We start from the raw sequence: 230686 nt of genomic DNA, 5'->3' as shown, positions 1-230686 counted from the left end.
GCTACGGACAGAGCCAGAGCCAGAGCAGCAAACTTACCAAACTTCAGCATTTCCATCGTGAAACTCCTAATGAACCCCAGTGTGTTAAGCAAATCTTTTTGTAGCGCCGCGTCAGTTCAGGTAAGGGGACCAGGATGGTTCTCTGACTTCGCCTTGTGCGGTAGGAAGTGGGAGCCTTACGCGTCCATTAATGGACACGAGCATCAAGACTCCCCGGCCCTGCTGGCGGGTGGCGTAGATTACCATGGTGCCGTTGGGCGCAACAGTGGCTGACTCATCAAGGTTGGTATCTGTAAGGATTTTTACGGTTCCGCGCTGCAAATCCTGGGCCGCAACCCGGAAATTAGTGAAACCATCCTGACGGTGAATCATCACCAACGTCTTTTCATCTGCCGAAAGCTTAGGGTTGGCGTTGTAGTTACCGATAAAGGTTACACGCTCCGCCCCGCCACCGTTCACGTTTGCCTTGTAGACCTGAGGCTTGCCGCCGCGGTCGGACGTGAAGTAGATGGTCGAACCATCTTTGCCCCAGAACGGCTCGGTATTGATGCCCGGGCCGCTGGTCACACGAGAGATCTGGCGCGAAGCCATGTTCATCACGTAGATATCCGGGTTGCCGTCCTTGGACAGCACGAATGCCAGGCGCGAACCATCCGGCGACCAGGCCGGTGCACCGTTGAGGCCTTCAAAGTTGGTGATCTGCTCACGACGGCCCGTATCAATGTGCTGCACGAAGATACGTGGACGACGCTGTTCGAACGAGACGTAGGCAATACGCTTGCCGTCTGGTGCAAAACGCGGCGACAGGATTGGCTCACGGGACTGCAGCAAAGTCACTGCACGTGCACCATCGTAGTCCGAACGCTGCAAGGTGTAGCGCGTGTTGTCTACAGAGAAACGCTCGGCCGTTACATACAGCAGGCGCGTCGAGAAAGCCCCTTTGATACCGGTGAGCTTTTCAAACGACTGGTCCGAGATGTAGTGGGCCATGTCACGCAATTGCTCGGCGGTGCCCGACACGCTGCCGGTCAAGACCTGCTGCTCGGTGGCCACGTTGAACAACGTGTACTGGATCTGCAAGCGACCACCGGCCGGCACGATGCTGCCGACCATCAGGTACTGGGCACCCACCGCCTTCCAGTCACGGAAGATGACTTCGCTGGCCTGGGTAGGCTGGCTGATCATGTTGCCTTTCGGAATCGGCGCGTAGTAACCGGAGTTGCGCAGGTCGTCGCTGACGATCTGGGCCATGTCATCCGGCAGCACGCTGCCGCCCTGCCAACCGAACGGTACGACCGCGATCGGGGTGGCCCGATCGCTACCGCTGGTAACCAGGATGTTCTTTTCATCCGCCGCCGCTATCCCTGCCATACAGCAAATAACGACAAGCATTCCTCGAAGAAGGTTTCTCACAAGGCTAGATCCTCAGGTGTGAATGTCATCTTGAATGAACGATAGGGAGCGAAGTCACTTGGTTTCATTCCCTGCATCTCGGTCAACCGGCCAATATTCTTGACCGCGGCAACCGCCGAACTGTCGAACGAACCGTCGCCACTGGACTTGGCCACGCTGACCGAAGTCACCGTACCGTCCGGCAACATGCCGATCTGCAGCACTACTGTCATGCCTTTGCGTGCCGAAGGTGGACGTGTCCAACCTTCCGCTGCCCGTGCCCGAATCAGGTCGTCGAAACTGCCCGCGACTTCATCGCCACGCTCATCGGCCAAGGCTTGCTGACGCTGCGGCGTGTCAGAGAGCAAATCTGCCAAGGCCTGGGCCTTTTTCTCTTCGGCGGATTTACGCGCGGCTTCCTGGGCCTTTTTCTTGGAGGCATCGGCGGCAGCTTTCTTCTTCGCGTCGTCGGCGACTTTTTTCTTCGCCTCGTCTGCTTCAGCTTTTTTCTTGGCGTCTTCGGCGGCTTTCTTCTTCGCGTCTTCGACTATCTTTTTCTTGGCTTCTTCAGCGGCCTTTTTCTTGGCCTCTTCTTCGGCAGCTTTCTTGGCTTCTTCTTCAGTCTTCTTCTTGGCTATATCAGCCAATTTTTTCTCTTCGGCTTTTTTAGCTTCGGCAGCTTTCTCGGCTTTCTTGGCTTCATCAGCCTTTTTCGCCTCGTCGGCCTTCTTCGCTTCGTCAGCCTTTTTCGATTCCTCGGCCTTTTGAGCCGCCTCTTCTTTCTTTTGTTCCGCAGCAGCCTTCACCGCTTCCTGCTCGACCTTCTTCTGTTCCATCTGCTCGACTTCAGTCTGGCGCGCAGCCGACTTCTGGGCCTCACCCGCAATCTTCTGATTGGTCTGGGTGGTGGCCTGGCTTTTCGATTTCAGCTGATACAGGGTCGCCTGCACGATCGGCTTGGCTGGCGGCAGGTCCGGGGTCATGGCAAAGCTGACGAACAGCATGCCAAACACCAGGACGTGCAGGGCAATTGCCCAGACGCCAGGCCAGAAGTAGCTTTCCGAGGCGGACGGCTCTCGCTGTTGCTGCATCAGGGCGCCTCGGTAATCAAGCCAACGTTACCAACGCCGGCCTTCTGCAGCCCGCCCATGGCGCCCATGACGGAGCCGTAGTCGACCGCCTTGTCACCCCGGATAAATACCTGGGTGTGCTTGCCGCCTTCGTTGCCGGAGCGAATGATCTTGGTCACCGCATCAGTCATCGCCGGCAAGGTCAGGGCCTTGTCCTGCTGCTTCTGGGTGTCGACTTCGCTGCCAAGGTTCCAGTAATAGGTCTTGTCAGCCTTGATCGAAATGGTCAGGACCTGAGTGTTGTTGTCTTGCGGCAAGGCTTCACTGGAAACCTTGGGCAGATCAACCTTCACGCCCTGGTTGAGCATCGGCGCGGTCACCATGAAGATCACCAGCAGCACCAGCATCACGTCGATGTAGGGCACTACGTTCATCTCGGCGACCGGCTTGCGCTTTTTGCGAGCTCGAGCGATTAAAGCCATTGGGAATTACCTGCTTATTCTTCGCTGGTGTGCACTTTACGGTGCAGGATCGCCTGGAATTCATCGGCGAAGGTGTAGTAACGGCCGATCAACGTTTCGCTGGTGGCAGCAAAACGGTTGTAGGCAATTACTGCGGGGATAGCGGCGAACAGGCCGATCGCAGTGGCGATCAGGGCTTCGGCAATACCTGGGGCCACGGTGGCCAAGGTCGCTTGCTGAGCCTGGGCCAGGCCACGGAAGGAGTTCATGATCCCCCAAACGGTACCGAACAGGCCGATGTACGGGCTGACGGAACCTACGGTGGCAAGGAACGGCAGGCTCTGCTCCAGTTTCTCTTCTTCACGGGAGATGGCAACGCGCATGGCACGGGCCACGCCTTCCATCACCGCTTCCGGATCAACGCCCGGCTGCTGGCGCAGGCGGGAGAATTCCTTGAAGCCCGCACGAAAGATCTGCTCGACGCCCGAGTCCGGGTCGGGGTTGCTGCCGGCCTGGCGATACAGCTTGGACAGGTCGATACCCGACCAGAAGCGCTCCTCGAAGCTCTCCAGGGCACGTCGACCGGCACGCAACAGGTTGCTGCGCTGAAAAATCATGACCCAAGAGGTAACCGATGCGGCTACCAGGGTCAGCATGACCAGTTGAACCACAACACTGGCATTGCTGACCAGGCTCCACATGGAGGAATGGTCGACGACGGTAGGTTCCACGCTAAATCTCCTGCTTTGATTGTTTACCCGCGCCGCTCACGGCGGCAAAGGCCGCACGTAGAGTTTCGGGAATGGCCCGAGGTTTCAAACTGTTGGTGCGCACACACGCCACCAGGAACTGCCCCTCACAGAGCAGCGTTGCATCCGTTGCCCGCCTGACCTGCTGCTTGAAACGCAGGCTGGCACGGTTCAATTCGATTACTTCAGCGCTAACCAGCAGTTCGTCGTCCAGTCGCGCCGGTGCGTGATAACGCGCCTCGCTGGAATGCACGACGAATAACAGGTCCTCCCCTGCCAGCTGGGATTGGGCAAAGCCCAGCTCCCGTAGCCGCTCGGTTCGAGCCCGCTCCATGAACTTGAGGTAATTGACGTAATAAACGATGCCGCCGGCATCGGTGTCCTCGTAATAAACGCGACAGCGATGTGCGAACGACTGATCCCCGTTTTGCGCGCGCATACTCTAGTGCTTACTCCTCAGGTTGCCAATCCGGCAGGGCAACTGTTTTTTCATTCTCTGAAACATTTATAACGACTGAATGACGACACCAGCCACTAGGACAGCACAATCCCCGAATAAATCGACCCGCGTGGCCTTTTTAATCGTCCACTGCATCGAGGAATTCGTCTACTACGGGCATCTCACCCAATCGTGACGGAATGTTTAGCCCAAAGTGCAAATAGGCGTGACGCGTCACCACTCGGCCCCTTGGCGTGCGCATGATGTAGCCCTGCTGAATCAGGTACGGCTCCAGTACATCCTCGATGGTATGGCGTTCTTCACTGATCGCCGCGGCCAGGCTGTCCACCCCCACCGGGCCACCGTCGAACTTCTCGATCATGGTCAAGAGTAGACGCCGATCCTGGTGATCAAAGCCATGCTCGTCCACATCCAGCAGGTTCAAGGCCAGGTCCGCGACGGCCTTGGTGATATGCCCCTTGGCCCGCACCTCGGCAAAATCGCGCACCCGACGCAGCAAACGGTTGGCGATCCGAGGCGTGCCACGGGCGCGTCGAGCAATTTCAAATGCGCCTTCCGGGTCCAGCGGCAAGCCAAGGATACTCGCCGAGCGACTGACGATGGTCGCCAGGTCCGCGGTGCTATAGAACTCTAGACGCTGAACAATGCCGAAACGGTCTCGCAACGGGTTAGTCAGCATGCCCGCACGCGTGGTCGCCCCCACCAGGGTGAACGGCGGCAGATCGAGTTTGATCGAACGAGCCGCCGGGCCTTCACCGATCATGATGTCGAGCTGGAAGTCCTCCATCGCCGGGTACAGCACTTCCTCGACGATCGGTGACAGCCGGTGGATCTCGTCGATAAACAGCACATCGTGGGGTTCAAGGTTGGTCAGCAGTGCCGCCAGGTCACCTGGACGCTCCAGCACCGGGCCGGAGGTGGACTTGATCGACACGCCCATTTCCTGGGCGATGATATTGGCCAGGGTGGTTTTACCCAGCCCCGGCGGGCCGAAGATCAACGTGTGGTCCAGCGACTCACTGCGCCCACGCGCGGCCTGGATGAACAGCTCCATCTGCTCGCGCACGGTAGGCTGGCCGATGTACTCGGCCAGGCTCAGGGGGCGAATGGCGCGGTCCTGGACTTCTTCACGGTCACGCGGGCCGGTGGCCGCAATCAGACGATCAGCTTCAATCACTTAAATCATTCCCTTCAGGGCTCGGCGGATCATGTCTTCAGCACTCAGGTTCTTGTCCTTGATGGCCGATAGGGCCTTGCTGGCTTCCTGCGGCTTGTAGCCCAGGGAGATCAGTGCATTGACGGCATCGCTTTGCGCACTGGCGACCTGGGCCGCCGGCATATCCGGCTGGTTCGGCACCAGGGCAAACATGTTCGGTACCACTTCCCAGGCTTTAAAACGGTCCTTGAGTTCCACCAGCAGGCGCTCAGCGGTTTTCTTGCCGACGCCCGGCACCTTGGTCAAGGCCGACGTGTCCTGGGCCGAGACGGCACGTACCAGTTCGTCCACTTCCAGGCTCGACATCAATGCCAGGGCCAGTTTAGGGCCCACGCCGTTGAGGCGGATCAGCTCGCGGAAGAAGTCGCGGTCCCGCTTGCCAATGAAACCATAGAGCAGTTGCGCGTCCTCGCGCACCACCAGATGGGTGTGCAGGGTTATCGGCTCACCGACCGATGGTAGGCGATACAGGGTGGTCATGGGCACTTCCAGCTCATACCCCAACCCATTTACATCCAGAATCAGGTGCGGTGGCTGTTTCTCAGCCAAGGTGCCGCGCAAGCGTCCAATCACGGTTCAGATCCTTAAAGCTTGGAGGTCAGAGCAAAGCCTGACCGGAAATAACGATTGCGCTGATGCTATCAGAGACGCAGCCGCCCGCCACGACTGCGTGCAGTGCCCAAGCCGTGAGGCAACAGACTGGAACGGGTGTGCGCGTGGCAAATGGCAATGGCCAGGGCGTCGGAGGCGTCGATCTGCGGTTTTGAGGTGAGCTTGAGCATGTGCATGACCATCATCTGCACTTGCTCTTTGTTGGCCGCCCCCGTGCCGACCACCGCCTGCTTGACCTGGGTCGCGGTGTATTCGGCGATCTCCATGCCCTCCTCGGCCCCCGCGACAATCGCCGCACCACGGGCCTGGCCAAGCTTCAATGCGGAGTCGGCGTTCTTGGCCATGAAGACCTTTTCGATGCCCATGGTAACCGGGCCATAGGTCTGGATGACTTCACGTACGCCGCGATAGACGATCTGCAAGCGCTCGGCCAACTCACCCGCGCCGGTGCGGATACAGCCCGAAGCCACGTACACACAGCCGCGCGGGGTTTGTTGCACCACGCCAAAACCGGTGATGCGCGAACCGGGGTCGATACCTAGGATTAAAGTCATAACGCCTGCGGGTTGGATAAACACATTGGTTGATACACCAAAGCTCAAATGTGGGAGGGGGCAATCTGTCAGTTAAGAACACTATCACTGTGGCGAGCGGGCTTGTCCCGCGTTGGGGTGCGCAGCAGCCCCAAAAGCTGTCTCTGCGGAGTATCGGGTACACCGCATTCGTTCTTCTTTGGGGGCGCTACGCGCCCCAACGCGGGACAAGCCCGCTCGCCACAACAAGCCCGCTCGCCACAGGTTACCGGTTGCTCGCTCTAGCGCTTAACTGACTGGCATTGGGGCTTGCCCCCTCCCACATTCTTCAGCCTAGCTGTTCGGCTACAGACTCAGGAATGTCGGCGTTGGAGTAGACGTTCTGCACGTCGTCCAGGTCTTCGAGCATATCCAGCATCTTCAACACCTTCTGCGCACCGTCCAGGTCCAGCTCGGCGCTGGTGGTCGGCAGCATCACGATTTCCGCGTCAGTGCCTTTGAAACCGGCAGCTTCCAGCGCGTTACGCACCGCGTAGAAGCCGGCGAACGAGGTGAATACGTCGATGGAACCGTCTTCATGGGTGACCACGTCGTCGGCATCCGCCTCCATCGCGGCTTCCATCAGCGCATCCTCATCCACGCCCGGCGCGAAAGAGATCTGCCCCTTACGCTCGAACAGGTAAGCCACCGAACCATCAGTGCCCAGGTTGCCGCCGCATTTGCTGAACGCGTGACGCACGGCTGCGGCCGTACGGTTGCGGTTGTCGGTCATGCACTCGACCATCACCGCCACGCCACCTGGGCCGTAGCCTTCGTAGCTCAACTCGACCATGTCGTCGGTATCGGCCGCACCGGCACCACGGGCCACGGCGCGATCAATGATGTCGCGGCTCATGTTCGCGCCCAAAGCCTTGTCCAGCGCCAGGCGCAGACGCGGGTTGGAGCCTGGGTCACCGCCACCTTGACGAGCGGCGACGGTCAGTTCACGAATCCACTTGGTGAAGATCTTGCCTTTCTTGGCATCCTGACGCTCTTTGCGGTGCTTGATGTTCGCCCACTTGGAATGGCCAGCCATAACACAACTCCGAAATTCTGTAGAAACCTTATCAATCCCGCCCCAGGCGGACTTCTCTTTTGAAAATGCAGCCCTTGTAACGCAAAGGCGCATCCGAAGATGCGCCTTTAAGACTGCGTAAACCTCAATGCGCTTTCACGCAGCAGCCTTACTCAGCCTTCGGCGTCTCGCGCAGACGGATGTGCAGCTCGCGCAGTGCCTTGGCATCCACCACACCTGGAGCCTGGGTCATGACGTCCGCAGCACTCTGGGTTTTCGGGAAGGCGATCACTTCACGAATCGACTGGGCACCGGTCATCAGCATCACCAGACGGTCCAGGCCGAATGCCAAACCACCGTGCGGCGGTGCACCGTATTTCAGGGCGTCGAGCAGGAAGCCGAATTTCTCTTCCTGTTCCGCTTCGTTGATGCCCAACAGGCGGAACACCGCTTGCTGCATCTCTTTGCGGTGAATACGGATCGAACCGCCACCCAGTTCGGTGCCGTTCAACACCATGTCGTAGGCACGGGACAACGCGCCTGCCGGGTTGGATTCCAGCTCTTCAGGGGAGCACTTCGGTGCGGTGAACGGGTGGTGCAAGGCGCTGAAGCTGCCGTCGTCGTTCTCTTCGAACATCGGGAAGTCGACAACCCACATCGGCGCCCACTTGCAGGTCAGCAGGTCCAGGTCGTGGCCCAGCTTGATCCGCAGCGCGCCCAGGGCTTCGCTGACGATCTTGGCCTTGTCGGCACCGAAGAACACGATGTCGCCGTCGACCGCGCCAACGCGATCCAGGATCGCGTTGAGGTTGTCCAACGGGATGTTTTTCACGATCGGCGATTGCAGGCCGTCAACACCGTTAGCACGCTCGTTGACCTTGATGTACGCCAGGCCCTTGGCACCATAGATGCCGACAAACTTGGTGTAGTCGTCGATCTGCTTGCGCGGCATGCTCGCGCCGCCAGGCACGCGCAGGGCGGCGATACGGCATTTAGGGTCGTTGGCCGGGCCGCTGAACACCTTGAAGTCGACTTCTTTGAGCTGGTCGGCCACGTCCACCAGTTCCAGCGGGTTACGCAGGTCTGGCTTGTCGGAACCGTAGCGGCGCATGGCTTCTTCGAAAGTCATGTGCGGGAATTCGCCGAACTCCAGGTCCAGCACTTCCTTGAACAGGTTGCGGATCATTTGCTCGGTCAGGCCCATGATCTCTTTTTCATCGAGGAAGCTGGTCTCGATGTCGATCTGGGTGAATTCAGGCTGGCGATCAGCACGCAGGTCTTCGTCACGGAAGCACTTGGCGATCTGGTAGTAACGGTCGAAGCCGGCCACCATCAGCAATTGCTTGAACAGCTGCGGCGACTGCGGCAAGGCGAAGAAGCTACCAGCGTGGGTACGGCTAGGCACCAGGTAGTCACGCGCGCCTTCCGGGGTGGCCCGGGTGAGGATCGGCGTTTCGACGTCGAGGAAGCCGTTCTCATCCAGGAAGCGGCGGATGCTGGTGGTCATGCGCGAACGCAGACGCAGCTTTTCAGCCATTTCCGGACGACGCAGGTCCAGGAAGCGGTAGCGCAGGCGAGTTTCTTCGCCCACGTCGGAATATTCGTTCAGTGGGAACGGCGGGGTTTCCGATTCGTTCAGCACTTCAAGCTCGTAGCCCAGCACTTCGATGGCGCCGGACGCCATGTTCGCGTTCACGGCACCGGCCGGACGCAGGCGAACCTTACCGGTAATCTTCACAACGTATTCGCTGCGCACGCGGTCGGCGGCGGCGAAGCTCTCGGCGCGGTCCGGATCGAACACCACCTGGGCCAGACCATCACGATCACGGATATCGAGGAAGATTACCCCGCCGTGGTCGCGGCGACGGTGAACCCATCCGCAAAGGGTGATTTCCTGACCTTCCAGGGTCTCGTTCAGTTGGCCGCAATAGTGGCTGCGCATCATGGTCGTGGTTTCACTTCTCGTAATTCGAAATTCGGTGGCAGGCTTGCCTCGTCACCGTACAGTTAAGCAGGGGACGGATAATGCAGGAGCCTGCGCGTAGAGTTCAACTCAGTCTGCTTTGTCGCCGCCCGCCAGATTCTTCTTCGAGCCGGTCTTGAAGTCGGTCTCGTACCAGCCGCTGCCGCTGAGGCGGAAGCCTGGCATGGACAACATCTTCTTGAGCTCCGGTGCCTTGCAGGCGGGGCAATCGACCAGCGGCGCTGCGCTGATCTTTTGAATGGCTTCCAACTGATGACCACAGGAAGCACATTGATAATCGTACATGGGCATGGAGATGTCTCGGCGATCAGATCGTTACTGCGCCGCGCATGCCTTGCCGGTGAAGACCCGGCACGCGCAGCAAAGCGCGGGATTATATCTGGTAAATCGAGGCAGCGCAGCCGGCTTTCTGCCCGAGGCCCGGCCCTCTCGGGTCAAGGGCCGGGCCCGGCACCGCCGGATTACTCCGGGTTCAAGGGGGCAACGCGGCCTTTTAAGACGTGAACCACACACACCACCCTCACCAGCCCGCTGAAGTTCTTCACTCCCCCATGGCGCAAATGTACTTCCCGATCGACGTAGGACAACAACGCACTGACTGAACAGGTATTGATCCTGGCTATTTCCGTCAGGATATTCCAATAAATCTGTTCAAGCCGCAGACAGGTTGAAAACCCGTTGAGCCTCACCGACCGAGACAATGGCTTGGCCAGCCCCATATCGAACCCTTTAGTGAAGGGATCGATCTTTATTTTGTGAAAACCACAGGTTTCCATGACACCTTTACCCACTCCACATGACATACAGCTGACACTCCATTGCCAAACAACAGCCCATGGGTTTCTCCCATTGAGCAGTGGGCCTATAAAACAGCAGGAAGCGAAGAGCAGCCAGAAGACGGGGAGTCGATAGTCGTAGGACAACGCCAGGAAGCGCAGGGAAACAAGCGAGCAGCGCCTGGGAGGCGCCACTCAGGTTCGACGGTTACTGGTTTTCAAGCAGGGAACGCAGCATCCACGCGGTTTTCTCGTGAACGTGCATCCGCTGGGTCAGCAGGTCCGCCGTCGGCTCGTCACTGACTTTGTCGAGCAATGGGAAGATGCCACGCGCGGTGCGCGTGACCGCTTCCTGGCCAGCGACCAGTTGCTTGATCATCTCTTCGGCACTTGGCACACCCTCTTCTTCCTTGATGGAAGAAAGACGTGCGTAGATCGAATAGGCGCCGGGCGCCGGGAAACCCAGGGCACGAATACGCTCGGCAATGGAATCCACGGCCAGCGCCAGTTCGTTGTACTGCTCTTCAAACATCAAGTGCAGCGTACGAAACATGGGGCCTGTGACGTTCCAATGGAAGTTGTGGGTCTTCAAATACAGTACATAGGTATCGGACAGCAGCCGCGAAAGTCCGTCGACGATGGATTTACGGTCTTCTTCGCTGATACCAATATCGATTGCCATGTTTTTCCCCTTCAATTGACCAGCATTCATTGATCAGGTGCAGAACCACTCTAGCAAGCGTGCACGCTGCATGCAGCCCGACACCCTCAGGTGACGTGCGACAAATCGCCCCTCTCCACTTATATGTCCCAGGCTGGCAAGCCTTTTGGGATGTAGGTGGATGCTCGAAATGCCGCTAAAAAAGCCTGCACCTGTCTAGGACAAGCGTTTGACGCAGAAATGCCGCAGCGGGCGCAACACCCCGAAATGCTTGATTTGAGTAGGCACAGCCTTTGCTGTTAAATAGGCGTCGTGTGGTTGCCGTTCATTTCTGTGGCACGCCACATAGGCTGATACCCGCGCACGTGCTCACCGCCTCCCATTGTTCAGAAGCGAACCGTGCCAGTCAGCTCTTCCTCGTGATCCTTCTTAACGTGAGTTAATCAAAATGTTGAAAATCGTCCACCTGCTAACGGGCGTTGCAGCTTTGCTGCTGTCCTTTATCCCGAGCCTGCAACAGGGAAGCCCTCCCTATCTGGAACAACACGACGCTCTGTACCTGGCCTTGTTCGGCCTTCTTAACCTGACGCTGGCACCGGTAATCCCTTACTGGAACAAAGGCACGCGTCATCAACTGCAAAACCTGGTCAGCGCGCTGCTGGTACTGGCCGTTGTCGTTCAAACCCTCACCCTCCTGGCCCCCATGCCTGAAGTCGGTGGCCACCCGGCCATCCTGCTCAGCCTGGTGCTTGCGGTGGTCGCCATCGTTCTTCATCTGGCCATCAGCTTCTACCGTTCGTCCCCGGCGGCCGCATCGCAAAACTACGACATGACCAACCGGGATACCGGGACCGTCAAGTGGTTCAACACCTCCAAAGGTTTCGGCTTTATTTCCCGCGATTCGGGTGACGATATTTTCGTCCACTTCCGAGCTATTCGCGGTGAAGGCCATCGCGTCCTGGTCGAAGGCCAACGTGTGGAGTTTTCGGTGATGAACCGCGACAAGGGCCTGCAAGCTGAAGACGTGATCGCGGCATTGCCACGTCGCTGATACGCCCCTGGGCGCAATAAAAAACCGCGATCCAGCTTGGCTGGGTCGCGGTTTTTTTATGGAGGCCAGGTCAAATACACGCGGTTTAATAATGAGGCGGCGGCGCTTCTTCTTCGGATGATTCGAATTGGCCGCCCATTTCTTCCTGACGCTTGAGCAACGCAGTCATTTGCAATTGCAGGCGCTCAACTGCTCGCTGCTGGGTGACCAGGATGTCATTGAGCGTTTCGATGGTATCGTCCTGGAAGGCCAGGCGGCTTTCCAGGTCGGTGACGCGGGCTTGCAGGTCCATGGTTCAGTCCTGGTTAAAGGTGAAGCCGGCAGGCAATAACTCGCGCAGCCGGCTACGAATAGCCGCCACTTGCTCTTCGGTATAGGGCCGGGCCGGATGCTTGCCCCAGACCGGGGCCGGCCAGGCGGCGTCATCACGTTTGCGCACAATCACATGCACGTGCAACTGGCTGACCACATTGCCCAGCGCGCCGATGTTCATCTTGTCGGCGGCCAAGCCGTCGTTGAGCACTTGCGCCAGGGCCGTGGTTTCTTTCCACAGCGTCTGTTGATCTGCGACATCCAGCTGAAACACTTCGCTGATACCGTCGATGCGTGGCACCAGGATGAACCAGGGGTAATTCGAGTCATTGGACAGCAGGAGGCGACAGAGCGGGAAATCCCCAATGGCCAATGTGTCTTGTTGCAGGCGTTGATCTAAGGCGAACACGCGGGCACTCCATTCGGCAGGTCAGTTTCAGGCGCCCAGCATACCTTCGAATGCCCTGGGCTTCACGACGCCAAGCGGTAAGCGGATAAAAAATGTGCACCCTTTCGAGGCAGGCGAATATTTGAGCTACGCTAAATCGGGCCTCGACGGGATGCACCAAAATGACACACCGATGCGTCAAAGGGATCCGCCGATTACCCACTTGAGAGGGTCAACCGGTAACGTTTTGCCCTGGTTCAGATTTTTTGTACCACCAGACAGGCGTAATACCCAGGAGTCAAGCCCAAACCAAACGGCGTAAAAAGCCCGGGCTTATGCGGTTTTTACACTGCCGTAACGTTTTTCACGAAAAAATTACATCCGGTTACAGCTTTGTGCACGCTTGTTGCATTCACCCCTCTATCGTCGGCAACAGCACCCGTTCGGACACAGGTGTTTCGCGATAAAAAACAGTAGCGGTTCAATGCGCGACCAGGAAGATTTCAAACTTTGAAAGTCGTCTGAAAACAGCATTGAAGTTGTCAGTCCGGTTACAGTCGGACTGTGGATTTGCGACACGGAGCTAGCAATTTACGACAGCCTCGTAAAGAAGCTGAAAGGATAGTTGAGTAAGTATCGTCAATAGAGTCTGCGTGATATAACTTTGCGCCGACACAAAAAAGAAAGAGCCGCCCAGATAAAAATACAGGTGGGACGGCAGTACTCTTCCTAAAACCAAAGGAGCAAATCACGATGCGCGTGATGAAGTGGAGCATGATCGCCCTGGCTGTTTCAGCCGGCGTTTCGCAGTACGCAATGGCGTCCGCCCAGGACGATTCCAAAGGCTTTATTGAAGACAGCACAGCCAGCATTCTGACTCGTACCCTGTACTTCAGCCGTGACTACCGTAACAACGATTCCGGCCCAAGTCGCCGTGAAGAAACCGGTCTCGGCTTCCACGGCCTCTTCAGCTCGGGTTACACCCAAGGCACCATCGGTGTCGGTGTGGATGCCATTGGCCTGTTGGGCGTCAAGCTCGACAGCGGCAAGGGTCGCGCCGGCACCGGCCTGTTCCCTACCGGCTCTGACGGTCGCTCGGCAGACGATTACTCCAAAGGTGGTGCTGCGGTTAAGTTCCGTCTTTCCAACACCGTACTGAAAGTAGGTGACCAATACACCACCGCACCGGTGTTCGCCTCCGATGACAGCCGTCTGCTCCCTGAGCTGCCACAAGGTATCTCTCTGACCAGCAACGAGATCAAGGACCTGAAACTCGAAGCAGGTCACTTCACCTCGATCGTTGCACAAGATCACACCTACAAGGACAGTATCGGCAGCTACGAGCCCGACACCGGCCGTGGCCTGAGAGCTGCGAACTTCGTGGGTGGCGTTTACGCCTGGACCCCAGAGCTCACCACCAGCCTCTACTACTCGAAAGTCGAGGACTACTGGAAGAAGCTCTACGCCAACGTAAACTGGACCCACGCGATTAACGAAAACCAATCCGTGGCCGTAGACTTCAACATCTACGACACCAAAAGCGATGGCGCCGGTCTGCAACGCGCAGAAAAAGACAACACCACCAAGCTCAACAACCGTGCCTACAGCTTGCAAGGCGCCTACACCATCGACGCTCACACCTTCACCCTGGCCTATCAGAAGGTTAGCGGTGATGGCGACTACGGTTACGGCGTAGACGGCGGCGGCACGATCTTCCTGGCCAACTCCGTTGCGCGTTCCGACTTCAACGCCGAGGGTGAGAAATCCTGGCAAGCTCGCTACGACCTGAACATGGCCAAATTCGGCGTGCCGGGCCTGAGCTTCATGACTCGTTATGTCACTGGCAGCGGCGCCGATAACGGCGTTACTACCAATGCCAAAGAATGGGAACGTGATATTGAAGCCAAATACGTGATCCAGAGCGGCCCGGCTAAAGACCTGAGCCTGCGCGTACGTCAAGCGACCTATCGTTCGTCTGACGGCGTGTACTACGGTTCGGCGTCTATCGACGAACTGCGTCTGATCGCGCAGTACCCGCTGAACATCTTGTAATTGCCCGTTCAATTACAACGATGACTTAAGGCTTCGGCCTTAAACAAAGAAGCCGCCCCTTTGCGAACAAAGGGGCGGCTTCTTTATTTCAAAATTATTACACGCTCAAAATAACTAGCAAGCTAACTATCGAGATTAAACTAACGCATCGAACCTGACCTTTCAGCCAAGTTCTGATGCACTTAGTTTGGGTTATTTCGTAGCCGACTCCTGCATCACGCGAATAACCCGCTGCGGGAACGGAATATCAATCCCCGCCGCTTTCAAACGATCACGCGCCAGTTCGTTGAACTTAAACATCACATCCCAGTAATCCGGCGTATTGGTCCAGCAACGCAGGGACACTGTGATGGCGCTGTCGCCCAAGGTCGAAACCACCGCCACAGGTGCAGGTTCAGCCAGCACGCGCGGGTCTTTCGCCAATTCCAGCAGGACTTCACGCGCTTTCTGCAGGTCTGCCTCGTAGTCCACACCCACGTCAAACACCACCTTGCGGGTTGGCTGACGGTTGGTGTTGGTGATGATGCCGTTGGACAGGATGCCGTTCGGCACGATCACCGTCTTGTTGTCACCCGTACGAATCACGGTGTGAAAGATCTGGATGCTGTCGACGGTACCGGAAGTACCCTGGGCTTCGATCCAATCACCAATACGGAATGGACGGAACAACAGAATCAGCACGCCACCTGCGAAGTTCGCCAGGCTACCCTGCAATGCCAGGCCGATGGCCAGGGTGGCGGCACCGATCGCAGCGACGAACGAGGTGGTTGCTACACCGATCATCGAGGCCACGCTGACGATCAGCATGACTTTCAAGGCGATGTTCGCAAGGCTGGTGATGAAGTGCTGCAGCGCCAGGTCCGCGTTACGTAGCGCCAACAGACGGCCCACGCGGTGGGTCAATATGTTGATCAGCCACCAGCCGATGGCCAACGTGATGACGGCCAGCAACACCCGGCTGCCGTATTCCATAATCATCGGGATCCAAGACTCGGAGGTCTTGATCAGGTGATCCAGTTCAGCGTTCAAATCCATCTACATTCTCCTGTTTCGCGGATGTGCGGCTTTATGTGAGTACCCATTAACGCAATTGAGCCCCGTAGGGCTCTAATGTCGACGCAGGTTCTGGGGCGTGGGACGTCAAAAACGCCCACAGGTTCCCCAAAGTGCCATCAGTCGCGGAAGTTATTGAACTGCAGCGGCATGTCGAAGGTCTTGGCCCGCAGTGCAGCGATAGCTTCTTGCAAGTCGTCGCGCTTCTTGCCGGTCACGCGAACCTGCTCACCCTGGATAGCGGCCTGGACTTTGAGCTTCGCATCCTTGATATGCGCCACGATCTTCTTCGCCAACTCCTTGTCGATGCCTTCCTTGAGCACGGCTTCCTGCTTCATCAGCTTGCCCGAGGCGTAGGCGTCCTTGATTTCAAGGCATTGCGCGTCGATTTTGCGCTTGACCAGGGACAACTTGAGGATCTCAATCATCGCTTCCAGCTGGAAATCGGCTTCAGCGGTCAGGTTGACGGTCAGCTCCTTTTCCTTGAATTCGAAGCTGCCCTTGCCTTTCAAGTCATAGCGGCGGTCCAGCTCCTTGACGGCGTTCTCGACGGCGTTGGTGACTTCGTGTTTGTCCAGTTCGGATACCACGTCGAACGAAGGCATGTCATTTCTCCAATATAAGGGGCGGACTCAGTAGAGATGGAGCGCGCCCGAGCTAAAATGCCGAGGCATTATAGCGGTTCTTTCGCCCCGTTCACTGTGAGCGACCCTACGGAGCACAAACTGATGTCGACCACCTGGCATATTCTCGGCGCCGGCAGCCTGGGGACACTCTGGGCCACACGCCTGGCTCGCGCGGGCATACCAGTGAGGCTGATCTTGCGCGATGACGCGCGCCTGGCCAGCTATCAGGCAGGGCCCGGGCTGACGCTGGTGGAGCATGGCGTAGAACGGACTTATCCAGTGATCGGCGAAACGCCCGACAGCCCTGAACCAATTCATCGCCTGCTGGTGGCGTGCAAAGCCTACGATGCCCAACATGCAATTGCACCGTTGCAACCGCGGCTGGCACCGGGCGCCGAACTGATCCTGCTGCAAAACGGCCTGGGCAGCCAGGACGCGGTGGCAGCGCAATTGCCCCAGGCCCGCTGCATCTATGCCTCCAGCACCGAAGGCGCGTTCCGCGAGGGCGATTGGCGCGTGGTGTTTGCCGGCCACGGCTATACCTGGCTGGGGGACGTAGGCCACCCCACGCCACCGCTGTGGCTGGACGACCTGCAAGCAGCCGGCATCCCCCACGAATGGGCCACCAACATTCTCACGCGCCTATGGCGCAAGCTGGCCCTCAATTGCGCCATTAACCCACTCACCGTGCTTTACCAGTGCCGCAACGGTGGCTTGCAGGCCCACCAGTGTGAAGTGGCTACGCTTTGCGCTGAATTGGCTGAACTGCTGGAGTGCTGCGGCCAACCGGCAGCCGCACAGGACCTGCACAGTGAAGTGGAGCGCGTGATCCAGGCCACGGCCGCCAATTACTCCTCCATGTACCAGGACGTCGCCAACGCCCGGCGCACCGAAATCAGCTACCTGCTGGGCTACGCCTGCCAGGCGGCCGAGCGCCACCGGTTGGTCTTGCCGCACTTGCAACAAGTGCAAGCGCGCCTGGTGGAGCATTTGCTCGCACGCGGATTGGCCAGCGACTGAGGCTCGCGCTACCCTGCCTACTTGTCTATCACCTGGAAAAAACCTGATGCCACTGCGCCAGCGCCTTGAAAACCTACCAGTAGGGCAGAAACTGCTGGCGGCCCTGCTGGTGCTGTTGACCACCGTATTGCTGGTGGCCAACCTGACGTTTATCAGTGCCGCCTACTGGATCTCCCAGGAAAGCATGGCCCCCCAGGCGTTGCAGGCGATTGGCCGCCTGGTGTCCAACCCGTCACTCGCCGCCGAGGCCCTCGAATCCCCGGCCAAGGCCGACGCCCTGCTCAATGAACTGACCAGCTACTCACCGTTGCGTGCCGCTGCGTTATACGACGGCGAAGGCACGCGACTGGCACAGATGCAGCACAGCAACCGCCTGCACCTACCGGACAGCTACCGGCACATCGAAGCCTGGCGCCTCACTGAGTTTCGCAGCAACCAGGTCATCACCCTGCCCCGTGCCGGCCAACCTTCCGGGCATTTACTGCTGGTGGCCAGCAGTGAGCTTCCCATGGCGTTCTATACCGGCACGCTGACAGCCAGCCTGGGCATTCTGATTTTCAGTGTATTGCTATGGCTGGTCATCGCACGGCAGATCAAACGCTTGATCACACGCCCCATCCATGAACTCGAAGAGCTGTCACGCCAAGTCACCCGTGAAGAGAACTATTCCCTGCGTGCCGGGCGTGGCAACCATGACGAAATCGGCAGCCTGGCAGAAGCCTTCAACACCATGCTGTCGCGCATCGAAGCCCGTGAGCAGCAACTCAAGCGCGCGCGCGATGACTCCCAGGCCGCTTACGATCAGGCCCAGGGCCTGGCCGAAGAAACCCGCCACACCAACCGTAAGCTGGAACTGGAAGTGCAGGTGCGCAGCAAGATCGAGAAAAAGCTCACCGGCTTCCAGAACTACCTGAACAGCATTATCGACTCCATGCCTTCGGCCCTGATCGCCTTGGACGAACAGCTCTACGTCACCCAGTGGAATCAGGAAGCCACAGCCCTCTCCGGCACGCGCCTGGACGAAGCGCTGAACCAACCGATTTACCTCGCGTTCCAGCCACTCAAGCCGTACCTGCCGCAGATCAAGGCGACGGTCGAGCAACACACGGTGGAACGGATCGAACGGGTCACCTGGGTCAAGGACGACGAGCCCAAGCATTACGCCCTGACCTTTTACCCGTTGATGGGCGGTGCCGGACGCGGCGTGGTGATCCGTATCGACGACATCACCCAGCGCCTGTCCCTGGAAGAAATGATGGTGCAATCAGAAAAAATGCTCTCCGTCGGTGGCCTTGCCGCCGGCATGGCCCATGAGATCAACAACCCCTTGGGGGCGATCCTGCATAACGTGCAGAACATCCGCCGTCGCCTGTCCCCCGACCTGCCCAAGAACCAGGAGCACGCCGAGCAGGCAGGCATCGAACTGGACATGGTCAATCGTTACCTGCAAAGCCGCGAGGTTCCGCAATTGCTCGATGGCATTCAGCAAGCCGGGGCACGAGCGGCGAAGATCGTCACCCATATGCTCAGTTTCAGTCGGCGCAGCAATCGGCAAATGGCCCCTTGCGATTTACCTGCACTGATCGACCAGGCCGTGGAAATCGCCGGGAATGACTTCGACCTGACCATCGGCTTCGACTTCAAGGGCCAAGCAATCATCCGCCAGTTCGACCCGAACCTGGGCCCGGTACCCGGTACTGCCAATGAACTGGAACAAGTACTGCTCAACCTGCTGAAGAACGCCGCTCAAGCCATTCACTTGCGTGAAGACGACAGCGAGCCTGGCCGCATCACCCTGCGCACTCGTCTCAACCCGCCTTGGGCGGAGATCCAGGTGGAAGACAACGGCATTGGCATGAGCGAGAACGTGCGCAAACGCACGTTCGAACCGTTCTTCACCACCAAGGAAATCGGTCAAGGCACCGGGCTTGGGCTGTCAGTCTCGTATTTCATCATCACCAACAACCACAAAGGCCAGATGGAGGTTCACTCCACCCTCGGCCAAGGCACCTGCTTCACCCTGCGCCTGCCCTTGGCTGGCAGCCAACTGCCGCCTTATGAACTTACCCAACTGGAGCACTGACCATGGGCTTTCGCCTGTCGAAGATCTACACCCGTACCGGCGACAAGGGCGAGACCGGCCTCGGCGATGGCCGTCGCGTCCCCAAGGACCACCCACGTGTGGAAGCCATTGGCGAGGTCGACACCCTGAACAGTCAGTTGGGCTTGCTGTTGGCCAACCTTGAAGAACAGAGCGGCAAGCATCCGGGCCTGCAGGAGGTGATTGAGGTGCTTACCCCTTGCCAGCATCGTTTGTTCGATCTGGGCGGCGAGCTGGCGATGCCGGAGTACAAAGCGTTGAATGCGGCGGAAGTGGATCGGCTGGAAGCAGCGATTGACCGCTGGAATGAGGAGGTTGGGCCGCTGGAGAACTTCATCCTGCCTGGCGGCTCGGCGTTGATCGCCCAAGCCCATGTGTGTCGTAGCCTGGCGCGCAGTGCGGAACGACGCTGCCAGCAGTTGAATACGCTGGAGCCGCTGGAAAGCGTGGGGTTGGCGTATATCAATCGGTTGTCGGACTTGTTGTTTGTGGCGGCCAGGGTGATTGCCCGGCGCCAAGGTGTTGCTGAAGTGTTATGGCAGGCCGCTGCCAAGCCACACTGACATTTTTCAGGTGACTGACGGGGCCTCATCGGGAGCAAGCCCCCTCCCACATTCGACCGAGTTCCGACTTTGGAATGTGGTCAAAATGTAGGAGGGGCGGTACGACGATTCGATTTGCTCTCGATGATGCCCCTCAAAGCAATATCAAACTTGCGGCCAAAACGCCCTGATACCCGCGACCCCCTGAGCCCCAGCGTCCCAAGCCTGTTCTCGCTCCGCTGGCCCTACCCCGCCCAACAGAAACACCGGCTTACTGAACCCGCCGATCAACTGCGCCGCCTGCTCCCAACCCAACGGCTGGGCATCCGGATGAGTCTGGGTCGGCTGCACCGGTGACAGGGTGACAAAATCCACGTCCATCATTTCCGCCAACGCCAGCTCTTCAGCGTTGTGGCAAGAGGCCGCCAACCAGCGGTCGTTGGGCAGCGGCCGGCCTTTACTGGCGTATTTGCGCAACTGCGCCGAAGTCATATGCCAGCCGGCGGCAGGGAAATCCCCCAGCCACTCGAACGGCCCCTTGAGCATCAGTTGTGCCTTACCGGCACACAAGCCAACAGCGTCCACCGCCAGGTCACGGTATTTGGGGTCGTAACCGTTGGGCGCACGCAGTTGAACCAGCTTGATGCCGCCTGCGATCGCTTTCTGGATACCGCGCAACAGTGTCGGCGTTTCCAGTTCGCCCGGGGTGATCAAGTATTCGGCGGGCAAGCGTGCGGCGGCCACAATCGGAGCGTTCGCTGCCGGGAACTCATAGTTGATCAAGTCCCGAGGCGCCACCCATTGCAACGGCTGCCCTTCGGCACCGTGGGGCTCGCCAGTAAAGGCCGAGACTTCCCAGACATCCAGCAATACCTGCTTGTCCGGGTAGTCATGCTGCACCTTGATCAGCGGCCGCGCCTGGGTGACCTGGATGCCCAGCTCTTCCTGCAATTCGCGGGACAAGGCCGTGGCCACCGACTCATCGGCCTCCACCTTGCCACCGGGAAACTCCCAAAGGCCGCCCTGATGCTGGGTATCGGCGCGGCGCGCCAGCAGGATCCTGCCGTCGACACCACGAATCACCGCTGCTGCTACATGCACTCGTTTCACCGCCGGTTTCCTCTTGGTATCAGGTGCGGTATTCCGCGTTGATCTTCACGTACTCGTGGGACAGGTCTGTGGTCCAGATGGTTTCGCTGCACTCACCGCGACCCAATTCAATACGGATGGTGATTTCTTCCTGTTGCATCACCGCCGAGCCCTGGGCTTCGGTGTAGGTTTCAGCGCGGGCACCACCGCTCGCAATGCATACGTCACCCAGGTACACGTCGATCTTGCTCACGTCGAGGTCAGGCACACCCGCGCGGCCGACAGCCGCCAGGATGCGGCCCCAGTTCGGGTCCGAAGCAAACAGTGCCGTCTTGATCAGCGGCGAGTGCGCCACGGTGTAACCCACGTCCAGGCATTCCTGGTGGTTGCCGCCGCCGTTGACTTCAACAGTGACGAACTTGGTCGCGCCTTCACCGTCACGCACGATGGCCTGGGCCACGTCCATGCACACGTCGAACACCGCCTGCTTCAAAGCCGCGAACAGTGGGCCGCTGGCCTCGGTGATTTCCGGCAGGTTGGCTTTGCCGGTGGCGATCAGCATGCAGCAGTCGTTGGTCGAAGTGTCACCATCGATGGTGATGCGGTTGAACGACTTGTTGGCGCCGTCCAGTATCAGGCGCTGCAGCACGTCGCGGGAAACCTTGGCGTCGGTGGCGATATAGCCAAGCATGGTGGCCATGTTCGGGCGGATCATGCCCGCACCTTTGCTGATACCGGTCACGGTGACCGTGACGCCGTCATGCACGAACTGGCGGCTCGCACCTTTGGGCAACGTGTCGGTAGTCATGATGCCGGTGGCGGCAGCCGCCCAGTTATCCACAGACAGGTCATCCAGCGCCGCTTGCAGGGCACCTTCGATTTTCTCCACAGGCAGCGGCTCACCGATCACCCCGGTGGAGTACGGCAGTACCTGGCTGGCATCCACACCGGTCAATTGCGCCAGCTTGGCGCAGGTGCGCGCGGCAGCTACCAGACCAGGCTCGCCAGTGCCGGCGTTGGCATTGCCGGTGTTGGTCAGCAGGTAACGGATAGAGCCGGCAACGCGTTGCTTGGCCAGGATTACCGGCGCGGCGCAGAACGCGTTGAGGGTGAATACACCCGCGACAGTCGAGCCTTCGGCACAGCGCATCACCACTACATCCTTGCGCCCCGGGCGCTTGATGCCGGCCGAAGCGATACCGAGTTCAAAACCGGCGACCGGGTGCAAAGTGGGCAAAGGACCAAGACCAACAGCCATGAATGCGCTCCTTAAAATTAGGTGATGTCTGTGCCGTCGCTATCGACGGTGAAATTAATGGCAAAACGCCGCGACGGCTGATGCCGGTCGCGGCGCGGGGTATTGCAGCGTCAGGCGAAAACCTTAGTTGATTTCGCCGTGGCAGTGTTTGAACTTCTTGCCCGAACCGCACCAGCACAGCTCGTTACGGCCCAGCTTCTGATCGTTGCGAACCGGGGTTTGAGCCAGGGCCACATCGACCTCTTCGCCCAAGACTTCCGGTGCGTCCAGGCCCGGTGCTTCGTCATGCTGGAACTGCATGCGTGCCGCCAATGCCTCGGCTTCCTGGCGCAGGCGAGCTTCTTCCTCGATCGGGTCTTCGCGACGCACCTGAACGTGGGAGAGCACGCGAATCGAATCGCGCTTGATCGAATCCAGCAGTTCGGAGAACAACGTGAACGACTCGCGCTTGTACTCCTGCTTCGGGTTCTTCTGGGCATAGCCACGCAGGTGGATACCGTGACGCAGGTGGTCCATGGTCGACAGGTGGTCTTTCCACAGGTCGTCCAGTACGCGCAGTACGATTTGTTTCTCGAAGGTGCGCAGGGCTTCGGCACTCGCCTGCTCTTCTTTTTCGTTGTACGCGGCCAGCAGCTCGGTCATGAGCTTCTCGCGCAGGGTTTCTTCGTACAGGTGGTCGTCTTCGTCCAGCCATTGCTGGACCGGCAGGTCGACACCGAAGTCGCTCTTCAACGCAGCTTCCAGGCCGGCGACATCCCACTGCTCTGGCAGGGACTGTGGCGGGATATGGGCGCTGACGGTGGCATTGAGCACGTCCTGACGGAAATCAGCGATGGTCTCGCCAATGTTGTCGGCGGCCAGCAACGTGTTACGCATGTGATAGATCACTTTACGCTGTTCGTTGTTGACATCATCGAACTCGAGCAGTTGCTTACGAATGTCGAAGTTACGACCTTCAACCTTGCGCTGGGCCTTCTCGATGGCGTTGGTCACCATGCGGTGTTCAATCGCTTCACCGGACTGCATGCCCAGTGCCTTCATGAAGTTCTTCACCCGGTCAGAGGCGAAGATACGCATCAGGCTGTCTTCCAGGGACAGGTAGAAACGGCTGGAACCGGCGTCACCCTGGCGACCGGCACGACCACGCAACTGGTTGTCGATACGGCGCGATTCGTGACGCTCGGACGCGATCACCTGCAGGCCACCGGATTCCAGCACGGCCTGGTGGCGCTTCTGCCAGTCAGCCTTGATCTGGGCGATCTGCTCAGGGGTCGGGTTATCCAGCGAGGCCACTTCCACTTCCCAGTTGCCGCCCAGCAGGATGTCGGTACCACGACCGGCCATGTTGGTAGCGATGGTCAGTGCGCCAGGACGACCGGCCTGGGCAATGATCTCGGCTTCTTTTTCGTGGAACTTGGCGTTGAGAACCTTGTGCTCGATGCCTTCCTTGTTAAGCAGGTTGGACACGTGCTCGGAAGTCTCGATGGTGGCAGTACCCACCAGGATCGGACGGCCTTGAGCCATACCGTCCTTGATGTCGTTGATGATTGCCGCGTATTTCTCTTCGGCCGTCAGGAACACCAGGTCGTTGAAGTCTTTACGCGCCAGTGGCTTGTTCGGCGGGATAACCACGACCGACAGACCGTAGATCTGGTGGAACTCGAACGCTTCGGTGTCAGCCGTACCGGTCATGCCGGACAGCTTGTTGTACAGACGGAAGTAGTTCTGGAAGGTCGTGGAGGCCAACGTCTGGCTTTCAGCCTGGATGTTGAGCACTTCCTTGGCTTCGATGGCCTGGTGCAGGCCTTCGGACAGACGGCGACCCGGCATGGTACGACCGGTGTGTTCGTCAACCAGTACAACCTGGCCGTCCTGCACGATGTATTCGACATTGCGATGGAACAGCTTGTGGGCACGCAGGCCGGCATAAACGTGAGTCAACAGGCCCAGGTTATGGGCCGAGTACAGGCTTTCGCCTTCGGCCAGCAAGCCGATCTGGGTCAGCATGTCTTCGACATACTGGTGGCCAGCTTCGTTGAGCTCGACCTGGCGGGTCTTCTCGTCGATGGTGAAGTGACCTTCTTTGGTCACCACGCCTTCCACTTCCTCGATGTGCTGCTCCAGGCGCGGGATCAGCTTGTTGATCTCGGTGTACAGGCGCGAGCTGTCTTCGGCCTGGCCGGAGATGATCAGCGGAGTACGGGCTTCGTCGATGAGGATGGAGTCGACTTCGTCGATCACGGCAAAGTTGAGTTCGCGCTGGAATTTTTCTTCCATGCTGAACGCCATGTTGTCGCGCAGGTAGTCGAAACCGAATTCGTTGTTGGTACCGTAGGTGATGTCGGCGGCGTAGGCGGCGCGCTTCTCTTCCGGCGGCTGGAACGGCGTAACCACGCCGACGGTCAGGCCGAGGAATTCATACAGCGGGCGCATCCAGTTGGCGTCCCGGCGGGCCAGGTAGTCGTTCACCGTCACAACGTGCACACCCTTGCCGGACAGTGCGTTGAGGTAAACACCCAGGGTTGCTACCAGGGTCTTGCCTTCACCAGTACGCATTTCGGCAATCATGCCTTCATGCAAGGTCATGCCGCCGATCAACTGGACGTCGAAGTGGCGCATGCCCATGACACGCTTACCGGCTTCACGGGCGACCGCAAAGGCTTCGGGGAGCAGCTTGTCGAGGGTTTCACCTTTGGCTATGCGGGCCTTGAACTCTTGGGTCTTGGCGCGCAATTGCTCGTCCGACAGAGCAACCATCTGCTCTTCGAAGGCATTGACCAGCTGCACCGTCTTGAGCATGCGTTTAACTTCGCGCTCATTCTTGCTTCCAAAAAGTTTCTTTAACAAAGGCGCAAACATATCGGCAGGTTCTTCCACACATAGGGATGGAGGGCGCACCGTGAGTGGCCCGAGCAGCCCTCACGGCCGCATGCGAACGCGCATTCTACCCGGAATCGTGGGGGAGGAAAGTGGCGTTATTCCCCGACGCTGGCATGGGGCTGTGAGAGGGCCTGTTTAAAATAAGGGCTTTTGCCGGAACTTCAACCCATGAAGCACAGAAGTTACCTATTGATTTCATGGGTAAAACCCACTCGACGCATGGCCCGGGGGCGTACCGGCGCTTTCTGCTAAGATGGGCGCACTGTTACTTAAGGTGTCTAAACATGGCATTTCGCCCTCTCACAGCCCGTGCGCCTGCGGTGTTGCTTCGCGAAGCCAAGCCGTTGAAAGCCATCTTTGGCCACGCGCAACGCTTGGGCCATTTGCAACGCCTGCTCGAAAGCCAGCTGCAACCGGCCGCACGCGAACATTGTCATGTGGCATCCTGGCGTGAAGGTAATCTGCTGTTAATTGTCACAGACGGCCATTGGGCCACGCGGCTGCGCTATCAACAAAAACGCTTGCAGCGGCAACTGATGGCATTTGATGAGTTTGCCGGCTTGATGCGCATTCAGTTCAAGGTCCAGCCGCCCACCACGGTGCAAGGCACGGTGGGACATGCGATGGATCTGTCAGAGAATGCGGCCGAAACCATCCAGGCAACGGCCGACGGGATCAGCGATCCGGGCCTGCGTGCGGCATTGGAGCGTCTCGCCGCCCATGCCAGGCCCAAACCCTGATCGTCTACTTGCGCTTACTACCGCCCAGCAACGAGCCCAGCAAGCCACGCACCAACTGGCGCCCCATCTGATTGGCGGCCTGCTGCATCGCGGACTTCAGCGCCTTGCCTGCCGTAGTCCCCAGGAATGCACCGGCTTTATCGGTGAAGCTGGGTTCTTCGGCGGCCGGTACGGCCTCCTCGGTAGGCCCAAGCTCCTTGCGCGCCATCAGCACCTCATAGGCCGACTCACGATCAATGGGTTTGTCATACCGGCCCAGCAGGGGCGAACTGGCGATCAACGCTGCACGTTCGGCCTCGCTGAGCGGCCCGATCCTCGATTGCGGCGGTGCTACCAGTACACGCTGGACGACTTCCGGCGTGCCCTTTTCCTGCAAGGTCCCCACCAGCGCCTCACCGGTGCCCAGTTCCGTCAACACCGACAAGGTATCGAACGTCGGGTTGGGCCGAAAACCATCCGCCACCGCCCGCAGGGACTTTTGCTCTTTCGTGGTAAACGCTCGCAAACCATGCTGAATACGCAGGCCCAATTGCGCCAGTACCGTGTCGGGCAGGTCACCGGGAGACTGAGTGACGAAGTACACGCCGACGCCTTTGGAGCGGATCAAGCGTACGACTTGCTCCAAACGATCCTGCAGCGCCTTGGGCGTGTCTGCGAACAACAAATGCGCCTCATCGAAAAACAGCGCCAACAGGGGTTTGTCCGCATCGCCGCGCTCCGGCAATTGCTCGAACAGCTCCGCCAACAGCCACAACAGGAAAGTCGCGTACACCTTGGGGGCTTCATGTACCAAGCGGCTGGCGTCCAGCAAGTGAATACGCCCACGACCGTCGCTGGCAGGTTGCAGAATATCTTCGAGCTGCAAGGCCGGCTCGCCGAACAAGGCTTCGGCGCCCTGCTGTTCGAGCACCGCCAGGCGCCGCAACAGCGCCTGGCTGGAACCGGTGGTCATCAACGCCGCGTCATCGCCCAGCAGTTCCGGGTGATAGCGCAGGTGGTTGAGCAGTGCCTTGAGGTCCTTGAGGTCCAGCAGCAACAGGCCTTCACGGTCGGCCACTTTGAAGGTCGCATAAAGCGCCGACTGCTGACTGTCGGTGAGTTCCAGCAAGCTGCCCAACAATAACGGGCCCATTTCGCTGATGGTTGTGCGCAACGGATGACCGGACTGCCCGTGGATATCCCACAGTGTTACCGGATACGCCTGAGCCTTGTAGTTAAGGAAAGGCATGCCGGCGATACGCTCAGCGACTTTGCCCTGGGGGTTGGCAGCGGCACCCAGGCCGCAAAGGTCGCCCTTGATATCGGCGGCGAATACCGCCACGCCGGCATCACTGAAGGCTTCCGCCAGGCGCTGCAAGGTGACGGTCTTGCCCGTGCCCGTGGCACCGGCAATCAACCCGTGACGGTTGGCCAAGCGCATGGACTGGGCGATGGGCTGGCCGTCGAGACCGGCACCGATAAGCAGTTGTGTGAAATCAGGCATTTCGTCACCTATGGTTAATCTTTATTACCGCGAGGTCGATATAGACAGTTGTGAGACCCACAAAGACTAAAAATAGGTCAGATAATTCCTATATAGACCAACGGCGCTATCACAAGAAATATCACACCTTTTTTGACGCTGCCATTTTGCGCCTCCCAAAAGGACGCGCTTCGGATATCAAGACCTTAGCGGACACTACAAGCCATGAATAAAAATCTGCGCTTCAGCCACAAAATCCTGCTTGCAGCCTCCCTTATCGTCATCGCCGCCTTCGCGTTGTTCACCCTCTACAACGATTACCTGCAACGCAACGCGATCCGTGACGACCTCAATAACTACCTGCATGAAATGGGCGATGTCACCGCCAGCAACATTCAGACCTGGCTCACCGGGCGTATTGTCCTGGTGGAAAACGCCGCACAAAACATTGCCATCAACCCCGAGCCGTCCGCGGTTGCCAACCTGCTGGAACAAAAAGCGCTGACCTCTTCTTTTATGGCGACGTACGTGGGCGACAGTAAAGGCGCCTTTACCATTCGCCCCGACACCAAGATGCCGGACGGCTTCGACCCACGTGTCCGTCCCTGGTACAAGGGCGCCCAGAACAGTAACGGCTCGACCCTGACCGAACCCTATATCGACGCCGCTACCGGGCAGTTGATCATCTCCATCGCCACCCCCAGCGCCAAGGCCGGCCAAAGCATCGGTGTCGTAGGCGGTGACCTGAGCCTGCAAACCCTGGTGGACAACATTGGCGCGCTGAACTTCGGCGGCATGGGCTACGCGTTCCTGGTCAGTGCCGATGGCAAAGTGCTGGTGCATCCGGACAAGGCCCTGGTGATGAAGACCCTGGCTGACGTTTACCCGAAAAACACCCCGAAGATCAGCACGGGTTTCAGCGACGTAGAGGCCAACGGCAAGGACAACATCGTGACCTTTACACCGATCAAAGGCTTGCCATCGGTGAACTGGTACCTGGGTATTTCGGTGGATAAAGACAAATCCTTCGCCATGCTCAGCAAGTTCCGAACCTCTGCGGTCATCGCCACGATCATCGCCGTGGTGATCATCATCGCCCTGCTCGGCATGCTCATCCGCGTCTTGCTGCAACCGCTGCACCTGATGACCCGGGCCATGCAGGACATCGCCGACGGCGAGGGCGACCTGACCCGCCGCCTGAGCATCCAGAACAATGACGAGTTCGGGACCCTGGCGAATGCGTTCAACCGTTTTGTGGAACGCATTCATACCTCGATCCGCGAAGTGTCGTCAGCCACCGAGCAGGTCAATGAAGTGGCCCTGCGGGTGGTCAGCGCCTCCAACTCGTCGATGGTCAACTCCGACGAACAGGCCAACCGCACCAACAGTGTCGCCGCCGCTATTAACCAACTGGGCGCCGCCGCCCAGGAAATCGCGCGCAACGCAGCACAAGCCTCACATCAGGCCAGTGATGCACGCCACTTGGCCGAAGATGGCCAGCAAGTGGTGGATCGCAATATCAAGGCGATGAACCAGTTATCCGAGATGATCAGCGCCTCCAGCAGCAATATCGAAGCGCTCAACAGTAAGACCGTAAATATCGGCCAGATCCTGGAAGTGATCACCAGCATTTCCCAGCAAACCAACCTGCTGGCACTTAATGCCGCTATTGAAGCGGCACGTGCAGGGGAAGCCGGGCGTGGGTTTGCGGTGGTGGCCGATGAAGTGCGCAACCTGGCTCATCGAACCCAGGAATCGGCACAACAAGTGCAAAAGATGATCGAGGAATTGCAGGTCGGCGCACGAGATTCCGTCAGCACCATGAGTGAAAGCCAACGCCACAGCCAGGACAGTGTGGAAATCGCCAACCTGGCCGGCGAACGTTTGAATAGCGTGACCCTGCGTATTGGCGAGATCGACGGAATGAACCAATCGGTGGCCACCGCTACCGAAGAACAGACCTCCGTGGTGGAGTCGATCAATATGGACATCACCGAAATCAACACCCTCAACCAGGAAGGTGTGGAAAACCTGCAATCAACCCTGCGCGCCTGTACCGACCTGGAACAGCAAGCGTCTCGCTTGAAGCAGTTGGTCGGCAGTTTCCGGATCTGACGCCAGCGCCCGCCGCCTTGCAGTGCGGCGGGCCATCAGTCTTCCTGGGTGTCGGATTTGCCCCGCTCTTGCTCCCACAACGCGGCGGCGCCAGGAAATTCGGTGCCGTCCTCCACGTCCAGCTCATCGGGGTCAAATCGACTCAAGCAGCCTTCGCCCAAGGTTGCGGGCGCTTTGGAGGTGGCTTTATCCAGCGGGTCGCTCATCAGTCGATCCTCAATGCCAGGCCAAGAAAAAGGGCCTGGGACGATTTAACGCCCAGGCCCTTGCTTCTTCAATAGAAAGCCTTCAATCAAAACGTGGCTATCAGAACACCACTGTCTTGTTGCCGTGCACCAGCACGCGATCTTCCAGGTGGTAACGCAAGCCACGGGCCAGCACCATTTTCTCGACATCACGGCCAAAACGCACCATGTCTTCGATGCTGTCACTGTGGCTGACGCGCACGACGTCCTGCTCGATGATCGGGCCGGCATCCAGCTCTTCGGTGACATAGTGGCAGGTCGCGCCAATCAACTTCACGCCGCGCAGGGATGCCTGGTGATAGGGTTTGGCACCGACAAACGATGGCAGGAAGCTGTGGTGAATGTTGATCACCTTGCCCGCATATTCGCGGCACAGTTGCGGTGGCAGGATCTGCATGTAGCGCGCCAGCACCACCACGTCAGCCTCATGCTGCTTGACCAGACGGGAGACCTCGGCGAACGCGGGCTCCTTGTCTTGCGGGTTGACCGGTACGTGGTAGTAAGGAATGCCATGCCATTCGACCATGCTGCGCAGGTCGTCATGGTTGGAGATCACACAGGCGATCTCGCAGTCCAGCTCATCGCTGTGCCAACGGTGCAACAAGTCTGCCAGGCAGTGTGACTCGCGGCTGGCCATCAGCACGACGCGCTTTTTCTGCTCCGTGTCGGTGATGTGCCAGGTCATCGAAAACTCTTCGGCGATCGGCGCGAACGCCTCGCGGAAGGCTTCCAGGCCAAAGGGCAGCGTATCGGCACGAATTTCGTGACGCATGAAAAACCAACCGCTGAGATCGTCCGAGTGATGGCTCGCCTCGGTGATCCAACCGTTGTGGGAAGCCAGAAAGTGACTGACCTTGGCAACGATGCCAACCCGGTCCGGGCAAGCAATCACCAGCCGAAAAGTGCGCATTAGGGGGAAACTCCAGAACTTCACAAAGGCCGCTATTCTAGCGATTGCGCAGAAAAACTGCAGTATTCCTTGCCGCTTATTCTGATCACCGGCCGTGGCTACGTCCCTTAATAGCGTAAGGGTTTACCCCCCTTATATGACCGTACATCGGTACGCCCAGGCAGTTAGCAAGAAAATAAGCTGAGTATCTTTAGGCGCCCCCCCTACTAATTAACTCGACTGCATAGCTTTGCGACAAACTTTCAATGTAATTCACATAAATATCTTCTTAAATGTTTACTTGGTGAAATCGCCTGACTATTATTAGGCCACTCACCCTGTCAATCAGCGCTCTACATAAGGTAGTCCACATGTCTCTGATCAACGAATATCGCGCCACCGAAGAAGCTATTAAAGAGCTGCAAGCCCGCTTGAAGAACCTGTCCCAAGACGACAAGCTGCAAACCGAGCTGGAATTCGAAGGCAAACTGCGCACCCTGATGGGTGAATACTCCAAATCCCTGCGTGACATCATCGCGCTGCTGGATCCAGAGTCGAAAGTTAAAGCACCGCGTGGCGCTGTGAAAACTACCGGCACCAAGCGTGCTCGCAAGGTCAAGCAATACAAAAACCCGCACAACGGCGAAGTGATTGAAACCAAAGGTGGCAACCACAAAACGCTGAAAGAGTGGAAAGCCAAGTGGGGCGGTGACGTGGTTGAAGGCTGGGCGACCCTGCTGGGCTAAGCCTGGTCAGACCTGCAGCCGATACGCAACACATTAAAAAACGCCAGCTTGCTGGCGTTTTTTTATTGCCTGAATACTCCGCAGTTATCCGGCTACCGCTTCAAGCGAGCGGCCAAGGAATCGGCATAGCCCTGCCATTGATCCAGTACCTGGCACTGAAACGGTGTAGCACTAACAAGCAACTCCTCTCGCGCCTGCTTAAACGCCAACAGGGTATTCGGCGCGCCCCATTCCGGGTCCGACAAACGTTGCTGACAGAAAACTTTCCAGCGCTGTTGCTCCTCACTGTTCAAGGTGTCAGGAAAGTTACGGGCACGGTAGCGAAATAATAATTCCGGCAAACGATGATCATCGAAGGGCCACTGCTGGCGTGCTAGTTGTGCCGGCTCTGCCATACGCACTTGTTCACATAGGCGGCGGTCACGGTCGCCAATAAAACCATCATAGAGCTGCTGCTCCGGGTCTGCATTCGCGGCAAAATCTTCCTCGGCGTAAATGGCCGATAACTTGTCACGCCAAACTTCCTGTGCGTCAGTCAGCCGCAGTGCCCGCGCCTGGTAAGTATCCATATCCAATTGCAGCCGTTCGCGATCTTGCGCGCGCAGCACTTTCAACGGGGCTACGACCGGGCAGCGGTTGATATGCAGCAACTTGAGGGGCACCGGCAGCTCGCCTTCCGCCAGCTGATCACGGCGAGTGTAGAGGCGCGCGCGCAAGGTATCCGCATCCAGGTCAAGCAACCCCTGGGGATCAAGTCCCAGGTCGCAGACGATCAAGGCATTGCGATTGCGCGGGTGCCAGGCCAGAGGCAATACGACTCCCAAATAATGGCGTTCGGCGGAAAACCGTCCGGAGATATGTACCATCGGTTGCAACAGCCGCACCTGATCCATCACTCGCTGCTTGCTACGCAGTTGAAACAGCCATTCATACAGCTTGGGCTGCTTGTCTCGGACCAGCCGCGCCAGCGCGATGGTTGCGCGTACATCAGACAACGCATCATGGGCCTGGCCATGATCGATGCCATTGGCTTGAGTCAGACGCTCGAGCTTGAGCGTCACACGCCCCTCCTGCTCCGGCCAGGTAATACCCTCCGGCCGCAGGGCGTAGGCCGTACGAACCACGTCAATCAAGTCCCAACGGCTGTTGCCGCCCTGCCACTCGCGCGCATAGGGGTCGAAAAAATTGCGGTACAGGCTGTAGCGCGTCATCTCATCGTCAAATCGCAGGGTGTTGTACCCGGCACCACACGTGCCTGGCGCGGCCAGTTCGGCGTGTACACGCGTCATGAAATCGGCCTCGACAAGCCCCTTCTCCGCCAGCACATCCGGGGTAATACCCGTGATCGCACACGCCGCCGGATGGGGCAGGATGTCGTCGCCGGGCTGACAATAAAGATTGATCGGCGGGCCGACCTCGTTGAGTTCGAGGTCGGTACGAATGCCGGCTACCTGGAGCGGGCGATCGCTGCGCGGGTTGATCCCGGTGGTTTCATAGTCGTACCAGAAGATGGAGGTCACGGGCTATTCCTGTGCTGAAGACCGGCAAAGTCTAGGCGCTGCAAGGCGTCAGGGGCCAGCGATACCTTGACTGTACAAACATCCAGCAAAATCTTGAGTGGTTGCTTCCAGCGTCGACACTGCTAGCATCCGTGTCTCTTAGTCGCTTTGCACTGCCAAGGATCGCAATGCCACCAGCTCCTTTGGATACCCACTACCAGATCGAGACCCCGGAGGGTATCGACCTGCCCCTACGCCCCGCTGGCCTGCCGCCACGTGCATTGGCCTTTGCGTTCGACCTGGGCGTGCGTGGGGTGATCATGGGCATCCTGCTTGTGCCCCTGGCGCTGCTTGGCAACATTGGGATTGGCCTGGGCTCACTGCTCCTGTTCCTGGTCAGCTGGTGGTACATGGTGCTGTTCGAAGTCCTCAACCAGGGCTGTTCCCCAGGCAAACAGGTCATGGGCCTGCGGGTGATACAGGACGACGGCACGCCCATCGGTTGGTCGGGGTCATTGATCCGTAACCTGCTGCGCTTTGTCGACATGCTGCCATTCGCTTACTTCCTCGGCGCTATCAGTTGCCTGCAACATCCGCACTTCAAGCGGCTCGGCGACCTGGCCGCCGGTACGCTGGTGGTCTATCGCGAACAGCCGCTGGCCCGCCCCCGGATCCCCCAGGCGACCGCCCTGCGCCTGCCCTTTGCACTGAGTCTCGGCGAACAGCGAGCCATCCTCGGTTTCGCAGAACGCCAGGCTGAGCTGTCTGCCGAAAGGACGCATGAGCTGGCTGCCATCCTCGCCGCGCCCCTGCAAGTATCCCCGGCCCGTGCCGTGGAACAACTTAATGGCGTGGCTCGCGGGTTATTGGGGCCTACATGAAACAGAGCCTTTTTGAGAGCCGCCACCAGCAACAATGGCAAGCCTTTGCCGACCACCTGAAACAATTGGAACAAGGCAAAACCAAGGCCAACGACATTGCTGACTTCCCTCATCAATATCGACGCCTATGCCAACACCTGGCCCTGGCCCAGGAGCGCGGCTACAGCAGTTATCTGATCGACCCGCTGCAACAACTGGCACTGCGCGGCCACCAGCAACTGTATCGCCATCGCAGCCACCTGGGAGCGAAGGTACTGGCTTTCCTGCTCGCCGACTTCCCACGCCTGGTACGCGAACAATGGTGCTTTGTACTGATCGCCAGCCTGTTGTTCTTCGGCAGCCTGGCGGGCATAGCCCTGCTGGTCTACCTGTTTCCCGACCTGATCTACAGCATCGTCAGCCCCCAACAGGTGGCTGAGATGCAGGGCATGTACGACCCCGAAGCCAGTCGCCTGGGGCGCGCCGCCGAGCGCGCCTCCAGCGAAGACTGGATGATGTTTGGCTACTACGTGATGCATAACGTCGGCATCGCCTTCCAGACGTTTGCCGCCGGCCTGCTGTTTGGCCTGGGCAGCGTGTTCTTTCTGATTTTCAACGGTTTGATCATCGGGGCGATCTCCGGGCACCTGACTGAAATCGGCTATGGCCAGACGTTCTGGTCCTTTGTCATTGGTCACGGTGCATTCGAGCTCAGCGCCATCGCTCTGGCCGGTGCGGCGGGTTTGCAATTAGGCTGGTCGCTGATCGCTCCCGGGCATTTGACGCGTGGCGAATCCCTGCGCCTGGCGGCGCGCAAAAGCGTGCAGATGCTCTGCGGCGTCATGGTGTTTTTGTTGATTGCTGCGTTTATTGAAGCCTACTGGTCTTCTACCACCGCCATTGATCCCTGGATCAAGTACCTCGTAGGCGCTCTGCTGTGGTTGCTGGTGGCCGCTTACCTGATCCTCGCTGGTCGGAATCGCCATGCGCCTGACTGACTCCAGCGTAGTGATTCGTCCACGTACCTCCTGGGAAGCCATGGATCTCGGGGTACTGATGGCCCGTGAGCATCGTTTCCTGCTGATGGCCAGTTGGGCGCTGGTGAGCCTGCCCGTGTTTACCTTGCTCACTGTGCTGCTCTGGAGGCACCCGTCTTTAGCCATGTTCCTGTTCTGGTGGCTCAAGCCGGCCTTCGAGCGCTTGCCGCTGTACATACTTTCCAAGGCCCTGTTTGGTGAAACGCCCACCCTCAAACAAGCCGTTCGCCATTGGCCGTACTTGCTCAAAGGACAACTGTTCGCCAGCCTGACCTGGCGCCGACTGAGCCTGAGTCGTAGCTTCGTGCTGCCCGTCAGCCAACTTGAAGGTCTCGCGGGTCAGGCGCGTCAACAGCGCCTGGGGATACTGTTGCAACGCAACGCTGGGGCAGCGCGTTGGCTGACAACCATCGGGGTGCATTTGGAAATCAGCTTATGGTTTGGCGGCATGGCCCTGTTCTATCTATTCATTCCGGAGCAGGTTGAGCTGGACTGGGATTGGCAGCGGCTGGTATTGGCAGGCCCGAATGGCTTATGGCTGGACCATCTGAGCAACGCCTTCTATGCCTTGGTCCTGGTGTTCTGGGAACCCATTTACGTCGCGTGCGGATTCAGCTTGTACCTCAACCGGCGCACCGTTCTGGAGGCTTGGGACCTGGAGCTGGTATTCCGCCGCTTGCGCCAGCGCCTGAGCAGTGTTGCACCGCTTTTGTTGCTCATCGTCGGGCTGGCGTTGGTGCAACTGCCCCCATCGGCCATGGCGGACGAAACAATCAGCGCCAAGTCGCTCACCCCCCAGGCCGCCAGCCAATCGATCAAGGCATTACTGGAAAAACCGCCCTTCAAGAATCCGGAAACCGTCACCCGCTATCGTTTTGGCGAAGAAAAAACGCCCGTTAAAAACAAGCCCCACGGCGATGGAAAATTCCCCGACTGGTTGCAGGCATTGCTGGACAACTTCAACAGCGACACCTTCAAACACCTCGCCCAAGGCCTGGAAATACTGCTGTGGAGCCTGATGATTGGCGGGCTGGCCCTGGTGGTATGGCGCTACCGCGAATGGTTCCACACGTTTGTCAGCCACAGCCGGCGGCCTCGTCTCAAAGCAGTCAAACCTGCCCCCACTCAGCTGTTCGGGCTGGCGTTGGGGGTCGAGACACTGCCCGAAGACATCGCCAGTGCCGCCGAACGGCTATGGCCCACCCAACCTCGGGAGGCCCTTGGCCTGCTGTATCGCGGCCTGCTAAGCCGGCTATTGCATGAGTTCGACCTGCCACTGAAAAGCGCCGATACCGAAAGCCAGGTGCTCAGGCACGTTCATCATTTGCAGCAACCACAGTTACTGGCGTTCAGTGACGAGCTGACACATCACTGGCAAAACCTCGCGTATGGCCACCGCCTGCCGTCTGCCTCGACCCAACAAAAACTGTGCAGCGACTGGCGTGCACTCTTCAGTGGCGGAGTGAACCAATGAGCCGGCCATTGGTGTGGATGCTCCTGCTACTGGCTGGCCTGCTGGGCATGGGCGGTTTGTATGCCTGGCACAAGGCAACGCCCTATGAGGAAGTGGTGGATCGCGGCCCGTCACCGCAAGCACGGGCCAACACCTACCTGGCTGCCGAGCATTTCCTTCGCCAGCATGGCCTGGCCGTAGAGCATGCCAACGGCCTTGATAGGCTCAAAGACCTGCCCGCTAAAGGCCATAGCCTGTTGTTGCTGGGAGAACGCAGCAACATGACTCCAGGCCAGGTCGAACAACTGCTGAAGTGGGCCAAAGCCGGTGGCCACCTGCTGTTGGTCGCCGAAGCGTTGTGGGATGAAGAGACCGGCAAAAGCGGCGACCTGCTGCTTGATCGCCTCAATATCCACCAAACCTGGAGCGATACCTTCGAGGAACAGGTGCGCCCACACAAAAAGAGAGCACCAGACCTGACCAAGCTCTATGTCGACAACGAAACCGCCCCCGCGTACTTCAGTTTTAACACCGACTTCAACCTCACCGACCCCAAGCACCTGGCTCAGTTTTCAGCCAACAGCGCCAAGTCCAGCCACTTGATGCAACGCGACCTGGGACAAGGCCGCGTAACGATACTCACCGACAGTGACCTGTGGAAAACCCCTGCTATCGGCCAGCACGATAACGCCTGGTTGCTGTGGTACCTGAACCAAGGCACTGACGTCACGTTGCTATTCAACAGCAACGTGGATGATCTGTTTACCTTGCTGGTCCGCTATTTCCCCCAGGCCCTCGTCGCACTCGCCGCACTGGTTGCCCTGGCGCTCTGGCAGGCCGGTATGCGCCAAGGCCCGATCCAGGCGCCAGCCCCCAAAGCACGCCGGCAGCTACAGGAACACTTGAAGGCCAGTGCCGACTTCCTGCTACGTCGCAGTGGCCAGGGCACCTTGTTGCAAGCCTTGCAGCTCGACATCCTGCGCACCGCCCGCCGACGCCATCCAGGCTTCGAACACCTCGACACTGCAGAACAATGGCAGGTACTGGAACACCTGACACGACAACCCCCTCATGTCATCAGCCAGGCGCTCGGCCCACTTACGGCAAAACGGCTTTCCAGCGCCGACTTCAGCCGTCAGGTGGCGTGCCTGCAAACCCTCAGGAATGCCCTATGAGCGACTTTTCAGCGGCCACGCAAAACCTTCTATACGCCAGCCAGCAGGCCCAGGCCCTGCGTGTTGAGCTGCGCAAGGCGGTGATTGGCCAGGACCCGGTGATTGACGACGTACTCACCGCATTGATTGCAGGTGGCCACGTGCTGCTCGAAGGCGTACCTGGCCTGGGCAAAACGTTACTGGTACGTGCATTGGCCCGTTGCTTCGGCGGCGATTTCGCACGCATCCAATTCACCCCGGACCTGATGCCCAGCGACGTCACTGGCCACGCCGTGTACGACTTACGTACCGAACAGTTCAAACTACGCAAGGGGCCGCTGTTTACCCACCTGCTATTGGCCGACGAGATCAACCGCGCCCCGGCCAAGACCCAGGCGGCATTGCTCGAAGCCATGCAGGAGCGCCAAGTCACGCTTGAGGGCGAGGCATTGCCCATCGGCCAGCCGTTCATGGTGCTGGCCACCCAGAACCCTATCGAGCAGGAGGGCACCTACCCTTTGCCTGAGGCCGAACTGGACCGTTTCATGCTCAAGGTCCGCATGGACTATCCCGATGCACAACAAGAACTGGACATGGTGCGCGAAGTAACCCGCTCATCCAGGGCCGACATGCTGGATGTACAACCGTTACGCACCGTGCTGCAAGCGGCGGATGTGGTACAGATGCAACAGATCGCCAGTGATATGCCCGTGGATGCACAGGTACTCGACTACGCCGTGCGTTTGGCGCGGGCCACACGCAGTTGGCCCGGGCTCGCCCTGGGCGCCGGCCCACGGGCCTCCATCGCCCTGGTACGTGGTGGTCGTGCCCGGGCGCTGCTGCGCGGTGGAGCGTTCGTGACCCCGGACGACATCAAGGGCTGCGCTCTGGCAGTGTTGCGTCATCGGGTACGTATCGCGCCCGAACTGGACATCGAGGGGTTGGAGGTGGACCAGGTGCTCAAGCAATTACTCGACCAGATTGCGGCACCAAGGCAATGACGCAGCCATGAAACCGACCCGTCTGCTGCTGACCTGGCTGGGCGTGCTACTCGGCCTGAACATTCTGCTGGGCGCTTCGGCGGCGTTGCAGTTCACTTTGCCCGGCACCTTGCACTCAGTGGCCTGGGGCCTGCTGTTGGCCCTGTTGCTGCTGGCGATGTTGGATGCTGCACGGCTACGCTACCGCCCCTGCGCCCGGGTACATAGGACGATACCCGGCAGCCTGGCGCTGGGACGCTGGGGAGAAGTACGCCTGTCACTGGAGCACGACTACCCACAGCCACTGACCCTGCTGGTGTTCGATCACGTCCCCGACGGCCTGGTGATGGAGAACATGCCTCAATCCATCGAGTTACGCCCCGGTGAGCGCGGTGAGTTGGGCTACCGCGTTCGTCCCCTGCGACGTGGGTATTTCAGTTTCATCCAGTGCGAGATTCACCTGCCCAGCGCCTTGGGGTTATGGTCGGCGCGGCGTTTGGTGGAGACACACGACGCCACCCGCGTATACCCCGATTTCGCCCGGTTGTACGGTGCCCAATTGCTGGGTGTGGATAACTGGCTGAGCCAACTGGGTGTACGTCAACATCAGCGGCGAGGCACAGGGCTGGAGTTTCATCAATTGCGTGAGTTCCGCGAAGGTGACAGCCTGCGCCAGATCGACTGGAAAGCCACCGCACGACAACGCACACCCATCTCCCGCGAATACCAGGACGAACGCGACCAGCAAATTGTGTTCATGCTCGATTGCGGCCGGCGCATGCGCAGCCAGGATGGCGAGCTGTCCCATTTTGACCACGCCCTCAATGCCTGCCTGCTGCTGAGCTATGTCGCCTTGCGACAAGGTGATGCGGTGGGGTTGTGCACCTTTGCCGGGGACTCACCGCGCTATCTGGCACCGGTCAAGGGCAGCGGCCAGTTGAACCTCTTGCTCAATGCCGTCTATGACCTGGATACCACCCGAAAGACCGCCGACTACCAGGCTGCCGCGAGCCAACTGCTGGCTCGACAAAAACGTCGGGCCCTGGTGATCGTGATCACCAACCTGCGGGACGAGGACGACGAGGCTCTCATGACTGCCGTCAAACGCATCGGGCGACAACATCGAGTACTCGTGGCCAGCCTACGAGAGGAGGTTCTCGATCAAGTGCGCCAGGCCCCTGTCCAAACGTTGTCCGAAGCATTGCTTTACAGCGGCACGATCGATTACCTCAATACTCGAAACCATCTCCATGATCGCTTGGGCGCACAGGGGCTTTCGGTGTTGGATGCCTTGCCATCGGAGCTGGGAGCCATGCTGGTGAGCCGTTATATGGGCTGGAAAAAAGCCGGAGCTTTGTAAAAACCAGCCCATGAACACGGTCGCAAAGCACTGCCCGGACGGTGCTGACAACACACCCGGTTCAGGCGGATGCCTGTAAAGGATCGAAACTGAAGTAATGCAGCAAGGCATTAATCAACTGTCCATATTCTTCAGGTGCCTGGCGCACACAGAAGCCGGAGTCGTAATGCTGCGGGTTGATGTCTTCATGGCTCCACAAACAGGTCGCCGTGAGGTCAATGGCCTGGAACTCGCCTTGCGGCCCTGGAATCTTCAAGCGTAGCTCGAAGTCGACGCCGACCATCATGGGCAACTGGCTGATCAACATCAGCCCCTCTTCAGAGACATTGCCAAGAAAGCCTATCGATTTGTCGGTAAGACGATTGAACACCTGCAAAAAACAGGGCAATTCATGCCGTTCGATCCGTCGCTCGGTAAACATGGTGAGATCGCCATCCAATAGCCAGGAATCTGGCCGTGCCAGTGATTCGGAACAAGCCAATCGCTCGCTCTCCCTGGATCTCGGTGTGACAGCGGGGTCGCTTTGTCACAAGACAGCTGCCGAATCCGGGCTTTGCATCCTTTTGAATAGAAACTTGTGCACATGAACACTCAAAGGATAGCCCAAGACCGGCAACGGGCCAGCTATGAGATGACAAATATCATTACAACGATGCCGGGCGTGGTTGTGCGACGCTGGCACCCGGGTAATGCCCCAGCTGCTGCAGGGTATCGAGACGGGCACGGGCACGGTAGGCGTACTCGCTGGTGGGATACTGGCTGATGATGAACTGATAAGTCTGCACCGCATCAACGAACAGCTTCTGCCGCTCCAGGCACTGCCCGCGCAACATCGAGACCTCCGGTTGCACATAGCGACGGGAACGGCTCTCGCGGTCAACCTGGGATAATTCCAGGGTGACGCGCTCACAATCACCCACCCCATAGGCACGGTAAGCATTGTTCAAATGGTGGTCCATCGACCAGCGGGTACAGCCGACAACACTGACGGCCAGGGCAGCAACGAGCAAAATTCGCATGGGGGTTCTCCTGTCTTGTGCAGTGTATCGACCCCTCGTCGAAAATCTTCAAGGATGTTCGTACTTTCACCCGCAGCAAAAACAAGCCAATCGTCGATAAGTAGTGCAAACGAACAATGACTACAACGAAAGAGCATAGTAGCCTTCCCCAGCGCTTGAACTCAGGAGTCTGTGCATGTCCGTCCGTCGTACCAAAATCGTCGCCACCCTTGGCCCGGCCAGTAACTCGCCGGAAGTCCTCGAACAGCTGATTCTGGCTGGTTTGGACGTTGCCCGTCTGAACTTCTCCCACGGCACCCCGGACGAGCACAAGGCTCGCGCCAAGTTGGTGCGTGACCTGGCTGCCAAACATGGCCGCTTCGTGGCCCTGCTGGGCGACCTGCAAGGTCCGAAAATCCGCATCGCCCGCTTCACCAACAAGCGGATCGAGCTGAAGATCGGTGACACGTTCACCTTCTCCACCAGCCACCCACTGACCGAAGGCAACCAGCAAGTCGTGGGTATCGACTACCCGGACCTGGTCAAAGACTGCGGCGTCGGCGACGAGCTGCTGCTGGACGACGGTCGCGTGGTCATGCGTGTCGACACTGCGACCCCGACCGAACTGCACTGCACCGTGATCATCGGCGGCCCGCTGTCCGATCACAAAGGCATCAACCGTCGCGGTGGTGGCCTGACGGCGCCGGCGCTGACTGAAAAAGACAAGGCCGACATCAAGCTCGCCGCCGAAATGGAAGTCGACTACCTTGCAGTGTCCTTCCCGCGTGACGCCGCGGACATGGAATACGCCCGCAAGCTGCGCGACGAAGCCGGCGGTACCGCTTGGCTGGTGGCAAAGATCGAACGCGCCGAAGCTGTAGCCGATGACGAAACACTCGATGGCCTGATCAAGGCGTCCGACGCCGTGATGGTTGCCCGTGGCGACCTGGGCGTGGAAATCGGTGACGCCGAGCTGATCGGTATCCAGAAGAAGATCATCCTGCACGCACGCCGCCATAACAAAGCGGTGATCGTGGCGACCCAGATGATGGAGTCGATGATCCAGAACCCAATGCCGACCCGTGCCGAAGTGTCCGACGTGGCTAACGCCGTGCTCGACTACACCGACGCCGTGATGCTCTCGGCCGAAAGTGCCGCCGGTCCATACCCGCTGGAAGCCGTCCAGGCCATGGCGCGTATCTGCGTCGGTGCTGAGAAGCACCCGACCAGCAAGACCTCCAGCCACCGCATTGGCAAGGTGTTCGAAAGCTGCGACCAGAGCATCGCCCTGGCTGCCATGTACACCGCCAACCACTTCCCGGGCGTTAAAGCGATCATCGCCTTGACCGAAAGTGGCTACACGCCGTTGATCATGTCGCGTATCCGTTCCTCGGTGCCGATCTACGCGTTCACCCCGCACCGCGAAGCCCAGGCCCGCGCAGCGCTGTTCCGCGGCGTGTACACCATTCCGTTCGACCCGGCGTCGCTGGCACCGAACGAAGTCAGCCAGAAGGCTATCGACGAACTGGTCAAACGCGGCGTCGTAGAGAAAGGCGACTGGGTCATCCTGACCAAGGGCGACAGCTACCACACCACCGGTGGCACCAATGGCATGAAGATCCTGCATGTGGGCGACCCGCAGGTCTGAGTGACACGCTGAAAAAAAGCCCCGCCATGCGAATGGCGGGGCTTTTTGTTTTCCGTGTGGGAGGGGGCTTGCTTTAGGACTTGCCCCCTCCCACATGTTGGTTAGCGTCTGCCTATAAACCCCGACAACGCCGCGATCGCCTCCGGCGACCTCAACCGCTGAGTAAAGAGTGCCCCCTCCTCTTCAATCACCTGCCGCAGTTGCTCGCTATCAACACTTTTCATCAGTTGCTTGGTCACTTGCACCGCACCCGGCGCCAAGGTTTCAAAACGTTCAGCCATCTCCCGCGCCTTGGCCAACGCCGCTTCACCACTGCCCAGCGCTTCGGTGGCGAGCCCCCAGGCCGCTGCTTGCTCGCCGGTAAAGCCTTCCCCCAACAGCAACAACTGCGCTGCCTTGGCATGCCCCAACAATCGCGGCAGGATCAAACTGGAACCGAACTCCGGACACAGCCCAAGGTTGACGAACGGCATGCGCAGCCGTGCATCCTGGCTGACATACACCAGGTCACAGTGCAGCAGCAGCGTCGTACCAATCCCCACCGCAGCGCCCGCGACGGCGGCGATCACCGGTTTGCGGCAATTGAGCAGGCTTTTCATAAAGTGAAACGGCGGGCTATCGAGGTCGCTGGGCGGTTGTTCGAGGAAGTCACTGATGTCATTGCCGGCGGTAAAACACTCGCTGCTGCCCTGAATCAGCACGGCGCGAATGTCCGAGTCCGCATCAGCCTGCTCCAGCGCCTCGGCCAGTCGTGTGTACATGGCGCGGGTCAGGGCGTTTTTCTTGTCGGGGCGATTGAACTGCAGGGTCAGCAACCCGCGTTCGCGTTGCTGCAGGATGGCATCGGTCATGACGAATCTCGCGGCAGTAAAGTTCAGCGCTCAACCACGGAGCAAAAACACATCGGCCAGCAGTTGATTGCGCGGCAGACCGGCCAGGAACAGGCGCTTGGAAAAGGCCTCGACGCTGGCAGGGTGCCCGCAGAGTAAGGCCAGAGTTTGCCGGGAAACAAGCCGCAGTTGCGCCAATGCCTGGGTCGCCTCAGCCGCCGTCCATAGCTCCACGGTCAGGTTGGAGTGGTGTGCGACCAGCTCCGCCAGGGGCTCGGTCAAATAATGTGCATCGGCATCATGAGCCAGGTGAATCACGTGGATAGCGCCCTGATGATCCTGGCGCAATGCCTCGCGCAACACGCCCCATAACGGGCCCAGGCCGGTGCCGGAGGCCAGCAGCCACAACGGCCGGGATTGCCAGTCAGGATCATAGTGCAGCGCCCCGCCACGCAACTCGCCCAGGCGTAAGTGATCACCGACCTGGAATTGTCGAGCGGCATCGCTGAATTCACCGGGTTGATGGCAATCGATATGGAACTCCAGGTAGGGGTCTTCCTGGGGCAGGCTCGCCAGGGAATACGGCCGAGCCACCGGCCCCGCCCACAACACCAGATGCTGCCCAGCCCGATATCGCAGGCCACGCTCCGGCTGCAACCGCAGGCGCAATACGTTCAAGCTCAGCCAATCGGCCCCCACCACCTGGGCCGACAAACCATCGCGCAACGGATCAAACGCTTGGACGCTAAGATCCCCACTGACCCGGCACTGGCACGCCAGGCGCCAGCCGTCCTGGCGTTGCGCCGGGCTCAAGGCATCGGGCTGCTGGTCGTCAACCTCGCCCTGGCAACGCACCAGGCACGCATGGCAACTGCCCGCGCGGCAACTGTAGGGTACGGCGACACCCGCCTGGTTCAAGGCATCCAGCAGGTTACTGCCGGTGGCTACCGACCAGTGGCGTTCGCCGACATGCAGTTCAGGCATATAAGGTCTCAATTGTTTCAAAGATCGCTAACAATAACGCGAGCTGGCTTTTTTGTGGCAGCGGGCTTGACTGCGGATTGCGGGGAGCGCCCGAAAAAGCCGGCGACTGCTACGCAGCCGAACGGGAGCAAGCTCCCTCGCCACAGCAACCCCCTCCCACAGAGTTTGACCATAGTCGTGTGTATCGGCCACCGCGCCGGGTTATACTGCCGCGCCTTTTTAGCGTCGCGCCAGCCTTCACCGGCGTGCCTTGGAAAGGTGGCCTCAGCCGACCGATACACCCCACTGAAGCCACCTTTATTGAATGTTCCCGTCTTATAGAGGAGCGCGACTCATGACCGTGATCAAGCAAGACGACCTGATTCAGAGCGTTGCCGACGCCCTGCAATTCATTTCCTACTACCACCCCGTTGACTTCATCCAGGCCATGCACGAAGCCTACCTGCGCGAAGAGTCGCCAGCGGCCCGTGACTCCATCGCCCAGATCCTGATCAACTCGCGCATGTGCGCCACCGGCCACCGCCCGATCTGCCAGGACACGGGTATCGTCACCGTATTCGTGCGCGTAGGCATGGACGTACGCTGGGACGGCGCCACCATGGGCCTGGACGACATGATCAACGAAGGCGTGCGTCGCGCCTACAACCTGCCGGAAAACGTCCTGCGTGCATCGATCCTCGCCGACCCGGCAGGCGCGCGTAAGAACACCAAGGACAACACCCCGGCCGTGATCCACTACTCCATCGTCCCGGGTAACACCGTGGAAGTGGACGTGGCCGCCAAAGGCGGTGGTTCCGAGAACAAGTCGAAAATGGCCATGCTCAACCCGTCCGACTCGATCGTCGACTGGGTGCTCAAGACCGTTCCGACCATGGGCGCCGGCTGGTGCCCACCGGGCATGCTCGGCATCGGCATCGGCGGCACCGCCGAGAAAGCGGCGGTCATGGCCAAGGAAGTGTTGATGGAGTCCATCGACATTCACGAGCTGAAAAAGCGCGGCCCGCAGAACCGTATCGAAGAGATGCGCCTGGAGCTGTTCGAGAAGGTCAACCAGTTGGGCATCGGCGCCCAGGGCCTGGGTGGCCTGACCACCGTGCTCGACGTGAAGATCATGGACTACCCGACCCACGCCGCCTCGCTGCCGGTGTGCATGATCCCCAACTGCGCCGCCACGCGTCACGCGCACTTTGTACTCGACGGTTCAGGCCCGGCCTCGCTGGAAGCGCCACCGCTGGACGCCTACCCGGAGATCGTCTGGGAAGCCGGCCCATCGGCCCGTCGCGTCAACCTCGACACCTTGACCCCGGAAGAAGTACAGAGCTGGAAGCCGGGTGAAACCGTGTTGCTCAACGGCAAGATGCTCACCGGTCGCGACGCAGCGCACAAGCGCATGGTCGAGATGCTGAACAAGGGTGAAACCCTGCCAGTGGACCTCAAGGGGCGCTTCATCTACTACGTTGGCCCGGTTGATCCGGTGCGCGAAGAAGTGGTTGGCCCAGCGGGCCCGACTACCGCCACGCGGATGGACAAGTTCACCCGCCAGATCCTCGAGCAAACCGGCCTGCTGGGCATGATCGGCAAATCCGAGCGCGGCCCGACCGCCATCGAAGCGATCAAGGACCACAAGGCTGTGTACCTGATGGCCGTGGGCGGCGCTGCTTACCTGGTGGCGCAAGCCATCAAGAAGTCGCGTGTGGTTGCCTTCGCCGAACTGGGCATGGAAGCGATCTACGAGTTCGACGTCAAAGACATGCCGGTCACCGTTGCGGTGGACAGCAAGGGCGAATCCGTGCACATCACAGGTCCTGCCATCTGGCAGAAAAAGATCAGTGAAAGCCTGGCAGTAGAAGTGCAGTAAGCACTTCCCCTGCAAGCATAAAGGCGACTGCGGCCCCACGGCCCAGTCGCCTTTTTTATGGTGAATACAAGCAAATGTGGGAGGGGGCTTGCCCCAATGCCAGTCAGTTAAGCGCTAGAACGAGCAACCGCTCGCCACAGTGATAGTGTTCCTTCTTAACTGACTGGCATTAGGACTTGCCCCGATCGCGGTTTGTCAGCTCGAAACAGGCTGGCTGACACACCCTCATCGGGAGCAAGCCCCCTCCCACACAAGATCCAGGCTGCTCATGGTATGGTGCTTGCCCCTTACCGTGCCTGCTCATCATCGTATGATCGTGATCCCTCGCCCTCTGCGTCTGACCTTTTACTCGTTGTTGATCATCGCCGGCGCAGTGCTCGCTGCGGCCTTGGCCACCCGTCATGCCGAACGCCAAGCCTTGGTGGACGATGCCGCTCGCGCCAACCAGCAGCTCGCGCTGTATGCCAACTCATTGCACACCTTGATCGAACGCTACCGCGCCTTGCCCGCCGTGCTGGCCCTGGACTCGGAAATGATCAGTGCCTTGAAAGGCCCGCTGGACGCCACCACGCAGGACGTGCTCAATCGCAAGCTCGAACGCATCAACGGCGCCGCACAATCCTCCACCCTGGAACTGATGGACCGCACTGGCCTGGCCGTGGCCGCCAGTAACTGGAACCTGCCCAGCAGTTATGTCGGGCACAACTACGCCTTCCGACCGTATTTCAGCCAGACCTTGAGCCAGGGCACCGGGCGCTTTTATGCCGTGGGGGTGACGACTGGCATTCCGGGTTACTTCCTTTCCAGTGCGGTGGTCGATGAGCATGAGCAGTTCCTCGGCGCCATGGTGGTCAAGCTGGAATTCCCCGAACTGGAACGCGAATGGGCCCAGGGTAATGACTTGCTGCTGGTCAGCGATGCGCGCGGTATTGTGTTCATCGCCAACCAGCCGGCCTGGCGCTATCGCAGCCTGCGCCCGCTGTCGCCCAGCGACCTAGCCGAGCTCAAGGCCACGCGCCAATACGACAAGAAACAACTGCAAGCCCTGGATACCCAGACCTTGCAGCGCTTCGACGAAAACAGCCATCTGATGCACGTCAACGGCCCCGACGGCAGCGCCAACTACATCTGGGAATCGCTGCCGTTGAAGGCCGAAGGCTGGACCCTGCACTTGTTGCGCAAACCCCAGTTCGCCTTTGAAGACCAACGCAACGCCGGCCTCGCGGCGGCCGGTTCCTGGCTGGCGCTGGTGTTCCTGGTGTTGTTCCTCAGCCAACGCTGGCGCCTGGCCCGCTTGCGCCAGCGCAGCCGCGAAGAACTGGAACAACTGGTAGAAGAACGCACCCAGGCACTGCGTACCGCCCAGGATGGCCTGGTGCAGTCGGCCAAGCTGGCGGCGCTGGGGCAGATGTCCGCCGCCCTCGCCCACGAAATCAACCAACCACTGACCGCCCAGCGCATGCAACTGGCGACGCTGCGGTTGTTGCTTGACCACGGCCGCGTGGACGACGCCTACCAAGCCCTCGCACCGTTGGATGACATGCTCACGCGCATGGCCGCGCTGACCGGCCACCTCAAGACGTTCGCCCGCAAAAGCCCCAGCGGCCTGCGCGAACGCCTGGATTTGGCCACGGTGGTCGACCAGTCCCTGCACCTGCTTGACGCACGCCTGCGTGATGAATCCATCGGCGTAGCGCTGGACCTGACACGCCCCGCCTGGGTACGCGGCGACGCGATCCGCCTGGAACAGGTGCTGATCAATCTGCTGCGCAACGCCCTCGATGCGATGGCCGACAAACCGCGCAAGCACCTGGAAATCCGCCTGTACGCCGATCAGCAGCTGTGGCAATTGACCGTCAGCGACAGCGGTGGCGGGATTGCCGAAGCCCACTTGAACAGCGTGTTCGACCCGTTCTTCACCACCAAACCCGTGGGTGACGGGCTCGGCTTGGGGTTGGCGGTGTCCTACGCTATCGTGCACGAACTGGGCGGCCGCCTGATCGCCGGTAACCGTGACAACGGCGCGGTATTCACCCTGACCCTGCCGATCGCGCTGGAGACGCCCTAACCATGTTGAACGCGGTGATTGTGGTCGATGACGAAGCCAGCATTCGCACGGCCGTCGAACAGTGGCTGAACCTGTCAGGGTTTGAGGTGCAGGTGTTCAGCCGTGCCGAAGCCTGCCTGGCGCAACTGCCCAAGGACTTTCCCGGGGTGATCTTGAGCGACGTGCGCATGCCCGGGCTCAGCGGCCTGGAGCTGCTGGCCGAAGTGCAGCGGCGCGACGTCGACTTGCCGGTGATCCTGCTCACCGGCCATGGCGATGTGCCGATGGCCGTCGAGGCCATGCGCGACGGCGCCTACGACTTCCTGGAAAAACCCTTCAGCCCGGACGCCCTGCTCAACAGCCTGCGCCGGGCGTTGGACAAGCGCGGCCTGATCCTGGAAAACCGCCGCCTGCACCAGCAGGCCGATCACCGTGAACAGTTGGAGTCGAGCCTGCTGGGCGTGTCGCGTAGCCTGCAAAACCTGCGACGCCAGGTGCTGGATCTGGCGACGTTGCCGGTCAATGTCTTGATCCGCGGCGAGACCGGCAGCGGCAAGGAGCTGGTCGCCCGCTGCCTGCACGATTTCGGCCCGCGCGCGAAGAAGCCATTTGTCGCGCTTAATTGCGCAGCCATTCCCGAGCAGCTGTTTGAAGCCGAGTTGTTCGGCCACGAAAGCGGCGCCTTCACCGGCGCCCAGGGCAAGCGTATCGGCAAGCTGGAATACGCCCATGGTGGCACGCTGTTCCTGGATGAAATCGAAAGCATGCCCCTGGCGCAACAGGTGAAATTGCTGCGGGTGTTGCAGGAACAGAAGCTGGAGCGGCTGGGTTCCAACCAGAGTATCCATGTGGACCTGCGCATCATCGCCGCCACCAAGCCGGACTTGCTGGAAGAGGCTCGCGCCGGGCGCTTTCGTGAAGACCTGGCCTATCGGCTGAATGTCGCGCAACTGCGCCTGCCGCCGCTGCGCGAGCGCCGCGAAGATATCCCGTTGTTGTATGAACATTTTGTGCACAGTGCTGCCGAGCGTTTGGGCCGCCATGTCGAGCCCTTGAGTGGGCCACAGCTGGGGCGCCTGCTCAACCATGACTGGCCGGGTAACGTACGCGAACTGGCCAACGTCGCCGAACGTCAGGTATTGGGGCTGGACGAGCCGGAACCGGAAGGGATCGAAGCCGGGCAGTCGTTGGCCGCCCAGCAAGAGGCGTTCGAGGCACACTGCCTGAAAGCCGCGTTGACTCGCCACAAAGGTGATATCAAGGCGGTGCTGGCCGAGTTGCAACTGCCGCGCCGAACGCTCAATGAAAAGATGCAGCGACATGGGCTGGTGCGGGAGATGTTCCTCTGATCCTGCTTACGCATCGCTAGCAAGAACGTCTTCGCGAGCAAGCCCCACATTTCGATGGGTGAACACATTCAAGTGTAGGCGTGGGCTTGCCCGCGATGACGTCAGCAGCCATAAGCGGATTTCCGCTCACCCCCTCAAAATCATCAGCAACTTTCCGCTCAAAAAAATCCTGTAACCCTTCTAAACCGGACCTCCATCTACCTGGCACAGCTCCTGCTATAGCCCGAACCAGGCAGTGCTCATGCACGCTCCATAAAAACAACTAGATGAAGGATCCTTCAATGGATAACTCCAACACCGTGCCTCTGGGATCGACGGCCGTAAAAGCGCAGGAGCGCACCACCTCGAGCCGCATCAAGTCGATCTTCAGCGGATCGGTCGGCAACATGGTCGAGTGGTACGACTGGTACGTCTACGCGGCGTTCTCGCTGTACTTCGCCAAGACCTTCTTCCCCAAAGGCGACACCACCGCCCAATTGCTCAACACCGCCGCCATCTTTGCCGTGGGCTTCCTGATGCGCCCGATCGGCGGCTGGCTGATGGGCCTGTACGCCGACAAGGTCGGACGTAAAAAAGCCCTGATGGCCTCGGTATACCTGATGTGCTTCGGCTCGCTGCTGATCGCCCTGAGCCCAGGCTATGAAATCATTGGTATCGGCGCGCCCATCCTGCTGGTGTTTGCCCGCTTGCTGCAGGGGCTGTCAGTCGGGGGCGAATATGGCACCTCCGCCACTTACCTCAGCGAGATGGCAACCAAGGAACGTCGTGGTTTCTACTCCAGCTTCCAGTACGTGACCCTGATCTCCGGCCAACTCATCGCGCTGGCGGTGCTGATCGTGCTGCAACAACTGCTGAGCACCGAGCAGTTGTACGCCTGGGGCTGGCGCATTCCGTTCGCCATCGGCGCCCTGTGCGCAGTGGTCGCGCTCTATCTGCGTCGCGGCATGGAAGAAACCGAGTCGTTCACCAAGAAAGAAAAAGCCAAGGAAAGCGCAATGCGCACCTTGATGCGCCACCCCAAGGAACTGATGACCGTGGTCGGCCTGACCATGGGCGGCACCCTGGCGTTCTACACCTATACCACCTACATGCAGAAATACCTGGTGAACACCGTCGGCATGAGCATCTCCGACTCCACCACTATCTCGGCGGCCACGCTGTTTCTGTTCATGTGCCTGCAACCCCTGGTCGGCGGGCTGTCGGACAAGATTGGCCGACGGCCGATCCTGATTGCCTTCGGTATCCTCGGCACTCTGTTCACGGTGCCGATCCTCACCACCCTGCACACCATCCAGACCTGGTGGGGCGCGTTCTTCCTGATCATGGCGGCGCTGATCATCGTCAGCGGCTACACCTCGATCAACGCCGTAGTGAAAGCGGAGTTGTTCCCGACAGAAATCCGCGCCCTCGGCGTGGGCCTGCCATATGCACTGACGGTGTCGATCTTCGGCGGTACCGCTGAATACATCGCGCTGTGGTTCAAGAGCATCGGCATGGAGACCGGCTACTACTGGTACGTGACTGCGTGTATCGCCGTGTCGCTTTTGGTCTACGTGACCATGAAAGACACCCGTAAGCATTCACGGATTACCACGGACTAAGGTTTCGCCATAAAAAAGGGACTGTGTCATTCACTGACACAGTCCCTTTTTTCGTCCGGTCAGGACAGCTCTGCAACCTCTCGCCGGCCATACCGGCGCTGCGCATACGACGCGCCGACAATCATGACCACCAGCACCGCCGCCAGCACAGCGGACGATCCGATGGTACCGAAATCCAACCCGCCCTTTTCATGGGGTTTGGTCAAGAAATCGCCCAGGGTCGCGCCGAACGGTCGGGTCAATACAAACGCGACCCAGAACAACAGCACCGACGAAATCCGCGTGAAGTATTTAAGCGCCACGACCACAGCAATCGCCGAGCCAATCAATAAGGCGCCCCCGGCAAAACCGAGCCCTGAATCGTCAGCCAGGAAATCGCCCAGTGCGGTGCCCAAGGTGTTGGAAAACAGGATCGCCATCCAATAGAACAGCTCGCCTCGAAAGGTCTGCACTTTGTTCACGTTCAGCGAGTCACCGCTGACGTGCCACAGCGCGAAGATAATCATCAGGATCGCAATCAGGATCATCGAGCCCGTGGCGTAGCCCAGGCCCAGGGTGCGATCCATGAAGTCCGACATCGTCGTGCCGGCCGTACTGGTGGACAGGATCACGATCCAGTAAAGCACCGGGTTGTAGGTTTTCGACCAGAGTTGCGTCACCAGGGTGACCAGGAACACGCTGATCAAGATCATCGAACTGATGGCGTAGCCGACATTGAGGGTCATCGACAACAAGTCACCGGCGGTTTCGCCCAAGGTGGTTGCGCAGATTTTCATGACCCAGAACGCCAGGGTGATCTGAGGAAGTTTGTTCATGGGTGAGAAGGCTCCATAGTGCTGTCTTTCAACGGCCGACTGATGGGGTGTCGACCCGGCGCGCAGACTGAACGTAGAGCTGTGAAAAATAGGTGGGCAGCGAATGAAAATTCCATGGAGCCGATGGAAATTCACCGTCATGGGTTGCACTATGACGGCCTCACACACCGCGCAGCAGGAACCCCGGGCATGCCTGACGATATTCATTTCTACGAACCGGCCAACGGCCATGGCCTGCCCCATGACCCGTTCAATGCGATTGTCGGTCCACGCCCGATTGGCTGGATTTCGTCCCACGACCGTGATGGTCGCCTGAACCTGGCGCCTTACAGTTTCTTTAACGCCTTCAACTACATTCCGCCGATCATCGGGTTTTCCAGTGTCGGGCGCAAAGACAGCCTGAACAATATCGAACAGACCGGTGAGTTCGTGTGGAACCTGGCCACTCGTCCATTGGCCGAGCAGATGAACCAGAGTTGCGCAGCGGTCGCGCCGCAGGTGAACGAATTCGAGTTGTCGGGCCTGACGCCAGTGGCGTCGAAAATCGTCGGAGTGCCACGGGTGGGCGAGAGCCCGGTGTCGTTTGAATGCAAGGTCACGCAGATCATTCAGTTGCAGCGCGCCGACAAGCAGTTGGTGCCAAGCTGGCTGGTGCTGGGCGAAGTCGTGGCGGTGCACATTGCCAAGTGGCTGCTCAAGGACGGGGTCTACGACACCGCCGCCGCCGAGCCGATACTGCGCGGCGGCGGCCCGGCGGATTACTTCCAGCTGGGCCCGGAGGCGTTGTTCAAGATGTACCGCCCAGGCGCCCCCCAACCCTGACTGAAATAATGTGGGAGGGGGTTTGCTCCCGATAACGGTGTGTCAGATATAGATAGGGTGACTGAAACACGGCTATCGGGAGCAAGCCCCCTACATTTGGCTCATCGGTGTTGCCTAGTTCGCGGCAGTTGCCCAGGTCAGTTGGCCTTCTGCATCCACATCGACCAAGTGCTCAAGTTGCAGCGTCGCCGCATCATCGGCATCCGAAGCGGTCGTGAACTTCTGTCCATCCAGGATCTTGTGAAACTGCGGTGCGCCCATGCCATCGAGTGCCTTGACGGCGACAGCAGCGCTGTAGCCCCCTTCACCCGGTACTACGGCGGAAACGGCTTCGTGATGGGCAAATTGTTTACGTGCCATGTTGCAGGTCCTGGCCAGTGGGAAGTCGGCCATTCTAAACCAGGCACGGTGTTTTTAACCGGCGAGTTGCAGGTACTCGCCGTAAGCATGGGCCGCGGATGCATCAGTAAAGGTCTGGAAGTCCATGCTGCGCACGACCATGTCGTTCAACAGCTCGGTGAAGATCATCAGGGCCGGCGAGTTGAAATAGGCGCTCATCGCCTGCTCACTGTTCCAGAAACCGGAGATCAACCAGACATCGGGATCGACCTGGGAGTGCTGCAACGAAAATTGCAGGCAACCCTGAGCCTGACGGCCCGGTTCGATCAAACTGCTCAAGCGTGCACCGAGTTCGGTGCTGCACCCGGTACGGGCACGGATAAAGGCCATATGGCTCGCGGGAATGGGGGTGGACATGTTCGACTCTCCCGTTGAGAAGTGATGCTCGGCAAGCACTGTGAGGGCGTGTTGCCACAGGATCAAAGATAACGGCGCGGGTGCGGGCGCGGTTAGTCAATTCCTGCAGGCTTATTGCACAATCCTGCGAGAAGCGTAGACAGGGGTCTGGCCTGCGGCATTTTTCCCTGGCCCAGGCTCAGTGTTTCAGGGAGATGACAGGCGCCACACTTGCCTGATTCACGACATATCGCAGGATCAGGCAAGGATTGTGCAGAATCGACGTAACACTCTTTGAAAAGCCGCCGTTAAGCTGATCCCATCAAAAAAGCGTGTAGAGGACGCCCCATGCCGTCGCCGGAACTGAAGTCCCTTCCCCTCGATGCCGAGATGGAAAAGCAGCGCGCCGAGCTGGCCAGTATCGTGCACCGCCACACCTGGGAAGACGGCTCCTACGGGACGGCGATCACCTCGCTGTACCTGAACCGCCACAACACCCCGCGCGACTTCATGCCGGTGCTGGTGGAGCCTGCGCTGTGCATCCTCGCCAGCGGCAGTAAGGAAGTGCGCCTGGCCGACGAAATCTTCGCCTACGACCCGCTCAATTACCTGGTGTTCTCGGTTGCAATGCCAGTGGCCGGCCGGATCATCGAGGCCACCCCGCAAGATCCCAACTTGTCGGTGCGTATCAACATTGACCCGGCGCAACTCACCGCGCTGATCGCAGAGGCGGGCCCGATGGGCGTTCCGTCGCGTCCGACTTCCCGCGGGATGTATGTTGACCGCATCGACACCCAATTGCTTGACGCCGTACTGCGCCTGGCACGTCTGCTGGATTCGCCGAAAGACATCGCCATGCTGGCGCCGTTGATCAACCGCGAAATTCTCTACCGCCTGTTGCGAGGGCCGCAGGGTTATCGCCTGTATGAAATTGCCGTAGCCAACAGTCAGAGCCATCGGGTCAGCCAAGCGATCAAGTGGTTGAACGGCAACTACGAACAACCGCTGCGCATTGATGACCTGGCCAAGGAAGTGAACCTGAGTGTCTCGACCTTGCACCATCGCTTCAAGGCGATCACCGCCATGAGCCCGCTGCAATACCAGAAACAACTGCGCTTGCAGGAAGCCCGGCGGCTGATGATCGCCGAAGGGCTGGAAGCCTCCGCGGCGGGGTATCGGGTGGGGTATGAAAGCCCGTCGCAATTCAGCCGGGAGTACAGTCGGCTGTTTGGTGCACCGCCACTACGCGATTTGGCCCGGCTGCGCCAGAGCATCTGACCTGGTGGAGATCACAATGCGGGAGGGCTTGCTCGCGATGGCGGTGAATCAGCTACAAATAGGCTGACCGACACACGGCTATCGGGAGCAAGCCCCCACATTTGCACCGTATACATTCAGTCAGTCCAAACTACGGGGTAACTGCAACGTCACCCGCAAGCCGCCTTCACGCAAGTTCTGCAAACTCACTTCTCCCCCGTGGCTGTGGGCAATGTTGCGCGCAATGCCCAGCCCCAAGCCGTAACCTTGCTGCTGCCCAGCCAAGCGAAAGTGCGGTTCGAAGACTTGTTCCAGGCGCTGCTCCGGCACGCCGGGGCCTTCATCATCGACGTGCAGGATGAACTCCACACCGTCGTCCTCGATATGCAAATGGGCGTTCTGCCCGTACTTAAGTGCATTGTCGATCAGGTTGCCGATGCAGCGCTTGAGCGCCAGCGGCTTGCCCGGATAGGTCGTCAGGGCACGCCCCAGGAGGGTTACGCGACCATTGCCATTGGGCGCCAGGTACGGTTCCACCAGGCATTCAAGTACGTGGTTGAGGTCTACCGGTTCGATGTTCTCGTGGATGTCGGTGTCTTTCACGCATTGCAGCGCGCCCTTGACCAGCAATTCCAACTCATCCAGGTCGCGGCCGAATTTGGTTTGCAGATTCTCGTCTTCGAGCAACTCGACGCGCAGGCGCAGGCGGGTGATCGGTGTGCGCAAGTCATGGGAGATCGCACTGAATAACTGGCTGCGCTCGGTCAGGTAGCGGCTGATGCGTTCGCGCATCGCATTGAATGCGCGGCCCACTTCCACCACTTCACTGCCGCCGCCTTCGGCCACGGGCTCTACATCGGCCCCCAGGGACATATCCCGCGCCGCCCGTGCCAGGCGCTTGAGCGGTCGGCTTTGCCAGTGCACCAACAGGCCGATGAACAGCAGCAGAAAGCCGCTGGTCAGCACAATAAACCACACTTGCTGGGACGGCAGGCCCTGCTCTTCAAGGCTGGTGTAGGGTTCAGGCAACAGCGAGGCGATGTACAGCCACTCACCGGGGGCCAGTTGGATCTGGGTCACCAGCACCGGTGGGTTTACCGGTTCCAGGGTCAGCGCGTAATGCGCCCAGGAGCGCGGCAGTTCATCGAGCTTCAAGCCCGCATTGAAGATGCGCAAGTCTTCGGCGCTGACGAATTCCACCGAAATATGCACGTCACTGCCCAAGGTCTGGCGCAGTACTTCATCGACCGCTTCCAGCACCGCCTGCTTGCGCGGGGTCTGCGGCAGTATCGCCATGTCCAGCGGGCGGTCGTTGAGGGTCACCACAAAACGCGTGCCACCCATGCTGCGCAATTGGTCGAGGACCAGCGGTCGATAGGCCACCGGCAACGAGCGGAAATAGCTCACGCTGGCCGTCATCGAGTGAGCCAGGCTCCGGGCGCTGGTGACCAGGCCCTCGAGTTGAGTGGCACGCAACTGCGAGACCCAGATGACGCTGGACAGCGTCTGCGCGAACAACACCGCCAGCAAGGTCAGCATCAACATGCGCCCGAGCAACGAGCGTGGTACCGGGAGTCGGATGCGACGTTCGGTCAAATGCTCAGTGGGCATTGCCGGCAACCACGCTGGCTGCCAGTTGATAACCGCTGCCGCGCACGGTACGGATCAACCTTGGAGGTTTTTCGGTATCGCGCAGGCGTTGGCGCAAACGGCTGACGGCCATGTCGACGATACGGTCCAGGGGCATCAGGTCACGGCCACGGGTGGCGTTGCCGATGGTGTCACGGTCGAGAATCTGTTGCGGGTGGTCGAGAAACAATTTGAGCAAGGCAAAGTCGGCGCCAGAGAGGATGACCTCTTCGCCATCCACGTGGAACAAACGGTGGCTGATCATGTCCAGGCGCCATTCATCGAACACCCACACATCACCGCCGCCGCTGCGCTCCTGGCCGAATTGGGCCCGGCGCAGCAGCGCCTTGATCCGCGCTTGCAATTCGCGTGGGCTGAACGGCTTGCCGATGTAGTCGTCGGCGCCCAGTTCCAGGCCGATCACCCGGTCGGTTTCGTCGGAGCTGGCGGTGAGCATGATGATCGGCACCTGCGCCTGGCGCGGGTGCTGGCGAATCCAGCGGCAGAGGCTGAAACCATCCTCGTCCGGCAGCATCACATCGAGGATGACCAGGTCGCACGGCGCCTCGTTCATCGCCTGGCGGAACCCCGCGCCATCCGACACGCCACGGACGTGAAACCCGGCACGACTGAGGTAGGTTTGCAGCAATTCGCGGATTTCCTGGTCGTCGTCGACGAGGAGAATCGATTTACTGATTACGCTCACGGGGTCCTCCTTGTTGTTATGGCTGCAGGAGCGAGCTTGCTCGCGAAAAACCTGATGCACGGCGTTATCGTTGACGTTTTTCGCGAGCAAGCTCGCTCCTACATTGCAAAAGCCTGTTCGAGCGCAACTCCAGCCCCGGTCAAACCGGAATACGGCGCGGTCACCAGCCACACCGGAATGCCTTTGAAGTAATCGCTCATGCAGCCTTTGTCCGCAAAACGCTTGGCAAAATCGCTGTGGATAAAAAAGTCGGCAAACCGTGGAATCACCCCGCCCACGATATATACGCCACCGCGTCCGCCGACGGTCAGCACATTGTTGCCTGCAACCCGGCCCAGCCAAATGCTGAACTGGTTCAAGACTTCTATCGCCACCGGGTCGCCGGCCAGGCCCGCCGCCGTAATGGCTTCGGGTGTGTCCAGCACCGGCGTGTGCCCGTCGACCGCACAAATGGCGCGATACATACGCGGTAACCCACCGCCGCTCAGCGCGGTTTCGGCGCTGACATGGCCGATCTCAGTGTAGATATGCTGCCACAGCTGGGTCTCCCGCGGGCTGCTCAGGGGCAGGTCGACATGGCCGCCCTCCCCCGGCAGCGCTGCGTAACGGCCTTCGCCCAAATCCAACAGGGTGCCGACGCCCAGGCCAGTGCCCGGGCCAATCACCACTGCGGGGCGCAACGGCTCCGGCGTGCCCTCGCAGACCACGCGGAATTCGTCGGGTTTGAGGCGCGTCATGCCCAGGGCCATGGCGGTGAAGTCATTGACCAGCAACAACTGATCCACCTGCAAGGCTTTGCAAAACGCGGTTTTGCTCAGGCGCCAGTGATTGTTGGTGAATTTGAATTCATCGCCACTGACCGGCCCGGCAACCGACAGGCACACCGCACCGATGTCGCCGATTGCCAGGCCCTCTTCCTTGAGATAAACCTTGATGGCCTCCTCGGGGCTTGAGTGATCTGCCGTGGCATGCACACGGATCGAATGCAGTTCCTGATCCCGCCATAATGCAAAACGGGCGTTGGTACCCCCGATATCACCGACCAGCGCTAACTTCACTTAAGCGTCTCCAAGGCAGAGGTAAAGGCGCTGGCGCCCTGCTCTGCGGAGCTTGCGGCCAAGCGCATAAATGCAAACAGCTCGCGACCGGCCCCCACGTTGTTGCCCAACAGGCCCGTGGCAGGCGTGCGCGCTGCAAATGTTTCGGCGTCTACCTTAAGCTCCAAGGTACCGGTCACGCCATCCACGCGAATGATATCGCCATCCTGGACCCGTGCCAGCGGCCCACCGCTCTGGGCTTCGGGGTTGACGTGAATCGCGGCGGGGATCTTACCCGACGCGCCGGACATACGCCCGTCCGTCACCAACGCAACTTTGAAACCACGGTCCTGCAAGACGCCTAAGAAAGGGGTCATCTTGTGCAATTCCGGCATGCCGTTGGAGCGCGGCCCCTGGAAGCGCATCACGGCGACGAAATCCTTTTCCAGCAGGCCGGCCTTGAACGCATCCGCCAGGTCTTGCTGGTCCTGGAACACCACCGCTGGCGCTTCAACAACCTGGTGCTCAAGCGCCACGGCCGAGACTTTCATCACGCCACGCCCAAGGTTGCCTTCCATCACACGCAAGCCGCCTTCCGGCGAGAACGCGCGGGCCACGGGGCGCAGGATGGTTTCGTCGAGGCTTTCGATCGGGCCGTCGCGCCAGATCAGCTCGCCATCGACCAGGAATGGTTCCTGGGTGTAACGGCTCAAGCCCTTGCCGGCCACGGTATTGACGTCTTCGTGGAGCAGGCCGGCTTCGAGCAACTCGCGGATCAGGAACGACATGCCGCCCGCCGCCTGGAAGTGGTTGATGTCGGCCTTGCCGTTTGGGTACACGTGGGACAGGGTCGGCACCACTTCGGAAAGGTCGGCCATGTCCTGCCAGGTGAGGATGATGCCCGCCGACATGGCGATGGCCGGCATGTGCAGGGTGTGGTTGGTGGAACCGCCGGTGGCGTTGAGGGCGACGATGGAGTTGACGATGGATTTTTCATCGACGATCTCACCGATCGGCGTGAAGTTGCCATTGGCCTTGGTCAAGCGCGTGACCTGATGCGCGGCTTCACGGGTCAGTGCATCCCGCAGGGGGGTGTACGGGTTGACGAACGAAGCGCCCGGCAGGTGCAGCCCCATCACTTCCATCAGCAACTGGTTGGTGTTGGCGGTGCCGTAGAAGGTGCAGGTGCCGGGGCTGTGGTAGGACTTCATCTCCGATTCCAGCAGCTCTTCGCGGCTAGCCTTACCCTCGGCGTAGCGCTGGCGTACATCAGCTTTCTGCTTGTTGGAGATCCCCGACGGCATTGGCCCGCCCGGGACAAAAATCATCGGCAGATGGCCATAGCGCAACGCGCCCATCATCAGGCCCGGAACGATCTTGTCACAGATCCCCAGCATCAGCGCGGCATCGAACATGTTGTGGGACAGCGCTATCGCCGTGGACATGGCGATGACTTCACGGCTGAGCAAGCTCAGTTCCATGCCAGGCTCACCTTGGGTGACGCCGTCGCACATGGCAGGCGTACCGCCGGCGAACTGGCCGACCGAGCCGACTTCGCGCAGGGCTTTCTTGATTTGTTCAGGGAAGTGTTCGTAGGGCTGGTGCGCCGAGAGCATGTCGTTATATGACGAAACAATTGCCACGTTGGCGGCATTCATCATTCGCAGACTATTTTTATCTTCAGTGCCGCAACCGGCTACGCCATGGGCGAAGTTGGCGCATTGCAGCTTGCCACGCATCGGGCCGTCGCTGGCTGCGCCGCGAATGAGCGCAAGGTAAGCCTCACGGGTTGCACGGCTACGGGCGATAAGCCGTTCGGTGACCTCAAGAACGCGGGGATGCATGTATAGAACTCCAGGCTAACGGATGTGGCGACCTGAGTGTCTATGCTGATCAAACGCCCGTAGCTCATGGGATAGCAGGAGTCGTTTGGATCATCGGACCAGTTGATTCAGGTCACTCGTTGTAGATTGAACAAAATATTGCCACTAAAAAGGCTTGTTTTCTATTTTTATGCGAATAATCTTGTAATTCTTACAACAAATCGACGACAGGCACTTTCCAATGACTCTTCGTATCGCTATCAATGGTTTTGGCCGTATCGGCCGTAATGTCCTGCGCGCACTGTATACCCAAGGCTACCGCCGGGATTTGCAGATCGTCGCCATCAACGATCTGGGCGACAGTTCAATCAATGCCCACCTGCTCAAATACGACACCGTGCATGGCACTTTCGAAGCAGAGGTCGCCCACGATCAGGAAAGCCTGACCGTCAATGGTGACCGGATCGCCGTCAGTGCCATTCGCAACCCCGCCGACCTGCCGTGGGCTGCGCATAAGATCGACGTCGTATTCGAATGCACCGGCCTGTTCACCGACCGTGACAAGGCCGCCGCCCATATTACCGCTGGCGCCCGCAAGGTGATCATTTCTGCCCCGGCCAAAGGCGCCGACGCTACCGTGGTTTACGGTGTAAACCATGACATTTTGCGTCAATCCCACCAGATCATCTCCAACGCTTCCTGCACCACCAACTGCCTGGCGCCGGTTGCCCAGGTGCTGCACCGCGAACTGGGCATCGAAAGCGGCCTGATGACCACCATCCATGCCTACACCAACGACCAGAACCTGACCGACGTCTACCACACCGACCCGTACCGCGCGCGCTCGGCCACCCAGAACATGATCCCGAGCAAGACCGGCGCCGCAGAAGCCGTGGGCCTGGTGCTGCCGGAACTGGCGGGCAAGCTGACCGGCATGGCCGTGCGCGTGCCGGTGATCAACGTCTCCCTGGTCGACCTCACCGTACAGTTGAAGAAAGAAGCCACCGCCGAGCAAGTCAACGCACTGCTCAAAGAAGCCAGCCAGCACTCGAAAATCCTCGGCTACAACACCCTGCCGCTGGTTTCCAGTGACTTCAACCATAACCCGCTGTCGTCGATCTTCGATGCCAATCACACCAAGGTCAGCGGCAAGCTGCTCAAAGTGCTGGCCTGGTACGACAACGAGTGGGGCTTCTCCAACCGCATGCTGGATAACTGCCTGGCACTCTGCAACGCCGAGTAACCCATGTGGGAGGGGGCTTGCTCCCTCCCACATCTGTTCTATGCAGGCCCAGAGAAATAGCCACTTGCCATTTCAGTTGATGATAAGCATTATCATTAACTGCAAATCGGTCTGGTATCACTGTGAGCCAATCTCGCTTCAACCAAGTCTTTCTCACCCAACGGGTGATTCTGCTACGCACCTTGCAACGAATGGTGAATAACCACAGCACTGCCGAGGATCTGTTGCAGGAAACCTACCTGCGCGTGACTCGGGCCCTGAGCGAGCGGCCGATCGACCACCTCGAACCTTTCGTCTACCAGACGGCGCGCAACCTGGCGCTGGATCACTTACGCTCGCGCAAGATTCAAGCTCGCACCTTGCAGGAAGATGTCCCGCAGGCCGTCCTGCAAAGCGTCGCTGCCCCCACCAGCACGCCTGAAGATGCCACCCAGGCCGAGCAATTGCTTGAGCACCTGAGCGTCAGCCTCGGTCAGTTGAGCGCCCGCCAACAGCAGATTTTCATCCTCAGCCGCCTGCATGGTTACAGCTATCAGGAGATTGCCGATCAATTGGACGTGTCCTTGAGCACCGTGCAAAAGGAACTGAAATTGATCATGGCCATCTGTGTAGGTGTGGCCGAACGGCTGGATCAGCCTTAAGCTTCACCCGACAGAGGTGTCGATCCAGGCTGTAGGAAAGATGAGTAGAACGTGGCGAAGACCCGAGGAACACCGTGACGGACCCGAATAAACTGCGCCCCCATGAGTTGGCTCATGAGGTGTTGCAAGACACGGCCATGGACCAAGCCCTCGATTGGCTGATCGCCTTGCAGTGTCCGCAACCCGGGCAGCAGGCCGAGTTCGACGCCTGGCTGGCCCGCGATCCGGCGCACGCCCACGCCTTCAACAAAGCCCAAGCCGCCTGGGGCGGTGCACCCGTGCACAGCGCCGCCGTGGCCCTCGCTGCGCCGCGCAAGCCCGGCACCTGGCGCCGTATCAAGCCGCATTGGAAACCCTTGGCCACTGCCGCTGTATTGCTGATCGGCCTGCTCAGTTTCAGCAACCTGCCAGTGCGCCTGCAAGCCGACCACCTTACCGTGGTCGGAGAGCGCCAGCGTCTGCAGTTGGACGATGGTTCGAAAGTGCTGCTCAATACCAACTCGGCCTTCTCCAGCAGCGTCAAGGACCACCAGCGCATCGCCCGCCTGTATCAAGGCGAGGCGTTTTTTGAAGTATTGCCCACCCGCGGCCTGCCCTTGGAAATCGACGCCGGCCCCGTGCGTGCCAGCGTACGCGACACGGCGTTCGCCGTACGCTACCTCAATGGTGAAGCCCAGGTACAAGTGCAGCGCGGCGATGTCGACCTGAGCAATACCTTCGACGATGCCCGCGTGCGCCTGAGCGCCGGTGAAAGCATCCGCATTGGCCCCAAGGGTTTTGGCCAGCCGGCCAGGCTGGACGCCAGCAAAGACTTGGCCTGGGTGCAGGGCCGCCTGGTGTTCGAAAACTGCCCGATGAGCGAAGTGCTGGCCGAGCTGCGGCGCTATTACCCGGGCTGGATCGTCAACAACAACGAGCAACTGGCCAGTGTCGCCGTCACCGGCAATTACCGCCTCGACCAGCCCCTGGACGTGGTGCGCTCCCTGGCCCACATCACGTCGGCCAAGCTCTCGGAATACCCCGCGCTGGTCATCCTGAACTAAATGAGAATTATTTTTACTCGATAGCTGTCGGTGGCACGTCTCGTCTTAGCCAATGCAACTAATTCCTATTTGAATCGGTTCGCAACTATAAGACTCGTACTCCCGGAGCGCTCTCGATGTCCTCTCGTTTCAACCGCCGGTCTTCTTCGCCCGTTCTGTCCTTGCTGACCGCCGCGATCCTGCTGGCGGGTGTGCCCGTCATGAGCGCCACCGCCGCAGAACCTGCCCCGCGCAGCCACGGCAATTACACTTTCAGTATCGAGCAGCAGCCGCTGGTGTCGGCACTAAATGCCTTTACCTCCGTGACCGGCTGGCAAGTCGGCCTGCCGGCCGAGCTGGGCCAGGGTGTGTCGTCGCCAGGCGTACGTGGCCCGCTGCCGCCGGAAAAAGCCTTGGACCGGCTGTTGGTGGGGACCAACCTGAGCTATCGCAAACTGGGCAATAACAGCATCGTGTTGGAAAAACGCGCAGCAGGCAGCGTGCTCAACCTGCAACAGGTGACCATCAGCGCCACCCGCAACGAGCAAGACGTCAACAGCGTGCCAAGCACCGTCACCGTGCATGATCGCGAGGAACTGGACCGCCAGAACGTGAACACCATTCGCGAACTGGCACGCTACGAGCCCAACGTCTCGGTAGGCGGTGCCGGCACCCGTGCCAGCAACGCGGGCTACAACATTCGCGGCATCGACGGCGACCGCATCCTGACCCAGGTGGACGGCGTCGAAGTGCCGGACAACTTCTTCAACGGCCCCTACGCCAAGACGCGCCGCAACTATGTCGATCCGGAAATCGTCAAACGCGTGGAGATCCTGCGCGGTCCAGCGTCGGCCTTGTACGGCAGCAGTGCCATCGGCGGTGCGGTGAGCTACTTCACCCTCGACCCCGACGACATCATCAAGCCCGGCAAGGACGTCGGCGCTCGCCTGAAGACCGGCTACAGCTCCGCTGACGACAGTTGGTTGACCTCCGGCACCGTCGCCGGCCGAGCGCAGGACTTCGACGGCTTGCTGCACCTGAGCCAGCGCAACGGTCATGAAATGGAGTCTTACGACGGTAACAATGCCACCGGCCTGGCCCGTACCGGCGCCAACCCGGAAGACGCTCGTACCACCAACATCCTGGCCAAGCTCGGCTGGAACTATGGGGAAGAGAACCGCCTGGGCCTGACCTACGAGAAGTTCAAGGATGATCGCGACGTCAACCTGAAAAACGCCGTGGGTGGCCCCTTCACGGGTGGCCGAGGCTTTAACTTCTACCGCGCCCGCTCGGGCAACGACACCATCACCCGTGAACGCTTCGCCATCGAAAACCGCTTCGCCCTCGACTCGCCGATTGCCGATCACATCAAGACCAGCCTCAACTACCAGATCGCCAAGACCGACCAGACCACCGCTGAAATCTACCAGCCGTCGCGTCGCGTCTTGCGTACCCGCGAAACCCTTTACGAGGAAAAACAGTGGGTCTTCGATGCCCAGCTGGATAAAGCCTTCAGCCTCGGCGAAACCGATCACCTGGTCACCTATGGCACCACCCTGAAACAGCAGAAAGTCACCGGCTCACGCGAAGGCGCCGCCACTTGCCTGGCCATTGGCGGCGGTTGCACCGCCATCGGCGCGCCCAGCCCGACGGCCAGCGACAGCGTGAAAAAGGCCAGTGACTTCCCAGACCCGACCATCAACACGTATTCCCTGTTCGCGCAGGATCAGATCGCCTGGGACAAATGGACCTTCCTGCCCAGCCTTCGCTATGACTACATCCAGCTCAAGCCCAAGCTGACCGACGAGTTCCTCAACACCGTCGACCCGAACCGGATCTACAGCCACAGCGATGCCGAGAAAACCTGGCACCGTGTAACGCCGAAATTCGGCCTGACTTATGCGCTCACCGATCAGTACACCTGGTTCGGCCAATACGCAGAAGGCTTCCGCACGCCGTCGGCCAAAGCCTTGTATGGCCGCTTTGAAAACTTGAATGAAGGTTACACCGTCGAACCCAACCCGAACCTCAAGCCAGAAAGCAGCAAAGGCGTGGAAACCGGGATTCGCGGCAACTTCAACGAAGGTTCGTTCGATATCGCCGTGTTCTACAACAAATACCGCGACTTCATCGACGAGGACGCCTCGGTGGCCGGCGGCACCGTGCAACAGTTCGAAGCCAACAACATCAAGCACGCCACCATCAAGGGGATTGAAGCCAAAGGTCGCCTGAACCTCGACGCGTTCGGTGCACCACAAGGCGTGTACACCCAGGGCGCGGTTGGCTACACCTATGGCCGCAACGACGACAATGGCGAGCCGCTCAACAGCGTCAACCCGCTTAAAGGCGTATTCGGCCTGGGCTACGAGCAAGAGCAATATGGCGCACTGGCCAGTTGGACGCTGGTCAAGAAACAGAATCGCGTCGACAGCACCACCTTCCACGCGCCCGACGGCAGCACTGGCGGCCCATTCAAGACCCCGGGCTTCGGTATTGTCGACCTGACCGGTTATTACAAAGTCACCAAAGACATCACTGTCAACGGCGGCCTCTACAACGTGACCGACAAAAAATACTGGAACTGGGACGACGTGCGCAGCTACGACGGTGTCGGCGAGGCCGGCGTGACAGCGCCCGCCAACCTCGACCGCCTGACCCAGCCGGGTCGCAACGTTGCAGTCAACCTGATCTGGGACATCTGACCACAGCCACCTCACCCCCGCCGGGATGATCACCGGCGAGGTGAGGATTTTTTACTGTGCCACGTCTTCTTGTTCGTCTAGTTGATAACCGCTCTCTTTAGGGCACCCAGGCGCTCCCCTTCTCAAGGACTTTTCCGATGACCGTTTCTCCTACTGCAGAACGCCCAAGCCTGCGCTCCCAGCGTCTGAACCAGATCACAAACGAGCCACACACCCAACTCGACGCCCTGGTCAAAGCGCACGCCCCGTTCGAAACCCAGGCCAATTTCGCCCGTTTCGTGGTGGCGCAATACCTGTTCCAGTCGGAACTGGTGACCCTGTACAACGACCCCGAATTGATCAAAATCATCCCGGACCTGGCCGAGCGCTGCCGAGCGCAGGCCGCCAAGCTTGACCTGGGCGACCTCGATACCGACATCCCGGCCCCGGTTGCCGGCGCGCTTAAGCACCCCAGCACGGCCGAAGCCTTGGGCTGGCTGTTCGTGTCCGAAGGTTCCAAGCTGGGCGCCGCATTCCTGATCAAACGCGCCGTGGGCCTGGGCCTGAGTGAAACCTTCGGTGCCCGCCACCTCGGTGAGCCCGTAGGTGGCCGCGCCGAAGGCTGGAAACGCTTCACCCGCACCCTCGACGGCCTGGCATTCAGCGCCGAAGAAGAGGCCGCGGTAGAAAAAGGTGCGATCGATGCGTTTGTACGCTTCACCGTGCTGCTGGAACAGGCGTACGCTAGCGCCCCCGAACTGGCCTGACCTCCAGATTGAAATGCAATCAAGTGTGGGAGGGGGCAAGCCCTAATGCCAGTCAGTTAAGAAGGAACACTATCACTGTGGCGAGCGGGCTTGTTGTGGCGCTTAACTGACTGGCATTGGGGCAAGCCTCCTCCCACACTTAGCACTCATTTCAAATCGATTTTCTGTGATATCCCGACCCATGACCGGTAAAACCCAATCCACCTCAAAAATCGCGCAGATCCTCTTCGGCCTGCTGGCCTACGTCAGCCTGGGCATCGGGCTGGTGGCGATTGTCATACCGGGTTTGCCGACCACCGAATTCATCCTCCTGGCCGCTTGGGCTGCGACTAAAAGCTCACCGCGCCTCAGCGCCTGGCTGGAAAACCACCGGCTGTTCGGGCCGATCCTGTTCAACTGGCGCAACGGCAAGATCATCGCGCGCCGGGCCAAGGTCAGCGCCACCGTGAGCATGCTGCTGTGTGCCGTGCTGATGCTGGTGATGCTCGATCATGGCTGGCCGATCTACCTGGCGATTGCCGGAATGAGCCTGGGCAACCTGTGGATCTGGTCACGCCCGGAACGGCTTGCAGCGCCCGTATAACGCTGCATTCAGGCTTTTGCCTACCGCTCATCGCCTTCCGCTAATGAAACATCCGGTTACGCCGATGTTCCGGACATAGCGCCGAATGGACTTGGCTCGCCCTGCTTGCCTTCCAACAAGTCCAAACGCGAGTGAACCTATGTTCGACACCCTCTCTATCCGCTTGAAAATCGTGCTGTTGTCCGGCCTTTGCCTGTTGGGGGTGATTGCGTTGATCGTCGGCATCAACTTGTACGAGGCGGCCCAGAACAACCGCCTGGTCAGCGATTCAAGCTCGCGAATGCTCACCCAGAGTGTGCAGGACCTGTTGCAAGCCAAGGCCGCCGAACAAGCCGCCCAACTGCAGAAGAGCTTTGGCGAAAGCCTGATGGTGATCACGGCGCTGGCCGACCAGGTCAAGGGCCTGCGCAACACGGCAACCAAGCGCGGGCTTGAAGCGGGCGTCCTGCGTGAAGAACTCAACCAGAGCCTCAAGACCGCTTTTGAGCGCAACAGCAAAGTACTCGGTATCTGGCTGTCGTTCGAACCCAACGGCCTGGATGGCAAGGACAGCGAATTTGTCGATGACAAAACCCGCGCCTCCAACGATAAAGGCCGTTTCTCCAGTTACTGGAGCCGCGCCGGCGGTGAAGGCTTGAACACGGTGATCGTTGAGGACGACCTGAACAAGACCGCCCCCAACCTCAGCGGTACGCCCTACAACATTTGGTACACCTGCCCGCGGGACACTCGCAACGCATGCCTGCTGGACCCGTATGCCGACGAAGTGGCCGGCAAGTCGATGCTGATGACCACGATTTCGCTACCGTTGATCGTGGACGGTAAAGTCATTGGCGTGATCGGTCTCGACTTGGCCCTCAACGCCTTGCAAGCCGCCACCGATGCCACGCAAAAAGATCTGTTCAACGGTGCCGGTTACCTCGAGATCCTCTCCAGCACCGGCCTGATTGCCGCGTTCAGCGGCCAGCCGGACAAGGTCGGCAAGAACCTGCTCGACGTCATCGGCGCCGAAGGCAAGGACATCGTGCAACTGCTCGCCAGCGACACCCGCATGATCCGCGAACAGGACAACACGATTCGCGCCGTGTACCCGGTCAAGCCGATTGCCGATGCAAAATCCTGGGGTGTGGTCATCAAACTGCCCAAGGACGTGATGCTGGCCGATGCCTTGAAGCTGCAAGGTATCCTCGACAAGGCTCAAAACGCCTCCACGCTGAAAGCCTTGCTGGTCGGGGCCGCCGCCGCCCTGCTCGGCCTGTTGTTGATCTGGCTGACCGCCACCGGTGTCACCCGCCCGATCAATACCGTCGCCGCGATGCTCAAGAATATCGCCAGCGGCGAAGGCGACCTCACCCAGCGCCTGGCGTACGCCAAGAAGGACGAACTGGGCGAGCTGACAAACTGGTTCAACCGCTTCCTCGACAAGCTGCAACCGACCATCGCGCAGATCAAGCAAAGCATCACCGAAGCCCGCGGTACGGCCGACCAGTCGTCGGCGATTGCGCGCCAGACCAGCGAAGGCATGCAAGTGCAATTCCGCGAAATCGACCAGGTCGCTACCGCGTCCAATGAAATGAGCGCCACCGCCCATGACGTCGCCAACAGCGCGTCCAACGCTGCCAGCGCGGCGCGCGGGGCCGACCAGTCGGCACGTGAAGGCATGTCGATCATCGAGCAAAGCACCCGTGACATCACCACCCTCGCCGAAGAAGTCAGCAAGGCCGTGAGCGAAGTCGAAGCGCTGGCCGTCAACAGCGAGCAGATCGGTTCAGTGCTGGAGGTGATCCGCAGCATTGCCGAGCAGACCAACCTGCTGGCACTCAACGCCGCCATCGAAGCGGCGCGCGCCGGCGAAAGCGGGCGCGGTTTTGCAGTGGTGGCCGACGAAGTACGCAACCTGGCCAAACGCACCCAGGACTCCGTCGAAGAAATCCGCCTGGTGATCGAACGCATCCAGAACGGCACCCGCGGGGTGGTGGCGACCATGCATTCCAGCCAACACCAGGCCCAAAGCAATGCCGGGCAGATCCATCAGGCGGTACAAGCCCTGGGCAAGATCAGCGACGCGGTGACGGTGATCAGCGACATGAACCTGCAGATCGCCAGCGCAGCGGAGCAGCAGAGCGCGGTCGCCGAAGAGGTCAACCGCAACGTCTCGGCGATCCGTACCGTGACCGAAACCCTCACCGGCCAGGCCACCGAATCGGCGGCCATCAGCAGCCAACTCAATGCATTGGCCAGCCAGCAGATGAAGCTGATGGATCAGTTCAAGGTATAAGAAACACAACAGGTCAACGTGGGGGGCGGTGCGACGATTCGACCCGCCCCTCCCATATTTAGAGACCCGTCCAGGCTTTAACGAACGTCGCCAGGTCTTCTTTCGGCGCGGTACGCGGCGGGTTCTGCGGCGTGCCCAGGTAGAGGAAGCCAATCACTTCCTCGCCCGCCGTGAGCCCCAAGCCTTTGGCGACGTGGGCCGAGTAGGCCAACTCGCCAGTGCGCCACACTGCGCCAATCCCCTGGGCGTACGCCGCCAACAGGATGCCGTGGGCGGCGCAGGCAGCCGCCAGCAATTGTTCGGATTTCGGCACTTTGAAGTGCTCTTGCAGGCGAGCGATCACTACCACCACCAGCGGCGCGCGCAGCGGCCCGCTCCGGGCTTTGTCGATGGCGGCTTGCGGGGCATCGGCGTCTTGCAGGCGTGCGGCTTCGGCCAACAGCGTGCCCATCTGCTCGCGGGCGGCACCTTCTACGGTCAGGAAACGCCAAGGGCGCAGCTGGCCGTGGTCCGGCGCGCGCATGGCGGCGGCGAACAGCAGATCGCGCTGCTCCTGGGTCGGTGCCGGTTCCAGCAAACGTGGCACGGAAACACGGTTGAGCAAAGCGTCGAGAGCCTGCATTGGCGACCTCCAGAAAAAAATGTGCGGCCATTCTAGCGGGAATCAATCGGATTCGAGCAAACGATAATTGCTCTTATTCAATCTGCCCCGTCCTGTTAGACTTCGCGGCCTGATTTTGGCCCTTCGTCCAGGAAACTCGATGTTCCGTTCGCTTTTCTGCTTGTGCATCGCATGGCTGGCCTTGAGCCTGGCCGGCTGCGACGATGCCCGTCCCCCTGCCTCTCTAAAGAGCACTCAGGCAGAGCCCGGTGAAGCCCGCGCCGGCGGCGCGACCACGGTGAACAAGCGCGACCAGAATGCGTTTTCCCTGCCCTCGGCCAACCTGGCGCCGACCCGTCGCCTGGACTTCAGCGTCGGCAACAGCTTCTTTCGCAGCCCCTGGGTGATAGCGCCGTCCACCACAACGGCGCGCGATGGCCTGGGCCCGCTGTTCAATACCAATGCTTGCCAGAACTGCCACATCAAGGACGGTCGTGGTCACCCGCCGTTACCAGATGCACCCAATGCGGTGTCGATGCTGGTGCGCCTGTCGATCCCGGATGCGCCCGCTTATGCCAAGCTCATCGAACAGCTCGGCGTGGTGCCCGAGCCGGTCTACGGCGGGCAACTGCAAGACATGGCCGTGCCCGGCGTCCTGCCGGAAGGCAAAGTGCGGGTCGACTACACACCGCTCAACGTCACGTTCAAGGACGGCACCGTCGTCGAACTGCGCAAGCCCGACCTGCGCATCACCCAGCTTGGCTACGGCCCGATGCATCCCGACACACGTTTTTCCGCACGCGTCGCCCCGCCGATGATCGGCCTGGGCTTGCTTGAAGCGATCAGCGACACCGATATCCTGCGTAATACCGACCCCAGGACCGCCGGCAAAGAAGTCATCGTCGGCCGCGCAAACTGGGTCTGGGATGATGCCCTGCACAAAACCGTGCTCGGGCGTTTTGGCTGGAAAGCCGGGCAACCCAACCTCAATCAGCAAAATGCTCACGCGTTTTCGGGTGACATGGGCCTGACCACCTCGTTAAGACCCTTCGATGATTGCACCGACGCTCAAGTGGCCTGCAAACAGGCACCCAACGGCAATGGCCCGGACGGTGAACCGGAAGTCAGCGATAACATCCTGCGCCTGGTGTTGTTCTATACCCGTAACCTCGCGGTGCCCGTGCGCCGGGACGTCAACGCCCCGCAAGTGCTGGCCGGCAAGAACCTGTTCTTCCAGGCCGGCTGCCAGGGCTGTCACACCCCCTCGTTCACCACGGCGGCCAATGCGGCCGAGCCTGAACTGGCCAACCAGGTGATTCGCCCCTACAGCGACCTGCTGCTGCACGATATGGGCGACGGCCTGGCCGACAACCGTACCGAATTCAAAGCCAGTGGCCGCGACTGGCGCACACCGCCACTGTGGGGCATTGGCCTGACGCAAGCCGTGAGCGGCCACACCCAGTTCCTGCATGACGGCCGCGCCCGCAACCTGCTGGAAGCCGTGCTGTGGCATGGCGGGGAAGCCCAAGCGGCGCAGCAACAGGTGTTGTCGTTTAATGCCGAGCAACGAAGCGCGTTGCTGGCGTTCCTGAATTCTCTATAAGCTTCGCCCCACTTACAGAAGGGAGCTCGACATGTTTCGTCCCAAGTTGTTATTCACCAGCCTGGCCGCTCTTGCCCTCGGCGCCTGCTCGCCCCAGGACCCGCAAGCAGTGACCTCGGCGGCCATCGCCAAGCAAGTGATCCTGCCGACCTACAGCCGCTGGGTTGAAGCCGATCGTCAACTGGCCGTCAGCGCCCTGGCTTACTGCCAAGGCAAAGAAAGCCTGGACACCGCCCGTGCCGACTTCCTCCACGCGCAAAAAGCCTGGGCCGAGTTGCAACCGCTGCTGATCGGCCCATTGGCTGAGGGCAACCGTTCGTGGCAGGTACAGTTCTGGCCGGACAAGAAGAACCTGGTGGGTCGCCAAGTGGAGCAACTGGTCGAAGCCCAGCCGCAGATCGACGGCGCCGCACTGGCCAAGTCCAGTGTGGTGGTGCAAGGCTTGTCGGCCTACGAATACATCCTTTACGACGCCAAGACCGACATCGCCGACGACGCCCAGAAAGCCCGTTATTGCCCGCTGCTGGTCGCCATCGGCGACCGCCAGAAAGCCCTGGCCGAAGAGATCCTCGCCAGCTGGAACAGCACCGACGGCATGCTCGCGCAGATGACCAAGTTCCCGAACCAGCGCTACGCCGACTCCCACGAAGCGATTGCCGATCTGTTGCGCGTGCAAGTCACCGCGCTGGACACCCTGAAGAAAAAACTCGGCACGCCCATGGGCCGCCAGACCAAGGGCATCCCGCAACCGTTCCAGGCCGACGCCTGGCGCAGCCAGACGTCCCTGCAAAGCCTGGAAGCCAGCCTCGCTGCGGCCCGGACCGTGTGGGTCGGCGTTGACAACAAGGGCCTGCGAGGCTTGCTGCCTGCCGAGCAGAAGCCGCTGGCCGACAAGATCGACGCAGCCTATGCCGCGTCACTGAAACTGTTCGCCAGCAACCAGCGCACCCTCAACGAACTGTTGGCCGACGATGCCGGACGCCAGCAGCTCAACGACCTCTATGACAGCCTCAATGTGGTCCACCGCCTGCACGAAGGCGAGCTGGCCAAGGCGCTGGGTATCCAACTGGGCTTCAACGCCAACGACGGTGACTGATGATGCTCAGGCGACAGGCTTTGGCGGTTGGCAGCGTGCTGCTCAGTGCACTGACCCTGGGGGGTTGGACGCTGTTCAAGCAAAATGGCTTCTTACAGAAGAAGCAGGGCCCGCTGCTGCTGTCGGCGCGGGATGACGCCGATGGCAAGCACTACGCCGTCGGCTATCGCCTGGATGGCAAGCAGGTATTTTCCACCCAGGTCGGCCAACGCTGCCACGACATCATCAACCACCCGACGCTGCCGATTGCGCTGTTCGTCGCTCGTCGCCCGGGCACCGAGAGCTACCTGATCGACCTGCGTGATGGAGGCTTGCTGCAAACCGTCACTTCGAACGCCAACCGCCACTTCTATGGCCACGCGGTGATTCACAAGAGCGGCGACTGGCTGTACGCCACCGAAAATGACACGTCCGACCCCGGCCGTGGCCTGCTGGGGGTGTATCAGTTCGAAGGCGAACGCCTGGTGCACCGTGGTGAAATTTCCACCCATGGCATTGGCCCGCACCAAGTGTCGTGGATGCCCGATGGCGAGACCCTGGTCGTGGCCAACGGCGGCATTCGCACCGAAGCCGAAAGCCGTGTGGAGATGAACCTCAACGCCATGGAACCCAGCCTGGTATTGATGCACCGCGACGGCACACTGATCAGCAAGGAAACCCTGGGCCAACAAATGAACAGCGTGCGCCATATGGGCATCGCCAGCGATGGCACGATCCTCACTGGACAGCAGTTCATGGGGCCGTCCCAGGAGCGTTCCGAGCTGCTGGCGATCAAGCGTGCGGGGCAGCCGTTCATGGCCTTCCCGGTGGCCGACGAACAGTTGCAGGCGATGGGGCATTACACCGCCAGCGTTGCGGTACACAGTGAACTGCGCCTGGTAGCGCTGACGGCGCCACGGGGCAATCGTTTCTTTATCTGGGACATGGACAGCGGCGAGTTGCGCCTGGACGGCCCGTTGCCCGACTGTGCGGGTGTCGGTGCGGTGGCGGACGGGTTTGTCGTGACCTCGGGGCAAGGGCGTTGCCGTTTCTACGATTGCCGCCAGCAACCACTGGTCGCTACACCGCTGGAACTACCTGCGGGCCTTTGGGATAACCACCTGCACCTGATTTAACCGCACACACAAAAAAAAGGGCCTCGCATCGCAAGGCCCTTTTCGTGGGGAGTGGTTTCAACTTTGTGGCCTCATCCCTTGAGACATTCCAAACATAAATAACAACAGCTCATGGTCAGGCTTGACCGCCACACTCGCCTTGGCGACGCGTGGCAACAGGCACTGCCCGCCACTTTGCACCGCGCTGAGGACCTGTGTGCGAGGCTGCTCCCACGCGGCCAGGGCCAAGGCAGCTATGCCCAACGCCCCGACCAGAAACAAACCTCGTGCCATTTCTAGCTTCATTTGGTTAAACCCTTGATAGCGCTGCCAAACGCCGTCTCGTAAAAGTAGCTGAGTTTTGCCCAGTCGGTGCTGCTCCACGACGAATGGCGGCGCAATTGCAGCATGTCATGGGAGGCGGCCTGATAAGCGGTCAAACGCTGGCGACATTTTTCAAAATCCAGCAGGGCCACCTCCACATTCACCGCGTCACCCTCGCCGGTGACCCGTACGAAGATGTGCTTGATATACAGGCAACCGTGCTGCCAGCGGCCTTTGTGCATGCGGGCCAGCGTGCCGGCCAGTTCCTTGAGCAAACGCTCATGGACCTGCTCGCCGTATTGCTCACGCCCACCGGCGGCATACCAATTTTCAATCTCGTCGAAACCGTCCAGTGACGCAGTCACCAGCAGGGCTTTCCACTGATGCTCGGGGTCGCGGCGCGCCTCGCAAAACACCAACTCCGGTACCCGCACATCCAGCAAGCGCAGGCCCTTGAGGGCATCACGCTCACGTAGCACGGTTGGACGCCCAAACGGATGCAGCCAACTGCGGTAGATGTGGCCGGTCTGGCGCTTGCTGTAGAGCAAGCGCCCGGTGGAGCTGATAACCCGCTGCACACCACTTTCACCGCCGCGCCGACGATTAGGCTCTTCGACCCACTCGCCCTGCTGGCGCCAAAAATAATCAAACCGCTCCTCGGGAGCTACATGACTGCCCGCTACGCACTCAACTGCCATCCTCTTACCTCTTACGCAATACATACACTCGCCACATGGCGTAGAGCGGTATGAAGTCCAGGGATTCCTGGACACGGAAACCGGCCTGCTCAAATTCTGCCTCGACAGTGGCAGCCGGTAACACGAACCGATTTTGGTAACCTTCCTGCTCACCTCTTGCACGACGACGTGCTTCAGTGCGCTTGCGCTTCCACGCTTTGAAATTGCCATCCACCCACAACGAGATAATCACGCTGTCGCGAGTAACCCGTTGAAATTCCTTCAGTATCGCCAGCCTGTGCTCTGCCTCACCGATGTGGTGCATCAAACGCATGCAGAAAATACTGTCGACGGAGTTATCTGGCAGATCGATATCAAAGGCCGATGTTTGCAAAGGACGTACCCGTTTCACCACATCCGCCGGTTGGGCGGCAGTGGCGACCTTCAACATCGACGCCGAATTATCAGCCCCGATAATCACGCGGTTGGGCTTTTCGGCCAGCAAAGGCCAGAACCGTCCGGCGCCACACGGCAAGTCCAGAACCAGCCCCGGCTCACCGGCCATGGCCAGCGCACCGCGCGCTAATTGCTCGTCGCGCTTGTGGGACAACCGGCGAGCCAAATTGTCCTGATGTTTGAGCAAATATTCTTGCGCGTGCTGATCGTCGTACTTTTCGGAAAATTCGAGCTTGATAGGTGAAGGCATCTCACATCTCCTGTGACTGATGCCTGCAACCTTATGCAGCGAACTGTGATCAACAGGTCAACCCGTTGTGAAAAACTCGTCCTGTCCAGCCCCATACATTTCAAGACTTTACAGACATAAGTAATAGCATCGGGCCATTTTCGCCGAAAAGCATGAAGTCTGCCGCAGCATAGCGCCAGCGTGCGGGGTCAGGATTTGACGTGGCTCAACTCAACATGAAAGCGGCAGCCATTGGGCTCCATGGTGCTCAGGCTCACACTCCAGCCTTGGCTCTCGCAGATGCGCTGCACCAGCGACAAGCCTAAGCCCAAGCCCTCACCGCGCTTCTCGCTGCCGCGTACGAACGGCTCGAACATCGCCTCGCGTTTATCCTCGGGAATACCGACACCGGAGTCCTCCACCACAAAACCGCTCGGTTCCAGGGTGAGGCGGATAAACCCGTGCTCGGTGTAATGCAGGGCATTGCGCAACAGGTTGCCCATCACCGCGTGCAAGAACGTGGTGTTGTAGCGAGTACCCAGAGGGTTGCCTGGCCGATAGATCAACTCGAGACCTTTTTGCTCGATGGGCTCACGCCAGATCCCAAGCAAGTCCTCGGCCACTTGCGTCAGGTTGACCTGAGGCGACATGGCGGCATCATCGTGCTTGGCCCGAGCCAGCATCAGGAAGGTTTGCACCAGCTCACGCATTTCTTCACAGGCGCGGGCGATTCGCTCGACCTGGTTGCGACCGCGCTGATCGATGGCCGGGTTCTCCAGCAGCAGTTCGCAGGAGCTGGCCAACACCATCAAGGGGGTGCGCAATTCATGGCTCACATCGCTGGTAAACAATTGCTCACGGGACAACGCTTGACGCAAGCGCCCCAGCGTCGCGTCGAACGCCACCGCCAGTTCACCCACCTCATCGGCCGCGTAATCCGGTGCCAGGGGCGGCGCGAGCCCCAGCAGTTGGTCACGATGACGAACCTGACGGGCCAGGCGCACCACAGGCGCCATCACCTTGCGGGCCAGCACCCAGCCGAGGAACACCGCCAGCGCCAGGCTGAGGACAAACCCCACCAGCACCACGGCAAACAGCACACGTTCACGCTCTTCGAAATCGCTCTGATCCTGCAACAGCACGTAACGCCGACCGTCGACCACTTCGACCATCGCGTGGTACGACAGCGCCTCGCGAAAGACCTCATGAAAGCCTGGGTCGAGGTGCCGCAGGTCCTTGGGCAGTTCAAAATCGCCACGCCCGCCGCTGAAATAAAACAGCTGGTCCGGCTCCGGCCGATGGCTCCAGTCCTCGACGCTGTCCATCAACAACAGGCGCTGCAGGTCACCACCCAGGGCTGCCGAGATCAACTTCTCTTCCACCAGGTGCACCGTTGCCACGATGCCCATCGCGAAGGCCCCTGCCACCAACGCGCTCATCAAGGCAAAGGCAATGATGATCCGCTGGGCAAGGCTTTGCTTAAACTCCATCACGCCCCTCGGCCAGGCGATAGCCCACACCGTGCACCGTTTGCAGCAACGGTTTGGCGAACGGCTTATCAATCACTTGGCGCAATTGGTGAACGTGGCTGCGCAGGCTGTCGCTGTCCGGGCAATCATCGCCCCACAGGGCTTCTTCAAGGATCTCCCGACGCAGCACATGCGGGCTTTTCTGCATCAATACCGCCAGCAGTTTCAGGCCCACGGGGTTGAGCTTGAGCAGGCGCCCTTCGCGGGTGACTTCCAGGGTATCGAGGTCGTAATGCAGGTCGGCCACTTGCAGGGCGCGACGCCCTCCCCCCTGCGCACGGCGCAGCACCGCTTCGATGCGGGCGGCCAGTTCCGACAGGGCGAACGGCTTGAGCAGGTAATCATCAGCCCCGGACTTGAAGCCCTGCAGCCGGTCATCCAATTGATCGCGAGCGGTGAGCATGATCACCGGCGTGTCGCGGCGCGCGTCTTCGCGCAGGCGCTTGCACAAGGTGTAGCCGTCGATGCCGGGTAGCATGATGTCGAGCACGATCAAATCGTAATGCTCGGTCGCGGCCAGGTGCAGGCCGGACAAACCGTCCTGCGCGCAATCTACGGTATAGCCTTTAAGCCCCAGGTAATCGGCCAGGTTGGCCAGAATATCGCGGTTGTCTTCAACCAATAAAATTCGCATGGGCAGTGTCTCCGTACTTTCGTGCCAGCCTTGTTGGCTCGCGCAGCTTAAGGCCAAGCGGAGCTCAGGGATAGACCTGTAAGAATCATCGATTAACGTTTTCAACCAATTGTATAATCAAACGAGTTTTTCACTATAGCTTCACGCACTGGCGACAGTGTCGGGCCGAAGATCGCGCCCATTGATAGAAGGAATGTCTTGGACATGGGGTTTCTCAAAACGGCGCCTATGCGCTACCTGCTGCTCGTTACTGGCGCATGGCTGGTAATTTTCCTACTCACCCGCAGCGTGCTGCTGATTACCCATCTGGACGAAGTCGGCGGTAACTGGCTGCCGGTGTTTGGGGTGGGGCTGCTCTACGACCTGGCCTTCCTCACTTACGCAGCCTTGCCATTGGGCCTGTATTTGCTGCTGTGTCCACCCGCGTTGTGGCGCCGCCGGGGCCATCGCTGGTTCCTGCAAGCGGTGCTGACCGTCAGCCTGTTCGCCATGCTGTTCACCTCGGTGGCCGAATGGCTGTTCTGGGATGAGTTTGGCGTGCGGTTCAACTTTATTGCCGTCGATTACCTGGTGTATTCCGACGAAGTATTGAACAACCTGCTCGAGTCTTATCCGATCGGCAAGCTGCTCAGCCTGCTGGCGATGCTGGCAGTGGTGCTGAGCGTGGTCCTGCGCAAGCCGTTCAACGCCGCCGTGAATGCACCGATGCCACCGATGCGTGGCCGTTTGCTGAGTGCCTTGAGCCTGTTGATCGTCGCCGGCCTGAGCCTGCAACTGATCAGCCAGGATAGCCCGCGCACTCAAGGCGGCAATGCCTACAAAAACGAATTGGCGAGCAATGGTCCTTATCAGTTTTTCGCCGCCTTCCGGAATAACGAACTGGACTACACCCAGTTCTATAAAAGCCTGCCCACCGAGGTGGTCGCCCAGCAACTACGCGCCGAGCTCAGTGAACCCAATGCGCGCTTTATCGGCAAAGACCCCCTGGATATCCGCCGCGCCATCGAGAACCCGGGCACCTTGCGCAAACCCAACATTGTATTGGTGACCATCGAAAGCTTCAGCGCCAAGTACATGGGCAGCAATGGTGACGGGCGCAACCTCACGCCCAACCTGGATGCGCTGCGCAAACAGAGCCTGTACTTCAATAACTTCTATGCCACCGGTACTCGAACGGATCGCGGCCTGGAAGCCATTACCCTGGCGATCCCACCGACGCCTGGGCGCTCGATCGTCAAGCGTATCGGCCGTGAAAGCGGCTTTGCCAGCCTGGGGCAACAGCTCAGTGCCATCGGCTATGACAGCGTGTTCGTCTATGGCGGTCGCGGTTATTTCGACAATATGAACGCGTTTTTCAGCGGCAACGGTTATCGGGTCGTGGACCAGAGCAGCGTGGCCGAATCGGAAATTTCGTTTAAAAATGCTTGGGGCATGGCCGATGAGGATCTCTACCGGCAAACCCTGAAACTGGCCGATGCCGACTACGCCAAGCAGCAACCGTTTTTGCTGCAACTGATGACTACCTCCAACCATCGTCCCTACACCTACCCGGACGGGCGGATCGATATCAAATCCGGCAAGGGCCGCGACGGTGCGGTGAAATACACCGACTACGCCATCGGCCAATTCCTGGAGGCTGCACGCCAGAAGCCTTGGTTCGATAACACGATCTTCGTGTTCGTCGCTGACCACACGGCCGGCAGCGCAGGCAAGGAAGACCTGCCCATCGTCAACTACCAGATCCCGCTGTTTGTCTATGCCCCCAAGCTGATCGACCCACGGGAGTCCGCCCAACTGGCCAGCCAGATCGACCTGGCGCCGACCTTGCTGGGGTTGATCAACCTGAGCTACGAGTCCACGTTCTTTGGCCGCAACCTGTTGCAAGACAACCCGCTGCCACCGCGGGTCGTGGTCGGCAACTATCAGCACCTGGGGTTGTTTGACGGCAAGGACCTGGCGATCCTCAGCCCGCGCCAGGGGCTGCGGCGCCACGACCAGGCCCTGGGTGAGAGCCAGGAGTTGCGCGTGGGCAGCGATGATCCGTTGATCCAGCGGGCGATCACCTACTACCAGGCCGCCAGCTACGGCTATAAGCAGCAACTGCTGAGCTGGAAAGCGCCCAAGGCGCCAACATCCGCCGTCAGCGCCAACTGATAAATCCCACCTGAGTGTGCATCCCGCCCTTGCCTCCCCCCAGGCAAGGGCGTAACACTTGCGGCCTTGCTCCGGCGACGGCCCCCGTTCATGTCCGACACCCTGCTGCTGATTGAAGACGACCGCCCTCTGGCGGCGCTGACGGCCGAGTTCCTGCGCGCCGAAGGGTTTACCGTGGCCGTGGAGCACCGGGGTGATCGCGCCGCCCAGCGCATTCTTGACGAACAGCCAGCGCTGCTGATCCTGGATGTGATGTTGCCAGGCCTCGACGGCTTCAGCCTGTGCCGGCAGATCCGCAGCCAGTATCCCGGCTTGATCCTGATGATGACGGCCCTGGATGAAAACGCCGAACAATTGACCGGGTTCAACGTCGGTGCGGATGACTACGTGGTCAAGCCCGTCGACCCACAGCTGTTGCTGGCCAGGGTGCGCTCACTGCTGCGCCGCCACCCACAAGCGCCCCGCGCCACTTACCAGTGGGGCAGTTTTCGCTTGGACCTGAACAGTCATTTCGCCTGGCTCAAGGAAACCCCTTTGCAGTTTTCAGTGGCCGAGTTCGAATTGCTCGCGATTTTCGCCCGCCATTGCGGCGTGTTGCTGACGCGGGAAAAACTGCTCCAAAGCCTGCGCGGCCTCGAGTACGACGGCCTCAATCGCTCCATTGATATGCGCGTATCGCGCCTGCGCAAGAAGCTGATGACCCTGGCCTGCCCGGTGACCATCCAGACCATCACGGCCCAGGGCTATCTGTTTGTCGAAGTCCCGCAGGGCGCCCACGATGCTGTCTAAAGTACGCCCGTGGATGGCGGTCGTGGCGGGCACAGCGTGGGCGACCTTGACGCTTTATCTGTTGTGGCTGTGCGCCAACGCCTCTGTGTTTGTCGGTGAAGACAGCTTTTTGCGCTTGATGGCCGGGCCGGGCTACCTGGTGGCCGAGCAGCTCAAAGCCCTGCCAGCCGACCAACGCGAAGCACGCATGGACACCCTTCGCGCGCATTTCCAGTACCCCGTGCACTTGGTCACGCTGGATGAGGTCGAGCTGCCGCCAGAAGCGTTGGTCATGCTGGAACATCAACAGCCGGCGCTCAATAGCGACGAGGACATCACCTACTTTCCGCTTGACGATGACACCGTGATCCAATTCGGCCCCATGTGGGGCACGGCCGAGGTCAAGGACCTGCTGAAGTTTCCCATTTACTGGGTAACCGCGTGCGTTGCCGGTCTGCCCGTACTCCTGCTGCTTTGGGTCGGTTTACGCGTGCACCGCCGGCGCAACGCCGAGCTGAACAGGCTCAATGCCTGCCTGGGCACGCTAGCGCGCACCCCCAATGTGATGTTGCCTGCCATGGGCAACGAATGGACGCCGTTACTCCTGACGCTGCAGCAACATGCCCAGGACATCAACGCCATGAACGAACGCCATCGCGAAGTCTCCCAAGCCGTGTCCCACGAACTGCGTACGCCGCTGGCCCGCATGCGCTTCGCCCTGACATTGCTGGGCAAGAGCGATGACGTCAGCACCCGCATTCGCCTACAGGAACGCTTGCACACCGATGTCGAAGAGCTCGAAGCCCTGGTCCGCGCCAGCCTGGCCTTTGCCCGAATGGCCGGCGCGCCCACCGACCTGCAACACGAGCCGATCCTGATTCGCGATTGGTTGCAGCACGAGTTTGCCTTGCTGGACGGCCACCATCGCCGATTGAGCCTGGAGACCGAGCCGCCGCAGTTGCAGTTGATCGGCGACCGCGCCTTGCTGCACCTGATTGTGCGCAACCTGTTGAGCAACGCCATCACCTACGCTCGCGGCCAAGTCTGCGTCAGCGCCGCCCAGCACGGGGCCCAGCACCTGGTGCTGCATGTGGACGATGACGGCCCAGGCGTACTGGCGGAAAACCGCGAGAAGATCTTCGAGCCTTTCGTACGCCTGGGCATGGGCGGTGATGAAGCCGGTGGCTTCGGCCTTGGCCTGGCGCTGGCCAAACGCGCGACCCAGTGGCACGGCGGCGAACTGTCGGTAGCCCGCAGCCCCTTGGGCGGCGCGCGCCTGACCCTGGTGTTGCCGCTGCGGCCGTAGTCACCGGCGTGTTACAGCCTGTGACAGTGAAGCTTTCTCATTAACCGTAACCTCGCCGCCTGAATCCCAGGTTGGAGAGCCCTTTCATGCGTCCCCCCAAGAAGTTTTTGCCCAGGTTGATACTGTTGCTGTGCCTCGTGACCGGCTCAATTTTCTCCGGCAGCGCTTCTGCCTTCAGCTCAGCAACGCCTTACCATCGAGGCACGATCAAGCCCAACCACCTGTCCCAAGCGGTCATGGACCAGCAATTGACGGCGTTCTACACGGAATGGAAAGCGCTTTACCTGTCAACGTCGTGCGGCAGCGGCCGCTACTTCGTCAAGGTCAACGCCGACCACAAGCCGGTGGGTGGCGGCACGGCGCCCAATACCATCACCGTGTCCGAAGCCCATGGCTATGGGATGTTGATCAGCGTGATGATGGCGGGCCAAGACCCTGACGCCCAAAAGATCTTCGACGGTATGGTGCGCTATTTCGAAGACCACCCGGCCAAGTCCGATCCTGGGTTGATGGCCTGGAACCAGGTCGAAGGCTGCACCAACGCCACCGGCCGCTTCCGTGGCGACGCCAGTGCCACCGATGGTGACCTGGATATCGCCTATGCCTTGCTGCTGGCCGACCACGCCTGGGGCAGCCAAGGGGCTATCGACTATCGCGCCCACGCCAACACCGTCATGACCGCCATCCTCAAACATGAAGTACACCCGCGCACCCACCATCTGATGCTCGGGGATTGGGCCGGCACCGATGGCGATAGCGAACTCGAATATGCCACCCGCAGTTCGGACTTCATGCCGTCATATCTCAACAGCTTTTTCGAAATGACCGGTGACAAGCGCTGGCTGGCGGTTCGCGATAAAACCTACTCGATCATCAATACCTTCACGCAGCGCTATAGCACTCGCAGTGCCCTGATGCCCGACTTTGTCAGCCACCTCGACACGTCCATCACCCCAGCCCGCGCCGAACTGCTGGAAGGCCAGCACGACGGCGACTACAGCTGGAATGCGGCCCGCTACCCCTGGCGTATCGCCCTGGATTACTTGATGTATGGCGACGCACGCGCGCTGGACACGTTAGTCACCTTCAACCAGTGGGCACGCGCGAGCACCCGCGACGCCCCGGCCGCGTTCAACAGTGGCTACCGGGTCGACGGCAGCGCGTTGGACGAAGCCCCCAACGATCCGGCGTTCATTTACGCCCTGGGGGTCAGCGCGATGATCAGCCCCGACAATCAGCCCTGGCTCAATAATATCTGGGACAACCTGCAACACCGCTCGCTGAAGGCCCATGACTACTATGCCAACACGCTCAAACTGCTCGGCATGCTGACCATGTCCGGGCATTGGGAGCGGCCCAGGCCGGCGTTCCATAAAAGACCCTCGCACTTGTCTGTTGCTCAACCATTCGGCGAAGTTGCTGCACCGGGACCCATGGCACTTATGCCGAGTACCGAATTAACCCTGGCGCGCGGGTTCACGTTCAAAAGGCTGTTGCGGCGCCGTGCCATAGGCTGACACGCAATCGAGCCCATAAAAAAACCCCGCCTGCATCACTGCAGGCGGGGTTTTTCAGTGCTGGGTAAGGCTGGCTTACATCATGCCGCCCATGCCACCCATACCACCCATGCCGCCCATGTCTGGCATACCGCCGCCAGCCGAACCGCCTTCAACCGGTGCATCAGCGATCGCTGCTTCGGTGGTCAGGATCAGGCCGCCGATGGAGGAGGCTGCTTGCAGCGCCGAACGAGTCACCTTGGTAGGGTCCAGGATGCCCATTTCGATCATGTCGCCGTATTCGCCAGTAGCAGCGTTGTAACCGAAGTTACCTTTGCCGTTCTTGACTTCGTTGACGACAACGCTTGGCTCGTCGCCGGAGTTGGCAGCGATCTGACGCAGCGGCGCTTCAACAGCGCGACGCAGCACAGCGATACCCACGTCCTGATCGGCGTTGTCGCCTTTCAGGCCAGTGATGGCTTCCAGAGCACGGATCAGCGCAACGCCACCGCCAGGTACCACGCCTTCTTCAACGGCTGCACGGGTAGCGTGCAGGGCGTCTTCAACGCGGGCCTTCTTCTCTTTCATTTCAACTTCGGAACCAGCGCCAACCTTGATCACTGCAACACCACCGGACAGCTTGGCCAGGCGCTCTTGCAGTTTTTCACGGTCGTAGTCCGAGGAAGTCTCGGCAACCTGGGCACGGATCTGAGTGATGCGAGCCTGGATGTCGGCTTCTACGCCAGCACCGTCAACGATGATGGTGTTTTCCTTGGAGATGGTCACGCGCTTGGCGCTGCCCAGGTTTTCCAGGGTGGCGCTTTCCAGGCTCAGGCCGATCTCTTCGGAGATAACGGTACCGCCGGTCAGCACGGCGATGTCCTGCAGCATGGCCTTGCGACGGTCGCCAAAGCCTGGAGCCTTGACGGCAGCAACTTTAACGATGCCACGCATGTTGTTCACAACCAGCGTCGCCAGGGCTTCGCCTTCAACGTCTTCGGAAACGATCAGCAGTGGACGGCCAGCCTTGGCAACGGCTTCCAGCACTGGCAGCATTTCGCGGATGTTGGAGATCTTTTTGTCAACCAGCAGGATCAGCGGGCTTTCCAGCTCGGCAACCATGGTTTCTGGCTTGTTGACGAAGTAAGGGGACAGATAGCCACGGTCGAACTGCATGCCTTCTACAACCGACAGTTCGTTTTCCAGGCCAGTGCCTTCTTCAACGGTGATCACGCCTTCTTTACCGACTTTTTCCATGGCTTCGGCAATGATGTCGCCGATGGAGTTGTCGGAGTTGGCGGAGATGGTGCCTACCTGAGCAATAGCCTTGGTGTCAGCGCATGGCTTGGACAGGTTTTTCAGTTCTTTGACAATGGCGATGGTCGCCTTGTCGATGCCGCGCTTGAGGTCCATCGGGTTCATGCCGGCAGCGACGGCTTTCAGGCCCTCGTTGACGATCGACTGAGCCAGGACGGTAGCGGTGGTGGTGCCGTCGCCTGCGTCATCGTTGGCACGGGAGGCAACGTCTTTGACCAGCTGCGCGCCCATGTTTTCGAAGCGATCTTTCAGCTCGATTTCTTTGGCAACGGAAACGCCGTCCTTGGTGATGGTCGGAGCGCCGAAGCTCTTCTCGATGATCACGTTACGGCCTTTCGGGCCCAGGGTCGCTTTTACTGCGTCAGCCAGGACGTTGACACCGGTGAGCATTTTCTTACGGGCGGAGTCGCCGAATTTAACTTCTTTAGCAGCCATGATCGATAATCCTTAAATACTTTGGAGTAACGGGAAAATGAGCGGGAAAATCAGCCTTCCAGAACGGCGAGAATCTCGTTCTCAGCCATTACCAGCAGGTCTTCGCCGTCGACTTTCACAGTGTTGCTGCCGGAGTAAGGGCCAAATACAACCTTGTCACCGACTTTAACGGCCAGAGCACGTACGTCACCGTTTTCCAGAGTCTTGCCTGGGCCTGCAGCGACGATCACACCGTGGTTGGCTTTTTCAGCAGCCGAACCCGGCAGAACGATACCGCCAGCGGTTTTCTTTTCTTCTTCGCTGCGACGGATAACGACGCGGTCGTGCAGAGGACGAAGCTTGCTCATTGTCGATCTCTCCTAATTGTGTTTTTCATCGGCCGGTATCAGTACCGGCGGGTTGTAATCCGGCTGTGCCGGTCGCGACTCGCCAAGCAAGACGCGGAAGTCTGTCTGGTGTCGCCACCAGAAACCTTGCGGTGACCGTTACATAAGGGCGCATAAGCTTATTACAAGGGCCCCTGGTGGAAATTTTTGTGTCTACCGAGGGATAAAAGCAACACGGCACCCGAAGGTGCCGTGCCAATGAAGCCGTTATTTGCTGTCGCGGTGCTCGAACTCACCTTCGATCACATCGCCTTCACGCCCCAACGGCTGGCGCGGAGCCGGGCCACCACGGGGTTGCAGGTCATCGGCGAAGGCGCGCTGGCGAATGGCAGCCTCTTCGGCGCGCTGGCGCATCTTGCCGGCCAGCAACTTGCGAGTGAAGGGCAGCAGCATGACCAGGCCGACCACGTCACTGATAAAGCCCGGCAGGATCAGCAAGCCACCCGCCAAGGCCATCATCAGGCCCTCCAGCATCGTCTGGGCAGGCAGTTCACCGCGGTTCAGGCTCTCACGGGCACGCAGCGCCGTGGCCAAGCCCGCGACGCGCAGCACCAGGACGCCGAGCAGCGAGCCCGCAATTATCAGCAACAGTGCCGGGAAAAACCCGATCGCACTGCTGACTTGAACGAATACGAACAGCTCCAACACCGGAAATAGCAGAAAGAGCAATAAAAAAGGGCGCATCAAATGGTTCCTCAACGCAAGAATGCCTTGCTAGTCCACCTTAGATGACGTCGCCGTTTCGTGAATTCAAGCGTCAGCCGCTGTTTTTTTCGGCCAAGCCTCGGCGTGAGCCAATGAAACCAAGGCTTCGCGCACTTGTGTCGGCGTGTTGCAAGACGCCGCAAAGGGCAACCAGTGCAGGCTTTGACCGATACGCAAGTGCATGCCTTCACTGTCGATCCCCGCCAACTGCGCCGGTTCGAAAGACGGCAAACCGGCCAGCTCGACATAGTGGGCGATGGCCTTGGTGTGATCGCTGTTCATGTGCTCGATCATGCTGCGCTCAGCCTTGCCCGCGAAGGGGTTGGCCAGGGTCAACTGGTCGACCCAATGAATCGCGCCAAACCCACCGATATAACGGTGGCGCACCGGCTTGAGCACCCAGAAGTCGAAATCGTGGGCCTTGTGGTAATTGGCCGAATCAGGGAAATAGCGGTAATAGCGCTCGGCAGCCGCTTCAATGGCCGCTTCATCTTCGAGCTTTTCAGCTTCGGCCAGGTAGGTCAGGCGCCCAACGGCTTGCACATCGTCGGCCTCACGCTCCCCCACCAACAGCGAACACTTGGGATCTTTGTGCAGGTTATGGGTGTGCTGGGCGATGCGGCTGATCAGGATAATCGGGCGGCCCTGCTCGTCGAGACAATACGGCACGACCGAGCCGAACGGAAAACCGGGCATGGCTTTGGACAGTGTGGAGAGAGCCCCACGGTATTCCTTGAGCAACAGCTCTCGGGCGTTCTTGGCAACCTGCGCGCTCAATGTATGACTCCTCGGGTGTTCCGCCGCCCATGGCATATGGGAATGGATCTCAACACAAGGTAATCAATATCGGCGCAGGTTGCCAGAGCAGCCGCGGCGGTTTTACCAGGCCACACCAAAGCCTGCGGTGTAGCGGGTCTTGCTCAAGCTGCTTTGCGATTCGCCGCTGATGATGTCGCGCTCAGCCTTGAGATTAAGGGAGGCCCACTCGGTGACTTTGTAGCGCAGGCCCATTTCCGCATCCAGGGAGTAATCGGACGGCCCGGCCAGCGGCTTGCCCACCTCACCATTGGTGAAGAACTCCACGGTCTTGCCGACCAGGTAGCGGTTGTAGTTCCACTTCATCGCCAGGGAATAGAAGTTGGTCTTGCCGCCATCGGCATATTCGTAATCGGTGCGGTTAACCAACGAGCCGAGGGAGAACGCGCCCAGTTCATCGTCCCAGAACTGGTAGCCGGGGCCGGTACCGACGGTGCGCTGACGCGACAGGTCTTCTACCTTGTCACGCTTGTAGGTCAGGCGCCCCTGCCAGAACCAGTGCTCGGTAATGAAGCGGTCCAGATCGTATTCCAAGGCCCAGTTGTCGGTGGTGGTGACGTCATCCTGGAACTCGCGGTTGTATTCGCCCTTCGCGGTATGCCGCCACAGGCCGTGACGGGCGGAGGTCTTGAAGTCGATATCGTAGTCGTTGGTGTCTTTGTCGGCGCGCTTGTAATCCAGCGCCAGGTCGACGTTGCCTTTCCACACCAGGTCTTCGATGACCGGCTTGGGCTTGATGATCTGCTGGATACTTGCCAGCTCGACGGTCTTGGGTGCCTCACCATTGGCCAGCACCACCTTGCCATCCGCCGCCGCCTGCAGGGACTTGGCTTTTTCGCCGGTGTAGGCGTCCTGCTTGACCAGCAGTTCCTGGTCGCTTTCGAGGGTTTTCACCTGCTTCCAGTCCACCGGGATGGAGCCGGCATAGTCGGTTTGGATCAGCAACTTGCCACCGTCGAAGACTTTGATCTTGCCGGTCAGGCGGTCGCCGTTTTTCAACCAGACGGTATCGGCGAGCAACGGTGTGGAAGCACTGAAAACAGCAAGGCACAGCAGGGTTCTGGACAACATAAGCAGATAGGGAGCTCAAGATTGGCGAAAAAGGGGCGTTATCGTGTTAGATAGCTAGGACTGACTCAAGGATTTAGGTTGAGTTCAATACACATCGACACACTTATAGAAATTTCCTACACACCCAAAGATACCCACCGTGAATCAACCCACCGACCCACCACAAAGCCCCGCCGAGATGCGCCGCACCGCGTTGTACCTGACCCTGGCGCAAGTGCCCGAAGGCTGCGTAGTCAGTTACGGCGAGTTGGCGCACCTGGCCGGGTTGGGCCGTGCGGCTCGCTGGGTGGGACGAACCTTGAGCCAACTGCCCGAGGACACTCGGCTGCCGTGGCACCGAGTGCTGGGTGCCGGCGGTCGGATAAGCCTGCCGGTTGGCAGTGCCTCAGGTGACGAACAACGTGCGCGTTTACGTAGCGAAGGTGTCAGCATCCTGAACAATCGCGTTGATATTCAGCGTCATGGCTGGCGCCCGGTAGAGCACAGCGGTTAGAGTGCGCGCTTTGTTTCCGCAAATCTGAGGCAGACTCCAGCCCATGCCCCGTAAAACCTGGCGCGCCGCGCTCGCCGCCTATGCCAGCCCTTCGACGTTAGTGCTGTTGTTGCTCGGCTTTGCCGCCGGCTTGCCTTACATGTTGGTGTTCTCAACGCTTTCCGTGTGGCTGCGTGAGGCGGGCGTGGCCCGCGAGACCATCGGCTATGCAAGCCTGATCGGCCTGGCCTACGCCTTCAAATGGGTGTGGTCGCCGTTGCTCGACCAATGGCGCCTGCCGCTGCTCGGTAAACTCGGGCGCCGTCGCTCCTGGCTGGTGCTTGCCCAGTCGCTGGTGATCCTCGGATTGATCGGCATGGGCTTCTGCGATCCGCAAAAACACTTGTCCTGGCTGATCGCTATTGCGGTGATTGTCGCCTTCGCTTCGGCCACCCAGGACATTGCGGTAGACGCCTATCGCCTGGAAATCGCCGACGACAGCCGCCAGGCTGCCCTGGCCGCCAGCTACATGTCGGGTTATCGCATCGCCGCCCTGCTCGCCACGGCCGGTGCGCTGTTCTTTGCCGAAGGCTTCGGCTCAACCGGCTTCAACTATAAACACTCGGCCTGGACCGGCACCTATGTGCTGTTCGGCCTGCTGATGATCCCGGCACTGCTGACCACCTTCTTCATGCGTGAACCCGATGTGCCACTGCGCACCCAGTTGCAGGCGGGGCGTTATACGTTCATGCATCAACTGGTCTCGGTGTTCGTACTGATTGTGCTGTTGGTGTCGGTGCCCGCCATGTTCACCCAGCTGTACAACACCGATTTCGCCAGCGTGCTGTTCCACGGCGTGACGATGTGGGAACTGCTGATGGAGGACCGTGCGTTCCTGCGCGCCATCCTGTACATCCTGCTCACCACCCTGTGCCTTTCCACCATGGGCCGCCGTGGCCTTGCACCGGTACTCACGCCCATCAACGACTTTATCCTGCGCTATCGCTGGCAGGCGTTGCTGCTGCTGGGGCTGATTGCCACCTATCGCATGTCCGATACGGTGATGGGCGTGATGGCCAACGTGTTCTATATCGACCAGGGCTTTACCAAGGACCAGATCGCCGGGGTCAGCAAAATCTTCGGCCTGATCATGACCCTGATCGGCGCCGGTATGGGCGGCCTGTTGATTGTGCGGTTCGGTATCTTGCCGATCCTGTTTATCGGCGGCGTAGCCTCGGCCGCGACCAACCTGTTGTTCGTGATGCTCGCCGACATGGGCCCCGACCTGCAGATGCTGATCTTCACCATTTCCCTGGATAACTTCAGTTCTGGCCTGGCCACCTCGGCGTTCGTGGCCTACCTGTCGAGCCTGACCAACCTCAAGTTCTCCGCGACCCAATATGCACTGCTCAGCTCGATCATGCTGTTGCTGCCACGCCTGATCGGCGGGTATTCGGGCGTGATGGTGGAGAAGTTCGGGTATCACAACTTCTTCATCATCACCTGCCTGCTGGGCGTGCCGACGCTGTTCCTGATTGCGTTGCATTGGTTTCAGGAAAGTCGGCGGAGCCGGTTGAGTCCGCCCACAGAAGAGTAATGGCCTTGGGGGCCTGTAAAAGCTGGACCACAGCGCCCCCATCGCGAGCAAGCTCTGCTCCTATAGACCGCTCTGCAGTCTGATGCCTGTACGTCGGCAGCAAGCGCCCGTACAATCCCAAGTCATTTCAAGTCCAAGCAACCGACAACGGCCTACCATGCGTACCAGTCAATATTTGCTCGCCACACAGAAAGAAACGCCTTCCGACGCGGTTGTGATCAGCCACCAGCTGATGCTGCGCGCCGGTATGATCCGCAAACTGGCCTCCGGCCTGTACACCTGGCTGCCCATGGGCTTGAAGGTGATGCGCAAGGTTGAAGCCATCGTTCGTGAAGAAATGAACGCCGCCGGCTCTCTGGAAGTGTTGATGCCGAGCACCCAACCGGCTGAGTTGTGGCAGGAATCCGGGCGCTGGGAAGAGTACGGCCCCGAGCTGCTGCGCTTCAAGGACCGTCATGGCCGCGATTTCTGCGCAGGCCCGACCCACGAAGAAGTCATCACCGACCTGATGCGCAATGAGTTGAGCAGCTACAAACAGCTGCCCCTCAACCTGTATCAGATCCAGACCAAGTTCCGTGATGAAATCCGCCCACGCTTCGGTTTGATGCGCGGTCGTGAATTCATCATGAAAGATGCGTATTCGTTCCATGCCGACCAGGCTTCCCTGCAGGTCACCTACGACCGCATGCACACGGCCTACTGCAACGTCTTTACGCGCCTGGGCCTGAAATTCCGCCCGGTTGAAGCAGACAACGGCTCCATCGGCGGCGCTGGCTCCCACGAATTCCACGTGCTGGCCGAGTCCGGCGAAGACGACATCGTCTTCAGTAACGGTTCCGACTACGCGGCGAACATCGAGAAAGCCGAAGCCGTGCCACGGGAAACTTCCCGCCCAGCGCCGACTCAAGAGCTGCGCCTGGTCGACACGCCAGAAACCAAGACCATCGCGGCGCTGGTGGAAAAATTCAATCTGCCGATTGAAAAGACCATCAAGACCCTGATCGTGCATGCCGAGGAAGAAGGCAAGCTGATCGCCCTGGTGATCCGTGGCGACCACGAGCTCAACGAAATCAAGGCGGCCCAGCAACCTGGCGTGGCCAGCCCGCTGGTGATGGCCAGCGATGCCGAACTGCGCGACGCCATTGGCGCCGGTGCCGGCTCCCTCGGCCCGCTGAACCTGCCGCTGCCGATCATCATCGACCGTTCGGTCGAGCTGATGAGCGACTTCGGTATTGGCGCGAACATCGACGACAAGCACTACTTCGGCGTGAACTGGGAGCGTGACCTGCCGGTTCCGACCGTGGCCGACCTGCGTAACGTGGTGGCCGGTGACCCAAGCCCGGATGGCAAAGGCACCCTGGAGATCAAGCGCGGTATCGAAGTCGGGCACATCTTCCAGCTGGGCAACAAGTACAGCAAGGCGATGAAGTGCGAAGTGCTGGGCGAAAACGGCAAGCCGATCACCCTGGAAATGGGTTGCTACGGCATTGGCGTTTCCCGTGTGGTTGCCGCTGCCATCGAGCAGAACAACGACGAGAAAGGCATCATCTGGAGTGACGCCCTGGCGCCGTTCCAGGTTGCCCTGGTACCGCTGCGTTACGAAACCGAGCAAGTACGCGAAGCCACCGACAAGCTGTATGCCGAACTGACGGCGGCCGGTTTTGAAGTGCTGCTCGATGACCGTGACAAGAAAACCAGCCCGGGCATCAAGTTCGCCGACATGGAACTGATTGGCATCCCGCACCGGATCGTGGTCAGTGACCGCGGCCTGGCCGATGGCAATCTGGAATACAAGAGCCGGACCGAAGCCGAAGCCCAACCGTTGCCGGTGGCTGACGTGCTGTCTTTCCTTCAGGCGCGTATTCGTCGCTGAAAACCAGATCAAGAGAAGTCATGTTCAAGCGAAACACCAGAGCCCTGGGGGGCGCCGCCTTGTGCGGCGCCCTGCTGGTCAGCGGCTGCGCCAACCAGATGTCGCAACGCAGTGAGCACGAGGAGCGGGTCGAGCGTAAGTTGCTCGACCACAGCCTGCAGATCGATGTAGGCGACCCCAAAGTGCTGGAGCTGCCGCAACGCCGGGTTCGGATTCACGAGCAAAAGACCTTTGAGGTCACCGAATTCGAAGTCACCCGTCGTTACGATCGCTACACCCCCTACCAGCCCTGGCGCAAACTCTATGAGATGCCCTTGGGGGCCGTAGCCTTGGTGGCGGGCGCGGGAGCCAACGTGGCGAATATCTTTGCCCTCGGCAACCTGCCCACCAGCATGACCCGTGACTGGTTGAGCTACGGCGTGGACGGCATCAACCCGTTCATGAACGTGCAATCCCACGGCCGTGCGCAACAGAACCTCGCGGGTATCGATGAAGTCCAGCGCGACAAGCGCACGGAGTATTCGAGCCTGCCCTGGAGCGAGCGCCCGGTACAGGTGACCGCCGGCAAGCAGACCCATGAGCTGACCACTGACCGCGACGGCATACTGCGCCTGAACCTGCTGGACAGCCCATTTGCCGAGCAGGACCTGAACCACGTCACGACCTTGAAGATCAGCGTGGAAGATGGCCAGGACGACGTGCACTCGGATTCGACCCTGGCGATCAGCAACACCTTGCGCAGCAAATTGCTGGAAGCCCACGGCCTGATCTATGACGACCTGGAAGACGACGAAGTCAGCCAGTGGGTGCACCGGGTCAAGCGCCTGTCTGAGCTGGGCCTGGAAGAAGAAGCCAGTGAACTGGAACAAAGCCTGATTGAACTGACCCGCAATGATCCCGAATTGCAGCAGGAATTCCTGCAGGCACTGACCAAGGATGCGGGGCGTCTCGTCGCGGATCCTGGCGCACGCTGAGCTCTCAAAATGTGGGAGGGGGCTTGCCCCCTCCTACATTTAAATCTCCCACCTTCTTTAATCCCGGTTTCTACCAGCAGAACTCGAGCTGCTCATTGCCGCCGCTCAGGTCGAGCAACCGCACCCCAATCCCCAGCAACCGCACCGGTTTCCCACCCCGGTTAAACGCCTGGGTCAGCAACTGTTGATAACTCTCCAGATCCCGCCCTGCCCCGGCCTGCTCCAAGGTGGTTTGGGTAAAGTCATGAAACTTCACCTTCACGAACGGCTTACCCGCCCGGTAACTGCTGTCGATACGCGCCATGCGCCCCGCCAGGGTTTCCATCAGCTCAGGCAGTTTCGCCAGGCAACTTGAGAGATCCGGCAAATCCACATCGTAGGTGTTTTCCACACTGACGGACTGCCGCCGGCTGTCGTTCTGCACGACACGGTCATCAATCCCACGGGCCAGGCTCCAGAGGCGCTCACCAAAACTGCCGAACTCCCGCACCAGCGCCAGCTTGTTCCACTCACGCAGTTGCAGGCAGTCTTCAATGCCCAGGCGCGCCAGCTTGTCCGCGGTCACCTTGCCCACGCCATGCAACTTACTCACCGGCAATATCGAAACAAAGTCTTCGACCTGGTCCGGGGTAATCACAAACAGGCCGTTGGGCTTTTTCCAGTCGCTGGCAATCTTGGCCAGGAATTTGTTCGGCGCCACGCCGGCAGACACGGTGATATGCAATTGGTTGGAAACCCGACGGCGAATGTCCTGGGCAATTCGCGTGGCGCTGCCGCCAAAATGCGGGCTATCGGAAACATCGAGGTAGGCTTCATCCAGCGAGAGCGGCTCGATCAAGTCGGTGTAGTCACGAAAGATCGTCTGGATTTCCTTCGATGCTTCTTTATAGGCATCCATGCGCGGCTTGACGATGGTCAAGTCTGGGCAGAGCTTCAAGGCGTGACGCGACGACATCGCGGAACGCACCCCATACGCCCGTGCTTCGTAGTTACACGTCGCGATCACCCCCCGCCGATCTGCCGAGCCGCCGACAGCCAAGGGCTTTTGCGCCAGGCTCGGATCGTCGCGCATCTCAATGGCGGCGTAGAAGCAATCACAGTCGACGTGGATGATTTTGCGTTGCGTCATATAAACAGGAGGGTAATCCAACGGGTAATCAGTATCGCATTCACACCTGTATATAGCACCAGTAGTTTGAATCCTCCCTCCGAGCGGTAGGAAATTTCCCAGATGAATTTATTTTCTCAATCGAATTTAGCATCCCAATAGAGCTGAAAGCCCTGGCCTGACTGGGCCCGCGCCCTTTCGAAGCCTCTTATTCAACGCTAACCGATTGAACCACAAGCGCTTTTCTTCGATTCAGCGGTTGACACACTCGCGTTCCTCTGTAGAATGCCGACACACAGACGCGGGATGGAGCAGTCTGGTAGCTCGTCGGGCTCATAACCCGAAGGTCGTCGGTTCAAATCCGGCTCCCGCAACCAAACATCAAAAAAGGCTACTCGAAAGAGTGGCCTTTTTTGTGCCTGTCTATTTTTCAAGCCTGGATCGCGTGAACGCCACTGCTCGGGGCATGCCCGCTCACGACAAAAAGCGTTTCCAATCTGGAAGTTAGGTAGCCTGGGCAGTTAATTCACACTTATTTGACCCATCGGCCCATTAACGGTTGACACCCTGCCGCGGGGCTGTAGAATGCCGCCCACAGACGCGGGATGGAGCAGTCTGGTAGCTCGTCGGGCTCATAACCCGAAGGTCGTCGGTTCAAATCCGGCTCCCGCAACCAAACATCAAAAAAGGCTACTCGAAAGAGTGGCCTTTTTTGTATCCGGTAAAAAAGCTCTTCTGAAACAATGGCATGGCATCTTTCATGAAACCGTACACGGTTTGTAGAGTCCATTTCATTGCAAGCTATGCTCAATGCTCAAGCACTACCCTTTACGACCAATGGCCGCAGTCGCCCCACCCGGCGATAAGCGTTAATATTTGTAATTATTTTGTCCATAGGGATTGGTAACTTGGCTGGATACCTCCATCCTGTCGCGCACAATCCACGAGGTGATTGATGCGCGCCAACTCGTCTGAACCACAAGACACCGTCACAGCGGAACAACCGATTACTCCCACCCGTTTGCGTTGGCTGGATCTGTTGAGCAAATACCGTCAACCCATCGGGTTGGCCGTTACCCTGTTGCTGTTTGCAATTGCCCTGATCGCCTGCCGACACCTGCTGCTGGAACTGGATCTCTACGCCCTCCACGACTCGATCCTGGAAGTGCCCAAGCCTTCGCTGCTCGGCGCATTTGCGGCAGCGGTCGCCGGTTTCATTATTCTGCTGGGCTATGAGTTCTCGGGAGCCCGGTATGCCGGGGTGAAACTGCCCGCCAAGACCCTGGCCCTCGGAGGGTTCACGGCCTTTGCCATCGGCAACGCCATTGGCTTGTCGATGCTCTCCGGCGGCTCGGTGCGTTACCGTCTATATGCACGTCATGGCATTGGCGCCTCGGAAGTCGCGCGCATGACCGTGTTCGCCAGCCTGGCCCTGGGCACTGCACTGCCACCGTTGGCGGCACTGGCCACCCTGAGTAACCTGCCGGCGGCGTCGACTTACCTGCATTTGCCGCAAAGCGTGCTCGGTGGTATTGCCGGTGCTGTGCTGCTGTTAACGGCCGTGCTGTGTATCGGCATTTACCGCCGCCGCCTGCCGGAACAACCTTACCCCGACAACCTGCTGGTCAAGGTCGGGCGCCGTACCCTGCGCTTGCCCGGCCGTCGCCTGACGTTCCTGCAACTGGTCATCACGGCATTGGACGTCGCGGCAGCCGCCACCGTCCTTTATATGCTGCTGCCGGAAGCACCGCCCTTCGGCCCGTTCCTGTTGGTGTACCTGCTGGCCCTGGCGGCCGGGGTACTCAGCCATGTACCCGGCGGTGTCGGGGTCTTCGAGGCGATCCTGCTGGCAGCCTTTGCCGACAAGCTCGGTGCCGCCCCCCTGGCCGCCGCCCTGTTGTTGTACCGGATGATCTATGTGGTATTGCCACTGTTGATCGCCTGTATCTTCCTGCTGGTCAACGAAGCCCAGCGCCTGTTCCAGACCCAAAAGAGCCTGCGCGTGGCATCGGGCCTGGCGGCGCCCGTGCTGGCCGTACTGGTTTTTTTGTCCGGCGTGGTCCTGCTGTTTTCCGGCGCAACACCGGAAATCGACTCGCGCCTGGAAAACATCGGCTTCCTGATTCCCCACCGCCTGATTGACGCTTCGCACTTTGGTGCCAGCCTGATCGGCGTGTTGTGCCTGTTGCTGGCCCAGGGTCTGCGTCGACGTTTGTCGGCCGCCTGGATGTTGACCATGGTGCTGCTGCTGGCGGGCGCCCTGCTTTCGTTGCTCAAGGGCTTCGACTGGGAAGAAGCCAGCCTGATGACCATGACCGCCGTGCTGCTGGCGATCTTCCGTCGCTCGTTCTACCGCGCCAGCCGCTTGACCGAGCTGCCATTCTCGCCGCTGTACCTGGTGGCCAGCGTCTGCGTACTGGGGGCCTCGATCTGGTTGCTGCTGTTTGCTTATCAGGACGTACCGTATAGCCATCAACTGTGGTGGCAGTTCACCCTTGATGCCAACGCACCCCGTGGCTTGCGCTCACTGCTCGGCGCCGCCGTGCTGCTGGTGATCGTCTCGTTGACCTGGCTGCTGCGCACAGCGCGCCCGGTCATCCACCTGCCGACACCGGAAGAACTGGAGCGCGCCACCAAGATCCTGATGGCGTCTTCCCAACCCGACGGCGGCCTGGCGCTGACCGGCGACAAGGCGTTGCTGTTCCACCCGAACGATGAAGCCTTCCTGATGTACGCCCGTCGCGGGCGCAGCCTGGTGGCCTTGTATGACCCCATCGGCCCGACCCAACCGCGCGCCGAAATGATCTGGCAGTTCCGCGACCTGTGCGACATCCACCACGCACGCCCCGTGTTCTACCAGGTGCGCGCCGAGAACCTGCCGTACTACATGGACATCGGCCTCACAGCGATCAAGCTGGGCGAAGAAGCCCGTGTTGACCTCAAACGCTTTGACCTGGAAGCCAAGGGCAAAGAGATGAAGGACCTGCGCTACACCTGGAACCGTGGCACCCGGGACGGCCTGTCCCTGGAAATCTTCGATCCGGGCCAGGCGCCGATGGATGAACTCAAAGTCATCTCCGATGCGTGGCTGACCGGCAAGAACGTGCGGGAAAAGGGCTTCTCCCTGGGACGCTTCAGCGACGACTACCTCAAGCACTTTCGGATCGCGATCATTCGCTTCGAAGGGCGCCCGGTGGCCTTCGCCAACTTGCTCGAGACTTACAACCATGACCTGGCCAGCCTCGACCTGATGCGTGCCCACCCGGACGCGCCCAAGCTGACCATGGAATTCATGATGGTTGGCCTGATTCAACATTATAAGAACCATGACTACGCCCGCTTCAGCCTCGGCATGGTGCCGTTGTCGGGCTTGCAACCACGTCGTGGCGCACCGCTGGCCCAACGCCTGGGCTCGATGGTGTTCCACCGTGGCGAACAGCTGTATAACTTCCAAGGTTTGCGCCGCTTCAAAGACAAGTTCCAGCCCGACTGGGAACCCCGTTACATGGCCGTGCCCGCAGGACTTGATCCGCTGGTGGCACTGGCCGATACCGCCGCCCTGATCGCGGGCGGCTTGACTGGATTGGTGAAACGCTGATGATTCGACGCTCCTGGCGGTATGTATTGGCCCTTATAGTGCTGCTCGCACTGATTGCGGGGGGTGGCTTTTGGTACTGGAACCGCCCTGCCCCGCAACCGACCCTGGAGCAATTGCCCCAGGCTGACGGCACTGTCATGACCCGCGTTACCCCGGCCGGCTCGGCAAAAGCCCGCGTGGCCGTCGCCGTGATGGCCGACGAAACCCTGACCGATAGCCAACTGATCGCCCTGAGCCAGGGCGGTTCGGCGCAAATCGTTCAGGTGATCTTGCCCAAAGATGACTGCAAGCTGCAGGAACAAGCGCTGCAAAGCGCCCTGAGCCAGCTTAAAGGCCCGGCGACCCTGGTCAGCGGTATCGGCCCTGGCGCTGCGCTCGCCTGGCGCTGGCTGGCCACACAGAGCGATGACAAGGCCAACGCCATCTCCGTGGGTTTCGCCCTGGTGCAGGAAGGCTGCAAAGACCCGCTGCCAAAGACCTCCGCCCATGGCAATTGGCTGGTGGCGTGGAACGACAACCCTGACGATGAAAGCGCCAGTTTCGTACGCGACACACCGCGCGCCACCACCAGCATCAGCGACTACGACATTCACTATCCACAAGTGCTGAACAACGAGCTACGCAAGCAACTGGTGGGTTCGGACAACGGCGGCCTGGCGATTCCCGTGGTGGAAGTACCGGCCGGCCAAGCCAAGGACACCGTCACCCTGTTTCTCTCCGGTGACGGCGGCTGGCGTGACCTGGACCGCGACGTGGCCGGCGAAATGGCGAAGATCGGCTACCCGGTGGTCGGTATCGACACCTTGCGCTACTACTGGCAGCACAAGACACCGGAGCAAAGCGCCAAGGACCTCGCCGAGTTGATGCAACACTACCGGCAGAAGTGGGGCACCAAGCGCTTCGTACTGACCGGTTATTCGTTCGGCGCCGACGTGCTGCCGGCGATCTACAACCGCCTGCCGGAAAGCGAACAGCAACGGGTCGACGCGATCATCCTGCTGGCGTTCGCACGTACCGGCAGCTTTGAAATCGAAGTGGAAGGCTGGCTGGGCAACGCCGGTAAAGAAGCGGCAACCGGCCCGGAAATGGCCAAGCTGCCGGCCAGCAAGGTGGTGTGCATCTACGGTGCCGAAGAAGTCGACGAGAGCGGCTGCACCGACAAGACGGCCGTCGGCGAAGCGGTGAAGCTGCCAGGCGGGCATCACTTTGACGAGAACTACCCGGCGCTGGCGAAGCGCTTGGTGGATATCATCGTCAAGCACCAGGCCAAAGCCGAGTAATTCCAGGCTCTACGCAAAACCAAATGTGGGAGAGGGCTTGCTCCCGATAGAGGTGGATCAGTCACAACATCATTGACTGACACTCCACTATCGGGGGCAAGCCCCCTCCCACATTTGCTTAGCGGCGCCGCTGGTATCTAGCGCGGTTCGATATGCGCAATCATCAATTGCACGGTTTCCTGCCCACGGAACTCGTTCACATCCAGCTTGTAGGCCAATTCCACCCAACGCACAGTTGGGTTCGGCCAGACCTCGCGGTCCACGCCGAACGCAATGCCATCAAGCTTCACTGACCCACACTCGCTCTTGAGCACCACTTTAAGGTGACGCTCACCGACCACACGCTGCTCCACCAACTGGAACACACCGTGAAACAGCGGTTCGGGGAAGTGTTGCCCCCACGGGCCGGCATGCCGCAGTGCACGGGCCAGTTCCAGGTGAAACTCTTCCACGGCCAATGTCCCGTCGGAGAGCAAGCGGCCCGTGAGGTCTTCTTCACGCAGTTGCCGGCGCACTTCGGCATCAAAGGCTTCGGCAAACAGTGGGAAGTTCGCCTCGGGTAATGTCAGGCCGGCCGCCATGGCGTGGCCGCCGTATTTGGTGATCAGGGTGGGATGCTGGCTCGCGACGACCGCCAGGGCGTCACGGATGTGAAACCCCTGCACAGAGCGCCCTGAGCCCTTGAGCAGGCCATCGCCGGCATCCGCAAAGGCGATGGTTGGACGGAAATAGCGCTCTTTCATGCGCGACGCCAGGATCCCGATCACACCTTGGTGCCATTCCGGGTCGAACAGGCACAAACCGTACGGCATCGACTCCACCGGCAAGTCCTTGAGCTGGGCCAGGGCCTCGCGCTGCATGCCTTGCTCGATGGATTTGCGGTCCTGGTTCATGCCGTCCAACTGCGCGGCCATTTCCCGCGCGGCGGCGAAGTCACTGGTGAGCAGGCACTCAATCCCCAAGCTCATATCGTCCAGGCGGCCAGCGGCGTTGAGGCGCGGCCCGAGGATAAAGCCCAGGTCGGTGGACGTGATACGCGCCGAATCGCGCTTGGCCACTTCCAGGATCGCCTTGATCCCCGGGCGCGCACGGCCCGCACGAATACGTTCAAGGCCCTGATGGACGAGAATGCGGTTATTGGCATCCAAAGGCACCACGTCAGCGACGCTGCCCAGGGCCACCAGATCGAGCAACTCACCGATGTTCGGCTGGGGCTTGCTGTCATACCAACCCAGGCTGCGCAAACGCGCGCGCAGGGCCATCAACACGTAGAAGATAACCCCGACGCCCGCCAGCGCCTTGCTGGGGAACTCACAACCCGGCTGGTTCGGATTGACGATGGCATCCGCCGCCGGCAATTCATCGCCCGGCAAGTGGTGGTCGGTCACCAGTACCTGCAACCCCGCCGCCTTCGCCGCCGCTACGCCTTCGACGCTGGAGATACCGTTGTCCACGGTGATCAGCAACTGTGGTTGGCGCTGCAGTGCCACGGCAACGATTTCCGGGGTCAGGCCATAGCCGTATTCGAAACGGTTGGGCACCAGGTAATCGACATGGGCCGCCCCCAGCAACCGCAGGCCCAGGGTACCGACGGTGCTGGCCGTGGCGCCGTCGGCATCGAAGTCACCGACGATCAGGATACGCTGGCGCTGTTCCAGGGCCGTCACCAGCAGGTCCACGGCCGCATCGATCCCCTTGAGATGCTGGTAGGGAATCAACCGCGCCAGGCTCTTATCCAGCTCGGCCTCCGACTGCACCCCGCGTGCGGCATAGAGACGGGTCAACAGCGGCGGCAATTCACCGAGGAATGGCAGGACAGCGGGCAATGGGCGGGGATCAATACGCATGGGGTGACGGGAGCTTCTCTTCTGATACAACGGTTAAACAACGATTTTTCAGGCAACACAAATCAAATGAGGGAGGGAGCTTGCCCCTCCCACACTTTTTCAACCACGCTCGCCAACCAGCCATTGCAACTGCACTTCGTGCTGGCCACGGTCATCGGTGACGAAGATCGTGCCTTCGCTGATCATCACATCCCACTTGATCACCCGCGGCATGTCCTTGGCCAGGGTCTCGAGGACTTCCTGCGGTACAGCGGCGATGTGCACGTTTTTCAGGTTGTTCGCCACCGGGACCACCTTGCCTTCCCAGACGCGCAGGCTGCCATAAGCCAGCAGGCTGGTACGCTCGGTACGGCGCGAGCACCACGTCAGGCGGTCGGCATCCGGCTGGCCGACTTCGATCCAATGCAAAACCCGATCATCCAGGCTTTTTTCCCACAGGGCCGGCTCGTCTACATCCGACAGGCCACGGCCAAACGACAACTGCTCGCTGTACCAGAGGGCGTAGGCCAGCAGGCGCACGGTCATGCGCTCTTCGGTTTCCGAAGGGTGGCGGGCGATGGTCTGTTTGACGCTCTCGTACACCGAGCGATCGAGGTCGGTGAGGTTGAGTTCGAATTTATAGGTCGTGGACGGCTGGGCCATGAACGGGCTTCTAGAGACAAGGAAAGGCAGCCAGTCTAACCGATGGCGAGGTCATTCAACGAATACTGCGCTGCATCATCCTTATCTCTCGATGGCTCGCCTATGTTAAAAGGCAATACACCTCCGTCCCGCGCTCGTAAGGATCCCCATGTCGTTTAATGCCAAACCACTTGCTGGCCTGAAAGTCATCGAACTGGGCACCCTGATCGCCGGCCCGTTTGCGTCGCGCATCTGCGCGGAGTTCGGTGCAGAGGTGATCAAGGTCGAGTCCCCGGATGGCGGTGACCCGCTGCGCAAATGGCGCAAGCTGTATGAAGGGACTTCGCTGTGGTGGTTCGTGCAGGCGCGCAACAAGCAGTCGCTGACCCTCAACCTCAAGCACCCGGATGGCCTGGCAATCCTCAAGCAACTGCTCGCCGACGCCGACATCCTGATTGAAAACTTCCGCCCGGGCGTGCTGGAGAAGCTCGGCCTGAGCTGGGAGACCCTGCACGCGCTGAACCCCAAGCTGGTGATGGTCCGGCTCTCGGGCTTTGGCCAAACCGGGCCGATGAAGGATCAACCGGGTTTTGGTGCAGTCGGTGAGTCCATGGGCGGCTTGCGTTACATCACCGGCTTCGAAGACCGCCCGCCGGTGCGTACCGGGATCTCCATCGGTGATTCGATTGCCGCGTTGTGGGCGGTGATCGGCGCACTGATGGCGCTGCGTCATCGCGAGGTCAACGGTGGCCTGGGGCAAGTTGTGGATGTGGCGTTGTATGAAGCTATCTTCGCCATGATGGAAAGCATGATCCCCGAATTCGATGTGTTCGGGTTTATTCGAGAGCGCACCGGCAACATCATGCCCGGTATTACCCCCTCGTCGATCCATACCAGCGCGGACGGCAAGCACGTGCAGATCGGTGCCAATGGCGATGCGATCTTCAAACGCTTCATGTCAGCCATCGGCCGCGATGACCTGGCGAACGACCCGCAACTGGCCAGCAATGACGGGCGCGATACTCGCCGTGACGAGCTGTACGGCGTGATTGATCGCTGGGTCAACTCGCTGCCACTGGAGCAGGTGGTGGAGCAGCTGAATCAGGCCGAAGTGCCCGCCAGTCGCATCTATAGCGCCGAAGACATGCTGGGCGACCCGCAGTTTCTGGCCCGGGAGATGTTCCTCAAGGCACAGCTGCCAGATGGCAAGGACTTCAAGATGCCGGGGATCGTGCCCAAGCTGTCGGATACACCGGGCAGCTGTGAATGGGTTGGACCGCAATTGGGTGAACACAACAATACGCTGCTCAATGCACTGGGCTACGACGCCGAGGCCATCACCCGCCTGCGCGAGGATGGCGCGATCTGATGGCTCATCGCGGCATACGCGGGTTGATTCGCTTGTGCCTCGCCACCGCACTGGCCGGCACATGGCCGCTCTCTGCACAGGCCCAGGAAACGCTGAGCTGGCTGCTGCGCGACTTGCCGCCCATTACCATCTTCGCGGGGCCGCAGAAAGACCAGGGTGTGCTGGATAAGTTGTTACCGATACTCAGCGAGCGCCTGCCGGAATACCGGCACGAAGTGATCCACGTCAACCGCGCCCGTGGCATTCAAATTCTGCGCACGCCCTCCCTGACCTGCGACCCATCGCTGCTGTGGACAGCGGAACGCGCCCAGTACACGGCGTTTTCCGCCCTGGCGTTCGTGGTGGTGAGCAATGGGGTGGCCGTCCGACGAAGCCAGCAGCCAACCATGGCACCCTTTATTGTCGAGGGCCAATTTGACCTGCAAGCCTTTCTCGGCGCCCACACGGCGCGCATTGGCGCAATCGCCGAACGCAGCTATAGCCCTGCCGTCGATGAACAGCTCAAGGATGCAGACCCACACACACTGGCACTGCATTACGGCAATGACGCCCTGGGCAGCCTCCTGCAAATGCAGCGCCTTGGACGACTGGAAGCCGTTCTGGGCTATTGGCCGGAAATCCGCTATCACGCCATGCAACAGGGCATCGATACACAAGACCTGATGTTCTATCCCATCAAAGGCTCAGCGCCTTACCAGCGTATCCATATCGGTTGCTCGGACACGCCTCAGGGTCGTCAGGCCATGGCACGAATCAATCAGGTTTTAGGTGGCATCCCACAACAGCAACTACAACAGTCCTACGCTTCGTGGTTAGATCCGCTCATGCGTGAGCACTATTTGCGCGACAACCCGAGTTTCTTCCAACCGTCCCCGGAGCCCTGACAAATCGCAGGCAAAAAGAAACCCCGAGCAGTGGGGAGACAACTCGGGGTTAAACGTGGCCTACAAAAAGACCCGTACAGCAAGCGACAAACACCGGAGCACAATGCTTGCTCTTGCTGTTACAAAATCTGACCGGACGCCCCGTAGGAAGGTTCCGAAGAAAAATAATTCTTCATGCAGGGATGCCGGTACGGGTTTGGGCGGCGTTACGCAGGGCGGCGATCACCGAGGGTTCCAGGCGCCCTTCCGCGATTTTCAGATCACGCAACAGGCAATCCACCACGTCTACCAGCACGCGTTTGTCAGTCAATTGCGCGCGATCGACTTCACGCTCAACGACGATGGCGCCGGCAGGATTCTTCACGGTCACCAGGCATTCGCCCTGCACACCCGAGGTGGTCAACGTAACCTGATAAGGGCTCAATGCTTCTTCGAGCAATAGGCTGATACTTTCCATCTCGATCACCACTCAATCATTCGAAAAGGTTCGAAAAACAAAAATGTCACTAAGGTGCTGACATTCAAGTGACCCATGCTCAAAGCAGAAAGTTCGACCTTTTGTGTAGCCTCCTGCCCGAGTCGAATGAGCATGCACGGCAAAGATGACAGAGAGAAAACACTCACCGACAGGCTAGAATCCCTGGATTATCCCGGGAGCCTGCCTTGAGAGCCGCGTCTGATCAGCCATTGCGTATCGTCATCGCCGACGATCATCCGATTTTCCTGATTGGCTTGCGCGCCGTGCTCGAGCGTGACCAGCACATCAGCATCGTGGGTGAAGCCAACTCGCCACAAGCCCTCAATGAGTTGCTGCGACACTGTGCCTGTGACGTACTGGTGACCGATTTCATGATGCCCGCCGAGCCGCAGGCCGACGGATTGCGCCTGATCGAGCAACTGCGCCGGCACAATCCGGACCTGCCGATTGTGGTGGTGACCATGCTCAACAACGTCGGCTTGTTTCATTCCATCCTGGCGTTGGGGGTCATGGGCCTTCTGAGCAAGGCCAGCCTGGCCGATGAACTGCCGCAGGCGATCCGCCAGGTACGCCAGCAACGCCCTTATGTCGCCCATGCCATACGTCAAGCCTTGAGCCTGGCAGGGGCCGTCGGCGCCGATCGCCTGCATTCCCAGGAACAGCTTTCACCTCGGGAACTGGAGGTCATTCGCCTATTGGCTGGCGGATTGACGGTGGGCGAGATCGCCGCGCACCTGCACCGCAGCAAGCAGACCGTCAGCGCACAAAAAGTCAGCGCGATGCGCAAACTTGGCCTGAGCAATGATGCTGCCCTGTTTATTTATATGCAGGAACACGGGCTGGCCTAGCCTGAAAGGCAATCCATTGCTTCAATGCCTCGGCGTCCATCGGCCGCGCGATGAAGCAGCCCTGCAGCCACGCCGCCCCAAGCTCACCCACGGCGTGATAATCGGCGGCGCTCTCAACGCCAGTGACCACCACGGCGACGTCCAAACGCGCGGCCATGCTCATAGCGCCTGCCACCACGGCCGCCTTGCGATCATCGCTGGCCATTCCGCAAGCAAACGCCGGGGGGATCTTCAATTCGGTGAAGGGCAATTCCAGCAAGCGTTGCAGGCTGGTGCCACCCACGCCGAAATCACCGATGGACAACTGGCACCCCATCATTCGCAAACGCAGCAACCCCGTGACGTGAGCACTGTCGGTTTTCAACCGCGAGGTTTCGACCAATTCCAGGGTCAGGCTCTGGGCCGGCACGCCGTGAAGTTGCAGCAAGCCTTGCAACACCTGCGGAAAGTGCGAGCGCTCCAGCATTCGCCCGGGAATATTCACCGCCACCGGCAGCACTTGGCCCGTTTCGTCCATGACCTCGCCCGCCAGGCCCAGTGCCTGTTCCAGCACGTGCCAGGTAAAGGCCTCTTCCATTCCGGCAAACTCCAGCACCGGCAGGAAGTCGTCGGGTAACAGCAATTGAGGTTCAAACAACTGCCAGCGCGCCAGTGCCTCGACACCTTGCAACACCCCGGCCTGGTTGACGATGGGCTGGTACCAGACCCTGCCACAGCGCGCGATGCTGGCCTGGCTGACACCCGCCGAGGGCGGCAACGGCTCCCTGTCGCTCAGACTCAATAACTGGCGTACGCGCTCCCAGGACATTACCGGTGGCCCCGGCCGCAAACGCGCCTGGCAATCCGTCAACACTTGCCCAATCAGTTTTGCCGACGCTGGCTTAGGTAGACACGCCAGCACATTGAGCCCCAGTTGCCGTGCCATATTCGCCACGCCTTCGAGCACGTCCGGCTCGGCGTTACTGAGCAGGATCAGCACTTGAGCCAAGCGTCGCTCAGCCAATTCGCGGATCAGTTCCAGGCCGTCGCCCTTCTCCAGGTAAAGATCGCAGATAGCGATATCCACTTGGCCCGTGCTCTCCAGGGACTGGCGGGCGGTCTCGACGTTTTCGGCGGTCAGTACATTGAACACGCCGTTGGCATTGAGCATCTGGTGCAATGCCATCAGCTGAAACGGGTTGTCTTCGAGGATCAGAACTTTAAGGGATCGCATGGGCAATTGAGTCGGTACCGGGCAAAGTCCGGCACAGTAGTCAAAAGCCGCGTATTGCCCCATAGGACACGTCCTATTCGTGCAAATCCAGATAGGGTTGCAGGTCGCTGCGAAACGCCCTCAACACCTCGGACAGCCTCAACCAGGGTGTTTCAAGGTCGGTGCCGCGCTGCTCACGCGCGCATTTTTCAAGGGTCACGCAAGCCTTGGCCAACGGCAACGCATCCACCAGCGAGCAAATACCCTTGAGCCGATGCAACGAGGCCCCCAACCGCGCAACATCCTGCTCGGCCAAGGCGCAAGCCAACACCTCGTGTTCGTGGTCCAGGCTTTTTGCCAGTTCCCGCAACATGCTGTGCAGCACCGGCCCATCAGCCTGGGTCATGGTCCGTAACGTCTGGATATCGAACGACCGCTCCGGCGCCACGCGCGCCAGCACGCGGGTCCAGTGCTCCAGGGTCACCGGCTTGACCAGCAGCTCATCCATGCCGGCCTCCTCACAACGTCGTTGTTCACCTTCCATGGCATTCGCCGTGCAACCGACCAAGGCACAACGGGGCCGTTGCTCCTCGGCTTCGATGCGGCGGATGGCCTCACTCAACGCATAACCGGACATGCCCGGCATCTGGCAATCGGTCACCAGCACGTCGAAGCGCTGATCACGCCAACGTTGCAGGGCGGCTTCGGCTGAGTCCAGGGCCACCACCTGGTGGCCAAGGAACTGCAACTGCTGCGCCAGCACCAGGCGGTTGGCCGCCAAGTCATCGACCACCAGTACTGACAGACTGCGCCCAGCGAGGGGTCGCGTCGCGGCAGGCGTGGCCGGCACATCGTCCGTGCTGACGCGATCCAGGCGCAGGTCAATGCACACCACTGTGCCTTCGCCCACCACACTGTCCAGGCGGATGCTACCGCCCATCAATTCCACCAACTGCTGGCAGATACTCAAGCCCAGCCCTGTTCCACCGTGTTGCGCCGCGGTCAACGCGCTCACTTGAGTAAACGGCTTGAACACGCGGGCCTGCTGCTCGATGCCGATACCCGGGCCGCTGTCCTCGACGCACAGATGCAGGTATTCAGCGCCAGCCTCATCCCGTTGGCAGGTAACGCTGAGGCGAACCCCGCCTTGCTCGGTAAACTTCAGCGCATTGCCCAGCAGGTTGTGCATAACCTGGCGCAAACGCAGTGGATCGAACCAGTAATAGCCCTGCGCCGCCGGATCAAACGCCAGGGTCAGATGCAGGCCCTTTTTTTGTGCCGTGGCTTCGAACAGCCGCTGAATGCCTTCGAAAAAGCCTTTCAACTCAGTCGTCTGTGGCGCCAGTTGCAGATGGCCCGCCTCGATCTTGGCCAGGTCCAGGCTGTCGCCCATCAGTGCAATCAGCTCTCGCGCCGAACGATGGGCCACCTGCAGCGCATCGGACACGGGCTTGCCGGCGGCCAGGCTGCGCTCCTGCTCCAGTTCGAGCAACCCGATGATGGCCGTCATTGGCGTACGAATTTCGTGACTCAAGGCTGAGAGAAATGCACTTTTTGCGTAGTTCGCTTCGTCGGCAGCCTGGCGCGCATCCATCAATTGGTGCTCCAGGACTTTGCGCTCGTTGATGTCGATCCAACCGCCCAGCAGCCCCTGCAAACGCCCCTGGGCATCGAAGAAAGGCACCGTCCATTGGTAGACGTGAACACTGCCTGCGTTGAACTCCAGTTGCCGGTCGACAAACAACGGTTGTTGCGTCACCAGTTGTTCCATATGCCCGGCGTGCAGGCGCGCGGCCGTCGCCTGGGGCATCACCCCGCTTTCCATCAGCGTCAGGCCCTGGATGTGTTCAAGCCGGGTCGCCAGTTGCTGTTCATAACTCTTGTTGCACGTCACCAAGCGCCCGGCCAGGTCACGGACAAACACCGGGTTGGGCATGCCATCGAGCAACGCGCGCTTAAACGCCAATTGGTCGTTGAGCCGCTGCTCGGCTTCCAACCGGTGGCGGATCTGGCCCTTGAGCCGGCTGTTCCACACCAGCGACACCAGTACAAACAGGAGCGCCATGGCCACCGTCCAATAGGCCCAGGTAGGCACCCGTTGCCAGGCGGGTAGCGGAACCGTCACGGCGCCGATCCAACGCATGCGCAAGGCACTCAACTCGGCCACCGGCAAGGCCTCCAGCGCCTTGTTCAGGATACTCAGTAACTCAGGCTGGTCCTTGCGTACCGACAGGCAGTTGGACGACCACTTGCCGTCGACACTGCGGCCGATGCGCAAGCCATCCTCCGGGTAACTCTGCACCTCCACCTCGGTCTGGAGCGTTGCGGCTGCCTCACCGCGTTGCACCAGCTCGCGGGCCTGGGCGTAATTATCGACCAGGCGCAGTTCGATGTTCGGGTGCATCTGGCGAATGTAGCTCTCCAACACATGGCGCGCCGGCAGCGCCAGCACCTTGCCGTCCAGTTGCTTCAAACCGGTCAGCGGCGTGGCATCGGCCCGCTCGACAAACACCCAGCCGGAGCCGCCGAAGCCGTGACTGAAGTTGAGCAGCGCCTTGCGCTCCTGATTCTCGGCCAGGGTGGTATTCATTTGCGCCCGGCCTGTTTCCAGCCATTCCAGGGTTTGCGCGGTGGAGTGCACCTCTTCAAAGACAAACTGCAAACCGGTCATGCGCGAGATGCGATTCAGCAGGTCGACGTTCAAGCCCGCCCAGTGGCCGTCTTTGTCCTTGAACACATAAGGCGACATCTGCTGGGCCACCACCACGACATGCGGATGTTGCACTAGCCAAGCCTGCTCCGAGGCTGACAACTCAACGTGTTCACCGCTGATCCCAACACCAAGCCCGGTGGTCCAACGTGCAAGGATTTCCCGCTGTACCGACTCGTCGATACTTGCCAGCGCGCGGTTGATCATCGCCCCCAGCAAAGGCTCGGCCGCACGGGTGGCGAAGGCAAAACCGATCGGAGCCAACCGGCTTTGCTCCTTGATCTGTAAACCCAGGTAAGGCCGCAGCGACTTGTAGGCGCGCACAATTACCTCATTGCCGATAAACGCATCAACGTCACCTTGCTTGAGCGCTTCCAGACCGCTGTAGAGGTTGGGCGCGAGCATGATATGGCTGTCGGGATAAGCGGCGTGCACGTTCTTGACGTTGGCGTAGCCGTCCAGCAACACCACCTTCTTGCCCGCCAGGTCGTCGCCTTGAACGTCGTCGCGACGCAGCACCACCACCGAGCGGTCGGGCATGTAGTCCTCAGTAAACTGCAACCCGGAAACATCGCGCTCATAACCATTGGCGCTGGTGAGAATATCGATGGCCCCACTGCGCAACGCTTCAACCGCCTGGGCTCGCTCGGCAAACCCCAGCACTTGCATGGGCACATCCAGGCGCGCGCCCACCAGGCTCAGGTAATCGGCACTGATGCCCTGGTAGCGATTACGGTCGCGGGTGATGTCAATCGGCTGATAGTCATCAATGGAAATGCCCACTTTCAACGTCCGATGTGCCGCCAGCCACTGTTGCTCCGCTGGCGCCAGGGGCATAGGCTCAAGCGGGATAAAGGCCGGCACCAGCTTGAAGGGCAGGCTGACGGCCGCCAGGCTCGCGGGGAGATGGCCGAGCACCAGCATGCACGCCAGCCGCACTGTCCATTGGATCAATACACGCACCGATTGGTTTTCCTTGATTTGGCGGGTTAGCCGACCGCGCAAGTATGGCTCGCCAGAATGAAAAAGCCCGTCACGAAGACGGGCTTGGCCTACCGCGTAGCAGCCTGTGGATCAGAGTGGCTTGCCACGATTGCCATGCTGGCTGACAAACGCTTGCATCGTTTTCAAGTCATTAGGCAACACCGTGCAACGCTCTTCACGCTCGAACAGGTCAGCCAGGTGCACCGGCAGTTCCAGCGCCTTGCCCACACCGGCCTTCTCCACCGCTTCCGGGAATTTGACCGGGTGCGCGGTGCCCAGGATCACCATCGGGATGTCCAGGCTGCGACGGCATTCGCGCGCGGCTTTCACACCGATGGCGGTGTGCGGGTCCAGCAGCTCGCCGGTCTGCGCATAGACTTCGGCGATGGTTTCGCAGGTCTGTGCATCATCCACGGCCAGGGAGTCGAACAGCTTGCGGGTTTCGGTCCAACGCTCTTGTTCGACGCTGAAACCGCCACCTTGCTTGAAGCTGTTCATCAGTTCGGCCAGCGCCGCGCCATTGCGACCGTGCATATCGAACAGCAGGCGTTCGAAGTTCGACGACACCATGATGTCCATCGACGGCGACAGGGTCGCGTGCAGGGTTTCCTTGACGTACTGGTTGCCGCTCATGAAGCGGTGCAGGATGTCGTTGCGGTTGGTCGCGACGATCAACTGGTTGATCGGCAGGCCCATGTTGCGCGCCAGGTAACCGGCGAAGATGTCGCCGAAGTTGCCGGTCGGCACCGAGAACGACACCGAACGCGCCGGGCCACCCAACTGCAGGGCTGCGTGGAAGTAGTAGACGATCTGGGCCATGATCCGTGCCCAGTTGATCGAGTTCACCGCCACCAGCCGCGTGCCCTTGAGGAAGCGCTGGTCAGCGAAGCTGTTCTTGACCATTTCCTGGCAGTCATCGAAGTTGCCTTCGATGGCGATGTTGTGGATGTTCTCACCGAAGAGGGTGGTCATCTGGCGACGTTGCACTTCCGAAACGCGCTGGTGCGGGTGCAGGATGAAGATGTCGACGTTTTCGCAGTGCTTGCAGCCTTCGATGGCGGCCGAGCCGGTATCACCGGAAGTGGCGCCGATGATCACCACGCGCTCGCCGCGCTTCTCCAGCACGTAATCGAGCAGACGCCCGAGCAATTGCAGGGCGAAGTCCTTGAACGCCAGGGTCGGGCCGTGGAACAGTTCGAGCACCCATTCGTTGCCATTGAGCTGACGCAGAGGCGCGATGGCGTTGTGGGAAAACACGCCGTATGTTTCTTCCAGGATTTTCTTGAAATCCGCATCCGGAATGCTGCCGGTGACGAACGGGCGCATCACCCGGAAGGCCAGCTCGTGGTACGGCAGGCCGGCCCAGGAGGCGATTTCTTCCTGGGTAAAGCGTGGCAGGTTTTCCGGCACGTACAGGCCGCCGTCGGTGGCAAGACCTGCCAGCAGGACGTCTTCGAAATTCAGGGCCGGTGCCTGGCCGCGGGTGCTGATGTAACGCATAGGGGCAAACCTTCGGTTTGGGCTTCAAGCTTTAAGCTACAAGCTGCAAGTCAGAGCAGATTCGCTTTTACTTGTAGCTTGCAGCTTGGCGCTTGCAGCTGAATTAATTTAGATGTTCGACGCGAATCCGGACGACCGGCCCAACCACGCCCTGAAGAGCTTCGAGAGCCCGAATGGCATCGTTGATGTGCTGCTCGAGCACGCGGTGGGTCAGCAGGATCATCGGCACCAGGCCGTCTTGTTCCTCGACTTCCTTCTGCATGATCGACTCTATGTTGATGCCGCGTTCCGACAGGATGCTGGCAACCTGGGCCAACACGCCCGGATGATCCTTGGCCTGGATGCGCAGGTAGTAGGCACTTTCGCACGCCTCGATCGGCAGGATCGGGTGAGCCGACAGCGAGTCCGGCTGGAAAGCCAAGTGCGGTACGCGGTTTTCCGGGTCGCTGGTCATGGCGCGAACCACGTCCACCAGGTCGGCGATGACCGACGAAGCGGTGGGCTCCATGCCGGCACCGGCGCCGTAGAACAGCGTGGAACCGGCAGCGTCACCATTGACCATCACGGCGTTCATCACGCCATTGACGTTGGCGATCAGGCGGTCGGCCGGGATCAGCGTCGGGTGCACACGCAACTCGATACCGGCCGGCGTGCTGCGCGCTACGCCCAGGTGCTTGATGCGATAGCCCAAGGCTTCGGCGTAGTTCACGTCGGCCGTGGTCAGCTTGGTGATGCCTTCGGTGTAGGCTTTGTCGAACTGCAGCGGGATACCAAAGGCGATGGACGCCAGGATGGTCAGCTTGTGCGCCGCGTCGATGCCTTCCACGTCAAAGGTCGGATCGGCTTCGGCGTAACCCAGGGCCTGGGCTTCGGCCAGCACGTCTTCGAAGGCGCGGCCCTTCTCGCGCATTTCGGTAAGGATGAAGTTACCGGTGCCGTTGATGATGCCGGCCACCCAGTTGATGCGGTTGGCGGAGAGCCCCTCACGGATCGCCTTGATCACCGGGATACCACCGGCCACAGCGGCTTCAAACGCGACGATCACACCTTTCTCACGCGCCTTGGCGAAGATCTCGTTGCCGTGCACGGCGATCAGCGCCTTGTTGGCGGTGACCACGTGCTTGCCGTTCTCGATGGCCTTGAGCACCAGCTCGCGGGCCACGGTGTAGCCGCCGACCAGCTCGATGACGATATCGATTTCAGGGTTGGTGGCCACGGCGAAGACATCGTTGGTAATCGCAATACCGGTCGTTTCGAACTGAGGCTTTGGCGAACGCGTGGCAATCTGCGCCACTTCAATCCCGCGACCTGCGCGGCGGGAGATTTCTTCAGCGTTACGCTGAAGTACGTTGAAGGTACCGCCACCGACGGTCCCTAACCCACAGATGCCTACTTTGACCGGTTTCACTGAAGAACTCCCCATGAAACGGCCGACGCTAGGTCGGCCGTGAAAACAGCCGCACAACTGCGGCTCTCAATTAATGACCCGCCGACGGTTCGGCGAGCCATGATCGTCAAAGGCTCAACGATAAATGCTTACTTGGCACCCAGTGCCAGTTTGGCAACTTGTGGTGCCGGCTGGTAGCCCGGAATGACCTGACCATCCGCCAAAACGATGGCCGGTGTACCGTTCACCCCAATGGATTGACCCAGGGCGAACTGCTTGGAAACCGGGTTGGCACATTTGGCCGCCTTGATTTCCTTGCCGTCGACCATCTTATCCATCGCCGCTTTCTTGTCGGCCGAGCACCACACGGCTTGCAACTGCTCATCACCCGGCGAGCCCAGGCCCTGGCGCGGGAATGCAACATAGCGAACTTCCACGCCCAGCTTGTTCAAGGCAGGCACTTCGGCGTGCAGCTTGTGGCAGTACGGGCAGGTGGTGTCGGTGAAGACGGTGATGTGGGTCTTGGTCTCGCCAATGGCTGGGTAAACCACGGTCTCGGCCACTGGAATACCGTTGATCAACTTGGCCACGCCCAGGCGCTCGGCTTTCTCGGTCAGGTTGACCGGCTTGCCATCCTTGAGCTGGAACAGGTAGCCCTGGACGATGTACTGGCCATCGGCACTGGCATACAGCACACGGCTGCCCTTGAGCTTGACTTCATACAGGCCGGCCATCGGGCTGGCGCTGATGCTTTCGATGGGCGTGTCGAGCTGCAGATTGGCCAGGCTCTTGCGAATGGTCTGCTCGGCCGCGTCATCGGCAATGGCAAAGGTGGAAACCAACGCAATGGCTGCGGCGGCGATAATTCGGGTCAAGCGCATGGGAACTCCTGAAGGCAGAGGCAGGGACGGATGCAGAATATCGATGTGCAAACACAAGTCGGGCCGTCCCCTTTGCGAACCGGCAAAGCCTACCACAGTTGGGCCGAGGGGCAGACCGCAGCAGGTAAATTGGGCCGTTTCTGACGTTTTTATCCGCGCGGGTGATGCTTGGCGTGCATGTCCTGCAAACGTGCGCGTGCCACATGGGTGTAGATCTGGGTTGTGGATAAGTCACTGTGCCCGAGCAGCATTTGCACCACCCGCAGATCCGCGCCGTGGTTGAGCAAATGGGTGGCAAACGCATGGCGCAACGTATGTGGCGACAGCGTCTTGCCGATCCCAGCCACCTTGGCCTGGTGCTTGATGCGGTGCCAGAAGGTCTGGCGGGTCATCTGCTCGCCGCGCAGGCTGGGGAACAGCACATCGCTGGGACGCCCGCCAAGCAGCTCGCCACGCGCGTCGCGCATGTAGCGCTCAACCCACACAATCGCCTCCTCCCCCATCGGCACCAGTCGCTCTTTGCTGCCCTTGCCCATCACCCGCAACACGCCCTGGCGCAGGTTGACCTGCTCCAGCGTCAGGCTGATCAGCTCAGTCACCCGCAGGCCGCAGGCATACAGCACTTCCAGCATGGCGCGGTCGCGCTGGCCGATGGCCTCGCTCAGGTCCGGCGCGGCGAGCAAGGCGTCGACATCAGCTTCCGACAGGGATTTGGGCAAGGGCCTGCCGAGTTGCGGCATATCCACTTGCAGGGTCGGATCAACGGCGATCAGTTTTTCACGCAGCAGGTAACGATAAAAGCCACGTACACCCGAAAGAAAGCGCGCGGTGGAGCGCGGCTTGTAGTTCTGCTCCAGGCGCCAGGCCAGATGGTCGAGGATCAGCTCGCGACCGGCGTTGATCAGTTCAAGGTGTTGCTCCTGCAACCAACCGTTGAACAGGGCCAGGTCGCTGCGGTACGCCTGGCGCGTGTTATCCGACAGGCCTTTTTCCAACCAGAGGGCGTCGAGGAAGCGATCGATCAAGGGGTGGTCTATGGCGGGCATGGGCTCTCAAACGACGCGGCACGGCGGCGGCGTGAATTATTTAGTGAACTGTGACAAGGGTCGCTAGTCTTTCATAGCCCGCTATTTCAAGGAACAGGGAGCTTCAATGAACGAACAACAGATTCTGCTGGCCTTCGGCGGCATTGGGGTGGCGGCCTTGGGCTGCCAGTGGCTGGCATGGCGCCTGAAGCTTCCGGCCATCCTCTTTCTGTTATTAAGCGGGATCCTCGCAGGCCCGGTGCTGGGCTGGCTCAACCCTCAGGAGATGTTCGGCCCGCTGCTGATGCCCCTGGTTTCCCTGGCGGTGGCCCTGATTCTGTTTGAAGGCAGCCTGACCTTGCACCTGTCGGAATGGAGGGAAATCGGCAGTGTCGTGCATCGACTGGTCACCGTCGGTGCCCTGTCGACATGGGCAGTGATCACCTTGGCCACCCATTGGCTGCTGGGTTTCGATTGGATGCTGGCATTGCTGTTCGGCACGCTGACACTGGTGACCGGCCCGACGGTGATCGTGCCCATGCTCCGGGTCGTGCGCCCCAAAGCGTCCATCGCCAATATCCTGCGCTGGGAAGGCATCGTCATCGATCCGATTGGTGCGCTGCTGGCGGTGGTGGTCTACAGCTTCATCATTGCCCGGGCCTCGGGCGACGGCTTGAGCCATAGCCTGCTGACCTTTGGCGGCGTCATCCTGTGCGGCAGCCTATTCGGGATTGTTGGCGGCTGGGTACTGGGGCAGATCATGCGCCGGCAATGGCTGCCGGAATACCTGCACAACCTGGCGACATTGGCAGGGGTGCTGGGGGTATTCATCGCATCCAACCAAGTGATGCATGAGTCCGGCTTGCTGGCAGTCACCCTGATGGGCATGTGGATGGCCAACATGAAGGATGTGGACGTCAGGCACATCCTGCACTTCAAGGAGAACCTGAGCGTACTGCTGATTTCTGGTTTGTTTATTCTGCTGGCGGCGCGCCTGGACCTGAATGCCTTGATCGCCCTGGGGCCGTTCGTGCTGATCCTGTTGTTGATCATTCAGTTTATTGCACGGCCGTTGAACGTTGCGCTTTCAACCTTCGGCTCCGGCCTGAACTGGCGCGAACGCGCGCTGCTGGCATGGATCGCCCCACGCGGCATTGTGGCGGCCGCCGTGTCGGCGATTTTTGCGATTCGCCTGGATGAGGCTGGCCACGAAGGTGCGTTGCTGCTGGTGCCCCTGACATTCGCCGTGATCATCGGCACGGTGGTGCTGCAAAGCGCCACGGCACGCCCTTTGGCGCGCTTGCTGAAAGTCGCCGAGCCTGCGCCCAGCGGCTTTCTGATTGTTGGCGCGAACGGCCCGGCGCGTGTGCTCGGCAAGGCTTTGCAGCAGTTGGGCAGCCGGGTGCTGCTGACCGACTCGAGCTGGGAAAATATCCGCGCCAGTCGCATGGAAGGGTTGCCCACTTATTTCGGCAACCCGGCTTCACAGCATGCCGAGTCCCATCTGGACCTGGTCGGCCTGGGGCACTTGCTGGCGCTCTCACCCTCCGGCGAGCTGAATGCCTTGGCCACTATGCGTTTTCGCCATGACTTCGGGCATCGTCTGTTTGCGTTGGCCAGCAGCCAGGAAAGCCGTCGCACCGACAAGCACCGGGCCAGTCATGAGCATCGCGGCCACCTGCTGGGCAGCCAACCGCTGAGCTACACCAAACTCGCCAGCCTGCTGGGCCAGGGCGCCGAGCTGTATAGCACCCACCTCACCGAAGGCTTCGGCTGGGAGCAGTACCAGGCACTGCATGGCGATCGCGCAACGCTACTGTTTGCCCAGGACACCAGTGGTTGGGTACACGTGGTGACCCCGAGCAGCAGCTTGAAACCCGTAGCCGGCTGGACCTTGCTTGCGGTGATTCAACCGGAAAACAGCACAGCCGGATAAATCAGTCGGCAAACCCAGGCAACACCGGGACAGGGCGTTTGTCGGCATCGATCGCGACAAAGCTGAACACGCCCTGGATCGCCTTTTCGCGACCATCGGCACTCATGCTCTCGACAAACACTTGCACTTCAACTTTGAGGCTGGTGTTGCCAACCTTGATCACGCGGCCGATCAACTCAACGATGGAGCCGGCCGGGATCGCGTGGTTGAAGTCGATACGGTCGGTAGACACCGTCACCAACGGCAAGCGGCAGAAACGCGTTGCGGTGATGAACGACACCTCATCCATCCACGCCAACGCGGTGCCGCCGAACAAGGTGTTGTGGTGGTTAGTGGTCGGCGGGAACACGGCCTTGGTCACGTGGGTGACGGACAGGTCGGTACGACGCTGGATTTCATCGTGGCGGGTGGTCATGGGCAAATACCGGCAAATAGACAAATTTCAGGCACAAAAAAGCAGCCCGTAGGCTGCTTTTTTCTGCATCGGGAAGCTGGACTTAAGCCAGTTTTTCCTTGATGCGAGCTGCTTTACCGGACAGGTCACGCAGGTAGTACAGCTTGGCTTTACGTACGTCACCGCGACGCTTAACGGCCATGCTGTCGATTTGCGGGCTGTAGGTCTGGAAAGTACGCTCTACGCCAACACCGTTGGAGATTTTACGAACAGTGAAAGCACTGTTCACACCACGGTTACGCTTGGCGATTACCACGCCTTCGAACGCTTGCAGACGCGAACGGTCGCCTTCCTTCACTTTCACCTGAACGACAATGGTGTCGCCCGGGGCAAAGGTAGGGATCTCTTTGGTCATCTGCTCTGCTTCGAGTGCAAGGATGATTTTGTTAGTCATGCTGTGCTCCTAAGGTAAGTCAATGGACCTACCATCGATACGTTGTTAACTATCGTCCCGCGCGAGGATGTATTCCTCGAGCAGCTTCTTCTCTTCTCCAGAAAGCGAGCGGCTTTCCAGAAGATCGGCGCGTCGTTCATAGGTCCGACCAAGGGACTGCTGTAAACGCCAACGCCGGATGTGTGCGTGATTGCCACTTAGCAATACGTCGGGAACACGCTGATCCACATACACCTCCGGACGGGTGTAGTGCGGGCAATCCAGCAAACCATCCGTGAAGGAATCTTCCTCCGCGGAGTCCGCATGCCCTAAAGCTCCGGGCAGCAGTCGTGTAACCGCATCTATCAGGACCATCGCCGGCAGCTCGCCGCCAGACAGGACATAGTCCCCAATCGACCACTCTTCATCGACATGAGCTTCAATAAACCGCTCGTCAATGCCTTCATAGCGACCGGCAATCAGGATCAGTGCTTCCTCATTCGCCAGTTCGCGTACCGCAGCCTGTTTCAGCTGACGGCCTTGAGGGGACAGGTAAATTACCTTCGCCTTCTCCCCGGCGGCGGCCTTGGCCTGAACCAACGCGTCTTCCAGGGGCTTGATCTTCATCACCATGCCCGGGCCACCGCCAAATGGGCGGTCGTCCACAGTGTGATGTCGATCCGTCGTGTAGTCTCGCGGGTTCCAACAGGTAAGCTGCAACAGCCCCTGTTTCACCGCCCGACTGGTGATGCCGTACTCGCTGATGGCGGAGAACATCTCGGGAAACAAACTGATCACTTCAATGCGCAAATTAGCCACGCTTAGAAGTCCGCGTCCCATTCCACCTTCATCTCGCCCGCGGCCAGGTCGACGGCCAACACGCATTGCTCGGTATAGGGCAACAGGCGTTCGCGGTCATCCAGGCTGCCAGCGCAAGGCTTGACCACCATTACATCATTGGCGCCGGTTTCCAGAAGATGATCGATTTTCCCCAGCAATTGCCCGAGTTGATCAATAACCTTCAGACCTTCCAGCTGGTACCAGTAGTACTCGCCGTCGGTCAATTCAGGGAACAGGTTGCGCGGCACGCAGATCTCATAACCGGCCAGAAGACGAGCTTCTTCACGATCATCAAGACCCTTGAGCTTTGCGACCAGGAACTTATCGCTCCCGCGTCCGCTGACCAGCTCGACCTGTTTCACACTCCCTTCGCGCTTGAGCGTCCAGGTTTTGTACTGCAACAGGTTTTCAGTCGGATCAGTAAAGGAATACACCTTCACTTCGCCGCGAACGCCATGAACAGAATAAATCTTGCCGATAACGATCAAATCATCAGCAACAGCTGGCGTCGCGTTCATATTGCTCAGGCTGCGGCCTTAGCCGAGTCCTTCAACAGTTTTGCAACGCGCTCGGATGGCTGTGCGCCAACGCTCAGCCAGTAGGCTACGCGCTCTTGGTTCACGGACAGACGAACTTCTTGACCACGAGCAACAGGGTTGAAGAAACCAACCTGTTCCTTGTGCGAACCGTCACGCGGGTTGCGGCTGTCGGTTACGGTCAAGTGGTAAAACGGGCGCTTTTTGGAGCCGCCAAGGGCAAGACGGATTGTTAGCATGTGAACATCGTTCCTGTAGTCGGTGCTGCAAATCTAAATGCACAGCGGGCATAGGTGCCCGAAAGGCCGCATATTCTAAGGAATATCCGGACTTTTGCAAATGTCTTTTTCTGGCGCCTATCAGCGTGCCATTCAGATCTGCTATAGAGCCGTCGGTTAAAACGGCGAGTCAGCCCCCGCCAACGGCGGGTTTGCTGGAGATCCCACATCCCTGTGGGTCGGAGCAGGAGCTGGGCTCCCGCTCGAATACTTTACATTTTTGGCATGCCGCCGCCGGGCAACATGCCGCCCATGCCGCGCATCATCTTGGCCATACCGCCCTTGGCGGAGAATTTCTTCATCATCTTCTGCATCTGCTTGTGCTGCTTGATCAAGCGACCGATGTCCTGCACCTGGGTGCCGGAACCCATGGCGATCCGGCGCTTGCGCGAACCGCTGATCAGCTCAGGGTCGCGGCGCTCGGCCGGGGTCATGGAGTTGATGATGGCTTCCATCTGCTTGAACTGCTTCTCTGCCGCGCCCTGGGCGTTGCCCATTTGCGCCAGGTTCACACCGCCGATGTTCGGCAGCTTGTCCATCAGGCCGCCGAGGCCGCCCATGTTCTTCATCTGTTGCAGCTGATCACGGAAGTCTTCGAGATCGAAGCCCTTGCCCTTCTTCAGCTTCTTGGCCAGTTTGTCGGCCTTGTCTTTGTCGAGCGTGGCTTCAGCCTGTTCGATCAGGCTGAGCACGTCGCCCATGCCGAGGATCCGCGAGGCAATACGCTCAGGGTGGAACGGCTCGAGCGCTTCGCTCTTCTCGCCCATACCGATGAACTTGATCGGCTTGCCGGTGATGGCGCGTACCGACAGCGCGGCACCACCACGGGCGTCGCCGTCGACCTTGGTCAGGATCACGCCCGTCAGCGGCAGTGCATCACCAAACGCCTTGGCGGTGTTGGCCGCATCCTGGCCGGTCATGGCGTCGACCACGAACAGCGTCTCGACCGGGTTGATCGCAGCATGCAGCGCCTTGATCTCGCCCATCATCTCTTCGTCGATGTGCAGGCGACCGGCGGTATCGACGATAACCACGTCGATGAACTTCAGCTTTGCTTCTTTAATAGCTGCGTTGGCGATGTCGACCGGCTTCTGGCTCAGGTCGGACGGGAAGAAGGTCACACCCACTTCGCCGGCGAGCATTTCCAACTGCTTGATGGCCGCCGGACGGTACACGTCGGCCGACACCACCATTACCGACTTCTTCTTGCGCTCTTTAAGGAAGCGCGCCAACTTGCCGGCGGTGGTGGTCTTACCCGCACCTTGCAAACCGGCCATCAGCACGACGGCAGGCGGTACGGCGCTGAGGTTCAGGTCTTCGTTGGCCGCGCCCATCAGGCTTTCAAGTTCGGCCTGGACGATCTTCACAAACGCCTGGCCCGGGGTCAGGCTGCGCGACACTTCGGTGCCGACCGCACGCTCCTTGACCGAGTTGACGAAGTCCTTGACCACAGGCAAGGCGACGTCGGCTTCCAGCAACGCCATGCGCACTTCACGCAGGGTGTCTTTAATATTGTCCTCGGTCAGCTTGGCCTTGCCGGTTACGTGGCGCAGCGTCTGCGAGAGACGGTCAGTCAAGTTTTCAAACATGCGCGATCCTTTCAGGCCCTATTCATCGAAATGCATTGGTAGACCGAGGTTATGGCGGCCCAGGCTGTGGTAAATCGCTATTAAAAACAGCGCTTGGCGAGCCTGCGGCGTGGGCAGGTCGCGGATTATAGCGAAGACTGCGCCCATGCACACCCGCTGTCTGGCCCGGGAGTCTTTCGTGCAGCGTTGGTGTGTGCCAAACTCAGCGCCTTTCGGGCTTGTCTATCAGGATTTATGGTCCCCTTGTCACCCAGTTTGCTACCCAGCCTCGCCGCCGCCATCTTGTATGCCGCTGCGACCCTCTATCAGGGCACACGCCTGGCCCAAGGCACTAAAGCGGACAAACGTCTGCTGGTCGGCCTTGGCGTCCTCGCTCTGCTGGCCCATGCCGCGAGCCTGTTCACCCACTTGATGACGCCGGTCGGCCTGGGCCTGGACTTTTTCAGCGCCGCCAGCCTGATCGCCGCCGCCGTGATTGCGCTGACCCTGCTGGCCTGCTACCGGATTCCCGTCGAGAACCTGCTGGTGCTGCTATTCCCGCTGGGAATGCTGACGGTGCTGCTGGCGCAGTTCACGCCCACGGGCACGGTCCAGGTGATCGACGAAGAACCGGGCATTCTCGCCCACATCCTGCTGTCGATCCTCGCCTATGGCATGTTCACCATCGCCGTGTTCCAGGCCCTGCTCCTGCTGCTGCAGGACCATCAGCTCAAAAACAAACACCCGTCCGGGCTGATCAAGAACTTCCCGCCGCTGCAAACCATGGAAAGCCTGCTGTTCGGCTTCCTGTGGGCCGGCTGGACCCTGCTGTCGCTGTCGCTGATCTCCGGCTGGCTGTTCGTCGAGAACCTGTTCGCCCAGCACCTGGTGCACAAAACCCTGCTGGCGTGCCTGGCCTGGGTGGTGTTCAGCGTTCTGCTGTGGGGCCGCAACCGCCTTGGCTGGCGTGGGCACAAGGCGATCCGCTGGACCCTGGCGGGTTTCTGCCTGCTGATGCTGGCCTATTTCGGCAGCAAGCTGGTTCGCGAATACATCCTGCATATCTGACGGGCAGCGATCATGGATAACTTGCCCCTTGGGCCGATGCTCGCGGTAATCGCCTTGCTGGTTTTATGGGCGGCGCTGTTTACCGCCATCGAAGCCGCGCAACAACATTTGCTGGCCCTGCGCCCGGGCACACGCCAGGGCGACAAGGCCGCCGCCCGCCTGAGCTTCCCGCGCAACAGCCTGATCCTGTGCAATAGCCTGTGTCGCGCCGCCGTGGTGATCCTCTGTACGCTGCTGGCGATCTACGCCTGGGCGCTCAACGGCCCGTGGCTTGGCTGGCTGATCTCCTGCGCGCTCCTGCTGATTCTCGCCGACTACCTGCCCCGTACCCTCGCCACCCGCTATCCGCAGGCCATCCTGGGGTTTGGCAACACGCTCCTGGGCGTACCGCTGAAAATCCTTTACCCCTTGGCCTGGCTGCTCAATGGCGTAAGCCTGTTGCTATTGCGCCCTTTTACCCGCAAGCCCGGCATGGTGAAAAAAAGCGACGAACCGCTGCCCGACCACGATGACGAGCCGGAACCGCAAGCCAACGAAACCCGCACGCCCGGCATGCCTGGCATTCACGCGCTGGATAACATCACCGTCAACGACATCCTGGTGCCCCGCAGCGAAGTGGACGGCATCAACCTGGATGACTCGGTCGAAGAGATCATCGAGCAACTGCGCACCTCCCAGCGCACGCGCCTGCCGGTCTTCCACAGCGACATCAACCAGGTCGAGGCAGTGCTCAATACGCGGCAGGTCCAACACCTGCTGCCCGACGCCAGCCTGACCAAAGAGGCCCTGCTCGCGGCCTGCCATGAACCTTACTTCGTCCCGGAAAGCACGCCACTGCAACTGCAACTGCTGAACTTCCACAAGCAGCAGCGGCGCCTGGGCATGGTGGTGGACGAATACGGCGAAGTGCTGGGTATCGTCACCCTGGAAGACATTCTCGAAGAAATCGTCGGTGAGTTCGAAAGCGAGCAGAGTGCGGACAACCCCCATATCGAAGCTCAGCCGGACGGCCGCTACATCATTGACGGCGCCGCCTCGATCCGCGAATTGAACAAAAGCCTGGGCTGGCACCTGCCCAGCGACGGCCCCAAGACCCTCAACGGCCTGGTGACCGAAGCGCTGGAGACCATTCCAGATTGCGCGGTGTGCTTGAAAATCGGCCGTTATCGCCTGGAAATCCTCGAGACCGAGGACAACCGTGTGAGCAAGGTGCTGATCTGGCATACCAGCCGAGTGCCGGTCGCCGCATAATTTCCTGACAAACCACAATTCAATGTGGGAGGGGTCTTGCTCCCGATTACTGTGCATCAGTCACAGCATTTTTGACTGACACGCCGTCATCGGGAGCAAGCCCCCTCCCACACGTTGATATGCCGTGGCCTTAAGAACGGGCCAAGGTCAACAAGCGCTCACGCCACGCCGCCTAGCCGCCACTACACAAAACAAATGTGGGAGGGGGCTTGCCCCCGATAGCAGTGTGCCAGTCAGCACCTCTGCAACTGATTCATCGCCATCGGGGGCAAGCCTGCCTCCCACATTTGATTTGTGCTACTCCAACCACTTGTTGTATTTCCAGCCCTCTTCCTATAATCCATTCGGCTTACCCAAGCCTCGCCCGACCGCGTGCTACCCGCACTGAGCGAGTCCAGGCACTGCTTTACCGCGTCTGACCGGTGCTTGCTCCCATCCCGAGCCACCCCGCGCACAACCCTGATCCAGGGGTGTTCGACCCATAATAATCCGCGTCCAAACGCGCAATGACCCTCAGGGATACTTCAATGAGCACCACCTATAACGAGGCTGCGACCGCCGCCCCGCTCAACTCGACCGCCCGCGTCGCCACCGCAAGCATCGTCGGCACCGCCATCGAGTTCTACGACTTCTATATCTATGCCACAGCGGCCGCGCTGGTGATCGGCCCGGTGTTCTTTCCACAGACCTCCGGCACCGCGCAGATGCTGGCGTCGTTCCTGACCTTCGGTATCGCCTTTATTGCCCGCCCGCTGGGGTCTGCGCTGTTCGGCCACTTCGGCGACCGTATTGGCCGCAAGTCGACCCTGGTGGCCTCGCTGCTGCTGATGGGGGTGTGTACCACGCTGATCGGCTTGCTGCCGGGTTATGACAGCATTGGCGCCTGGGCCCCTGTCCTGTTGTGTGTGCTGCGTTTCGGCCAGGGCCTCGGCCTTGGCGGTGAATGGGGCGGCGCCGCACTGCTGGCGACCGAGAACGCCCCCAAGGGCAAGCGCGCCTGGTTCGGTATGTTTCCGCAACTGGGCCCGTCGATCGGGTTCCTGATGGCCAACGGCTTGTTCCTGATCCTGGCCATGAGCCTCAATGACGAGCAGTTCCGCAGTTGGGGCTGGCGCATTCCATTCATCCTCAGCGCCGCACTGGTGATGGTGGGCCTGTATGCGCGCCTGAAGCTGCATGAAACCCCGGTATTCGCCAATGCCGTGGCCAAAGAGGCACCGGTAAAAGTGCCGCTGGTGGAGCTGTTCAGCCAGCATTGGGTGCCCGTGCTGCTGGGCGCAGCGTCGATGGTGGTGTGTTATGCGTTGTTCTATATCACCACGGCCTTCTCCCTGAGCTATGGCGTGGCGACCCTGGGTTACAGCCGCGAGATGTTCTTGGGGTTACTGTGCTTTGCGGTGCTGTTCATGGGGCTCGCAACACCTCTGGCGGCGCTGGCCAGTGACCGATACGGGCGCAAGCCGGTGCTGATCGTCGGCGCGATCCTGGCCATTCTGTCGGGCTTCACCATGGAGCCTTTGCTGACCCACGGTTCGACGTGGGCGGTGGCGTTGTTCCTGGCGCTGGAGCTGTTCCTGATGGGCGTGACCTTCGCGCCGATGGGCGCCATGCTACCGGAACTGTTTCCGACCCGCGTGCGTTACACCGGTGCTTCGGCGGCCTATAACCTGGGTGGGATTGTGGGGGCTTCGGCCGCACCGTTCTTCGCGACCAAGCTGGTGGCGATAGGGGGGCTGAGTTATGTCGGTGGGTATGTGTCGGCAGCAGCGTTGTTGAGCTTGGTCGCGGTGCTGTGCCTGAAAGAGACGCGGGATAATGATTTGAATCGCGTGAACTGATAGATCGCTATCGGGGGCAAGCCCCCTTCCACATTTGAATGCATTCACACATCCAACGCTGTGAACCCAATCAAGTGTGAGAGGGGCTTGCCCCAATGCCAGTCAGTTAAGCGCTAGAACGAGCAACCGGTAACCTGTGGCGAGCGGGCTTGCCCCCGATGCTTTTAGAGCTCTACAACAACAGCCTTGGAAGCACGCGTCGCCTTGGCCCGGGCAGCCTCAATCGACTCATCCCGTGCCAACGCCACGCCCATGCGGCGCTGACCATTCACTTGCGGCTTGCCAAACAGGCGCAACGCCGTGTCCGGCTCGCTCAAGGCCGCGCCCAGGTTCGCGAACGCCGTCTGGTCCGACTGCCCTTCCACCAGAATCACCGCCGACGCCGAAGGCCCGAACTGGCGAATCAATGGAATCGGCAGGCCCAGAATGGCGCGAGCGTGCAACGCAAACTGCGACAGGTCCTGGGAAATCAGGGTCACCAAACCGGTGTCATGCGGGCGCGGCGAGACTTCGCTGAACCACACCTGATCGCCCTTGATAAACAATTCCACGCCAAACAGGCCACGCCCCCCCAAGGCTTCAGTCACCGCCTTGGCCACACGCTCGGATTCAGCCAGGGCAATCGGGCTCATGGCTTGCGGCTGCCAGGACTCTTGATAGTCACCCTTCTCCTGACGATGACCTACCGGCGCACAGAAGGTGGTACCGCCGATGTGACGTACGGTCAGCAAGGTGATTTCGTAGTCGAAATCGATAAACCCTTCGATGATCACGCGGCCTTTACCGGCACGCCCGCCTTCTTGGGCGTAGTCCCAGGCGCTCTGCACGTCGTCAGCGCTGCGCAGCAGGCTCTGGCCTTTGCCCGACGAACTCATCACCGGCTTGACCACGCAGGGGAAGCCCAGGTCTTGGACGGCCTTGCTGTAGTCTTCGAACGTGTCGGCGAAGTGGTACGGCGAGGTCGGCAGGTCCAGCTCTTCGGCGGCCAGGCGACGAATGCCTTCACGGTTCATGGTCAGCGACGCGGCGCGCGCGGTCGGGATCACGGTGAAGCCTTCGGCTTCCAGCTCCACCAGGGTGGCCGTGGCGATGGCTTCGATTTCCGGCACGATGAAGTGCGGCTTTTCCGCTTCGATCACAGCACGCAGGGCGGCGCCATCGAGCATGTTGATCACGTGGCTACGGTGGGCGACCTGCATGGCCGGCGCGTTGGCGTAGCGATCCACGGCAATCACTTCAACGCCCAGGCGTTGCAGCTCGATCACCACTTCCTTGCCCAGCTCACCGCAGCCACACAGCAAAACGCGGGTCGCGGTTGGCGACAATGGAGTTCCGATTCGGGTCATCTCAGGTCCTCAGGGGAGCGGATCATGGGGAGAAAGGCCGGCATTTTACATGAACTGTAAAAATTGGCCTCAGTTGGCGACGGCCCGTTTACGCACACGCCAGGCCATGATCAGCCACACCACCGTGACCCCGGCGAACTTCGACACCAGCGCCGTACCGGCCACCGCCGGCGTCAGCGCGCCGATCAGGCCGAAGAAGATAAACGTATCGAGGGGAATGCTCAGCGCCGAACTTATCCACAGGCGATCGTGAAGCGGGCGCTTGGTGATGCTGAACACCAGCCAGTCGATGCATTCGGATACTGCGAACGCCGTGGCGCTGGCCAGGGCGATGGACGGGTCGGAAGTGATATATGACAGTACCAGCGCCGCCAGCATGGCAATGATTGCACCGTGGCCGAAGCGGGTTTGCACCATGTCGCGCAGGATAAACACCAGGCCGCCCCAGGCGGACCAGATGACATCCAGGTGCGGCGCGGTGGAGAAGGCGAAGTTGATCAGCACGACGCTGCTGATGTAGGCGATCAGAAAGAGCATGGGGATGGGCCTGTGGGTGATGCCGCACAGGGTACTTCACAATTAGAAATATGTCGTCTCGCAGGGCCCTATCGGGGCTTACCCCCGATAGCAGTCGGTCAGGCGCCAGATTTTCCGGGCATCATCCACACCAACCCACTCGCCATCGCCCGCTCATGGCACAACCCCAGCACCAAACGGCGCTCGGCATTGTCCATCCGGCTCCAACGCGTAATCTCATCCACGGTGCGCTGGCAGCCGGTACAGATATCGTCATCGTCCAGCGCACAGATATTCACGCACGGCGAGGCGACAGGTCGTTCAACGGCACTCATTCTTCCTGCTCAACCAAGTCACGGGCATAGCGCTGCGAGTTATGCACATAGTGCGCGGCGCTGGCTTCGAGCATGCGTTTCTGCGCCTCGGTCAACTCGCGCACCACCTTGCCCGGCGAGCCCACCACCAATGAGCCATCGGGAATTTCCTTGCCTTCACCGATCAGCGAATTGGCGCCGATGATGCAATGCTTGCCAATCTTGGCGCCGTTGAGGATCACCGCGTTGATACCGATCAGGCTGTAGTCGCCGACCGTGCAGCCGTGCAACATGGCGTTGTGGCCGATGGTCACGCCAGTGCCGAGGGTGAGCGGATACCCCATGTCGGTGTGCATCACGCTGCCGTCCTGCACATTGCTGTTCTTACCGATCAGGATCAGCTCGTTGTCGCCACGCAATACCGCGTTGAACCAGACATTGGCGCCCTCCTCCAGCTTGACCTTGCCCACCAGCGTGGCATTGGGGGCGACCCAGCTGCTGGCATGGGTCTCGACGCGGGCATCGCCCAAGCGGTATTTCATGGTTTTCCCTCACGGCTCGCCATTCAAACGATGGCTTAGATATTGATGAAGCTCTTGGGCGGCTGGTGCAGGCTGATCTTGGCATCGTCATAGAGCAGGTTGATCAGCTCGACAATCATGATCGCGGTCAGGCCCCAGATCTTGTATTCACCGAACCGATAGCTGGGCACGTACCAACTGCGGCCCTGGTAATCGATGCGGTGGGTATGTTCGCGTGGGTCCTGGCGGAAAAAGTCCAGGGGTACGCTGAAGACGGCGGCGATTTCAGCGTCGTTGGCCAGGTATTCGACGTAATCGGGGATAACCCCCACATACGGGGTGACACGAATGCCATGCAGGGAAATCAACGGACTTAACGGCCCGATCACCTCGACCAGCCCCGGTGGCAGGCCGATTTCCTCTTCGGCTTCGCGCAAGGCGGTAAAGATCAGGTCCGGGTCTTCGGGGTCACGCCGTCCGCCAGGAAAGGCCACTTCGCCACCGTGGGTCGACAGGCCGCTGGCGCGCAGGGTCAGGATCAGCTCAGGTTCGTCACAGCGGGTAATCGGCACCAGCACCGCGGCCTCGGGGAAACGCCCGTCAGTCTCCAGGGTGTGGGGGGTGTGATTGCTTACCCGTCGAAGTAGCTCGTCCAGCATGAGTCATCTCGGTCCGTTGGCTACCTTGCATCATGCACCAAAGCGTGCGGGTGCCCAAGCCCAAAACCTCAGGGTTGTCGCGAAACGACAACTTGCAGGAAAGCCTGGCACCGAGCCAAGATGTGCCCACTCTCCAGGAACCCCAGCATGAACTTCTGCAGCCAGTGCGGTAAACCGGTTACCCAGCGCATTCCCGAAGGCGACGCACGCCTGCGCTTCGTGTGTGATCACTGCTCGACCATCCATTATCAGAACCCCAATATCGTCGCCGGTACCGTACCGGTGTGGGGCGATCAAGTGCTGCTGTGCCGCCGCGCCATCGAGCCGCGCCTGGGTTACTGGACGCTGCCCGCAGGTTTCATGGAGAACGGCGAGACCGTCGAGCAGGCCGCCGCGCGTGAAACCCTGGAAGAAGCCTGCGCCCGTGTGTGCAACCTGAGCATTTACACGCTGATCGACGTGCCACATATCAGCCAGGTGCATATCTTCTACCGCGCCGAGCTGGTCGACCTGGACTTTGCCGCAGGCCCCGAAAGCCTTGAAGTGAAGCTGTTCGATGAAGCCGACATCCCCTGGTCCGAGCTGGCTTTCCGCACGGTCGGGCGTACCTTAGAATGCTTCTTCGCTGACCGTCGGCAACAGGTGTTCCCAGTACGCAGCGAGTCGGTGCCGCCGATGACGCGGCCGTCCACATAATATTCCTGGCAACACCTTTATAAGGGAAACCGTTTTAATGCGTTGGTTGCTTGCTCTGTTCTGCCTGTCGCTCGCTACTCTGTCTTCGGCCTCCACGGTGGAAACCCTCGGCGGCAAACCTGTCGAGAAAATCCTGGTACTCAAGTCTGCCCATCAGTTGCAGTTGATCAACGACGGCAAGCCCCTCAAGACCTATCGCATCTCCCTGGGCAAAAACCCCAAGGGCCACAAGCTGATCGAGGGCGACCGCCGCACGCCGGAAGGGCTTTATTGGATCGACTGGCGCAAGACCAGCGACCGCTTCAACCTGGCCATGCACATCTCCTACCCCAATATCAGTGATGCCGCCCGCGCCCGCCGCGAAGGTGTAAAACCGGGCAGCATGATCATGATCCATGGCACCCCCGACACCGAGGAATACCCGGAGCAGTGGTTCCATACCCTGGACTGGACCGATGGCTGCATCGGCATGCGCAATGTGGATATGCGTGAAGTCTGGAACCTGGTCAAAGACGGCACCCTGATAGAGATTCGCCCCTGATTTCGTACCGCCTGTAATTTATTTAGAAAATAATTCCCGCCCTCGATAACACCTGTCGGTGAATACCAGTTCATCGCACGGGCTGCGCACTTCTGCGCGCAGTAAAGACCTCTCTAATACCACTTGATGCCAAGCCCCATTATTTCGCCCTGAAACCGCGATTCGCACCGTTTTGGTAGCATTGACATGGTATCTAAGTGGTATTAATTTCCGGCCAATACCGGGCGACAACACTCCAATAACCGCATCGGAAACCTTAACGATGAATCCCATCCTGACGCTGCGCCCCGACGACAAGCAATCCACACCGCTGTACCTGCAACTGGCCCGTAACCTCGAAGCGGCGATCCATGCCGGCCAGTGGAAATCCGAGCAGGCCCTGCCGTCGGAACGCACCCTCAGCGAGCAGTTGAGCATCTCGCGGGTCACCGCCCGTAAAGCGCTGGAAGTGTTGCTTGCCCAAGGTCTGATTCGTCGCAGCCAGGGCTCCGGCACGTTTATCACGCCGCGCCTGGAACAACCGTTGTCACGCCTCTCGGGGTTCAGCGAAATGTTGCGCCTGAAGGGTTTTGTCCCCAGTTCCCAATGGCTGGAGCGCGACATCTGCCCGCCGACCCACGAAGAACTGATCCGCCTGGGCCTGTCGCCCACCGACAAAGTGGCGCGCCTCAAACGCCTGCGTAAAGCGGATGACACGGTGATGGCCATTGAAATGACCGCCATGCCGGCCTCTGTCCTGCCGCATCCGCAAGCCATCGGCAACTCGCTGTACGAATACCTGGAGAGCATCGGCAAGCCCATCGTGCGCGCCTTGCAACATATCCAGGCGATCAATGCCTCGGATGAGTTCGCCAAGCTGGTGGGCATCGCACCCGGCACCGCCATGCTGCTGATGACCCGTGTCGGCTACACCGCCGACAACACGCCGATTGAAATCACCGATACCTATTGCCGCAACGACTACTACGACTTTGTAGCAGAGCTGCGTCGTTAAAAAGAGCAGCGTCGATACGACTTTGCCGCGAACTGCGAGACCTAGAGAACTGCCCATGTCCGAAGACAATATCCTCACGCCCCACGGCTGGATTCGCGGCCGCCTGGTGCACGAGCACGGCAAGGTGGTCGCCATTGAAGGCACCCCGTGCGATCCCGCTGAAAACGATTTTCCCTACTTGCTGCCGGGCTTTATCGACCTGCACGTGCACGGCGGTGGCGGCAAAGACATCATGGAAGGCATCGAAGCCTTCGAGACCATCACCCGCACCCACGTGCGCTTTGGGACCACTTCGCTGCTGGCCACCACCATGACTGCACCGGTGGATGACATCACCCGTGTGCTCGGCCAACTGGGCAGCTTCTGTGAACAACGCCCGGTCGGCAGCGCCCGCGTACTCGGTGTGCACCTGGAAGGCCCCTACATCAACCCAGGCAAACTCGGCGCACAACCCAACTTCGCCCACACCGCACTGATGGCAGAAGTGGAAGCCTACCTGCGCCTGGCGCCGATCCGGGTGATCACCATCGCCCCGGAAATCGCCGGGCATGACAGCCTGATCCGCGCCCTCAGTGAACGTGGCGTGCGCATGCAGATCGGCCACACCCTGGGCAGCTATGAAGAAGGCGTCGCCGCCCTGGCTGCCGGCGCCACCAGCTTTACGCATTTGTACAACGCCATGAGCCCGCTGCATCACCGCGAGCCCGGCATCGTCGGCGCCGCGCTGGCCCACGCCAAATACGCCGAACTGATCCCGGACCTGCTGCACGTACACCCCGGCGCCATGCGCGTGGCGCTGCGTTCGATCCCGTGCCTGTATTGCGTCACCGATTCCACCGCCGCCGCCGGCATGCCCGACGGCGAATACAAGCTGGGCAGCCACACCGTGACCAAGTGCCTGGGCGGCGTGCGCCTGCCGGATGGCACCCTCGCCGGCAGCACCCTGACCATGGATCAGGCGCTGCGCAACCTGGTGAAGATCGGCCTGCCCATCAGTGAAGCCTCACAACGCCTGTCGCAATTTCCTGCGGACTACCTGGGCCTGGAAGAACGTGGGCGCCTGCAACCCGGCAGCTTTGCCGACTGCGTTCGCCTGGACCGCTCCCTGCATCTGACCGACGTAATGGTCGAAGGAGACACCCTTGACTTCAAAAATGCTTGAAGAGGCCCTGGCCTCCTGTGACGCCGTAGAGGCGCAACTGCACCGGCTGGCTCCGCGACTGGAGGAAGTCGCCGGCCGCCTGCGCCGTCAGCCGCCGCAAGTGGCGATGACCATTGCCCGTGGCAGCTCGGACCACGCCGCCAGCTACTTCGCCTACCTGGCCATGCAACACGTGGGCATTCCGGTCGCGTCGTTGCCCATGTCGGTCGTGACCTTGTTGCAGGCGCCGCTGAAAGTCAGCGGCCAGGTGGCATTTGGCTTCTCCCAGTCGGGGCAAAGTCCGGACCTGGTCAACAGCCTGCGCCTGCTGCGCAAGCGGGGTGCCCTGAGTATCTCAATGGTCAACGCCGAAGACTCGCCACTGGAAGCCGCCTGCGAATTCCACGTACCACTGTGCGCCGGGCCGGAACAGAGCGTGGCCGCGACCAAAAGCTTTATCGCCACCCTCAGCGCCAGCGCGCAGTTGATCGGCCACTGGAACCAGGACCTGTTGCTGCTGCAAGCCTGCCAGGCGCTGCCCAACGGTTTGCGTGAAGCCGCCACACAGGATTGGACCCCTGCCATCGACGCCTTGCGCACCAGCCAGCGGCTGATCGTCATTGGCCGTGGTGCCGGTTTTGCCATCGCCCAGGAAGCCGCGCTCAAGCTCAAGGAAACCTCGGCGATCCAGGCCGAAGCCTTCAGCAGCGCCGAAGTGCGCCACGGGCCGATGGCCTTGATCGACGCTGACTACCCACTGCTGGTATTCGCGCCACGGGGCGCCGAGCAAGCCGGACTGTTGAGCCTGGCCGCTGACATGCGCCAACGCGGGGCCCGTGTGCTGCTGGCCGCGCCTGACGACATCAGCGAACGCGACCTGACCCTGAGCCGCGCCGAACACCCGAGCCTGGACCCGATCCTGGCGATCCAAAGTTTCTACGTGATGGCTGCAGGTTTGGCGGTTGCCCGGGGCATGGACCCGGACCATCCGCGTCACCTGAGCAAAGTTACCCGCACTCACTGAGTCGCGCTTTCCTGATGAGTACCGTGCCCATGTCCAACAACAATAATGTACTGACCCTTAGCGCCCCCTTAAGCGGGCCGGTGCTGACCCTGGGCAACGTTCCCGACGAAGTGTTCGCCAGTGGTGCCATGGGCGAAGGCATTGCCATCGACCCGCTCAACGATTGCCTGCACGCACCGTGCGACGGGGTGATCATCCATGTCGCCCGCACCGGGCATGCGCTGACGATTCGTGCCGAGAACGGTGCCGAGGTGTTGATGCATGTGGGCATCGACACAGTGGAACTCAATGGCGAGGGGTTTGCGCTGCGGGTGAAGGAAGGCGCGCAGGTAAGCGAGGGCCAGGTGCTGGTGCAATTTGACCTGGACCGAATTGCGCGCCAGTGCAAAAGCCTGGTCAGCCTGATCATTCTGACCAATGGCGAGCGCTTTGAGTTACGTGCGGTGGCGGGAAAATCGGTCAAGGTTGGTGAGCCGTTGATGCAGGTTGTGGCGCGCTCGGCGGCGCCGACGCAAACCGCTGTGGATAACGCCGTGACGGAAGTGCACGCCAACGTGCGCATTACTCACCGGGGCGGCTTGCATGCCCGCCCCGCCGCGTTGATCCGCAAGACCGCACAAGGTTTCAGCAGCCAGGCACACCTGCACTTCGCCGGTAAGTCGGCAGCATGCGACAGCCTGATCGGCCTGATGGGGCTGGGTATTGGCGAAGGGGACGAGGTGCGGGTCACGTGTCGTGGCAAGGATTGCGAGGCGGCGTTGCAAGCGTTGGTGGCGGCCTTGTCGGCCACGATCCACGAAGCACATCACGCGCCGGTGGTTGCTGCGCCCCCCAAGGTGAATACCGAAGTCGATGTGCTGCAAGGCGTGTGCGCGGCCCCGGGGCTGGTGTGCGGCCCCCTACTGCGCCTGACCGGCATCGAGCTGCCGGCAGACACCGGCAACCATTGTGCCGTCGAACAACTGCAACGGCTGGATACCGCCCTTGAGCACGTGCGCGGCGAAATCCGCGTCACCCTGGACCAGGCCCGCCAACGCAAAGCCGTCGACGAGGAAGACATCTTCGCCGCTCACCTCGCTCTGCTGGAAGACCCTGCCTTACTGGACGCGGCCACCCGCAGCATCGAACAGGGCAGCGCCGCCACTCACGCTTGGCGCGACGCGATCCAAGCGCAATGTGCCGTGCTGCTGGCCCTGGGCAAACCCCTATTTGCCGAGCGCGCCAACGACTTGCGCGACCTGCAGCAGCGGGTGCTGCGTGCATTGCTGGGTGAAGCCTGGCACTTCGAATTACCGGCCGGGGCCATTGTCAGCGCCCATGAACTCACGCCCTCGGACCTGCTGCAATTGAGCGCGCAACAAGCCGCCGGCATCTGCATGGCCGAAGGCGGCGCCACATCCCACGTGGCCATTCTGGCCCGGGGCAAAGGCTTGCCTTGTGTGGTAGCGCTGGGCGCCGCAGTGCTCGACGTGCCCCAAAGCCAACGGGTGGTGCTGGATGCAGCAAACGGTCGCCTGGAACTGATGCCCAGCGATGCGCGTCACGCGCAAGTGCACCAGATTCGCGACGCACAAAAGCTGCGGCGTGAGCAGCAACAGGCCCAGGCCCAGCAACCGGCAAGCACCACCGACGGCCTCCACATCGACGTCGCTGCAAACGTTGCCTCCAGCGCCGAAGCCCGGGTGGCATTTGAAAACGGCGCGGACGGTGTCGGCCTGCTGCGCACCGAATTTCTCTTTGTCGACCGCCGCACCGCACCGGATGAACAGGAACAACGCCAAGCCTACCAGGCCGTGCTGGATGCCATGGGCGACAAGTCGGTGATCATCCGCACCATCGACGTGGGCGGCGACAAGCAACTCGACTACCTGCCACTGCCCGTCGAAGCCAACCCGGTGCTGGGCCTGCGCGGTATTCGCATGGCTCAAGTGCGCCCGGAACTGCTGGACCAGCAACTGCGTGCGCTGTTGCAAGTCTCGCCGCTGGAGCGCTGCCGCATCTTGCTGCCGATGGTCAGCGAAGTGGACGAACTGCTGCAGATTCGCCAACGCCTGGATGAGTTGTGTGCCGAACTGGGGCTGACCCAACGCCCGGAGCTAGGGGTGATGATCGAAGTCCCCGCGGCGGCGCTGATGGCCGAGCAACTGGCCCGGCACGCAGACTTCCTGTCCATTGGTACCAATGACCTGTCCCAATACACCCTGGCCATGGACCGCGACCACGCCGGCCTTGCCGCCCGGGTGGATGCCCTGCATCCGGCGCTGCTGCGCCTGATCGCCCAGACCTGCGCCGGCGCGGCCAAACATGGGCGCTGGGTTGGCGTGTGCGGCGCCCTGGCCTCCGACCCGCTGGCCACACCCGTGCTGGTGGGCCTGGGGGTCAGCGAATTGTCGGTAAGCCCGCCGCAGATCGGAGAAATCAAGGACCGCGTCCGCCACCTGGACGCGGCGCAATGCCGGCAATTGAGCCAAGGGCTGCTCGACATGAGCAGCGCCAAGGCCGTTCGCCAAGCCTGTCAACACCACTGGCCGCTGAGCTGAAAACAACAAGAATAGGGAGACACGCCATGTACCAACATTTTATCGAAGGCTTGCAACGCCTGGGCCGCGCACTGATGCTGCCGATCGCGATCTTGCCGATCGCCGGCCTCTTGCTGCGCCTGGGCGACACCGACCTGCTCAACATTGCGGTGATGCACGACGCCGGCCAGGCCATCTTCGCCAACCTCGCGCTGATCTTCGCCATCGGCATCGCCGTGGGTTTTGCCCGTGACAATAACGGCACGGCAGGCCTGGCGGGCGCGATTGGCTACCTGGTGATGGTCTCGACCCTCAAGGTGATGGATACCACCATCAACATGGGCATGCTCGCCGGTATCGCCAGTGGCTTGATGGCCGGCGGGCTGTACAACCGCTTCAAAGACATCAAGCTGCCCGAATACCTGGCGTTCTTCGGCGGGCGACGGTTTGTACCGATTGTCACCGGGTTCTCAGCCGTCGCACTGGGCGTGATCTTTGGCCTGATCTGGCCGCCGATCCAGCACGGTATCAACAGCTTCGGCGTACTGCTGATGGAAAGCGGCAGCCTGGGCGCTTTCGTATTCGGCGTGTTCAACCGCCTGCTGATCGTCACCGGCCTGCACCATATCCTCAACAACATGGCGTGGTTCGTGTTCGGCAGCTTTACCGATCCGGTCACCGGCGCAGTGGTGACCGGCGACCTGACCCGCTATTTCGCCGGCGACCCGAAAGGCGGCCAGTTCATGACCGGCATGTTCCCGGTGATGCTGTTCGGCCTGCCTGCCGCCTGCCTGGCGATGTATCGCAATGCGTTGCCGGAACGCCGCAAGGTGATGGGCGGGATTTTCCTGTCGATGGCGCTGACCTCATTCCTGACCGGGGTGACCGAGCCGATCGAGTTCGCGTTCATGTTCCTCGCGCCGTTCCTGTACCTGATCCATGCGTTGCTTACGGGCCTGTCGATGGCCGTGACCAACCTGCTCAATATCCACCTGGGCTTTACCTTCTCCGGCGGGTTTATCGACATGGTGCTGGGTTGGGGCAAGTCCACCAATGGCTGGCTGGTGTTCCCGGTGGGCTTGGCGTACGCGCTGATCTACTACTCGGTCTTCAGCTACTGCATCCGCCGCTTCAACCTGAAGACGCCGGGTCGTGAAGACATCCAGGTGGTGCAGGCCGAAGCAATGAGCGATAACCAGCGTGCGACGGCTTATATCCAGGCGTTGGGTGGTGCTGAAAATCTGCTGAGTGTCGGTGCCTGCACCACGCGGCTGCGGTTGGACATGGTTGATCGCAACAAGGCCGTGGATGCTGAACTGAAAGCACTGGGCGCCATGGCGGTAGTGCGCCCGGGGAATGGGGGGAGTTTGCAGGTGGTGGTTGGGCCTATGGCCGATAGCATTGCTGATGAGATTCGGCTGGCGATGCCGGGGTTTGTTACCACAGCGCCTGTGACGGTTGCGCCTGTGGATAAGCCTGTGACGGTGAATGTGCAGGAGGCCGAGAAATGGCTGAGTGCACTGGGTGGCCGAGGGAATGTGCGCCAACTGGAAGCAGTAGCGATGACCCGGTTGCGGGTGGAGTTGGGGGATGATTCGCGGTTGTCTGAGGCTCAACTCACTGCGCTGGGCTGCCAGGGTGTCAGTCAGCTCGACAGCGGTGTTTGGCACCTGTTGATGGGTGACAACGCATCGGGGTTGGGTGAAGCGCTGGAGCGGTTGGTCAATGGCCGTAAGGTCGGCGCCAGAGTTTAGATGTGTAGTGGCTGTTCTGGCCTTATCGGGGAGCAAGTCGAATCGTCGCACCGCCCCTCCCACATTTGAAGGTATTCACAATTCAAAATGTGGGAGGGGGCTTGCTCCCGATTGGCCCTCACAGGCGCCTGATTACTTCGGCTCAGGCACCTCAACTAGATCCAATACCCGATCCACCATCAACTGAATGCCCTCCACCATTCGATGAATCCCCAGCACTGCATCACGCTGGGGGCCGTCGACATCAAATGCCAGATGACCCGCAAGAGCCTGTACGGATGCCAGGTCCTGGGAGGCGTTGACGAGCAGGGTTTCGCTGTTCAGGTTGGTTAGGACGGTGAAGATTTGGCCGATGGGTTGATCGCCTGCAAGGCAGGACGCAGCTTGAGACAGGGTCGAATCAGGTCGTAAATTGTCGCTGATCATCGTAAGACTCCATACGCAATAGGCTCCTGGTGACAATTTCAGGCTTGCAGTCCCGGTCGCCACATTGGCAGCGACTCGAGAAGGTTAGTTGTGCGAGTTCTGACGGACAACCTGAAAGACGTGTCGGAAATCTCCTAGAGCTGAAGACATGGCAGACAGCAAAAACCCGGCCTAAGCCGGGTTCTTTGATAGCTATCTATACCTAGGCAGACGCCGCACGCTGTTCGGCTTCATAGTGGCGGGTCTGAAAAGGCATCAAGGTCTGAACCTTCAAACCCAGACCCTCACTTAATCCCCAGGACATTGCCAGTTCGTCACGACGACTGCGCAACGCAACAGCGCCTTGGGATTTCACGTATTGCCTTGAGGCTGAGAACAGTTCAAGCGCCTTCAACGCTTCCTTTACCCGACTATCGGTCGCACACGAAAAGCGTGTGAAGCGCTCAAGCAAATAGCCTGCGCGACGAAGCTCTACCTCACTGGAGTGCTCCTGAATGAACGCCCTCACCTCGCCCACAAGATTCGTATCCGAATACCACACAGCTTTCGCTGCACTGACCAAGGCAGCATCATCAGCCTGATTCAAGGGGCTTTTGACCAGTGTGTCCAAGGCGGAAGAGAGGACTGGACCGTTAAAAGGCTTCGCCATCTGCAGTCTCCAGATAATCGTGCAAGATATTGGTCAGTATGGACCTGGGTGGCTCTTTGTTGCCAACATACATATCAATTGCCTGCAATGCCAGCTGACGGAGCTCAGCGGTCACTATGAAGCCAGCCCTGAGTAAAGCCATGATGTCATCTACATCCTGATCAGTGGCTCTGCCCAGTTTGGAAATTGCAATGTCGATAGGCGCGGCTATATGAAGATGCAGTGCAGACTCAAGAGGAAATTCTTCTAGGGGAATACTTCGCTCCCAGTAGTCTTCGTGAAGCGGACCAAAGCTAGTGTTGTATTGGAGGTCATAGTTCAGCTCCATGACACGGCCAGACCGCTCATCAAAAAACCGTTCTGGAAACTCTGCAAGCAATGTTCGTAGGCGCAGCGTGTCTTGAGTATTTGCGCAATAAATCTCCGCATCCACGTCCGTGGACACACGGTGGTGGGTATATAAATGAACAGCACAACCACCGAATACAATGACCTGGACCGCGCCCGGACTGGCGCCTTCGAGCGTCAATTCCATTTCAATGGATCTGAACATTGAAATCAGAGCTTGCCCTAGCGCAGAGCTGGTATTGAGGCGAGGAACAACGAAATCTGGAATTTGCATATTGAATTTCAAACCGTACGCAAGATCATTGCTGGACGGGTCTTGAATTCAAGCCCCGATCACTGAGTTATCAGCGACCGATTGAGGCTAGGGAGACAGGTTCCGAGGGACAACCTGAAAGGCTTGTCGGAAAGTTCTGAGGCGCTTGCACCGACGCCATCGCAGGCAAGCCAGCTCCCACATGGGATTGATATACGGTCTGACAACGGGGTCAAATGTGGGAGCTGGCTTGCCTGCGATTGGCACTTACAGCCAACAAAAAAAACCCGCTGACCAAACTGGCCCAGCGGGTTTCCCGTTAATGCAATAGGCGAATCAAAAATCCGCCAACTGCCACACCTCATACGCCGGTGTCTCATACGGGTGACTGAGTTTCAAAGCAGCCACGACAGCCACAATCAACGCATCCGCCACCACCAGCTCAACCTTCCACTCCTCGACCACTTCAACCTGGCCGACCTGCCCGATAAACGGCTGACTGCCGTCCAACGCACGGAATTGGCCCTGGCCCAGCACTTGCCAGGCGCAGCGGTCGTAGTCGCCAATGCGCCCGCCGCCGGCTGCGAAGACGGCGGCTTTCACCGTCTCCACGTGGCTGTCGGGCACAAAGAAGGCGAGCTTGTACACGGCCTTAGTTCACCCACACACGAGCGTTGCGGAACATGCGCATCCAGGCGCCGTCTTCGTTCCACTCTTCCGGGCGCCACGAGTTCTGCACGGCGCGGAATACGCGCTCCGGGTGCGGCATCATGATGGTCACACGACCGTCGCGGCTGGTGAGGCCGGTGATCCCGCGCGGCGAGCCGTTCGGGTTGGCCGGGTAGCTTTCGGTGACCTTGCCATGGTTGTCGACGAAGCGCATGGCCACACAACCGGACAGGTCGGCTTCCAGCAAGGCTTCTTCGCTTTCGAACTCGGCGTGGCCTTCACCGTGGGCGATGGCGATCGGCATGCGCGAGCCGGCCATGCCTTGCAGGAAGATCGAGTTGGACTCCTGCACCTGCACCATGGCGACACGGGCTTCGAACTGCTCGGAACGGTTACGCACAAAGTGCGGCCAGAACTCGCTGCCCGGGATCAGCTCGTGCAGGTTGGACATCATCTGGCAACCGTTGCACACCCCCAGGGTGAAGCTGTCGTTGCGCTCGAAGAAACCTTGGAACGCGTCGCGGGCACGGCTGTTGAACAGGGCCGACTTGGCCCAGCCTTCACCGGCACCCAGCACATCGCCGTAGGAGAAACCACCGCAGGCCACCAAGCCTTTGAACTCATTGAGGTCAACGCGACCGGCAAGGATGTCGCTCATGTGCACGTCAATCGCATTGAAGCCCGCGCGATCGAACGCAGCCGCCATTTCCACCTGGCCGTTGACACCCTGCTCACGCAGTACTGCAACTTGTGGGCGGATGCCTTTCTTGATGTAAGGCGCGGCGATGTCCTGGTTGACGTCGAAGCTGAGCTTGGTGCTCAGGCCCGGGTTATCTTCTTCCAGGATCACGTTGAATTCCTGCTCGGCGCAGTCAGCGTTATCACGCAGGCGTTGGATCTGGTAGCTGGTCTCGGCCCACTGGCGTTGCAGCAGACGGCGCTGGCCTTCGAACACGGTGTCGCCGTTGAAGACGATGTCGATCTGGCCGTTGTTGATCGGCTGGCCGATGACCGCCACACAGTCGCCCAGGCCAGCTGCGCTGAATTGTGCGAGCACGTCAGGGGTAGCGTCCTGGCGCACCTGGATCACGGCGCCCAGCTCTTCGTTGAACAGGATGCCGTTGATTTCGGAGGCATCCTCGGCAACGCTGTCGAGCACCAGGTTCAGGCCGCAGTGACCGGCGAAGGCCATTTCCACGACGCTGGTCAGCAAGCCGCCGTCGGAACGGTCGTGGTAAGCCAACAGATGGCCGTCGGCGTTGAGGCCCTGGATGACCGCGAAGAAAGCTTTCAGGTCTTCGGCGTCATCCACGTCCGGCGCGTGCTTGCCCAGCTTGCCGTGGGTTTGCGCGAGGATCGAGGCGCCCATGCGGTTCTGGCCACGGCCCAGGTCGATCAGGATCAGATCGGTGGTGCCCTTGTCCATGCGCAGTTGCGGGGTCAGGGTCTGACGGATGTCGGTGACCGGTGCGAAACCGGTGACGATCAGCGACAGCGGCGAAGTGACGCTCTTGTCGGTGCCGTCTTCGTTCCAACGGGTGGCCATGGACATGGAGTCCTTGCCCACCGGAATGGTGATCCCCAGCTCAGGGCACAGCTCCATGCCGACGGCTTTGACCGTGTCGTACAGCCGCGCGTCTTCGCCCGGGTGGCCGGCAGCCGACATCCAGTTGGCCGACAACTTGATGTCGGACAGCTTGCCGATGCGCGATGCCGCGATGTTGGTGAGGGTTTCACCAATGGCCATGCGGCCCGACGCCGGAGCGTCCAGCAGGGCCAGCGGCGTACGCTCGCCCATCGCCATGGCTTCGCCGGTGTAGACGTCGAAACTGGTGGCGGTGACGGCAACGTCGGCCACCGGCACTTGCCATGGGCCAACCATCTGGTCACGGGCAACCAGGCCAGTGATGGTGCGGTCGCCGATGGTGATCAGGAAACTTTTGCTCGCCACGGCCGGGTGGTGCAGCACACGTTCGATGCTGTCGGCCAGGCTCAGCGTGCTTGGGTCGAAATCATCGCCCAGCTCGGTTTCACGCACAGCCGAGCGGTGCATGCGCGGGGCCTTGCCCAGCAGCACTTCCAGCGGCATGTCGACCGGGCTGTTGCCGAAATGGCTGTCGGTAACGGTCAGTTGCGGCTCGGCAGTGGCTTCGCCGACCACGGCAAACGGGCAGCGCTCGCGTTCGCAGATGGCCTGGAAGCGTGCGAAGTCTTCTGGGCCAACGGCCAGAACGTAGCGCTCCTGGGATTCGTTGCTCCAGATTTCGTGCGGGGCCATGCCCGGCTCGTCGTTCGGAATGTTGCGCAGTTCGAAACGGCCACCACGGTCGCCATCGTTGACCAGTTCCGGGAAGGCGTTGGACAAACCACCGGCACCGACGTCGTGGATGAAGCTGATCGGGTTCTTGTCACCCAATTGCCAGCAACGGTCGATGACTTCCTGGCAACGACGCTCCATCTCTGGGTTTTCGCGTTGTACGGAAGCGAAGTCCAGGTCTGCCGAGCTGGTGCCGGTGGCCATGGAAGAGGCCGCACCGCCGCCCAGGCCGATCAGCATCGCCGGGCCACCCAGCACGATCAGCTTGGAGCCGACCAGGATCTCGCCTTTCTTGACGTGTTCTTCACGGATGTTGCCCATGCCGCCGGCCAACATGATCGGCTTGTGGTAGCCGCGCACTTCATCGCCACGCGGGGTAGTGATGGACTGTTCGAAGGTACGGAAGTAACCGGTCAGCGCCGGACGCCCGAATTCGTTGTTGAACGCAGCACCGCCCAGCGGGCCTTCGATCATGATGTCCAGCGCGGTGACAATGCGCTCAGGCTTGCCGTACGGCACTTCCCACGGCTGTTCGAAGCCCGGGATCTGCAGGTTGGACACGGTAAAGCCGGTGAGGCCCGCCTTGGGCTTGGCGCCACGGCCGGTTGCACCTTCGTCACGGATTTCGCCGCCGGAACCGGTGGCTGCGCCCGGGAACGGGGCAATCGCAGTCGGGTGGTTGTGGGTCTCAACCTTCATCAGGATGTGCACCGGTTCCTGCACCGCGCCGTACTGGCGGGTCTCAGGGTCCGGGAAGAAGCGGCCGGCGACGGAGCCGACGATCACCGAGGCGTTGTCCTTATAAGCAGAAAGAACGCCTTCGCTGTGCATCACGTAGGTGTTCTTGATCATGCCGAACAGGCTTTTTTCCTGGCTTTGGCCGTCGATGTCCCAACTGGCGTTGAAGATTTTGTGACGGCAGTGCTCGGAGTTGGCCTGGGCGAACATCATCAGTTCGATGTCGTGCGGGTTGCGCTTCAAGCCGTTGAAGGCGTTGACCAGGTAGTCGATCTCGTCTTCGGCCAGGGCCAGGCCCAGTTCGGTGTTGGCCTTCTCGAGGGCGGCGCGGCCACCGCCGAGCACGTCAATTGCGGTCAGCGGCTTGGGCTCGGCGTGGCTGAACAGAGCGGCGGCCTGTTCCAGCTGGCCAACGATGATCTGGGTCATGCGGTCGTGCAGGCTGCTGGCGATCAGCTCGGCCTCGGCGTCGCTGAACTGGCCGGCGACGTAGAAAGCAATACCGCGCTCCAGGCGCTGGATTTTGTCCAGGCCACAGTTGCGGGCGATATCACTGGCCTTGCTCGACCAGGGCGAGATGGTGCCGAACCGCGGCAGAACCAGGAACAAGCGGCCGGTCGGCTCTTGAACGGGAACGCTTGGGCCGTACTTCAAAAGGCGTGCCAGCACTTGCTGTTCGTCGGCGGTCAAGACGCCGGTGACGTCGGCGAAGTGAGCAAATTCAGCATACAAGCCACTGACAGAAGGTACCTTCTGGCTCAGTTGCTCAAGGAGTTTGCTGTGGCGAAAGGCAGAAAGGGCAGGAGCACCGCGCAGGATCAACATCTTCGGGACAGCCTCGGGAAGGGGGTGTGCTTTGAGGCCGTGCATTCTAGCGTAAACCATCGCCAACGGCACCCGAAACGCTACCGGTGACTGCTGCCGAACGTCAGTTGCCAGGGTTTGCAGGATATTGGGGCGCTGTCCAAGGCATTCGGCACAGTTATTTTAACCGTCACAATCGGTCGCCAAGCCCCGTTTCTGCGGGCTGCAGCACGCTTTTCAGGGCGCTAGCAGACAAGTCCCCTGCTGTCGAGATATGGCGCCGTGGGCGGTTTGCGTATACTGCGCAGATGTTCTCCCCAACTGCTTTGCGCCCGCGATACGCCAAATGGCTCATCGCCACCGGACTCTTCCTGATGCTCAGCGCCTGTGTTGATAAACCCAGCACGCTCGAGCGAATCAAGGAGGATGGCGTACTGCGGGTGGTTACCCGGAACAGCCCGGCCACGTATTTCCAGGACCGGAACGGTGAAACCGGTTTCGAATACGAACTGGTCAAGCGTTTTGCCGACGACCTGGGGGTGAAGCTCGAGATCGAGACCGCCGACAACCTCGACGACCTGTTCGGCCAATTGGGCAAACCCAACGGCCCGGTCCTGGCCGCCGCCGGCCTGGTCAGCAGCGAGCAGCGCAAGCAGCAGGTGCGCTTCTCCCATCCTTACCTGGAAGTGACCCCGCAGGTTATCTACCGCAATGGCCAGTCACGCCCGACCAACGCGGCCGACCTGGTGGGCAAGAAGATCATGGTGCTCAAGGGCAGCACCCACGCCGAACAATTGGCGGAGCTGAAAAAGCAGAACCCTGCGATCGAATACGAAGAATCCGACGCCGTTGAAGTCGTCGACCTGCTACGCATGGTCGATGAAGGGCAAATCGACCTGACCCTGGTGGACTCCAACGAAGTGGCGATGAACCAGGTGTACTTCCCCAACGTGCGCGTGGCGTTCGACCTCGGCAATGCCAGCAATCAAAGCTGGGCCGTGGCGCCGGGTGAGGACAACAGCCTGCTCAACGAGATCAACAGCTACCTGGACAAGGTTGAGAAGAACGGCACCCTGCAGCGTCTTAAAGACCGCTATTACGGGCACGTCGATGTCCTCGGCTACATGGGTGCCTATACGTTCGCCCAGCATTTGCAGCAACGCCTGCCCAAGTATGAGAAACATTTCAGGGCCTACGCCAAGGAAGAAAAAGTCGACTGGCGACTCTTGGCCGCCATCGGCTACCAGGAATCGCTGTGGCAACCGGCCGTCACGTCCAAGACCGGCGTGCGTGGCCTGATGATGCTGACACAGAACACGGCCCAGGCGATGGGCGTGTCCAACCGCCTGGACGCCAAGCAAAGCATCATGGGCGGTGCCAAGTACCTGGCCAAGATCAAGGATGAATTGGACGACAGCATCGCCGAGCCGGACCGCACATGGTTTGCCCTCGCCGCCTACAACGTGGGCACCGGCCATCTCGAAGACGCGCGTACGCTGGCCAAGAAGGACGGCCTTAACCCGAACAAGTGGCTGGACGTGAAGAAAATGCTCCCGCGCCTGTCGCAGAAGCAGTGGTACAGCAAGACCCGCTATGGCTATGCGCGTGGCGGCGAGCCGGTGCACTTCGTGGCGAACATCCGGCGTTACTACGACATTCTCACCTGGGTGACCCAGCCGCAGCTGGAAGGCAACCAAGTGGTGGAAGGCAACTTGCACGTGCCGGGTATCGACAAGACCAAGCCACCGGAAGAGAACCCGAAGCTGTAAAAGCACCGCAGAACCCATGTGGCGAGCGGGCTTGTCCCGCGTTGGGGCGCGTAGCGCCCCCAAACAAGGACGAATGCGGTGTACCCGATACTCCACAGAGACAGCTTTTGGGGCCGCTACGCAGCCCAACGCGGGACAAGCCCGCTCGCCACAGGGAAATATGACTGCCTTCAAAAGAGGTGTCGCTGACCCACCGGCGTCGGGGGCAAGCCCCGCCCACATTTTGATCTCTACTTGGCTTAGAGGCCGGTAAGCAGATGGACCACCCCGCCCGTCAATACCATCACCCCAGGTACTCCCGCGGCCTTTAACGCTGCTGCATCAAACTTCTCAGCATTCTGTAATTGCACGCGCACCCGCGTCAGCGCCACGCGCTGTTGTGACTTGAGGTTATCGGCACCGCCCAATGCACTCAGCACATCGGCCGACAACAGGCTCGGTGTTGGCGTGGCAGGCGTCTCGGCAATCAAGTCCGGGGTCAGGGCTTTCCAGAACGCCCGCTGTAATTTCTCGAACATGCTCAGAGCTCCACGACAGATGAGGTTTCAACAGTGGCCGCGTGGTACAGGCGCAATGCCTCACGCACCTGGGCAGCTTCTTCCAGGCCCAACACCTGGCGGGCGATGATCTGGCAATCGACCAGGTCCAGCTCACGCACGGTGGCCTTGATGGTGGGGATCAGCGGTACGCTGACTGACAGCTCATCAACGCCCAGCCCGATCAGCACCGGCACCGCCAAGGCTTCGGACGCCAGCGCACCGCACACGCCCACCCACTTACCATGGGCATGGGCGGCCTTGACCGTGGTGGCGATCAGACGCAGCACCGCCGGGTGAAAGCTGTCGGCCTGGCTGGCCAGGCGCGGGTGGTCGCGGTCCATGGCCAGGGTGTACTGGGTCAAGTCATTGGTACCAATGGAGAAGAAATCCACATGCGGTGCAAAGACATCCGCCATCAACGCGGCGCTAGGCACTTCAATCATGATGCCCAGCTTGGGCAATTCGCTGAGCCCGAGCGCCAGCGCTTCTTCCTGAAGAATCTTGCGCGCCAGATGCAGCTCCGAGAGCAGGCTGACCATCGGTAGCATGATATGCAGCCGTGCAAAACCGGCACTGGCAAGGATCGCGCGGAACTGTTCGCGCAAAAGCTCAGGGCGTTCCAGGCACAGGCGAATGCCGCGCAACCCGAGGAAGGGGTTGGTCTCGGCTTCCATCGGCACATAGACCAAGGGTTTGTCGCCACCGACGTCCAGGGTGCGCACCACCAGGTTGCGCTCGGCGCCCAGGGCACGGGCGATGGCGCTGTAGGTGCCGGCTTGCTCTTCGGGGCTTGGCGCACGGTTGCGGTCCAGGTAAAGGAACTCCGAACGCAACAGGCCAACGCCCTCCCCCCCCAGGCTCAGGGACTGCTCCACCTCCTGCAACGAAGCAACGTTGGCGGTGACCTCCACGTGATGCCCGTCGCGGGTCGTGGCCGGTAAGGTAGCCTGCGCCACTTCACGTTGACGCCTCTGCACTTGCTGGTGGCGAGCAGCCTGCAGTTGTTCGATCTCGGCCAGGTCCGGGTCCAGATGCAGCTCGCCTTTGTCGGCGTCGAGCAAGACCTGTTTACCGTTGGGCAGCGCCAGCACGTGAGCCGGCACACCACAAATAGCCGGTAGGCCGAGCGCACGGGCAAGAATGGCGACATGGCTGGTCGCGCCGCCGCCAACGGTGACGAAACCCAGTACTTTGCGCGTATCCAGGCTGGCGGTTTGCGACGGGGTCAGTTGCTCGGCGATCAAGATAGCCTGCTCAGGCAGGTCCCATGCGCGGTCCTGGATACCGAGTATCAGTTTCAGCACGCGCTGGCCGACATCCGCCAAATCCGCCGCCCGTTCCGCGAGCAGCGCATTGCCCAAGCCCTGGAACAAGGTGGCGGTGGTCACCGTGGCGCGGTTCCAGGCAAATGCCGCACTTTTGCCATTGGCCAGCAGGGCATGGGCTTGCTCCAGCAGCGTCGGATCGTCGAGCAGCTCTTGATGGGCGCGAAAAATCTCTGCCTGGGCGCTGCCGGCCGCCTTGGCCTGAAGGCTTTGCAGTGCCTCGGCTGCCGCCAGCAGGCCACGCGCCAGTGCCGCACGTTCGAACACTTCGCCCGCGCCCGCTTCGGTAATCTTCAGTAAAGGCTCAGCCACTTGTACCACTTGGCCAAACGCCGAGCCCGGGGACGCACACACGCCACGCAGCAATACCGCCGACGATGGTGACGCGACGGCCTCGACCACCACGGCCGGTGCAGTGATCGTCTCGCCACAGCCCTCGGCGAGCAACGCCACCAGCGCCTTGATCGCGGCCTCGGCATCGTCACCTGCCGCACTCACTTGCAGGGTATCGCCCCGCTGGGTTTGCAGCGCCATGATCGCCACCAGCGACTTGGCATTGGCGCTCTGGGTTTGCTTGTGCAAGTAAATGCTTGAGCCGAACCCTTTCGCCGCCTGGGCCAGCACCGCCGCAGGGCGGGCATGCAAACCGTTGGCGTTGGGCAGGGTCAGCGGCTTGGAGAACAGCGCATCGCCCGCCTCCTCGTCCGCCTCTGCCGACGCCTGCGCGGGCGACACTCGCATGAGTGGCTGACCTTGCTCGACCAGCCCCTGATCCGGTGCCAGCGGCACAAACGGCTCGCCACTCACCACCAACATCAAGGTCAGCAAACTGCGTGCATGCAGCGCCACAAAGTCGGCATCGAACTCAATCAGCGCTTGCCCGGCCTCCACCCGCTGGCCTTCCTCGACCAGTCGGGTGAAGCCCTTTCCCGCCAGGCTCACGGTATCCAGGCCGATATGCATCAGCACCTGTACGCCGTTGTCGTCGGTGACACTCACCGCATGACCACTGTCCTGGATATTGCTGATCACCCCGGCCAACGGCGCGCAGAGGGTCTGCGACGTAGGATCGATGCACAGGCCATCGCCGATCAGGCGGCTGGAAAATACCGGGTCAGGCACCTGATCCAGCGCCAACAGCACCCCAGACAGGGGCGCCAGCAATTCCAGGGGTTGAGATGTGGTCATGACGTCACCTGCTGTTGGGTTCTGTAAAAATCATTGGGCGGAAACCGAATTACTTCCACCAATACTCAACCTGCACACCGACGTTCGAACCATGCCGCGCAGTGCCGTAGGCGCCGGTGTCGGACAGCGCTGAACCCGCCGCCAGCTCATTCGCCGCACGCTTGGCCGCTTCGTTCCAAGTGGCGTAGGTGTAGTACAAACGCACTTCCGGGCGCGCCCAGAAATCCGGGCCTTTGGGCGACCAGGTCGGGGCGAAGGTAAATTTGCTCAGCTTGCGCGTACCGCCCGTGGCTTCGACCTGATCATGACCCAGCTCCGTGACCAGTTTGAACTGCTCACTGATGGCGTACGCCGGGCGCACACCGAGGGACATCCAGGTCTGGTCCTGGCTGCCTGGACGAATGTCCTTCTGGTACACCGCTTCGATCTGCCCGCCAAAGCGCGGCGTCACCTGCCAGTCGAAAAACTCTACGGCGCGGTAACTTTTGCTGCTGTTATCCAGGGCGGTATTGCCGGTGTAGCCCAGGCCGGTGCCGGGGCCTTCGCCATATTGCAGGGCGAATTTGTTCTTGCCGCCCAGGAAAGGTTTTTGCACATGCTGCGCCGTGAGCGCCCAACCGCTGTTGGCGTCACGCCCGCCGGCTTTTTCGATATAGCTCAAGCCGAACTCCAGCTCGCCGCCGGGGTTGGTCTTGAAGCCTGCGACGTTGAAGTCGTGACGCGTGGCGTATTCCTTCTGGTACAGGTTGTCCTTGCGGGAAATGGCGTAGCTGTATTTGAGGTCGCCGATCAACACATCCTCGACACCGCCACCCGTGGCGCTCTGGTTCCAGTAGTAGAAGTCGGAGATATGGATGTCGTTACGTTTGTAGTAACGCCGCCCGGCCCATACCGAACCGCCATTGAGGCTGGGCAGGTTGGACCACTGCGCATACATCTGCGGCATGCGCGCCGAGCCGTTGTCTTCACCCTGGAATTTCAGGGCACGGTCGTATTTGTTGTACAAGGAGGCCATGGCATCGACGCTGAGCACCGAGCCATCGTCGAGTGTCAGCAGGTCCTGGCGCAATTCCAGTTCAGCGTACTGCTCGCATTCGTTACCCAAGCGGTACTTGGATTGCGCCCCCGGCAGTTGGAAACACTGCTGCTTGCCGCTGCCCGTGGACGTGCCCGCGCCACTGCGCAAGTAACCAGCAAATTCCAGTGCCTGAGCAGCAAAAGGCGCGGTGAGACATGACGCGATGAGGCCCAGCTTTATTGTTGTTTTCATGAAGCACTCCGATATTTTTATTATGTTTTTTTAAAGCGCCCCTGCACTCCCATACAGGGGTTATTGCGGGTCTCTCAGTCCTTGAGGTGCAGCACAAACGATTCGTAAGGTCGCAACACCACCGTGTTCGAGCGCACCGGGCAATCGGGGTAGTTGCTGATCAGCAGGCGTTGCTCACCCGCCGCGCTGATAACGCCTTGCGGCAATTGGATTTCGCAGGGCGAGCCATAAAAGTTGTTCAGCACCAGCAGGCGCTCGCCATGCCCCTCTCGCAGGTATGCCCAGACTTGGAGGTGGTCTTGCAGCAGTTGCCGATAAAGACCTTCCTGGATCAGCGGTTCATGACGCCGCAAGGCGATCAACGCGCGGTAGTGATGCAACACTGAATCCGGGTCGCCCAACTGGCTCTCTACGTTGATCTGCACCGCGTTGGCCGGGATCCCGATCCACGGTTCACCGGCACTGAAGCCGGCATTCGCCTGGCCGCTCCATTGCATAGGCGTGCGCCCGTTATCGCGAGATTTCTGCATGATCGCCGCCATGCTCGAGGCCTCGGACTCACCCGCATCGCGCTTGAGGCGGAAGATATTCAGGGTCTCCACATCGCGGTACTGATCGATCTTGTCGAACCCTGGATTGGTCATGCCCAGCTCTTCGCCCTGGTACACATACGGCGTGCCCTGGAGGAAGTGCAGTGCCGTGGCAAGCATCTTGGCCGAGACCACACGGTGCTCGCCGTCGTCACCAAAACGCGAGACCACTCGTGGCTGGTCGTGGTTGCACCAGAACAATGCGTTCCAACCTCCACCGGCCTGCATCCCCAGTTGCCAGTCAGAAAAGATCTGCTTGAGCTGCAAGAAATCAAAGTCAGCCTTCACCCACTTTTGCAAGTTGGGGTAATCGACTTTCAGGTGGTGAAAGTTGAAGGTCATCGACAGCTCTTTCGACTCCGGCCGCGAATAGCGGACGCAATGTTCAAGGCTGGTGGATGACATCTCGCCGACGTTGATCAGGTCATGGCCTTCGAAGACTTCGCGGTGCATTTCCTGCAGGTATTCGTGCACGTTCGGGCCGTCGGTATAGAAACGCCGACCGTCAGTGTCGTCTTCGGGGAAATCGGCGGGCTTGGAGATCAGGTTGATCACGTCCAGGCGGAAACCGCCCACGCCTTTGTCGCGCCAGAAGCGCATCAGCTTGAACACCTCGGCGCGCACCTTGGGGTTGTCCCAATTGAGGTCGGCCTGGGTGTGGTCGAACAGGTGCAGGAAGTACTGGCCGGTCTGCGCCTCGTATTCCCAGGCCGAACCACCGAACTTGGACTCCCAGTTATTCGGTTGGTCGCGCCAGATGTAGAAGTCACGGTAGGGGTTGTCGAGGCTGCTGCGCGCCTGCTGGAACCACTCATGTTCGATGGAGGTGTGATTGACCACGATGTCGAGCATCAGCTTGATGCCGCGCTTGGCGGCTTCGCTGATCAGCAGGTCGCAATCGGCCATGGTCCCGTAGCTGGGGTCGATGGCGTAGTAGTCACTGATGTCATAGCCGTTATCGCGTTGCGGCGAACGCAGGAACGGCGTGATCCATAGGCAATCCACGCCCAGCCATTTCAGGTAATCGAGTTTGTCCACGATGCCCAGCAGGTCACCGGTGGCGTTACCCGCGTGGCTATGGAAGCTTTTGGGGTAGATCTGGTAGATCACCGAGTGTTGCCAGTCTTGCATGGTGGGCTCCTTCAGTAGAGTTTTGCGTTGGCCTTGAGGGCCTCATCGGGGGCAAGCCCCCTCCCACATTGAGGGAGGGGCTTGCCCCTGATAGCGGTGGATCAGGCGACCCGATACCCAGGCCGGACAATCTTCATGCTCAACACACAGGTCACAACAAACGGCACGACAATCGCGATGACCATCCCGATGACAAAACTTGGGATGAACTGCGGAATGATCGAGATGAACCCGGGCAAGCCACCGACGCCGATGGCCGAGGCTTGAACCTTGTTCAGTGACAGGAAAATGCTGCCCAGCGCTGACCCCAACAAGGCGGCGTAGAAGGGAAACTTGAAGCGCAGGTTCACCCCGAACATCGCCGGCTCCGTGATGCCGAAGTAGGCGGAAACCGCCGAGGTCGAGGCCATGCTTTTATCCCGCGCATTGCGGCTCATGTAGAACACGCCGAGTGCGGCACTGCCCTGGGCCAGGTTGGACATGACAATCATTGGCCAGATAAACGTGCCGCCCTGGGTGGAGATCAATTGCAGGTCGACGGCGAGGAACATGTGGTGCATGCCGGTGATCACCAATGGCGCATACAGCAGGCCGAAAATCGTCCCGCCGACCATGGGCGCCAAGTCAAACAAGGTGACCACGCCCTCGGTGATCAGGATGCCGAGGTGACGGGTCACCGGGCCGATGACTGCCAGTGCAAGCACACCGGTGACGACGATGGTGGTGATGGGTACGACGAGCAGTTGAATCGCATTGGGCACCCGCGCCCGCAACCATTTCTCAATGACGCTCATCACATACGCGGCCATCAGGATCGGCAGGATCTGGCCTTGGTAGCCGACCTTCTCGATCTTGAACCAGCCGAAAATATCGAAGTACGGCAGGCTCTGGCCGTCGAGCCCGGCAACGGCCTTGCCGTAGTTCCAGGCATTGAGCAGGTCAGGGTGCACCAGCATCAGGCCGAGCACGATGCCGAGGATTTCACTGCCACCAAAACGCTTGGCCGCCGACCACCCCACCAGCGCCGGCAGGAACACGAAGGAGGTGTTGGCCATCAGGTTGATCAGGCTCCACAGGCCATCCAGGTTCGGGTAGGCCTCCAGCAGCGTCTGGCCTTCGATGAACATGCCCTTGGCGCCCATCAGGTTGTTCACGCCCATCAACAGGCCGGCGATGATCAGCGCGGGCAGGATCGGCATGAACACATCGGAGAACACCCGCACCAGGCGCTGCATGGGGTTGGTCTTGTCGCCGCCGGCTTTCTTGACGTCGGCAATGGTCGAGGCGGCAAGGCCGGTCTGTTCGCGCAGCGCCGCGTAGACTTTCTCCACCTCACCGGGGCCGATCACCACCTGGAACAAACCACCGGTGAAGAACGACCCCTTGACCAGGTCGACCTGGTTCAACGCACTGCTGTTGACCAGGCTGGGGTCCTTGAGCGCCAGGCGCAGGCGGGTCACGCAATGGGCGGCCTGCTCAAGGTTTTCGCGGCCTCCGAGGTTGTCGAGAATCTCGCGGGCAATCGTTGAATAGTCGTGGCTCATGCTCGTTTTCCACTGTGATTGTTTTTATGGGTGGCAGTCGTTGGCAGCACGCCGAGGAGGGAAAAGTACTCGTCTGTACGAGTTAAATCAACAACTCGTCTGTACGAGTTACACTTTTGTTTATGACTACACGCTTTCCGTCAGATTTTTCCCCTGACCGTACAGCTGTCCAATGGACAAACCCCACCTCTGCCACTAAGGTTCCTGCCTTGAACGCACAGTTCACCTTCATCAAGTCGGGCACAGAGCCATCGCTATGAGCAAATACAACCAGATCTATACGGATCTGCTTGCCAGCATTACTACTGAACGCCTGCAACGCGGCACGCGCCTCCCCTCCGAAACCGAACTGATGGACGCCTACCAAGCCAGCCGCGGCACCGTGCGCCGCGCCATCGAGCAGTTGCAGGAACGAGGCTTTGCGCAAAAGATCCACGGCAAGGGCACCTTTGTGTTGTCGCCCAACCCGATCGAGTTCCAACTGGGCGGTATCGTCAGCTTCCACGAAACCCACGCCGACCTGGGTGATGACGTACGCACCGAAGTGGTCGAATTCACCCAGATTCCGTTGGAGGGGTCACTGCTGCAACACATCGAGGCCGAGCCCGGCACGCTGATCACCCGCATCAAGCGGGTACGACGCATCGGCGGTAAACGGGTGATCCTGGACATCAACCATTTCATCGCCGACCTGATCCCCGGCCTGGACCGCAACATCGCCGAACAGTCGATCTACGCGTTTATCGAACAGACCCTGCAGCTGCAAATCAGCTACGCCCAGCGCACCATCGAAGCCCTGCCACGCGGCAAGGACGATCAGACCCACCTGGACCTCGAAGGTCAGAGCCACGTGATCGTGGTCAGTAACCAGACGTTCTTGCAGGACGGACGGCAGTTCGAATACACCGAGTCGCGGCATACGCTGGATAAGTTTTACTTTTCGGATATTGCGCGGCGCTGAAGCCTCACCCAACAACTATGTAGCGCCCGCAAGCGTCGCACCTGAGGGACCCTCGCCTTCTTTTTTGAAGGATGAGCCCCTCCATGAGTACCGGTACCCCCCTTCCCAACGCAGCCGACAAGGCCGCGCTGATAACGCTGGCCACCCAAGTGATCCCGGCATGCCCCAGCCTGAATGACAGCGCCCATCAAACCGCCTGCGACATCCTGCAAAAGCATGGTGTAAAAGGCCTGGACCCGGATGATGTCTACTACCATCGGTTCAAGGGCGCCCAGAGCAGCACCAAGACCTTCACCGGTTGGGAACACCTGCTGGAAAAACCCTACGAATCGACAACCCTGACGCAGTTGGTGATTCATCGCTTTCGTGCCACCGATTTCGACAACGCCGACTTGCTCGACCTGTATGGCGGTTTTTACACCGCGGGTCCGGTGTATGGCGACTTCAATGAAACCAACGAAGTACGCCTGCATGGCAACGACGTGCTGAAGGACTTCTGGAACATTCGATTCGACAGCCTCTACAACGGTCAACTGGATGACTTCTGGCACAGCCATGCCGACGACTTCCGAACCCTGGCCAAATGCAATTTTCTCAGCAAGGCGGTTCAGGCCGCCGACCTCAAACAACTGACGAAGGAGGACCTACAGACCTGCATCAATACTGTCGCCTCCAACGTGACGTGGCCGATCACCCGCAAGATGCTGCAAACCGAAGTGTCGCCAGGCGAAAGCCCCCAGGTATACGCCCTGGATGTAGACGGCCATGTGGCGTTCAACTTGCTACGCATTGTCGACCCGAAGGGCCGCCAGATTCTTTACACGCCCGGCGACACCCCTGCGTTCCAGGTCCTCGAGACCCCGGCGGACATGCACTGGTGGGTTCTGGGCAAGATGAACAACGAACAGAGCCGTGACGCCTTCCTCTGTCACTTTCCGCTGTCTGATCGCCTGGCCATGCAGGAGAACATCACTGACCTGATGAACCGTCTGGTCGGTACTTGGGGCAAGTCCGACCACCACCTGATCAACCGCAAAAACCAGGTGGTCGGTGTCGATGCCTTCTCCTGGCTGATGGAGCGTACGCGCTGGTCCATGTACGACGAGGCTCGGCAACTGCTGACCACCCAGAAAGACCTGCAAAAGAAACTGTGGATAGGCTACCTGAGCGCCGGTTTGAAAGTTTTCGGCCCAATGGCCGCGATCGGTTGGGAAGTGGCTTTGCCGGTCCTGGGCGCCAGCATCGCGCTCACCGGGATGAATATCGATCAGGCCGTCAACGGCCGTACCCGCGCAGAGCGCAAGGCTGGCGTGACGGCGGCGGTGATCAATGGTATCGCCATGCTGTTCAACGTGCTGGCCTTGGCCGGGCCAGGCCCGATCACGGAGGTGGGCCCGGAAGTCGATGCCGCCGAGGCCGCCGAAATAGCCGAGTACAAAAAGGAACTACAGCCTGACCCCGTCGATGAGCCAGCAGTGACACCGACGGGTGGAGAAACACCGGTACCCCCCACAGCCGGGGAGCCACCGGCTTCCACGCCCCCGATTCCTAGCGCCTGGAAGCGCCTGCAAGGCCTGGAAGGGGCAACCCCGATGAGTGAAGGCGGGCGCTACCGCAATATCTACAGCGTCAAAGCCAACCCTTCAACCGTCATCAAGTTCAAGGATGCCGTCTATTACGTGCGCTACGAGGCCGATATCAATGGCGAAGGGAGCTGGGCCATCATCGATCCGCAGAACCCTAACGCTTTTTACGGCACACGCCCGGTACAGCTGAACGCCGCCGGTGAATGGGAGCTCGCTCTGCGCCCATCCGACGCCATCAGGGGAGGCGCCCCAGTCGATACGGTCGCGGCAGGGACAAGGGCGGCCGAAGCAACAATGCCGAGTTCCTATGGGTCGCCCAACACCAATAACCCGCCCTCCAGCCTCAGCACCCCCTACGACCTCAACGACCTCGGCCAGTACCAGATCGAGCTGGCAATGGGCGGCAGGCCGGACCACTTCAAACGTATCGCCAAGCCTGGAGGCGGCTTTACTGACTTCTTCACGTCAGATTATTTTATCAATCCAGCGCGAACCAAAATCCTTACGGCGGCGCGCAACTTTTTTTCCCGGCCATTTTTCATCCACACCCTGCCCGAACGCCCTGCCCTTCCCTCGCTCACGCCAGAAATGTCCTCCAGCGAGTTGATTGAAGCCGTGTTCAAAACCGCGCCCGGCCTGGTGGTCGCTGAAAGCCCGAATCGCATCGCCAGCTTGTACGTCCTGATCAAAGACATGCCGGCCCTGGCGCGACAAGGGATCAAGACGCTCTACCTGAACCGGCTGCTCAACGACCTGCATCAACTGGACCTCGATACGTTCGCCAAGACCGGGGTGCTGTCTGACGACCTGAAAACCTATCTTGGGCAAATGGATGCCTTGTTGCCGGTACGCTTTAACACCCAGGCACTGCTCACCGCCGCCAGGGCCTACGGCATACGCGTGCAGGCCACGGGCTGCCTGGCCAATTATCGATCGTTCGCGGTGGCGGTGGATGAACAAATGGCCAAGAACTTTTTGACCAGTGAAATCATCCGCCTGGACCAGCTCAAGAACGGCGTCGGCAAATGGGTGGCGTTGACCGAGGCGCAAAACACCAACACGTTCCGGGGCGTGGCAGGTGTCAGTGAAATAAACGGCGGTACCAGCCTGCGCATCGGCGAGGAGCTCAATGCCGCCAGCCCCAAGGTGGAAGTACGCCTGGGCCCCAAAGTGGTGAATTACGCCAAAGTGAACCCGCGCCTGAGGGCACTGGACACCGACCTCACTCTGAAAGTCCCCATGACCGAACTGGAGCTGCCACGCACCTATGTGTTCACTGAGCGACAGGTCGAGGATGCACTCAAGCTTCCGGGTGATTACCTGCTGGAACAGACCCAATCGACATTGACCCTGATCCACCGTAATCGGCTCAAGGCGCTGGTGCGCAGTACCATCCAGAGCACCGCCAGCCAGGGTTACTTTATTGATGCGACCCAGTTCCCTCGGCTTAACGGTACCGTTTACAACTCGCTGACGGAACTGCTCCAGGCCCTGAACAACCAGGGCATGCGGTTCAGGGGGTTGCCATTGATCAAGACGCAGATTCCGACGGCCGAGGTAAACATCAATAACGTGCCCGCTTACGACGACATCCCGCCAGCCGCAGGCTTCGTTCCCGCCGTTAATTTACCCGAGATGCCGGCGGCGACCAGCGCCCCGCAGGTTCCTCCCGCGTGGGAAGCCAATGAGATCCTGGAGGGCGAAGTACCGGTCAGCGAACCTGGGAAATACCAAGGGATCTATCGCCTCAAGTCCGACCCTGCCGAGGCGATTATGTACGATAGCAAGCCCTATTACGTGCGCTATGAAACCTATCGAGGGGGGACCAGCGGCTGGGCCATCATCAACCCCCACGCCCCCAACGCCACTGCGGACTCGATTGCAGTTCGGCTCAACGCACAAGGGCAGTGGGAGCCATTTGCTCGCTAGCCACGGGTCACCGTCCTGAAACAACAAAGCCCCGGCAGTGCCGGGGCTTTGTTTACTTACGACTCATGGTGGGGGCCAGGCAGGCATTCATCTGCATGTCCATCACGTACAACTTCAGCCAGCAGCTCAATAGCATATATGACCGATCAGCCTGGAAAACTCTGCTATTGCCTAATCATGACTACGGCTAACTGAGCCAGTGAATTTGACAGGTCTTCCTAGTGCTAAGCCTGATTTTGAGAAGCGATGAAGCAGGAGTAAAGAATATCTGCAAAATCATGCTCGTTGATATCGCCGATAACCAAATCCCTAACGGCATCCGCTATCAGATCATTATCTAGAGTAATTTCATAATCATTGAGCGAAAGGTACTCCAAGCCGACTGCAAGCCCGGTGCGCTTGTTAGCATCAGGTAGTGCGTGGCCTTGCGCGATACTGGCAGTGTACTTGGCGGCAATTTCAAATACATCGTCGAGGCCATTATAGGCAATTGCATTGTCGATTCGGGCCAGCGCGCCTTGCAAGATCGGAATATTTATCCGCCCTGCATGCCAGGCTCGGTAGTCAAGATCTGAGTGTTTATCTCAATGACACGTTCAAATGGAAAGAAGATCAATTCCATTACATATCAGCCAACTTCTGAAAGGTCTTCTTGTGCGTTCTGAGAACGAGCTTGGTTTCTGAATAAACGATCTGTTTACCCGAGTCGCCACCCAAGTCCAGCTTCTTGATAGCTTTAACTTTAGGCCTCTCTACTATGGATACGCCATAGGTGTTCAGCTTGTGGTTCATGGCTTGAGTACCCCAAACGGCTTGATCAATTTCTGCTCACACGGTAGCACACTGAGAGGCAAGATACACCGAGCCATCGACAGCTTCGTACGCCACTTGCCTATTGGCATCAATGCCACACCAGCGCCTGACTCAGCATCCGTCAGGCTGGGCTTGCGCCCCACCTCGACTAGCAGCAAGCCCTGCTTGATCGGCCATGCGGTTTCACCGCAGATTCCAAAATGTCTGCTGCCCCCTACAGAGACGACATGATATCGAATACCGAGCATGACATTGGGCTCAGTCAATGCTCGCACCGTGCCAAATAAATACGGTGCTTGGCGATGCACAAAGCTGCCAGAATTTGCCAGACCCAAAAAGCCAAAAGCCCGCAATTACGCGGGCTCCAGGGCATTTATTGCTAGTGGGTGCCGGACAATGCCGGACGTCCCATCATTCCCACTCAATCGTCGCCGGCGGCTTGCTCGACACGTCATACGTCACGCGCGAAATGCCTTCGATTTCATTGATGATACGGCCGCTGACAGTTTCCAGCAGTTCGTACGGCAGGTGTGCCCAACGAGCGGTCATGAAGTCGATGGTCTCTACGGCACGCAGGGCCACGACCCATGCGTAACGACGGCCATCGCCTACAACGCCAACGGATTTCACTGGCTGGAACACCACGAATGCCTGGCTGACCTTGTGGTACCAGTCGGCCTTGCGCAGTTCTTCGATGAAGATGTGGTCGGCGCGACGCAGCAGGTCGGCGTATTCCTTCTTCACTTCACCCAGGATACGCACGCCCAGGCCCGGGCCTGGGAATGGGTGGCGGTAGACCATGTCGTACGGCAGGCCCAGCTCCAGGCCCAGACGGCGGACTTCGTCCTTGAACAGCTCGCGCAGCGGTTCTACCAGCTTGAGGTTCATTTCCTCAGGCAGGCCACCCACGTTGTGGTGGGACTTGATCACGTGGGCCTTGCCGCTCTTGGCGCCGGCCGACTCGATCACGTCGGGGTAAATAGTGCCCTGGGCGAGGTACTTGATGTTGTCCAGTTTGTTGGACTGGGCATCGAAGACGTCGATGAAGGTGCGGCCGATGATCTTGCGCTTCTTCTCTGGGTCGGACTCGCCGGCCAGGTTGTTCAAGAACTGATCTTCGGCGTTGGCACGGATCACCTTGACGCCCATGTTCTCGGCGAACATGGCCATCACTTGTTCGCCTTCGTGCAGGCGCAGCAGGCCGTTGTCGACGAACACGCAGGTCAGCTGGTCGCCGATGGCTTTGTGCAGCAGCGCGGCAACCACGGAGGAGTCAACGCCGCCGGACAGGCCGAGCAGCACGTTGTCGGTGCCAACCTGGGCGCGTACCTGGGCGATGGCGTCTTCAGCGATTTTCGACGGCGTCCACAGGGCTTCACACTCGCAGATGTCGAGGATGAAGCGCGACAGGATGCGGCCGCCCTGCTTGGTGTGGGTCACTTCCGGGTGGAACTGCACGCCGTAGTAACGACGCTCGTCGCTGAACATGCCGGCGATGGGGCAGCTCGGGGTGCTGGCCAGGATGTGGAAGTCTTCCGGCATCCTGGTGACCTTGTCACCGTGGCTCATCCACACGTCGAGGCCGAACAGGCCATCGGCGTCAACGTGGTCTTCGATACCGTCCAGCAGGCGGCTCTTGCCGACTACGTCGACACGGGCATAACCGAATTCACGCAACTCGGAACCTTCAACCTTGCCGCCCAGTTGCTCGGCCATGGTCTGCATGCCGTAGCAGATACCGAAGACCGGTACGCCCAGGTCGAATACGGCTTGCGGGCAACGCGGGCTGTTGGCTTCGTGCACGGACTCGGGGCCACCGGCGAGGATGACGCCTTTAGGTGCGAATTCGCGGATCGCTTCGTCGTCCATGTCGAACGGATGCAGTTCGCAGTACACGCCGATTTCACGCACGCGGCGGGCGATCAGCTGGGTGTACTGGGAACCGAAGTCGAGGATCAGGATACGGTGGGCGTGAATGTCGAGGGCCATGAAGTCAGTCTCGTCTAATGAATCAGAAACAACTCGGGGCTGAAGAACAGCCCCGGTTACTTAACATTTTGCTGGAAGCATCAACCTACGCGGTAGTTTGGCGCTTCCTTGGTGATCTGCACGTCGTGGACATGGGATTCAGCCATGCCGGCGCCGGTGATCCGCACGAACTCTGGCTTGGTGCGCATTTCTTCGATGTTGGCGCTGCCGGTGTAACCCATCGAGGAACGCAGGCCGCCCATCAGTTGGTGGATGATCGCGCTCAGGGTGCCCTTGTAAGGAACACGGCCTTCGATGCCTTCCGGTACGAGCTTCTCGGCGCCTGCCGAGGAGTCCTGGAAGTAACGATCGGAAGAACCTTGCGCCTGGGACATGGCGCCCAGCGAACCCATGCCACGGTAAGCCTTGTACGAACGGCCCTGGAACAGTTCGATCTCGCCCGGCGCTTCTTCGGTACCGGCGAACATCGAGCCCATCATCACGCAGGAAGCACCGGCCACGATGGCCTTGGACAGGTCACCGGAGAAACGGATGCCGCCGTCTGCGATCAGCGGTACACCGGTGCCTTCAAGGGCAGCGGCGACGTTGGCGATGGCGCTGATTTGCGGCACACCCACACCAGCAACGATACGCGTGGTGCAGATGGAACCTGGGCCGATACCGACCTTGACCGCATCGGCACCCGCTTCGGCCAGGGCCTTGGCGGCAGCGCCGGTGGCGATGTTGCCGCCGATCACCTGCACTTCAGGGAAGTTCTGCTTGACCCAGCGAACGCGGTCGATCACGCCTTTGGAGTGACCGTGGGCCGTGTCGACCACGACGACATCAACACCGGCAGCGACCAGCGCCGCGACACGGTCGCCGGTGTCTTTACCGGTACCGACAGCCGCGCCAACGCGCAAACGACCTTGGTCATCCTTGCTGGCCAGCGGGTAAGCCTTGGCTTTTTCGATGTCGTTGACGGTCATCATGCCCTTGAGGGCGAATTTGTCGTCGACGATCAGCACGCGCTCGATGCGGTGCTTGTGCAGCAATTCACGCACATCGTTCTTGTCGGCGCCTTCCTTGACGGTAACGAGGCGCTCTTTAGGCGTCATCACTTCACGGACGGTGACTTCAAGGCGGTTCTCGAAACGCACGTCACGGGAAGTGACGATGCCGACCAGGTCGCCATCATGCAGGACCGGGACGCCGGAGATGTTGTGCATGCGAGTGAGTTCGAACAGGTCACGCACGGTGGCGTCAGCTTCGATGGTGATGGGATCTTTCACCACACCGGCTTCGTAACGCTTGACCTTGCGCACTTCGGCAGCTTGCTGCTCGATGGTCATGTTCTTGTGGATGATGCCGATACCGCCTTCCTGAGCCATGGCAATGGCCAGACGGGCTTCGGTGACGGTGTCCATGGCAGCGGAAACCAGGGGAATATTCAGCTCGATGCCACGGGTTAGGCGGGTCTTGAGACTGACTTCGTTAGGAAGCACCTCGGAATAACCGGGCACTAGGAGAATGTCGTCGAATGTCAGAGCTTCTTGGCTGATACGCAGCATCGCGGGGGCTCCCGAGCGGGAAAATGGAAGCGCGCCATTATATACATGCACCCTGCCGGGCTCAATGTAAAACTCTGACAAACTTGGTAATACTGATAGATGGAGAAAACCTGCCGCTTTTGCGTAGGAGCGAGCTTGCTCGCGAAGAACGCCAGGGCACCGCCTAAAACCAGACAACCCGCGTTACCGTTGACGATTTTCGCGAGCAAGCTCGCGCCTACAGCTCGACTTTGACCCAACTCATCTTTTGATCGAGCCAATCGGCAAATTCGTCGATAAAGCTCTGCTTGAACCCCGCCTCCGCCCAGTTGTTAAAGATGAACCCTAGGTTGGAAAACCCACACTCTTGCAGGAAAAGGAACCCATTGATGTCGTCTTCATGCCCACACAGCGGGCAGGTGAAGTTATCGGTGTGGCCGGGCATCCAGTCTTCCAGGCTCTCGAACAGCGCCTCGCCAACCTCTTTAAGGCATTCCGGGCAGCCGGCTTCTTCGAGAAAGCCCTTGGCCGGCGTATAGATGCAGCGCTTGTAGATGATCTCCAGGCCATTGACCGGCTCGTTGAACGGCAGCGCCTCGGGGTGCAGCACCACGGCGCGGGCGCCGTCGGCCAGGGCGTAGCCCATGCGATTGCCGGTGCGGCCGCACGTGGTCAACTCTTCCTTGATGATGTTCTTGCGCACCAGCCAACGCACGATCGCCCGGGCGCGGGGTTCGTGGACGGGCAAGGTGGAGATTTTCGGGACAAGGATGCTTTGGGAATTCATGGGAGTCCTGCGGTGTGCCGTCTGACGCCTTCGCGAGCAAGCCCGCACATTCGACCGCGATCCTGCTGGATAAGTGCGGTCAATTGTGGGAGCGGGCTTGCTCGCTAAGAGGTCCTGAAGGCTGGCAGCTTAATCCCTGAAAAAATCAGGTCAAGTACTCAAATACCGCCCGATTAACGTAATACCGCTGGCCAATACCAGCCAAGTCACCCACCGCACGAATGCCTCACGGGACAGCCGCATCGTCAGCCTGCGCCCACACCACAGCCCCAGGGCCATCGCCGGCAACAGGCAAACCGCCAACATCAATAACGGCGCATCTGCATACACCCCGGCAATCAGGAACAGACTCAAGCGCACGACCGTGCTGCAACTGATCAGCGCGCTTTGCGTGGCCCGCGCCGCGTCCTTGGGCAAACGGCTGTTCAGGTAAATCGCATATAAAAAGCCACCACTGCCGAATAGCGCACCAAATAGCCCCCCCACAGTGCCCATCGGAATCGACCAGCCCGCCGCCAGTTGAGTCGGCCGCGCGTTTACCGCCAGGCTGTAAATCGCGTAGGCGCTGATAAACAGCCCCATCAACAACAGCAACAGGTCCGAATGCAGGTTGAGCAAAAACACCACGCCCAGGGTGCAGCCGATGGCCATGCAGGGCAGCAGCCGCAACAGTTCCGGCTTGTTCACATCGTGCCGCGTTTGCAACAAGCCGCCAAACGCCGCGACAAAGTCCAGGAGCACCAGCAACGGGATAATCTTCGACAGCGGCATGAATAGAATCAGGATCGGCCCCGCCACCAACGCCGTCCCGAACCCGGCAATGCCGAACACGATATACGCCACCGTCACGCCCAGGCCGATCACCAGCCAATCAATACCGCCGAACGACCACTGGCTCATCAGCTCAACCGGGCTCATGACTTATTCCTTCTATTGAGATGCCGTTCACTTTAGCCATCGACAAGCGTTGCGACTAATATCTTCAAAGCTCACCACCCATCTCAAAAAGGCATGACTTGTGATCTCCACTCGCCAACTGCGTTACTTCGTCGAAATCGCCGACAGCGGTAGCTTCAGTGCCGCCGCCGAACGCCTGTTCGTGGCGCAATCGGCCTTGAGCCGACAGATCAAGGCGCTGGAGTCCCAATTGCAAACCCCGCTGTTCGAACGCACCGCACGCCAGCCGCGGTTGACAGCCGCTGGCGAAGCCTTCTACCCACGGGCGCGCAACCTGCTGAGTGAGTTGCTCAAGGCCAGCGACTTGGCGAAGCAAGTGGGCCATGGCCAGCTCGGCACCCTGCGCCTGAGCCACTCGAGTACCGTGCCAATGAGCGGGGCGTTACTGCAAGGCATCAGCACCTGGCTGGAGCGCTGCGCGGGTGTGTCGGTGGACATTGTCAAACTCTCCTCCGAAACCCAGTTGGAGGAAATCGCCGAGGGTCGCCTGGACGTCGGCCTGCTGCGGTTGCCGGTATTGCGCCAGCGCGAAGGCGTGCGCGTGGTGCCGTTGTACACCGAGCCGTTGGTGCTGGCAGTGCCGGCGGATCATCCGTTGGCACGCAGCAGCGCAGCGATTGAGTGGGCGCAACTCATGGACGAAGCGTTTATCTCGATCCCTCATCCTCAACGTGGCGGCTTGAGTTATCTGTCAGCCGAATTGTGCATGCGTGCAGGTTTTTTCCCCAAGGCGGCTCGAGTGATGTCGCGCAAGACCACGCAGTTGCAATTGATCCAGGCCGGTTTCGGTATTGCCTTGTTACCAAAATCCATGCAGGACATCGCCCCGCCCAGCGTGCACTTTCTGCCCCTGGCCGACCCGGACTGCCACAGCACGGTAGCCCTGGCCTGCGCACAAGCGCCGAACGCGCTGGTGGAGCAATTCTGTCAAACCCTGCACGAATGCCTATAAACTGCCGCCCATGATTAAAGATCCTTTTGCCCGCTTGGGCCTGGACCGCGAAGTCCTGACTGTCAGCCAACTCAACGGCCGCGCGCGGGTGTTGCTGGAAGACGTGTTCACCAATATCTGGGTGGAAGGCGAGATCTCCAACCTCGCCCGCCCGGCTTCCGGCCATGTGTATTTCACCCTCAAGGACAGCGGGGCCCAGGTGCGTTGCGCGCTGTTTCGCAACAACGCTGCACGGGTGCGCCAGGCGTTGAAGGACGGCCTGGCGGTCAAAGTGCGCGGCAAGGTCTCGTTGTTCGAGGGGCGCGGCGACTACCAGCTGATTCTCGATACCGTGGAACCTGCCGGTGACGGTGCGTTGCGCCTGGCCTTCGATGCCTTGAAGGAAAAACTCAGCGCCGAAGGCCTGTTCAGTGCCGAGCGCAAAGTGCCGTTGCCGGCGCACCCTCGGCGCATTGGCATTATCAGTTCGCCAACCGGCGCGGTGATTCGCGACATTATCAGCGTGTTCCGCCGCCGCGCGCCGAACGTTGAGCTGACCCTGATCCCCACAGCCGTGCAAGGCCGCGAAGCGATCACGCAGATTGTGCGAGCGCTGAAACTCGCCGACGCCCGAGGCTTCGACGCGCTGATCCTGGCCCGTGGCGGCGGTTCACTGGAAGACCTGTGGTGTTTCAACGAAGAGGCCGTCGCCCGCGCAATCGATGCCTGCGTTACCCCCATCGTCAGTGCTGTCGGCCATGAAACCGATGTATCCATCAGCGACTTCGTGGCGGACGTGCGCGCCCCTACGCCCTCCGCCGCCGCTGAGTTGCTGGCCCCCGACGCCAGCCATCTGGTGCGCCAGGTAGAAAACCTGCAGCGCCGCCTGGTGATGCTGATGCGCAACCGCCTGAGCCACAGCCGCCTGCGCCTGGAAGGCATGGCCCGGCGCCTGCGTCACCCGGGTGAACGTCTGCGCCAGCAGGCCCAGCGCCTGGATGACCTGGACATGCGCCTGCGCCGCGCCTTTGAACGCAGCCTCAATACCCGCCGTGAACGCCTGATCCGCCTGGAAACGCGCCTCGCCGGGCAGCACCCGGGGCGCCAACTGGCCCTGCTGCGCCAGCGCCTGGACAGCCTCGCCGAACGCCTGCCCCGTGCCATGCGCGAGGGCCTCAAGGCGCGACGCCTGCAACTGCAGAGCCAGGTGCAGACGCTACAGGTGGTCAGCCCGCTGGCGACCCTGGGCCGTGGCTACAGCATTTTGCTGGATGAGCGCGGCCAGGCGATTCGCGACGCCGCGCAAACCCATACAGGCCAGCGCCTGACCGCGCGTCTCGGTGAAGGCCAATTGCAGGTGCGGGTGGAAGATAACCACCTGACCCCTGTCACCCTTTCGTTATTGGATTGATCAATGCCACGTTTATTTAGCCTGCTGATGCTGATGTGCCTCGCGTTCAACGCCCATGCCGACAGCTACATCACTCGGTTGCTGAACAAGCCTGTGCCCGGCGGCGTCGCCGTGGTCGACCTCGGCACTTCGGCGACCGTACCTAAAGCCACTTACCAGAACAGACCGGTATTGGTGGTCAAGGAACAGAACAACTGGCTGGCGATTGTCGGCATCCCACTGACCGTCAAACCGGGTACCGAACGCGTCACCAGTGGCGGTCAAAACCTGCCGTTTGTCGTGGGGTTCAAGAAATACCCGGAGCAACACATCACCCTGAAGAATAAAAGCCAAGTGAACCCGGATCCGGCACAGCTCAAACGCATCGAGGGCGAACTGGCTGTCCAGCTCAAGGCTTACCGCAGCTTCAGCCCCAACACACCAAGCAATTTGCTGCTGGACAAGCCCGTCAATGGACCGCTGTCGAGCAAGTTTGGCGTGCGCCGTTTCTTCAATGGCGAAGAACGCAATCCACATTCGGGCCTGGATTTCGCCGTGCCGGCGGGTACGCCTATCAAGACACCGGCGAACGGCAAGGTGATCCTGGTCGGTCATTACTTTTTCAACGGCAATACGGTGTTCGTCGATCACGGCCAGGGCTTTATCAGCATGTTCTGCCATATGTCGAAAATCGACGTGACAGTGGGCCAGCAACTGGTGCGCGGTACCGTGGTCGGCAAGGTGGGTGCGACCGGCCGGGCGACCGGCCCGCATATGCACTGGAACGTCAGCCTCAACGATGCCCGTGTAGACCCGGCGATATTCATCGGCGCGTTCCAGCCCTGATTTTTCCACACGCGACTGACTCAGGGCCAACCACTTTCCTTACATTTGCAACCGGAACCAACCGCCCATACCTCTTCACTTAACTGGCGACTTACAAAGACCGTAACGACAACATTTCAGTTAAGTGATGAGGTTGCCTCAATGTTTGCGCCAGCCAGCTCTACCCTCCAACACCCCTTGGATCAAGACCAACCCTTTCCACCACCCACCGAAACACCACCCCCACCGAAAGAACAGAATCAGATTTCGCCGTCCCCAGCGCCTTCGACCTACGCACCAGACGATCTGCCCCTACCCGATTCGCCAAGTACACCGCCCGCCACCGTCGCGCCCCCACGCAATAGCAGCCTCATAGAGCAACATAACGAAGCCAGCCTTGCGATACAGCAGCTCTTCAAAGAGCAACCGAGTTTCAAGACCTTCCTGCAGCAGCAACTGGCCGCACTGTTTCCCAACCAACCTCACCTCAACCCCGCAGAACTCACCCTCAAGCGCTGGGGCAAACAGAACGACGGCAGTATAAAAACGTTCTCTGTGGAACCCTTTCTGGACGCGCTGAATAAGGAGATCCGCGAGCAGCTGCGCAATCCAGGGAATAAAGCGGGCGAAGACAGCACCGTGTATGCGGACATTTTCACCCAGGGCAGCCCCGGCGTACCGCCTACCCTGGTCAACTCATCCCAACCGCTGCACACGATTGCCCAGCGCATCATCCAATACGCAGCAGCCCACCCAAAATATTGGACCACGCCCCGCCAAAGCTCACAAAACCCACAGGTGCAAACCACGCCACAGAACGAGCTATTGGCCCTGCACAAACAGCAACTGGCAGCCGTGGCCGCAGCACGCGCCAACGATGGCACCCTGAGTCCGGCGAGCAAAAAACTGATCGACATCGCGCTGCAATACCCCACCTTGGCCGAGCGGGAGAAAACCTTTGCTAGCGGTGCCCGTCCCGGTGTGTACCCACTCACCGTGGATGACGGCACGGAACGTGGCGCATTGCTGGCAGGCTCCTTCCTCATCACCCAGACCGATGGTTCATTCGCGACTGAGCCAACATGGCCCAAGGGTCGATCCTTGGCGCTCGACGACAACAATGGCCCAGTCGTTCTATACACCCTCGCTGAAGGGCTCGAGGAGTTCGCCACTCCCGCCCAGGCCCGCGAAGCGGTGGCCAAGCGCCTTGATCAAGGGGATGTTGATACCGAACTGTTACTGCAAACCTTGCCGCTGGCTGCGCAAAACCGGGCCCACCCGCCCTCAGGAGATGACCTGACGCTACGCGTTGAGCCTTTGGCCGCCGATGTGCTGGCAGAGGGAATTCCCTGGATGCTCAAGCGCCAGCAAGAAGAAATACAGGAGAAACTCACTGAAACACTGAAAGCCACCACCCCGGCTAACGCCCTGATGGACCCGACGTCAGCCCAGGCCATAGATGACGCCGCCGACTGGTCGTACCAGCTCGACAGCACCAATGCCCTGCTGGCCTACAACGCCAAGTTGATCGAAAAGCAGCAGCCGCAGTGGCTGAAAAACCTGACCCCGGCTCAAGAGGCCATCTTTCTGAACCTGGAACAGTCGGAGAAAAAAAGCACTAACGCATTGCTGCCATTGCTTCAAAAAATCCCTTCTTTACCGGCTTTTGCCTGCGACCGGATGAACGAAGCGATTAAAAAGCTGTACCCCACCGCACAAATCGATGCCGATAAGTTGACGGTTCAGATGGACGAAACCACGACCCAAGACAATACGACCGGCTTCGTCCTTGCGGACTTGACTGCATCAATATTGGGTAACCGCACAACAACAACCTCGAAAAAACAACAACTGTCGTTGACCGACCTGGCGCTGCAGAACCCCACAGGCTTTGCTCCGAGAAGCATCCAGAAAAAAACCACCCTCACCCTGACCTTGCCGTTGGTGGACACCAAGGGCGACCCGATCCTCGGTAGCAATGGCAAGCCGATCATACTCAATGATGAACAGCTCAAAGCCTTGATCAACACGGCCGATGTTGGGGGCCAATACGACAAGCTGCTTAAAAAAGAGCTGGCACCTGACGCCCCGTCGAATTTGCGTGAGGCCTGGAAAAGCAACCTGAGTGATGCCATGGAGAAAGAGGCTTTTCTCGCAGAGCTCAACCCTACGGCCTATAAAGAGCAGGCCGTCGAAGACAAGAGCAGTAAACGCGCAGCGCAATGGGTTGCGGCGATCCTGGACCACCCCGACCCCGCCACTCGGCCCAAAGTCGATGGACAAGCCATTGTCGCTCATGCCTTGCTCGACTATGGCCAGCCGGTTTACGGCGTCATGGCGATTGGCAACTCGGTTGATTCCGCGCTGGTGCTGTACACCCCCCAGGCCCCGGACGGCGTCACCTTTCGTGAGGTCGCAGACCAGAACGCAATGGACGCTTTACTGGCAACACCCGAATGGAAAGCCTATATCGCGAGCAGAAAATCACCGGTCAACAAAGATGATGTCGCTGAACTCGACGAAGCAATCAGGGATATCTCCAACAATCCATTCACCGCCCTAGCGCCCGACAAAATCCTGGATATAGCGGTCAAAAAGACAAAGGTCATGCTCGGTGGCTCGGCACTCAACCCTATAGCAGGTAATGTTCAGGATCATCTGTATCAGCAGAACGTTCAGATGATCGTCGACAAGGCCGACCATCGTTCTGTCAGCAGTGCGGAAGTGGCCAAGCAATCGCTCATCAATAAAGCCATGTTTGGCGTCGAAGTGGGGATGATAGCCCTGGAGTTTTTGCCAGGTATCGGCAAAGCCGCAAGAACCGGTGCTCATCTGAGTAAAGCCGCTGCAGCCGCTTTGCGCGCCAATAGAAAACTCTTGCCCAAGCTGATCAATCAGCCCGGCTTGGCGCAAACGATCTACGTTGACTTCCTGCTGGCTACAGCCGGTATCAAAGGTGTTCGTGCCGCCCCACTGCGCCCGGTATTCAGGTCGTCGACTGCGGCGCGCGCACCGACGCCACGCCAAGGCACCAGTACCACGACGCCGAAGCCGCACACTCCTGCGCCAGCGAGCGCCTCCACCAGCAGCGGCGCAACCACCGTCGCCACGCGCCCTTCGACATCCGTCGCAACCCCAAGCCGGGACCTGAGCGCCTACACCGTACCGAATGAGGTGATCAGTGGCCGCCCCTTAAGACCCGACGGCACTTACAACGTGGGGGACAATTGGTATGTGCGCTTTACCGACAGTACCGGAGAAAACCGGGTCTACCAGATCGACTCGGCATTCCACGCCCGCAGCGGGCAAGTCAACATCATTGATCCTGATGCCCCAGCGACGGCGTCCAGAAGCAGCAGGACGGTGGCCGCCCTGCAATCGGCGGGCAATGGTGAATGGCGCATCAATCAACTGCCGGGTGGCGCGCGCGGTAAACGCCGTAGACAATTCCATGATTGGTCAATGAGCTATACCGAACATCTTTTTAGGAAAGAACCTGACTTAACTGAATATTTCTTCTCGAGGCGTTGGGCCAACCGGTGGTTCAACGAAGGAATGAATGAGAGCTATGCCCATCAGGCGCTAAACCCAACACCTCGCCCGAACATGCCCGCCCTGGGGGCCAACACATCTCCCGGAGAAATGGCACGTGAACTGCTCCGCGTCTCAGACGGTATCGTGCTTGGAGAGCAACACGATCAGATTTCCACCAACCTCATGCTGATAAAGAATATGCAGGCTTACGCAGAGTCAGGCGTCACGACCCTGTACCTGGAGGGGGCCTACTGGGATGCCTCCAAGGGGGTGGGAACGGTACTGCAGGAGCCCGCTAATGCAATGTATAAACGCGGCACGCCTACACGCGATGATGTGCTCGCTGCCGCGCAACAACATGGCATTAAAACCGTAGGCCTCGAACATGAACATCTGACGATGCACATAACCCGCTCTGAATCAGATGAAATCGCTAACGCGACGCACACCATTGATCGGCTGCGAGAGTTCAACTACTTTGCCAGCCAAGTCATCCAGCAGACCCCACCTGGGCAAAAGTGGATCGCCGTAGTGGGAAGACGGCACATGAACACCACCCAAGGTGTCCCCGGCATCGCAGAGCAAACCGGGGCCATCAGCGTAGGCGTGTATGACGCAAAGCCCGGCGCCAGCAGTACCGCCGTCAAGCACACCGGCCCGAGCCCGGCGCCTGAAGAACGGTTCGCCAGAAATGCAACGGTGGGGGACTACCAAGTTCACCAGAACGTTGACCCCTACCTCAAAACGCCTTGATCAACCTGACGACGGCGCGCTGACTGAATCAGCGCGCCACGCCGCCCCCTGCCCGGCTTAAAACGATCTATCCCTCAAGGGACGTGATTCGAAACACACCATTGCACACCCCTTACATTTTCGGCAGGAACCACCCGACGTCCAACACTCACCTATCCCATGACTTACACGGAGCGTAATGAGCATGACCTGACCAGTGGCATCCCAAACCCGTGAGACTCACTCTATGTTCTCTCTTACCCAAGCGTTGGCAGCACAACACGAACTAGAAACCCTGACCACTTTTGCAGTCACCGCCTCTCCTTCCATACCTTCCATACCTTCCAGTACGACCCAAGAGCTTACCCCCGCCCCAAGCTACGCCCCTGATACTCCCCCCGTACCCACTTCACCCGGCATAGCCAGCGCCCAGTTGCGTTACACCCGCTTGGAGAAACAATTCAAACCGAGCAAACAGTTAGCCTACACCGTTGAACACGACCTCCTGACAGAAGACATGCAACGCCTGCACAACCAACAGCCGAGCTTCAAAGCAATCATACAGGCGCAACTCGAACAAGCCTTCCCGGACGTCAGACCTCTGGATGTCGAGACAATGAGCGTCAATCGTTATCGCATTAAGGGCAAAGAGGTCTCACTGGAGTCGTCCGAACCTCTGATGACCGCCCTGGTCAGGATGATTCAAGCCATCCTGGCTGACCCCACTAAACCGATGCCTCCTGAGCGCGACATACTCACCCGATTCAATCATCGCAAAAGCCCGGACGATCTGGAGTTTCCCGCCACCACCGAAAGCACATTGCAAACCATCGCGCGCAGCATCACCCTGCAGTACCCGCAGGCGATTGAGCAGTACTGGAACACCCCCAGCCCGGTTCATGAAGACCCGAACAAGCGCGAGTCGCCGCTCAATCAACTGCTGACTCTGCACAAACGCCAATTGTCGATCCTGGCCGCCCTGCGCGTCAGCGATCAAACCCTGAGCACAGACAGCAAGGCGCTGATCGACGACGCGCTGCGATACCCCACCCTGGAAGCCCGGGAAAAACAATTCGCCAATGGTGCTCGCCTGGGTGTGTACCCCATCACGGTCGATGACAAAACCGAACGCGGCGCGATGCTGGCGGGTGCGTTTCTCATCACCAAGACCGACGGTTCAAGTGCCACTTCGCCCACTTGGCCAAATGGGCGCACCCTTGCGCTCAACGACACCAATGGCCCCGTCGTGCTGTACACACTCAGCGAAGGGTTCGAAGAGTTTGCAACGCCCGCCCAGGCACGCCAGGCATTGGCCGACCGGCTCGATCAAGGCGGCCCCCAGGCCGAGCTATTGTTACAAACCCTGCCACCGGCCCTGCAAAACCGGGCTGACGGTTTTACCGGCGATGACCTGATGCGCAGCGCCTCGCCATCGTCCGGGGATGTGTTGGCAGAAGCCGTACCTTGGATGCTCAGGCGCCAGCATGCAGAAATCAACGCAGGTTTGAGCAAAGCACTGAACCCAGGTAACGGCGCCCCCCCATTGCTCGACAGCGCATCGCTTAAGGCCATAGACAATGCCGCAGACTGGTCGTATCTGCTCGATGGCAGCAATGCCATGCTGGCCCGAGACGCCAAGCTGACCGACAAAAACCAACCCGAGTGGTTGAAAAACCTGAGCCCCGCTCAAGAAGCTGTATTTTCGCATTTGGAAAACGAGCAAGAAAAAAGCCTGGGCACGCTGGTTCCGTTGCTTGAGAAAATTCCCTCCTTGGGCGAGTTCTCGCGCGACCGGCTGAATGCAGCCATCAAGAAGCAATACCCGAATGCAAAAGTCGATGCGGACCAATTAAGGGTACAGGTGCAAACGCGTACCGGTATCCACGGGGGTCGGGGTACTGGCCAGCCCCTCTATTCCAAACAGGACTCCGTTTCGCTGACCGACTTGGCATTGAAGAATCCCAGTGGCTTTCCTGCCATCGAAAGAGGCAAGTTTACCGATGTAAAAATGACCTTGGCGCTGCTCGACACACAAGGCCGGCCCGTCCTGGACTCGGACGGCAAACCGGTGATCCTGGACACCGACGCGCTTAAAACGCTGGTCAACAGCGCTGATGTCGGTGGCGAATACACCAAACTGCTTAACCAGGAGATGGCAACTGATACCGAGGTTGGCAGCGCCGCGCAATTGCGCGCAGCCTGGAAGGCCAGCCTGGAAGACAGCATGGCCAAGGAGGCGTTCTTGTCAGAACTCAATCCCGACGCCTACCAGGCACACGGCCGCGAAAATACCACTGTCAAACGTGCAGCGCAGTGGGTTGATGCGGTACTGGATCACCCCGACCCTGCCACGCGACCTCAGGTCGATGGAAAAGACATTGTGGCCAACAGCCTTATCCACCGTGGGCTGGCGGTGCAAGGTGTGATGGTGATCGGCAATCAGACGGACGCGTCGCTGGTGCTTTACACCCCCAAAGCTCCCGACGGCATCACCTTTCGCGAAGTGGCAGACTCTTCAGCCTTGAACGCTCTTCTGAGCAAAGGTGAGTGGGCATCCTATATCGCAAAAAGAAAATCGCCAGTCAGTAAAGATGATATCGACGAATTCAAGGACGCCCTTAAAAGCACTACCTACAACCCCTTGAAGCTGCTCTCCCCCGAACTCATCACTTCATCGGTCAAGCTGTTGGGCAGTGCCACAAGCCTGAAGCCAATAGAAGGCGATGTTCAGGAGCACCTGTACAAGCAACACGTACAGATGGTGATCGACCGAGCGGATCATCAGTCGGTGAGCAGCGCGGAAGTGGCGAAGCAGTCCACCCTCAACAAAATCGAGTTCGGCATTGAAGTGGCCTTGATCTTCACGGACCTGATACCTTTCGTCGGCAAAGGTGTGTCCGCAGGTGTTCGCCTGGGTAAAGCCGGTGTGACAGCGCTACGCGCCAACAGCAGAATCTTGCCGCACCTGATCAAAAAACCAGGCTTGGCGCGTACGATCTACAGTGACTTCAGCCTGGCGGCTACAGGCATTACCAATCTCCGTGCCGCACCGATGCGGCCGGTATTCAGAGCCACCGGCCAAGCCGGTCCACTCGTCGCACGTTCGGGACCCAGAGCGCTGCCGGCCCCCATTACCCCCCCTCCAGCAGCGGCCTCGATCAGCAGCGGCGTCACCACCGTCGCCACACGCCCCTCGACCACCGCCGCACTGCCAAACCGCGACCTGAGTACCTACACCGTGCCCAACGAGGTCATCAGCGGGCAACGCCTGAGGCCCGATGGCACTTATAACGTGGGGGACAATTGGTATGTGCGTTATACCGACAGTACCGGTTCAAACAGGGTTTATCAGATCGATTCGGTATTTCATGCGCGCAGTGGGCAGGTCAATATCATTGACCCCAATGCTCCGCTGACGGCACCACGCGGCAGTAGGATCGTGGCGTCCCTGCAATCGGCTGGGAACGGGGAGTGGCGGTTGAATGCATTACCGGGTGGCAGGAGCGCAGGTGGTGGCAGAAAGAACAGAACTGAGTATGTGGACCGAGTGCTCTCCGGTACAGCTACCGAAAACATTTCTAACGCGAGCGCCACGACCATTACTCAAATACGGCGATGGTTCAGGCGTGATGCACGCAACTTTTACAACAATCGCCTGGCAAACGCGACGCCTCCACGCGCAATCGAACCGGTGATAACAACCAATAGCACACCTGAGGTGGCCCTACAAAACGCTCTGTCTCAACCCGGTATACGTGGCTTAGTGCTTGGCGAAATACATGACGAACCTGTGACGTTTCAACTGCTGATCGACCAGATGCAAAACTTTGCAAACAGTGGTGTAACCACCGTTTACCTTGAGAACGCGATTTTTCTGCGCAGTTATCCAGGCGTAGAAGACGCGGCCTTGCTGGCGTCTGATACGGCCTATCTGTCGTCACGTACCTATCTACCCGACTTCAGTGGCGGTCCAACTATGGAGGACGTCATCGCCGAAGCACAGAAGCACGGAATAAAGGTCATAGGACTCGAACACCCACAATTAACCTGGCATATGGATGACCTTGCAGCCTGGCAACGTAACCCCACATGGGACGTTGAGCGCCGACGCGAGTTTAACTACTTCGCAGCCCGCATCATGGAAGAACTCCCCGCTGGAGAAAAATATGTGGCGGTAGTAGGAATGGCGCATATGAATAATTATGGCGGCGTTCCAGGTCTTGCAGAGTTGACAGGAGGGCTCGGGGTGTCCGTATCACCTAGCCTGAAAGGCAGCTCAAGCCTTGCCAGTCAGCCTCCTCATACTGCCCCTCCACCCTTGAAGTTCCTGCACGGCACCAACATCCCAGAACCACGCGGAGACATTCACATTGACTACAACATCGACGCCTTGACCGTCTGACCCTCCCATGAAAGGAACACCATGCGGCCTTACCGCCGCATGACCACCCATTGCGCGAGAAGAACACTAAAAAGCACCAAAACAACAAAACAAGAATAAATCCGCAATAAAAACTCAAAAAAAAGCAATAGAATAGAAATCCTCTCAATTTTCTCCCATTGCTTGCCATCCTCCCATCTCGCGGTTAGGGTTGACTGCATGAAAACCTCTCACACCCTCATTCAGCTCCGCCAGCACCGCAGCCTGTGCCTCGTCAGCGCACGACTGCCAGGCTGAATCGATCTGCCTCGTCCCAAGCTTCGTCCCCAATAACAGTTTTACGGCAGGCCGCCTTTTCTCGGCCCCTACAACCAAGGATTTCCCGATGAGCATGCTCAAAGACCCGTCTTCGAAGTACCGCGCGTTCCCGACCATCGATATCCCGGACCGCACCTGGCCTTCCAAGACCATCACCACCGCGCCGATCTGGTGCAGCTCCGACCTGCGTGATGGCAACCAGTCGCTGATCGAGCCGATGGACGCCGCGAAAAAGCTGCGCTTCTGGAAGACCCTGGTTGCCGTTGGCGTGAAGGAAATCGAAGCCTCGTTCCCAGCGGCTTCGCAAACCGACTTCGACTTCGTGCGTACCCTGATCGAAGACAACCACATCCCCGCGGACACCACCATCCAGGTGCTGACCCAGGGCCGTGAAGACTTGATCGCGCGGACCTTCGAATCCCTGCGCGGCGCCAAGAAAGCCATCGTGCACTTGTACAACGCCACGTCGCCGTCGTTCCGCCGCATCGTGTTCAACCAGGACAAAGACGGCATCAAGGCCATCGCGGTCAACGCGGCCAAGCTGTTCGTCAAATACGCCGCCCAGCAGCCGGAGACCCAGTGGACGTTCGAATACTCCCCGGAAACCTTCAGCGCCACCGAGCTGGAGTTTGCCAAGGACGTCTGTGATGCAGTGATCGAGGTGTGGAACCCATCCCCTCAGCACAAGATGATCCTCAACCTGCCGGCCACTGTTGAATGTGCCACGCCGAACATCTATGCCGACCAGATCGAATGGTTCGGTCGCCATATCAACCGTCGTGACAGCGTGATCATCAGCCTGCACACCCACAACGACCGTGGCACCGGCGTTGCCGCCACCGAGCTGGGCCTGATGGCCGGCGCCGACCGCGTCGAAGGCTGCCTGTTCGGCAACGGCGAACGTACCGGTAACGTCGACCTGGTCACCGTGGCGTTGAACATGTACACCCAGGGCCTCGACCCGCAACTGGACTTCTCCGACATCGACGGGGTGCGCAAAGTCGTCGAAGAATGCAACCAGATCCAGGTGCACCCGCGCCACCCATACGTCGGCGACCTGGTACACACTGCGTTCTCCGGCTCCCACCAGGACGCAATCCGCAAGGGCTTTGCCCAGCAGAAAGACGATGCCCTGTGGGAAGTGCCGTACTTGCCGATCGACCCGGCCGACATCGGTCGCAGCTACGAAGCCGTGATCCGTGTGAACAGCCAGTCAGGCAAAGGCGGTATCGCCTACCTGCTGGAGCAGGAATACGACATCAGCTTGCCGCGCCGCATGCAGATCGAATTCAGCCAAGTGGTACAGGCCGAAACCGACCGCGTGGGCCTGGAGATGACCGCACCGCAAATCTACGCCTTGCTGCAGCGTGAATACCTGCAAGCCAACACCCCGTATGCGCTGGTCAGCCATCGCCTGCAGGAAGAGAACGGCAACAGCTTTGTCGAAGTGGAAGTCTCCGGCAAGGGCCAGGGCGAAACCAACCTGCACTGGAAAGGCAAAGGCAACGGCGCGCTGGAAGCCTTGGTGGCCGGCCTGCCGGTGGCGGTTGAGATCATGGATTACAACGAGCATGCGATTGGTGCAGGCACCAACGCCAAGGCAGCCGCCTATATCGAGCTGCGAGTGAATGGCGAACGTCCGGTGCATGGCGTGGGTATTGATGAAAACATCACCACCGCCAGCTTCAAGGCACTGTTCAGCGCGTTGAACCGTTCGCTGAGCCAGTTGGAAGCGAAGGCGGCGTAAGCCTATCGCCGCAATACAAAAGGCCCCTGGGTGAGAACCCAGGGGCCTTTTTTGCTTTGGATGGGCGGTGATGCGGATGGCCTCTTCGCGAGCAAGCCCGTTCCCACATTTTGATCGCATCCCTACAGGATAAATGCGGTCGAGTGTGGGAGCGGGCTTGCTCGCGAAAGCGGTCTGTCAGACAAACTGAAAGTCATCGGCATCCAGATTTGCAGGAAACTCGGTGCGATACGCCGCCAGCTCTACCGCACTCAGGCACACCTGAAACACCCCATCCGCCTCCCCTGCACTCAGCAAGGTCTCACCCTGGAAGTCCAGCACCTGGCTGTCTCCGGTGTAGGCAAAGCCCTTGCCATCGGTACCCACCCGATTCACTGCCGCCACATAACACAGGTTTTCGATAGCGCGCGCCGGCAGCAGGCGGTTCCAATGCTGACGCCGCGCACCCGGCCAGTTCGCGGTGTATAGCAGCAGGTCGGTGTCCTGGGCATCACGGCTCCACACCGGGAAGCGCAGGTCGTAGCAAATCAAGGGCCGTATGCGCCAGCCCTTCAACTCGAACTGCACCTGACGCTCGCCGGGCGTGTAATGGTTGTGCTCGCCCGCCATACGGAACAGGTGACGCTTGTCGTAGTGCAATACCTCACCGTCCGGCCGCGCCCACAACAGGCGGTTGCGGTGGCTGCCGTCAGCTGCCTGGATGATCACGCTGCCGGTGATCACCGCGTTGTACTTGGCCGACTGCGCTTGCAGCCAGTGATGCGTCGGGCCATGTTCCGGCTCGGCGAGGGTTTGCGACTCCATGGAAAAGCCAGTGGTGAACATCTCCGGCAGCACGATCAGATCGGCGCCCTTGACCTGCTCCAGCAACAGCTCGAAATGCTCAAGGTTGGCTTGACGGTCGTGCCACGCCAAGCGGGTCTGGACCAGTGCGATGTTCAGGTTGGGTAAGGCACTCAAATCACGCATAGCTTTTCCGCCGCTTGTTGCAGCGTCTCCTCACGCTTGGCAAAGCACAGGCGCACCAGGCGCTGGCCTTGCGGTGGGCTCTGATAGAACACCGAGACTGGAATAGTCGCCACGCCGTGTTCGCGGGTCATCCACAGTGACATGGCGACGTCATCCAGGTCCGGGCGAATCTGTGAGTAATCCACCAGTTGAAAGTAAGTGCCAGCCACCCGTGTAAAGCTGAAACGCGACGGCGCCAGCAGGTCGCAGAACAGGTCACGCTTGGCCTGGTAAAAGGCCGGCAGTGCTTCGACGTGTTGCGGGTGTTCGGCCATGAAGTCAGCCAAAGCGTACTGCAACGGCGTCACGCCGCAGAAGTTGACATATTGATGCACCTTGCGCAGTTCGGCAGTAAGGGCCGATGGCGCGACCACGTAGCCGGTTTTCCAGCCGGTGACGTGGTAGGTCTTGCCGAAGGAGCTCACCACAAAGGCGCGTTGATACAACTCTTCGTGGGCCAGCACGCTGGCGTGAGCCACGCCATCAAAGACCAAATGCTCGTAGACCTCATCGCTGACCAGGTAGATATCGCGGTCGCGGATCAATTCGGCCAACTGGTCCAGCTCGGCACCGCTGATCAGCGCCCCGGTCGGGTTGTGCGGGGTGTTGAGGATGATCATGCGCGTACGCGGTGAGAGCGCGGCCTTGAGCTTTTCGAAGTCCAGGGCGAAGCCTTCCAGGCTCAGTTGTACATGCACGCAGCGACCACCGGCCAGTTCAACCGAGGGCTCATAACTGTCATAACTGGGGTCGAATACGATGACTTCATCGCCGTTGCGGATGACTGCCTGAATCGCGCAGAAAATCGCTGCGGTGGCACCGGGGGTGATAGTTACTTCGCTGTCGGGGCTGACGGTGGCGCCATAGCTGCGGGCGATCTTGGCCGCCACTTGCTGACGCAGGGCCGGCAAACCGGTCATCGGTGAATATTGGTTGTGCCCGTTGGCGACATGTTTGCCCACGGCATCGAGCAGCGCCTGAGGGCCATTAAAATCGGGAAAACCCTGGGACAGGTTGAGCGCGCCGGTTTCGGCAGCGAGTTGCGACATCGTGGTAAAAATGGTCGTGCCGACGTTCGGCAGCTTACTGGTGATCATCGGAGGCCCCTGCAGGTGAGCCCCAAGTTTTAAGCTGCCAACTGCATCGGGTCAAGGCACAAACTACCGCGCACAAAAAAGGGCTCATCAAGAGCCCTTTTTGCGAGGTCGAAATCAGCGCTTGTCGCGGCGCTTCTTGTCGGCCTTCTTGTGGTGAGTCATCAAACGACGCTTCTTGTTCACCTGACGGTCGGTCAGTGTGTTCTTGTTGCCTTCGTACGGGTTCTCACCCCCCTTGAACTCGATACGGATCGGCGTACCGACCAGCTTCAAGACACGGCGGTAGGTGTTTTCCAGGTAACGCACATAGGACTTTGGCACCTTCTCGATCTGGTTACCGTGGATCACGATAATCGGCGGGTTGGCACCGCCCAAGTGGGCGTAACGCAGTTTGATCCGGCGGTTGTTCACCATCGGCGGCGCGTGCTCGCCGACGGCGTCTTCGAGGATCTGGGTCAGACGGTTGGTCGGCCAGCGGGTCACCGCAGACTTGAACGAGTTCTGTACGGATGCGTAGAGGTTGCCCACGCCGGTACCGTGCAATGCCGAGATAAAGTGGATATCGGCAAACTCGACGAAGAACAGACGACGCTGCAACTCGATCTTGACGAAATCGCGTTCGCTTGGCGTCATGCCATCCCATTTGTTGATCGCGATCACCAGGGCACGACCGGCTTCCAGGGCAAAGCCCAGCAAGTTGAGGTCGTGGTCCACCACGCCTTCGCGGGCGTCCATCACGAAGATCACCACGTTGGCGTCTTTGATCGCTTGCAGGGTTTTCACCACCGAGAACTTTTCAACTTCCTCGTGGATCTTGCCGCGCTTGCGCACACCGGCGGTGTCGATCAGCGTGTACTTCTCGTCGTTACGTTCGAACGGGATGTAGATGCTGTCGCGGGTGGTGCCGGGCTGGTCGTAGACGATTACCCGGTCTTCACCGAGCATACGGTTGACCAGGGTCGATTTACCGACGTTCGGGCGGCCGATGATAGCGATCTTGATACCGTCTTTTTCGCTTGGGCCAGGAATGCGCTTGGCTTCCTCGCCTTCGGCAACGATCTCTTCTTCGCCTTCAACTTCGTCGACGTCATCCTTGGGGAAGTCGCGCAGGGCGATTTCCAGCATCTGGGTGATGCCACGACCGTGGGCACCAGCGACCGGGATCGCGTCGCCCAGGCCCATCGGGCTGAACTCGGCGCGAGCCTGCTCAGGATCGATGTTGTCAATCTTGTTGGCGACCAAATAGGAACGCTTGTTGCGCTTGCGCAGGTGCTCGCCAATCATCTGGTCGGCGGCGGTGTAGCCCGCGCGGGCGTCCACCAGGAACAACACGACATCGGCTTCTTCGATCGCGAGCAGCGACTGCTCGGCCATCTTTTCGTCCATGCCATGCTCGTCACCGGAGATACCACCGGTGTCGACAATAATGTAGGAGCGCCCTTGCCACTTTGCCTCACCGTATTGGCGATCACGGGTCAGACCGGACAAGTCGCCGACGATGGCGTCACGAGTCCTGGTCAGGCGGTTGAACAAGGTGGACTTGCCGACGTTAGGTCGGCCCACCAGGGCGATTACGGGAACCATGCGGCTCTCCACTTCGTTATTTCAGAAAATACAAAAGCCGCTGCAAGGCAGCGGCTGGTGCTCGGGGCAGCATATTCAAATGCCGCATGCCCCGCCGGAGCGGGGCCGCCTGGGTGTTACCCCAAGCATAGTTCTTACTTGATGGTCAGGGCTTCCAGCTTGCCGCTGTTGCCAAACACATAAAGCATGTTACCCACGACCAGCGGACGAGCACGCAGGCCGTCGCTGTCGATACGTTCACGACCGACAAAGCGACCGTCCACCTGGCTCAGCAGATGCAGGTAACCTTCGAAGTCACCCACCGCCACATAGCTGGAGAACACTTCCGGTGCCGACAGTTGGCGGCGAGCCAGCGAGTCGTTGCTCCACAGTGCCGTGGTGGACCGCTCGTCGACGCTCTCAACGGTACCGGATGCCAGGCTGACGTAGACGCTGCCAAACCCTTGGGCGACACCCGCGTAGCTGGAAGCATCACGCTGCCAGTTGATGCGACCGCTCTGCAGGTCCAGCGCGGCCACACGGCCTTGGTAGGTGGCGACGTAAATGGTTTCACCCGACAGCAGCAAGCCACCGTCGATGTCCACGACGCGATCCAGTTCGGAACGACCTTGAGGGATGGCCACACGGGTTTCCCAGGCCGGCACGCCGTTCTGGGTGTCCAGGGCGACCACTTTACCGGTCGACAGACCTGCAATGGCCAGATTGTTAGTCACAATCGGACCACTGGTGCCGCGCAACGTCAGTACCGCCGGGGTGCTGTCGTACAACCAACGCTGGTTGCCGGTGGCGGCATCCAGACCGATCACACGGTCATCCTGGGTTTGCACCACGACGATATCGCCATTGGTGGCCGGCGCCGAAAGCACTTCGCTGGTCACGCGAGCGCGCCATTTCTCTTCACCCGTCGCCGAGTCCAGAGCCACCACGTCGCCTTTGAGCGTACCCACCAACACCATGCCGTAGCCGACACCGACACCACCGGAAACCGGCAGTTCGAGGTCTTTCTTCCACTTGACGTCGCCATTCATGCGGTCCATGGAAATGATCACGCCGGTGGAGTCAGTGGCCACGATGTTGTCGCCATCGATCGCCGGCTGCAACAGGTTGTACAGGTCGCCCTGGCCATCACCGACAGAGCGGCTCCACTGCTTTTGCAGGACCACTTCTTCCTTGAAGCTGGTCAGCTCGGCAGGAGGCAGTTCTTTTTTACTGTTGCTGCTGCAACCCGCGGCCAGAACGGCCAGAGCCAGCAATGCTGCATGTTTCCAACGGATCACGTCACGCATCCCCTTTGGCCAAGTCGTCCAGCTTGATTTGTAAGCCACCGACCGCCGCTTCATCAGACAGCGCCGCCTTGGCTTTTTGGTACGCAGCATGGGCTTCGTCGGTACGACCCAATTGGACCAACAGGTCGCCCTTGAGCTCTTCACGAGTGGCCACGAATGCCTTGTCAGCATCGCCGTCGAGCAGTTTGAGTGCTTCGTCAGCCTTGTTCTGTGCCGCCAATACCTGAGCCAGGCGCTGACGTGCGATTTCACCCAGGGTCGGGTTGGTCGGTTTGTCGGCGATGGCCTTCAACTCGGTGGCGGCATCATCCAGCTTGCCGGTGTCGACCGCGACTTTCGCGACAAACAGACTGCCGTACTGGGCGTAGGTGCTACCGCCAAACTCGCTTTTCAGCTTGCCGGCCAGGTCAGCCACTTGAGCAGGGTCAGGCTTGCCATCCGGCGTCAGCGTGGTTTCCAGCAATTGCTGATAGAGGATCGAGGCGCCCTGGGACTGGTTAGCCTGATACTTGTGCCAGGCTTGCCAGCCGAACACCACCACTAAAGCCAGCAGACCGCCAGTAACCAGGGGCTTGCCGTTACGCTGCCACCAGTCCTTGAACTCGGCCAGTTGCTCATCATCAGTACTCGACACCCCAATACTCCTCAATCGCTAAATTCGGCTGTTCGACAGCTTCAACCCTGCACGACGCAGGTGGCCAAGTGCGCTGCAAGCGCATCAAAGGCAATGTTCTGTTGTTCGCCCTGGCCACGCAGGGGTTTGAAACCTATCACTTGCTGGGCCAGTTCGTCATCGCCGAGGATCAGTGCGTACAACGCACCGCTCTTGTCGGCTTTCTTGAACTGGCTCTTGAAGCTACCGGCGCCGGCATTGATCTGCAGGCGCAGGCTTGGCAGCTGGTCGCGCACTTTTTCGCTCAGGGTCAAGGCTGCCAGCTCGGCGGCCTCACCAAAAGCACAGAGGTACACATCCACCTGGCGGGAAATTTCTTCCGGAACTTGCTCCAGGGTTTCCAGCAGCAGAATCAACCGCTCGATCCCCATGGCAAAACCTACACCCGTGGTCGGCTTGCCGCCCATTTGCTCAACCAGGCCGTCATAGCGGCCACCCGCACACACGGTGCCTTGGGCGCCGAGTTTATCGGTGACCCACTCGAACACGGTCTTGCTGTAGTAATCGAGGCCGCGCACCAGCTTCGGGTTGATCACGTAGGGAATACCCGCCGCGTCCAGGCGAGCCTTGAGGCCCTCGAAGTGCGTGCGGGATTCGTCGTCCAGGTAGTCGGCCATTTTCGGCGCATCGACCAGCACGGCCTGGGTATCGGCGTTCTTGGTATCCAGCACGCGCAACGGGTTGGTTTTCAGACGGCGCTGGCTGTCTTCGTCCAATTTGTCCAGGTGAGCCGACAGGTACTCGACCAGGGCCTCACGGTAGCGCCCCCGGGACTCACTGGTGCCCAGGCTGTTGAGTTCGAGCTTGACTGCATCGCGGATGCCCAGCAGGCCCCACAGGCGCCAGGTCATCACGATCAGCTCGGCGTCGATGTCCGGACCGTCAAGGTTGAACACTTCCAGGCCGATCTGGTGGAACTGGCGATAACGGCCTTTCTGTGGGCGCTCGTGGCGGAACATCGGGCCGATGTACCACAACTTCTGCGGCTGACCGCCACCGGTGAGCCCATGCTCGAGCACAGCACGCACGCACGCGGCCGTCCCCTCCGGACGCAAGGTCAGGGAGTCGCCGTTGCGGTCTTCAAAGGTGTACATCTCTTTTTCGACGATGTCGGTCACTTCACCGATGGAACGTTTGAACAGCTCGGTGAACTCGACGATCGGCATGCGTATCTGCTTGTAACCGTAGTTATCCAGCAGGCGCGCGACCGTGCTCTCGAAGTAGCGCCACAGTGGCGTCTGCTCCGGCAGGATGTCGTTCATGCCACGAATGGCTTGCAGAGACTTGCTCACATCAAATCCTTAAATTCGTTCTTAGCCGCGCGCGATAAGCGCTGCGTCAGCCGCGACCTTCTCGGCCGCTTTCTCGCGGATCAGCTTTTCCAGCTCATCCACCAGATTGTCATTCGTTAGTTTCTGCGACGGCTTGCCGTCGATGTAAATCAGGTTCGGTGTACCGCCGGTCAGGCCCACATGGGCCTCTTTGGCCTCACCCGGCCCGTTGACCACACAGCCGATGACCGCGACGTCCAACGGCACCAGCAGGTCCTCAAGGCGCAACTCCAGGTCGTTCATGGTTTTCACCACGTCGAAGTTCTGCCGCGAGCAGCTCGGGCAGGCAATGAAGTTGATTCCACGGGAACGCAAACGCAGGGATTTGAGAATGTCGTAGCCGACCTTCACTTCCTCTACGGGGTCTGCCGCCAACGAGATGCGGATAGTATCGCCAATCCCTTCGGCGAGCAGCATACCGAGACCTACCGCAGATTTCACTGTGCCTGAACGTAAACCGCCCGCTTCGGTGATCCCCAGGTGCAGCGGCTGCACGATTTCCTTGGCCAGCAGGCGGTAGGCTTCGACCGCCATGAACACGTCGGAGGCCTTTACGCTGACCTTGAAGTCCTGGAAATTCAGGCGTTCGAGGTGTTCAACGTGGCGCAGTGCCGACTCAACCAGCGCTGCTGGAGTGGGTTCGCCATATTTTTTTTGCAGGTCTTTTTCCAGGGAACCGGCGTTGACACCAATGCGGATTGGAATCCCGCGGTCTCGGGCAGCGTCAACCACCGCGCGCACGCGGTCTTCACGACCGATATTGCCCGGGTTGATACGAAGGCAATCGACACCCAGCTCGGCGACACGCAGCGCGATTTTATAGTCGAAGTGAATGTCGGCAACCAGCGGCACCTTGACCAACTGCTTGATGCGGCCAAAGGCTTCAGCAGCATCCATATCCGGTACGGAGACCCGTACGATATCGACGCCAGCCGCTTCCAGGCGGTTGATCTGGGCGACAGTGGCAGCCACATCATTGGTGTCGCTGTTGGTCATGCTTTGCACCGCGATGGGGGCATCGCCACCCACCGGCACCGAGCCGACCCAGATCTTGCGCGATACGCGACGTTTGATTGGAGATTCGCCGTGCATGACTATTGTCCCAACTTGAGGCGAGCGGTCTCGCCACTGGTGAACGGCGCCACGTCCACAGGCTGGCCGTTGTAGGCCACTTGCGCGCCACGGGCATAGCCCAGACGCAGCGTCAAAGGAGGCTTGCCGCCCTGGTCCAGCGTATCTCCCTTACGCTTCAGACCGCTAAACAGCACTTTGCCATTGCCATCGGTGACTTGCGTCCAGCAGTCAGCGATGAAGGTAATCTGGATGTGCCCATCACCGGCGATCAACGCCGGCGCAGTAGCCGGCGAAACCGCTGGCGCAGCCGGTGCGGCTGGCGCGGTAGCCGCTGGAGCCGGCACCGCAGGAGTATGCGCCTGGGCAACCGAGGCTGCCGTAGTGGCCGGCACAGCGGCTGGAGCCGGCACAGCAGCGGGCACGGCAGGCGCAGTGGCCGCTTCCGGGGCCACCTGCTCGACAGGGGCCGGCCCTTCAGGCGTGGCTTGCCCTTGGGCAACCGCCTGGTCTTCCGGCTCATCCAGCGGATGAATCTGGGTGGTGCCGTCGGCGCTTTCGACTTCGACGTGCTCCAAAGCGTTGCTTGTCAGGTCCTTGGTGCGCTGGGAAGTCTGGTCTTGCCACCAGACGAAACCGCCGCCGATCACGGCGATCAGCAGCAACAGGCTGACAATGCGCAAAATCGTATGGGAGACCCGCACCGGCTCTTCGATGCGGCCCAAGCCATGCACATTACTGCCCTGGGAATCGGTGCCGGTGAACTGGTCGAATTCCTGGACCAATACCGCCTGATCAATGCCCAGCAACTTGGCGTAGGCGCGGATATAACCACGGGCGAAGGTGTGCCCAGGCAGCTTGTCGAACGCGCCAGCTTCCAGGTTGCCCAGGGACGTGGCGGTCAAATTGAGCTTGAGGGCCACTTCCGCCAGCGACCAACCATTGCTTTCGCGGGCCTGGCGCAAGGTCTCGCCTGGGTTTACGCGATTAGCTGCTACAACTTCCGGGTGCGCCGCTTTCATCATTGCTCCGACAGGTATTGCTGATATTCCGGCGTACCGGGATAGAGTCGTTCGAGTTGCTGGCCCAAACGTGCGGCCGCGTCGTGTTCTTCATGAACAGCCGCCAGGCGCACACCGAGCAATAGACTACGTGCATTTTGCCCACTGAGCAGGCTAAAACGCTCGTAATAGTCACGTGCCGGCACATAATGCCTGTCTTCGTAAGACAACTCAGCCATTTCGAGCAAGGCACGTGGCTGGCGAGCGTTCAAGTGCAGGGCTTTTTCCAGTTGCTGGCGGGCGCTGTCGCGTTGGCCGAGGCGCATTGAGGTCACACCGAGATTCTCGAACACCCGCGAGCGCTCCGGGTAGAGGGTGTCGGCGGATGCTTGCTGGAAATAACGCGAAGCCTGTTCATATTGCTTTTGCTCGAACAGGAAGCTGCCGTAGTTGTTCAGCAGCCGCGGATCGGCAGGACGGGCAGCCAGGGCCTTGGTGAAATGCTGGTCGGCCAGCTCAGGCTCGGCCTGGGCCTTGAACACCAGGGCCAGCGCGGCATTGACGTCAGCATCGTCAGGATCCAGCCCAAGGGCCTTTTTCAACGGCACCTTGGCCTGCTCGCTCATGCCTTGCTGCAAGTAACCCAACCCCAGTTGCACATAGGCAACTCGCGCCTCGTCACGGCCTTTGCCGGTTTGCAAAGGGCTGTCATGGCCCGATGAAACACAACCGGTCGCAAGACCGGTAAAGAGCAACAGCAGCGCAAGGCGCAAGGGCATAGAGATCCTCTCTCAGATTCGATTCACAGCAATTTGCGGCAAATCGTCGGCGGCATTCAATTCACGCACGGCGATATAACGCTCGCTGCGGCGGGTGCGGTCCATCACCTGCCCTACCAATTGACCACAGGCCGCGTCGATGTCTTCACCACGGGTGGTGCGGACGGTGACGTTGTAGCCAGCCTGGTGCAGTTGATCCTGGAAACGGCGGATGGCGTTGTTGCTCGGCCGCTCGTAGCCAGAATGCGGAAACGGGTTAAACGGGATCAGGTTGATCTTGCACGGGGTGTTCTTGAGCAGCTCGATCATCTCGACGGCGTGCTCGACCTTGTCGTTGACGTCTTTGAGCATCGTGTACTCAATGGTCAGCACACGTTTTTCGCCCAAGGTCGCCATATAACGCTGGCAAGATTCGAGCAGCATCTTAAGCGGATACTTCTTGTTGATTGGCACCAATTGGTTACGCAATGCGTCATTGGGTGCATGCAGCGACAACGCCAGGGAGACGTCGATGTGCTTGGCCAGCTCATCGATCATCGGTACCACGCCGGAGGTCGACAGGGTCACACGGCGCTTGGAGATGCCGTAGCCCAGGTCGTCCATCATCAGGTGCATGGCCGCAACCACGTTGTCGAAGTTCAGCAGCGGCTCACCCATGCCCATCATCACCACGTTGGTGATGGCACGGTCGACGGTTGCCGGGACGCTGCCAAAGGATTTGTTGGCAATCCACACCTGGCCGATGACTTCAGCGGCGGTGAGGTTGCTATTGAAGCCTTGCTTGCCGGTGGAGCAGAAACTGCAATCCAGGGCACAGCCTGCCTGGGACGAAACGCACAAGGTGCCGCGCTTGCCCTGGGGAATGTAGACGGTCTCGACGCAGCTGCCGGACGCCACGCGCACCACCCACTTACGGGTGCCGTCGCTGGAGATGTCCTCGCTGACCACTTCGGGACCACGGACCTCAGCAATGGCCTTGAGCTTGTCGCGCAGGGCCTTGCTGACGTTCGTCATGGCGTCGAAATCGTCGACGCCAAAGTGGTGAATCCACTTCATTACCTGACCGGCACGGAAACGCTTCTCCCCGATTGAGTCGAAGAATTTTTCCATTTCCTGTTGGGTCAGACCCAGCAGGTTGGTTTTAACAGTCGATGTCGTCATGGATTCACCCTCACTCTTTAAGCCGATGCTTAGCGAGCGGTTACTTCAGTAGCAGCGAAAAAGTAAGCGATTTCGCGAGCAGCGGCAGCTTCGGAGTCCGAACCGTGTACAGCGTTGGCGTCGATGGACTCAGCGAAATCAGCACGGATAGTGCCGGCAGCCGCTTCTTTAGGGTTGGTAGCGCCCATCAGCTCACGGTTCAGAGCGATAGCGTTTTCGCCTTCCAGAACCTGAACAACAACAGGACCGGAGATCATGAAGGCAACCAGGTCGCCGAAGAAGCCACGAGCGCTGTGCTCAGCGTAGAAGCCTTCAGCTTCAGCCTTGGACAGTTGCTTGAGTTTCGAAGCTACAACCTTCAGGCCGGCTTTTTCGAAACGAGTGGTGATCTCGCCGATGACGTTTTTTGCAACAGCGTCAGGCTTGATGATGGAGAAAGTACGTTGAACAGCCATGGTGTAACTCCAGAAACGGTAATTTGCGAAAAATTAAACCCGCGAATTATACGCGGGTTCTTGGGTATTGCCTAACTGCGTAAGAGAGGCGTCAGTCCTGCTCTTCTTTCCAAGCAGTCTGGATCGCTTCCAGGACCTTTTCACCGCCACGATCCCGCTCATCCTCGAACCCCGGCAAGGCCATGACCATGTCACGCAATGCTACAAAGTTCAGCGAATAGGGGTCCATATCCGGATTGCCATCGGCCAGCAGGATAGCGATTTCTTGTACATCAACCCATTTAAGACTCATGGCACTTCCTTGAATCAATGCGGCGCTTCGGCAGCATGGTTGAGCGAATATTTCGGAATTTCGACGGTGATATCTTCAGTCCCGACCTTTGCCTGACAGCTCAAGCGCGAAGTCGCTTCCAGGCCCCACGCACGGTCAAGAAAGTCCTCTTCCAGCTCATCGGCTTCTTCAAGGGAATTGAAACCCTCGCGAATGATGCAATGGCAAGTGGTGCAGGCGCAGACACCGCCGCAGGCACTCTCGATCTCGATGTGGTTGTCATGGGCAACTTCGAGGATGGACTTGCCGGTCTCAGCCTCCACAACCATCCCGTCCGGGCAATGCTCGGCGTGTGGCAGAAAAATGACCTGCGGCATTAATTATTCCTCGATTTCATTCAGGTTGCGCCCGGCCAGTGCGGCTTTCACCGTCTGATCCATGCGGCGGGCGGCAAAGGCGTCAGTGACCTGCGACAGGCGCTTGGTCTGTTGCTCGATAGCGTAACCATCGTTGCCTTTCATCAATTCGGCCAGTTCCTGCATTTGCAGGTCGATAACCATGCGCTCTTCAGCATCCAGTAGACGCTCGCCGTCGGCTTCCAGGGCGCCCTGCACGGCTTCGAGCAGGCGCTGGGCATCGACTTGCTGCTCGCGCAGTACGCGGGCGACCTTATCGTCACCGGCATATTGGAACGAATCCTTGAGCATCTTGGCGATTTCGCCGTCGGTCAGGCCGTAGGACGGCTTGACCTGGATGCTGGCCTCGACACCCGAACCCAGCTCCCGCGCAGCCACGCTGAGCAGACCGTCGGCGTCGACCTGGAAGGTCACGCGAATCTTCGCCGCACCCGCGACCATCGCCGGGATACCGCGCAATTCAAAGCGCGCCAGGGAGCGGCAGTCGCTGATCAGCTCGCGCTCGCCTTGCAGCACATGAATCATCATGGCCGTCTGGCCATCTTTATAGGTGGTGAAATCCTGTGCGCGGGCGACAGGGATGGTGGTGTTACGCGGGATCACCTTCTCCATCAAGCCGCCCATGGTTTCCAGACCCAAGGACAACGGAATCACGTCGAGCAGCAGCAACTCGCCACCATCGCGTTTGTTACCGGCAAGCGTGTCGGCCTGGATAGCAGCGCCGATGGCGACGACTTGATCCGGGTCGATTTCTGTCAGTGGCTGGCGACCGAAAGCTTCGGCAACCGCTTCGCGAACGCGTGGGACGCGAGTCGAACCGCCGACCATGACCACAGCGGCCACGTCTTCGAGTTCAATTCCGGAATCACGTACAGCCCGACGGCACGCCTTGAGGCTGCGGGCGACCATTGGCTCGATCAGCGCATCAAAGGCTTCGCGAGTCAGTTGGGCCGACCAGCTACCGTAAGAAACTTCAACAGAATCAGCGTCAGTCAGTGCTTCCTTGGCCGCACAGGCGGTTTGCAGCAAATTGCGCTGCGCGCCCGGGTCCAGGTCAGCCGACAAACCGGCTCTGGTGATGATCCAGCCGGCAATGGCATGGTCAAAGTCATCGCCACCCAGGGCGCTGTCGCCACCGGTGGCCAGCACTTCAAACACTCCGCCGGTCAAGCGCAGGATCGAGATATCAAAGGTCCCGCCACCCAGGTCATAAATGGCGACCAAGCCTTCAGCGTGCTGGTCCAGGCCATAGGCTACAGCGGCTGCAGTCGGCTCGTTGAGCAGGCGTAGTACGTTAAGGCCGGCGAGTTTTGCCGCATCCTTGGTGGCTTGGCGCTGGGCGTCATCAAAATAGGCCGGCACCGTGATAACCGCACCGACCAGTTCGCCGCCCAAGGTGGTTTCCGCACGCTGGCGCAGCACCTTGAGAATATCGGCCGACACTTCCACCGGGCTTTTCGGGCCCTGGACGGTGTCGATGAACGGCATATGGGACTCGCCGCCGACAAAGCGGTACGGCAACTGGTCACCCAGTTGCTTGACGTCGGACAGGCCACGACCCATCAAGCGCTTGACCGACAGCACGGTATTCAAAGGATCGGCAGACGCTGCCAGCTTGGCCGACTCTCCGACTTCGGTGCGATCGGCGTGATAGCGCACAGCGGATGGCAGGATAACCTGGCCATCGGCGTCGGGCAGCGGCTCGGACAGGCCGCTGCGCAAGGCGGCGACCAGGGAATTGGTGGTGCCCAGGTCAATCCCGACCGCCAGGCGACGCTGGTGCGGTTGAGGGCTTTGGCCGGGTTCGGCGATTTGCAGTAGGGCCATGGTAATCAGGTCTTATCTGTCTATCAGGCGTGCATCACGGGCAGCACTGGGTTAATCGTCGAGGCGCTCTTCTAGCTGGCGCACTTCGTAGGTGAGCTTGTCGAGGAACTGCATGCGCCGCATCAGGCGTTCGGCCTGCTCGCGTTGCGCTGCATCATCCCAACAGGCTGCGAAGCTTTCGTTAAGCTCATCCTGGGCCACTTTCAGACGACGCTTGAAGACTGCAACACCGGCTATATCAGCCTCGTCCTGCAAGTCTTCAAGTTCTTCGCGCCACTGCATCTGCTGCATCAGGAAGTCCGGGTCATGCACCGTGACTTCAAGCGGCAACTCGCCACCGTTCATCGCGAGCAAATAACGCGCGCGTTTCGGGGGGTTCTTGAGGGTCTGATAGGCTTCGTTGAGGCTGGCCGACCGCTCCAGCGCCAGGCGCTGCTCACGCTCGGAGGCGTCGGCAAAGCGGTCCGGATGCACCCCACGCGCCAACTCTCGGTAGCGCGTGGCAAGCTGCTCAAGGTCCAGCCGAAAGCTCGGCTGCAGCTCGAATAAAGCGAAATGACAAGGAGTACCCACGAATAGCCTCAGATGTTGAAGCTTTCGCCGCAGCCACACTCACCGCGCACGTTGGGGTTGTTGAACTTGAAGCCTTCGTTCAACCCTTCCTTGACGAAATCGAGTTCGGTGCCGTCCAGGTAGGTCAGGCTCTTAGGGTCGATGATCACTTTCTCGCCGTGACTTTCGAACACCTGGTCTTCCTCAACCACCTCATCGACAAACTCCAGCACGTAGGCAAGGCCGGAACAGCCCGTGGTGCGAACACCCAGACGAATCCCCTCACCTTTACCGCGCCCATTCAGGGAGCGGCGAATGTGCTGCGCAGCCGCTTCTGTCATGCTGATAGCCATCGTTGACTCCTTACTCGTCGCCAAATGCTTAGATCAAGCCTTTCTTCTGCTTGTAGTCGCGAACGGCCGCCTTGATGGCGTCTTCTGCGAGTACGGAGCAGTGAATTTTAACTGGCGGCAAGGCCAGCTCTTCAGCCAACTGGGTGTTGCTGATGGTGACAGCCTCATCCAGGGTCTTGCCTTTCATCCACTCTGTAGCGAGGGAGCTGGAGGCAATGGCGGAACCGCAGCCGTAAGTCTTGAACTTGGCGTCTTCGATAACGCCAGCGTCGTTGACCTTGATCTGCAGGCGCATCACATCGCCGCACGCCGGAGCGCCGACCATGCCGGTGCCGACATCAGGGTCTTCCGCGTTCATCTTGCCGACGTTGCGCGGGTTTTCGTAGTGGTCGATGACCTTTTCGCTGTAAGCCATGGTACTGAATCCTCACTCATCAGGGCCGCTCTGGAACCCTGTAGAAACGCCTGCGTTTTCCGCCACGTTCCTACAGAGCTTGGGTGGCGGCTTCTATAGTTAGTGTGCCGCCCACTCGATCTTGGAGATATCGACACCGTCTTTGTACATGTCCCACAGCGGCGACAGAACGCGCAGCTTGTTGACGGCTTCGCAGACTTTCTGCGCGGCGTAGTCGACTTGCTCTTCGGTGGTGAAGCGGCCGAAGGTAAAGCGGATCGAGCTGTGTGCCAGTTCGTCGTTGCGGCCCAGGGCACGCAGCACATAGGACGGCTCAAGGGAAGCCGAGGTGCAGGCCGAACCGGACGAAACCGCCAGGTCCTTGAGCGCCATGATCAGCGACTCGCCTTCGACGTAGTTGAAGCTCAAATTCAGGTTGTGCGGTACACGAGCAGTCATGCTGCCATTGATGTACAGCTCTTCAAGGTTCTCGACCTGCTTGTAGAAGCGATCGCTCAGAGCCTTGATACGGATGTTTTCGGCAGCCATGTCTTCCTTGGCCACACGGAACGCTTCGCCCATGCCGACGATCTGGTGGGTCGCCAGGGTGCCCGAACGCATGCCGCGTTCATGACCGCCACCGTGCATGGTGGCTTCGATGCGCACTCGAGGCTTGCGGCTCACGTAAAGGGCGCCGATGCCTTTAGGGCCGTAGGTCTTGTGGGCCGAGAACGACATCAGGTCGACTTTCAGCTTGGACAGGTCGATGTCGACCTTGCCGGTGGACTGAGCCGCATCGACGTGCAGCAGAATGCCCTTGGAACGGGTCAGTTCGCCGATGGCTGCGATGTCGTTGATGGTGCCGATTTCGTTGTTCACGTGAATCACGGAAACCAGGATGGTGTCTTCACGCAGTGCCGCTTCGATCATGGCCGGGGTAACGATACCGTCGGTGGTCGGCTCGAGGTAAGTCACCTCGAAACCTTCACGCTCCAGTTGGCGCATGGTGTCGAGGACAGCCTTGTGCTCAATCTTGGTGGTGATCAGGTGCTTGCCCTTGGTCGCGTAGAAATGCGCCGCGCCCTTGATAGCCAGGTTGTCGGACTCGGTGGCACCGGAGGTCCAGACGATTTCACGCGGGTCAGCGCCCACCAGGTCAGCGACCTGTCGACGAGCGTTCTCGACCGCTTCCTCGGCTTTCCAGCCGAATACGTGGGAACGGGAGGCCGGGTTGCCGAAGTTTCCGTCAACCAGCAGGCACTCGCTCATCTTTTGCGCGACACGCGGATCAACCGGGGTGGTCGCTGAGTAATCAAGGTAAATCGGCAATTTCATGGACTTTCTCCTAAATCAGGCTGGCTGGCGTGCCGTTAGCTCTGCGGCTGTCACTCGACGGCGGACGCTTCAATCTTGTCCAGACGCGGCGCCTTGGTGTTGCAACGGCGCTGGTCCTGACGCTGGGCTACTTCTTGCACCTCACGGCGAGTCACAAGATCAGCCAAGCTGATACCACTCAAAAACTCATGGATCTGCAGGCTCAAGTCACACCACAAGTGGTGCGTCAGGCAGGTGTCGCCGGCGTGGCAGTCACCCAGGCCCTGGCATTTGGTGGCATCGACGGATTCGTTGACCGCATCGATTACCTGGGCCACCTGAATGCCCTGCATATCGCGGGACAGCTGATAACCGCCACCCGGCCCACGCACGCTGGAAACCAAGTTGCTACGGCGCAATTTGGCGAACAGCTGCTCGAGGTAGGACAGGGAAATGCCTTGGCGCTCGGAGATATCGGCCAGGGACACCGGCCCAGTTTGCGCGTGCAAGGCCAAGTCGAGCATGGCGGTTACCGCGTATCGGCCTTTTGTAGTCAGTCTCATGGACAAGTACCAAGGTGTTTCAGAATGGGAGCAAGTATGCGATTCCCGAGTATTTAAGTCAACTATAAGACCTAGTACTTTAGTCAGGATTACCCGTAAAAAGGGCGCGCGAATCATAGCAGGACAGGGTGGGATGGACCAGCGGGAACAGGGCCGAGCCGAGAATGCAGGACAAACGGAGGTCAACATGCGGGAGCGGGCTTGCTCGCGAATGCGATGGGCCAGTCAATATGCTCGGTGACTGACACACCGCTTTCGCGAGCAAGCCCGCTCCCACAGGGGTTTTGCAGTGATTGCGAAACCTCAGCTTGCCTTGGTGGCAGCCTCGTCCTTGATCTCAGCAAAATCTTCTTCGCGCAGCTCAGGCAAGTCTTTGGCACAGTACGGGCTGCCCAATTCTTTCAGCGCACCGCACATACCCTCCAGCTTGCCGTCCACTGCTTGCAGATGATCAAGCAGCTGGCCAATGGCGCGTGCCACCGGGTCGGGCATGTCTTCACTGACGCCATAGGCATCGAAGCCGATCTTCTCGGCCATCGCCTTGCGCTTGGCCTCTTGCTCATCACCGACTTGCGGCTTGACGATGATGCGACCTGGAATGCCCACAACCGTGGCACCCGGCGGCACAGCCTTGGTCACTACCGCGTTGGAGCCGACCTTCGCACCGGCGCCCACGGTAAACGGCCCGAGCACTTTGGCGCCCGCCCCTACCACCACGCCATCGCCCAGCGTTGGGTGGCGCTTACCTTTGTTCCAGGTCGTGCCGCCCAGGGTCACGCCCTGGTAAAGCGTCACGTCATCACCAATCTCGGCGGTCTCGCCAATCACAATGCCCATGCCATGGTCGATAAAGAAGCGACGGCCTACCTTGGCACCCGGATGGATCTCGATACCGGTCAACCAGCGACCGAAGTTTGACACCAGCCGCGCCAGCCATTTCCAGCCCATGCCCCACAAGGCGCCGGAAAGGCGGTGAATCCAGATCGCGTGCATGCCCGGGTAGCAGGTCAGCACTTCAAAGGCGTTGCGCGCCGCCGGGTCACGGTGGAAAACACTCTGGATATCTTCTCGCAAACGCTCGAACATTTTTAATCCTTCCGCTTAAGAAGCTCACCACGGGCCGCTTTCTGGGTTTCCGTGAGGATGCCACGCAATATATTCATTTCCGCTCGGCTCACCGAGCTGCGCCCGTACAGGCGGCGCAGGCGCGCCATCAAGTGCCGTGGTTTTTCCGGATCGAGAAACTCAATGGCCACCAGGGTTTGCTCCAGGTGCTCATAGAACCGCTCCAGCTCGTCCATGGTGGCCAACTCGCCACTTTTGGTCGACGCCACCTCTTCCTTTTCCACTTTGCTCGGCTGACCGGCAGCCGCCAGCCACGCCATACGCACTTCGTAGGTCAACACCTGCACCGCAGCCCCGAGGTTCAGCGAGCTGAATTCAGGGTCTGATGGAATGTGCACGTGATAATGACATCGCTGCAGCTCGTCATTGGTCAGACCGGAATCTTCACGGCCGAATACCAAGGCAATTTCAGCGCCGCCGGCCGCCTCCTCCACCACTTTGGTGCCGCACTCACGCGGATCCAGCAGCGGCCAGGGGATACGACGGTCGCGAGCACTGGTGCCAAGCACCAGGTTGCAGCCGACCAAGGCGTCTTCCAGGGTGGCGACAACCTGGGCTTTTTCGAGGATGTCATTGGCGCCGGATGCGCGGGCATCGGCCTCGTGGTGCGGGAACACCCGCGGTTCGACCAGCACCAGGCGCGTCAGCCCCATGTTTTTCATGGCTCGCGCCACCCCACCGATGTTGCCGGGGTGACTGGTATTGACCAAGACGACACGAATGTTTTGCAGCAAGGGAGGCGCTCTCGGACACGGGAAAGGGGAGCAAATATTACAGAACAGCCTAAGGTTATGCCATGAAAGCGAACGTCATCCTTCACCTGAGGAAAGTTTCTGCTAGAATGCCCGGCTTTCTTTAACAACCTTAGGTGACACATCCATGCAGCCCATGCTGAATATCGCGCTGCGCGCCGCCCGCAGCGCCAGTGAATTGATCTTCCGCTCCATCGAGCGCCTGGATACCATCAAGGTCGACGAAAAAGACGCCAAGGATTATGTATCCGAGGTGGATCGCGCCGCCGAACAGAAAATCATCGACGCCCTGCGCAAGGCCTACCCTACCCACGGCATCCTCGGTGAAGAAACCGGCCTGCACAAAGGTAGCGGCGAAGGCGAAGACTACCTGTGGATCATCGACCCACTGGATGGCACCACCAACTTCCTGCGCGGCATCCCACACTTTGCCGTGAGCATTGCCTGCAAATACCGTGGCCGCCTGGAACACGCCGTTGTTCTGGATCCGGTTCGCCAGGAAGAATTCACCGCCAGCCGTGGCCGTGGCGCCCAATTGAACGGTCGTCGCCTGCGTGTCAGCGGCCGCACCAGCCTCGACGGCGCCCTGCTGGGTACCGGCTTCCCCTTCCGTGACGACCAGATGGACAACCTGGAAAACTACCTGGGCATGTTCCGCGCCCTGGTTGGCCAGACCGCCGGTATCCGCCGTGCCGGCGCAGCCAGCCTGGACCTGGCGTATGTAGCCGCTGGTCGTTTTGATGCGTTCTGGGAGTCGGGCCTGTCCGAGTGGGACATGGCTGCAGGCGCCCTGCTGATCCAGGAAGCTGGCGGCCTGGTGAGCGACTTCACCGGCGGTCACGACTTCCTTGAGAAAGGCCACGTGGTTGCGGGCAACACCAAATGCTTCAAGGCAGTCCTGACGGCGATCCAGCCGCACCTGCCGGCCTCGCTGAAGCGCTAAGCGAGCGAGCACAAAAAAGCACCCCACGGGGTGCTTTTTTTATGCCTGGTATTTGAGGTTCGCCGCACCCCCAACAACACCAATCAAAGTGTGAGGACTTGCTCCCGATGGCGATCTGACATTCAACACTTCTGTTGACTGCCCCATGGCTATCGGGAGCAAGCCCCCTCCCACATTTTGAACTGCGCCAGGCCTGGGACTACTGCTGGTTCTGACCCAGGATCAGACGACCTTCTTTATCGACCGGAATCTGGCCACCCGGGTCACGATCCATGCGCACCGTGCCTTCCTTGCCGCCCAAGTTGTAACGCACGTCATAGCCGACAACCTTGTCGCTGATGTCGTTGACAGTGTTACAACGCGTTTGGGTCGTGGTGTAGGTATCGCGGTTCTGCATACCTTCCTGAACCTTGTTACCGGCATAACCGCCACCGACCGCACCCGCTACAGTAGCCAGCTTTTTGCCATTACCGCCACCGACCTGGTTACCCAACAGGCCACCCGCCAGCGCACCGACCACGGTGCCGACGATTTGATGTTGATCCTGCACCGGCCGCTGCCGAGTCACGGCAACGTCCTTGCAAACCTCACGCGGCGTCTTGATCTGGGTTTTCACCGGCTGCACCGCCAGCACTTGCGCATACTCAGGGCCGCTTTTTACCAGGCTGTAGGTGGCAACAGCGCCCCCGGCAGTCACACCGACAGCACCCAATACCGCACCAACCAGCAACGACTTGTTCACATGAACCTCCTGACCATCACAAGCGGACCGAAACGTCCGCGCTATACCCAGCCTTGGAGCCAAAAAAAAGGCACGAGTTCAATTCTCGTGCCTTCTTTGTAACAGCGTATCAACAAACGCCCATCAAGGACGGTCGTCGATCTCCTTGCTGGTAGCAGCAGGAGGGATCAAGTCTTCGCTGTTGAGGTTCAGCCAGATCAGCACCACGTTAGCGATGTAGATCGACGAGTAGGTACCCGCCAGAACGCCGATGAACAGCGCCAGGGAGAAGCCCCACAGGTTGTCGCCACCAAAGATCATCAGCGCAGCAATCGCCAGCAAGGTGGAGATCGATGTCGCCATGGTCCGCAGCAGGGTCTGGGTGGTGGAGATGTTGATGTTCTCGACCAACGTCGCCTTGCGCAGTACACGGAAGTTCTCACGAACCCGGTCGAATACCACAATGGTGTCGTTGAGCGAGTAACCAATGATCGCCAGCACCGCTGCCAACACGGTCAGGTCGAAGGTGACCTGGAAGTAAGCCAGGATACCCACGGTCACGATCACGTCGTGGATCAGCGAGACGATAGCGCCCACACCAAACTTCCACTGAAAGCGGAAAGCCAGGTAGATCATGATGCCGGCCAGCGCCATCAGCATGCCGAGGCCGCCCTGATCGCGCAGCTCTTCACCCACCTGCGGCCCCACGAACTCGACGCGCTTGACCGACGCCGGGTTGTCGCCACCCACCTTCTGCAAGGCTTCGGCTACCTGGTGACCCAATTGCGGGTCTTCCCCAGGCATACGCACCAGCAGGTCGGTGGTCGCACCAAAGCTCTGCACGATGGCTTCGTGATAGCCGGCCTTGACCAGCTCGTTGCGCACCTGGGTAACGTCGGCCGGCTTCTCGTAGGTCAGCTCGATGAGCGTACCGCCGGTGAAGTCCAGACCGTAGTTCAGGCCCTTATGGAACCAGCTGAACAACGCCAGAACGGTAAGGAGCACGGTGACGCCGAACGCAATGTTGCGAACGCCCATGAAGTTGATTGTACGTAACATGGCAGCCCCTTAAATCCACAACTTCTTGAAGTCACGCCCGCCAAAGATCAGGTTGACCATTGCGCGGGTCACCATGATGGCCGTGAACATCGAGGTAAAGATACCGAGGGACATGGTCACCGCAAAACCTTTGACCGGGCCGGTGCCCATGGCAAAGAGAATCCCGCCGACCAACAGAGTGGTCAAGTTGGAGTCGAGAATCGCGGTAAATGCCCGGCCGAAGCCTTCGTTGATTGCACGCTGTACGGTCATGCCCGCCGCGATCTCTTCACGAATCCGCGAGAAGATCAGCACGTTGGCGTCTACCGCCATACCCATGGTGAGTACGATACCGGCGATACCTGGCAGGGTCAGCGTAGCCCCCAGCAACGACATCAGGGCCAGCAGCATCACCATGTTACCCGCCAGGGCCACTGTGGCGATGATGCCGAAGAAGCGGTAGATGGCGATGATGAACAGGGACACGAACAGCATGCCCCACAAGGCCGCGTCGATACCCTTGGTGATGTTGTCGGCACCCAGGCTCGGACCAATGGTGCGCTCTTCAGCGAAGTACATCGGCGCCGCCAAGCCACCGGCACGCAGCAGCAGCGCCAGCTCGGACGATTCGCCCTGACCGTTCAGGCCAGTGATACGGAATTGAGCACCCAGCGGCGACTGGATGGTCGCCAGGCTGATGATCTTCTTCTCTTCCTTGAAGGTCTGCACCGGCACGTCTTTCTCGACGCCGTTGACCACTTGCTTGGTGTAGGTCGTGACCGGACGCTGCTCGATGAAGATCACCGCCATGCTGCGGCCCACATTGCTGCGGGTTGCACGGCTCATCAGGTCGCCACCGTGGCCATCCAGGCGGATGTTCACTTCAGGCGTACCGTGCTGCGAGTCAAAACCAGCCTTGGCGTCGGTCACCTGGTCACCGGTGATGATCAAGCCACGCTCGATCAACGCTGGAGGACGGTTGCCTTCGCGGAACTCGAATTCCTCGGCAGTGGCACGGGAAGCACCCGGCTCAGCAGCCAGACGGAACTCCAGGTTGGCCGTTTTACCCAGGATACGCTTGGCTTCAGCGGTGTCCTGCACGCCCGGCAACTCGACCACGATGCGGTTGGCACCCTGGCGCTGCACGATTGGCTCAGCCACACCCAGCTCGTTGACGCGGTTACGTACCGTGGTCAAGTTCTGCTTGATGGAGTATTCGCGGATTTCCGCCAGCTTGGCCGGGGTCATCGCCAGACGCAGTACAGGCTGACCATTCAGGTCCGCAGGTACGATGTCGAAATCGTTGAAGTTCTTGCGGATCAGCGCACGGGCCTGTTCGCGGGAAGCTTCGTCAGAGAAGCCCAGATGAATGGCACCATTGAGCTGCGGCAGGCTGCGATAACGCAACTTCTCTTTACGCAGCAGGCTCTTCACATCGCCTTCGTAGACTTTCAGGCGTGCGTCGAGGGCTTTGTCCATGTCGACTTCCAGCAGGAAGTGCACACCACCGGACAAGTCCAGACCCAGCTTCATCGGGTGCGCGCCAATGCTGCGCAGCCATTTTGGCGTGGTCTGTGCCAGGTTGAGCGCGACAACGTAGTCGTCACCCATGGCCTTGCGCACAACATCCTTGGCCGGCAATTGGTCTTCTGCCTTGGTCAGGCGCAACAAACCGCCCTTCGCATCAGCCGCCAACGATGCCGCCTTGACCTGGATACCCGCGTCGGTGAGCGCTTTGCTCGCGCGTTCCAGATCAGCCTGATTGACCTGCAGCGAAGTGCTGGCGCCAGTGATCTGGATCGCCGGGTCATCAGGATAAAGATTGGGAGCGGAATAAATAAAACCGATCGCCAGCACCGCCAGGATCAGTACGTATTTCCACAGAGGGTATTTGTTCAGCATCACGCCGCCCGCTTATAACGCGGGGCGCCTTGCGCGCCCCGTCGATTGGTAAAGGTTGTTACTCAGATCGCTTTGAGCGTGCCTTTTGGCAGCGTGGCGGCGATGGCGCCTTTCTGGAACTTCATTTCTACGGTGTCGGAGACTTCCAGAACCACGAAAGCATCGGATACCTTGGTGATCTTGCCCGCGATGCCGCCGGTGGTCACAACTTCGTCACCTTTCTGCAGGCTGCCCAGCAGGTTCTTCTGCTCTTTGGCGCGCTTGGCCTGTGGACGCCAGATCATCAGGTAGAAGATAACCAGGAAGCCGACCAGGAAAATCCACTCGAAACCACCGCCCATAGGGCCGGCAGCGGCAGGCGCAGCGGCGTCAGCCATGGCATTAGAGATAAAAAAGCTCATTTAGCACTCCAGTTGCAAATAGTGAATCTTAGGGTCGGAAAACTCAGTCCAAGGGCGGCACAGGGAGCCCGCGCTTGGCATAGAAGGCATCGACGAAGGCGGCCAATGTACCCTGTTGAATAGCCTCGCGCAAACCAGCCATCAGGACTTGGTAATGACGCAAATTGTGGATGGTATTCAACATGCTACCCAGCATTTCCCCGCATTTGTCCAGATGGTGCAGATAAGCACGGGAGAAGTTCTGGCAGGTGTAGCAGTCACAGGTGGGATCCAGCGGCGATTCATCATGGCGATGGAACGCGTTACGGATCTTCAGCACGCCTGTATCGATGAACAGATGCCCATTGCGGGCATTACGGGTTGGCATCACGCAATCGAACATGTCCACACCGCGGCGCACACCCTCTACGAGATCTTCCGGTTTGCCAACGCCCATAAGGTAACGAGGTTTGTCCGCCGGCATCAGGCCCGGCAGGTAATCCAGCACCTTGATCATCTCGTGCTTGGGCTCGCCTACCGACAAACCGCCGATGGCCAGGCCGTCGAAGCCGATCTTGTCGAGGCCTTCCAACGAGCGCTTGCGCAGGCTTTCATGCATGCCGCCCTGGACGATCCCGAACAGCGCCGCGGTGTTATCACCGTGAGCATTCTTCGAACGCTGGGCCCAACGCAGCGACAACTCCATGGAAATACGTGCGACATCTTCGTCGGCCGGGTACGGCGTGCACTCGTCGAAAATCATCACGATGTCGGAGCCCAGGTCGCGCTGCACCTGCATCGACTCCTCCGGGCCCATGAACACCTTGGCACCGTCCACCGGCGAGGCAAAGGTCACGCCCTCTTCCTTGATCTTGCGCATGGCGCCCAGGCTGAACACCTGGAAACCACCCGAGTCGGTCAGGATCGGGCCTTGCCACTTCATGAAGTCATGCAGGTCGCCATGCTTCTTGATCACTTCGGTGCCCGGGCGCAGCCACAAGTGGAAGGTGTTGCCGAGGATGATCTCGGCGCCGGTGGCGACGATGTCGCGGGGCAGCATGCCTTTTACCGTGCCATAAGTGCCCACGGGCATGAACGCCGGGGTCTCGACAGTGCCGCGCGGAAAGGTGAGGCGACCACGACGGGCCTTGCCGTCAGTAGCCAGCAGTTCAAACGACATACGACTCATAAAGTTCCCTCTGGGCCGCGTGGCGCCGGGTTACGGGTGATAAACATCGCATCACCGTAGCTGAAAAAACGGTACTCGTTGGCGATGGCGGCTTGGTAAGCGGCCATGGTTTCCGGGTAACCGGCAAATGCCGACACCAGCATCAAGAGTGTGGATTCCGGCAAATGGAAGTTGGTCACCAGGCAATCGACCACATGGAACGGCCGGCCTGGGAAAATAAAGATATCCGTGTCGCCACTGAAGGGCTTGAGCACACCATCACGCGCCGCGCTCTCCAGGGAGCGCACGCTGGTAGTGCCCACCGCCACCACCCGACCGCCGCGCGCCTTGCACGCGGCAACCGCATCCACCACTTCCTGGCTGACTTCCAGCCATTCGCTGTGCATATGGTGGTCTTCGATGTTATCCACACGCACCGGCTGAAACGTGCCGGCCCCCACGTGCAGGGTCACATAGGCCGTCTCGACGCCCTTGGCGGCAATCGCATCCAGCAGCGGCTGGTCAAAATGCAGGCCGGCCGTGGGCGCGGCGACGGCGCCGAGGCGCTGGGAGTACACCGTCTGATAGCGTTCGCGGTCCGAGTCTTCGTCGGGGCGATCTATATAAGGAGGCAACGGCATATGACCGACACGCTCCAGCAACGGCAAGACCTCTTCGGCAAACCTGAGCTCGAACAACGCGTCATGGCGCGCCACCATCTCGGCTTCGCCGCCACCCTCGATCAGGATGCTCGAACCCGGCTTCGGCGACTTGCTGGAGCGCACATGGGCCAGCACGCGATGGCTGTCCAGCACCCGCTCCACCAGGATTTCCAGCTTGCCGCCGGACGCTTTCTGGCCAAACAGCCGTGCCGGAATCACCCGGGTATTGTTAAACACCATCAAATCGCCTGGGCGCAAATGCTCAAGCAAATCAGTGAATTGACGGTGTGCAAGGGCACCACTGACCCCGTCCAGGGTCAGCAGTCGACTGGCGCGACGCTCGGCCAAAGGGTGGCGAGCGATCAGCGAATCAGGGAGCTCAAAAGTAAAGTCAGCAACGCGCATGATGGGGTTCGTCTAGCAGGGCCGGGAAGTCTAGCGGAAATAGTGAAAATAGACCATGAAACGTGATTGACCAACGGTAATCTCATCTCTATACTTCGCCGCCATTGAGCCCTGATGGCGGAATTGGTAGACGCGGCGGATTCAAAATCCGTTTTCGAAAGGAGTGGGAGTTCGAGTCTCCCTCGGGGCACCATCTTAAAAAAAGACCTTGAAATTCAAGGTCTTTTTTTTCGTCTGTCGAAAAGTGGCCGCAGACTTATCCCCGTTGTCTTGGCCGCAATGGCCGCCAGTCAAAGTGCTGGTATTAGGTGGAAAAGATTAGCGTTAGGATGAAGCCGTCAAGTGAAGAGCCAGCCTCTGAAATCAATGGCAAACTCCGCAACAGCTATCAATGACAGCCGCCTGGACTCGACGAGCAGCGCCGCTAAAGGAATCAAGCAGCAATGAGCAAAAAGAACGCCATCAGCCAGCTCACGATCAAGGGTTTCAAGTCCATCAAAAACCTCGAGGACTTGCACCTGAGCAGCTTGAACGTGCTGCTCGGTGCCAACGGTGCAGGCAAGAGCAGCTTTGTTTCTTACTTTCGTATGCTCAGCGAAATGATGGAGTTGCGTCTGAAAAAATGGACTACGCAACAAGGTACTGCTGATCGCATTGTCAGTTTCGGCGTCAAAGAAACTCAGAAAGTCGAATCCTTCGTGAGGTTTGGACTGAACGGCTACCGATTCGAATTAGAGCCAACCGTAGACGGCGACTTTGTATTCGCAGACGAGCAGCTTTTCTTCGATGGGCCTCGTTATGGAGCACAATGGATTCCACTGGGTTCAGGCCATAAAGAAGCCAAACTCAAAGAGGCATTCGACTCCAAGCGATTCTATGCATCATACAAAAATGACGTTGTGGCCTACTGCTACGAATCAATCTCAAGCTGGAAAGTCTTTCACTTTCACGACACCAGCGATATGGCAAGCGTCAAGCGCTTCGGCCCCGCTCACATCAATGACTATCTACGTCCTGACGCATCAAACCTAGCGGCATACCTCTATCACTTGTCCATAGAAACGCCAGATGTCTACGAGCAAATTCGCAAAACCATCCAACTGGCGATCCCCTTCTTTGATGATTTCGCGCTCAAACCGCGTCGTCTGGATACGGAAGAAGAGCTAATCAATTTGCAGTGGCGTCAAAAAGATAGCGAATACGTCTTCTGGCCGAGCCAGCTTTCAGACGGGTCAATTCGCTTTATATGCCTGGTCACCGCTCTGCTCCAACCCACACCACCATCGACCATCATCATTGATGAACCGGAACTCGGCCTGCACCCCTACGCAATCACCTTGCTAGGTTCTCTACTACGGTCCGCCTCCAAGAGAATGCAGGTAATTGTCTCAACGCAGTCAGTCCCGTTGGTAAACGAGTTCTCTATCGACGACCTGATCATTGTCGAACGAGAAAAGGGCGCAACCGTCTTCAAGCGCCTCGACGGAAAAGCTTTCGAGACATGGTTGGACGATTACTCGATAGGCGAGTTGTGGGAGAAAAACATCCTGGGCGGGAGGCCACGCAAATGATTCGAGTCCATGTCATTTGTGAGGGCCAGACAGAAGAGATGTTCATCAATGAGGTGCTGGCTCAAGCCTTTTACCACCTGGATATTTACCTGATGCCCGCACTGATAGGTAAACCAGGTCACAAAGGCGGCAACTTCCGCTTTGAGCGCCTGCTCACCGATGTTGAAAAACGCCTGCTCGGCGACCGCCAAGCCTACTGCACTACCTTCTTTGACTTCTATGGCCTGCCCGAAGAGTTTCCTGGAAAAGCTCATGCCGCCGTTAAAAACTCCATGGATGAAAAAGCCGATTGTTTGCTGCAAGCCATGGTTGAGAGACTGGCAAACGAACTAGGTGATGAAGCCATGCGCCGATTCATTCCCTATGTGCAGATGTACGAATTCGAAGGTTTGCTATTCAGTTGCCCACGACGGCTTGCCAGTGGAATCAACCAGCCAGCCCTTGAAGAGCGGTTTATGCACATACGAAATGAGTTTGAAACACCGGAAACCATCAACAACAGCCCGATGACGGCACCGAGCAAAAGGCTTCAGAGCCTTTACGCGGGCTACGACAAGCCGCTACATGGCTCACTGGCTGCCATTGAAATTGGCTTGCCGGCGATACGCGAACAGTGCAGTCGATTTGATAACTGGCTCAGCGAGATGGAAGCGCTGCAGCCGTTAGCCTGAATCACCTGCTGGCAACACACTGAGGGAAACAGCACCATGGAATTGCCACTGGAAACAGTTGCTTTGTTCTCGCACAAACTGGCCTATGAAACAGAAGGTGAGAGCCCGATATTACGCGATGACCCGATCATGGATAGGTATGAGCGCGAGGTGTTCGGGCTGTTGGTGCGTCAAGGGGATTTGGCGGGGATTCAGTTGAAGCTTGATGAGTGCATTACGTTAGCGCTCCAATCCCTGGGCGGTGCCACTACCGTGATGGGGCGCGAGCTGCAACGGCTGGCGGTGGACGTGCGCCAAGCGTCGACACTTGAAGCACTCAATGCCCCGCTTAACGCACTCAAGGACTACCTGAAAGCTATCCTCTAATCCGCGTTTATCGCCGCCCTTCAACCGCCATACGCACGGCCAGGCCCATCAGCACCGAGCCCATCACCCAACGCTGCACCACCTGCCAACCCGGCCGGGTGACGAAGAACACCGCGATGGAACCCGCCATCATGGCAATCACCGCGTTGACGCTCACGCTAATAGCAATCTGCGTAAAGCCCAGCACCAGGGACTGCGTCAGCACACTGCCATGTCCATTCGGGTCGATGAACTGCGGCAGCAACGACAAATACATCACCGCCACTTTAGGGTTCAGCAGGTTGGTCACAAAGCCCATCATGAACAGCTTGCGTGGGCTGTCCTGGGGCAAGTCCCGCACATGAAAGGGCGAACGGCCACCCGGCTTGACCGCCTGCCAGGCCAGATACGCCAGATAAAGCGCTCCGCCGAGTCGCAGCGCGTCGTAGGCTAAGGGCACCGCCATCACCAACGCGGTGATCCCCAGCGCCGCGCAAAGCATGTAAACGAGAAACCCCAACGCAACACCCCCCAGGGAAATCAAACCGGCCGTACGTCCCTGGCAGATCGAGCGGGAAATGAGATAAATCATGTTCGGCCCGGGCGTGAGCACCATGCCGAGTGAGATCAGGCCATAAGCAAGCCAACTGGACAGTTCGGGCATGGTGTCGCTCCTTGAATTTTGTGCTGGCCACCATGGTAGGGCGTTGAAAAGCTGGGCGTTAGATACAGATCCGCGAGCAAAACGTCATACACCCCTCAAGGAAAGACACTTGATCGACTTCAACAACAGCACCTGCTGGCCTGATCAACAGTCAAAAAAAGACCTTGGCACCCCAAGGTCTTTTTAATACCTACACGATTCAACTGATGTTCCAGATCAAAATGTGGGAGGGGGCTTGCCCCCGATGGCGGCCTCCCCCAACCATGCCGAGTGGCAGATGATTGAGGTGGTGCAGTTTCAAAACCGCAGCGGCCAGTTAGTAGCAGATTTGAATAATGGCGTAGAGCTGATCTGGACGCCCTCCGTTGATCCAAATGACACCTTAGGTGTTCCGGCATTGGAGGCTGCGCCGCAAGCACCGGTGATCTGGATCTACCCACCGACTGAGGCGGCGGCGCAGATTCTGGTTAACCCTGTTTACCCACCGGACTATCGGGATTTTATTCTGGTGTTTCCGGCGGGGTCGGGGGTTCGGTCGCTGTATGTGGTGGTAGGTGCCAAGGCTGGGGATCACAAGTACCACAAAGCGCCTAACACTGAACAAATAACTGGCTTTGTGAATCTGATAAAAGCAAAACCCAAGACTCCCAGACAAGGAGGCGCCGGGCTGAGAGAACGCTGGATTGAGGGAAAAGGTCGGAAGATCTATGAATGGGACTCTCAGCACGGGGAGCTGGAGGTTTATCTAGCGAGTGATGGGAGCCATATAGGTGCGTTCAACCACATAAGCGGCAAGCCGCTAAAAGGGCCGATCAAAAAACGAAACATCAAAAAATATCTGTGAGGGCTACATGGGATTAAAAATAAGGTTGGAATGGTTCGACAGAACCACAGAGAGGCTAAACGGAACGGAGAGTTCAGCGGACTGCGGAGATGACTACTCGGTGATTTCCACGCTCGGGTTGTTGAGCGCAGTGGACGTCAATAACGGCATGTTTGAATTGCGCCGGGAATGGCTATTAGTGATACAGCCGCACTTTTCTCATGAAATTGTTCTTTCAGAAAGCGACTACTTCATCGCATTTGATTACGAAGTTGCAAACGAGTAATGCAGACTCACAGAATTCAGCCTGAGCTGTAGCAGATGAAAAAGCAAAGGGTGCACAAGTGACCCGTTCATCCATCATCAAAATAGACCTGAGCCGCATCCAGGCCCCCAAAGAACTTCACGCCACGCTGCGCACTTCACTCAACTTTCCCAACGGGTATGGCAAAAAACTGGGATGCCTTTTGGGACGCCATCACCGGCTTGGTAGAAATGCCCGAGACGCTTGAGTTTTGTGGGTGGGATATTTTTTCAGAGCGCCTACCTCACGATGCCAAGATGCTGCGCCAGTGCTTGGCTGAGCTCGCGACCCAGAACCCACGGCACCTTCGCCGTCTGCGGGCTGAACCTACTTATCAACAGCCACGCTTTTCTGACGGAATTGGATGCCATCTTTGAGCAAACCAGGGGATGAACTGTGCTCGTTAGACGGGCCGGCGCACAGTGCCACCACTTGACGCGAGGGCTGCATGAAAGTACGCGGTTAAGGGTGTTTAGGAATATGCGCTGAGCATTACTTAGGTTGAAAGGTCTCGAGATAGGCCAGGATGTCTTGAATCTTCTCCTGATCACTGATCCCCCAGAAAATCATCCGCGTGCCACTCACCACCTTCTTCGGCGCTTCGATATACGCGGCAAGCTTGTCCCGGGTCCACACCACCCCGGAGTTCTTCATCGCATCCGAATACTGATAGTCCGTGGTCGTACCGGCAGGTCGGCCAATGATGCCGTTGAGCTGTGGGCCGAAGCCACCGCGTGCGCCTTCACCGATGCTATGGCAGCCGCCACAGGTCTTGCTGAAGAGCTTGCCGCCCGCCTCGGCATTCCCGGCAGCAAGGGCCGGGCCGGTGATGAGGGTCAGGGCGAGGGTGAGTAAGGCGTACTTCATCGGAGGCTCCACTTCGGGTGTTGCGGGTGATTATGCCTGTTTGTCAGGAACGCATGCCCATCCAGATCACGGCTTCGGTCCACGCCGTGACCACCGGGGTCAACACCCTGAACCACGGGTCACGCACATCAATCTGCGCCGCCGACTGGTCGTGGTGGTGCTGTTCTTCATCCACGATTGAGGCAATGGCCACCACCGCCTGCGGGTCGATGTCGCGCAGTGTGTGCAGTTGATGGGCAAGGTGTTTGAGCACCACGCGCTCGACCGCGACGGTGGTGGTCATGATGGCTTTGCGGCCGCACAGGCCAGTGAGTAACCCCAGCGCAAGGCCACCGACCCCACACAACCAATAGCTGCGGCAACGCGGGTAGCCCCGGCGCTGCAGTTCGGCCTTGAACACCGCGCGGTGGCGGCGTTCGTCGCTGAGAAACTCGCGCAGTTCAGTCACCAGCGCCGGATTAAACAGCCGCGCCATGAACAGCTGGCCGCTATAGATACAGATCGCACCGTGTTCGCCGGCGTGATCGACCTTGATCATACGATTGCCAAGGTGCTGGTCCGGCAATGGGTGGGCGGGAGCATTCACAGTTAACAGCCTTGTTCAAAAAGCCCGGTAATCAGGCCCTTCTCTGGTTTTGCGGAGCCTAGCGTGACGAGTACGGCCGCCGCCAGTTAAATACACCCTTCATGCCGACGCCCCCTTCAAGTGACCACCCATCGTTTAAAAAACATCCCATCGAACCTAATCGGCCGGTGCCCACTCCACCTTACTGAACCCTGATGGTGGAGTAAGGATCATGGCTCAGCCATCGATTTTGGTATTGGAAGACGACGAGATCATTCGCTCGCTGATGGTGGATGTACTGGAGGAATTCGGGGCTCATGTCATTTCATTTCCCTCGGCGGATGAAGGGATGATTTTTCTGGAGCGCGATGATGAAACGGTGGATCTGATTGTCAGTGATATCCAGATGCCAGGGTTGTTGAACGGCTATGACTTGAGCCGAGTCGTCGCCCACCGATGGCCGTCGATGCCGGTATTGCTGACCTCGGGCAATACGGCGCTGGCTTCACAGTTAGGGGGCAGCGTCCGGTTCTTACCCAAACCATGGAGTACCGAGCGCCTGCTCGAGTGCGTGCAGTTGGCACTGACCCAGCAGCATTCGTCGATGCATTGATAGCGCGACGACATCATTTAAACCGAACTTCGCCCCCCACTTCGCGGTCATTTGCCACACAAGGAGTGATTTTCCTGATCTATTGGTCAGTCTTTTCGCCTCGCGCATTCAGCTAACGGCCAAGAGCTGTGTAGAATTGTCGCCCATTTTTACGCGTCATTCAGGGCTGAAAGGCCCACAACTCGAGCTCATCGAATGCATTCACAGGCCCATGACATTGGTGTGCCCTCATTGTTGGAAACACTGCGTACGGGCACGCGCCTGCTGCACGTCGCGCTGGAAAAACGCCTACCGTTTTTCTCCGGGTGCCTGGATGCCGATGGGTACCGGCGCTTGCTCCAGGCGTATTACGGGTTTTATGCCCCGATGGAAAAAGCGCTGTATGAAAGTGGCTTGATCCCAGACGGTTTCGACTGCGTATTGCGTGCGAAAACTCCGACGCTAGTCAACGATCTCCACGCGCTCGGCCTGGATGACAACACCCTCAACGCCCTGCCCCGTTGCGCCGACCTCCCGAGCTTCGATACGCCCGCCGCCTGCCTCGGTGCCCTGTATGTGCTGGAAGGCGCGACCCTCGGCGGCCAGGTGCTGCGTCGGGAAATGGCGCTGCGCCTGGCGATCGATGCCGACAACGGCGGCGCGTTTCTCAATGTGTATGGCGCGGAAACGGGGCGACGCTGGAAAGACTTTCTTGACTACCTGGACCGCCAGCCATTGGACACAACCGCCAAACGGCGCGCGGTGATAGCGGCCTGCTCGACATTCAACGGCTTTGAGCAATGGCTCGACAGCCAGGAGGTATTGCTATGAAACCCGATGATTTTGAGGAGCTGCTTGCCAACTGCGCCAACGAACCCATTCGCTTTCCGGGGGCGATCCAGCCCCACGGCGTGTTGCTGACATTGTCGGAGCCTGGCCTGAACATCCTCCAGGTCAGTGCGAACGTCGACACCTTGTTCGGCCACGCACCCAAGGCGTTATTGGGCCAGCCGTTGCACACACTGATCGGTGCCGAACTCGCCCAGGCTGTTCAGGCCATGGCCGAGAGCAATACGTTTTTCGAGGCCCCGCCCCTGCATGTCACCTTCAACGGTGCGCCCTTCGAGGGCCTGCTGCATCGCCATCAGCACGTGCTGGTGCTGGAGTTCGAACCCTGGATCGAAGACTTCAAGCCACAAGCACGCAATGGCCGCACCAGCGACCTGAGCAAGATGCTGCAACGCCTGCAATCGGCGAAAACCCTGCAGGCGCTCTACGAAATCAGCGTGAATGAAATCCAGGCCATGACCGGTTATGACCGGGTACTGATCTATCGCTTTGAAGACGAAGGCCATGGCCAAGTGATCGCCGAAGCGTCGGCCCCGTCCATGGAGCTGTTCAACGGGCTTTTCTTCCCGGCTTCCGACATCCCTGAACAGGCCCGTGAACTGTATCGCACCAACTGGCTACGTATCATCCCGAATGCGTCCTACGAGCCGGTGCCACTGTTGCCCAAGCTGCGCCCGGACACCGGCCAGCCACTCGACCTGAGCTTTGCCACCCTGCGCAGTGTGTCGCCCATTCATTGCCAATACATGCAGAACATGGGGGTGCTGTCGTCCATGAGTATCTCGCTGATGAAGGGCGACAAACTCTGGGGGCTGATCAGTTGCGGCAACCGCGAGCCGCTGCTGGTGCCCAACGCGCTGCGCACGGCCTGCCAGACCCTCGGCCAGGTACTGTCGTTGCAGATCAGTGCCATGGAAGCCCTGGACCTGAGCCGCCAGCGCGAAGAGAAAGTCGAGGCCCTGGCGCAACTCGACCAGGCGATGAAAGCCTCCGAGCAAAACGTGTTCGACGGCCTGGCCCAACAAGGGCAACGGTTGATGGACCTGACCTTGTCCGGCGGCGTGGCGATCATCGAAGACAAGCAACTGCACCGCTACGGCAACTGCCCGGAGCCGGCGCAGATCCGGGCGCTGCACAAGTGGTTGCAACAGCAGGGCCAGCCGGTGTTCTCCTGCCATCACCTGGCCTCGGTCTACCCGCCCGCCACCGAGTACCAGCAAGTGGCCAGCGGCGTACTCGCCATGAGCCTGCCCAAGCCGGTCGATAATGGTGTGTTGTGGTTCCGCCCGGAGGTGAAAGAGAACATCCACTGGAGCGGCGACCCGAATAAGCCGTTGAACCTGGAAAAATCCGACACCGGCCTGCGCCTGCGCCCACGCACCTCGTTTGAAATCTGGAAAGTGGAAATGGCCGGCATCTCCACCCAGTGGAGCCATGGCGACCTGTTTGCCGCCAACGACCTGCGCCGCTCGGCGCTGGAAAACGACCTGTCTCGCCAAGTGCTACGCGAGCAACAAGCCGTGCGCGCCCGTGATGAATTGGTGGCCGTGGTCTCCCACGACCTGCGCAACCCAATGACCGTCATCTCGATGCTCTGCGGCATGATGCAAAAAGCCTTCAGCTCAGACGGCCCACACACTTCACGGCGGATCTCCTCAGCCATCGACACCATGCAGCAGGCGGCCGGGCGTATGAATGTGCTGCTGGAAGACTTGCTCGACACCTCGAAAATCGAGGCTGGGCGTTATGTGGTCAAACCGGTGGCGCTGGACGTCAGCCAACTCTTTGAAGAGGCTTATTCGCTGTTGGTGCCACTGGCGACGGAAAAAGGCATCGACTTGTCGTTCAACGCCGAGCCTGGCCTACAGATCAATGCCGACCCGGAGCGTTTGTTTCAAGTGCTGTCGAACCTGATCGGCAATGCCATCAAGTTCACTCCACGCCAAGGCAACATTGGTATCAGCGCCATGAGCAACGGCGAAGAGATCGTGTTTTCGGTGCGCGATTCCGGTGACGGCATTGCGCCTGACCAGTTGCCCCATGTGTTTGATCGCTATTGGACCCAGACCGAAAACAACCCAACGGGCAGCGGGCTGGGACTGTACATCACCCAGGGTATCGTCCAGGCCCATGGTGGGCGGATCGAAGCCCTGAGTGAGTTGGGCCAAGGCAGTGAGTTCAGGTTTACGGTGCCCAAGCCGGCCTGAAATACCCACGCGCGCCCTCTTTCAACACACGCCGATACCAAAGGCCGGGAACCCTGAACCCGGCCAATGCCACTGAATCAGTGCGCACTCAAAGGGAGTATTGATGCGAGAACATTCTTCCCATTGAGCAACGAGGTACCTTATGAATATCGGTAGCGCGTTCCACAGCTATAACCTCACCCAAGCCGTACAAACGGCTCAGCCCCCCGTCACCCCTGTGGAAAAACCTTCAGCGTCCGGACACAATCAACCGAGGCAAAACCAACAGGTGCAGCAGCCAAATAACTCGTCCCTGGATTCTTTAGGAGGCGGCAAAGTGCTCTGACCGGGCAAGGGGGTGTCAACCAACAGCCCGGTCGGCCTGCGACGCCCCTGACCTCTAGCCAGGAATGCAGCGCCCAGCGTTGTACCTCATTAACAAAACACCGACATCCGCTGGGCTACCCTCTTGAGTTCTACCCCGTGTGAGCGGCTTCCCTGATGCTTCAACCCGACACACTGCCCGCAGTCATTGCCGGCCCACTGCTACGGCGCCTGGAACCGCAGCGCCTGGTCATCTGGCTGGTAGGAAGTCGTGCCCTACACATGACGTTAAGGCTGCAATCCCCCCAGGACGAGCCCCTGTATATTGCGCTCGACGCCCAGCACTGCCAGGTTGTCCGCGCTGGGCACCACGCCTTTATTCACCTGATCGACGTATCGATGGGTAGCGCCCTGCCCCAGGACGTGGTCATTGACTATGACTTGCTGCTCGACGGTACCGGCATCGCCGAATGGGCGCCGCACCTGCTGTATGCCAAGGCCCCCTCTGCGAACTTCGTGCTGCATAGCCGCATCCACCAACTGGTGCACGGTTCTTGCCGCAAACCCCATCACCGTGCCGACGACGGCTTGCTGTGCGTCGACCGCCTGCTGGCCGAAGCACACACGCTTGCCGAACGCCCGGCCTTGCTGTTGATGAGCGGTGACCAGATCTACGCCGATGATGTCGCCGGGCCCATGTTGCGGGCGATTCATGGGCTAATCGCGCGCCTGGGCCTGTACGACGAGTACCTGGAAGGCGCCGTGGTGGATGACAGCGCCAGCCTCTATGGGCATCGCGCCAGCTATTACCATCGCGCCGATCTGCTACCCGCGCTGGACAGCAACGAGACACTGCGCGAACGGTTTTTCGGCGGCGTGAAAAAGCCGATTTTTACCAGCAGCACCGCCGACAATCACTTGGTGACCTTTGCCGAAGTGATGGCCATGTACCTGCTGGTCTGGTCGCCCACACCATGGACATTGATCACGCCGCAGCCGCCGCAACTGAGCGTCGAGGAACAGCAACGCTATGCCCGCGAGCAGGTACAGATCGATCAATTGCGCAACAGCCTGCCTGGCGTCGCACGGGTGTTCGCCCACCTTTCGACGCTGATGATCTTCGACGATCACGACATCACCGACGACTGGAACCTCAGCGCCCAATGGGAAGAAACCGCCTACGGCCATCCTTTCTCCAAACGCATTATCGGCAACGCCTTGCTCGCTTATCTGTTATGCCAAGGTTGGGGCAACCAGCCCGAGGTGTTCAGCGAACTGCTGAGCCAAACCCAGGCGCTGACCGCCCACGCGCCAGACAACCACCTCGACGCCACGGCGCAAGATGACCTGCTGGACGCCCTGCTGAAATTCCAGCACTGGCATTACGTGCTGCCCACCACTCCTGCCCTGGTGGTACTCGACACCCGTACCCGGCGCTGGCGTAATGAGTTCACCCTCAAGCAGCCCTCCGGCCTGCTGGACTGGGAAGCCTTGAGCGAACTGCAACAGGCCCTGCTCGACCACCCGTCGGCCATCATCGTCTCACCCGCGCCAGTGTTTGGCGTCAAGTTGATCGAGACGGTGCAAAAGGTCTTCAGCTGGTGCGGTTTTCCATTGCTGGTGGATGCCGAAAACTGGATGGCCCATCGCGGTGCCGCCCAGGTGATCCTCAATATTTTCCGCCACTCCCGCACGCCGGGTAACTATGTGATCCTCTCCGGCGACGTGCATTACTCGTTCGTCTACGAGGTGCTGATCCGCCACCGCAACGGTGGCCCCAGGATCTGGCAAATCACCAGCAGCGGCATCAAGAACGAGTTCCCGCCAAGGCAGCTGGAATGGTTCGACCGCCTCAACCGCTGGCTCTATTCACCGCGCTCACCGCTCAATGGATTCACCCGCCGCCGCCCCATGCAGGTGGTGCCGCATATTCCGGAACATGCCGAAGCCGGTGAACGGCTGTGGAATTCGGCCGGGATCGGCCAGGTGTTTTTTAATCAGCAGGGCCAGCCTGAAGTGATCTACCAGCACAATGCGGATGGCCGGCCGAAGACGAGGATGCTCGCACCGAAAAAGTAGCCTATTGCCACCAGCCAAAAGCAGTGCATTCCCCCTATTCAATCCACGCAACCCCCGATGTACAGTAGCGCGAGCCACGGAGTATCGGCGTCAACAATGACTGACCTTGGGCACCGCCTACGCAGGAAGCGCGCTGATGGACGATACATCCAGCAATAAACCGCTGCACAACGACTTTTCCGACCTCAGCACCGACATGCTGCACGCGGTCATGGAGCTGGTCAGTGACGGGATCTGGGACTGGAACGCCAATACCGGCTTCGTCTACCGCAACCCGGGCTGGTACGAAATGCTTGGCTACCCCCGCCACTCCCTGGAGAACAGCGTGTTTACCTGGGAGAGCGTGATCCACCCTGAGGATTACCCGCGTGTGATGGTTGTGTTTGATGACTACATCTGCCAACGCACCCCCCAATACCAGGCCGAGTACCGCTGCCGCAAAGCCGACGGCACTTACCTGTGGGTAGAAGACCGAGGCTACGTCATTGCACGTAACCCCGATAATTCAGTGGCGCGCATGGTCGGCGCGCACCGCGATATTCATACGCGTAAATGCTCCATCGAACAGCTCCAACGGCGCAACCGATCCCTTGAAGCCTTGGTCGCCGAACGCACCCTTGAATTGTCGCGGGTCAACCAGCAACTGCAGTTGCAGCTGGACGAAAACCGCTCCCTGGCCGAACGGGACTCCTTGACGCGTATCGCCAACCGTTATCGCCTGGAAAAAACCCTGCTGGAGGAATGCGCGCGTGCCGAGCGCTTCCGTCAACCGCTGGCCCTGGTGGCCATGGACATTGATGACTTCAAGCCGATCAATGACCGATACGGCCACGGCGTAGGCGACCAGACCCTGGTGCAAGTGGTGGAACACCTCGACGCCTGCACACGCCCCGGAGATTTGCTGGCGCGTTGGGGCGGTGATGAGTTTATGGTGGTCCTGCCCAAAAGCAGCTTGGCGACGGCAAAGGCACTGGCCGAAAGAGTTCGCCTGACAATCAAGGAGGTGCCCGCCGTGGGCGACGTCAAAGTCACCCTGAGCCTGGGTGTGGTCGAGCGTCGCCTGGGCGAATCCCCTGCTGCCTTGATGGAACGGGCTGATCAAGCCCTGTATCGGTCCAAGGCGGCGGGGAAAGATGGGGTATCGGAGTAGCCGGTGTGGCCCGATTACCCGCTCAGCGCACCGGTGGCGCGTACTGGATGCCGCCGTCACTCCACAATGCATTGAGCCCGCGCTTGATCTTCAGCACGCTGCCCTGGCCGATATTGCGCTCGAAGACTTCGCCGTAGTTGCCCACCTGCCGCACGATCTGCACCACCCAGTCCTTGCGCAGCTTCAGGTCTTTGCCGTAATCGCCGTCGGCACCGAGCAACCGTGCCACGTCCGGGTTCTGGGTGGTCTTGGCCTGCGCTTCGACATTCTGCGAAGTGACGCCCATTTCCTCAGCATTGATCATCGCAAACAGGGTCCACTTGACGATGCTGAACCACTCGTCATCACCCTTGCGCACCAGCGGCCCCAGCGGCTCCTTGGAGATCACTTCGGGCAGCACCACGAACTCGTCCGGGTGAGCCATCTTGATGCGCTGGGCATACAGGCCCGATTGGTCGGTGGTCAACACGTCGCAACGCCCAGCTTCGAGGCCCTTGGCGCTTTCATCGGCGGTGTCGAAGGTGATGGGCGTGTACTTCATGCCGTGGGTGCGGAAGTAGTCCGATACGTTGAGTTCGGTGGTCGTACCGGCCTGGATGCAAACGGTCGCACCGTCCAGTTGCTTGGCGCCGGTCACTCCTAGCTTGTTGTTCACCAGAAAGCCGATACCGTCGTAATAGGTCACCCCGGTAAACACCAGGCCCATGCCGGAGTCTCGTGAGCTGGTCCAGGTGGTATTGCGCGAAATCACGTCGATCTCGCCGGACTGCAACGCAGTGAAACGCTCCTTGGCGGTCAACTGGCTGAACTTCACTTTCGACGCATCACCGAACACGGCCGCCGCCACTGCATGGCACACGTCCACATCGATGCCGGTCATCTTGCCGGTGCTGTCCGGCACGCCGAAACCCGGCAGGCCATCACTGACGCCACACTGGATAAAACCCTTCTTCTGGATCGCATCCAGGGTCACGCCCGCCTGGGCGTTGGCGGCCAGACACAAGGCTGCAGCGGTGCCGATGGCGGCCAAGGTGGTGTTGAGGTTGTTCATGCGAGGCGCTCCCTGTCATTCCTTATTATTCGGCGCTGCACAGCCCGCGCCGGTGTGTGGTGCTGCGCGCAGTATTGACAGCTTTGCCGCCGGGCCACAAACGACCTTTAGGCAACAGCTCCTTCCGATTTGGAATGACCCGGCGACTTTATTTCGTTTGCCGCAAGGCACGGCGGGCGGCTTAGATAAAAAGACGCCCGCCATTGCCGAGTCCGAGATTCATGAGCCGCGAAACCATCAGCCAGTCGATTTCCATCGTTCACCCTATCAGCCTCAGCCACGGTAAGAACGCCGAAGTCTGGGACACCACGGGCAAACGCTATATCGATTTTGTCGGCGGCATTGGCGTACTCAACCTGGGCCATTGCCACCCGGCCGTGGTCGAGGCGATTCGCGAGCAGGCCACCCAACTGACCCACTACGCCTTCAACGCTGCGCCCCATGCGCCCTACATCAAGTTGATGGAGCGTCTGAGCGCATTTATCCCCGTGGGCTACCCGGTCAGTGGCATGCTCACCAACAGCGGCGCGGAAGCAGCGGAAAACGCCTTGAAGATCGTACGCGGCGCCACCGGCCGCACGGCGGTAATCGCCTTCGACGGCGCCTTCCACGGCCGCACCCTGGCTACCCTCAACCTCAATGGCAAGGTTGCGCCCTACAAACAGAAGGTCGGCGTACTGCCCGGCCCGGTGTATCACCTGCCCTACCCCAGCGCCGATAACGGCGTGACCTGTGCTCAAGCGCTGAAGGCCATGGACCGTCTGTTCAGCGTGGAAATCGACGTAAACGACGTGGCCTGTTTCATCATCGAACCGGTGCAGGGCGAAGGCGGTTTCCTGGCCCTGGATATCGAATTCGCCCAGACGCTGCGCCGCTTCTGCGATGAGCACCAGATCCTGTTGATCGCCGATGAAATCCAGTCCGGTTTCGGCCGCACCGGGCAGCGCTTTGCCTTCTCACGCCTGGGGATCGAACCGGACCTTATCCTGCTCGGCAAAAGCATCGCCGGGGGGGTGCCGCTGGGGGCGGTGGTCGGGCGCAAAGCGCTGATGGACAACTTGCCCAAAGGTGGCCTGGGCGGCACTTATTCGGGCAACCCCATCGCCTGTGCCGCAGCGCTGGCCACCCTTGAGGTGATGACCGATGAGCATCTGCAGGTGTGGGGAGCCCAGCAGGAAGCCGCGATTGTCAGCCGCCATGAAGCCTGGCGCTCGCAGCAACTGTCCCCTTACCTGGGCCGACTCACCGGCGTCGGCGCCATGCGCGGTATCGAGCTGAGCAACGCCGATGGCACGCCCGCCGCCAAGCAACTGACTCAACTGCTGGGCCTGGCGCGGGACGCCGGCTTGCTGCTGATGCCCAGCGGTAAGTCGCGCCATATCGTGCGCTTGCTGGCACCGCTGACCATCGAGCCTGCGGTGCTTGAAGAGGGCCTGGATATTCTCCAAGCCTGCCTCAAGCAACTGGACGAGTAACGCGCATCCGCCGGTTTGCTGCCGTTCGGCCAGTCTTTACCCCTGAGGGCCGGCCTGCCTATCTGTCTGTGGTTTCGACGAATTCCGGTCTCGACGAATCACTGCCGAACATCGCCTGGTTTATGGCGTTGAGAATAATGAAGTGCAGATCTTGATCTGTCGTTATCACTACTGAGAGGAGCAGCTTGCTCCTGAAGTACCCGATGTTTTATGCAAGGACGCCCAGCATGCTCGATATCCTTCAAGGCACGCCCCTTTGGGTCTACGCGATTTACCTGTGGATTGGCTACTACGGGATCAAGCCTGTCTGGGCGGGCGCGAGAACCTCCGTTCGCTGATGATCCTGCCAGTGGTGCTGGTGGTGTGGTCGCTGATGTCGTTGGCGTCTCGGGGCTTACCGTTGGTCTGTTCTGCGGACGGGCCGTGCGGCTGCGGCGGGCGCTGGTCGCCTTGCGCCGCGATAAGGGCATTGTGCTGCCTTGACCTGACCACCCTGCGCGCTGAAAATGCGCGACGTTTTTTGTCTCTGTTTACTGAAGTAGTGAAATTTCAATGTCCGATTCCTACACCGAAGAAGAATCCGTAGTCGCCTTGCGCTCCAAGGCTGAATACGAAAACGCCATCAATCTTTCACAGCACGTGCCAGCGGCCAAGATCATCAGCGAGATGGTGCTGGACGCGTTTCACACCTCCAAGGAAAGCGATCAGATCCGCGAGTTGCGCGTGGCCATCCGCCAGGCCCACGATGCCTTCGACGATGACAAAGCCTATGACCTGATGGGCCAGCTCAAGCAACTGAAGGACGCCGAGGCTGCCGACAACCTTGCCCTGGAAGACCTGAGCAGCAAGTTCTCCATCAGCCGCATCCTGTCCAGCTTCAAGGACGACCCCGAGTTCCAGGAACTGGTCTACGGCCTGGCCCTCAAAGTGCTGAACCAATCGCACCAGGCCATCAACCACCCAAGCGCCGGCAAGGGCAAGGCCGCACGCGCCAAGAAAGAAACCGAAGTGTTTGTGATCAGCAAGGATGGCATCAGCGTCACCCTGCCACTGCGCACACCGCGCTCCAAGCTCAATGTTGACCGTGAGGCGCTGGAGTTCCTGGGCTTTACGTTCGTGGGTGAAGGCAGCGAGGCGGAGCTGGAAAGTGAAACCTTCGTCGACAACAGTGGTGTGGAGCAGCCGGTCACGCGCAAAAGCATCGTGACCGCACTGCAACAGCAAAGCGCGTTCGACGGGTATGCCATCGCCGCCCAGTGAGCCCCTGACGCTACAGTAGGCTGCGCAAGGTCACCAGGGCTTGCTCGACCTGGGCCAGGGTAACATGCCGGCCCACCGAGGCACGCACGAAGTGGGTGGCGCCGAGGTCCTTGAGCAGCAACGGCGTATGGGCGGCAGTGCCCGCCCACAGGTTGAGCCCCATCTCGCGGGCTTGGCCAACCAACGCCTTGGCCGTGGTGTTGTGCGGCACGAACGAGACAATCCCGGTCTGCTCGAACTGGTCGCACAGCAGGGTCAGCTGCGGCAGACGCCGCAGTTCCTGCGCAAGCAACGCATAGGGCTCGGTACTCACCTGCCCGCCACCCACTTTCACGTATTCCTGCAATGCCGTGTGCAAGCCCACCAGGGCCGAAAAGCTCTTTTCCGCAATTTCCAACACCCGTGCGCCAGACACTTCCACCCGATTGACCAGGCCATCGGTGCTGGCGGCGTGCAAGTCCGCGAAATTCAACGCCAACCGCTCAAGCAGGCGTGGCGACACGTAGGCGATCCCGCTGCCACGGGGCCCACAAAGAAACTTGCGGCCCGCCCCCGTCAATAAGTCGCAGTGCATATCACGCACGTCCAATGACAACTGCCCTAGCGATTGGCAGGCGTCCACCACATACAACGCCTTCGAGTCCTTGAGCAGCGCGCCCAACGCTTCCACCGGGTTGATCACCCCGCAGCACGACGGCAGGTGCGACACGCTGACTAGAAATACATCATCGTCCAGGTGACGCTGCACCCATTCAAGGTCCAGCGGGCTGGTGGCGGTGGTGGGAATCACCTCGACGCGAATCTCGCGCGATAGCTTGAGGTAGTTGAAAAAGATCAGGTTCGCCGCGTACTCGGAGGTCGACACCCACACCCGTTTGCCTCGGGGAAATTGCAGTTTGCCGAGGATGCTGGTCCAGGCTTCGGTCGCACTGCTGAAAAAGCCGATCTGCGACGGCAGTGCATTCAAGAGCCCGGCCGCCACCCGATACAGGTCGACGTTGAGCAAATCATCGTAGGCAAGCTCCGTCTCATAACTGCCCATTTGCGCTTCAATGGCGGTAAAACGCTGGATCGCATTCAGGGTTCCCGACGACATCAGGCCCGCACCGGCAGTATTCAGATGCACGATATTCATTTCACGCTTCCTTGTTCCATAAAAGAGTCGAGCTCTTCATCACGCCCACCGCCACCGCGAACAGCAGCAACACCGTGCCGGCCAGCAACCACGGCGACGGTAGGGACGGCTGGGACACCAACATGAACGCCAGCGACGGCGTGACCATGACCCCGATATTCACGCCCGCCGAGTAATAGCCGAGGTTGCGGTCCACCGTATGGCGGCTGGAAATACTGCTGACATAGTGGGTGATGCCGGGAAACACGATCATCTCGCCCAGGCTCCAGAACACCGTGGCCACCAGCAACAGCGCGCCGATATGGCTGAACCCCATCAGGAAGAACCCCACGCCGGCCACCAGGAAACCGGCCACCAGCGAACGGCTGCTCGACAGGTGCGACATGCGTTGGTTGATCGGTACCTCGAACAGAATCACCAGCAATGCATTGATGAAGAAAATGATGCCGACGAAGTACGCCGGCAACTCGGTGTAAGTGATGATGTAGGCCGAAAGAAAGGTCGGCGGCAACGCATAAGCGATGTGCACCGGCAATGCCGCCAGCAGGATCACCAGCAACCGTGAGCGCTCGTGCGGTGCGCTCTCCGGCAAACCATGGCCCTTGCCGACGACAGCCGCCGCGTGCGCGACCGGTGCCGCACGCCCGAACCGCAGGCAGGCCACGAACGCCACCAATGACAACGCCGCATTGAGGTAAAACACCGCGTCGGCGTTGCTCAGGAAAATCAGGCTACCCAGCAAGGGCCCGATCGCCATGCCGATGTTGATGGCCAAGCGGTTGCAGGAAAACGCCACTTTGCGCGTCTCACTGCTGCTGTGGGCCACCGTCTCGGAGAACGTCGCCGGGGTGAATGCCTCGTAACAGGCGCCCCAGAGAAACGACAACACAAACAGCACAATGGTGTTATCCACCGAAGGGATGATCAATAGCAGCACGGCGTTGAGCAGCAACGAACCGAGGATCACCCGGTTGGCGGAAAACCGCTTGATCACCGCACCGATGATCAAGTCCACAAACAGCGCACCCGCGCCATACACCCCCACCAGCAAGCCTGCGGTCCCCGCCGAGACGGCGTGCTGATGAATCAGGTACGCCGCATAAAAAGGGAACGCCATGGTGCCCATGCGGAACACCAGCGTAATCAGGAACAGCGACTGCAACCGTCCATTGAGCCCGCGTAATGCGTGATAGGTGCCCATCATCAGCGAATCACATAGACGTTGTCTTTGTACTGACGAATCTGTTCGTAGTCCTGGTCGATATCGCGCTGGTTCTCCGAGAGCAGGAACACCCGCAGCGGGCTGCTGAGCAAGTCGACGGTCTTTTTCATCAACTTGCCGGCCTTGTATTTGACGCTCAGCTTATGCACCGAGGGCAACGCCTCGATCAAGTGAATGGCCGCCTCGTTGTACCCGGTGACCTCGCCTTGCAGCGTGGTGTCGGTGTTGATGACGCAGGCTTCCTTGAGTTTGTGGTAACGCTTGCCGGCATACTTTGCCTTGAACGCCTCACCGTCGCAGTACGCCAGGTAAGTGAGCTGCGCCTGGTTACCGCCCAGGCTGATGTCATGGAACTTGGGCTCCATGTTGCCGTTCAAGCGTGCGCCGACTTCCACCAGCGCGGGGCCGGCTTCGGTGAGGATCACTTCCGAATGGGCCGGGCCGTTGTGGATGCCCAGCGCGTCGAGCACCTGCACGATGTAGTCCACCAGTACATTGGCCTCGGCGCTGTCCGGGGCAATCAGCACGTCACGGTCGTAGATGTTCTTGCCGCCGCTGATTTCACGCTTCACATAACGCCAGATACCGCAGACATAGGTCTGCCCATCCCGGCTGACGGTGTCGACGATGTACTCCGGGCCCTTGAGGTAGGACTGGCACAGAATTTCGGTGTTGGCCAGGCCGAAGATGTCCAGGTTGGACACCACTTCCTCGCAGGCACGCTTGACGTCTTCGACGTTATGGCAGATCGAAACCCCGTCGGTCGACGCCGAGCTCAGCGGTTTGATCACGCAAGGAAAGACCTGGCCGGCCTCAACCCAGGCCAGCAGCTCGGCGGGGTCCGAGGATTTGATCTGGCGCGCGGTCAATAAGCCGGCAGCGGCGACTTTGTTGATCATTTCAAACTTGTCACGACGAGCGCGTGAGCCTGCACTGCCATTGGAGGTCGACAATTGCAGCTGTTCGCTCAGGTAGTCGGCGAACGGCACACCCGGCTCCTGCCCGGCAATGACGGCCACCACATCGAACTCACGCAAGCGGCGCACGATGTCCTCGGCGTTATTGTTGAAAATCAGGTTGTGTTCAAACTCCGCCAGGTTCGGCCCGAGCATGCTCGGCATCAGTTCGGGTGTGCTTTGAACATGGATCAGGCCGAAGCCGGCATCGCGGAAAAACTGCGGCAGGAAATTACCGCTCGAATAGACATCAACCAGCGCGACGTAACGTTTCATGAGGATGTCCTTTTCAGTAGTGATTGGCGGTTTCGGAGGGCCGTTGCGAGGCCACGTCATCCAGCGCCAGGAAAATATTCTGCGGAAACTCAGCCACACGATGCAGCAGGTGCAGGTACCAATTGGTGCCATAGACCGCCGACACCCGGGTCTTGACTTGCCCCTGGTCTTTCACGGCTTTGATCAGCTCCGGGCGTACGCCGTGGAGCATCTCCAGCTCGCCACGATCGGCGATACGGCTGGTGATGATTTCTTCCACCAGCCGCGGGTCCTGGGTCGCGAAAGCATAGTTCGTGCTCGCGCCGTTGATGCGGTCCAGCAACCCCAGGTAACGCTTGTCGAGCGCATCGCCACGGGGCAACGCGATCGCGGCAGGTTCAGCATAGACGCCCTTGACCAGGCGCACTTTGCAGCCGGTCTCCAGGATCGCGCCCAGGTCATCCGGGGTGCGGTTCAACTGCGCTTGCAGGGTGATGCCCAGGTTGGGGAAACGACCACTCAGGTGCAGGAAGATATCGAGGATCGAGTCGGTCCACTGGGAGCGTTCCATACTGATGATCACACCGACATCCTTGTCGGCCGCATGGGTAAGGATCTTCGAGCAGTTCTCGATCGCCAGTTCGCGGGAAATGATGGTGCCGACGTTGGACAGGTCGAACCCCAGCTGCGGTGGCTCGGTCAGCTTGGGGTGCAGCGCCATCAAGTCGATCAGCTTGAGGTACTCATCGGTCGCCGTGGTCACTTCGGCCAGGGTCGTCGCCTCTTCACCGACGTACTCGACGCCGGTGCGATAGCCTTTGCCTTGCAGGGCCGCCAGCTTGTCGAGCATCTCCAGGCGGTCTTCGGAAATGATGTAGCGCAGGGCCGCCGGGCGCAGGAAATCGCGCAGCGTGTCGCTGGCCAGGAACAGGTCGCGATAGGTCTTGTTCGCCGCCAGTTTTTTCAGGGCCAGGGTTGCCAGCAGGCTGTTGTCGGTCGTGTTCATGGCATTAAACCCCGTAAGCCTGGTTGAGCATGCGACGTGCGAAACTCGAGTCGTCGGCGTGGTTGGCAATCTTGTGAGCGCGGAACTTGGCCGCGTAACTGAGCATGGTTTCTTTGTGACGGCTATGACGGTCGCGGGTAAAAATCCCGGCCCACAGGTTGTCCCAACGGGCGTACTCAGGATGCGACATCAGCAGTTCATGGGCCTGGCGCATGTTCCAGTGGGGAATGGCCGGGTGCAGGTGATGCACGAGGTGGTAGTTGTCGTCATGGCGACCGAAAAAGAAGTTTTCCAGGGCGTTACCCTTGCGGTTGCGGGTCAGCAAGAGCTTGTCGGTCTCTGCGGCAGGCAACGGGTAGTGCTCGGCCAGCTCGATGATCCAACCCACGGCGACGGCAGTGGTAAACAGCGGCACCAGCCAAAACAACACCAGCTCAGCGATCACGCCAAACCAGGCGGCCACGGCAAAAATCACCGCCCAGTAGGCCCACAGCACCATGCGCTCTTTGCGGATGCGCGGGTCCTGGCCCTGGACCCGGTCCTTGGCGATGTATTTGATGTATTGAAGGGTACGGTAGCCGGACAGGGCCAGCAGTACGTTCTTCAGGAAGAACTCACGCTCACTTTGCTGAACATCGTACAGGCCGCACTTGAGATGGAAATTGTAGTCCGGGTCTTTTTCCGGATGGCCCAGGTGCACGTGGTGATTCTTGATGTGCGAAATGCTGTAGGACTGGAGCAGGTGGAAGATCAGGTAACCGGACAGAAACGTGCCGGAGAACCAATTGATAAAACGGTTCTTCGCCAGGATCTTGTGAGAGGCCTCATGCAACACGTTCGCCAAGGCTCGTTGCGTGGTGCCAATCAGAAACAGCGAAACCGGGTAGAACCAGCAGCTGATTCCCAAGGACAGATAGACGGCAAAAGCGATGATCGCGTAATCCTTACCCAGCGCCATTGCCCAGTGATAGTTATCTTTTTTGCACAGATGCTTGAGCATCCCGAAGGTTTCACGGGAAATACCCGCAGCGTATTCGCCAGCAGGCTCTTTGTTTTTATCGACCAGCATAATCACTCCATAATTAAGCGGCATGCTGCAACACCAGGCCCATTCCCGGGCTCAGGTTTTTTTCAGATGTTGCGGCTATTGTTTTTTTTTGCCTGAGCGAGGGGGGCCTTGGAATGGGAGCAACCCTTCCCTGCGGCCTGCGCCTTGCCTGGCCCGCTTTAAGGCGACAACGCGGTGGGGAAACTAATTGAGAACACCCCCTATACTCATCGGCTGCAAAAAAAACTAAAGCACCACTCGATGGCGAACAAGCTGCCCTTTTAGACAGGTATCCCGCAGCGACGCACACGCGCACACTCGCCGGTAAAAACTCACCGGCGGGCGTGATGTGAAAAGAGGGGGGAATGCCTGGAGATCAGGCGTGTTGGCGGATATAACCCAGTTGCAGGGCTTTGCGAATGGCCGACTTGCCGTTGGTGACATCCAGCTTGCTGAAGACGTTCTTCATGTGAAACTTGACGGTACGCGGGCTCATGGAGGTCAACAGCGCGATTTCATTGTAGGTCTTGCCCAGACTGGTCCAGGACAACACCTCGGTCTCCCGGGGCGTGAGCACGGTTTCCTGTGCCAATGCAGGAGCCGGAGCGCAGCTTTCCAGAGCCTCGTCGTAGACCGAGACCAGCAGCATCTGCAGTTCACTTTTATTGGCCAGCACCGTATCGCGAAACTGTTGATCTTCGCCGAAACTGCACAGGTTGAGGATGGAGTAGAACCCTCGGTTGCCATGCACGATAAAGCTCGCGCCCTCACCGACCGGCGCGCAAGGGCCCGGTACCGGGACGGCTTCGTTGGCAGGCGCAATGAGGTTTTCATCGCTCCAGAAAAAAGGCTTTACCCGGCCTTTGGACAAGGAAAGCAGTTGGCCGCGCGGGTAAAAATCATCCGCCGAGTCGGAGCGGTCCAGCGCATCGGGGTAATTGGTGATGATTTCCGCTTCATCCAGCGTCGGCCCACACTGGTAGACCTCGAAGTGCCCCAGGCCACGCCGGCTCAGCTCGGCATCGAGCAATTGACGCACATCGGCGGGCTGCATGGGCGTGTTGTTATTGGCTTGACCATCGCGTCGCATGACTATCGTCCCTGATAAGTGACAACATGTGAAGCTAGCGATCCGGCAGAAGAGTTTCAATCCCGAAACTTCTGCTCAAAATCGACTCACATCGTAGGAAATATCTCTACTTAAGCACAAGAATGAAACACGCCCAACTGACCTTGTCCAGTGCTTCCGACGGCGAGCCGGGCGTAATCTGACGAACGCAATTGAGGCCACAAACCTGCCCGGTCAGGCTACTTGCGCCGCAAACACCTCCCGAAACCGCTGCATCTCCTGTTGACTCCCCACCGTCACCCGCACCCACTGCGGCCAATTCTTCCACACCCGCCCGACCAGTACATTCTGTGCGGCCAGCCTTGCAACCACCGGCTCGGCCGGCTGCTGCACATCAATCATGAAGCAGTTGCTCTGTGAAGCCGTACAGGTAAACCCCCGCGCGTTCAGCCAAGCGACGGTCTCATCACGCACCCTGGCATTGAGCGCCTTGCGTTGCGCCAGCAATGTGGCCTCTTCCAGGCTGGCACGCGCGCCCAGCAAGCTTGAGCCGGCCGGCACGTTGTCACCACCGAACACGGCCAGCCGCTCTAACAGCGCCGGATGACCAATCGCCAAGCCCAGGCGCGCACCGGCCATGCCATAGATTTTCGAGAACGTACGCAGCACCAGCAGGTCGTCATGGTCCTTGACCCAGCCCACGCAATTGGGGGCGTCGCAGAAGTCGATATAGGCTTCATCCACCACCAGCACGCTGCCTTTGGGTTTGCTGGACAGGGCATGGCCGATGGCTTGGGTCGGGGTCAGGGTGCCGGTCGGGTTGTTGGGGTTGCACAAATACAGCATGCCGGCCTGTGGGTCTGCGGCCAGCATGGCCGTTACATCATGGGCATGCTGCGCGTCGAGGCTCACCTCGTGCACCGGCGCCTTGTGCGACTCGGCTGCCTGGCGCGGGACTTCGTAAGACGGCGCGGCCATCACCAGGCTGCGGGTTGGGCTGGTGAACGCCAGCACCGCGTAACGCAGGGCAGCCATCGAGCCGGCAAACACCGCGACGTTTTCCTCATTGATTCCTTGCTGCTGGGCAAACAAGGCTGCCAAGGCGTACATGTCCGGGTAGGGGTAACGTCCGCACGTTGCAATCCCACGTTGCATCGCCGCGCGGGCCGCGTCTGAGGGGCCGTAGGGGCTTTCGTTGTAGTTGAGCAACACCTTGTCAGGCTGTGTCGGTGGCGGGCTGGCGAACGCCCAATCCAGGCGCCCCAGCACGGGCAAGGCCGCTGCGAGGGCGAGAAGGGACCGACGACTGACACTGGCCATGATGACTACTCCTTGTAGACGAGCGAGGGATTCGCACGGGTCGTACACAGGAATATGACGAGAATGCTGGCGCCCGATTTAGCGTCAGCTCTCCAGGTAGTCGGCAATGGGGTAGTCGGCACACACGGCTTCCACCGCTGAACGCAGGGTTTCACGCACCTCATGCGCCAACTGGTAATCCTGTTCGCCAAGCGGGGTCACGCTGCCCAGCACTTGGCACACCAACGCGACCACGTGGCGACAAGCCTGCGAGTCAAGGTTGCGCTGGGCCAGGGAGCCGGTGCCTATGCACAACCCGCTGGTGACCGACGAGGTACGGGTCTCACCCGGCACGCGATGCTTGTTCACCACGATGCCGCAGTCCTCCAGGGCCAACTCCGCGATGGCCCCGGTGAGCCCGCCACGCAAGCGAATCAGCACCGTATGGTTTTCACTGCGCCCACCGACGACATCGTAACCGTGCGCCTGAAACGCACTGGCCACTTCATCGGCCAGCGTACGCACCCGCCCCATGCACGCATCGAATTGCGCCGACTTTGCGTAGCCCAGCGCCGCCGCTTTTGCCGCGATCAGGTTGACCGCCGGTGCCCCCTGCATACGCGGGAACACGGCTTGCTCGAGCACGCGGCTAAAGGTCGCCTTCAGGCCAGGCACCTTGGTGTGGGCGTCACGTCCGGACAAGATCAGGCCACCCCGGGGCCCGCCCAGTTGCTTGTGGGTGCAGGTGGTGGTGACGTGGGCCGCGTTGATCGGGCTGGGATGGCGCCCCGTCACCACCAGCCCGGCGATGTGGGAAATGTCGGCGAGTAAAATGGCACCGGCCTCATCGGCAATCCCACGAAACCGCTCGAAATCCACCACCCGAGAGTAGGCCGATGCACCGCAGATAATGATGCGCGGGCGATGAGCCAGGGCCAGGCTGCGCACCTGTTCGTAATCGATCAGCCCATCGCTGTTCGTACCGTAGCGCAGGGCCTTGTAGTAGGCGCCCGTAAAGATGGCCGGGCTGCCGAGGGTGAGGTCGCCGCCATGGTCATGAGCCATGCCCAGCAATGTGTCACCGGGCTCCAGCAGCGCCGAGAGCACCTGGGAAATGGCGTTGGAGGCCGAGTGTGACTGCACACCTGCGTACTGGGCATCGAACAGCTCGCGCGCGCGGCGGATGGCCAGGGACTCGACAAGGTCGACGTTTTCACAGCCGGTGCGGTGACGCTTGCCCGGTATGCCCTCGGCGCTCACGTTGACCAACGCCGAAGCGCAGGCCACCAGGGTTCGCGGCTTGACCGCACAGGAAGAAGACGCCAGGGATAAGGTGCGGTGTTGTCGGGCGACTTCCGCATCGAGGAGGCTGGCGAGTTCAAAATCTTCTGTACGCAGATCCGCCAGGCCACGACGCAACAGGTCGGCCTGGTCCTTCAGTTGTAGGGTGTTGGCTGCCATCAGTGCGGGTTCCTTCCTCGGTGCTGCGCCTGGGTGTTGCCTGCCGGTCCGTCCTGAACCTGAGGCTCAATTAAACAGCAAATTAAACATTTTCCCAATTAAATGTTCATTTTTGCCCGCCCGGATTTTCCCGTGCAGTGACGTTTCAGCAAGTAACCCACAATTTGCCTTCAACCAGTGGAAACCCTGCACTCAGGACTTTATTGTTGGGGCTGACGCGTGCAACACTCGCGCCGCCGCGAACCGCAAGGGTGGGTTGCGCCGGTAAATGGACTGATGGCTAAAAGGAAGTGGTGAGCACTTGATACACAGACGGGAAAAAACCGAGCACTTGAAGAGCAACATCAAGTACTTGATCAAAAGTCGTGGTGAAACGCAGCTTTCGTTATGCAGTGCCGCCGGCCTGACCAGGACCACCATCTACAACATCCTGGAAGGCAAGGTCGTCAACGTACAGCAGTCGACCGTGCGCAAAATCTCTGACTTCTTCGGCGTCTCTTACGATGAAATCGAGACGCTCAATTTTGAAGCCAAGGAAACCATCGAGAGCAGTGTTTCCCCTCAGGGCAATATGAACCCTGCGGCGGTGCCGGTGCTCAAGGAAAGCCTGGTAATGCAGAACCTGGACAAGCGCATTGGCGAACTGGCCACGCTCTATCCGCTGACTTACTACTTTGGCACCTCCTGCAACTTGATCGGCGTACGCCTGGAACACGCGATCCCCGGCCTCAATGAACCGGGCGACTTGCTGATCGTTCAGAAAGGCTCCTCGAGCAACGACAAAGAAAAGCTGGTGTACGACCGCGCGACCAAAAAGCTGTTCATTACCCTTGAACCCTGTGCGAACTCCAACCGCCTGTGTGTCATCGGCGACATCCTTGAGGAGCGCTTCAATGACAACGTATGAAGGCGGCATTGAAAACAGCAAATACAAACTGCTGGGGTTTGAAAATGACAAGCGCCTGGCGGTGATCATGGTGATCGCCACAGGCAAGGTCATCAAGATCAAGCTGAGTGAAGTACTCAACAGCGAAATTCTGGACAACCTGAATAAAATGGAAGTTAAGAACGTGTACAAAAAGTTCTATTCACAGGGGGAGACACTCACCGCCTACGATATCAATGACCGCAATGAAAACTCCTGGATGATCTACATCATCCTGAACTTGCTGCTGTTCACGTTTTATATCTTCACCAGCATCGCGGCGACCAAACCCATTTACCTGGAGTCGCTGGGCATCATCGTCACGCCCGGCACATTTCTGTACCCGCTGACCTTCCTGATCGTGGACCTGCTCAACGAGAATTTCGGACTGCGCCTGGCGCGGCGGGCCATTATGTTTGCGTTTGTCAGTAACGCGATGATCATCATCCTGCTCTACGGCTCAACCTTCCTGCCAGGGCTGCCGGGCTGGAAACTGGATGGACCGTATAACGACGTCATCCTGCAAGTATCGTCCGTGCTGATCGCGTCTTCGATCTCGTTCCTGGTGTCGGAGAACATAAACTCCTACCTGTTGTGCAAGATCAAA

At 59.7% G+C, this 230686-nt stretch carries 200 protein-coding genes, 3 tRNA genes and 3 pseudogenes (2 of these 206 only partly in view); 84 read left to right on the top strand and 122 right to left on the bottom strand.

Annotated features, from left to right (window positions below; translation table 11 throughout):
• The 14 genes from pal to M5B43_RS03120 form a co-directional block, all read right to left on the bottom strand.
• On the bottom strand, positions 1-56 hold the beginning of the coding sequence (pal, locus tag M5B43_RS03185; protein ID WP_003193861.1) for a peptidoglycan-associated lipoprotein Pal. It extends 445 nt beyond the left edge of the window; the window shows 56 of its 501 coding nt (coding positions 1-56); the start codon lies at positions 54-56; the stop codon falls past the left edge of the window.
• A 55-nt stretch (positions 57-111) separates the two neighbouring features.
• Positions 112-1392: a Tol-Pal system beta propeller repeat protein TolB gene (gene tolB, locus M5B43_RS03180; protein ID WP_248748741.1), complete on the bottom strand. Its 1281-nt coding sequence runs from the start codon at positions 1390-1392 to the stop codon at positions 112-114.
• A gap of 17 nt (positions 1393-1409) precedes the next feature.
• Positions 1410-2483 carry a cell envelope integrity protein TolA gene (tolA, locus tag M5B43_RS03175; protein WP_248748740.1) on the bottom strand — a complete coding sequence of 358 codons (1074 nt, stop codon included), beginning with the start codon at positions 2481-2483 and terminating at the stop codon, positions 1410-1412.
• The gene (tolR, locus tag M5B43_RS03170) at positions 2483-2935 is read right to left on the bottom strand and encodes a protein TolR (RefSeq protein ID WP_162493886.1); all 453 of its coding nucleotides are present in this window, start codon (positions 2933-2935) and stop codon (positions 2483-2485) included. Before tolR ends, tolA begins: the two co-directional genes overlap by 1 nt.
• A 23-nt stretch (positions 2936-2958) precedes the next feature.
• On the bottom strand, positions 2959-3654 hold the full coding sequence (gene tolQ, locus M5B43_RS03165) for a protein TolQ (protein WP_015885609.1): 696 nt from the start codon (positions 3652-3654) through the stop codon (positions 2959-2961).
• 1 nt (position 3655) lies between these two features.
• A complete protein-coding gene (ybgC, locus tag M5B43_RS03160) occupies positions 3656-4111 on the bottom strand; it encodes a tol-pal system-associated acyl-CoA thioesterase (RefSeq protein ID WP_032890914.1) in 456 nt (151 codons plus the stop codon).
• Positions 4112-4250: 139 nt separating this feature from the next.
• Complete coding sequence (gene ruvB / locus M5B43_RS03155; protein WP_003193867.1) at positions 4251-5309, bottom strand: Holliday junction branch migration DNA helicase RuvB; 1059 nt, start codon at positions 5307-5309, stop codon at positions 4251-4253.
• Positions 5310-5921, bottom strand: a complete 612-nt coding sequence (gene ruvA / locus M5B43_RS03150) for a Holliday junction branch migration protein RuvA (RefSeq protein WP_248748739.1) — start codon at positions 5919-5921, stop codon at positions 5310-5312.
• 68 nt (positions 5922-5989) lie between these two features.
• The gene (ruvC, locus tag M5B43_RS03145; protein WP_016975450.1) at positions 5990-6514 is read right to left on the bottom strand and encodes a crossover junction endodeoxyribonuclease RuvC; all 525 of its coding nucleotides are present in this window, start codon (positions 6512-6514) and stop codon (positions 5990-5992) included.
• A 307-nt stretch (positions 6515-6821) separates the two neighbouring features.
• Positions 6822-7568 carry a YebC/PmpR family DNA-binding transcriptional regulator gene (locus M5B43_RS03140; protein ID WP_248748738.1) on the bottom strand — a complete coding sequence of 249 codons (747 nt, stop codon included), beginning with the start codon at positions 7566-7568 and terminating at the stop codon, positions 6822-6824.
• A gap of 148 nt (positions 7569-7716) precedes the next feature.
• Entirely contained in the window at positions 7717-9492 is a 1776-nt protein-coding gene (aspS, locus tag M5B43_RS03135; protein WP_248748737.1) for an aspartate--tRNA ligase, read from the bottom strand.
• A 108-nt stretch (positions 9493-9600) separates the two neighbouring features.
• Positions 9601-9822 carry a zinc ribbon domain-containing protein gene (locus M5B43_RS03130; RefSeq protein ID WP_048727052.1) on the bottom strand — a complete coding sequence of 74 codons (222 nt, stop codon included), beginning with the start codon at positions 9820-9822 and terminating at the stop codon, positions 9601-9603.
• Positions 9823-9992: 170 nt separating this feature from the next.
• Complete coding sequence (locus M5B43_RS03125) at positions 9993-10334, bottom strand: ribbon-helix-helix domain-containing protein (protein ID WP_248748736.1); 342 nt, start codon at positions 10332-10334, stop codon at positions 9993-9995.
• 181 nt (positions 10335-10515) lie between these two features.
• Entirely contained in the window at positions 10516-10989 is a 474-nt protein-coding gene (locus M5B43_RS03120) for a Dps family protein (protein ID WP_248748735.1), read from the bottom strand.
• Between the two features lie 427 nt (positions 10990-11416).
• On the opposite strand from M5B43_RS03120, the gene M5B43_RS27205 reads away from it, so the two are divergent.
• On the top strand, positions 11417-12019 hold the full coding sequence (locus tag M5B43_RS27205; RefSeq protein ID WP_283099329.1) for a cold-shock protein: 603 nt from the start codon (positions 11417-11419) through the stop codon (positions 12017-12019).
• A gap of 85 nt (positions 12020-12104) precedes the next feature.
• Here M5B43_RS27205 and M5B43_RS03110 read toward each other — a convergent pair whose 3' ends face one another.
• Together M5B43_RS03110 and M5B43_RS03105 are read right to left on the bottom strand one after the other, a co-directional pair.
• Positions 12105-12311 carry a SlyX family protein gene (locus M5B43_RS03110; protein WP_003209796.1) on the bottom strand — a complete coding sequence of 69 codons (207 nt, stop codon included), beginning with the start codon at positions 12309-12311 and terminating at the stop codon, positions 12105-12107.
• 3 nt (positions 12312-12314) lie between these two features.
• A complete protein-coding gene (locus tag M5B43_RS03105) occupies positions 12315-12740 on the bottom strand; it encodes an HIT domain-containing protein (RefSeq protein ID WP_248748734.1) in 426 nt (141 codons plus the stop codon).
• 732 nt (positions 12741-13472) lie between these two features.
• On the opposite strand from M5B43_RS03105, the gene M5B43_RS03100 reads away from it, so the two are divergent.
• Entirely contained in the window at positions 13473-14771 is a 1299-nt protein-coding gene (locus tag M5B43_RS03100; protein ID WP_248748733.1) for an OprD family porin, read from the top strand.
• 192 nt (positions 14772-14963) lie between these two features.
• Here M5B43_RS03100 and M5B43_RS03095 read toward each other — a convergent pair whose 3' ends face one another.
• On the bottom strand, positions 14964-15806 hold the full coding sequence (locus M5B43_RS03095) for a mechanosensitive ion channel family protein (protein WP_248748732.1): 843 nt from the start codon (positions 15804-15806) through the stop codon (positions 14964-14966).
• Positions 15807-15943: 137 nt separating this feature from the next.
• Positions 15944-16429, bottom strand: a complete 486-nt coding sequence (locus tag M5B43_RS03090) for a YajQ family cyclic di-GMP-binding protein (RefSeq protein ID WP_003175814.1) — start codon at positions 16427-16429, stop codon at positions 15944-15946.
• Positions 16430-16552: 123 nt separating this feature from the next.
• On the opposite strand from M5B43_RS03090, the gene M5B43_RS03085 reads away from it, so the two are divergent.
• Genes M5B43_RS03085 through M5B43_RS03075 form a run of 3 tightly spaced genes read left to right on the top strand, consistent with a single transcriptional unit; the run spans position 16553 to position 20134 of the window.
• Positions 16553-17470 carry a putative 2-dehydropantoate 2-reductase gene (locus M5B43_RS03085; RefSeq protein ID WP_248748731.1) on the top strand — a complete coding sequence of 306 codons (918 nt, stop codon included), beginning with the start codon at positions 16553-16555 and terminating at the stop codon, positions 17468-17470.
• A gap of 46 nt (positions 17471-17516) precedes the next feature.
• Positions 17517-19553, top strand: coding sequence for an ATP-binding protein (locus M5B43_RS03080; protein ID WP_248748730.1), 2037 nt, complete (start codon positions 17517-17519; stop codon positions 19551-19553).
• A 2-nt stretch (positions 19554-19555) separates the two neighbouring features.
• Positions 19556-20134, top strand: a complete 579-nt coding sequence (locus tag M5B43_RS03075) for a cob(I)yrinic acid a,c-diamide adenosyltransferase (RefSeq protein WP_248748729.1) — start codon at positions 19556-19558, stop codon at positions 20132-20134.
• 144 nt (positions 20135-20278) lie between these two features.
• Here the strand turns inward: M5B43_RS03075 and M5B43_RS03070 are convergent, their stop codons facing one another.
• From M5B43_RS03070 to secA, 3 genes are all read right to left on the bottom strand, one after another.
• On the bottom strand, positions 20279-21223 hold the full coding sequence (locus M5B43_RS03070) for a Nudix family hydrolase (protein ID WP_248748728.1): 945 nt from the start codon (positions 21221-21223) through the stop codon (positions 20279-20281).
• A 19-nt stretch (positions 21224-21242) separates the two neighbouring features.
• Positions 21243-22460: a bifunctional glutamate N-acetyltransferase/amino-acid acetyltransferase ArgJ gene (gene argJ / locus M5B43_RS03065; protein WP_248748727.1), complete on the bottom strand. Its 1218-nt coding sequence runs from the start codon at positions 22458-22460 to the stop codon at positions 21243-21245.
• Positions 22461-22583: 123 nt separating this feature from the next.
• A complete protein-coding gene (gene secA / locus M5B43_RS03060; RefSeq protein WP_248748726.1) occupies positions 22584-25319 on the bottom strand; it encodes a preprotein translocase subunit SecA in 2736 nt (911 codons plus the stop codon).
• Positions 25320-25624: 305 nt separating this feature from the next.
• On the opposite strand from secA, the gene M5B43_RS03055 reads away from it, so the two are divergent.
• Entirely contained in the window at positions 25625-26080 is a 456-nt protein-coding gene (locus M5B43_RS03055) for a DciA family protein (RefSeq protein WP_248748725.1), read from the top strand.
• A 4-nt stretch (positions 26081-26084) separates the two neighbouring features.
• On the opposite strand, the gene M5B43_RS03050 is transcribed toward M5B43_RS03055, so the two are convergent.
• A complete protein-coding gene (locus M5B43_RS03050; RefSeq protein ID WP_248748724.1) occupies positions 26085-27563 on the bottom strand; it encodes a helicase HerA-like domain-containing protein in 1479 nt (492 codons plus the stop codon).
• Positions 27564-27767: 204 nt separating this feature from the next.
• Here M5B43_RS03050 and M5B43_RS03045 point away from each other — a divergent pair, with 204 nt between their 5' ends.
• Positions 27768-29657: a methyl-accepting chemotaxis protein gene (locus M5B43_RS03045; protein ID WP_248748723.1), complete on the top strand. Its 1890-nt coding sequence runs from the start codon at positions 27768-27770 to the stop codon at positions 29655-29657.
• A 35-nt stretch (positions 29658-29692) separates the two neighbouring features.
• Here the strand turns inward: M5B43_RS03045 and M5B43_RS03040 are convergent, their stop codons facing one another.
• Together M5B43_RS03040 and purU are read right to left on the bottom strand one after the other, a co-directional pair.
• Positions 29693-29863, bottom strand: a complete 171-nt coding sequence (locus M5B43_RS03040) for a hypothetical protein (protein WP_248748722.1) — start codon at positions 29861-29863, stop codon at positions 29693-29695.
• Between the two features lie 100 nt (positions 29864-29963).
• Positions 29964-30812, bottom strand: coding sequence for a formyltetrahydrofolate deformylase (purU, locus tag M5B43_RS03035; protein ID WP_248748721.1), 849 nt, complete (start codon positions 30810-30812; stop codon positions 29964-29966).
• Positions 30813-31162: 350 nt separating this feature from the next.
• Here purU and mvaT point away from each other — a divergent pair, with 350 nt between their 5' ends.
• Positions 31163-31537 carry a histone-like nucleoid-structuring protein MvaT gene (gene mvaT / locus M5B43_RS03030; protein ID WP_005790963.1) on the top strand — a complete coding sequence of 125 codons (375 nt, stop codon included), beginning with the start codon at positions 31163-31165 and terminating at the stop codon, positions 31535-31537.
• Between the two features lie 92 nt (positions 31538-31629).
• On the opposite strand, the gene sbcB is transcribed toward mvaT, so the two are convergent.
• A complete protein-coding gene (sbcB, locus tag M5B43_RS03025) occupies positions 31630-33057 on the bottom strand; it encodes an exodeoxyribonuclease I (RefSeq protein ID WP_248748720.1) in 1428 nt (475 codons plus the stop codon).
• A 167-nt stretch (positions 33058-33224) separates the two neighbouring features.
• On the opposite strand from sbcB, the gene M5B43_RS03020 reads away from it, so the two are divergent.
• Genes M5B43_RS03020 through M5B43_RS02995 form a run of 6 tightly spaced genes read left to right on the top strand, consistent with a single transcriptional unit; the run spans position 33225 to position 39880 of the window.
• A complete protein-coding gene (locus M5B43_RS03020; protein ID WP_248748719.1) occupies positions 33225-33917 on the top strand; it encodes an RDD family protein in 693 nt (230 codons plus the stop codon).
• On the top strand, positions 33914-34894 hold the full coding sequence (locus M5B43_RS03015) for a stage II sporulation protein M (RefSeq protein ID WP_248748718.1): 981 nt from the start codon (positions 33914-33916) through the stop codon (positions 34892-34894). The genes M5B43_RS03020 and M5B43_RS03015 overlap by 4 nt, the downstream gene beginning before the upstream one ends.
• Positions 34881-36407 carry a DUF4129 domain-containing protein gene (locus M5B43_RS03010; protein WP_248748717.1) on the top strand — a complete coding sequence of 509 codons (1527 nt, stop codon included), beginning with the start codon at positions 34881-34883 and terminating at the stop codon, positions 36405-36407. The genes M5B43_RS03015 and M5B43_RS03010 overlap by 14 nt, the downstream gene beginning before the upstream one ends.
• Positions 36404-37561, top strand: coding sequence for a DUF4350 domain-containing protein (locus M5B43_RS03005; RefSeq protein WP_248748716.1), 1158 nt, complete (start codon positions 36404-36406; stop codon positions 37559-37561). Before M5B43_RS03010 ends, M5B43_RS03005 begins: the two co-directional genes overlap by 4 nt.
• Positions 37558-38541, top strand: coding sequence for a MoxR family ATPase (locus tag M5B43_RS03000; RefSeq protein WP_248748715.1), 984 nt, complete (start codon positions 37558-37560; stop codon positions 38539-38541). The genes M5B43_RS03005 and M5B43_RS03000 overlap by 4 nt, the downstream gene beginning before the upstream one ends.
• Positions 38542-38548: 7 nt before the next feature.
• The gene (locus tag M5B43_RS02995; protein WP_248748714.1) at positions 38549-39880 is read left to right on the top strand and encodes a DUF58 domain-containing protein; all 1332 of its coding nucleotides are present in this window, start codon (positions 38549-38551) and stop codon (positions 39878-39880) included.
• 61 nt (positions 39881-39941) lie between these two features.
• Here M5B43_RS02995 and M5B43_RS02990 read toward each other — a convergent pair whose 3' ends face one another.
• A complete protein-coding gene (locus tag M5B43_RS02990; RefSeq protein WP_248748713.1) occupies positions 39942-40301 on the bottom strand; it encodes a PilZ domain-containing protein in 360 nt (119 codons plus the stop codon).
• A gap of 223 nt (positions 40302-40524) precedes the next feature.
• On the bottom strand, positions 40525-40899 hold the full coding sequence (locus M5B43_RS02985; RefSeq protein ID WP_248748712.1) for a tetratricopeptide repeat protein: 375 nt from the start codon (positions 40897-40899) through the stop codon (positions 40525-40527).
• Positions 40900-41074: 175 nt separating this feature from the next.
• Between M5B43_RS02985 and pyk the strand changes: the two genes are divergently transcribed.
• A complete protein-coding gene (gene pyk, locus M5B43_RS02980) occupies positions 41075-42526 on the top strand; it encodes a pyruvate kinase (protein ID WP_248748711.1) in 1452 nt (483 codons plus the stop codon).
• A 101-nt stretch (positions 42527-42627) separates the two neighbouring features.
• Here pyk and M5B43_RS02975 read toward each other — a convergent pair whose 3' ends face one another.
• Positions 42628-43377 carry an enoyl-CoA hydratase-related protein gene (locus M5B43_RS02975; RefSeq protein WP_248748710.1) on the bottom strand — a complete coding sequence of 250 codons (750 nt, stop codon included), beginning with the start codon at positions 43375-43377 and terminating at the stop codon, positions 42628-42630.
• A 30-nt stretch (positions 43378-43407) separates the two neighbouring features.
• Complete coding sequence (locus M5B43_RS02970) at positions 43408-44340, bottom strand: iron-sulfur-binding ferredoxin reductase (RefSeq protein ID WP_248748709.1); 933 nt, start codon at positions 44338-44340, stop codon at positions 43408-43410.
• A gap of 334 nt (positions 44341-44674) precedes the next feature.
• Between M5B43_RS02970 and M5B43_RS02965 the strand changes: the two genes are divergently transcribed.
• The 4 genes from M5B43_RS02965 (at position 44675) to M5B43_RS02950 (ending at position 51195) form a co-directional block, all read left to right on the top strand.
• Positions 44675-46198: a fumarate hydratase gene (locus tag M5B43_RS02965; protein ID WP_010208051.1), complete on the top strand. Its 1524-nt coding sequence runs from the start codon at positions 44675-44677 to the stop codon at positions 46196-46198.
• Between the two features lie 310 nt (positions 46199-46508).
• On the top strand, positions 46509-48266 hold the full coding sequence (locus tag M5B43_RS02960) for an ATP-binding protein (RefSeq protein WP_248748708.1): 1758 nt from the start codon (positions 46509-46511) through the stop codon (positions 48264-48266).
• A gap of 2 nt (positions 48267-48268) precedes the next feature.
• Positions 48269-49594 carry a sigma-54 dependent transcriptional regulator gene (locus tag M5B43_RS02955; protein ID WP_248748707.1) on the top strand — a complete coding sequence of 442 codons (1326 nt, stop codon included), beginning with the start codon at positions 48269-48271 and terminating at the stop codon, positions 49592-49594.
• A 281-nt stretch (positions 49595-49875) separates the two neighbouring features.
• Positions 49876-51195, top strand: a complete 1320-nt coding sequence (locus tag M5B43_RS02950; RefSeq protein ID WP_248748706.1) for an MFS transporter — start codon at positions 49876-49878, stop codon at positions 51193-51195.
• 59 nt (positions 51196-51254) lie between these two features.
• Here the strand turns inward: M5B43_RS02950 and M5B43_RS02945 are convergent, their stop codons facing one another.
• Positions 51255-52010 (bottom strand): hypothetical protein, encoded by a 756-nt coding sequence (locus tag M5B43_RS02945; RefSeq protein ID WP_248748705.1) that lies wholly within the window; start codon positions 52008-52010, stop codon positions 51255-51257.
• A gap of 189 nt (positions 52011-52199) precedes the next feature.
• Here M5B43_RS02945 and M5B43_RS02940 point away from each other — a divergent pair, with 189 nt between their 5' ends.
• The gene (locus tag M5B43_RS02940; RefSeq protein WP_248748704.1) at positions 52200-52832 is read left to right on the top strand and encodes a flavin reductase family protein; all 633 of its coding nucleotides are present in this window, start codon (positions 52200-52202) and stop codon (positions 52830-52832) included.
• Positions 52833-52946: 114 nt separating this feature from the next.
• Here the strand turns inward: M5B43_RS02940 and M5B43_RS02935 are convergent, their stop codons facing one another.
• Both M5B43_RS02935 and M5B43_RS02930 read right to left on the bottom strand, forming a co-directional pair.
• Entirely contained in the window at positions 52947-53192 is a 246-nt protein-coding gene (locus M5B43_RS02935) for a hypothetical protein (RefSeq protein ID WP_248748703.1), read from the bottom strand.
• Positions 53193-53246: 54 nt separating this feature from the next.
• A complete protein-coding gene (locus tag M5B43_RS02930) occupies positions 53247-53588 on the bottom strand; it encodes an antibiotic biosynthesis monooxygenase family protein (RefSeq protein WP_248748702.1) in 342 nt (113 codons plus the stop codon).
• 327 nt (positions 53589-53915) lie between these two features.
• On the opposite strand from M5B43_RS02930, the gene M5B43_RS02925 reads away from it, so the two are divergent.
• Complete coding sequence (locus tag M5B43_RS02925) at positions 53916-54845, top strand: AraC family transcriptional regulator (RefSeq protein ID WP_248748701.1); 930 nt, start codon at positions 53916-53918, stop codon at positions 54843-54845.
• A gap of 120 nt (positions 54846-54965) precedes the next feature.
• Here M5B43_RS02925 and M5B43_RS02920 read toward each other — a convergent pair whose 3' ends face one another.
• The 4 genes from M5B43_RS02920 to edd form a co-directional block, all read right to left on the bottom strand.
• Positions 54966-56435: an ATP-binding protein gene (locus M5B43_RS02920; RefSeq protein ID WP_248748700.1), complete on the bottom strand. Its 1470-nt coding sequence runs from the start codon at positions 56433-56435 to the stop codon at positions 54966-54968.
• Positions 56425-57159: a response regulator transcription factor gene (locus M5B43_RS02915; protein ID WP_248748699.1), complete on the bottom strand. Its 735-nt coding sequence runs from the start codon at positions 57157-57159 to the stop codon at positions 56425-56427. Before M5B43_RS02915 ends, M5B43_RS02920 begins: the two co-directional genes overlap by 11 nt.
• Before the next feature lie 98 nt (positions 57160-57257).
• Complete coding sequence (locus tag M5B43_RS02910) at positions 57258-58217, bottom strand: glucokinase (RefSeq protein ID WP_248748698.1); 960 nt, start codon at positions 58215-58217, stop codon at positions 57258-57260.
• Complete coding sequence (gene edd / locus M5B43_RS02905) at positions 58214-60040, bottom strand: phosphogluconate dehydratase (protein ID WP_248748697.1); 1827 nt, start codon at positions 60038-60040, stop codon at positions 58214-58216. Before edd ends, M5B43_RS02910 begins: the two co-directional genes overlap by 4 nt.
• A gap of 220 nt (positions 60041-60260) precedes the next feature.
• Between edd and gap the strand changes: the two genes are divergently transcribed.
• The 7 genes from gap to M5B43_RS02870 all read left to right on the top strand — a co-directional run bounded on the left by gap (position 60261) and on the right by M5B43_RS02870 (position 69234).
• On the top strand, positions 60261-61262 hold the full coding sequence (gene gap / locus M5B43_RS02900) for a type I glyceraldehyde-3-phosphate dehydrogenase (protein WP_248748696.1): 1002 nt from the start codon (positions 60261-60263) through the stop codon (positions 61260-61262).
• 122 nt (positions 61263-61384) lie between these two features.
• Positions 61385-61903: a sigma-70 family RNA polymerase sigma factor gene (locus M5B43_RS02895; protein ID WP_248748695.1), complete on the top strand. Its 519-nt coding sequence runs from the start codon at positions 61385-61387 to the stop codon at positions 61901-61903.
• A 74-nt stretch (positions 61904-61977) separates the two neighbouring features.
• Positions 61978-62946, top strand: a complete 969-nt coding sequence (locus M5B43_RS02890) for a FecR domain-containing protein (protein WP_248748694.1) — start codon at positions 61978-61980, stop codon at positions 62944-62946.
• A 116-nt stretch (positions 62947-63062) separates the two neighbouring features.
• A complete protein-coding gene (locus M5B43_RS02885; protein ID WP_248748693.1) occupies positions 63063-65627 on the top strand; it encodes a TonB-dependent receptor in 2565 nt (854 codons plus the stop codon).
• 137 nt (positions 65628-65764) lie between these two features.
• Positions 65765-66373 carry a biliverdin-producing heme oxygenase gene (locus M5B43_RS02880; protein ID WP_248748692.1) on the top strand — a complete coding sequence of 203 codons (609 nt, stop codon included), beginning with the start codon at positions 65765-65767 and terminating at the stop codon, positions 66371-66373.
• Between the two features lie 181 nt (positions 66374-66554).
• Entirely contained in the window at positions 66555-66956 is a 402-nt protein-coding gene (locus M5B43_RS02875; protein WP_248748691.1) for a YbaN family protein, read from the top strand.
• A 139-nt stretch (positions 66957-67095) separates the two neighbouring features.
• A complete protein-coding gene (locus tag M5B43_RS02870; protein WP_248748690.1) occupies positions 67096-69234 on the top strand; it encodes a methyl-accepting chemotaxis protein in 2139 nt (712 codons plus the stop codon).
• A 58-nt stretch (positions 69235-69292) separates the two neighbouring features.
• On the opposite strand, the gene M5B43_RS02865 is transcribed toward M5B43_RS02870, so the two are convergent.
• Positions 69293-69856, bottom strand: a complete 564-nt coding sequence (locus M5B43_RS02865; protein WP_248748689.1) for an NAD(P)H nitroreductase — start codon at positions 69854-69856, stop codon at positions 69293-69295.
• 139 nt (positions 69857-69995) lie between these two features.
• Here M5B43_RS02865 and M5B43_RS02860 point away from each other — a divergent pair, with 139 nt between their 5' ends.
• From M5B43_RS02860 to M5B43_RS02850, 3 genes are read left to right on the top strand one after another with little or no spacing between them, the layout of a single operon-like run.
• Complete coding sequence (locus M5B43_RS02860) at positions 69996-71438, top strand: di-heme oxidoredictase family protein (RefSeq protein ID WP_248748688.1); 1443 nt, start codon at positions 69996-69998, stop codon at positions 71436-71438.
• Between the two features lie 31 nt (positions 71439-71469).
• Positions 71470-72534 (top strand): imelysin family protein, encoded by a 1065-nt coding sequence (locus M5B43_RS02855; protein WP_248748687.1) that lies wholly within the window; start codon positions 71470-71472, stop codon positions 72532-72534.
• A 2-nt stretch (positions 72535-72536) separates the two neighbouring features.
• Positions 72537-73649, top strand: a complete 1113-nt coding sequence (locus M5B43_RS02850; RefSeq protein ID WP_248748792.1) for a DUF1513 domain-containing protein — start codon at positions 72537-72539, stop codon at positions 73647-73649.
• A gap of 57 nt (positions 73650-73706) precedes the next feature.
• On the opposite strand, the gene M5B43_RS02845 is transcribed toward M5B43_RS02850, so the two are convergent.
• The 5 genes from M5B43_RS02845 to colR form a co-directional block, all read right to left on the bottom strand.
• Positions 73707-73934 (bottom strand): hypothetical protein, encoded by a 228-nt coding sequence (locus tag M5B43_RS02845; protein ID WP_248748686.1) that lies wholly within the window; start codon positions 73932-73934, stop codon positions 73707-73709.
• Complete coding sequence (locus tag M5B43_RS02840) at positions 73931-74650, bottom strand: lipopolysaccharide kinase InaA family protein (protein WP_248748685.1); 720 nt, start codon at positions 74648-74650, stop codon at positions 73931-73933. Before M5B43_RS02840 ends, M5B43_RS02845 begins: the two co-directional genes overlap by 4 nt.
• A 4-nt stretch (positions 74651-74654) precedes the next feature.
• Positions 74655-75335, bottom strand: a complete 681-nt coding sequence (locus M5B43_RS02835) for a class I SAM-dependent methyltransferase (RefSeq protein WP_248748684.1) — start codon at positions 75333-75335, stop codon at positions 74655-74657.
• 188 nt (positions 75336-75523) lie between these two features.
• A complete protein-coding gene (locus M5B43_RS02830) occupies positions 75524-76804 on the bottom strand; it encodes a HAMP domain-containing sensor histidine kinase (RefSeq protein WP_248748683.1) in 1281 nt (426 codons plus the stop codon).
• Positions 76794-77477 carry a two-component system response regulator ColR gene (gene colR / locus M5B43_RS02825; RefSeq protein WP_016975511.1) on the bottom strand — a complete coding sequence of 228 codons (684 nt, stop codon included), beginning with the start codon at positions 77475-77477 and terminating at the stop codon, positions 76794-76796. Before colR ends, M5B43_RS02830 begins: the two co-directional genes overlap by 11 nt.
• A 204-nt stretch (positions 77478-77681) precedes the next feature.
• On the opposite strand from colR, the gene M5B43_RS02820 reads away from it, so the two are divergent.
• The 4 genes from M5B43_RS02820 to M5B43_RS02805 all read left to right on the top strand — a co-directional run bounded on the left by M5B43_RS02820 (position 77682) and on the right by M5B43_RS02805 (position 83222).
• A complete protein-coding gene (locus M5B43_RS02820) occupies positions 77682-79631 on the top strand; it encodes an LTA synthase family protein (protein WP_248748682.1) in 1950 nt (649 codons plus the stop codon).
• Positions 79632-79721: 90 nt separating this feature from the next.
• Positions 79722-80420 carry a response regulator transcription factor gene (locus tag M5B43_RS02815; RefSeq protein ID WP_248748681.1) on the top strand — a complete coding sequence of 233 codons (699 nt, stop codon included), beginning with the start codon at positions 79722-79724 and terminating at the stop codon, positions 80418-80420.
• Positions 80410-81705 carry an ATP-binding protein gene (locus M5B43_RS02810; protein WP_248748680.1) on the top strand — a complete coding sequence of 432 codons (1296 nt, stop codon included), beginning with the start codon at positions 80410-80412 and terminating at the stop codon, positions 81703-81705. The genes M5B43_RS02815 and M5B43_RS02810 overlap by 11 nt, the downstream gene beginning before the upstream one ends.
• Before the next feature lie 86 nt (positions 81706-81791).
• A complete protein-coding gene (locus M5B43_RS02805) occupies positions 81792-83222 on the top strand; it encodes a glycosyl hydrolase family 8 (RefSeq protein ID WP_248748679.1) in 1431 nt (476 codons plus the stop codon).
• Between the two features lie 75 nt (positions 83223-83297).
• Here the strand turns inward: M5B43_RS02805 and groL are convergent, their stop codons facing one another.
• The 5 genes from groL to M5B43_RS02780 all read right to left on the bottom strand — a co-directional run bounded on the left by groL (position 83298) and on the right by M5B43_RS02780 (position 87931).
• The gene (gene groL, locus M5B43_RS02800) at positions 83298-84953 is read right to left on the bottom strand and encodes a chaperonin GroEL (protein WP_248748678.1); all 1656 of its coding nucleotides are present in this window, start codon (positions 84951-84953) and stop codon (positions 83298-83300) included.
• A 50-nt stretch (positions 84954-85003) separates the two neighbouring features.
• Positions 85004-85300 (bottom strand): co-chaperone GroES, encoded by a 297-nt coding sequence (locus tag M5B43_RS02795; RefSeq protein ID WP_248748677.1) that lies wholly within the window; start codon positions 85298-85300, stop codon positions 85004-85006.
• 246 nt (positions 85301-85546) lie between these two features.
• A complete protein-coding gene (locus M5B43_RS02790) occupies positions 85547-86023 on the bottom strand; it encodes an FxsA family protein (RefSeq protein ID WP_248748676.1) in 477 nt (158 codons plus the stop codon).
• Between the two features lie 66 nt (positions 86024-86089).
• On the bottom strand, positions 86090-86821 hold the full coding sequence (locus tag M5B43_RS02785) for a DUF2470 domain-containing protein (RefSeq protein ID WP_248748675.1): 732 nt from the start codon (positions 86819-86821) through the stop codon (positions 86090-86092).
• A 102-nt stretch (positions 86822-86923) separates the two neighbouring features.
• Positions 86924-87931, bottom strand: a complete 1008-nt coding sequence (locus tag M5B43_RS02780; protein ID WP_248748674.1) for a DUF481 domain-containing protein — start codon at positions 87929-87931, stop codon at positions 86924-86926.
• Between the two features lie 178 nt (positions 87932-88109).
• Between M5B43_RS02780 and M5B43_RS02775 the strand changes: the two genes are divergently transcribed.
• The 4 genes from M5B43_RS02775 (at position 88110) to M5B43_RS02760 (ending at position 92847) form a co-directional block, all read left to right on the top strand.
• Positions 88110-88424 carry an MGMT family protein gene (locus tag M5B43_RS02775; RefSeq protein ID WP_017139745.1) on the top strand — a complete coding sequence of 105 codons (315 nt, stop codon included), beginning with the start codon at positions 88110-88112 and terminating at the stop codon, positions 88422-88424.
• A 43-nt stretch (positions 88425-88467) separates the two neighbouring features.
• Positions 88468-90000 carry an AmpG family muropeptide MFS transporter gene (locus M5B43_RS02770; protein WP_248748673.1) on the top strand — a complete coding sequence of 511 codons (1533 nt, stop codon included), beginning with the start codon at positions 88468-88470 and terminating at the stop codon, positions 89998-90000.
• Between the two features lie 157 nt (positions 90001-90157).
• A complete protein-coding gene (locus tag M5B43_RS02765) occupies positions 90158-91873 on the top strand; it encodes a proline--tRNA ligase (RefSeq protein ID WP_248748672.1) in 1716 nt (571 codons plus the stop codon).
• A gap of 20 nt (positions 91874-91893) precedes the next feature.
• Positions 91894-92847, top strand: coding sequence for a hypothetical protein (locus M5B43_RS02760; RefSeq protein ID WP_248748671.1), 954 nt, complete (start codon positions 91894-91896; stop codon positions 92845-92847).
• A 70-nt stretch (positions 92848-92917) separates the two neighbouring features.
• On the opposite strand, the gene dinB is transcribed toward M5B43_RS02760, so the two are convergent.
• Positions 92918-93976, bottom strand: a complete 1059-nt coding sequence (gene dinB / locus M5B43_RS02755) for a DNA polymerase IV (protein ID WP_248748670.1) — start codon at positions 93974-93976, stop codon at positions 92918-92920.
• A gap of 279 nt (positions 93977-94255) precedes the next feature.
• Here dinB and M5B43_RS02750 point away from each other — a divergent pair.
• The 4 genes from M5B43_RS02750 to M5B43_RS02735 all read left to right on the top strand — a co-directional run bounded on the left by M5B43_RS02750 (position 94256) and on the right by M5B43_RS02735 (position 98833).
• Positions 94256-94332 (top strand) — tRNA-Met (locus tag M5B43_RS02750).
• A 222-nt stretch (positions 94333-94554) separates the two neighbouring features.
• A tRNA-Met gene (locus M5B43_RS02745) sits at positions 94555-94631 on the top strand.
• Positions 94632-94910: 279 nt separating this feature from the next.
• Entirely contained in the window at positions 94911-97553 is a 2643-nt protein-coding gene (gene mprF / locus M5B43_RS02740; protein ID WP_248748669.1) for a bifunctional lysylphosphatidylglycerol flippase/synthetase MprF, read from the top strand.
• Entirely contained in the window at positions 97553-98833 is a 1281-nt protein-coding gene (locus tag M5B43_RS02735; protein WP_248748668.1) for an AcvB/VirJ family lysyl-phosphatidylglycerol hydrolase, read from the top strand. Before mprF ends, M5B43_RS02735 begins: the two co-directional genes overlap by 1 nt.
• A gap of 137 nt (positions 98834-98970) precedes the next feature.
• Here M5B43_RS02735 and recJ read toward each other — a convergent pair whose 3' ends face one another.
• Positions 98971-100680, bottom strand: coding sequence for a single-stranded-DNA-specific exonuclease RecJ (gene recJ, locus M5B43_RS02730; RefSeq protein ID WP_248748667.1), 1710 nt, complete (start codon positions 100678-100680; stop codon positions 98971-98973).
• 99 nt (positions 100681-100779) lie between these two features.
• Positions 100780-101322 (bottom strand): YaeQ family protein, encoded by a 543-nt coding sequence (locus tag M5B43_RS02725; RefSeq protein ID WP_248748666.1) that lies wholly within the window; start codon positions 101320-101322, stop codon positions 100780-100782.
• Positions 101323-101470: 148 nt separating this feature from the next.
• Between M5B43_RS02725 and M5B43_RS02720 the strand changes: the two genes are divergently transcribed.
• Both M5B43_RS02720 and M5B43_RS02715 read left to right on the top strand, forming a co-directional pair.
• The gene (locus tag M5B43_RS02720) at positions 101471-102670 is read left to right on the top strand and encodes a CaiB/BaiF CoA-transferase family protein (protein WP_248748665.1); all 1200 of its coding nucleotides are present in this window, start codon (positions 101471-101473) and stop codon (positions 102668-102670) included.
• Positions 102670-103554: a TIGR02285 family protein gene (locus M5B43_RS02715; RefSeq protein ID WP_248748664.1), complete on the top strand. Its 885-nt coding sequence runs from the start codon at positions 102670-102672 to the stop codon at positions 103552-103554. Before M5B43_RS02720 ends, M5B43_RS02715 begins: the two co-directional genes overlap by 1 nt.
• Before the next feature lie 172 nt (positions 103555-103726).
• Here the strand turns inward: M5B43_RS02715 and M5B43_RS02710 are convergent, their stop codons facing one another.
• Positions 103727-104011 carry a DUF3509 domain-containing protein gene (locus M5B43_RS02710; RefSeq protein ID WP_248748663.1) on the bottom strand — a complete coding sequence of 95 codons (285 nt, stop codon included), beginning with the start codon at positions 104009-104011 and terminating at the stop codon, positions 103727-103729.
• 206 nt (positions 104012-104217) lie between these two features.
• On the opposite strand from M5B43_RS02710, the gene M5B43_RS02705 reads away from it, so the two are divergent.
• Positions 104218-104880, top strand: coding sequence for a response regulator transcription factor (locus tag M5B43_RS02705; RefSeq protein ID WP_248748662.1), 663 nt, complete (start codon positions 104218-104220; stop codon positions 104878-104880).
• Here the strand turns inward: M5B43_RS02705 and M5B43_RS02700 are convergent.
• The 6 genes from M5B43_RS02700 to xerD all read right to left on the bottom strand — a co-directional run bounded on the left by M5B43_RS02700 (position 104849) and on the right by xerD (position 114580).
• Positions 104849-106093 carry an EAL domain-containing response regulator gene (locus tag M5B43_RS02700; protein WP_248748661.1) on the bottom strand — a complete coding sequence of 415 codons (1245 nt, stop codon included), beginning with the start codon at positions 106091-106093 and terminating at the stop codon, positions 104849-104851. The two genes, M5B43_RS02705 and M5B43_RS02700, sit on opposite strands and share 32 nt — an antisense overlap.
• Positions 106094-106166: 73 nt before the next feature.
• Entirely contained in the window at positions 106167-109745 is a 3579-nt protein-coding gene (locus M5B43_RS02695; protein ID WP_248748660.1) for a transporter substrate-binding domain-containing protein, read from the bottom strand.
• 111 nt (positions 109746-109856) lie between these two features.
• Positions 109857-111266: a threonine synthase gene (gene thrC / locus M5B43_RS02690; protein ID WP_248748659.1), complete on the bottom strand. Its 1410-nt coding sequence runs from the start codon at positions 111264-111266 to the stop codon at positions 109857-109859.
• A 103-nt stretch (positions 111267-111369) separates the two neighbouring features.
• Positions 111370-112674 carry a homoserine dehydrogenase gene (locus tag M5B43_RS02685; RefSeq protein ID WP_248748658.1) on the bottom strand — a complete coding sequence of 435 codons (1305 nt, stop codon included), beginning with the start codon at positions 112672-112674 and terminating at the stop codon, positions 111370-111372.
• A 128-nt stretch (positions 112675-112802) separates the two neighbouring features.
• Positions 112803-113534 (bottom strand): thioredoxin fold domain-containing protein, encoded by a 732-nt coding sequence (locus M5B43_RS02680; protein WP_248748657.1) that lies wholly within the window; start codon positions 113532-113534, stop codon positions 112803-112805.
• A gap of 149 nt (positions 113535-113683) precedes the next feature.
• Positions 113684-114580 (bottom strand): site-specific tyrosine recombinase XerD, encoded by an 897-nt coding sequence (gene xerD / locus M5B43_RS02675; RefSeq protein WP_248748656.1) that lies wholly within the window; start codon positions 114578-114580, stop codon positions 113684-113686.
• Positions 114581-114686: 106 nt separating this feature from the next.
• Here xerD and M5B43_RS02670 point away from each other — a divergent pair, with 106 nt between their 5' ends.
• Positions 114687-116495, top strand: a complete 1809-nt coding sequence (locus tag M5B43_RS02670) for a sodium:proton antiporter (protein WP_248748655.1) — start codon at positions 114687-114689, stop codon at positions 116493-116495.
• Position 116496: 1 nt separating this feature from the next.
• On the opposite strand, the gene M5B43_RS02665 is transcribed toward M5B43_RS02670, so the two are convergent.
• From M5B43_RS02665 to ffh, 6 genes are all read right to left on the bottom strand, one after another.
• On the bottom strand, positions 116497-116910 hold the full coding sequence (locus M5B43_RS02665) for an acyl-CoA thioesterase (RefSeq protein WP_248748654.1): 414 nt from the start codon (positions 116908-116910) through the stop codon (positions 116497-116499).
• A gap of 82 nt (positions 116911-116992) precedes the next feature.
• On the bottom strand, positions 116993-117343 hold the full coding sequence (rplS, locus tag M5B43_RS02660) for a 50S ribosomal protein L19 (protein ID WP_003175895.1): 351 nt from the start codon (positions 117341-117343) through the stop codon (positions 116993-116995).
• Positions 117344-117388: 45 nt separating this feature from the next.
• Entirely contained in the window at positions 117389-118162 is a 774-nt protein-coding gene (trmD, locus tag M5B43_RS02655; RefSeq protein WP_153839118.1) for a tRNA (guanosine(37)-N1)-methyltransferase TrmD, read from the bottom strand.
• Positions 118144-118680: a ribosome maturation factor RimM gene (rimM, locus tag M5B43_RS02650; protein ID WP_003175898.1), complete on the bottom strand. Its 537-nt coding sequence runs from the start codon at positions 118678-118680 to the stop codon at positions 118144-118146. The genes trmD and rimM overlap by 19 nt, the downstream gene beginning before the upstream one ends.
• Positions 118681-118685: 5 nt before the next feature.
• Positions 118686-118937, bottom strand: coding sequence for a 30S ribosomal protein S16 (gene rpsP, locus M5B43_RS02645; RefSeq protein ID WP_003175899.1), 252 nt, complete (start codon positions 118935-118937; stop codon positions 118686-118688).
• 251 nt (positions 118938-119188) lie between these two features.
• On the bottom strand, positions 119189-120565 hold the full coding sequence (gene ffh / locus M5B43_RS02640) for a signal recognition particle protein (protein ID WP_003193965.1): 1377 nt from the start codon (positions 120563-120565) through the stop codon (positions 119189-119191).
• A gap of 243 nt (positions 120566-120808) precedes the next feature.
• On the opposite strand from ffh, the gene ccsA reads away from it, so the two are divergent.
• The 3 genes from ccsA (at position 120809) to M5B43_RS02625 (ending at position 124701) form a co-directional block, all read left to right on the top strand.
• A complete protein-coding gene (gene ccsA, locus M5B43_RS02635; protein WP_248748653.1) occupies positions 120809-121612 on the top strand; it encodes a cytochrome c biogenesis protein CcsA in 804 nt (267 codons plus the stop codon).
• A gap of 12 nt (positions 121613-121624) precedes the next feature.
• On the top strand, positions 121625-122863 hold the full coding sequence (locus tag M5B43_RS02630) for a transporter associated domain-containing protein (RefSeq protein WP_248748652.1): 1239 nt from the start codon (positions 121625-121627) through the stop codon (positions 122861-122863).
• 527 nt (positions 122864-123390) lie between these two features.
• The gene (locus tag M5B43_RS02625) at positions 123391-124701 is read left to right on the top strand and encodes an MFS transporter (protein WP_248748651.1); all 1311 of its coding nucleotides are present in this window, start codon (positions 123391-123393) and stop codon (positions 124699-124701) included.
• Positions 124702-124865: 164 nt separating this feature from the next.
• Here the strand turns inward: M5B43_RS02625 and purT are convergent, their stop codons facing one another.
• The 5 genes from purT to M5B43_RS02600 form a co-directional block, all read right to left on the bottom strand.
• Positions 124866-126047, bottom strand: a complete 1182-nt coding sequence (gene purT, locus M5B43_RS02620) for a formate-dependent phosphoribosylglycinamide formyltransferase (protein WP_248748650.1) — start codon at positions 126045-126047, stop codon at positions 124866-124868.
• A 69-nt stretch (positions 126048-126116) separates the two neighbouring features.
• Positions 126117-126584 carry a VUT family protein gene (locus tag M5B43_RS02615; protein ID WP_248748649.1) on the bottom strand — a complete coding sequence of 156 codons (468 nt, stop codon included), beginning with the start codon at positions 126582-126584 and terminating at the stop codon, positions 126117-126119.
• A 98-nt stretch (positions 126585-126682) separates the two neighbouring features.
• Positions 126683-126898, bottom strand: coding sequence for a DUF1289 domain-containing protein (locus M5B43_RS02610; RefSeq protein ID WP_248748648.1), 216 nt, complete (start codon positions 126896-126898; stop codon positions 126683-126685).
• Positions 126895-127419, bottom strand: coding sequence for a gamma carbonic anhydrase family protein (locus tag M5B43_RS02605; RefSeq protein ID WP_248748647.1), 525 nt, complete (start codon positions 127417-127419; stop codon positions 126895-126897). The genes M5B43_RS02610 and M5B43_RS02605 overlap by 4 nt, the downstream gene beginning before the upstream one ends.
• Positions 127420-127454: 35 nt before the next feature.
• Positions 127455-128057 carry a CoA pyrophosphatase gene (locus M5B43_RS02600; RefSeq protein ID WP_248748646.1) on the bottom strand — a complete coding sequence of 201 codons (603 nt, stop codon included), beginning with the start codon at positions 128055-128057 and terminating at the stop codon, positions 127455-127457.
• Between the two features lie 147 nt (positions 128058-128204).
• Between M5B43_RS02600 and M5B43_RS02595 the strand changes: the two genes are divergently transcribed.
• The 7 genes from M5B43_RS02595 to nagE all read left to right on the top strand — a co-directional run bounded on the left by M5B43_RS02595 (position 128205) and on the right by nagE (position 136726).
• Positions 128205-128753 (top strand): NUDIX hydrolase, encoded by a 549-nt coding sequence (locus M5B43_RS02595; RefSeq protein ID WP_248748645.1) that lies wholly within the window; start codon positions 128205-128207, stop codon positions 128751-128753.
• 37 nt (positions 128754-128790) lie between these two features.
• Positions 128791-129294, top strand: a complete 504-nt coding sequence (locus M5B43_RS02590; RefSeq protein ID WP_248748644.1) for a L,D-transpeptidase family protein — start codon at positions 128791-128793, stop codon at positions 129292-129294.
• Between the two features lie 262 nt (positions 129295-129556).
• Positions 129557-130288 (top strand): GntR family transcriptional regulator, encoded by a 732-nt coding sequence (locus M5B43_RS02585; RefSeq protein ID WP_248748643.1) that lies wholly within the window; start codon positions 129557-129559, stop codon positions 130286-130288.
• 55 nt (positions 130289-130343) lie between these two features.
• Entirely contained in the window at positions 130344-131450 is a 1107-nt protein-coding gene (nagA, locus tag M5B43_RS02580; protein WP_248748642.1) for an N-acetylglucosamine-6-phosphate deacetylase, read from the top strand.
• The gene (locus tag M5B43_RS02575; RefSeq protein ID WP_248748791.1) at positions 131443-132453 is read left to right on the top strand and encodes an SIS domain-containing protein; all 1011 of its coding nucleotides are present in this window, start codon (positions 131443-131445) and stop codon (positions 132451-132453) included. The genes nagA and M5B43_RS02575 overlap by 8 nt, the downstream gene beginning before the upstream one ends.
• A 29-nt stretch (positions 132454-132482) precedes the next feature.
• Positions 132483-134993, top strand: coding sequence for a phosphoenolpyruvate--protein phosphotransferase (gene ptsP, locus M5B43_RS02570; RefSeq protein ID WP_248748641.1), 2511 nt, complete (start codon positions 132483-132485; stop codon positions 134991-134993).
• Between the two features lie 26 nt (positions 134994-135019).
• Positions 135020-136726 (top strand): N-acetylglucosamine-specific PTS transporter subunit IIBC, encoded by a 1707-nt coding sequence (gene nagE, locus M5B43_RS02565; protein WP_248748640.1) that lies wholly within the window; start codon positions 135020-135022, stop codon positions 136724-136726.
• A gap of 132 nt (positions 136727-136858) precedes the next feature.
• Here nagE and M5B43_RS02560 read toward each other — a convergent pair whose 3' ends face one another.
• The 5 genes from M5B43_RS02560 to purL form a co-directional block, all read right to left on the bottom strand.
• Positions 136859-137152, bottom strand: coding sequence for a DUF6124 family protein (locus M5B43_RS02560; RefSeq protein ID WP_248748639.1), 294 nt, complete (start codon positions 137150-137152; stop codon positions 136859-136861).
• Between the two features lie 202 nt (positions 137153-137354).
• Entirely contained in the window at positions 137355-137801 is a 447-nt protein-coding gene (locus tag M5B43_RS02555) for a hypothetical protein (protein ID WP_124359699.1), read from the bottom strand.
• Positions 137785-138423, bottom strand: coding sequence for a DUF6036 family nucleotidyltransferase (locus tag M5B43_RS02550; RefSeq protein WP_248748638.1), 639 nt, complete (start codon positions 138421-138423; stop codon positions 137785-137787). Before M5B43_RS02550 ends, M5B43_RS02555 begins: the two co-directional genes overlap by 17 nt.
• A gap of 315 nt (positions 138424-138738) precedes the next feature.
• Positions 138739-139050 (bottom strand): NGG1p interacting factor NIF3, encoded by a 312-nt coding sequence (locus M5B43_RS02545; protein WP_248748637.1) that lies wholly within the window; start codon positions 139048-139050, stop codon positions 138739-138741.
• A gap of 4 nt (positions 139051-139054) precedes the next feature.
• Positions 139055-142951, bottom strand: a complete 3897-nt coding sequence (gene purL, locus M5B43_RS02540) for a phosphoribosylformylglycinamidine synthase (protein WP_248748790.1) — start codon at positions 142949-142951, stop codon at positions 139055-139057.
• Between the two features lie 287 nt (positions 142952-143238).
• On the opposite strand from purL, the gene mltF reads away from it, so the two are divergent.
• The gene (gene mltF, locus M5B43_RS02535) at positions 143239-144699 is read left to right on the top strand and encodes a membrane-bound lytic murein transglycosylase MltF (RefSeq protein WP_248748636.1); all 1461 of its coding nucleotides are present in this window, start codon (positions 143239-143241) and stop codon (positions 144697-144699) included.
• 239 nt (positions 144700-144938) lie between these two features.
• Here mltF and M5B43_RS02530 read toward each other — a convergent pair whose 3' ends face one another.
• The 5 genes from M5B43_RS02530 to treP all read right to left on the bottom strand — a co-directional run bounded on the left by M5B43_RS02530 (position 144939) and on the right by treP (position 152286).
• Positions 144939-145217, bottom strand: a complete 279-nt coding sequence (locus tag M5B43_RS02530; protein ID WP_248748635.1) for a PTS transporter subunit EIIB — start codon at positions 145215-145217, stop codon at positions 144939-144941.
• Positions 145218-145219: 2 nt separating this feature from the next.
• Entirely contained in the window at positions 145220-147751 is a 2532-nt protein-coding gene (gene ptsP / locus M5B43_RS02525) for a phosphoenolpyruvate--protein phosphotransferase (protein WP_248748634.1), read from the bottom strand.
• 49 nt (positions 147752-147800) lie between these two features.
• Complete coding sequence (locus M5B43_RS02520) at positions 147801-149021, bottom strand: carbohydrate porin (RefSeq protein WP_248748633.1); 1221 nt, start codon at positions 149019-149021, stop codon at positions 147801-147803.
• 74 nt (positions 149022-149095) lie between these two features.
• A complete protein-coding gene (gene treC / locus M5B43_RS02515) occupies positions 149096-150742 on the bottom strand; it encodes an alpha,alpha-phosphotrehalase (RefSeq protein ID WP_248748632.1) in 1647 nt (548 codons plus the stop codon).
• 101 nt (positions 150743-150843) lie between these two features.
• The gene (gene treP / locus M5B43_RS02510; RefSeq protein WP_248748631.1) at positions 150844-152286 is read right to left on the bottom strand and encodes a PTS system trehalose-specific EIIBC component; all 1443 of its coding nucleotides are present in this window, start codon (positions 152284-152286) and stop codon (positions 150844-150846) included.
• Positions 152287-152542: 256 nt separating this feature from the next.
• On the opposite strand from treP, the gene treR reads away from it, so the two are divergent.
• Together treR and M5B43_RS02500 are read left to right on the top strand one after the other, a co-directional pair.
• The gene (treR, locus tag M5B43_RS02505; RefSeq protein ID WP_248748630.1) at positions 152543-153247 is read left to right on the top strand and encodes a trehalose operon repressor; all 705 of its coding nucleotides are present in this window, start codon (positions 152543-152545) and stop codon (positions 153245-153247) included.
• Positions 153248-153330: 83 nt separating this feature from the next.
• Positions 153331-156762, top strand: coding sequence for a membrane-targeted effector domain-containing toxin (locus M5B43_RS02500; protein WP_248748629.1), 3432 nt, complete (start codon positions 153331-153333; stop codon positions 156760-156762).
• Between the two features lie 224 nt (positions 156763-156986).
• Here the strand turns inward: M5B43_RS02500 and M5B43_RS02495 are convergent, their stop codons facing one another.
• From M5B43_RS02495 to M5B43_RS02470, 5 genes are all read right to left on the bottom strand, one after another.
• Entirely contained in the window at positions 156987-157286 is a 300-nt protein-coding gene (locus M5B43_RS02495) for a type II toxin-antitoxin system death-on-curing family toxin (RefSeq protein ID WP_349292346.1), read from the bottom strand.
• A 700-nt stretch (positions 157287-157986) separates the two neighbouring features.
• Entirely contained in the window at positions 157987-159564 is a 1578-nt protein-coding gene (gene guaA / locus M5B43_RS02485; protein ID WP_248748628.1) for a glutamine-hydrolyzing GMP synthase, read from the bottom strand.
• Positions 159565-159644: 80 nt separating this feature from the next.
• On the bottom strand, positions 159645-161114 hold the full coding sequence (gene guaB / locus M5B43_RS02480) for an IMP dehydrogenase (protein WP_248748627.1): 1470 nt from the start codon (positions 161112-161114) through the stop codon (positions 159645-159647).
• Positions 161115-161331: 217 nt separating this feature from the next.
• Positions 161332-161880 (bottom strand): hypothetical protein, encoded by a 549-nt coding sequence (locus tag M5B43_RS02475; RefSeq protein WP_005791157.1) that lies wholly within the window; start codon positions 161878-161880, stop codon positions 161332-161334.
• Positions 161881-162030: 150 nt separating this feature from the next.
• Positions 162031-162798: a sulfite exporter TauE/SafE family protein gene (locus tag M5B43_RS02470; protein WP_248748626.1), complete on the bottom strand. Its 768-nt coding sequence runs from the start codon at positions 162796-162798 to the stop codon at positions 162031-162033.
• Positions 162799-162898: 100 nt separating this feature from the next.
• Between M5B43_RS02470 and M5B43_RS02465 the strand changes: the two genes are divergently transcribed.
• The 6 genes from M5B43_RS02465 (at position 162899) to leuA (ending at position 176695) form a co-directional block, all read left to right on the top strand.
• On the top strand, positions 162899-163789 hold the full coding sequence (locus M5B43_RS02465) for a LysR family transcriptional regulator (RefSeq protein WP_248748625.1): 891 nt from the start codon (positions 162899-162901) through the stop codon (positions 163787-163789).
• A gap of 10 nt (positions 163790-163799) precedes the next feature.
• Positions 163800-165179, top strand: a complete 1380-nt coding sequence (gene xseA, locus M5B43_RS02460; RefSeq protein WP_248748624.1) for an exodeoxyribonuclease VII large subunit — start codon at positions 163800-163802, stop codon at positions 165177-165179.
• Between the two features lie 3 nt (positions 165180-165182).
• A complete protein-coding gene (locus M5B43_RS02455; protein WP_248748623.1) occupies positions 165183-166004 on the top strand; it encodes a peptidoglycan DD-metalloendopeptidase family protein in 822 nt (273 codons plus the stop codon).
• 141 nt (positions 166005-166145) lie between these two features.
• Positions 166146-170270: a membrane-targeted effector domain-containing toxin gene (locus M5B43_RS02450; RefSeq protein ID WP_248748622.1), complete on the top strand. Its 4125-nt coding sequence runs from the start codon at positions 166146-166148 to the stop codon at positions 170268-170270.
• A gap of 226 nt (positions 170271-170496) precedes the next feature.
• A complete protein-coding gene (locus M5B43_RS02445) occupies positions 170497-174651 on the top strand; it encodes a membrane-targeted effector domain-containing toxin (RefSeq protein ID WP_248748621.1) in 4155 nt (1384 codons plus the stop codon).
• A gap of 364 nt (positions 174652-175015) precedes the next feature.
• On the top strand, positions 175016-176695 hold the full coding sequence (gene leuA / locus M5B43_RS02440; protein WP_248748620.1) for a 2-isopropylmalate synthase: 1680 nt from the start codon (positions 175016-175018) through the stop codon (positions 176693-176695).
• A 177-nt stretch (positions 176696-176872) separates the two neighbouring features.
• On the opposite strand, the gene M5B43_RS02435 is transcribed toward leuA, so the two are convergent.
• The 21 genes from M5B43_RS02435 to trmJ form a co-directional block, all read right to left on the bottom strand.
• A complete protein-coding gene (locus M5B43_RS02435; protein ID WP_248748619.1) occupies positions 176873-177664 on the bottom strand; it encodes an amidohydrolase in 792 nt (263 codons plus the stop codon).
• Positions 177652-178800 (bottom strand): pyridoxal phosphate-dependent aminotransferase, encoded by a 1149-nt coding sequence (locus tag M5B43_RS02430; protein WP_248748618.1) that lies wholly within the window; start codon positions 178798-178800, stop codon positions 177652-177654. The genes M5B43_RS02435 and M5B43_RS02430 overlap by 13 nt, the downstream gene beginning before the upstream one ends.
• 114 nt (positions 178801-178914) lie before the next feature.
• Positions 178915-180384, bottom strand: a complete 1470-nt coding sequence (gene der / locus M5B43_RS02425) for a ribosome biogenesis GTPase Der (protein ID WP_248748617.1) — start codon at positions 180382-180384, stop codon at positions 178915-178917.
• Positions 180385-180518: 134 nt separating this feature from the next.
• On the bottom strand, positions 180519-181670 hold the full coding sequence (bamB, locus tag M5B43_RS02420; protein WP_248748616.1) for an outer membrane protein assembly factor BamB: 1152 nt from the start codon (positions 181668-181670) through the stop codon (positions 180519-180521).
• Positions 181663-182304: a tetratricopeptide repeat protein gene (locus M5B43_RS02415; protein ID WP_159959663.1), complete on the bottom strand. Its 642-nt coding sequence runs from the start codon at positions 182302-182304 to the stop codon at positions 181663-181665. The genes bamB and M5B43_RS02415 overlap by 8 nt, the downstream gene beginning before the upstream one ends.
• Before the next feature lie 41 nt (positions 182305-182345).
• Positions 182346-183635: a histidine--tRNA ligase gene (gene hisS / locus M5B43_RS02410; protein ID WP_248748615.1), complete on the bottom strand. Its 1290-nt coding sequence runs from the start codon at positions 183633-183635 to the stop codon at positions 182346-182348.
• A 21-nt stretch (positions 183636-183656) separates the two neighbouring features.
• Positions 183657-184766 (bottom strand): flavodoxin-dependent (E)-4-hydroxy-3-methylbut-2-enyl-diphosphate synthase, encoded by a 1110-nt coding sequence (ispG, locus tag M5B43_RS02405; protein ID WP_003175952.1) that lies wholly within the window; start codon positions 184764-184766, stop codon positions 183657-183659.
• Between the two features lie 2 nt (positions 184767-184768).
• On the bottom strand, positions 184769-185767 hold the full coding sequence (locus M5B43_RS02400) for a RodZ family helix-turn-helix domain-containing protein (RefSeq protein ID WP_248748614.1): 999 nt from the start codon (positions 185765-185767) through the stop codon (positions 184769-184771).
• A complete protein-coding gene (pilW, locus tag M5B43_RS02395) occupies positions 185767-186525 on the bottom strand; it encodes a type IV pilus biogenesis/stability protein PilW (RefSeq protein ID WP_248748613.1) in 759 nt (252 codons plus the stop codon). The genes M5B43_RS02400 and pilW overlap by 1 nt, the downstream gene beginning before the upstream one ends.
• Positions 186526-186537: 12 nt before the next feature.
• Complete coding sequence (gene rlmN, locus M5B43_RS02390; RefSeq protein ID WP_248748612.1) at positions 186538-187686, bottom strand: 23S rRNA (adenine(2503)-C(2))-methyltransferase RlmN; 1149 nt, start codon at positions 187684-187686, stop codon at positions 186538-186540.
• A gap of 29 nt (positions 187687-187715) precedes the next feature.
• Complete coding sequence (gene ndk, locus M5B43_RS02385; protein WP_060754319.1) at positions 187716-188141, bottom strand: nucleoside-diphosphate kinase; 426 nt, start codon at positions 188139-188141, stop codon at positions 187716-187718.
• 91 nt (positions 188142-188232) lie between these two features.
• The gene (gene iscX / locus M5B43_RS02380; protein WP_090400677.1) at positions 188233-188433 is read right to left on the bottom strand and encodes a Fe-S cluster assembly protein IscX; all 201 of its coding nucleotides are present in this window, start codon (positions 188431-188433) and stop codon (positions 188233-188235) included.
• A gap of 14 nt (positions 188434-188447) precedes the next feature.
• The gene (gene fdx / locus M5B43_RS02375) at positions 188448-188789 is read right to left on the bottom strand and encodes an ISC system 2Fe-2S type ferredoxin (RefSeq protein WP_003175958.1); all 342 of its coding nucleotides are present in this window, start codon (positions 188787-188789) and stop codon (positions 188448-188450) included.
• Positions 188790-188792: 3 nt separating this feature from the next.
• A complete protein-coding gene (gene hscA / locus M5B43_RS02370) occupies positions 188793-190655 on the bottom strand; it encodes a Fe-S protein assembly chaperone HscA (RefSeq protein WP_248748611.1) in 1863 nt (620 codons plus the stop codon).
• Positions 190656-190706: 51 nt separating this feature from the next.
• Entirely contained in the window at positions 190707-191228 is a 522-nt protein-coding gene (hscB, locus tag M5B43_RS02365; protein ID WP_248748610.1) for a co-chaperone HscB, read from the bottom strand.
• An 8-nt stretch (positions 191229-191236) separates the two neighbouring features.
• On the bottom strand, positions 191237-191560 hold the full coding sequence (iscA, locus tag M5B43_RS02360; protein ID WP_003209680.1) for an iron-sulfur cluster assembly protein IscA: 324 nt from the start codon (positions 191558-191560) through the stop codon (positions 191237-191239).
• A 28-nt stretch (positions 191561-191588) separates the two neighbouring features.
• Positions 191589-191975 carry a Fe-S cluster assembly scaffold IscU gene (gene iscU, locus M5B43_RS02355; RefSeq protein ID WP_003175965.1) on the bottom strand — a complete coding sequence of 129 codons (387 nt, stop codon included), beginning with the start codon at positions 191973-191975 and terminating at the stop codon, positions 191589-191591.
• A gap of 99 nt (positions 191976-192074) precedes the next feature.
• Entirely contained in the window at positions 192075-193289 is a 1215-nt protein-coding gene (locus M5B43_RS02350; protein WP_017135944.1) for an IscS subfamily cysteine desulfurase, read from the bottom strand.
• Positions 193290-193339: 50 nt separating this feature from the next.
• A complete protein-coding gene (iscR, locus tag M5B43_RS02345; protein ID WP_003194020.1) occupies positions 193340-193831 on the bottom strand; it encodes a Fe-S cluster assembly transcriptional regulator IscR in 492 nt (163 codons plus the stop codon).
• Positions 193832-194134: 303 nt separating this feature from the next.
• Positions 194135-194917, bottom strand: coding sequence for a serine O-acetyltransferase (gene cysE / locus M5B43_RS02340; protein WP_044268105.1), 783 nt, complete (start codon positions 194915-194917; stop codon positions 194135-194137).
• Between the two features lie 2 nt (positions 194918-194919).
• The gene (gene trmJ, locus M5B43_RS02335; protein ID WP_105523900.1) at positions 194920-195690 is read right to left on the bottom strand and encodes a tRNA (cytosine(32)/uridine(32)-2'-O)-methyltransferase TrmJ; all 771 of its coding nucleotides are present in this window, start codon (positions 195688-195690) and stop codon (positions 194920-194922) included.
• Positions 195691-195835: 145 nt separating this feature from the next.
• Here trmJ and suhB point away from each other — a divergent pair, with 145 nt between their 5' ends.
• Positions 195836-196651 (top strand): inositol-phosphate phosphatase, encoded by an 816-nt coding sequence (gene suhB / locus M5B43_RS02330; RefSeq protein WP_003175971.1) that lies wholly within the window; start codon positions 195836-195838, stop codon positions 196649-196651.
• A gap of 199 nt (positions 196652-196850) precedes the next feature.
• Here suhB and M5B43_RS02325 read toward each other — a convergent pair whose 3' ends face one another.
• The 6 genes from M5B43_RS02325 to queA form a co-directional block, all read right to left on the bottom strand.
• Positions 196851-197393 carry a glycine zipper 2TM domain-containing protein gene (locus tag M5B43_RS02325; RefSeq protein WP_248748609.1) on the bottom strand — a complete coding sequence of 181 codons (543 nt, stop codon included), beginning with the start codon at positions 197391-197393 and terminating at the stop codon, positions 196851-196853.
• 123 nt (positions 197394-197516) lie between these two features.
• Positions 197517-198431 carry a protein translocase subunit SecF gene (gene secF, locus M5B43_RS02320; protein WP_248748608.1) on the bottom strand — a complete coding sequence of 305 codons (915 nt, stop codon included), beginning with the start codon at positions 198429-198431 and terminating at the stop codon, positions 197517-197519.
• Positions 198432-198440: 9 nt separating this feature from the next.
• Positions 198441-200312, bottom strand: a complete 1872-nt coding sequence (secD, locus tag M5B43_RS02315; RefSeq protein WP_248748607.1) for a protein translocase subunit SecD — start codon at positions 200310-200312, stop codon at positions 198441-198443.
• A gap of 62 nt (positions 200313-200374) precedes the next feature.
• The gene (gene yajC / locus M5B43_RS02310; protein ID WP_003175975.1) at positions 200375-200713 is read right to left on the bottom strand and encodes a preprotein translocase subunit YajC; all 339 of its coding nucleotides are present in this window, start codon (positions 200711-200713) and stop codon (positions 200375-200377) included.
• A 43-nt stretch (positions 200714-200756) separates the two neighbouring features.
• A complete protein-coding gene (gene tgt / locus M5B43_RS02305; RefSeq protein WP_003210314.1) occupies positions 200757-201872 on the bottom strand; it encodes a tRNA guanosine(34) transglycosylase Tgt in 1116 nt (371 codons plus the stop codon).
• A 5-nt stretch (positions 201873-201877) separates the two neighbouring features.
• Positions 201878-202927, bottom strand: a complete 1050-nt coding sequence (queA, locus tag M5B43_RS02300; protein ID WP_248748606.1) for a tRNA preQ1(34) S-adenosylmethionine ribosyltransferase-isomerase QueA — start codon at positions 202925-202927, stop codon at positions 201878-201880.
• 108 nt (positions 202928-203035) lie between these two features.
• On the opposite strand from queA, the gene M5B43_RS02295 reads away from it, so the two are divergent.
• The 4 genes from M5B43_RS02295 (at position 203036) to M5B43_RS02280 (ending at position 205535) form a co-directional block, all read left to right on the top strand.
• Positions 203036-203120 (top strand) — tRNA-Leu (locus tag M5B43_RS02295).
• 250 nt (positions 203121-203370) lie between these two features.
• A complete protein-coding gene (locus M5B43_RS02290; protein WP_248748605.1) occupies positions 203371-204498 on the top strand; it encodes an AAA family ATPase in 1128 nt (375 codons plus the stop codon).
• On the top strand, positions 204495-205169 hold the full coding sequence (locus tag M5B43_RS02285) for a DUF4276 family protein (protein ID WP_248748604.1): 675 nt from the start codon (positions 204495-204497) through the stop codon (positions 205167-205169). Before M5B43_RS02290 ends, M5B43_RS02285 begins: the two co-directional genes overlap by 4 nt.
• Positions 205170-205205: 36 nt before the next feature.
• Positions 205206-205535 carry a hypothetical protein gene (locus M5B43_RS02280; protein WP_248748603.1) on the top strand — a complete coding sequence of 110 codons (330 nt, stop codon included), beginning with the start codon at positions 205206-205208 and terminating at the stop codon, positions 205533-205535.
• 7 nt (positions 205536-205542) lie between these two features.
• Here M5B43_RS02280 and M5B43_RS02275 read toward each other — a convergent pair whose 3' ends face one another.
• Complete coding sequence (locus M5B43_RS02275; RefSeq protein ID WP_248748602.1) at positions 205543-206178, bottom strand: LysE family translocator; 636 nt, start codon at positions 206176-206178, stop codon at positions 205543-205545.
• 259 nt (positions 206179-206437) lie between these two features.
• Between M5B43_RS02275 and M5B43_RS02270 the strand changes: the two are divergent.
• The 3 genes and pseudogenes from M5B43_RS02270 to M5B43_RS02260 all read left to right on the top strand — a co-directional run.
• A pseudogene (locus M5B43_RS02270) lies at positions 206438-207022 on the top strand (colicin E3/pyocin S6 family cytotoxin); the annotation flags it as partial.
• A gap of 7 nt (positions 207023-207029) precedes the next feature.
• Positions 207030-207287 carry a colicin E3-like toxin immunity protein gene (locus M5B43_RS02265; RefSeq protein ID WP_248748601.1) on the top strand — a complete coding sequence of 86 codons (258 nt, stop codon included), beginning with the start codon at positions 207030-207032 and terminating at the stop codon, positions 207285-207287.
• Positions 207288-207345: 58 nt separating this feature from the next.
• Positions 207346-207682 (top strand): annotated as a pseudogene (locus tag M5B43_RS02260) (barstar family protein).
• 115 nt (positions 207683-207797) lie between these two features.
• On the opposite strand, the gene M5B43_RS02255 reads toward M5B43_RS02260, so the two are convergent.
• Both M5B43_RS02255 and M5B43_RS02250 read right to left on the bottom strand, forming a co-directional pair.
• Positions 207798-208172 carry a cytochrome c family protein gene (locus M5B43_RS02255; RefSeq protein WP_248748600.1) on the bottom strand — a complete coding sequence of 125 codons (375 nt, stop codon included), beginning with the start codon at positions 208170-208172 and terminating at the stop codon, positions 207798-207800.
• A 43-nt stretch (positions 208173-208215) separates the two neighbouring features.
• Positions 208216-208758, bottom strand: coding sequence for a demethoxyubiquinone hydroxylase family protein (locus M5B43_RS02250; RefSeq protein WP_248748599.1), 543 nt, complete (start codon positions 208756-208758; stop codon positions 208216-208218).
• Positions 208759-208969: 211 nt separating this feature from the next.
• Here M5B43_RS02250 and M5B43_RS02245 point away from each other — a divergent pair, with 211 nt between their 5' ends.
• The 5 genes from M5B43_RS02245 to M5B43_RS02225 all read left to right on the top strand — a co-directional run bounded on the left by M5B43_RS02245 (position 208970) and on the right by M5B43_RS02225 (position 215917).
• Positions 208970-209350: a response regulator gene (locus M5B43_RS02245; RefSeq protein WP_248748598.1), complete on the top strand. Its 381-nt coding sequence runs from the start codon at positions 208970-208972 to the stop codon at positions 209348-209350.
• A 195-nt stretch (positions 209351-209545) separates the two neighbouring features.
• Positions 209546-210160, top strand: coding sequence for a biliverdin-producing heme oxygenase (locus tag M5B43_RS02240; RefSeq protein ID WP_248748597.1), 615 nt, complete (start codon positions 209546-209548; stop codon positions 210158-210160).
• The gene (locus tag M5B43_RS02235; protein ID WP_248748596.1) at positions 210157-212385 is read left to right on the top strand and encodes an ATP-binding protein; all 2229 of its coding nucleotides are present in this window, start codon (positions 210157-210159) and stop codon (positions 212383-212385) included. The genes M5B43_RS02240 and M5B43_RS02235 overlap by 4 nt, the downstream gene beginning before the upstream one ends.
• Positions 212386-212865: 480 nt before the next feature.
• The gene (locus tag M5B43_RS02230; RefSeq protein ID WP_248748595.1) at positions 212866-214767 is read left to right on the top strand and encodes an alkaline phosphatase D family protein; all 1902 of its coding nucleotides are present in this window, start codon (positions 212866-212868) and stop codon (positions 214765-214767) included.
• 136 nt (positions 214768-214903) lie between these two features.
• Positions 214904-215917: a diguanylate cyclase gene (locus M5B43_RS02225; protein ID WP_248748594.1), complete on the top strand. Its 1014-nt coding sequence runs from the start codon at positions 214904-214906 to the stop codon at positions 215915-215917.
• 22 nt (positions 215918-215939) lie between these two features.
• Here M5B43_RS02225 and M5B43_RS02220 read toward each other — a convergent pair whose 3' ends face one another.
• Positions 215940-216968 carry an amino acid ABC transporter substrate-binding protein gene (locus M5B43_RS02220; protein ID WP_248748593.1) on the bottom strand — a complete coding sequence of 343 codons (1029 nt, stop codon included), beginning with the start codon at positions 216966-216968 and terminating at the stop codon, positions 215940-215942.
• A gap of 221 nt (positions 216969-217189) precedes the next feature.
• On the opposite strand from M5B43_RS02220, the gene M5B43_RS02215 reads away from it, so the two are divergent.
• The 3 genes and pseudogenes from M5B43_RS02215 (at position 217190) to M5B43_RS02210 (ending at position 219703) form a co-directional block, all read left to right on the top strand.
• The gene (locus tag M5B43_RS02215) at positions 217190-218443 is read left to right on the top strand and encodes an aspartate aminotransferase family protein (protein ID WP_248748592.1); all 1254 of its coding nucleotides are present in this window, start codon (positions 217190-217192) and stop codon (positions 218441-218443) included.
• Between the two features lie 82 nt (positions 218444-218525).
• Positions 218526-218618: pseudogene (locus M5B43_RS27200) on the top strand (type II toxin-antitoxin system YoeB family toxin); the annotation flags it as partial.
• Positions 218619-218995: 377 nt separating this feature from the next.
• Positions 218996-219703 (top strand): hypothetical protein, encoded by a 708-nt coding sequence (locus tag M5B43_RS02210; protein ID WP_248748591.1) that lies wholly within the window; start codon positions 218996-218998, stop codon positions 219701-219703.
• A 10-nt stretch (positions 219704-219713) separates the two neighbouring features.
• Here the strand turns inward: M5B43_RS02210 and M5B43_RS02205 are convergent, their stop codons facing one another.
• From M5B43_RS02205 to M5B43_RS02170, 8 genes are all read right to left on the bottom strand, one after another.
• Positions 219714-220838 carry an aminotransferase class V-fold PLP-dependent enzyme gene (locus tag M5B43_RS02205; RefSeq protein ID WP_248748590.1) on the bottom strand — a complete coding sequence of 375 codons (1125 nt, stop codon included), beginning with the start codon at positions 220836-220838 and terminating at the stop codon, positions 219714-219716.
• A gap of 1 nt (position 220839) precedes the next feature.
• Complete coding sequence (locus tag M5B43_RS02200; RefSeq protein WP_248748589.1) at positions 220840-222042, bottom strand: MFS transporter; 1203 nt, start codon at positions 222040-222042, stop codon at positions 220840-220842.
• A complete protein-coding gene (locus tag M5B43_RS02195; protein WP_248748588.1) occupies positions 222042-223292 on the bottom strand; it encodes an ATP-grasp domain-containing protein in 1251 nt (416 codons plus the stop codon). The genes M5B43_RS02200 and M5B43_RS02195 overlap by 1 nt, the downstream gene beginning before the upstream one ends.
• Before the next feature lie 13 nt (positions 223293-223305).
• Positions 223306-224277, bottom strand: coding sequence for a proline dehydrogenase family protein (locus M5B43_RS02190; protein WP_248748587.1), 972 nt, complete (start codon positions 224275-224277; stop codon positions 223306-223308).
• 4 nt (positions 224278-224281) lie between these two features.
• The gene (locus tag M5B43_RS02185; protein ID WP_248748586.1) at positions 224282-225346 is read right to left on the bottom strand and encodes a fatty acid desaturase family protein; all 1065 of its coding nucleotides are present in this window, start codon (positions 225344-225346) and stop codon (positions 224282-224284) included.
• A 355-nt stretch (positions 225347-225701) separates the two neighbouring features.
• Entirely contained in the window at positions 225702-226415 is a 714-nt protein-coding gene (locus tag M5B43_RS02180; protein ID WP_248748585.1) for a LuxR family transcriptional regulator, read from the bottom strand.
• Positions 226416-226628: 213 nt separating this feature from the next.
• Complete coding sequence (locus tag M5B43_RS02175) at positions 226629-227714, bottom strand: pyridoxal phosphate-dependent aminotransferase (RefSeq protein WP_248748584.1); 1086 nt, start codon at positions 227712-227714, stop codon at positions 226629-226631.
• Between the two features lie 84 nt (positions 227715-227798).
• The gene (locus tag M5B43_RS02170) at positions 227799-229154 is read right to left on the bottom strand and encodes a serine hydroxymethyltransferase (RefSeq protein WP_248748583.1); all 1356 of its coding nucleotides are present in this window, start codon (positions 229152-229154) and stop codon (positions 227799-227801) included.
• A 301-nt stretch (positions 229155-229455) separates the two neighbouring features.
• Here M5B43_RS02170 and M5B43_RS02165 point away from each other — a divergent pair, with 301 nt between their 5' ends.
• On the top strand, positions 229456-230061 hold the full coding sequence (locus tag M5B43_RS02165; RefSeq protein WP_248748582.1) for a helix-turn-helix transcriptional regulator: 606 nt from the start codon (positions 229456-229458) through the stop codon (positions 230059-230061).
• On the top strand, positions 230048-230686 hold the 5' portion of the coding sequence (locus M5B43_RS02160) for a queuosine precursor transporter (protein ID WP_248748581.1). The gene runs 240 nt beyond the window's last position; only the first 639 of its 879 coding nucleotides appear in the window; the start codon lies at positions 230048-230050; its stop codon lies beyond the right edge, outside the window. Before M5B43_RS02165 ends, M5B43_RS02160 begins: the two co-directional genes overlap by 14 nt.

The organism is Pseudomonas sp. MWU15-20650 (assembly GCF_023242475.1).
In the GTDB taxonomy this organism is placed as follows: Bacteria; Pseudomonadota; Gammaproteobacteria; order Pseudomonadales; family Pseudomonadaceae; genus Aquipseudomonas.
The sequence above is the reverse complement of the archived record's forward strand: the minus strand, read 5'-3'. Positions and strand labels throughout refer to the sequence as shown.

Bases quoted from the DNA above. Each gene is read 5' to 3' on its own strand.
- tolB (WP_248748741.1), bottom strand. From the start codon at position 1,392: ATGCTTGTCGTTATTTGCTGTATGGCAGGGATAGCGGCGGCGGATGAA.
- tolA (WP_248748740.1), bottom strand. From the start codon at position 2,483: ATGCAGCAACAGCGAGAGCCGTCCGCCTCGGAAAGCTACTTCTGGCCT.
- ybgC (WP_032890914.1), bottom strand. From the start codon at position 4,111: ATGCGCGCGCAAAACGGGGATCAGTCGTTCGCACATCGCTGTCGCGTT.
- ruvC (WP_016975450.1), bottom strand. From the start codon at position 6,514: ATGACTTTAATCCTAGGTATCGACCCCGGTTCGCGCATCACCGGTTTT.
- M5B43_RS03140 (WP_248748738.1), bottom strand. From the start codon at position 7,568: ATGGCTGGCCATTCCAAGTGGGCGAACATCAAGCACCGCAAAGAGCGT.
- aspS (WP_248748737.1), bottom strand. From the start codon at position 9,492: ATGATGCGCAGCCACTATTGCGGCCAACTGAACGAGACCCTGGAAGGT.
- M5B43_RS03130 (WP_048727052.1), bottom strand. From the start codon at position 9,822: ATGCCCATGTACGATTATCAATGTGCTTCCTGTGGTCATCAGTTGGAA.
- M5B43_RS03125 (WP_248748736.1), bottom strand. From the start codon at position 10,334: ATGTCATGTGGAGTGGGTAAAGGTGTCATGGAAACCTGTGGTTTTCAC.
- M5B43_RS03120 (WP_248748735.1), bottom strand. From the start codon at position 10,989: ATGGCAATCGATATTGGTATCAGCGAAGAAGACCGTAAATCCATCGTC.
- M5B43_RS27205 (WP_283099329.1), top strand. From the start codon at position 11,417: ATGTTGAAAATCGTCCACCTGCTAACGGGCGTTGCAGCTTTGCTGCTG.
- M5B43_RS03110 (WP_003209796.1), bottom strand. From the start codon at position 12,311: ATGGACCTGCAAGCCCGCGTCACCGACCTGGAAAGCCGCCTGGCCTTC.
- M5B43_RS03100 (WP_248748733.1), top strand. From the start codon at position 13,473: ATGCGCGTGATGAAGTGGAGCATGATCGCCCTGGCTGTTTCAGCCGGC.
- M5B43_RS03095 (WP_248748732.1), bottom strand. From the start codon at position 15,806: ATGGATTTGAACGCTGAACTGGATCACCTGATCAAGACCTCCGAGTCT.
- M5B43_RS03090 (WP_003175814.1), bottom strand. From the start codon at position 16,429: ATGCCTTCGTTCGACGTGGTATCCGAACTGGACAAACACGAAGTCACC.
- M5B43_RS03085 (WP_248748731.1), top strand. From the start codon at position 16,553: ATGTCGACCACCTGGCATATTCTCGGCGCCGGCAGCCTGGGGACACTC.
- M5B43_RS03080 (WP_248748730.1), top strand. From the start codon at position 17,517: ATGCCACTGCGCCAGCGCCTTGAAAACCTACCAGTAGGGCAGAAACTG.
- M5B43_RS03075 (WP_248748729.1), top strand. From the start codon at position 19,556: ATGGGCTTTCGCCTGTCGAAGATCTACACCCGTACCGGCGACAAGGGC.
- argJ (WP_248748727.1), bottom strand. From the start codon at position 22,460: ATGGCTGTTGGTCTTGGTCCTTTGCCCACTTTGCACCCGGTCGCCGGT.
- secA (WP_248748726.1), bottom strand. From the start codon at position 25,319: ATGTTTGCGCCTTTGTTAAAGAAACTTTTTGGAAGCAAGAATGAGCGC.
- M5B43_RS03055 (WP_248748725.1), top strand. From the start codon at position 25,625: ATGGCATTTCGCCCTCTCACAGCCCGTGCGCCTGCGGTGTTGCTTCGC.
- M5B43_RS03050 (WP_248748724.1), bottom strand. From the start codon at position 27,563: ATGCCTGATTTCACACAACTGCTTATCGGTGCCGGTCTCGACGGCCAG.
- M5B43_RS03045 (WP_248748723.1), top strand. From the start codon at position 27,768: ATGAATAAAAATCTGCGCTTCAGCCACAAAATCCTGCTTGCAGCCTCC.
- M5B43_RS03040 (WP_248748722.1), bottom strand. From the start codon at position 29,863: ATGAGCGACCCGCTGGATAAAGCCACCTCCAAAGCGCCCGCAACCTTG.
- purU (WP_248748721.1), bottom strand. From the start codon at position 30,812: ATGCGCACTTTTCGGCTGGTGATTGCTTGCCCGGACCGGGTTGGCATC.
- mvaT (WP_005790963.1), top strand. From the start codon at position 31,163: ATGTCTCTGATCAACGAATATCGCGCCACCGAAGAAGCTATTAAAGAG.
- M5B43_RS03020 (WP_248748719.1), top strand. From the start codon at position 33,225: ATGCCACCAGCTCCTTTGGATACCCACTACCAGATCGAGACCCCGGAG.
- M5B43_RS03015 (WP_248748718.1), top strand. From the start codon at position 33,914: ATGAAACAGAGCCTTTTTGAGAGCCGCCACCAGCAACAATGGCAAGCC.
- M5B43_RS03010 (WP_248748717.1), top strand. From the start codon at position 34,881: ATGCGCCTGACTGACTCCAGCGTAGTGATTCGTCCACGTACCTCCTGG.
- M5B43_RS03005 (WP_248748716.1), top strand. From the start codon at position 36,404: ATGAGCCGGCCATTGGTGTGGATGCTCCTGCTACTGGCTGGCCTGCTG.
- M5B43_RS03000 (WP_248748715.1), top strand. From the start codon at position 37,558: ATGAGCGACTTTTCAGCGGCCACGCAAAACCTTCTATACGCCAGCCAG.
- M5B43_RS02995 (WP_248748714.1), top strand. From the start codon at position 38,549: ATGAAACCGACCCGTCTGCTGCTGACCTGGCTGGGCGTGCTACTCGGC.
- M5B43_RS02990 (WP_248748713.1), bottom strand. From the start codon at position 40,301: ATGTTTACCGAGCGACGGATCGAACGGCATGAATTGCCCTGTTTTTTG.
- M5B43_RS02985 (WP_248748712.1), bottom strand. From the start codon at position 40,899: ATGCGAATTTTGCTCGTTGCTGCCCTGGCCGTCAGTGTTGTCGGCTGT.
- pyk (WP_248748711.1), top strand. From the start codon at position 41,075: ATGTCCGTCCGTCGTACCAAAATCGTCGCCACCCTTGGCCCGGCCAGT.
- M5B43_RS02975 (WP_248748710.1), bottom strand. From the start codon at position 43,377: ATGACCGATGCCATCCTGCAGCAACGCGAACGCGGGTTGCTGACCCTG.
- M5B43_RS02970 (WP_248748709.1), bottom strand. From the start codon at position 44,340: ATGCCTGAACTGCATGTCGGCGAACGCCACTGGTCGGTAGCCACCGGC.
- M5B43_RS02965 (WP_010208051.1), top strand. From the start codon at position 44,675: ATGACCGTGATCAAGCAAGACGACCTGATTCAGAGCGTTGCCGACGCC.
- M5B43_RS02960 (WP_248748708.1), top strand. From the start codon at position 46,509: ATGATCGTGATCCCTCGCCCTCTGCGTCTGACCTTTTACTCGTTGTTG.
- M5B43_RS02955 (WP_248748707.1), top strand. From the start codon at position 48,269: ATGTTGAACGCGGTGATTGTGGTCGATGACGAAGCCAGCATTCGCACG.
- M5B43_RS02950 (WP_248748706.1), top strand. From the start codon at position 49,876: ATGGATAACTCCAACACCGTGCCTCTGGGATCGACGGCCGTAAAAGCG.
- M5B43_RS02945 (WP_248748705.1), bottom strand. From the start codon at position 52,010: ATGAACAAACTTCCTCAGATCACCCTGGCGTTCTGGGTCATGAAAATC.
- M5B43_RS02940 (WP_248748704.1), top strand. From the start codon at position 52,200: ATGCCTGACGATATTCATTTCTACGAACCGGCCAACGGCCATGGCCTG.
- M5B43_RS02935 (WP_248748703.1), bottom strand. From the start codon at position 53,192: ATGGCACGTAAACAATTTGCCCATCACGAAGCCGTTTCCGCCGTAGTA.
- M5B43_RS02930 (WP_248748702.1), bottom strand. From the start codon at position 53,588: ATGTCCACCCCCATTCCCGCGAGCCATATGGCCTTTATCCGTGCCCGT.
- M5B43_RS02925 (WP_248748701.1), top strand. From the start codon at position 53,916: ATGCCGTCGCCGGAACTGAAGTCCCTTCCCCTCGATGCCGAGATGGAA.
- M5B43_RS02920 (WP_248748700.1), bottom strand. From the start codon at position 56,435: ATGCCCACTGAGCATTTGACCGAACGTCGCATCCGACTCCCGGTACCA.
- edd (WP_248748697.1), bottom strand. From the start codon at position 60,040: ATGCATCCCCGCGTTCTTGAGGTCACCGAACGGCTTATCGCCCGTAGC.
- gap (WP_248748696.1), top strand. From the start codon at position 60,261: ATGACTCTTCGTATCGCTATCAATGGTTTTGGCCGTATCGGCCGTAAT.
- M5B43_RS02885 (WP_248748693.1), top strand. From the start codon at position 63,063: ATGTCCTCTCGTTTCAACCGCCGGTCTTCTTCGCCCGTTCTGTCCTTG.
- M5B43_RS02880 (WP_248748692.1), top strand. From the start codon at position 65,765: ATGACCGTTTCTCCTACTGCAGAACGCCCAAGCCTGCGCTCCCAGCGT.
- M5B43_RS02875 (WP_248748691.1), top strand. From the start codon at position 66,555: ATGACCGGTAAAACCCAATCCACCTCAAAAATCGCGCAGATCCTCTTC.
- M5B43_RS02870 (WP_248748690.1), top strand. From the start codon at position 67,096: ATGTTCGACACCCTCTCTATCCGCTTGAAAATCGTGCTGTTGTCCGGC.
- M5B43_RS02865 (WP_248748689.1), bottom strand. From the start codon at position 69,856: ATGCAGGCTCTCGACGCTTTGCTCAACCGTGTTTCCGTGCCACGTTTG.
- M5B43_RS02860 (WP_248748688.1), top strand. From the start codon at position 69,996: ATGTTCCGTTCGCTTTTCTGCTTGTGCATCGCATGGCTGGCCTTGAGC.
- M5B43_RS02855 (WP_248748687.1), top strand. From the start codon at position 71,470: ATGTTTCGTCCCAAGTTGTTATTCACCAGCCTGGCCGCTCTTGCCCTC.
- M5B43_RS02850 (WP_248748792.1), top strand. From the start codon at position 72,537: ATGCTCAGGCGACAGGCTTTGGCGGTTGGCAGCGTGCTGCTCAGTGCA.
- M5B43_RS02845 (WP_248748686.1), bottom strand. From the start codon at position 73,934: ATGAAGCTAGAAATGGCACGAGGTTTGTTTCTGGTCGGGGCGTTGGGC.
- M5B43_RS02840 (WP_248748685.1), bottom strand. From the start codon at position 74,650: ATGGCAGTTGAGTGCGTAGCGGGCAGTCATGTAGCTCCCGAGGAGCGG.
- M5B43_RS02835 (WP_248748684.1), bottom strand. From the start codon at position 75,335: ATGCCTTCACCTATCAAGCTCGAATTTTCCGAAAAGTACGACGATCAG.
- M5B43_RS02830 (WP_248748683.1), bottom strand. From the start codon at position 76,804: ATGGAGTTTAAGCAAAGCCTTGCCCAGCGGATCATCATTGCCTTTGCC.
- colR (WP_016975511.1), bottom strand. From the start codon at position 77,477: ATGCGAATTTTATTGGTTGAAGACAACCGCGATATTCTGGCCAACCTG.
- M5B43_RS02820 (WP_248748682.1), top strand. From the start codon at position 77,682: ATGGGGTTTCTCAAAACGGCGCCTATGCGCTACCTGCTGCTCGTTACT.
- M5B43_RS02815 (WP_248748681.1), top strand. From the start codon at position 79,722: ATGTCCGACACCCTGCTGCTGATTGAAGACGACCGCCCTCTGGCGGCG.
- M5B43_RS02810 (WP_248748680.1), top strand. From the start codon at position 80,410: ATGCTGTCTAAAGTACGCCCGTGGATGGCGGTCGTGGCGGGCACAGCG.
- M5B43_RS02805 (WP_248748679.1), top strand. From the start codon at position 81,792: ATGCGTCCCCCCAAGAAGTTTTTGCCCAGGTTGATACTGTTGCTGTGC.
- groL (WP_248748678.1), bottom strand. From the start codon at position 84,953: ATGGCTGCTAAAGAAGTTAAATTCGGCGACTCCGCCCGTAAGAAAATG.
- M5B43_RS02795 (WP_248748677.1), bottom strand. From the start codon at position 85,300: ATGAGCAAGCTTCGTCCTCTGCACGACCGCGTCGTTATCCGTCGCAGC.
- M5B43_RS02790 (WP_248748676.1), bottom strand. From the start codon at position 86,023: ATGCGCCCTTTTTTATTGCTCTTTCTGCTATTTCCGGTGTTGGAGCTG.
- M5B43_RS02780 (WP_248748674.1), bottom strand. From the start codon at position 87,931: ATGTTGTCCAGAACCCTGCTGTGCCTTGCTGTTTTCAGTGCTTCCACA.
- M5B43_RS02775 (WP_017139745.1), top strand. From the start codon at position 88,110: ATGCGCCGCACCGCGTTGTACCTGACCCTGGCGCAAGTGCCCGAAGGC.
- M5B43_RS02770 (WP_248748673.1), top strand. From the start codon at position 88,468: ATGCCCCGTAAAACCTGGCGCGCCGCGCTCGCCGCCTATGCCAGCCCT.
- M5B43_RS02765 (WP_248748672.1), top strand. From the start codon at position 90,158: ATGCGTACCAGTCAATATTTGCTCGCCACACAGAAAGAAACGCCTTCC.
- M5B43_RS02760 (WP_248748671.1), top strand. From the start codon at position 91,894: ATGTTCAAGCGAAACACCAGAGCCCTGGGGGGCGCCGCCTTGTGCGGC.
- dinB (WP_248748670.1), bottom strand. From the start codon at position 93,976: ATGACGCAACGCAAAATCATCCACGTCGACTGTGATTGCTTCTACGCC.
- mprF (WP_248748669.1), top strand. From the start codon at position 94,911: ATGCGCGCCAACTCGTCTGAACCACAAGACACCGTCACAGCGGAACAA.
- M5B43_RS02735 (WP_248748668.1), top strand. From the start codon at position 97,553: ATGATTCGACGCTCCTGGCGGTATGTATTGGCCCTTATAGTGCTGCTC.
- recJ (WP_248748667.1), bottom strand. From the start codon at position 100,680: ATGCGTATTGATCCCCGCCCATTGCCCGCTGTCCTGCCATTCCTCGGT.
- M5B43_RS02725 (WP_248748666.1), bottom strand. From the start codon at position 101,322: ATGGCCCAGCCGTCCACGACCTATAAATTCGAACTCAACCTCACCGAC.
- M5B43_RS02720 (WP_248748665.1), top strand. From the start codon at position 101,471: ATGTCGTTTAATGCCAAACCACTTGCTGGCCTGAAAGTCATCGAACTG.
- M5B43_RS02715 (WP_248748664.1), top strand. From the start codon at position 102,670: ATGGCTCATCGCGGCATACGCGGGTTGATTCGCTTGTGCCTCGCCACC.
- M5B43_RS02710 (WP_248748663.1), bottom strand. From the start codon at position 104,011: ATGGAAAGTATCAGCCTATTGCTCGAAGAAGCATTGAGCCCTTATCAG.
- M5B43_RS02700 (WP_248748661.1), bottom strand. From the start codon at position 106,093: ATGCGATCCCTTAAAGTTCTGATCCTCGAAGACAACCCGTTTCAGCTG.
- thrC (WP_248748659.1), bottom strand. From the start codon at position 111,266: ATGCGTTACATCAGCACCCGCGGCCAGGCACCGGCCCTGAATTTCGAA.
- M5B43_RS02680 (WP_248748657.1), bottom strand. From the start codon at position 113,534: ATGCGCTTGACCCGAATTATCGCCGCCGCAGCCATTGCGTTGGTTTCC.
- xerD (WP_248748656.1), bottom strand. From the start codon at position 114,580: ATGCCCGCCATAGACCACCCCTTGATCGATCGCTTCCTCGACGCCCTC.
- M5B43_RS02670 (WP_248748655.1), top strand. From the start codon at position 114,687: ATGAACGAACAACAGATTCTGCTGGCCTTCGGCGGCATTGGGGTGGCG.
- M5B43_RS02665 (WP_248748654.1), bottom strand. From the start codon at position 116,910: ATGACCACCCGCCACGATGAAATCCAGCGTCGTACCGACCTGTCCGTC.
- rplS (WP_003175895.1), bottom strand. From the start codon at position 117,343: ATGACTAACAAAATCATCCTTGCACTCGAAGCAGAGCAGATGACCAAA.
- trmD (WP_153839118.1), bottom strand. From the start codon at position 118,162: ATGGGACGCGGACTTCTAAGCGTGGCTAATTTGCGCATTGAAGTGATC.
- rimM (WP_003175898.1), bottom strand. From the start codon at position 118,680: ATGAACGCGACGCCAGCTGTTGCTGATGATTTGATCGTTATCGGCAAG.
- rpsP (WP_003175899.1), bottom strand. From the start codon at position 118,937: ATGCTAACAATCCGTCTTGCCCTTGGCGGCTCCAAAAAGCGCCCGTTT.
- ffh (WP_003193965.1), bottom strand. From the start codon at position 120,565: ATGTTTGAAAACTTGACTGACCGTCTCTCGCAGACGCTGCGCCACGTA.
- M5B43_RS02630 (WP_248748652.1), top strand. From the start codon at position 121,625: ATGGATAACTTGCCCCTTGGGCCGATGCTCGCGGTAATCGCCTTGCTG.
- M5B43_RS02625 (WP_248748651.1), top strand. From the start codon at position 123,391: ATGAGCACCACCTATAACGAGGCTGCGACCGCCGCCCCGCTCAACTCG.
- purT (WP_248748650.1), bottom strand. From the start codon at position 126,047: ATGACCCGAATCGGAACTCCATTGTCGCCAACCGCGACCCGCGTTTTG.
- M5B43_RS02615 (WP_248748649.1), bottom strand. From the start codon at position 126,584: ATGCTCTTTCTGATCGCCTACATCAGCAGCGTCGTGCTGATCAACTTC.
- M5B43_RS02610 (WP_248748648.1), bottom strand. From the start codon at position 126,898: ATGAGTGCCGTTGAACGACCTGTCGCCTCGCCGTGCGTGAATATCTGT.
- M5B43_RS02605 (WP_248748647.1), bottom strand. From the start codon at position 127,419: ATGAAATACCGCTTGGGCGATGCCCGCGTCGAGACCCATGCCAGCAGC.
- M5B43_RS02600 (WP_248748646.1), bottom strand. From the start codon at position 128,057: ATGCTGGACGAGCTACTTCGACGGGTAAGCAATCACACCCCCCACACC.
- M5B43_RS02595 (WP_248748645.1), top strand. From the start codon at position 128,205: ATGAACTTCTGCAGCCAGTGCGGTAAACCGGTTACCCAGCGCATTCCC.
- M5B43_RS02590 (WP_248748644.1), top strand. From the start codon at position 128,791: ATGCGTTGGTTGCTTGCTCTGTTCTGCCTGTCGCTCGCTACTCTGTCT.
- M5B43_RS02585 (WP_248748643.1), top strand. From the start codon at position 129,557: ATGAATCCCATCCTGACGCTGCGCCCCGACGACAAGCAATCCACACCG.
- nagA (WP_248748642.1), top strand. From the start codon at position 130,344: ATGTCCGAAGACAATATCCTCACGCCCCACGGCTGGATTCGCGGCCGC.
- M5B43_RS02575 (WP_248748791.1), top strand. From the start codon at position 131,443: ATGCTTGAAGAGGCCCTGGCCTCCTGTGACGCCGTAGAGGCGCAACTG.
- ptsP (WP_248748641.1), top strand. From the start codon at position 132,483: ATGTCCAACAACAATAATGTACTGACCCTTAGCGCCCCCTTAAGCGGG.
- nagE (WP_248748640.1), top strand. From the start codon at position 135,020: ATGTACCAACATTTTATCGAAGGCTTGCAACGCCTGGGCCGCGCACTG.
- M5B43_RS02560 (WP_248748639.1), bottom strand. From the start codon at position 137,152: ATGATCAGCGACAATTTACGACCTGATTCGACCCTGTCTCAAGCTGCG.
- M5B43_RS02555 (WP_124359699.1), bottom strand. From the start codon at position 137,801: ATGGCGAAGCCTTTTAACGGTCCAGTCCTCTCTTCCGCCTTGGACACA.
- M5B43_RS02550 (WP_248748638.1), bottom strand. From the start codon at position 138,423: ATGCAAATTCCAGATTTCGTTGTTCCTCGCCTCAATACCAGCTCTGCG.
- purL (WP_248748790.1), bottom strand. From the start codon at position 142,951: ATGTTGATCCTGCGCGGTGCTCCTGCCCTTTCTGCCTTTCGCCACAGC.
- mltF (WP_248748636.1), top strand. From the start codon at position 143,239: ATGTTCTCCCCAACTGCTTTGCGCCCGCGATACGCCAAATGGCTCATC.
- M5B43_RS02530 (WP_248748635.1), bottom strand. From the start codon at position 145,217: ATGTTCGAGAAATTACAGCGGGCGTTCTGGAAAGCCCTGACCCCGGAC.
- ptsP (WP_248748634.1), bottom strand. From the start codon at position 147,751: ATGACCACATCTCAACCCCTGGAATTGCTGGCGCCCCTGTCTGGGGTG.
- M5B43_RS02520 (WP_248748633.1), bottom strand. From the start codon at position 149,021: ATGAAAACAACAATAAAGCTGGGCCTCATCGCGTCATGTCTCACCGCG.
- treC (WP_248748632.1), bottom strand. From the start codon at position 150,742: ATGCAAGACTGGCAACACTCGGTGATCTACCAGATCTACCCCAAAAGC.
- treP (WP_248748631.1), bottom strand. From the start codon at position 152,286: ATGAGCCACGACTATTCAACGATTGCCCGCGAGATTCTCGACAACCTC.
- treR (WP_248748630.1), top strand. From the start codon at position 152,543: ATGAGCAAATACAACCAGATCTATACGGATCTGCTTGCCAGCATTACT.
- M5B43_RS02500 (WP_248748629.1), top strand. From the start codon at position 153,331: ATGAGTACCGGTACCCCCCTTCCCAACGCAGCCGACAAGGCCGCGCTG.
- guaA (WP_248748628.1), bottom strand. From the start codon at position 159,564: ATGGCCCTCGACATTCACGCCCACCGTATCCTGATCCTCGACTTCGGT.
- guaB (WP_248748627.1), bottom strand. From the start codon at position 161,114: ATGCTGCGTATCAGCCAAGAAGCTCTGACATTCGACGACATTCTCCTA.
- M5B43_RS02475 (WP_005791157.1), bottom strand. From the start codon at position 161,880: ATGAATTCCCAAAGCATCCTTGTCCCGAAAATCTCCACCTTGCCCGTC.
- M5B43_RS02470 (WP_248748626.1), bottom strand. From the start codon at position 162,798: ATGAGCCCGGTTGAGCTGATGAGCCAGTGGTCGTTCGGCGGTATTGAT.
- xseA (WP_248748624.1), top strand. From the start codon at position 163,800: ATGATTAAAGATCCTTTTGCCCGCTTGGGCCTGGACCGCGAAGTCCTG.
- M5B43_RS02455 (WP_248748623.1), top strand. From the start codon at position 165,183: ATGCCACGTTTATTTAGCCTGCTGATGCTGATGTGCCTCGCGTTCAAC.
- M5B43_RS02450 (WP_248748622.1), top strand. From the start codon at position 166,146: ATGTTTGCGCCAGCCAGCTCTACCCTCCAACACCCCTTGGATCAAGAC.
- M5B43_RS02445 (WP_248748621.1), top strand. From the start codon at position 170,497: ATGTTCTCTCTTACCCAAGCGTTGGCAGCACAACACGAACTAGAAACC.
- leuA (WP_248748620.1), top strand. From the start codon at position 175,016: ATGAGCATGCTCAAAGACCCGTCTTCGAAGTACCGCGCGTTCCCGACC.
- M5B43_RS02435 (WP_248748619.1), bottom strand. From the start codon at position 177,664: ATGCGTGATTTGAGTGCCTTACCCAACCTGAACATCGCACTGGTCCAG.
- M5B43_RS02430 (WP_248748618.1), bottom strand. From the start codon at position 178,800: ATGATCACCAGTAAGCTGCCGAACGTCGGCACGACCATTTTTACCACG.
- der (WP_248748617.1), bottom strand. From the start codon at position 180,384: ATGGTTCCCGTAATCGCCCTGGTGGGCCGACCTAACGTCGGCAAGTCC.
- bamB (WP_248748616.1), bottom strand. From the start codon at position 181,670: ATGCGTGACGTGATCCGTTGGAAACATGCAGCATTGCTGGCTCTGGCC.
- ispG (WP_003175952.1), bottom strand. From the start codon at position 184,766: ATGCACGGCGAATCTCCAATCAAACGTCGCGTATCGCGCAAGATCTGG.
- M5B43_RS02400 (WP_248748614.1), bottom strand. From the start codon at position 185,767: ATGAAAGCGGCGCACCCGGAAGTTGTAGCAGCTAATCGCGTAAACCCA.
- pilW (WP_248748613.1), bottom strand. From the start codon at position 186,525: ATGCCCTTGCGCCTTGCGCTGCTGTTGCTCTTTACCGGTCTTGCGACC.
- rlmN (WP_248748612.1), bottom strand. From the start codon at position 187,686: ATGACGACATCGACTGTTAAAACCAACCTGCTGGGTCTGACCCAACAG.
- ndk (WP_060754319.1), bottom strand. From the start codon at position 188,141: ATGGCTGTTCAACGTACTTTCTCCATCATCAAGCCTGACGCTGTTGCA.
- iscX (WP_090400677.1), bottom strand. From the start codon at position 188,433: ATGAGTCTTAAATGGGTTGATGTACAAGAAATCGCTATCCTGCTGGCC.
- fdx (WP_003175958.1), bottom strand. From the start codon at position 188,789: ATGCCGCAGGTCATTTTTCTGCCACACGCCGAGCATTGCCCGGACGGG.
- hscA (WP_248748611.1), bottom strand. From the start codon at position 190,655: ATGGCCCTACTGCAAATCGCCGAACCCGGCCAAAGCCCTCAACCGCAC.
- iscA (WP_003209680.1), bottom strand. From the start codon at position 191,560: ATGGCTATCAGCATGACAGAAGCGGCTGCGCAGCACATTCGCCGCTCC.
- iscU (WP_003175965.1), bottom strand. From the start codon at position 191,975: ATGGCTTACAGCGAAAAGGTCATCGACCACTACGAAAACCCGCGCAAC.
- M5B43_RS02350 (WP_017135944.1), bottom strand. From the start codon at position 193,289: ATGAAATTGCCGATTTACCTTGATTACTCAGCGACCACCCCGGTTGAT.
- iscR (WP_003194020.1), bottom strand. From the start codon at position 193,831: ATGAGACTGACTACAAAAGGCCGATACGCGGTAACCGCCATGCTCGAC.
- cysE (WP_044268105.1), bottom strand. From the start codon at position 194,917: ATGTTCGAGCGTTTGCGAGAAGATATCCAGAGTGTTTTCCACCGTGAC.
- suhB (WP_003175971.1), top strand. From the start codon at position 195,836: ATGCAGCCCATGCTGAATATCGCGCTGCGCGCCGCCCGCAGCGCCAGT.
- secF (WP_248748608.1), bottom strand. From the start codon at position 198,431: ATGTTACGTACAATCAACTTCATGGGCGTTCGCAACATTGCGTTCGGC.
- secD (WP_248748607.1), bottom strand. From the start codon at position 200,312: ATGCTGAACAAATACCCTCTGTGGAAATACGTACTGATCCTGGCGGTG.
- yajC (WP_003175975.1), bottom strand. From the start codon at position 200,713: ATGAGCTTTTTTATCTCTAATGCCATGGCTGACGCCGCTGCGCCTGCC.
- tgt (WP_003210314.1), bottom strand. From the start codon at position 201,872: ATGTCGTTTGAACTGCTGGCTACTGACGGCAAGGCCCGTCGTGGTCGC.
- queA (WP_248748606.1), bottom strand. From the start codon at position 202,927: ATGCGCGTTGCTGACTTTACTTTTGAGCTCCCTGATTCGCTGATCGCT.
- M5B43_RS02290 (WP_248748605.1), top strand. From the start codon at position 203,371: ATGAGCAAAAAGAACGCCATCAGCCAGCTCACGATCAAGGGTTTCAAG.
- M5B43_RS02285 (WP_248748604.1), top strand. From the start codon at position 204,495: ATGATTCGAGTCCATGTCATTTGTGAGGGCCAGACAGAAGAGATGTTC.
- M5B43_RS02280 (WP_248748603.1), top strand. From the start codon at position 205,206: ATGGAATTGCCACTGGAAACAGTTGCTTTGTTCTCGCACAAACTGGCC.
- M5B43_RS02275 (WP_248748602.1), bottom strand. From the start codon at position 206,178: ATGCCCGAACTGTCCAGTTGGCTTGCTTATGGCCTGATCTCACTCGGC.
- M5B43_RS02265 (WP_248748601.1), top strand. From the start codon at position 207,030: ATGGGATTAAAAATAAGGTTGGAATGGTTCGACAGAACCACAGAGAGG.
- M5B43_RS02255 (WP_248748600.1), bottom strand. From the start codon at position 208,172: ATGAAGTACGCCTTACTCACCCTCGCCCTGACCCTCATCACCGGCCCG.
- M5B43_RS02245 (WP_248748598.1), top strand. From the start codon at position 208,970: ATGGCTCAGCCATCGATTTTGGTATTGGAAGACGACGAGATCATTCGC.
- M5B43_RS02240 (WP_248748597.1), top strand. From the start codon at position 209,546: ATGCATTCACAGGCCCATGACATTGGTGTGCCCTCATTGTTGGAAACA.
- M5B43_RS02235 (WP_248748596.1), top strand. From the start codon at position 210,157: ATGAAACCCGATGATTTTGAGGAGCTGCTTGCCAACTGCGCCAACGAA.
- M5B43_RS02230 (WP_248748595.1), top strand. From the start codon at position 212,866: ATGCTTCAACCCGACACACTGCCCGCAGTCATTGCCGGCCCACTGCTA.
- M5B43_RS02225 (WP_248748594.1), top strand. From the start codon at position 214,904: ATGGACGATACATCCAGCAATAAACCGCTGCACAACGACTTTTCCGAC.
- M5B43_RS02220 (WP_248748593.1), bottom strand. From the start codon at position 216,968: ATGAACAACCTCAACACCACCTTGGCCGCCATCGGCACCGCTGCAGCC.
- M5B43_RS02215 (WP_248748592.1), top strand. From the start codon at position 217,190: ATGAGCCGCGAAACCATCAGCCAGTCGATTTCCATCGTTCACCCTATC.
- M5B43_RS02210 (WP_248748591.1), top strand. From the start codon at position 218,996: ATGTCCGATTCCTACACCGAAGAAGAATCCGTAGTCGCCTTGCGCTCC.
- M5B43_RS02205 (WP_248748590.1), bottom strand. From the start codon at position 220,838: ATGAATATCGTGCATCTGAATACTGCCGGTGCGGGCCTGATGTCGTCG.
- M5B43_RS02200 (WP_248748589.1), bottom strand. From the start codon at position 222,042: ATGATGGGCACCTATCACGCATTACGCGGGCTCAATGGACGGTTGCAG.
- M5B43_RS02195 (WP_248748588.1), bottom strand. From the start codon at position 223,292: ATGAAACGTTACGTCGCGCTGGTTGATGTCTATTCGAGCGGTAATTTC.
- M5B43_RS02190 (WP_248748587.1), bottom strand. From the start codon at position 224,277: ATGAACACGACCGACAACAGCCTGCTGGCAACCCTGGCCCTGAAAAAA.
- M5B43_RS02185 (WP_248748586.1), bottom strand. From the start codon at position 225,346: ATGCTGGTCGATAAAAACAAAGAGCCTGCTGGCGAATACGCTGCGGGT.
- M5B43_RS02180 (WP_248748585.1), bottom strand. From the start codon at position 226,415: ATGCGACGCGATGGTCAAGCCAATAACAACACGCCCATGCAGCCCGCC.
- M5B43_RS02175 (WP_248748584.1), bottom strand. From the start codon at position 227,714: ATGGCCAGTGTCAGTCGTCGGTCCCTTCTCGCCCTCGCAGCGGCCTTG.
- M5B43_RS02170 (WP_248748583.1), bottom strand. From the start codon at position 229,154: ATGGCAGCCAACACCCTACAACTGAAGGACCAGGCCGACCTGTTGCGT.